Here is a 206529-nt window from a genome sequence, read left to right as displayed (position 1 = left end):
CCGGTGCGGGTCCCCGGCCGCCGGGGGGGGGGGCGGGGGGGGGGGGGGGGCCGCCGGGGGGGGCCCCGGGGGGGGGGCCCCCCCCCCCCCCCCGGCCCCCCCCCCCCCCCCCCCCCCCCCCCCCCCCGCCTGCGTCTTTGGGACCAGGCCGGTGCCGGTGACCGGCCGACGAGTACTCCTGCTGATAGCGTGCTCTTGCACATCAATTGCAATAAGAAGTCGTAAGCAGTTGGAGAGGCTCGGCATGGCCACCTACACACTTCCTGAACTTCCGTACGACTACTCGGCGCTGGCCCCGGTCATCAGTCCCGAGATCATCGAGCTGCACCACGACAAGCACCACGCGGCCTATGTGAAGGGTGCGAACGACACCCTGGAGCAGCTCGCCGAGGCGCGCGACAAAGACGCGTGGGGCGCCATCAACGGCCTGGAGAAGAACCTCGCGTTCCACCTCTCCGGCCACATCCTGCACAGCATCTACTGGCACAACATGACCGGTGACGGCGGCGGCGAGCCGCTGGCGAAGGACGGCGTGGGCGGGCTGGCCGACGCCATCGCCGAGTCCTTCGGCTCGTTCGCGCAGTTCAAGGCCCAGCTGACCAAGGCCTCGGCCACCACCCAGGGCTCCGGCTGGGGCGTGCTGGCCTACGAGCCGGTCTCCGGCCGGCTGATCGTCGAGCAGATCTACGACCACCAGGGCAACGTCGGGCAGGGCTCGGTCCCGATCCTGGTCTTCGACGCCTGGGAGCACGCCTTCTACCTGCAGTACAAGAACCAGAAGGTGGACTTCATCGAGGCCATGTGGCAGGTCGTGAACTGGCAGGACGTCGCCAAGCGGTACGCAACCGCCAAGGAGCGGGCGCACAGCCTCCTGCTGGCGCCGTGAGGCACGGTCCGCCGCACAGTCGTCCTGCCTCGTGATCGTCTTCTCACCGCTCACCCGGCAGGCGGAATGAGGAATGGCCCCCGCGAGGACGTGACTCGCGGGGGCCGTTCCGGTTGGACAGGGGGCTTCCCCCGCCAACGCGGGGGCTCACTCGAAGCTCGGCCCTGCCGTCCGGGTCCGCTTGATCTCGTAGAAGCCGGGGATGGACGCGACCATCAGCGTCCCGTCCCACAGCCTGGCGGCCTCCTCGCCCTTGGGGGCCGGGGTGACGACCGGCCCGAAGAAGGCAATCTGCTCGCCGTCGTGCCCCGGGACGGCGATGACCGGCGTGCCGACCTCCTGACCCACCAGGTCGATGCCTTCCTTGTGGGAGGCGCGCAGCTGGGCGTCGTAGGTGTCCTTGCCGGCGTACTCGATCAGGTCGGCGGGCAGGCCCACGTCCTTGAGGGCGGCGGCGATGCTCTCGGGGGTCACCCCGAGGCCCTCGTTGTGGATGCGGGTGCCGAGCGCGGTGTAGAGCGGGCCCACGACCTCGTCGCCGTGCAGCTGCTGCGCGGCGATCACCACGCGGACCGGGCCCCAGGCCTTGCCGCCCGGGACCATGTTCGCGCGGTACTCCTCGGGCAGTTCGTCGAGCTTGTCCTCGTTCAGCACCGCCAGGCTCATCACATGCCAGCGCACCTCGACCGGACGGACCTTCTCCACCTCCAGCATCCAGCGGGACGTCATCCACGCCCAGGGGCACAGCGGGTCGAACCAGAAGTCGGCAGGGGTCTTCGCGGTGTCGGACACGGGGGTCTCCTTATGAGAGCGGTGCTGGGTCGGGGTTCACGATGCTGCTCCGTGGAAGGTTCAACCGACGGCGGGCGTGCCATGATTCCCGTTGTTCGATATTCGAGACGAGGACGAGGGAGTCACGCCGTGCCAGGTGAGAATCTGTCCCGGGACGAGGCGCAGGAACGGGGCCGGCTGCTGCGCGTCGACGCCTACGACGTGGCGCTGGACGTCCGCTCAGCGGTCGCGTCCGGTCCGGAAGCGGAGACCTTCCGCTCCCTGACGACGCTGCGCTTCCGCTGTGCCGAGCCCGGCGCCTCGGCCTTCGCCGACCTGCTGGCGCCGTCGGTCACCTCCGTCACCCTCAACGGCCGGGACCTCGACCCCGCGGCGGTCTTCGACGGCACCCGGATCACGCTGGACTCGCTGGCCGCCGAGAACACCCTGGTCGTCGACGCCCGGTGCGCCTACAGCCGGACCGGTCAGGGCCTGCACCGCTTCGTGGACCCCGAGGACGGCGAGGTCTACCTCTACACCCAGTACGAACCGGCCGACGCCCGCCGGGTTTTCGCCAACTTCGAACAGCCCGATCTGAAGGCCCCGTTCACCTTCGAGGTCACCGCCCCCGAGGGCTGGCGGGTGCTCAGCAACGGTGCCCAGGAGGGCGGGGCCGAGGGCGGGCGGCACCGCTTCGCGACGACCGAGCCGATCTCGACGTACATCACGGCCGTGGTCGCCGGCCCGTACCACTACGTCTCCGATGTCTACCGGCGTACCTTCGAGGACGGGACGGAGCTGGAGATCCCGCTGGGCGCGCTGTGCCGCAAGGGCCTGGCGAAGCACTTCGACGCGGACGACGTCTTCACCATCACCAAGCAGGGCCTGGACTTCTTCCACGACCACTTCGACTTCCCCTACCCCTTCGGGAAGTACGACAGCGCCTTTGTCCCGGAGTACAACCTCGGGGCCATGGAGAACCCGGGCTGTGTCACCTTCCGCGAGGAGTTCATCTTCCGCGGGAAGGTCACCGAGGCGTCCTACGAAGGACGGGCCAACGTCATCCTGCACGAGATGGCGCACATGTGGTTCGGCGATCTGGTCACCATGCAGTGGTGGGACGACCTGTGGCTCAAGGAGTCCTATGCGGACTTCATGGGCGCCTTCGCGCTGGTGGGGGCGACGCGTTTCACCAACGGCTGGATCACCTTCGCCAACCGCCGTAAGTCCTGGGCCTACCACGCCGACCAGCTGCCCTCCACCCACCCGGTCACCGCCGACATCCGTGACCTGGAGGACGCCAAGCTCAACTTCGACGGCATCACCTACGCCAAGGGCGCATCCGTCCTCAAGCAACTGGTGGCGTATGCGGGGCAGGACGCCTTCCTGGAGGGCGCCCGGCGCTACTTCAAGCGGCACGCCTACGGCAACACCCGGCTCACGGATCTGCTGGCGGCGCTGGAGGAGACCTCCGGCCGGGACCTGGCGTCCTGGTCACGGGCCTGGCTGGAAACCGCGGGTGTCAACTCCCTCACCCCGCAGGTCACTTATGGCGCGCAGGGCCGGATCACCGAGCTGAGCATCCTCCAGGAGGCGGCGCCCTCGCACCCGCAGCTGCGGCCGCACCGGGTCGCGGTCGGCCTCTACCGGCGGCAGACCCTGTCCTCGGTGGGCGGGGACTCGGCACTGGTGCGCTACGCCCGCGCCGAGGTGGACGTGGACGGGCCGCGGACCGCGGTACCCGAGCTGGCCGGCCTCGAACGCCCGGAACTGGTACTGGTCAACGACGAGGACCTGACGTACGCCAAGGTCCGGTTCGACGAGGGGTCGCTCGCCACCCTGCGGGCCCGGCTCGGTGATCTTGCCGACCCGATGGCACGGGCGGTGTGCTGGGCCGCGCTGTGGGGCCTGACCCGCGACGGGCTGATGCCGGCCCGCGACTACCTCGACCTGGTAGGGCGGTTCGCCGGCCGGGAGACCGGCATCGGCGTGCTGCAGACGCTGCACGGACAGGCGCAGACGGCTCTGGAGCTGTACTCCGCGCCGGACCGCCGGGAGCAGGCCGCCCGGGAACTTGCCGAGGCCGCGCTGCACGAGCTGCGGCTGGCCGACCCCGGCAGCGACCATCAGCTCGCCTGGGCCCGGCACTTCATCGCCCTCGCCGCCACCCCCGCCGATCTCCAGCTGCTCCAGGGTCTGCTGGACGGCACCGCGAAGATCGACGGCCTGGACGTGGACCAGGAGCTGCGCTGGGCGGCCCTGGAGCCGCTGGCCGCGCACGGCCTCGCGGACGAGGCCGTGATCGGCGCCGAGCTGGCCCGCGACAACACCGCCTCCGGCAAGCGCCACCAGGTCCGCTGCCTGGCCGCCCGCCCCTCGGCCGAGGTCAAGGCCCAGGCCTGGGCACAGGCCGTGGAGTCCGACGCGCTCTCCAACGCCCTGGTGGAGGCGACGAACGCCGGGTTCGCGCAGTTCGGGCAGCGCGAGCTGCTGGCTCCGTACCGGCCGCGCTACTTCGCGGCGATCGAGGGGGTGTGGCGGGAGCGCTCCATCGAGATCGCGATGGAAGTGGTGCGCAGCCTGTTCCCGGCCTGGCTGGTGGAGCAGGACACCCTGGACGCCGCGGACGGCTGGCTGGACGGGCATCCGCAGGCCGCGCCCGCGCTGCGCCGGCTGGTCCTGGAGAAGCGGGACGATCTGGCCCGGGCACTCCGTGCACAGGCTTGTGACGAGGCGGCCGGACCGAGGCCGTAACCCCCGTGTCGACCAGCCCTTTTCGGCAGTCGAACGCCCGTACTTTAGTACAGGGTTGTCCGGTTTGTGGTACGGGCGTGTAACAGCGGTTAGGGGGTGGAGCGGGGGCGGGAATCGAGGGGTCATGAACCACGACACCCCGCTCTCCCCCCTCCCCCTCCGCCACCTCTCCGAGGCGCACTGCCGGGTGATGACCACCCGGCAGCTGCGTGAGCACGGCATCCCGGCGGCGGAGACCACCGCACGCTGCCGCCCCGGCGGCCCCTGGCAACAACTGCTCCCCGGCATCTATCTGCTGCACTCGGGGCCGCCCACCAGTGAGGAACGGCTGCATGCGGCCCTGCTGTACGCCAGCCACCGGGGGCCGGCGGTACCCCGGCAGGGCACCGAGTCCGGGGACGCCCCCGAGGCGATGATCACGGGTCTGGCGGCACTCGCCCTGCACGGCTTCACCGAGGCGCCCCCGCTGCTCGCCCTGGACCGCATCGAGGTACTGGTGGCCCGCACCCGCCGGCTGCGCTCGACCGGTTTCGCCCGGATCGTACGGACGGTGGAACTGCCCGTCGCGCAGGAGATCACCGGGGTGCCGGCCGCGCCGGTGCCGCGCGCGGTCGCGGACGCGGTCGGCACGCTCACCGACGCCACGACGGTGCGCCGGCTGCTGACCGAGGCGGTGCGCGGCGGCCACTGCGAGGCGACCTCGGTGGTGCGGGAGCTGAGCCGGGCCCGGCTGCTGACCCGGCCGCACGTGGTGGACGCGGTGGACACCCTGCTGGCCGAGGGCCGGGCGCTGGCCGAGCAGCGGCTCTATGCGATGGTGCGCGCCCACGGTCTGCCCGACCCGCTGTGGAACGTCGAGCTGCGGCTGCCGGGCGGGCCGCAGCTGGGCGGCGTGGACGCCTTCTGGCCGGAGCACGCGGTGGCCCTGGAGATCGACACCCGGGCACCGCGCCCCGAGGAGGACCCGCTGCAGTCGCCGTTCTTCCACAAGCGCGAGCATCTGGAGCGGCTGGGCATCACCGTCGTCCGCTGCCTGCCGCGCACCCTGCGCACGGCCCCCGAGCAGCAGGCCGCGGTGATCCGGACGGCGCTGATGGCGGCGGGGGACCGGGAGCCGAGCGCGTATGTGGCCGTGCTCCCGCGCTAGGTTCCGGCGGGAGCTTCGACGGCATCCCCTCGGGGAGCCCCCTGGCACGGGTGCCGTCCCGAGCCCGTCAGCGCCGCTTGAGCAGCAGCTCGACGTTACGGTCCCCGGCCGTGCCCGCCAGGTCCGAACGGGCCTCGGGTGCATTGAAGGACAGCTCGCGGTAGAGGGCCGCCAGCCCGGTCTGCGAGAGGTCGCTGAAGTCGGTGCGGTGCGGGGCGGCCGACTCGACCAGGGTGGTGAACAGGGACAGCGTGCCGTCGTGGTTGTCCACCAGCTCGATGACCCGGGCCAGCTGCGGGAAGTCGATGTGCGAGGCGGTGGAGATCTCCCAGAAGCTGCCGTGCGCGATGATGTCGTTCTTGTGGCTGTGGCCGTTGATCCAGCCGACGACACGGGGGTGGGCGGCCAGCACCTCCACCAGTTCGGGGCCGCCGTGCCGCTTCTCGTGCGGGCGGACCGGGTCGGGGCGGGTGTTGTTCATCGTCTTGCTGGTGTGGTGGCTGAAGACCAGCACATGGGCCTTCTCCCCCTTCTCGTTCTCCTGCAGCGTCCGCTCCAGCCAGCGCAGTTGGGCGTCACCGACCGAGCCGGTGTAGTGGCCGCCGGGGTCGGTGGTGTCCAGGCTGATCCCGAGGACGTCATCGGAGACCCGGAAGGTGTAGTAGAGGCGGTTTTCGTCGAGATGCGCGGAGGTGTAGCCGTGGCCGTGCGGACCGGGGCCGGTGTGCGCCGGGTCGAGGTGGGCGCGCAGATACTCGGCCCGGGTGAAGGGGGCGCGCCGCTCGTCGGGGGTGACCCTCCTGGCCTGCTTGGCGTGCGCCGTCAGCAGCCGCTTGAAGTCCGCCCCCTCGGGGTCGAGGCCGTCCTTGACCGCCTTCCAGACCTTTGCGGCCTCGGCGGCGGGCAGCGTCTCCAGCTTGCGGCCGCCGGTGGCGGTCTCGGTCCAGAAGGGGTCGCCGGGGGCATAGCACCCGCCCGGCAGCGAGTCGTGGTTACCGACCGTCGAGTACCAGGGCAGGTGCAGACCCGGGCTGTGGACGGTGCGGATCGCGGCCGCCAGGAACCCGTCCAACTGCGGGAAGCCCAGCGCCTTGTCGGCGTCGCGCAGGGCGCGCTCCGGCTGCCAGTACAGCTTCAGCCCGCTGTCCTGGACGCCTTCGTAGCGGCGCGGGTCGCCGGAGTTCGGGGTGATCCGGCCGCCGCTCATCGCGGTCAGGAACCACTCCAGCTCCAGCTTGGAGTTGTTGTCGGTGTTGTCGCCGGTGGTCATCACGAAGGACAGCGGGGCGCCGGTGGCGGGCCCGCCGGGCAGCGCATTGACCCGCTCGACCAGCGAGACGGCCCCGGCGACCGACAGCGCCTCCTGGGGCCGCCAGGCGCTGGCGGTCTCGGCGCGCAGGTACTCGTAGCGCAGCGGGCTCTGCACATCGACCAGATGCAGATCGGTGAACTGCACGAACGACGCCAGCGCGGTACGCCGCTGGTCGCGCCCGCCGTGCGCCGTGGCGAGGTCGGCGCGGACGACCCGGTCCCAGGCGGGGCCGTCACCGAGCCGGCGGTAGCCTCCGCTGCCGCGCGGGGCGGACACCCCGGCGAGGGTGGTGCCCCGGGTGTACGGCGTACGGGGGACGGCGGGGGCATCCACCGGGACCGGCGCGGCCGGGGCCGGGCCGGAGGTGACGGTGGCGGCCTCGGCCCGCCGGTCCGGGCCGACGCCGAAGGCGAGCCCGAGCCCGGTGGCGGCGCCGACCGCTCCGGTGGCGGTGAGGAACGTACGGCGGTCGAAGGTGGCGGCGGACCGTATACGGGACATACGCAAGGCTCCCCGGGTGCGAACGCAAAGGCGGCCGGGCAGCACAACTGCCCTGTCACCTGGGATGGTTGGCATCGGGGATGACCTGCGCGTGAACGCCATGGCAACGTGGAGAACCCATCACCGCACAGGGTTCCGCCGGTCACCTTCCGGCCATGGAGCCCTGCCCGGTGGTGCGGCCGGCGGTCACCGGCTGTTCACTCCGCCGGGTAACCGGACCGGTCCCGGACCACCCCCGACCCCCTCCCGGACCGCTCGCCCCGGGGGCCACACCGGGGGCCCGCCCGTACGCATCGTGAGCACGCCGGCACGCTACGCGCCCGTAGGACGCCCCGACCCGCCACGGAATGGAACGGATTGGACAAGGCGACGGGTGTCACACACATGATGGAGGCACTACTGAGCAGGTGTTCCGAGCAGACACCTATGTCAGGCCAGAAAGAAGGAGTCCCATGAGGATCGGAATCGTCGGAGCCACCGGACAGGTCGGCGGCGTGGTGCGGGGCATCCTCGCCGAGCGGAACTTCCCGGTGGAGCAGCTGCGGCTGTTCGCTTCGGCCCGGTCCGCCGGACGGACGCTGCCCTGGCAGGACACCGAGATCACGGTCGAGGACGCGGCCACCGCCGACTACTCGGCGCTGGACATCGTGATCTTCTCGGCCGGCGGCGCCACGTCCAAGGCGCTGGCGGAGAAGGTCGCCGACGCCGGCCCGGTCGTGATCGACAACTCCTCGGCCTGGCGCCGTGACCCCGAGGTCCCGCTGGTCGTCTCCGAGGTCAACCCGTCGGCGATCACCGACCGGCCCAAGGGCATCATCGCCAACCCGAACTGCACGACCATGGCCGCGATGCCGGTGCTGCGCCCGCTGCACGAGGAGGCCGGTCTGGTCTCGCTGGTCGTCGCCACCTACCAGGCGGTTTCCGGCAGCGGTCTGGCCGGTGTGGAGGAGCTGGACGGCCAGGTCCGCAAGGCCGTCGAGCAGGACGCCACCAAGCTGACGCACGACGGTGCGGCCGTGGAGTTCCCCGAGCCGGACAAGTACGTCCGCCCGATCGCCTTCAATGTGCTGCCGATGGCCGGCTCGATCGTCGACGACGGTCTGAACGAGACCGACGAGGAGCAGAAGCTCCGCAACGAGAGCCGCAAGATCCTGGAGATCCCGGAGCTGAAGGTGTCCGGCACCTGTGTCCGCGTCCCGGTCTTCAGCGGCCACTCGCTGCAGATCAACGCCCGTTTCGCGCGTCCGATCAGCCCGGCGCGCGCCCAGGAGCTGCTGGCCGGCGCCCCCGGCGTCACCCTCTCGGACGTCCCCACCCCGCTCCAGGCCGCCGGCCAGGACGCGTCCTTCGTGGGCCGGATCCGTACGGACGAGACCGCCGAGAACGGCCTGGCGCTGTTCGTCTCCAACGACAACCTCCGCAAGGGCGCGGCGCTGAACGCCGTCCAGATCGCGGAGCTGGTCGCGGCGGAGCTGCGCGGCTGACCGCAGCCCCCGGAACACGGCGGGTGCCCGTACGGAGTCTCCGTACGGGCACCCGCCGTTTTTCCGTCTCCCGGGCGACAGGCCCCCAGGGGTACCCCTGGGGGCACCTCCTAGAGGTATCTCCCCTGGCGGGCCGGCCGGACCTCGAACTGGAAGCACCCGTACTCCACGGCCCGTACGTGCACCACCGCCGTCTCCGGGTCCGCGAACGCCTCCCCGAGGGCCGCATCGAACGCGGCCGGGGCATCCTCGGGAACCTCCAGGGGCCGGCCGCCGATGATCTGTCCCCGGTCGTTGTAGCGCCGCAGTACCCGCAGCGCCCCGGCCCGCACGGCCGGATACCTGCCGGCCGCACCGTCCGGCCCGCCGCACGCCCCGGCATGGATGAACACCGGTCCCTGCTCGTCGTACGCCCCGGGCTTCGCCCCGGTCCCGGCCGCCCAGCGGCGCAGCGGCGCATACGAGACCAGCGCCACCCGCTCACCGGCCCGGGTGTCGCGCAGACAGCAGCGCAGCAGCGCCCCGACGCAGTCCTGCGGCACCCCGTCCTCGCGTGCGGTGAACGGCTCGGTGGGCCGCCCGGCGTCGTCGGTGACCCGCAGCTCCTTGAGCGCGGCCTCCGGGACGGCGAGAGCGGTGTGGCCGGTCGTGTGCGGGCGGGTGGTCCGGTGCGCGGTGTGGGTGGTCATGCCTCCAGCGTCGGCGTCGCGGGCACACCGTGCCGGCGGGAATCGGACGCCGTGTTTCCGGCCGTGGTTCGGCGGTCCCGGGCCGGGCGGCGCCCGATCCAGAGCTGCCCACGATCAAGGGGCCCGTGCCGTGGAAGGATGACGGAAACGCCGCATACGAGGCCGCTTACGAGGAGATGACCTGGTGCCTGGCACGAATCTGACCCGCGACGAGGCGCAGCAGCGGGCGCGCCTGCTGACCGTGGATGCGTATGAGATCGATCTCGACCTCTCCGGCGCGCAGGAGGGGGGTACCCCGGGCGACGCCGAGAACGGGGGCGGCACGTACCGGTCGGTGACGACGGTGCGCTTCGAGGTGGCCGAGGCGGGCGCGGACTCCTTCATCGACCTGGTCGCCCCGGCCGTGCACGAGGTCCGGCTCAACGGCGAGGCGCTGGATCCGGACGAGGTGTTCAAGGACTCGCGGATCGCTCTGCCGGGGCTGCGGGCCGGCCGTAACGAGCTGACGGTGGTGGCGGACTGCGCCTACACCAACACCGGTGAGGGACTGCACCGCTTTGTCGACCCGGTGGACCAGCAGGCCTATCTGTACACACAGTTCGAGGTGCCGGATGCACGGCGGGTGTACGCGTCCTTCGAGCAGCCGGACCTGAAGGCGACATTCCAGTTCACCGTGAAGGCCCCGGAGGGCTGGACCGTGATCTCCAATTCGCCGACGCCGGAGCCGAGCGACAACATCTGGCGCTTCGAGCCGACGCCGCGGATCTCGACCTACATCACGGCGCTGATCGCCGGTCCTTACCACAGCGTGCACAGCTCGTACGAGAAGGACGGGCGGACGGTGCCGCTGGGCATCTACTGCCGGCCGTCGCTGGCCGAGCACCTGGACGCGGAGGAGATCTTCGCGGTCACCCGGCAGGGCTTCGAGTGGTTCCAGGAGAAGTTCGACTACGCCTACCCGTTCGCGAAGTACGACCAGCTCTTCGTGCCGGAGTTCAACGCCGGCGCGATGGAGAACGCGGGCGCGGTGACCATCCGCGACCAGTACGTCTTCCGGTCGAAGGTGACGGACGCGGCGTACGAGGTGCGTGCGGAGACCATCCTGCACGAGCTGGCGCACATGTGGTTCGGCGACCTGGTCACCATGGAGTGGTGGAACGACCTGTGGCTGAACGAGTCGTTCGCCACCTACACCTCGATCGCCTGCCAGGCGTACGCCCCGGGCTCGAAGTGGCCGCACTCGTGGACGACGTTCGCCAACTCCATGAAGACCTGGGCCTACCGGCAGGACCAGCTGCCGTCCACCCACCCGATCATGGCCGAGATCAACGACCTCGACGATGTGCTGGTCAACTTCGACGGCATCACCTACGCCAAGGGCGCCAGCGTCCTCAAGCAGTTGGTCGCCTATGTCGGGATGGACGAGTTCTTCCAGGGCGTCCAGGCCTACTTCAAGGCCCATGCGTACGGGAACACCCGGCTGTCGGACCTGCTCGGCGCGCTGGAGGAGACCAGCGGGCGGGATCTGAAGACCTGGTCGAAGAAGTGGCTGGAGACGGCGGGGATCAACATCCTGCGGCCGGAGATCGAGGTGGACGCCCAGGGCGTCATCACCTCCTTCGCGGTCCGGCAGGAGGCCCCGGCGCTGCCGGCCGGCGCCAAGGGTGAGCCGGTCCTGCGGCCGCACCGGATCGCGATCGGCGCCTATGAGCTCCAGGGCGGCAAGCTGGTCCGCACCGAGCGGATCGAGCTGGACGTGGACGGCGAACTGACCCCCGTGCCCCAGCTGGTGGGCAGGACCCGGCCGGCCGTCGTGCTCCTCAACGACGACGACCTGTCGTACGCCAAGGTCCGGCTGGACGAGGAGTCGCTGAAGACCGTCACCGAGCACCTCGGCGACTTCACCGAGTCGCTGCCGCGCGCCCTGTCGTGGGCGTCGGCCTGGGACATGACGCGGGACGGCGAACTGCCCACCCGCGACTACCTGTCGCTGGTGCTGTCCGGCATCGGCAAGGAGTCGGACATCGGCGTCGTCCAGTCGCTGCACCGCCAGGTGAAGCTGGCGCTGGACCTCTACGCGGCTCCGGACTGGCGCGAGAGGGGGCTGGCGACCTGGACGGCGGCGGCCCTGGAGCAGCTGCGGGCGGCCGAGCCGGGCAGCGACCACCAGCTGGCCTGGGCCCGTGCGTTCGCCGCTTCGGCCCGTACGGACGAACAACTGGACCTGCTGCAGGGCCTGTTGGACGGCACGCAGGAGGTCCCCGGGCTCGCCGTGGACACCGAGCTGCGCTGGTCGCTGCTGCACCGGCTGGCCGCCACCGGCCGGGCGGACGAGAAGGCCATCGCGGCGGAGCTGGACCGGGACAAGACCTCGGCGGGCGAGCGGTACGCCGCGACGGCCCGCGCGGCGCGTCCCACGGCGGAGGCGAAGACCGAGGCCTGGGCCTCGGTGGTGGAGTCGGACCGGCTCCCCAACTCCCTGCAGGAGTCCGTCATCGGCGGCTTTGTGCAGACCGACCAGCGGGAGCTGCTGGCGTCCTTCACCGCGAAGTACTTCGCCGCGGTGAAGGACATCTGGAACTCCCGCAGCCATGAGATGGCGCAGCAGATCGCGGTCGGCCTCTACCCGGCGCTGCAGGTCTCGCAGGAGACGCTGGACGCCACGGACGCCTGGCTGGCGTCGGCCGAGCCGAGCGCGGCGCTGCGCCGGCTGATGACCGAGTCGCGGGCGGGGATCGAGCGGGCGCTGAAGGCACAGGCCGCGGACGCGGCGGCCTGACCGTCCCGTGTGGGGGCCGGCATCGTGGCATCCGCCGGATCCTCATCGTGGAGGTTGTGCGCCGTGGCGGCGGGACGTTCTTCCGCCGCCACGGCATCGGCCGTCACCGGAGCGCGCCGTGTGCCGGCGTACGGCGCGCTCCACCGCCTCCCGGCCTCCCACCGGGCCCCGCCCCCTCCCGCGGGGCCCGGCACAAGCGGGGTGCGGCTCAGCCGCCGAGGGCGTCGAAGCGGCTGCCGAGGGCGGCGCGGCCCGCCGCGGTGAGGTCGCCGTGCAGGCGCAGCCGCGCGAGGCCGCCGTCGGGGAAGACGTCCAGCCGTACGTGCGTGGCCGTCACGGCCCGCGGCAGCCTGAAGCGGTGCGGGGTGTCGGGCTGGAGCCTGGTCTTCGGCAGGATCTCGAACCAGGAGGCCTCGTCGGCCGGGTCGCCGTCGCACCCGGACAGGGCGGCCCAGCCCGCGGAATTGCCCTTGAGGTAGGCGGTGTCGATCTCCACGGCGCGGATCTCGCCCTGGGCGGCGAGCCGGAAGCGCACCCAGTCGTGGGTCCCCTTGACCCGGCGGCGGCGGTTCTCCCAGCCGTCGTCCATCTTGCGGGACAGATCGGGCCGGATGATCTGGGTGGGCGAGGAGTAGAAGCGGTCGGAGGCATCCTCGACGGTGCCGCCGTGCAGGACGGAGGCCAGGTCGAGGGTGCCGAGCACATCGAGCCACGCCGGGTCCGGTACGACCTCGCCGTGCACCCTCAGGCGCGCTATCCCGCCGTCGGGGTGCTGCTTGAGGCGGAGGTGGGTGAAGCGGCGCTCCACGGTGACCTCGAACCCGTTGGCGGCGTGGCCGCGGACGGGGGTGCGCGGGACCAGTTCCTCCCACTTCACCCCGTCGGCGAGCAGCTCCTCGGGGCCGGGGCTGCCGGGGAGCGCGGTGGCCTCGACGGTGACCTGCTGGGGGTAGTTGCCGCGGAAGTGGGCGGTGTCGACGATGACGCCGCGGATCACGCCGGGGGCGGCGAGCCGGATCAGCGCCCAGTCGTGCTCGTCGTCGGCCGGGAAGGGGTGGTCGCCGTCGGTGCCGCGGCGGCGGCGGGTCTCCCAGCCGTCCATGATCTTGCCCTTGTGGCCGAAGTGCTCGGGGTCGAAGACCGCCGGGGTGGGCTTCAGCAGGTTCTCGCGCTCGGCGAAGAACTCGTCGTTCGCGGCGATCACCCCGGCGCCGAGGCGGCGGTCGGCGAGGTCGACGAGGGAGGTGAAGGGGAAGTCCCCGCCACGGTAGTCGGCGTAGGGGTCTCCGCCGCCGTACGGGTTCGCGTCGTTGGCGTGCGGATCGGTGGTGTCGGCGGCCGGGTTGGCGGTCATCGTTGCCTTTCGACGGGGCGGGAGGTGCGGACCGCTCCACGGTCGCAGCGGACCATCCCTCAGGTCCATCGAAAGTTTTTGAGGAATACGTTCAGCTGAGCTGAATGGTCGGGTCCTCCGGCGTCTGGGCTGCGGCCGCCTGCCGCAGCGCGGCGAGCACCCGGGCCAGGCCCGGCGCCCCCTCGGAGCCGCGCCGGGCGGCGGCGACCACATGGCGGCGCGGCTGGTCGGCGTGCAGAACCCGCAGCGCCACTCCCCCGCCGCCGCGGTCCGCCCGTACGGTGCGGTCCCCCGCCCCCCGCCCGACGGCGCCGAGACCGCCCGCCATCGCCATCCGGGGCACCAGCGCCACCCCCATCCCCGCCGCCACCATCGCCCAGATCGCGCTCCAGTCGGCGGCGGCATGTGCCTGCTCGGGCACGAAGCCGGCGTTCTCGCAGGCGGTCGTGGTGATCTGCGACCAGGGCCCGCTGCTGCCGAAGATCCAGGGCTCGTCCGCCAGATCGGCCAGCCGCAGCCCCGGCTCACCGGCCAGCGGATGACCGGCCGGCAGCGCCACGTCCAGCGGGTCGGCGAGCAGCGCGACCCGGCTGAACTTGGGGTCGCGCGGGGTGGGGGCGTGCGCGGCCAGCGACAGCGCCAGATCGACGCTGCCCTCCGCCAGCAGCTCGTAGGCGGCCTCCGCCTCCGCCTCCCGTACCACGACCGACAGGCCCGGGTGGCTGCGGCGCAGCTCCTGGACGGCCGGGACCACCAGGGCCGGGATGGCCGTGGAGAAGGCGCCGATCCGCACCTGGCCCGCCTCGCCCTGGAGGTAGCCGAGCAGGTCCGCGTCCGCGCGCTCCAGCTCGGCGAAGACCGCCTCGGCGTGCCGCAGCACCAGCTGCGCGGCGTCGGTGAGCCGGACCCGCCGGCCGTGGGCCTCCAGCAGCGGGACCCCGAGCGCCTTGGCCAGCCCGGTCAGCTGCTGGGAGACCGCCGAGGGCGTCAGGTGCAGCGCCTCGGCGGTCGCGGTGACCGTGCCCAGCTCGTGGAGGGTGCGCAGGATACGCAGCTTCTTGAGGTCCCAGTCGGCCATGCGGGCAGCGTACGCACCCGCCGCCGCGGTCACCCGCCCGCGGCGGCGGCCAAGGGAAGAAGCCGGCCGGGTCAGCCGCGGCGGTTGGCCTCGCGGCGGGCGAGGATGGCGGCCTGGCGCTCGTCGAACTTCCGCGCCTGGCCGTCGAGACCGTCCATGAACAGGCCCAGCTCCTCCTGCGCGGCCAGCCCGGCCGGGCCCAGCCCGCCGATCTCCAGCACCTTCAGGTAGCGCAGCACCGGCTGCAGCACATCGTCGTGGTGGATCCGCATGTTGTAGATCCCGCCGATGGCCATCCGGGCGGCGGACCGCTCGAAGCCGGGCATGCCGTGGCCGGGCATCCGGAAGCCGGTGACGACGTCGCGCACCGCGGACATGGTCTGGTCGGGGGCCATCTCGAAGGCCGCGCCGAGGAGGTTGCGGTAGAAGACCATGTGGAGGTTCTCGTCGGTGGCGATCCGGGCCAGCATCCGGTCGCAGACCGGGTCGCCGGAGTGGTGGCCGGTGTTGCGGTGCGAGATACGGGTGGCCAGCTCCTGGAAGGCGACGTACGCCACCGAGTGCAGCATGCTGTGCGCGTTGTCGGACTCGAAGCCCTCCGACATATGGGCCATGCGGAACCGCTCCAGCTCGTCCGGGTCGACGGCCCGGCTGGTGAGCAGGTAGTCGCGCATCACGATGCCGTGCCGGCCCTCCTCGGCGGTCCAGCGGTGCACCCAGGTGCCCCAGGCGCCGTCGCGGCCGAAGAGGGTGGCGATCTCGTGGTGGTAGCTGGGGAGGTTGTCCTCGGTGAGGAGGTTGACCACGAGGGCGATCCGGCCGATGTCGCTGACCTTGGACTGCTCGGGGTCCCAGGCGTCACCGTCCAGCGGCCCGGGGAAGTTGCGCCCGTCGCTCCACGGCACGTACTCGTGGGGCATCCAGTCCTTGGCGATCTTCAGATGGCGGTTGAGTTCCTTCTCGACGACCTCTTCGAGCGCGTAGAGCAGCTGGGCGTCGCTCCAGGCGGCCTGGCCGAGCTCTCCGTTATGGCGGGCGGGGGCGATGGTCACGGGGGAACTCCTGGGGACGATGACCTACGGGTCCGTAGGTTTGACCTACGGACCCGTAGGTTACGTCATCGTAGGTTAGGGCCGGTTAAACACCTCCCCCCGTTCAAACCGACCGAAAAGCGTGCGATAGCCGCCTCGCAACCCCTTTTTCACCTGCGGAAATAGCCGGGTACGACAAAGGGCGCCGCACGGTCTTGTCACCGTGGGGCGCCCGCTCCGGACATGACGAAGGGCGCCCCGCGGTCCTGTGACCGCGGGGCGCCCTCAAGGCGTCACCGGTGCCCGGCGTCAGCCCTTGGGCCGGGCCTGCTTGCGGGTCTTGTCGCCCGCGACGACCAGCCCGGCGATGATCAGGAAGAGCACGAGGGGTGCAGCGACATAGAGGCCGAGCGTCTGGATCACGCTCAGGCCCGGACCCGGGTCGTCACCATCGTCGCGGGTGAGCGCAAACGCGGGGGACGACATCAGCAGCATCAGCGCGGTGCCGGCGGTGATGGTTCCGGCGCGCAGGACATTCTTCTTGACCTTGTTGCTCACGAAGTCAACGTATCGGACGCCCCGGCACCCCGCGCGCGCGGGGTGGCACAACCGGCGGCACCGGCGGCACCGGCGGGGGCCGGCGCCGCTCGGCCGCCGTGGCGGATGCCCTCGGCGAGCCCGATCCGGTCGAAGGCCCAGGACCCGGGTCCGGCCGTCCGCAGGTCCCTGCCACAGGTCTCGCGTACGACGGTCCCCAAGGCGGGTGTGCGGGAGCGGGCTCCCGGGGCGCCCGGCCCGGAGCGCCGGGCGCGACTACCACCGGCCGTCGGACAATTCGCGCATCAGCGCATGCAGCCGGGGTGAGGCGGCCAGCTCCTCCAGGGTGCGCGGACGGCCGTCGGGACCGGCGATCGGAAGGCGCCAGTTCGGGTATTCCTCCCATGTCCCGGGGAGGTTCTGCGGGCGCCGGTCCCCGACCGCGTCGGGCAGCCAGACGCCCACCATCCGCGCCGGGGTCCGCAGCAGGAAGCGGTGTACGGCCTTGACGGCCGCTTCCTCGTCGCCCGCCCCTTCGGGCAGCAGGCCGCGCCGCACCAACTCCCGCAGCCATTCGGCGCGTTCGTAACGGGCGCGGGAGCGCTCCCGCTCCGGCGGCCCGGACAGCAGCCCGAGCCGTTCGCGCAGGGCGACGTCCTCACCGGTCAACCGGGCCGCGGTGGGCGGCAGATCGTGGGTGGTGACGGTGGCCAGACAGGCGCTGCGCCACTCCTCGGGCGCCAGGATGCGGGCCACGGCGGGTTCGGGGGCGGGCTTCGGGGCGGGGTGCAGGGCGGGCTCCGGGGTGGCGTTCCGGCCGGGCTGCGGGGCGGAACCGGGCGCGTCCGCCCGCTCCCGGGTCACGGCCTCCCGCCCACCGTCCTCGTCGCCCCGCCGATCCTCGCCGTCCCGCCGATCCTCGTTGCCCCGCCCGTCCTCGTCGCCCCGCTCCCCGTCCTCCGCGCCGTGCCCCGCACCCTCGTAGTCCCGCTCGAACCACAGCACCGACGTCCCCAGGACGCCCCGTTCGGCGAGCGCCACGCGGACGCCCGGCTCGACGGTGCCCAGGTCCTCGCCGATCACCGCGGCGCCGGCCCGGTGCGCCTCCAGGGCCAGTACCGAGAGCATCGCCTCGGCGTCGTAGCGGACATAGGCACCGTCCGTCGGCGGCCGGCCCTCCGGGACCCACCACAACCGGAACAGCCCCATCACATGGTCGATGCGCAGCGCCCCGGCGTGCCGCAGCATTCCGCGCAGCAGCTCCCGGTAGGGGGCGTAGCCCGCGGCGGCCAGCGCGTCCGGGCGCCAGGGCGGCAGGCCCCAGTCCTGGCCGCGGGAGTTGAAGGCGTCCGGCGGCGCCCCGACGGACATCCCGGCGGCGAAGGCGTCCTGCTGCGCCCAGGTGTCGGCACCGGAGGGGTGGACGCCGACGGCGAGGTCGTGCACCAGCCCGATGCCCATCCCGGCCTCCCGCGCGGTCCGTTGCGCGGCGGCCAGTTGCCGGTCGGTGAGCCAGACCAGCCGGCAGTGGAAGTCGATCCGGTCCAGCAGCTGCGTCCGCAGCCGGGCCGTGTCCGGGGAGCGCGGATCGCTCAGCCCGTCGGGCCAGCCGCGCCAGTGGGGGCCGTGCCGCTCGGCGATCGCGCACCAGGTGGCGTGGTCCTCCAGCGCCTCGCCCTGCTCGGCGAGGAAGTCGCAGTACGCGGCCCGGCGGCCCGGGGTGAGCGGGACCGCCCACATCAGCTCCAGGGCCTCGCGTTTGAGCGCCCAGACCGCGTCCCGGTCGATCAGTGCGCCCCCTTCGAGCACCCCGGCCCGCAGCGCACGGGCCTGCGCGGCGAGCTCGTCGGCCCGTAAGCGCGCGGTACCGGTGAGCCGGGCGTACTCCGGGATGTCCTCGATCCGCAGATGGACCGGGTCGGGGAAGCGGCGGGACGAGGGCCGGTAGGGCGAGGGATCGGTGGGCGGGCCGGGGACCGCCGCATGCAGCGGGTTGAGCTGGAGGAAGCCGGTGCCCAGCGCGCGCCCGGACCAGGCGGCGAGGTCGGTGAGGTCCCCCAGGTCTCCCATGCCCCAGGACTGCCGGGACAGCAGGGAGTAGAGCTGCACCAGGAAGCCGTGGCTGCGGCCGGCCGGGGCGGGCACCCGGTCGGGCGCGACGATCAGCCGGGCGCGGGCGCTGCGACCGTCGGGGGCCCGGGCGTGCAGCACATGGACACCCAGGGGAAGCCGGGCGAGCGCCGCCGGAGCGGACGCCGCCTGGTCCTGTGCGGCCGCCCCGCTCTCGGTCTCGACCCGCAGGACGGTGCCTTCGGGGAGACGGGCGAGGTCGGGCGGCCGGCCGGGGCGGGCGACGACGGTACGGGGAAGCAGGGCGCGACGCGCGCCGTCCTCGTACGCGGCCAGGGCGCTGCGGACGGCTTGCGGGGTCGAGGCATCGACCCCCAGTGCGGCGAGCACGGCGACGACGGTGTCGCCGGTGATCTGGACGCTCCTGTCCGGCGAGGGCTCGTAGGACGTGGCGATGCCGTGCAGCCGGGCGAGCCGCGCGCGGCCCATGGGTCCTCAGACCTCCATGGACTCCGTACCGTGGCCGGCGGCTGTCGGCTCGCTGGTCAGCGGCAGCTCGGCGGAGATCGGGACCTCGCTGGTCAGCGGGGCGGCGTCGGCGAGCGGGGGCTCGCTGGTCAGGGGCGGCTCGACGAAGCTGAAGGATCCGGAGCCGTCCAGACCGGAATCGGGGTCGGACACCCCGTCGAAGATGTCGGACTCCATCGTCGCACCTCCCGGTTTGGAGGACAGGGCGTCGAGGAGCAGCTGAGCGGATGCGGCCACGAGGGCCTCCCGTTCATCGGTAATGGGACACGGGGGCCCTACCCACTCGACACGATCGCAGACGTATCTCCTCACGAAACGTGACCCAGGTCACATTATGCCTCACGCAGGCGATTTCACTGTGTCGAACCCCGGGGGGCGCAGAGAACGCGGCGGAACCGGGCGCCGGGACGGAAGTCCTGCGGGCCGGCGAACCCCCGGATTCCGCCCGCGGCACCGGACCGGACCCGTCCCCCACCGGCCCTCCGGGTCCCCCCGCCCTCGCCTGGTTGACACCCGAACCGCCACAATGGTGGGCTCACGGCCGGAGGTCTGTCCGAACGGGCATCGGCGGGGATATACGGGGCGCCGGTGCAGACCGGCGAGTGATGGACGGGGACGAGGAGCAGCCGTGCGAGGCCGGGGCGTATGGAGCGTCGGAAGTATCGGTAGGAGCGGCAGGGGAAGCGGTGCGGGCGCCCGTGCGCGGGTGGCCGGAACCACCGCACTGGCCGCCGCGGTCATCGGAGGTCTGCTCGGCGGGGTGCCCAGCGCGCAGGCGGCGCCCGCCGACCCCGCCGTCGGCGCCCCCGACCAGCCCGACCGGCCGGCCGGCGCCGGGCACGCGCCCGCCGTCTGGCCGCGCCCGCAATCGATGCAGGAGCTGGGCGCCGCCGTGCCGCTCGGCGGCGAGGCGGCGCTGGTGGCCGCTCCGGACACCGACCCCTACGCCCTGGACGTGCTGCGCGGCCTGCTGCGGGACGCCGGGGTGCACACCGTCCGGCAGTCGGCGCCCGGCGACCGGCTGCCCGCGGCCGGTCCGGTGATCCGGGTCGGCGGCAAGCAGGCCGCGGACGCGCTGCGGGCGCTGCGGGCACCGGCCCGCGGCGATCTGCCGGCCGGCGGCTACCGGCTGGCCGTGGGCCAGGTCGCGGGCCGGGACACCGTCGCCCTGGACGGCGTCGGCGCCGACGGCCTCTTCCACGCCGCGCAGACCCTGCGGCAACTGGTCACGGACGGGGCGGGCCGGCGGCAGCTGGCCTCGGTGGCCGTACGCGACTGGCCCGGCACGGCGGTGCGCGGCACCACCGAGGGATTCTTCGGGCAGCCCTGGAGCCAGGCCCAGCGGCTCGCCCAGCTGGACTTCATGGGCCGCACCAAGCAGAACCACTACCTGTACGCGCCGGGCGACGATCCGTACCGCCAGGCACAGTGGCGCGACCCCTACCCGGCCGAGCAGCGCGCCGGTTTCCGGGCGCTGGCCGCGCGGGCCCGGGCCAACCACGTCACGCTGGGCTGGGCCCTCGCCCCCGGCCAGGCGATGTGCCTGTCGTCCGAGGAGGACATGCGGGCGCTGCGGCGCAAGGTGGACGCCATGTGGGCGCTGGGCGTGCGCTCCTTCCAGCTGCAGTTCCAGGACGTCAGCTACAGCGAATGGCACTGCGACGCCGACGCGGACACCTTCGGCACCGGCCCCCGGGCCGCGGCCGAGGCACAGGCCAAGGTCGCCAATGCGCTCGCCGCGCATCTGGCAGCGCGGCACCCGCAGGCCGCGGCGCTCTCCCTGATGCCGACCGAGTACTACCAGGACGGCTCGACGGCGTACCGCCGGGCGCTGTCCGATGCGCTCGGCGACCGGGTCGAGGTGGCCTGGACCGGTGTGGGCGTGGTCCCGCGGACCATCACCGGCGGCGAGCTGTCCACCGCCCGCCAGGTGTTCGGCCACCCGCTGGTCACCATGGACAACTACCCGGTCAACGACTACGCCCAGGACCGGATCTTCCTCGGCCCCTACCGGGGCAGGGAGCCGGCCGTCGCCACCGGCTCCACGGCGCTGCTGGCCAACGCCATGCAACAGCCGCTCGCCTCGCGCATCCCGCTGTTCACGGCCGCCGACTTTGCCTGGAATCCACGCGACTACCACCCGGGCCGGTCCTGGGACGCGGCCATCGACGATCTGGCGGGCGGCGATCCACGGTCCCGGGCCGCGCTGCGTGCGCTGGCCGGCAACGCCTCCTCCTCGCTGCTGGACCGGACCGAGTCGGGGTATCTGCAACCCCTGGTCGACCGCTTCTGGAAGGCCCGTGAGGTGGCGGTCAACCACGGCCGGCCGGGCCGGGACCCGGACCTCGCCAAGGCCGCCAAGGCGCTGCGGGCCGCGTTCGGCACCATGAGCACCGCACCCCGGGACCTGCGCTCGGACCTGGCCGCGGAGGTCCGTCCGTGGGCCGAGCAGCTCGCCCGCTACGGCAGGGCCGGCGCACAGGCCGTCGACACGCTCATGGCGCAGGCCCATGACGACGGCGACGCCGCCTGGTCGGCCCAGCGCACGGTGCAGCGGCTGCGCAAGGAGTGCGCGCACAGCCCGGCGACGGTCGGCACGGGGGTGCTGGCCCCGTTCCTGGAGCGGGCGATGACCGAGGCCGACGCCTGGACCGGCGCCCGCCGCGACACCCCCGAGCCCGACGACGGCGCCGGGCGGACGTCCCTGACCGTCCCCTTCGAGCGGCCCCGCCCGCTGGCCGCGGTGACCGCGCTGACCGACCCGGGCCCGTCCGCGGGTGCCGTCTCCCTGGAGGCACATGTCCCGGGCGAGGGCTGGCGCCGCCTCGACCGGCTCTCCGCCACCGGCTGGACCGAGTCGAAGACGCCCCGGCTGCGCGCCGACGCGGTACGGCTGACCTGGGCGAAGAATGCGCACGCCCCGTCCGTGCACGCCTTCACCCCGTGGTTCGACGACACCCCCGCGGCCGGGCTCGAACTGTCCCGCAAGGAGTCGGACGCGCAGACCGGCGGCAGCGCGACGGTGGACGCCCTGATCTACTCCCGCCGCCCCGGCGACGTCCGCGGGAAGCTGGCGGTCAAAGCGCCCAAGGGCTTCACCGTGCACGCCCCCGAGAAGGTCACCGCACCGCGTGGCGGCACGGCCACGGTCCGCATCACCGTCGACATCCCCGAGGGCGCCCCTTCCGGGACGTACGAGATCCCGGTGGAGTTCGGCGGCGCGGAGCAGACCCTGACGGTGCGCGCGTATCCGCGCACCGGCGGCAAGGACCTGGCGCGCGGCACCGTCGCCACCTCCTCCGGGGACGAGACCGCCGATTTCCCGGCCTCGGCGGCCACCGACGGCAACCCCGGAACCCGCTGGTCCTCCACCGCGGAGGACGGCGCCTGGCTGCAGTTCGCGCTGGCCCATCCGACCCACCTCGGCCGGCTCGTCCTGAACTGGCAGGACGCCCACGCCGCCCGCTACCGCATCCAGGTCTCGCCGGACGGCCGCAGCTGGCGCACGGCGGCCACGGTCCGGGACGGCAAGGGCGGCCGCGAGTCCGTCCGGATGGACGCCGAGAACGCCCGGTTCGTCCGCATCCAAGGCGACAAGCGGGCCACCCGCTTCGGGTACTCGCTGTGGTCGGTGGAGGCGTATGCGGTCACGGAGCACGACACCCGGTGATGGATGCGCGGTGATCGGTGCGCGGTGCCCGATGATCGGTGCCCGATGATCGGTTCACGGTGATCGGTTCACGGTGATCGGTTCACGGTGAACCGGGGGGTACGGCGGTACGGCGGGTGCGCCGACGGCCGTCGTGGACGCCGCGGGATCCTCGTCGCCGCGGCGGGCAGCCACGGGGCGAGGGTCCGGCGGCGTCCGCCCCGGCCGGAGCGAGGCGCACGAGAGGTGTGACACGTGTGACACGTGCGAGACGTGTGACACGTGCGACACCACCGTCAGAACGCAGAAACCCGGATCTACGCCGATACGGCGTCGATCCGGGCCAGGGCGTCATCCGCGCCGTACGGCTGCAAATACGGCAGCCAGCGCGGGTCGCGATGGCCCGTGCCGATGATCCGCCACGCGAGTCCTGACGGCGGGGCGGGCTGATGCCGCAGCCGCCAGCCGATCTCGGCGACATGGCGGTCGGCCTTGACGTGGTTGCAGCGCCGGCACGCGGCGACGACGTTTTCCCAGGTGTGCTGACCTCCGCGGCTGCGCGGGATGACGTGGTCGACGCTGGTTGCGACGCCACCGCAGTACATACAGCGCCCGCCGTCACGGGCGAACAGCGCCCGGCGGGTCAGGGGAACGGGGCCGCGAAAGGGCACCCGCACAAACCGCTTCAAGCGGACCACGCTCGGAGCGGGTATGACATGGGTCGCACTGTGCATCAGGGCGCCGGACTCCTCGAGGCTGACAGCCTTCTCATTGAGGACGAGGATGAGCGCGCGGCGGAGCGGTACGACGCCGAGCGGCTCGTACGACGCATTGAGGACCAGGACATGCGGCACGGGTGCCTCCTTGTACGCCGGCGGCGCGTGGCTCGCGCCGGGACGATCTCCCCACAGTGTCCCCCGGTGCCTGGTGGGAGCGCCACCATGACCGAGTAACGGGTCGGAGGTGTTTTCCACCACACACCGGTACGACCGTCCGGATCCGGCTCATTCCGGCCCTGCGCACAACTATCCGACTCGAACAAGGGGGCGGACCGCTCCTGTTGCCCCGTTAGTGTGGTTGGTCTGCCCGGTTCACGGTGTCCCGCCGGGGCCCGGGTCTGCTGTCCCACACGGAAGGTTCGACTGTGTTCTGGTCCGCTTCGCCGGCCGCTGCCGCGCACCTGCGCGCCGCCACGCCCGGCTCATCCGGCCCGACGTCGCTCGACGACGCCACGGACAAGGCCACCAACGCCGCCGGCTGGGTGCAGGAGAACTGGGGGACGTGGCTCACGTCCGGCCTGCAGATCTTGCTGATCATCGTGATCGCGGTGGTGCTGCGGCATGTGATCCGCCGCACGATCACCAAGCTCATCGAGCGGATGAACCGCACCGTGGCCGCCGCCCAGGGCACCGCGCTGGGCGGGCTGCTCGTCAACGCCGAGAGACGCCGGCAGCGCTCCGAGGCCATCGGCTCGGTGCTGCGCAGCGTCGCCTCCTTCGTGATCATGGGCACCGCCGCCCTGACCGTGCTCTCCGTCCTGAAGATCAACCTGGCGCCGCTGCTGGCCAGTGCCGGTGTGGCCGGTGTCGCCATCGGTTTCGGCGCCCGCAACCTCGTCACCGACTTCCTCTCCGGCGTCTTCATGATCCTTGAGGACCAGTACGGCGTCGGCGACGAGATCGACGCGGGGGTGGCCACCGGTACGGTCATCGAGGTCGGCCTGCGGGTCACCAAGCTGCGCGGCCCCAACGGCGCGATCTGGTACATCCGCAACGGCGAGGTCAAGCGGATCGGCAACCTCAGCCAGGGCTGGTCCACCGCCGCCGTCGATGTGGTGATCGCCGCCGACCAGGACCTGGAGCGCGCCCGCGAGACCATCACCGGCGCCGGCGAGGAGATGTCCAAGTCCGAGCCCTGGAACGAGCAGCTGTGGGAGCCGGTGGAGGTCCTCGGTCTCAGCGAGGTGCACCTGGACACGGTCACCATCAGCGTCTCGGCCAAGACCATGCCCGGCAAGGCCCCCGGCGTGGAGCGCGAACTGCGCTGGCGCATCAAGCGCGCCCTGGACGCCGCCGGCGTCCACCTCGCCCCGCGCCCGGCACCCGAGGACGAGGACGAGGAAGCCGCCGACCCCTCGGCCGGCATGGCCGCCCCCTCGGCCCTCAACAACCCGCTGTCCCCGCAGTCCCTGGCGGCCAATCCGATCGCGTCGCCGTCGAAGATGGGGAAGTGAAGTAGGGGGGAAGCAATCCGGTCATCCGGATCTGATCTGACGGCCCGGACTGCCCGGACTGCCCGGACTGCCCGGACTGCCAACAGGAGGGGCGTACCACTCGGGTGCGCCCCTCCTGCGTTGCGTCCCTCCTGCGTTGCACCCCACCCGCGTTGCGCCCCACCCACGTTGCACCCCGCCCGCGGCGCGCCCTGTACGCCTGGCCGACGGCCTCACCGGTCCCGGGCTGCGCCGCTCAGACAGCCCGTAGATTCCCCCTTATCCAGTTACTGAAGAACTCACCTTCATCAGCGCCGAGACCATACGCTCCGGTGTGATGACTGCAATAGAATGCGCCGTCCTCGGCCACGAGGAAGACTGCACCTTCGGGAAGGTCATACCCGATCCGGAACAGGCGCTTCCGCAATTCCCGGGACAGCTCCGCAATTTCACCGAAATCACCGTCGTAACCGCCCGTCGGATTGGTGATCAGCAGGCTCGTGGGGTCACTTGGGTGCGCCAGCCTGAGCAGGCCGTAAGAAGCGATGAAGCGTTCGGCCACACCGAATGAGGCCATCGGGAACCCTTCCTCTTCCGACTCCGCCACTGCTTCCGCAATGAATTCCCGAGCCTTCTCTTCGATCCTCCTGTCCGGGCTCCAGCCATTTCCGGAGAGCCACTGCAGGATCTCGCCGCGTGAAATTTCCGCCAGCATGGCAGCCTCCATCGGTGATTCGGCGATATGGCGGTATGGCCATTCGGTCATTCGGTCATTCGGTCATTCGGTGAATCAAGGACGGATATACCGAGCGTCCGGCAGCATAGGCGTACAGCGTGACGTCCGGAGGCGGGGCGGAGCGGGACGGGCGGCACGGAAACTCGGCCCGCTCGCCCCATTGACGCCGCGCCGACCCGCGCCCTACCTTCCTGTTCATCGATTGGAAGGTTTCTTAACAGATACTCGGCGGGCGGGCGTTCCGGCCGCCGGTGAACGGTGAACGGGGGACGTGTCGTGGCCGGTGGGCGCAGCGTGCAGGCGACACAGGGGACGCCCGGCACGCCCGGGACGCCGCGGGTGTTGCGGGCCATGAACGACCGGGCCGCGCTCGATCTGCTGGTGTCGCAGGGCCCGTTGACCCGTACGCAGGTCGGGGAGCTGACCGGGCTGTCGAAGCCCACCGCCTCGCAGTTGCTGGCACGGCTGGAGGCCGCGGGGCTGGTGCGGACGACCGGGAATGTGACCGGGCGGCCGGGGCCCAGTGCGCAGCTCTACGAGATCGACCCGGCGGCGGCGTATATCGCCGCGCTGGCCGTCGATCAGCGGGGGATCACCGCTGCGGTCGCCGACATCACCGGGCAGGTGCTCGGGGAGCAGCGGGTCGGCACCGACGCCGTTGCCGGGGATGCGCCGAACCGGACCGCGCAGCTGGTCGCGCGGGCCGTCGACGGCGCGCTGGCCGAGGCCGGGCTGAGGCGCGAGCAGTTGCACGGGGCGGTGATCGGCACGCCCGGTGCGCTGGACCCGCGGACCGGGCGGCTGCGCTATGCGCCGCATCTGCCGGGGTGGCACTCGCGGGCGTTGAAGGGAGAGCTGGCCGAGGTGCTGGGCACGCCGGTCACCATCGAGAACGATGTGAATCTGGCGGCGGTCGCCGAGCAGTACGACGGGGCCGCACAGGACTTCGACGACTTCGTGCTGGTGTGGGCGGACGAGGGGGTCGGCGCCGCCATCGTGCTGGACGGCCGGCTGCTGCGCGGGGCCACCGGCGGCGCGGGCGAGATCGGCTATCTGCCGCTGCCCGGCGCCCCGTTGCTCCGGGAGGGCGACCGCAGCGCCGCGCAGGCGGACGCCGGCGGCGGCTTCCAGCGGCTCGTCGGCTCGCCGAACGTGATCGGACTGGCCCGGGAGTACGGGGCCCCGGACGTCCGTACCGTCGCCGGGGCGATGGCGCACGACGGGGTCCGTGCCGAGATCGCGCGGCGGCTGGCGACCGGGATCGCGGCCGTGGTCGCGGTCGTCGACCCGCGGCTGGTGGTGCTGTCCGGCGAGGTCGCCCAGGCCGGCGGGGAGGCGCTGCGCGCCCTGGTCGAGGAGCAGTTCACCGGGCTCCCGCTGCCCCGCCCCGCCTTGCGCCTGAGCGATATCGACGGCCCTGCGATCCTCATCGGCGCACTGCGGACGGCGCTCGCGAAGGCCCGCGATGCGGTGTTCCACACCGGCTGAGCGCCGGGCTGCGGCCCGCGGATCCGCGCCGCGCAGCCGCGCAGCCGCGCAGAACCCGGCGTCCCGGACGCTCTCCTACGGGCCGGAGCCCTTCGAGAGCGCGCACGGCGTCACCATCAACCGGAAGCTCATCCCGGCCTCGACATCATGGCCGCGACACTGCTGGTCATGGTGCCGGTCGTCCTCGTCTTCCGCTTCGTACAGAAGGCCTTCGTCGAAGGCGTCACGCTCACCGGAGTGAAGGGCTGATCCTGTATGCCGTCTCCCCAGGGACGCACCCCGCACGCCCGCGTCAAACTCGCCGTGGTCGGCGGCGGCTCGACCTACACCCCCGAACTCGTCGACGGCTTCGCGCGCCTGCGTGACGTGCTGCCGCTGGCGGAACTCGTCCTCGTCGACCCGGCCGCGGACCGGCTGGAGCTGGTGGGCGGGCTGGCCCGGCGGATCTTCGCCAAGCAGGGCCACCCGGGCCGGATCTCCTGGACCGCCGACCTGGACGCCGGTGTCGACGGCGCGGACGCCGTGCTGCTGCAATTGCGGATCGGCGGCCAGGCCGCCCGCAACCAGGACGAGACCTGGCCGCTGGAGTGCGGCTGCGTCGGCCAGGAGACCACCGGCGCCGGCGGCCTCGCCAAGGCGCTGCGTACGGTCCCCGTCGTCCTGGACATCGCCGAACGGGTGCGCCGCCGCAACCCCCGGGCCTGGATCGTCGACTTCACCAACCCCGTCGGCATCGTCACCCGGGCGCTGCTCACCCACGGCCACAAGGCCGTGGGGCTGTGCAATGTCGCCATCGGCTTCCAGCGCAGATTCGCCGCGCTGCTGGGCGTCTCCCCCGGCGAGGTCGAGCTGGAGCACGTCGGCCTCAACCACCTCACCTGGGAACGGGCGGTGCGTGTCGCGGGGGAGGACGTTCTCCCCCGGCTGCTGGCGGACCACGGCGACGCCCTGGCCGAGGGCCTGCGCATGCCCCGCGCGCTGCTCGACCGCCTCGGCGTCGTCCCCTCCTCCTATCTGCGCTACTACTACCAGCACGACGCGGTCGTCCGGGAGTTGCGCAGCAAGCCCTCCCGCGCGGCGGAGGTCGCCGCCATCGAGCGAGAGCTGCTCGGCATGTACGGCGACCCGGCACTCGACGAGAAGCCGGAGCTGCTGTCGCGGCGCGGCGGCGCCTTCTACTCGGAGGCCGCGGTGGCGCTCACCTCCGCCCTCCTGCGGCACACCGGAGACACCCAGGTCGTCAACGCCCTCAACCACGGCACCCTGCCGTTCCTGCCCGACGACGCGGTGATCGAGGTGCCCGCGACGGTGGACTCGACCGGCGCCACGCCCCTTCCCCTGCGCCCCTTGGAGCCGTTGTACGCCGGGCTGGTCGCCCATGTCACCGCCTACGAACACCTCGCCCTGGAGGCCGCGCTGTGGGGCAGGGACGGCCGGAGCCCCGACCGGGCCGGCGGGCGCAAAGCCGTCTTCTCCGCCCTCCTCGCCCACCCCCTCATCGGCCAGACCGACTACGCGGACCGGCTCACCGACGACCTGATCGCGCACAACCGGGAGCACCTCACGTGGGCCTGAGGGGCACGGCGCTCGCCATCGACGCGGGCAACAGCAAGACCGACGTGGCGCTGGTGGCCACGGACGGCAGAGTGCTCGGCACGGCACGCGGCGGTGGGTTCCGGCCGCCGGTGGTGGGGATCGGCCCGGCGGTCGACGTCCTGGCGCCGCTGGTCCGGTCGGTCCTGGCACAGGCCCGGCTGACGGGTCCCGTCGGACACCTCTCCGCGTTTCTCGCCAACGCCGACCTCCCCGTCGAGGAGGAGGGCCTGACCGGCGAGATCGCGGGCCGGGGATGGGCGCGCACGGTGAGCGTCCGCAATGACACCTTCGCGCTGCTGCGGGCCGGGCTGCCGGACGACGGGGAGGGGGTGGGCGTCGCCGTGGTGTGCGGGGCGGGCATCAACTGCGCGGGGGTCGGTCGTGACGGTGCCACCGCGCGCTTCCCGTCCCTCGGCCGGCTCTCCGGTGACTGGGGCGGCGGGGCGTGCCTCGCCGAAGAGGCCATGTGGTGCGCGGCCCGTGCCGAGGACGGTCGCGGCGCACCGACCGCCCTGGCCGGTGCCCTGCCCGCGCACTTCGGCCTGGCCGGCATGCGGGAACTGGTCGAGGCCTTCCATCTGCGCGCCCTCCCCGGCCACCGCCGCCATGAACTGGCGCCGCTGCTCTTCTCCGTGGCGGATGCCGGTGACCCGGTCGCCCGCGCCCTCGTGGCCCGCCAGGCGGAGGAGATCGCGCTCCTGGCCACCGTCGCCCTGAAGCGTCTCGGCCTCCTCGGCGAAGGGGTCCCCGTGGTTCTCGGCGGCGGCGTCCTGGCCGCCCGTCACCCGCTCCTTCACGACCAGGTCATCCGGCTCCTCTCGGAGCGGGCCCCCGAGGCGGTGCCCCATGTGGTGACCGCCCCGCCGGTATGGGGCGCGGCCCTGGACACGTTGGACCGGGCGGGGGCGGGGGCGGGCGCCTACGGACGGTTGCGGGCGGCGCTGCGGGCGGCTCGGGAGGCAGGTCGACCGCCCGCCCCCCAGTCCCCCACCGGAGGCGCTGGGTCCGGCGCCCCTCAGTCCCCCACCGGAAGCGCAAGGTCCCGTACGTGACCGGCGAGGAGCAGGACCGCGGCGTCCACGGCGGCCCGGGGGTCCCGGGCGCGGATGGCGTCGGTGAGGCGGGAGTGCGGGTCGTCGGGAGCCGCGGTGGCGGTGTCCAGGCAGGCGGCGCGGCGGAGTTCCTCGCGCAGGGCGGCGCTCAGGGAGCGGTAGATGTCGGCGAGGACGGGGTTGTCGCCCGCCTCGGCGACCAGGACGTGGAACTCGGCGTCGGCGGCGGTGAAGGCCTCGCTGTCCTGCGCGGCGAGGGCGGCCTTGCGGCGGGCCAGCGCGGCTTCGATGCCGGCGAGCTGGAGGTCCGTACGGTGCTTGGCCGCCTGCCGGGCGGCGACCACGTCGAGGCCCTGGCGGACCTGGGTGACATGGCTGAGCTCGGCGCGTTCGAGGCGGCGGCGGAGGGCAACCGCGCTGTCGTCGTCGGAGATCACGAAGGTGCCGTCGCCCTGCCGGGGCTCCAGGAGGCCGGAGTGCACCAGGGACCGTACGGCTTCGCGGACCGAGGCGCGGCTGACCCCGAGGGTTTCGGACAGGGCGCTCTCGGGCGGGATGCGGCTGCCCACCGGCCAGGTGCCGCTCACGATCTGGGCGCGGATCTCGTCGGTCGCGGTCTCCACCAGCGACACCCTGCCCTTGCGGACCGACTGCACGAGATCACTCCCCCTTCGGCGCGGTGCCGGGCCCCGTGTCACCTGATGTCCGGCGCGGTGTCCGAGGCCGTGTCACCTGATGTCTGACGATTCCCCGCCCACTGTAGTGCCGGTCCCGGTGGCGCGGCGGGCCCCCGTGGACCGCGGCCGGAACACGGTCCTCGAACAAGATCTCCGAACAAGATCGGGGCAATCGCGGTGTGTGTGTCAGTGGCTACGGACATACTGCTGCCCATGCACCGGTTCTTCTCGTGAGCGCTCCCGGGCGCCGTGCGCGGAGGGGGCCGGTCCCGAAGTCAGCGCCCAGGGGGAGGTTCCGTGTCGGCCACCAGCGTGTCCACGAGCAGCGTGTCACCGCCCGCCGCCGGGCGCCGGACGGCCTGGGCCGAGGGGCTGGACGAGCTGCGTGCCGCGGCGACGACGGAGCCGGGCAGGCTGCGGGTGATCGGCGCGGTACTGGCCCTGCTGGTGGTGCTGTTCGGCGCGGTCACGGCCTGGCAGGTCGCGGACCGGGCGGCGGCCGCGGACGATGTGGTGGAGCACAGCCAGCCGCTCACCGCGGACGCGGCGAGCATCTACCGCTCGCTGGCGGATGCCGATACGACGGCCGCGGCCGGTTTCCTGGCCGGTGACAAGGAGAGCAGGGCGACGCGCGACCGGTATGCCGCCGATATCTCCACGGCGTCCGCGTTGCTGGTCAAGGCGGCCGCCAACAGCAGTGGTCCGGCCGGGGCCGGCGCGCAGATCGCGAAGCTCAACAGCGGGCTGCCGCGCTATACGGGGCTGGTGGAGACGGCGCGGGCGAACAACCGGCAGGGGCTGCCGCTGGGCGGCGCCTATCTGCGGTACGCCAATGAGCAGATGCGCACGGAACTCCTCCCCGCCGCACGGGCGTTGTACGACGCGGAGACGGACCGGCTGGCGGCGGACTACGGCGCGGCCAAGGCGCGGCCGTGGTGCGCGGTGGCGGCGGGCGTGGTGGCGCTCGGTGCGCTGGGGTGGGCGCAGCGGCGGCACTACCGGCGCACCAACCGGGTGTTCAACAGGGGCCTGCTGGCGGCGACGGCCGCGTCCGTGGTGGTGTTGGGGTGGCTGGTGGCGGGCCATAGCGTGGCGCGTACGGGGCTGACCGGTTCGTATGAGCACGGGGCCCGGTCGCTGCGGGTGCTCAACGAGGCGCGGATCGATGCGCTGCAGGCGCGCGGGGACGAGAATCTGACGCTGGTGGCGCGCGGTGCGGTGCTGACGAACGGCCAGGAGGATTTCTACGAGGCCGGTTTCCGTTCCCGGATGGCGGACCTGGCGGGCCGGGGCGGGCCGGGGAATGCGTCGGCGAAGAGCAGGCTGGGGGCGGCGCTGGCGCTGGCCGACGACGAGGCGGGCCGGCGTCCGGTGCGTGCGGCGCTGACCGGGGTGCGGCAGTGGCAGGCGCGGCACGGCGAGGCGCGGACGGCGGACGACAAGGGCGATTACGACCTGGCGCTGGCCAAGGTGATCGGCACGGACGGGTCCACCGGGGAGTCCTTCGACCGGGTGGCCGCCGGGCTGCAGCAGGCGCTGGTGCACGAGCAGGCGGAGTTCCGGTCGGCGGCGGACGCCGGGCGCAGGGCACTGGGCGGGCTTCCGGTGGGGGCCGGCGTGCTGGCCGCGTCGGCGGCGGTGGGTGCGGTGCTGGGGATCGGCCGCAGGCTGGCGGAGTACCGGTGAGGGGGCCTGGTGAGAGGGGCATGCGGGTGCGCGCGCGAGAGCTGGTGAATCTGCGTGCCGTCCTTGCGCCGGTCGCATCCGGAATGTGTGTGATGGCCGCGGCCGCCGCCGTGCTGGTGCCGGCGCTGGGCGGCGACGCCGAGCGGGCCGGGCACGGTCCCGGCCGGGTCTCCCCGCCCGCGGCGACACACCGGGCGTACGGCCCGGGGGCGGCCGCACCTGCCGCCGCGCCGTGCACGGCGCGTACCGCCGCGGAGAGTCTGCGCCCCTCACCGGACGACGGTGCGGCGGTGACACGGATCAAGGAGCGGGGCCAACTGGTCGTCGGGGTGGACCAGAACACCTACCGGTGGGGGTACCGCAATCCGTCCACCGGCACGCTGGAGGGTTTCGACATCGATCTAGCGCGGGCGATCGCCGCGGACATCCTGGGGCCGCATCCCCATGTGGTCTTCAAGGCGGTGCCGACCAACCAGCGGATCCCGGCGCTGCAGAAGCGTGCGGTGGACATGGTGGTGCGGACGATGACGATCAACTGTGCGCGCAAGCAGCAGGTGGCGTTCTCGACCTCGTACTTCCAGGCGGGGCAGCAGGTGCTGGCCCCGATCACCTCGACGATCAAGGCGTTCGACGATTCGCTGCGGGGCCGGCGGGTGTGCACGGCGGCGGGTTCGACGGGCGAGACGGCGCTGCGGGCGCAGCGGCACGGCGCACAGGTGCTGACGGTCCCCAGCCAACTCGACTGTCTGGTGCGGCTGCAGCTGGGCCGGGCGGATGCGGTGGTCACGGACAGTGCGCTGGCGGCGGCGCAGGCGGCGCAGGATCCGAGGGTGGAGCTGAAGGGCGAGCCGTTCACGGACGAGTCGTACGGCGTGGCGATGAACAAGGGCGACACGGATCTGGTGCGGCGGGTGAACAAGGTCCTGGACGACTACCGGGGCGGCGGCGACGACAGCGCCTGGATGCGGGCGTACCGCAAGTGGCTGAAGGCCGATCTGCCGGGCATATCGGGGCCGCCCGCGCCGGAGTACGGCGACTGATCGCTCCAAGGAGCGGAGTAGTGCCACTGCTCGCCCCGGGAGGACCGGATGCCGTCACTATGGAAGAGGTCGTGGGAGGAGCAGACCGCAGCGGCCGCCCGGCCGCGGCAAACGCCGTGCACCGTACGCGTATTGGAGAGGTGATCGATGGGGGTCCCTGGACCCTTCCCCGGTTCTCCGGGGGAGCCCGATGCCCCGGTGCTGGGCCGGGAGGAGGTGGACCGCGCCCTGGCGCGGCTCGGTGCCGAGTACGAGGCGATCGAGACGTCGCTGCTCGCGTTGCAGGACCACGCGGGGCGCCGGCTGCTGGAGGGCGCCGATCTGGCCGGCACCACCAAGGAGCGCTGGGCCGCCGCGGAGCGGTCCATCACGGTCCTGTGGACGCTCTTCGACGCGTACACGGCGGCGCTGGAGACGGCGCGTGAGCTGCGGGCGCGGCGGCGCTGGCCGTCGCCGGAGGATCTGGCGGAGCTGACCGGGCTGCTGTACGGCGACGGGGTGACGGTGCCGGGCGCGGTCGCGGCCGGCGGCGGTACGCCGAGCGGCCCGGCCCTGAGTGGCGAGCGGTTCCGTCCGGAGGAGCTCGTCGAGCGGATGAACGCGCTGTACGCGCAGTCGCTGGATGTCATCGTCGCCGCCGATGCGGTCTGGTCTGCGCTGCCGGCCCGGATAGACCTGCTGTCGGCCGAGTTGCAGCGCACGCGTTCCCTGGCGCATTCGGTGGGAGTACGCCCCGGGGAGCATCCGGCGGGCGACGACCTGGAGCGGATCACGGACGAGCTGCTGCGGCTGCGGGAGAGGGTGATCGCGGATCCGCTGGCGTTCTGGGTGTCGTCGTCGACGGGGAGTTCGGCGCCGGGCGGAGGCCGCCCGGACACCGCGCGCTACGACCGTGCGGCCCGTGCGCTGGAGGACATCCGGCGTGAGGTGGCGGCGGTGCTGGATGTGCGGCAGGACGCGGAGCGGCGGCTGATGCAGCTGCGGGACGTGCTGTCGCGGGCGGACCGCACGCTGACCGAGGCGCGCCAGGCCCGGGGCGAGGTGCTGGCCAAGATCGCCGCGTCGGAGGTGCCGGCGGTCAGCGGCCCGTCGACGGCGCTGCACGAACAGCTGGCGGCGGCCGCCGACTACCGCAGACGGGCACAGTGGCACCGGCTCTCGCCGCTGCTGGACAGTCTGGAGGAGCGGGCGGAGGACGAACTCCTGCGGGCCCGCGAGTCGTTGACGGCGGTCACCGCGCCGCTGGCGGTGCGGGCCGAGCTGCGCGGCCGGCTGGATGCGTACAAGGCGAAGGTCGCACGTCACGGTTTGGCGGAGGATCCGCTGCTGACCGAGCGGTACGACCTGGCGCGGCGGATGCTGTGGAGTGCGCCGTGTGATCTGCGGGCGGCCGAGCAGGCGGTGTGGCGCTATCAGCAGGCGGCCGCGGAGGCGTTGGCCGCGCAGCAACTGGAGGGCAGGGGGGATTCGTGACGGAGCGGGCCGACGAGCGCTGCCAGCGGCGGGAGTGCACGGGCGGTTATGAGGACGTCGGCGGCGGTGAGCTGTACTGCGACCTGTGCGGACTGGCGCCGGTGGTCTCGCCGGACGGTCTGCTGTCCTCACCGCCCACGGGGCTGACGGGCCGGGCGCTCGCGGGCGGCACGGCGGGCCGCGAGGCGGCGGGGGCGTTGCTGACGATCCCCTCCCCCGCCCCCGGTTCCGGCCCCGGTTCCGGCCCCGGCACGCGCACCGCCCGCTCCTCGGCCTCGCGGCGCTCGGTGCCCGGGCGGCACTCGCGGGCGGTGTCCGGCCAGGGGCCGGAGCGCGGTGTGGCGGCGGTGTCGGTGCGCGGTGCGGGCAGCGGCTCGTCGTCCGGGGCGGCGCGGGGGCGGCTGGGCGCGGGGCTGGTGGCGGTGCCGGAGGTACCGCGGCCCGATCCGCGTACCGCGGTGCTGGAGCATCCGGAGGTCCCGGAGCGGAAGCGGTTCTGCAGCCGTACGGACTGCGGTGCGCCGGTGGGCCGGGCGCGCGGTGAGCAGCCGGGCGCTACGGAAGGGTTCTGCATCAAGTGCGGCCACCCGTACAGCTTTGTGCCCAAGCTGCGGCCCGGTGACATGGTGCACGGCCAGTACGAGGTCGCGGGCTGTCTGGCGCACGGCGGGCTCGGCTGGATCTATCTGGCGACGGACCATGCGGTCTCCGACCGGTGGGTGGTGCTCAAGGGGCTGCTGGACACCGGCGACGAGGAGGCGCTGGCGGTGGCGATGTCCGAGCGTCGCTTCCTCGCCGAGATCGAGCACGCCAACATCGTGCGGATCTACAACTTCGTGGAGCATCTCGACCGGGCGACGGGCAGCCTCGACGGCTACATCGTCATGGAGTACGTCGGCGGCAAGTCGCTCAAGGAGCTCGCCAACGACCGGCGCACGCCCCAGGGCAGGCGCGATCCGCTGCCGGTCGAACAGGCCTGTGCGTACGGCATCGAGGCACTGGAGGCGCTCGGCCACCTGCACCGCCGCGGCTACCTCTACTGCGATTTCAAGGTCGACAACGCCATCCAGCAGCACGACCGGCTCAAGCTGATCGATATGGGCGCGGTGCGCAGGATGGACGACCACGGGAGCCCGATCTACGGCACGATCGGCTATCAGGCACCGGAAATCGCCGCGCTGGGCCCGTCGGTCTCCTCCGACCTCTACACCGTCGCCCGCACCCTGGCGGTCCTCACCTTCGACTTCCAGGGCTATACGAACGTCTTCGCGGACTCCCTGCCCGATCCGGACCACATCGAGGTGTTCCGCAGCTACGAGTCGTTCTACCGGCTGCTGGTGCGCGCCACGGACCCGGACCGGGCACGCAGATTCGCCTCGGCGGAGGAGATGGCCGAGCAGCTGACGGGCGTACTGCGGGAGGTGGTGGCGCTCCAGTCGGGCGAGCCGCGGCCCGCGCTGTCCCCGCTGTTCGGGCCCGAACTCCGGGTGGTCGACACGGAGCTGATGGCCGCGGCGGAGGGCGACAGTTCGCTGCTGGGCGCGCGGGGGGCGGCGCCGGCGCGCCCGGCGCGGCCGTCCTCCGGTGGCCCGGCGCTGCGCCCCCTGGACGTCGCCGGCGCCGCCCTGGCCCTGCCGGTGCCGCGGGTGGATCCGGACGATCCCCACGCCGGGCTGCTGGCCGGGCTGCTGGCCGCCGCGCCCGCCGAACTGCTGGGCGCACTGCGCTCGGCGCCCGCCGACTCCCTGGAGGTCCGGCTGCATGCGCTGCGCGCCCGTCTGGAGACGGGTGACGGCGCGGCGGCGCAGCGGGCGCTGGAGGAGATCGCGGCGGAGCCCGCCGAGCAGTGGGCCGCCGCGCGGCGGGGCGGCGACGGGCCCGGCACCCGGGGCACGGACTGGCGGGTGGTGTGGCATCGCGGCCTGGTGTCGCTGACGACCGGTGACCGCGAGAGCGCCGCGCTGGCCTTCGACGCGGTCTACGACGCCTTCCCCGGTGAGCCGGCGCCGAAGCTGGCGCTGGGGATTTGCGCGGAGCTGCTGGGCCAGCTGGACAACGCCGTCGAGTACTACCGCCTGGTGTGGGCGACCGACCGCAGCTATGTCGGCGCGGCGTTCGGACTGGCACGGGTGCGGCTGGCGGCGGGCGACCGCACGGGCGCGGTCGGGGCGCTGGAGTCCGTCCCGGAGTCGTCCATCCACTACATCGCGGCGCGGATCGCGGCGGTCCGCGCCCGGCTGCGGGGGCGCCCGCCGCGCGATCCGCTGACGGCGGATCTGCGGGCGGCCGCCGAACAGATCGAGGCGCTCGCGGACTTCGGTCTGGACGCCGAACGAAGGGAACAACTCACCACCGAGGTACTGGGCAGCGCCCTGGACTGGGTACTCTCCGGTAGCCACGGTGCCGGGCCGGACGGTACGGCGGGCGTGGCCGAGCGGCCGTCGCTGCTCGGCTGCCCGCTGGACGAGCGCGGTCTGCGGTTCGGCCTGGAACGGTCGTACCGCCTGCTCGCACGGCTGGCGCAACGTGGTGAGAAAAGGATCGAACTGGTGGAGCGGGCCAACCGCTTCCGCCCCAGGACGTGGGTGTGACATGGGTGTGACTGAGCCGTCCCGGTGCCCGGGCTGCGACGAGCCGCTCGCTGCGGGAGACAACTTCTGCGGGCAGTGCGGCGCCGCTCTCCCGGCGCCCGCCGCACCGCCGGCGTACGCCGCCCGGCCCGCGCACGGCGTCCCCGCCGTGCCTCCCGTACCCCCCGTGCCGCCCGTGCCACCGGCGCCCCCCGGGGTGCCCGGTCCGCCGGCCGCCCACGGTGCGGGTGCGGCCGGGCCGCCGCCCCCTCCGGACCCGCAGGCCCGTCTCCCGTACGGGGACGCGGGCACGGTCCCGGCGCCGGTGCCGGTGCCGGGCAACGCCCCGCCGTTGCCCGGCCATGCGCCCTCGGTGCCCGGCCCCGCACCGGTGGCCGACACGCCGCCGCCCGTGGGTGCGCCGGTGGGCCCGCCCGGCGCCCCGCCCGTCGACCCGCGCGTCGCCGGATACGAGGCGGTCGCCGACGCGGCGGGCGCGGAGCCCGGTGCTCCGGCCACGGAGCCCGGTCCGGCCGCTGCGGAAGGGAGTGCGCCCGGCCTGACCGCCCCCCGGACACCGGACACCGAACCCGGTCCGCCCGTCGCGCCCGCCGCCACGCCCGCCGTCGCGGCCGCCGGTGGGCCCGCAGCGGCGGGTGCCCCGTCCGGCACCACCCCCGCTCACGACACCGCCCGCGACACCGCCCGCGACACCGCCCGCGACACGGCCCAGGTCACCGCCCGCTGTGCCGCCTGCCGTTCCGGCGCCGTGGGGCCGGACGGCTACTGCGAGCACTGCGGGCACGCCCAGCCCCGTGAACGCGACCACATGGAGCGCGAGGTGGCGGGCATCGCGGCGGTCAGCGACCGGGGCCACCGACACCACCGCAACGAGGACTTCTTCGCGCTCCGCGCCGCCGCGCTCCCCGACGGCACCCCCGCCGTGGTCGCGGTGGTCTGTGACGGCGTCTCCTCGGCGACCCGCCCGGACGAGGCGTCCACGGCAGCGTCCGAGGCCGCCGGCGAGGCGCTGCGGACCTCGCTGCCGCGCGGTACACATCCCCAACAGGCCATGCACGAGGCCATCCTGGCGGCCTCCTCCGCAGTCGACGCGCTGGCCCCCGACCCCTCCTCGGCGCATGACGAGCACCGCCAGCAGAACGCCCCGGCCTGCACCTTCGTCGGTGCGGTGGTCGGCGGCGGGCTGCTGACCATCGGCTGGGTCGGCGACAGCCGCGCCTACTGGATCCCCAACGACCGTTCGGCGCCGCCCGCCCGGCTCACCGAGGACGACTCCTGGGCCGCCCAGATGGTCGCCAACAACCTGATGTCCGAGGCCGAGGCGAACGCCGACGAGCGGGCGCACGCCATCACCGGCTGGCTCGGCGCGGATGCGTACGAGGTCGAGCCGCACACCGCCACGTTCAAGCCGGACGGGCCCGGTGTCGTGGTGGTGTGCACCGACGGGCTGTGGAACTACGCCGAGTCCGCGGAACAGATGGCCGCGGTGCTGCCGTACGACGCGCCCAGCAGGCCGCTGGAAGGCGCCCGCAGGCTGGTCACCCACGCCCTCGACGGCGGCGGGCACGACAACGTAACGGTGGCGCTGGTGCCGTTCCCCGCCCCCACGGGGCGGGCAGAATCGGCCTGACCAGCTCACCACCGCACCGGTCGAATGCCTGATGCCGGATGCCGGATGCCGGTGGGGCGCACGGCACGAGGCGCCACGTACGAGGCACGGCGCGCCCGGTGTGCAAAACGGTGCGCCCCACGCACCGCAACGACGCCGCACACACGGGGGCGGAAACGCGCCACACCACGCGCCCTGCACAACCCGCACCACGTGCCGCGCAGGGCACGCCCCATGTGCCCTGCACGGCACGCCCCATGCGTCCCGCACGGCGCGCCGCACGCGCCACGCATGACGCAGCACGGCCCCGACGGCCCCGACGGCCCCGATCGACCGGTTACGGCGTCTCAAGGAGCGGAACGGATGGCCAACTTCACCAAGTCCCGTGTGCCGAGCTTCTCCGCCGAGGTGTACCAGAACCCCTACCTGCCCGAAGGCGGGCGCGAGGTGCACGCCATCGTGACGGTCACGGCGACCGGGGGCGGCACGACCGGAGGCCGGCCGGTCTCTGCGGTGGGCACCGGCAGGCCGGACGCCGGCGTGGTGATCATGGTGGACTGCTCCGGGTCGATGGACCATCCGCCGGAGAAGCTGCGCGGCGCCCGTGAGGCGACGGCCGCCGCCATCGACACCGTGCGCGACGGTGCCGGCTTCGCGGTCGTGGCCGGAACCCACCGGGCCGCCGAGATCTTCCCCGGCGGCGGCCGGCTGGCCGTGGCCGGTGCGGCAACCCGCGCGCGGGCGAAGGACGCGCTGCGGAAGCTGAGCGCGGGCGGCGGTACGGCCATCGGGACCTGGCTGCGGCTGACCGGCCGGCTGCTGTCGGGTGCCGAGATGGGTGTCCGGCACGCCCTTCTGCTCACCGACGGCCGCAATGAACACGAGTCGGCGCAGGATCTCCGCGCCGCCCTGGACGCCTGCACCGGCTCGTTCACCTGCGACGCCCGCGGTGTCGGCACGGACTGGGAGGTCAAGGAGGTCACCAAGATCGCCTCGGCGCTGCTCGGCACCGCCGATATCGTCGCCGATCCGGCCCACCTCGCCGCCGACTTCACGCAGCTGATGGAGACGGCGATGGGCAAGGAGATCGCCGATGTCGCCCTGCGGCTGTGGACCCCGCTGGGCGCCGAGACCGTCTTCGTCAAGCAAGTGGCGCCCGCCGTGGCGGACTTGACCGGCCGACGCCGGGACTTCGGCCCGCGGTCGGGGGACTATCCGACCGGCTCCTGGGGCGACGAGTCCCGGGACTACCACCTCTGCCTGCGGGTCCCCGCCGCCGCCGTCGGCCAGGAAATGCTGGCCGGCCGCGTCTCGTTGATCATCTCCGCACCGGACGGCCTTGCCCCGTCCGCCACCCCGCCGCAGCCCCTGACGCAGGGGCTCGTACGCGCCGTGTGGACGGACGATGTGACCGCTTCCACATCGATCAATCCGCAGGTCGCGCACTACACAGGACAGGCGGAACTGGCATATGTCATCCAGCAGGGCCTGGATGCCCGCAAGTCGGGTGATACCGACGGCGCCATGGCGAAACTGGGCCGTGCGGTGCAGCTGGCAGGCGCCTCGGGGAACGAGGAGACTGCGAAACTCCTTGCGAAGGTGGTGGACGTCGTCGATGCGGCGACCGGTACTGTGCGACTGAAGGCGAAGGTCGCCGAAGCGGACGAGATGACTCTCGAGACGCGCTCGACGAGAACCGTTCGCGTGAAGAATTAGCCACGATCAGTACCGAGCAGTTCCACCGCAGCACATCGGTACGGAGGGGGAAGAACCGACATGCCGACCTGCCCGAGCGGCCACCAGTCGGTGGCCGAAGACTGGTGCGAGGTGTGCGGCCAGCGGATGGCGGGCGCTGTGCCCCCGCCGCCCTCCCTGCCTGCAGGTTTCCTGAACACGCCGCCCAGCCAGCCGCCCGGACAGCCCGGCCCGCCCCCCGGACAGCCCGGTCCGCCGCCCGGACAGCCCGGCCCGCCGCCCGGCGGCCCCGGCCCCGGCTTCGGTGGTCCCGGCGCTCCGGATGGCCAGGGCGGTCAGGGCGGCTACGGCTTCCCGCCTCCCGCACCCGGCCCCGCAGCTCCCGGCCCCGGCCCCCAGGGCGGCCAGGACGGTTACGGCTTCCCGCCGCCCGCACCCGGCCCCGGCCCCCAGGGCGGCCAGGACGGCTACGGCTTCCCACCTCCCGCCCCCGGTCCCGCAGCTCCCGGCCCGGGCCCCGGCACCCATGGCGGTCAGGGCGGCCAAGGCGGTCAGGGCGGTTACGGCTTCCCGCCTCCCGCGCCGGGTCCCCAGGGCGGCCCCGGTCATTCCGGGCAGCCCGAGACGTGCCCGCAGTGCGGTACCCCGCGTGAGGCGATGGCGCCGTTCTGTGAGGGCTGCCGCTACAACTTCCTCACCAACTCCCCGACGTCCTACGCACCGCCGCCCGCCCAGCAGCCGGGCCCGCAGGGCGGCCAGGGCGGCTACGGCTTCCCGCCGCCCGCACCCGGGCCGCAGGGCGCCCAGGACGGCTATGGCTTCCCGCCGCCGCAGCAGCCCCAGCCCCAGCAGCAGCACGGCATGCCCCCCGGCGGCCCCGGTCAGCCCGGCCCCGGCGGTTTTCCCGACCAGCCCGGCCCCGGCGGTTTTCCCGACCAGCCCGGCCTCGGCGGCCCCGGCGGCTTCCCCGGCATGCCCGGTCCCGGCCCGGCAGGCCAGCCCGGCCCGCCGCCGCAGCAGCAGCAGGGCGGCGACGACTGGACGCTGAATCCACCGAGCGCCCAGGCCGGGCCCCCGCCGATGGCACCCGCGCCGCCCGGCCCGGGCCCGCAGGCCCCGTACGAACAGCAGCAGCCCGCGCCGTTCCCGCCGCAGCCCCCGGCGCCGTTCGAACAGCAGCAACCGCAGGCTCCGTACGAACAGCAGCCGCCGCAGGCTCCGTACGAACAGCAGCCGCCGCAGGCTCCGTACGAGCAGCAGCCCGGCCCGTACGAGCAGCAACAGCAGCAGCCCGCTCCGTACGAGCAGCAGCAGATGCCGCCGCAGCAGCAGCCCGGACCCGACCAGCAGTGGAACGCTGGCCCCGGCCAGGGACCCGCGGCACCGCCGCAGGGTCCGCAGCCGGTCGTCGGCAACGGCTGGGTGGTGGCGATCGCGCCGGACCGCGAGTACTTCATGGCGATGATGGGCCGCAGCGGCCCGGAGGCGGCGGGGCTCAACCTGCCCTCGTACTCCCCCGAGCAGGTGCTCCCGCTCGCCAACGGGCAGATCGCGGTCGGCCGCCGCCGGAACAGCACCGGCGAGGCCCCGGACATCGATCTGGGCAGCGCGCCGGAGGACCCGGGCGTCTCGCACCAGCATGCGCTGCTGGTGCAGCAGCAGGACGGTAGCTGGGCGGTGGTGGACCAGAACTCCACCAACGGCACGACGGTCAACCTCGCAGAGGACCCCATCCAGCCCTATGTGCCGGTACCGCTCCATGAGGGCGACCGGGTACATGTCGGTGCCTGGACGACGCTGACCGTCCGCCGCGGCTGACCCGCCACAGTCCGCCGAGCGACCCCGGGGCGTGATCAACCGATCACGCCCCGGCCGCATTTCCGGCCGTCGCCGGTCTCTCCGTCCTACGACCGAAGTCCTCGGCCGGGACGTCTGCCACCATGGACGGGTGAACAAGATTCCACGCGGCACGCTTGAGGAGCAGACCTTCTACGAACAGGTCGGTGGCGAGGAGACCTTCCGGCGCCTGGTGCACCGCTTCTACCAGGGAGTCGCCGAGGACCCGCTGCTGCGGCCGATGTACCCGGAGGAGGACCTGGGCCCGGCCGAGGAGCGGCTCGCGCTCTTCCTCATGCAGTACTGGGGCGGCCCCCGTACGTACAGCGACGGGCGCGGACACCCGCGGCTGCGGATGCGGCACGCCCCCTTCACCGTGGACCGGGCCGCCCACGACGCCTGGCTGCGCCACATGCGGGACGCGGTGGACTCGCTCGACCTGTCCGAGGCACACACCACGCAGCTGTGGAACTACCTGACCTACGCTGCCGCCTCGATGATCAACGCCGCGGACTGACACGGACTGACGCGAACCGACTCGCGCTGATGCGGACTGACACGGACTGACGCGAACCGACTCGCGCTGATGCGGACTGACGCGGACTGAGGAACGCATCACACCGGGCCGGGCTCCCGCCGGAACCCGCCCGCCCGGTCCGTTCCGGCCAAGTCCCTTTCCCGAGCACCCACGCTCTGCGGCAGCCCTGCGGCAGCCCTGCGGCAGCTCTGTGGCAGCTCTGTGGCAGCTCTGTGGCAGCCCTGCGGCAGCCCTGTTGCACCGCCTCGTCAGGCAGGCGTCACCGTGAGCCCCGACAGTCCGGTCAGCCCGGCCGGGCCCCCGGTCCGTACGGCAATCGACCCGTACGGGGTGCTCAACCGCAGCCAGCCGCCCGCGGACAGCAGGCTCAGCGGCCGGTGCTGCGGTGCGGGGGCAGCGGCTCCGGGAGACGTACCGCCCCCCACGAGCGCATCCGACCGCACCGGCCGCAGAAAGCCCAGCGACTGCGCGGCATGCGCGGCGCGCAGCGGAAGATGGGTGTCGCCGAGGGTCCGCGACCAGATCTCCCGGCCGATACGGTCCCGTTCACTGCGGGTACGGTGCTGCGGCGGCAACGCCTCGTCACGGGCCCGGAATTCGGCGACCGCGCCGGCCACCGCACGCACCAGCGCCTCGGGCGCGGGCAGCCCCGGCACCCGCTGCCAGCCGCCGCGCGGCGGCAGCAGCCCGGTCCACGGCGGGCCGGTGACCGCGGCGGGCACGGTCACCGCGTCCGCCGACTCCTGGATGCCTTCGAGGAGTTCACCGGCCGAGACGGTGGCGTCCACAGCGCTGATCCCGGCGTCCGGAGTGCTGTTCCCGGCGAGCCGGGCGGTGCGGATCGCCAGCACCTCGAAGGACGGCGGACGGCCGAAGACGGCGAGCACCCCACCACCGGCCTGGAGGCGTACCGCGGCGGCCTTGTCGTAGTGGATCAGCCGGGCGAGGAAGGCGGCGAGATCCGCCGCCTCCCCCGCGTCGGCCAGCTGCAGCGCCGTCATACCGCGACGGTCCCCTTCGGCTGCGAGGTCTGCTGCGGCGTCTGGTGCGACGCGTCGTCCAGATACTCCTTGAGGATCGCCTTCTCCTCCGCGGTGAGGCGGCGGGGGCGTTCCTCGGTGAAGTTGAACGGGACGACGACGGTCGAGGCCCGCAGGTAGAGGGTGTCCTCGTCCTTGACCTCGTAGCCGACCGTCATCGACGCCGCGCTGATCTTCGTCACCCACAACTCGATGGTCACCGGCGCGGGCCGGTGCACCAGCGGCCGCACATAGTCGATCTCGTGCCGGGCGACCACCGAGCCGCCCGTGAACGACGGGCTGCCGTCCCCGGGCGCCAGACACCGCATGAAGTCGATCCGCGCCTCTTCGAGGTAGCGGACGAACACCGCATTGTTGACATGGCCGAACGCGTCCATGTCCGACCAGCGCAGGGGGCAGGAGTAGAGGTGACGCACGGCGGTCAGCCCCGGGTCAGCTTCTTGTACGTGGCGCGGTGCGGACGGGCCGCGTCCGCACCGAGGCGCTCGATCTTGTTCTTCTCGTACGACTCGAAGTTGCCCTCGAACCAGAACCACCGGGATTCGCCCTCGTACGCCAGGATGTGCGTGGCGACGCGGTCGAGGAACCAGCGGTCGTGGGAGACGACCACGGCGCAGCCCGGGAACTCCAGGAGCGCGTTCTCCAGCGAGGACAGGGTCTCGACGTCGAGGTCGTTGGTCGGCTCGTCGAGGAGCAGCAGGTTGCCGCCCTGCTTGAGGGTGAGCGCCAGGTTGAGGCGGTTGCGCTCACCACCGGAGAGCACCCCGGCCGGCTTCTGCTGGTCCGGGCCCTTGAAGCCGAACGCGGAGACATAGGCGCGCGAGGGCATCTCGACCTGGCCGACGTTGATGTAGTCGAGCTCGTCGGAGACCACGGCCCACAGGGTCTTCTTGGGGTCGATGTTCTCGCGGCTCTGGTCGACGTAGGAGATCTTGACGGTCTCGCCGACCTTGATGTCGCCGGAGTCCGGGGTCTCCAGGCCCTGGAGCATCTTGAACAGCGTGGTCTTGCCGGCGCCGTTCGGGCCGATGACGCCGACGATGCCGTTACGGGGCAGGGTGAAGCTCAGGTCGTCGATGAGGACCTTCTCGCCGAAGGCCTTGTTGAGCTTCTCGACCTCGACGACGACATTGCCCAGGCGCGGGCCCGGCGGGATCTGGATCTCCTCGAAGTCCAGCTTCCGCATCTTGTCGGCCTCGGCGGCCATTTCCTCGTAACGGGCCAGTCGCGACTTGGACTTGGCCTGCCGCCCCTTGGCGTTGGAGCGGACCCACTCCAACTCTTCCTTCATACGCTTGGCGCGCTTGGCGTCCTTCTGGCCCTCGACCTTGAGACGGGTCTGCTTGGTCTCCAGGTACTTGGAGTAGTTGCCCTCGTAGCCGTGCAGACGGCCGCGGTCGACCTCGCAGATCCACTCGGCGACGTGGTCGAGGAAGTACCGGTCGTGGGTGACGGCGACGACGGTGCCGGGGTACTTCGCGAGGTGCTGCTCCAGCCACTGCACGGACTCGGCGTCCAGGTGGTTGGTGGGCTCGTCGAGCAGCAGCAGGTCGGGGGACTCCAGCAGCAGCTTGCACAGCGCGACGCGGCGGCGCTCACCACCGGAGAGGTTGGTGACCGGCCAGTCGCCGGGCGGGCAGCCCAGCGCGTCCATGGCCTGCTCCAGCTGAGTGTCCAGGTCCCACGCGTTGGCGTGGTCGAGGTCCTCCTGGAGCTTGCCCATCTCCTCCATCAGCGCGTCGGAGTAGTCGGTCGCCATCAGCTCGGCGACCTCGTTGAAGCGGTGGAGCTTGCCCATGATCTCGGCGGCGCCGTCCTGCACGTTCTGCAGCACGGTCTTGGACTCGTCCAGCGGCGGCTCCTGGAGGAGCATGCCGACGGTGTAGCCGGGGGAGAGGAACGCGTCACCGTTCGACGGCTGCTCAAGACCGGCCATGATCTTCAGTACCGTGGACTTACCGGCGCCGTTGGGGCCCACGACACCGATCTTTGCGCCAGGCAGGAAGCTCTGCGTCACGTCATCGAGGATGACCTTGTCGCCGTGCGCCTTGCGCGCCTTGCGCATCGTGTAGATGTACTCAGCCAAGAGAAACCGTCCGGCAGATTTGGATGGATCAGGGTCTGTGCGCCACCGCCCCAGGGCCGTCATACGCCGTGACCATGGGAAGGGCAGATACACCCATCTTGCCGTACGCCTGCGCTCTGGCGGAAACGAGTAGGTCAGAGCGCCCCTGCTCAGCGCCGACCCGCCACGACGCGGTGTCCGCTTGGTTGCCCTCTGTCAGCATTGATCGCCGCGGATGTCAGCGTGGATCAGTGCGGATGTCAGCGTGGATCATGCGGATGCCAGAGTGGATCAGTGCGGATGCCAGCGTGGATCGCCGCGGATGCCAGCGTGGATCGGTGCGGAGCGGGCTTTCTCCTTTGCCCGGCGTCCGCCCCCGGGCCGGGCCCCCCTGCGGGAAGGAGCGGGCCCGTGGCACCGGACGCCGACGGCCCCGGAGCGCCGCTGCGCTCCGGGGCCGTGCGCCGACCGATCGACCGACCGACCGCCGCTCGCTCACCGTGAGGTAACCGAGCGGCCGCCGATGGTCACTGTGCGCCGGACTCTCACCGGCTCCGGTCAGGTGTCACCGGGACGCCGGGTGTCACCGGACGCCGTGTGTCGCTGAACCGGATGTCACTGAACCGGGTGTCAGTGAACCGGGTGTCACTGAGCCGGGGTGCCGGCCTTCTTCTTACGGAGGAAGAACACCGCGGCGCCGCCGACCACGACGAGGACGACCGCGATGCCCGCGATCATCGGGGTGGCGTTGCTGGAACCGGTCTCGGCGAGGTCGCCGCCCTTGTCGCCGCCCGTGGTGCTGCCGCCGACCGAGGCCGGGCTGGGCTGCGTGGAGGGCTTGCCGCCGCCGCTGCCGGCGGTCTTGCAGTCCAGGACCCCGGAGAAGGACTTCTTGAAGCCGCCCTCACCCTTGATCGTGATGTTGTACGGCTGGTCCTCGGACACCGGGACGGTCACGGTCTGCGACTTGCCCGGGGCGATCTCGTAGCTCTTGCCGGAGAGCTGGAAGCGGAAGGCCTCATCGCCCTTGTTGGCCGCCGTGACGTCCACGCCACCCTTGGCGCAGTTCTTCTCGGCGGTGATCGCCGGGATGGCGCCCTGCTTCTTCCAGGAGACCGTGGCGGCCGCGGAGACCGTGGACTCGCTGGAACCGGCCAGGATCTGGGTCTGGCTCTTGGCGTGCTCACCGATACCGGTGAAGGCGCGGCCGACCGGGACCTTGGTGGCGGCCTGCGCGGTCAGCGAGGTGCTGCCGTCGGCGGCACCCTTGGGCACGTCGAAGAACAGCTGGGTGCCATCGGCGGCGCTGGTGACCGGCTTGCCGTCCTTGCCGACGACCTTCACACCGGCGGGCGCACCGGCGGCCGGGGAGATCGTGACGCTGTCGGCGTTGGTGTGCACGGTGACCGGGCCGAGCTTGCTGCCGGACTTGCCGGAGACGGCGGGCGGGTCAAGGGTCAGCGACGCCTTGGGCTCGCCGACGTTCTGTGCGCTCTTCTCGAGGTAGTCGGCGAGCTTCTCGGCCGCCGGGTCGACCGCGTCCACCTTGGCGTGGTCGGAGAAGCGCCAGATCGCGACCTGGGTGCCGGCCGCGGCGGTCTTCTCGGTGAGGTTCCCGGCGCCGGCCTTGGAGGCGAGCGTGGCCAGGTCGTTCACCTGCGGGTACGAGTTCTGCAGAATCCAGCGGATCTTGCCCGCGTCCCCGTTGTTGTGCAGAGACGAGGCGCTCCAGGGCACTTCCTGGTACTTCGCCTGCTGCTGCGTCGGGTTGTGGATGTCGATGCAGTACGTCTGGAGCGTGCCGCCGTTGTCGACCGCCATCTCGAAGAGGCCCGCGCCTACGCGCTGGTCCCCTCCGTCGTTGTGCACGACCGCCTGGTCGAAGGTCTTCAGACCGCCGAGCGTGGCGGTGGCACCCCCGTGCGTGGGGGTCGTGTCATCCGCCGCGGCAGTGCCCGCGGTGGCTATCGCACCCGCCGCGACCAGGCCCGAGGCCACGACCGCGGCGGCAAGGCGAGCTGCGCCCCGCCTCTTCATCGAAAGCATGATTTCCCCTCTGGGCGAGGCGGTCGAGTGGGAGAGGATGCCTCGCCGGAAAGATCCCAAAGAACTCAACAGCCGAACACGTCAGCCCCCGTGAGTACTTGTCGGATCTTATGGAGCAGGCGCATCAGGGTCCCCAGTAATGGCATCCCATAAGCGATCCGAATCGCAATCGTTACCGACAACGGGCACCCTGACCTGCCATTATCGACAAATCCCCGGAACTTTTCCGGACACAGCAGCCTTCTCGGGCGAATGGGTTGCAGCTGAGGCCGCCGGAGCGAAGGCTTCCGGAGGCTCGGGCGACGGGGAAATCGCGTCGGCCACCGGTCTCTTGGCGGGTGACTGCCTCCTGGCGAGTGGCTGTCTCTTGGTGGACGCCGGCCTCTTGGCGGGTCCCTTTGCGAGTGCCGGACTCTCGGCGAGCGCCGGACTCGGGGCGAGTGCCGGTCTCTTGGCGGGCCTCTGTGCGACGACCTGTGCCGGTCTCCTGGCGGGCTTCTGTGCGACGACCTGTACCGGTGCCGCCGCCGGTGCCGGTGCGTCGGCCTGTGTCGGTGTCGGCACCTCTCCGGGCGTCATTACCGTCGCCGGTGCAGGCGCCTCCGCAGGTGCGGGCGCCTCCGCAGGAGTCCGCGCCTCCCCGGTCGCCCGTGCATCCCTGGCCGCCGGTGCCTCCCTTTCCCCGGCCGCCGGTGGTTCCCCCTCTGTCGGCCCTGTCCGCTCTATCAGTTCTGTCGGCTCTATCGGCTCTATCGGCTCTATCGGCTCTGTCGGTTCTGTAGGTTCTGTCGGTTCCGTCGGTGGCCCGGCGGCGCTCGGCGGTGTCCGGCCGGCGGGCGACATCTCTTCCCCGGACTCCTGTTGTTCGGGAGCCCTTTGCCACGGCGAAGGTGAGAGGTGCGGCGACGATGACGGGGACGGCCCGTGGTCGCCGTCCGTACGCGGCGGCCGGACGACTCTCCGGAAAGCGGCGGTGCCGCGTGCGAGATCGTGGCCGATCGCCACGGCATCGACCTCCGCCGAGAACCAGCGCTGCCCGCCCCGTTCAGGCGGCTGCTCCCCTTCCCGCAGCCGCAAGCGCCCCTGGACGACGAGTGGTTCCCCCACCGCCACCGACGCCGCGACATTGTCGGCGAGCGCACGCCACGCCCGGACCGTATAGAAACTCGTCCCCCCGTCGGTCCAGCGCTCCTGCGTCCGGTCCCACCGACGGGACGTCGCCGCCAGCCGGAACCTCGCCACCGTCACGCCCGCCGTCGTCTGCCGGTGCTCCACCGCTGTTGCGGCATTCCCCACCAGCGTCACCATCGTGTCGTTCACGGAACACGCCTCCCCCGCGTCATGCGCTCGCTCCCGTCATGTGCCGCTCGCGCTGCGTTGACCTCATGCTGCACGGATTCGGCGGGTGCCGCGGCGGCCTGTGGACGGTCGACCGGCTGTGGACAACTCGGCCACCCGGGAGAGGGAATCCGCCGTCCGGGCCCACCGTCCCCGCGCCCACCGTCAGGCGCCAACGGTCAGGCCCCGGCACCAAGCACCCGCCACCAGGCAACAGCAGCGTCAGGCAACACCCCGTCACGCGCCCGGTGTCAGGCGCCGTAGTCAGGCACCCACCATCAGGCGCCCGCCCGTCACGCACCCACCATCAGACACCCGACGCCACCGCGTACTGCTCCCGTACCTCGCGATAGCGCAACAGCTCGGCAGCGACCGGTTCCAGGACTCGCGCCCGTCCGCACCCGGCCGCCGCACTCCGCAGCCGCCGTTCGGCGTCCTGCCCGTAACGCCTGGCCGGGCCGCGTGCCACCACCCGGCACAGCCACGCCAGCGCCGGTCCGCCCACCGAGCCGAGAAGCGCGGGCAGCAGTCCGGAGACCCAAGCCGTCGCCCCACCGGCCCCCGTGACCGCGCCCAGCAACCACAGCAAACCGACGACTTGGAGTACGGACAGCATCCCCTGCAACGAGGCGGCAACCTTCCACCACCGCGGTTTCCCACCCGGTCCGCCCCGCAGCGACTCCTCGGCATCCGCCGCCACCTTGTCCAACGCCTCCGGCAGCCCGTACGCCCCCCGGTCCGCTGCCTCCCGCACCGCCTGGGCCCAGGGCGCCGGCAATCCATGCGCCGCCTCAGCAGCCACCGTGCGGACGGCCTGCTCCACCACGGCCCGCGCCGCTGCCCGGCCGTCCACTGCCGGCTCCCCTCCCTCACCGGCCGCACCACAGGTCACACCACCGGCCGACGGCAGACAACCGGACGACCCCTGCCGCCCTGCCAGGCCCCGCCACAAGCCGTGACGCCACGGAGCGGCCCGACGTGCACCGGCCCGACCTGCACCGGTCTGATCTGCACCGGTCTGACCTGCACCGGCCCTCCACGCATCGGCGCTCCCCGTACCTGCCCTCCCCGTACCGGTCCGCCCGGCATCCGCCCGCCCAGCACCCGTCGGCCCTCCCCCGAAGGCCCCTACGCCCGTTGCCCCGGCCCCGGAGCCCCGGACCCCCCACCGGCTTCCCCGCCACCCCCGCATCCGCGCCCACGGTGACCCGCACGCGCGCTCTGCGTACCGAAGCCAATCCCGTTCCGCCGCGCGCCCCGTGGCCACCGCCCCGACCGCCTCCGCCAGCCGGTCGTCGAACTCCGCCCGGGCCTGCTCGGTCAGCCCGACCCGGCTCTGTGCCATATATACGGACCGCAACCGCTCGGCGGCTGCATCCACATCCGCCGCCAGCCGCCGGTCCGCCGCTCCCCGCTCCGCGACGAACTGGCCGAGCATCTCCCGCAGTTCACCCACGCCCCTGCCGGTCGCGGCGGACAGTGCAAGCACCGCCGCCCCGGGCTCCCCGTGTTCGCCGAGTGCCAGCCCGTCCTCGTCCAGCAGCCTGCGCAGATCGTCCACCACCTGGTCGGCGGCGTCCCCGGGGAGCCGGTCCACCTGGTTGAGGACGACGAACATGACCTCGGCGTAGCCCGCCAACGGCCGCAGATAGCGCTCGTGCAGCACCGCATCCGCGTACTTCTCCGGATCCACCACCCAGATCACCGCGTCCACCAACTCCAGCATCCGGTCCACCTGAGCACGGTGCTCGGTGGCCGAGGAGTCGTGGTCGGGCAGGTCGATCAGGATGAGTCCGTGCAGCTCGGAGCTACCGTCCGCCGGGGCGTGCCGCCGGTGCGCGGGCACGCCCAGCCGGTGCAGCAGCCCCTCCGCACCCGCCCGGCTGCCCGGCCAGACACAGGCCACCGGCTCCGCGGTCGTCGGCCGCCGCGGCCCGACCTGTGAACGATTCGCCCCGGCCAGCGCATTGAACAGTGACGACTTGCCGCTGCCGGTCGCCCCCGCGATGGCGACGACGGTGTGCTCACCGGACAGCCGGTAGCGCTCGTCCGCCGTCTCCAGCACCCGCCCCGCGCCCTCCAGCGCCCGCCCGTCCAGCCGGGACCGGGACAGCGCGATCAACTCCCGCAGGGCATCCAGCCGCCCGCGCAGCCCACCCCCGACGGCCCGCCGCCCGCCGCCCGTGACCCACCGGTACGCGCCCTCGGCCCCACCCTCCACACCCGCCGGCGAACGCGGCTGCACCATCGCCCCACCACGGGCGTGACCACAGCCATCGCCAAGGGCCCGGGCCCGGTACTCGGTCCGTGACCCGGCACGTGACTCAGCAGGTGACGCGCCATACGCCCACCCCCCTGACGCAACTTGGCTCCCACCCGACGACGCCACACCTGCCGCCACAGGCGTCTCCACCTGCTCCTCACTCCCCGCCCGCCGCACCAGTGGCCGGGGCACCCCCACATCCCGCGCCCGCCGCGCAATCAACCCGTCATCCCACGCCCCACCCACCACCGCCGCCCGCACAACCGGCTCCGCCCCCACGCACGTCTCCAGCTCCAGCTCCAGCTCCCGCACAGACTCCACAGGTTCCACGAGCGCTCCGCCCCCTCTGCCCCCTCCGACCTCTCCGACCTCTCGGGCCTCTCCAGCCCTGTCAGCCCCGTCAGCCCTGTCAGCCCTGTCAGCCCGTGCAGCTCCTCCGACCTCCACAGGCCGTACGGACCCCACCGACCTCACCCGCTCCCCCGAAATCACACGCTGCCCCGGCCTCTCCTCGGTCTCCCCCTCCCCCGCCTCCCGCCTCTTCTCCGAGATCTCCCCGGAACCAGCCGCCGCCTCGAAATCACTCACCCCGACACCTCCTCCTTCTCCATCTCCATCGGCCTCTCCCGCTCCCGCTCCCGCTCGTCCACGTCCCGCGCCCGCTTCCGCCTCTCCGACTCCTCCTGCCGCTCCCTCTGCACAACGGACAGCGCGGCGATCAACTCCGCCTGCTGGTCCAGTGGCACGGTCAGCTGGTCCAGCGGCGCCAGCCGCCGCTCGCGCTCACCGTCCAGGGCGCGCTCCACGTACGTGGCCAGGAGCCGGGCACCGCGGTCGCAGAGCCGCAGCGCGGTCTGGGCCCCCAAGAGGTCGGCGAGGTTCTCGCCGGCCGTACGGGCCCGCCGGCCGCCGAGCAAGGCGGCGGCCAACAGCGCCGCCGACTCCTCCGGCTCCACCGACCCCGCCCGTTCACCGGCCTGCCCGGCACGCGCCTCACGGGTCTCCTCCTCGGCCAGTTCCTCCAGACAGCGCCGCCAGCGCCGGACGATCACGCCGAGCCGGCCGCCCGCGCCCGTCGCTCCCGCGGCGGCCGACATCGAGACCTCGGTGGCCGCCGGATCCTGCCGCCAGGCACTCGCGGCCCGCTCATCGGCCTCCTCCACGGCACAGGTCAGCAGCGAGGTCAGCCCGTCGGTCAACGCGTCCAGCAATTCGTCCGACCGGCCGTCGAGCCCATGGTCACGCCAGTGGGCCCGGGCGTCCCCGGACAGCACCTCACCGGCCGCGACCTCCTGCCGTACCCGCTCCGCGGCCCGCTCGTACGCCTCCTCGACCCGGCCGGCCAGCCGCAGCGCCGCGGCGTGCTGCGCGGCGGCGGCCCCGGCCAGCGCGGGCAGCCGGCTGCGCAGCGACGCGATCACTCCGGCGGCCGTACGGTCCGCCGCGGCGGTGCGGGCGACGGGATCCTGGGCATGCCGCTCCAGCCAGCCCCGCAGCGCCGCCACGGCCGTGGCGGGCAGCAGACCGCTCCCGCCTCCGGCCGACTCGGGCAGCTCGGGAATGGTGAAGCGAGGGACATGGCCGAGGCCGGCCCGCTGGAGCAGTTCCGCGTACCGTCCGGAAATGTCCGTGGCGATCTGATGCGGCACCCGGTCCAGCACGGTCACCAGCGTGACGTCGTACTCCTTGGCCGTACGCAGCAGATGCCAGGGCACCGCGTCCGCGTACCGGGCAGCCGTGGTGACCAGCACCCATACATCCGCCGCGCAGATCAGCTCCGCGGCCAGTTCCCGGTTGCGCGCGACCAGCGAATCGATGTCCGGGGCATCCAGCAGCGCCAGCCCACTGGGCAATGCCCGATCCGTCTCGATCCGCACCGTGAGCAGCCCCGCCTCACCCCCACCCCCCGTCGCACCCACACCCGGTTCCCCACCCGGGCCTGCACCCCTGCCACTCGCCAATCCCTCGTACGCCCCGCCCTCGTACGCCCCGCCCTCGTACGCCCCGTCCTCGTACGCCCCACCGTCTCCGCCCCCATCGCCACCACCGGCCACGCCCCCACCGGCCATCCGCCCCCCGGCCGCGTAGCCATAGCCGTAGCCGTACGCGGCGCCCTGCTCACCGCTCCCAGGCACTTCCTGCCGCGGCCCGGGGCCACGCCCCCCAGCGAGCCCGTGCGCCGTACGCGGCCCATGAGCCATCCGTACGCCGTGCCCGCCGGCCACCCCCCGCACACCACCGGGCACCATCCCGCCCGCACCACCCACTCCACCCACTCCGGTCACTCCGGTCACTCCGCCCTCGCCGTGCACCCCGTAGTCGCCCCGGCCCAGGCCGTCACCCCCCGCCGCGTACTCGTCCTCACCACCGTCGTCCTGCTCCGGGACCCACACCCGGGCGAGCTGCGGCAGGACACGCGGCCCGGCGAACCAATGGAGATCATCGGGATGACAGACCAGCACCGGCGTACGCGTCGTCGGCCGCAACACCCCCGCCTCCGAGACCCGCCGCCCCACCAGCGAATTCACCAGCGTGGACTTGCCCGCCCCGGTCGATCCGCCGATCACCGCGAGCAGCGGGGCCTGCGGAGCGCGCAGGCGGGGAATCACATAGTCATCGAGCTGGGCGAGCAGTTCGGCCCGGTTGCGCCGGGCCCGGGCAGCACCCCGAAGTGGCAGTGGAAAGCGTGCGGCGTCGACGCGGTTGCGCAGAACGGACAGTGCGTCGATCAGCCGGGGTCGTACGTCCAAGGTCGCCACATGTGCAGAATGCCCAATTTCGTTGGGTTTTTGAAGCGTATAACCCCTTGTGCGCGCCGCAAGAACCCCCACAGAACGGGATGAGTGACACATGAGACGTTCGCGACAAGCGAGACACAGGCATAACGAGTGCACAACACCCGCCGCACGGGACGCCAAAAGCGGTGCAGGATTCGTACCTGCCTGCGATTATCGGGACCGCTTCACCGAACCTCCACAACGTGCCACGCAGGTGAAGCAACCGGGACGAGGCACCCGGACCTCTATCCTTGTCCGCGGTCCGTGATCCACGTCCACACCCGGCCCCCGTAGCTCAGTGGATAGAGCAGGTGCCTTCTAAGCACTTGGCCGCAGGTTCGAGTCCTGCCGGGGGCGCTCTTCTCCGCCCGTTCCTCAGCCCTCCCTTGTGGAGGGCTTTTTTGCTGGTCAGGGGCGGCTTAGTGGGTCCGGCGCGGCGGCTTCGGCAGGGCCGGAACGGCTCCCGGCGGCGAGGGCGTCAGTCCGGCTGACGCCGGTTTTGAACGGCTCTCGGCGGCTGGTTTTCCCGAAAACTTCCCGAAGTTTTCCGACGGACCCTTCACGGCTGCGGGCACGGTGGGCAGCCGCTGGGGCTCTTCGATCCGCCCCTGGAGTTCGGTCAGCTGTCCGGTGATGCAGCGCGTGTAGGTGGCCAGGAGGACGGGGACGCTGTTGCCCGCCCAGGCGGCGACCTGGGCCGGCGGGATGCCGTGTTGAGCCAGGTCGTCAGGCAGGTGTGGCGCAGGTCGTACACACGCTTGCCGACGGGCGAGCTGTACTCGTGCTCGTCGAGGACGCCCTTTCGGACCTGGCGCCAGACCCGGCGGACGACCGATCCGGCGAGGAACTTGACGGCTCCGGGTCGGCAACGTCGTCCGTCCCACCTGTGTGCGCCTCTGCGCACTTGCGTGCTCCTTGCGCCTCGCCCATACCTTCACGGCGTTCGCGAAGCACCCGTACGAATCGTGGGGGACTCATTGAAGCCTGCCGAGAAAGTACTTCTGGATCTGCTCGAGTCGTCGAACATCTCCGTCCGCTCCAACGACGAGCTGATCGGGAAGGTGGAGACAGCCATCGTGGCGGACGACAAGACGAGAAAGGAGAACGGGGACGAACTCCTTCGCCGCAAACCGCACCTCGCCACGATCCCGCGCGCAGAACTCAGCCGCCAGATGCAAGTGAACCTTTGGGACGTCCTGCACACGCTCGGCCGGGCGACGGCACTGTCGTGGCGGGGCGCGGGACGGGGACTGGCCGAGCACTGGGGATCCCTCAAGTACAACCAAGCTCTGGAAGGCGGTGTCGATGCCTTCCTGGGCCTGACCGACGAAGGTCGGCAGATCGCAGAGCAGTACAAGAACCTACAGTCCAGCGAGCTCGGCGTCGGCTTCGCCCTCACGCTCGCCAAGCACATGCTGGGCAAGCGGTTCCCCGAGCACTCCGTGACGATCGTCCCTGCGGACACGGCACTGCGCGCAGGTTGGGCCCTCACCAGCAGGGACAAGGGCCACAAGGTCAAATACCGCTACCGGCCGCAGTACTTCGCGGAGGTCTGGCGCACCGGCGAGCCGTCCCTCGTCATCCCCATCGCCTCCAAGGGCAACCACGGCAACGCAGCGACCTCGGCCGGCCAGTTGGCATCTGCGTCGGTCCACGCTGAGGCGGTGCATGTCGGCGAATGGAACGACACCCCCAGCCTGCTGTTCAGCACGGAGCTGCCGACGGACGGCACCGTGACCGTCCACGCGCTCCAGGCTCCGGGCCAGGGCGGATGGCTGGTCAGCCCTTCCGGAGAAACGGAACCGAATCTGGACGCTAGGCCCGTGCAGGAGAATGTCATGCCGGGCATCCAGCCGCCCCCTGAGGGCGACGTGATTCACCAGCCCTTACCCGGCTGCCATGTGACGCCCAAGTACTACACCTGGTTCCAGGAGACTCTCGGTCACACGGGGGCGGCCGGACTCATGGCCTTCACCGGTTCCAGCAAGGCGACCGCTCGATACCTGACCGACCGACAGGGCTGCAAGCGATTCGACGGCTACGAGCACGCCGCCACCGGCAGCGTCCAGGACATCAGTCTCGAACTTCTCGGAGACACCTACGCCGGAACCGACCACGTCTTCCGGCTGAACGGCCCCCGCGTCGAGGCGTTCTCCGGCGTGGAAGCGAGTCTCTTCAACCTCGTCTCCCAAGGGCGGGCCGAGGAATACCGCGCCAGCGTGCACGCGACCCGCCACACCCGCCCCCGGCTCGCCTGGGACAAGAAGTGGGGCGGACCCGTCTCCGTGCATGCCGACGGATCCGTATTCGCCATCCGGTTGCTGCCTGGCCAGCGCCGAGCGCGCAGCTAGCTAACCTCCTGTGCCACAACCGCCGGACGTTTGGGCACGTGGCCTGCCTCCGAGCACACACCTGCAGGTCACTGGCCCACTCTTACCCAACCCATCAGGCGCCTTCCAAGCAGACCGCAGGTTCGAGTCCTGCCGGGGGCACCATCACCCGTACGCCGTCCAGCCCTCCCTCGCGGAGGCTTTTTGCAGGTCGTAGGCGGTCTAGCGGACGCAGCGTGGCGACCTCGGCAGAGCCGGAACGACCCCGGAGGCGGAGGCGCGGCTGACACCCGTTTCGAACGGCTGTCCGCGGGAGCCCTTCCCGAAAGCTTCCCGAAGTTTTCGGGCGCCACCACCTCACGCAGCTCACCAGGGCCCCACCCCCCCAAGAAGAAGAAAAAATAGGACAAAGAGTCATTCCAGTTGAAGGAAGGGTGAAAGTCGAACCATTCTTTCCGCCATGAGTCTCGCTTCCGTCTCCCTCGATGTGCCGAATCCGCGTGACTACGCCTTCGACTGGGCGCTGGTGGACGTGGAGACTTCCGGGCTGGTGGCGCGCCGGGACCGGGTGTTGTCCGTCGCGGTGGTAACCATCGGCTCTGACGGCAAACAGACCGGGGAATTCTCGACCTTGCTGAATCCCGGCTGCGACCCGGGGCCGGTCCATGTGCACGGGCTGACCGCCGAGCGGCTGCGCGGCGCACCGACCTTCGACCAAGTGGCCGGACAGATCCACGCCATGCTCCAGAACCGCGTGCTGGTTGCCCACAACGCGCAGTTCGACTACGACTTCCTAGCCCACGAGTTCGCCCGGGCCCGGATGTTTCTGCCCGTCTCCCGGCGGCTCTGCACGCTGGCGCTGAGCCGCCGGGTGGACCCACCGACCGAGGACCTGCGGCTGGGAACGCTCGCCGCCCACTACGGCATCCCCCAACTGAAGGCGCACGACGCGCTGGATGACACACGGGTGCTGGCCGGGGTACTGCGGGCCTCGCTGCGTGAAGCGGCCCAGCTCGGAATGGCGCTGCCGCTCGTCGCCTGCCCGCCGCGGCAGGACCCGCAGTTCAGGCCCAGCACTCCCAAGACACGATGTTCCTTCCGCAGCCCCGGGAGGCTGTCTCCGGGAGGTCCGCTGACGCAGGGAATGAAGGTGGCGATCACCGGTGAGACCGCCCTCTCGCGCGCTGAACTCGTCGCCCGGTCGGTGGCCGCCGGGCTGAACATGATGACCTCGGTCAGCCGGCATACCAGCGCACTCGTCACCAACGGCTCCTCATCGGGATCGGCCAAGGCCCGACGCGCCGTCGCTGAAGGTGTACCGGTCATCGACGAGCGCACCTTCCTTCGCCTCCTGGACGACGTACGCCCGGGGACGCCGCACGAGCTGCACCTCGCGCCGTCGGCTGAGCCTGTTGCACCGCCCGCGCGGGCAGCGTCGACGCCCAAGGAGCAGCCGACACCCATTTCCGTCGACCGCGCGCCGAGAGACGGGGAGCGGTCTTCCTCTCGACCCGAGCCCGCCATTGCGGTCAAGCCGTTGTCAGGCCGGCGCGTGCTCGTCCTGGGAGGCACCCATCCGCACGCCGCCGCCACCCGCACCCGAATCGTCGACTTGGGCGGAGCCGCAGCGATCAATCTGTCCGCCAGCGTCACCGACGTGGTCCTGCTCGCGGGCGGTGAAACAGACCGCCGTATGCGCCGCATCGAGGCTTTGGACATTCCCACGTACCTCGGCGAATGGCTCGACGCGCCAATCCTCGCCGCGGTCCCCTGCCCGAGTCCCGGACGGCGGGGCCCGTTCGTCCTGCCACGTGGCGGTGTCATCGATCTGCCGTGCCAGGACCGTTCATCCCTCTGGCACCTCACCGCTTCGTGGGCTCAGCAGACCACCTGCGAGGTCGATCTCGTCGCCTTCGTCGTCGACGAGGACGAACAGGTCTCCTGCGACGAGGACTGCCTCTTCTACGGTGCGCCGGAAAGCCCGGACGGCACGCTGCGCCTCCTGGCCGACGGACCGACCGAACAGACCATCACTGCCGACCTCTCCGCACTGCCGCCCTCGGTCCGCAAGATCGTGATCGCGGCTGCCATCGACGGCACCGCTACCTTCGGTGAGGTCGGTGCGATCCAGGTCATCGCGGGCCCGGGGAGCAGCGCCCTCCCTCTCGCCCAAGCCGCCCTTGACGCAGCGACCACCGAGCGCACCATGCTCCTGGCAGAGATCTACCGCAGAGGCCCCGTCTGGCGCTTCCGGGCCATCGGCCAAGGCTACGACGACGGCCTCGACGCTCTCGCACGCAGATATGGAGTCGAAGTCGAGGACTGACAACCGCCGTCGTGACAGGCCATGCTGTTCATCCGGGTCACCGCGCGCGACGCGGTAGGGATGGGGAGGGAGGCGCGGTCCCCGGCGGCTATGGCTGCGCGCCCATGGGGCGCGGTGCCGAGTAGCCTGCGGATCGCACTCCCCTCGGGCCGGCCCGGAACGGTTGGCCTCCGTCCTCCGGCGCGACAGGTGCGGCAGGAAGTTGCTGAGGACCCTCGATCCGCCCTTGGAGTTCGGTCAGCTGTCCGGTAATGCAGTGTGTGTAGGTGGCCAGGAGGCTCCCACTCGGCAACGCGGGTCGGCGGAATGCCGTCGTGAGACCGGCAGGCAGGTGCGGCAGGCGAGCCGTGGGCACGGGCCGGGTGCCACTCTCGCTCTTCGAGGTCACGGGTCTCATGGGCCTCGCGGCCATCGGCCCGGTTACGGGCCGGTCTCGGGCTCTGCGCAGTGGATCTGAGGTTCGCCCCGGGCCTCACCGGCCATCGGCCGCCCTTCTCCACCGCGCCGATCCGCCGATCGGTCGGCGTGTCGGGAACTTCACGGTCCTTGCAGCCGTCATCACGTCCGCCGGCCGCCTACGGATGCGACGACGGGTGAACGACGCGAAGATCGCCGGACCACCCGACGTCTCACAGGCAGAGCTCGACCTGCAACTGCAACGCTCTCGTGCCGATGCGGGACACCCACAAGGGCCCGGGGGGCAGCAGGCGCTGCAGCCGGTGCGGGGCGGGACGACCGCCGCCCCGGGTTCAGCAGTTGATGTCCTTCGGCTCGGTTCGGGGCGGCGCTTGCGTCGGCCGGTGGGAAGACAGCATGTCGGCCAGTGCACGTCGGTCGAGCTTTCCGCTCGGCGTCAACGGAAGTGAAGGAAGCGGCCGCAGGATATCCGGCACCATATATGCGGGAAGAGAGCGTGACAGCTCTCGCCGTATCGTTTCCACATCCACTTCCGTGTGCGCCTGGGGAACGACCGCGGCAACCAGGACATGCGCGCCGGCCCGTGTCGGGCGCGCAATAACGGCCCCGTCGGAAACTCCGGAGACGGCCCGGAGCCGGAATTCGATTTCGGCGAGTTCGATACGGAAGCCGCGCACCTTGACCTGGTCGTCGTTGCGGCCAAGATACTCGATCCCGTCGGCCGACTTTCGGCCCACGTCTCCCGTCCGGTATTCCCGTGCCCATCCGTTCGGGGTCGGCTTCGTCCTGAATCGCTCGGCGGTCAAGGTGTCCCGATTCAGGTAGCCGAGTGCGATGCTCTCGCCGCTGATGCAGATTTCACCCTCGACACCGTCTCCGACGGGCCTGCCCGTCGGATCACAGACCTCCACCACGAGGTGCGGCAAGGCGTGCCCGATCGGCGATCTGACCTGGCCCTGCAGTGTCGCCGGGTCAAGGATCTTCGCGGTCGCGTAGATGGTCGTCTCCGTCGGTCCGTACAGGTTGACCGCCGTCGGGAGGTGCCCCTGCTGCTGATCGATATCGGCGAGGAACGCGGAGACTGTGGGCAGGTCGACGGATTCGCCGGCCAGGAGCAGGTACCGGAGACGCACCGGACGCGGCGCCCGGCGAAAAGCCAGCGCAAGGAAGCGGAAGACCGACGGAACCTGGCTGTACACAGTGACCCGTCGGCTGGACAGCAATTCCAGGAATGCTTCCGGTGACATGGCGGTCGCACTGTCGACGAGGACCGCGCAGCCTCCGGTTGCCCACGCGCCCCATAGCTCGGAGACCGAAACATCGAAGCTGAGCGAATGGCTGACGCTCCAGATGTCGTGCTCGTTCACCTCGACCAGTTGCAGGAAGGAATCGAGGAAATGACGCACGTGACGGTGCGTGATGAGGCAGCCTTTCGGCGTTCCCGTCGACCCGGAGGTGTAAATGACGTAGGCGAGCGCCGAGTCGTCGGTTGAAGCGGCGACCACGCACGCTGAAGTCGGCGCCAGAAGGGCCGGATCGACGAGCGTGACGTCGAGTCCGAGGGCCCCTGCACCGGCAGTCGGGCCCACGACCACCCGCACCCGGGAATCGTCCAGGATGAAGCGCACCCGCTCGGCCGGATGGCCGGGGTCGAGCGGGACGTACGCCGCGCCGAGCCGCAGGATCGCCAGCAGGCCGATTGCGGCCGAGGGACCGCGGTCGGCGAAGACGCCCACCAGGTCGCCTGGCTGAACGCCTTCACCGGCCAGGGCGTTGGCGGTGGCGGCCACCCGCATGTCCAGGTCGCGGTAGGTGTAGGACGTGTCACCGGCGCACAGCGCAACTCGTTCCGGGAAGCGCGCCACTGTCGTTGCGAAGATCTCGGACAACGTGGCGCTCATGGTGCGGTCACCAGGGTCCGGGTTGCCGAGTCGAGCAGGCGGTCGACCGGTGCGGTGGGGTGGTGCACCATGGCTTCCACCGTGTCGGCGTAGGCGCGGCACAATGCCTGTGCCGCCACCGGTGTCAGCGTGTCGGACCGGTAGAGGGCCCAGAGCGCCAGCTTCCCGTCCGGCTGCAGCGTCGCCGACATGTCGAAAGCACGGCGCGACGTTCGCGGCGGTATCGCCGCCGCCAGCGCACCGACCGTGTCCCCCAGCCGAAGCGACGGGGTGGCCATGCCCGGAGCGTCCTGCAGGGAAAACTTCATGTCGAAGTAGTCAGGATTCCCGGACAGATCGACCAGCTCCTCCATGTGTACCTCGGCTCGCGCATTCGATTCGAACCACCAGGCACGGCAGTGCTCGACCAGATCGGCGGCGGTCCCGGTGATCTTCTCGGCACGTGTCAGCCTTCCGTTGGCGATGTAGCCAATGGTGTTCGCGAGCTCTGGCAGGTAGCGGCTCGCGGTGGAGGAGCCGACGACCAGGTCGTCGTCGGTTCGCGCGGCGCGTGCCGCGATCAGGTAGGCGGCCAACAGCACGTGAAAAGGCGAAGCTGCTGCGGTGCGGGCCACGCGGCGCACACCCTCCATCACCGGCAGGCCGATCTCGGCCCGCACGGACTGCGCCAGTCCGGGGGCACCGGACGCCGCGCGCAGGCCGGGGTGCCACGGCTTGGGGCCCTGGTAGCCGGCGAGCCGGTCGCGCCACCAGTTGAGGGCGTCGTGCCGGGTGCCGCGCGCATCGAGGTCGGCCTGCCATCGCGCATAGTCGCTGTACCGGAGTTCCAGGGCGCCCGCCGGTTCCCGGCCTTCATATGCCGCCTCGATGGCACGCAACAGGACGTCGAGCGACCATCCGTCGAATATGGCGTGGCTTGCGCGCAGGTGCAGCTGGCGCCGCCCGGCCTCGTCGGTCTTCAGTTCGCAGCCGAACAGGTCCTGGTCGAGAACCCCACCGATACCCGAAGCGGTCCACGCCGCCCGTCGAAAGGATGCGGTGCCGGCCGGCGCAACGAGCTGGGCGTAGCCGTCTTGCTCGCGGATCAGGCGGGTACGCAGCGCGGGCTGCAGCTCGGCCGCGGCGGTCATTGCCCTGTGCAACCGGTCCGGATCCACGGCTCCGTCCAGCGTGAATACCCAGCCGAGGTCGTAGTGCAGATAGTGTCCCGGCCCGTCGAGCAGGGCGAGCATCGACCGCTGCTGCACCGTGACCGGGTGACGGCCGGTCACCGCCTCCGCCGGTAAGGCTGTGTCGTCGGCGGGCTGCAACGCATTCAGGCGGGACACGAAGTCGCTGAGCACGGGGTGGTCGAGGACCAGCCTGACGTCGACGTCGAGGCCGAGCGTCTCACGGATACGGGTGACGACCTGGACCGCCAGGATCGAGAATCCGCCGAGCTCGTAGAAGTCGTCGTCGCCGGTGATGTCGTCGAATCCGAGAAGCTGTGCCCAGATGTCGATGACTTCGTTCGTGAGGTCCGGCGTGGTGGTGTGCGCGGTCGTCATGACGGGATCTCCTCTGCGATGGGGGGTGAGATGTTCCGCAACGGGATCCGGGCCGCAAGGTGAGAGCGCAGGACGAGGTCGTCCATGGTGTCCATCAGCCAGAGCTCGGACAGCGGCAAGCGCACCGCGATGCGGTTCTGGTGGGTGGCCACGATGTCGCGGAGCTGCCGGTACGAGTCGCCGGTGACATCACCGGAGAGCTGCAGATAGCCGGCCAGGAGCGGACGGTGATCCGCGCCGGTCCGGGTGCGCAGTTGCGCGAGCGCGGTCGCGGATGCCACGTCGGATGCCTGTACCGGAAGGTAGATCCTTCCGGTGTTGAAGCGTCCGATCCACGGCCCGCGGACCGTCACTTCGATGCGTTGGTCCCGTGGGGCGGGGAATGCCGCGCCTTCTTCGAGTCCTCCGACGAGGGTGGCGTGCATGCGGTCGGCTCGCATGGCAAGTCCGGGCCACCAGACGAGCGACGCGACATCGCTGCGTCGGAGATCGTCGAGAAAGGCGGTGATACCGGTATCGGCAGCCAGCCGCCGGCTGTCGATCGGGATCACGGCCGACCGGATCGGTGGCCAGTACTCGGCCGCGCCGGCCTCGGGTCCCAGAGGTGCTCTGGCCCGGTTGTCGAGAAGAGGCAGTTGCCGTTCACGGTAGCGCCGGTCCAATGGCAGCGACCCGTTGGCCGCCCAGTCGTACGCGGCAGCCTGCCGGGACAGCTCCGTGAGGGGATCCAGCAGGGGGGCGGTTCCCTCGCTCATCGGCGGTCTCCGTGATCCGTGGTCAGCCATCGCACGCCGTAGGCGCGGACGGTGGTCGGTGCGTCCGACTCGGCTCGGCTCAGCAGGTCGCTCAGGCCCTCGGCCTCGTGCGGCACCGGCTGTGCCTCGTCCGTCACATTGACCAGGACCGTGATCTTGTCCGGCCCGCTGCCGCGGGTGAAGCCGAGGATCCCGGGCGGGGTGTCGAGCAGAGCGAAGGCGGCCTCCGGACGGAACGCGCCCGGATGTTGGGCACGGACATTCAGCAACTCGGCGATGCGCCGAAAGCACCGCGCAGCCGGTGACTGCGGCTCGGCCAGGAGCGCCGCGACGTCGAGGTGTTTCGCTCTCCCCCCGGCCCGCGGCTCGGCGTGCTCGCGCGCCAGCACCGGGTCATACGGCAGGGCGAACAGCGAGGGCAGATAGATCTGTGCGACGCCGGGCAGCGTCAGCGCGATGGCTTGTGCGGCGATGTGCCGATCGAGCCCGGCCCCCGAGTCGGCGAGCAGGCTGCCGAACGTGGTGTTCAGCTCGTACACGGCACCGTTACGGACCTGAACGCCCCCGCCACAGCGCTGCGCCCGGGCGGCGAGGGCATCGACGGCCTCGGCCGGCAGCGGGGGGTCGTGGGGGCGCAGGTAGAGGCCGTCATGGGTAGCGGTGATGTTGATTCCGCTCGGCTGCCGCCCGGCCGGCAGGGCGGCCAGCCACGTCCGCAGTGCGGCGCTGTCACCTGCCAGCAGCGTGTGCGCGACGAGTGGTGGAAGGGCGTAGCGGTAGGCGGCGTCGGCTCCGGTTCGCCGCCGGTAGTCGAGGTGTGGCGCCAGGTCGTCGTCGACTTCGGCGATGACATAGTTTCCGGGGGCCCGGCGACGGGCGGCAGCGACCAACTGCCGGGCGACGTCGAACGTCCCGTCGGCGTGGATGCTGAGGCTTCCCGGTTCTTTCCAGGCGAACGCGAGTGAGTCGAGCCGCACCGCCGCCCCGGTCCGGTCGACCAGCCGGGTGAGCTCGTCGGCCATCGCCGCCAGCACCTGCGGACTGCGGTAGTTCAAATCGATCTGGCCGCGGCCGTACGACGTCCATACGTCCACGGGCCGACCGGTGTGGTCGCTGAATTGCGACACGGGCAGCCCGGCCCGCGGGCGGGCGAGTTTGCCGAGATCCCAGCTGGGCTCGACCCGGATGAAGAAGTCGGTGACCTCTTCGTCGTTGGCGAGGAACCGGGTGAACCAGGGGTGGCTCGCGCTCACGTGGTTGACGACGAAGTCGAGAATCAGCGTTGCCGACGTCGACAGCGCTTCGATGTCATGCCAGGTGCCGAAGACGCTGTCGACCGTGCTGTAGTCCTGGACGGCGAACCCGAAGTCGCCGGTTGCCAGGTACGGCGGCAGCAGGTGCACCGCGTCGATGGCGCCGTCGAACCGTCCGACGAACCTGGTGAGTGCCGCCAGACTCGACTCGCCTGTATCCGCCTTCACATGGTCCGGATATGCCTGCAGGATCACTGAAGGTGTCACTGGTCGGTCCCGCTTTCGGCAATTCGGCACAGCCGGTCGAGCTGCCCGTCGGCGTGGAGGGTTCGGTACAGCTCCAGATCGGTCTCCGTGTCGACCTCGAGCCAGCCACCGGCCACCGGAATCGCAGCGACCGCCGGCCCAGCACTGATCATCTGGTCGACGAGCGTCGTCATGTCCATCTGATCCCGGGTGGCGGCCGGCATCGCCCGTAGCCAGTCGATGCCTTCGGCCCGCAGCCGGAGCACGCCCATGAATTGCGCTTGCACGTCGCCATAACCGGCCGGACGACCGCCGATGCGGGTGATGCGACTGCCGTCGGCGGACAGCAACAGGGTTTCCGCGTCGGCGAGCGGATCTGGCATCCGGTGCTGCCAGAGCTCCCGCCAGCCGGTGTTGACCGGCAGTACGCATGCCGCGTCGCTCGGTGCGAGGGCGGCCGCTATCACCTTCTGCTCGAAGACGATGTCTCCGTAGACGACCAGGACGTCGTCCGGCCAGCCGAGAGCATCGAGGCCGACGCACAAGCTGCCCACGATATTCGTGCTGGTCGCCCGTTCGTTGACTATCACCCTGTCGGCCGGCGGGCGGAGCTGGCCGGACCGGGTGCCGCCCACGACCGTTGCCGACACCGCCGGAAACGCGGCAAGCACACGAAGGGAGCGCTCCAGAAGGCTGGTGCCGGCCAGCTCCACCAGGCACTTGGGGCGATCGGCGGCGTACCGTCCAAGGCGGGTGCCTTCGCCGGCGGCCAGAACCAGTGCATCCATCAAGAATTCCTCGCGAATAGACGAACCAAGAGAAGATCGAGTGACACGGTGTTGCCGGGCCGCTCCGGATGCCACAGAACTCCCACTTCACGCGCGGCCCGGGAGCTGAACGCCTCGACCGTGCCATCACCGGCACACGCGAGGGTCACGAGGCCCTCCGGCTCTCCGGTGCATCGGTAGGCGTGAAAGGAGTTCACCACTCCGGGGCATATGCCTGCGGTGATCCCGTCGGCGGTGGGAACGAGTTCATGCGTCCCGGATGTGTGGCCGGTGACCGAGGCGAGGCTTCCGCCGGCGTCCCGCCAGAGCAGCTGTGCTCCGCGGCATACCCCGAGGACGGCGCGGCCCAGTGATCGCGCCCAGTCGAGGCCGATCCGCTCGACCTGCTCGCGGACGGGGTCCGGTGCTTGACCACCGGGTGTGCCGGAGAGGTCACCACCACCTGACAGGACGATCCCGGCCGAGGAGGTGCCGTGGCGCAGGGCGAGCTCGGCTGCGTCGGGGTCATTTGGCAGGGGGACCAAGCGGATTCCCCATCGCTGCGCCCCGTCATGCCATCGACGGTCGAGCCCGTCGTGTCCGGCCGCGTCCGGGCCTGCGGAGACGAGGCGTTGGGTGATGAAGACCGGGAGTGGCGTCGGGCCGGTCATAGCGGCATGACCCGGCGTGCGCCGCAGTCCAGATCGATCGCCGTCTCCCGCACGATGCTGTGGAACAGTTTCTCGCCGACGCCGATCGCAGCGGGAACGGACAGCTCCGCGGCCCGGATGGCCATGTGGGAGTTGGCGCCGCCGTAGCGCGTGACGAGCCCGGCGATCGGATAACCGAAGATCCAGTCGTGGCCGGGGTCGGCCGCCTCGATGACGACCACCGATCCGCTGGGGTCGGTGACACTTCCGTCGATGACGGTGATCGGCGCCCGTACACGGCCGTGTCCGATGAAGTTCGGTGCTGCCGGACCCACCTCGAACCAGCGCAGGCGGTCGGGGCCGTCGCAGTATTCGGGTAACCGGACGTGCGCGCTGTGCTCGAAGGCCCGGCGTCGGGCAGCGGCCACTGCCCGGAGCTGCCCGACGTCGGCGGCCCACTCACCGGGCGGCACCCACAGATCGCCGATGCGCAGGTACGCCAGTTCTGCGCGGGAGACGCCCAGCGCCTCATAGTGACCGGCGATCGTCTCCAGGGCATCGGAGAGATGCCTGGTGAAGTCGAACTTCACCCGCTCGCGCAATTCGATGGCGGCACTGATGAACCGTGCGAGTTCGACCGCCGGCAGGTCGACTCCGAGGCTTCGCAGCGCATCGGAAACCTGGCCGGTGCTCGCGGTCGGCCAGGGCAATGTACTGGCTACCGCGGCGTGCGGACGGGGCTGGGCGAAGTGCGCCAGGAAGCTGTCGGGATCACTGCCGTACGTGGGCGACTCGATGTCGTAGGTCCCGGGTCGGAGGTGACGATAGCGCGACAGGAACTCCGACCACGGCAGCCGCCCTGCCGCCACCTGCTGACCGTCACTGACCAGCTCGTTGGACACGGTGTGCAAGCTGGTCATGAACGTATCGAGGTGATCGGACGTGCTCAGGCCGACATCGACGAGGGTGCGTACGAAGGACATCGCGACGAAGCCGGCACGGGCGGCGTCCGCGAACGTCGGAGTCCCGTCACACCGGATGAAGGCCAGCTTGCGCTCGGCGGTGGCCAGATCCGGTACATCGGAGTCGATCCTGGCCGAGCGCTCGAAGTAAGTCGCCGCCTGTTGCGGAATGTCGAGGGCCCGGAGGGTGACCGAAAGCAGACCACGACGGAGCGCTTCCACCTGATCGGCGGTGAACCCGGCGGCGCCGAGCCGGGCGGCGTTCTCGGACCATCGGAAGTCGAGGCAGGTCGCCGCGATATCGAATTCGATCTTGTCGTGCAGGTGCGGTGCTCGCCGGAGGGTGTCCGTGTAGTGCCGGACGAGGCGCTCCGCGAGAGCGTCGTCGACGGTCGCCGGTATGAAGGAGCTCAGGGAGGCCCGCACATCGACGAACGCGTACCCGGCGACATCCACCATCAAGGGAACGCCCCGCAGGTCCCGGTATCCGAGGCGACGCCGGCTCTGCGCCCACACCTCATCGGTGATGAGGTACTCGTACAGCGACCGAGCCAGCGGTTTGGGGCGAAACCCGATCATCTCCGCGGGGTTCCAGTCCGACATCCCGCTGAGTTGCACTCCGGCACCGAGCGTCCGGGCCGCGCGGACGCCGGCCATGCCGCGTTTCGCGGTGTGCACACCGATGGCGTAGGAGGTGTCCGGCATGGCCTCGTGAGGTGACCTGCCACCGAGCCGGCGCACCTGTAGCAGAACGATGCCGTCATACTCGGCTGTCAACGCGAACTCGATGTCCAGCTCGTCACAGCCGATGAGTTCTTCGAGCTCCCGGGCGAGTGAGGTGGCCGAGGTCACCCAAGCCGGCAGGTCGGTCACGGCGGGAGCGTCCCGGGCGACATAGAAGGTCCGGCTGTTGCCGCTGCCTCCGGTCACCGTGTCGGTTCGGCCGGATGAGTCATCACATTCGATGACGTAGTACGGCGCCTTCGTCAGGAGCTCTCGGGTGGTGATGACGCCTGCAGCCTGCACCGAAGTGAGGGCCGGCTGGATGAGGATCTCGTCGCCCGGCCCGGGCTGGAGGTAGGAGGACCAGACCCGGGTGCAGGCGGCTTCGACGGCCTCCCGGTCGCGGGGGTCGATGCCGATGACCGACTCGTATGCGCCGGCTTTGGACTCCAGCCAGGTGTCCTCGGAAGCGGCCGAGCTACGCACCACGATGAGCGGAACGCCGGCGAACTGCGTGGCGATCTCCTCGACCACCTCGGGTTTCGCCCACCGCCAGCGGACATCGGTGACGGTCAGCTGGGGCAGGGTGTGCCCGCTGGTCAGCTTGTCGACGAGCCGGCCGAGAGTCTGTGCCTTGGTGCCGAGCAGGAAACGCGCCCGGGTGTCGCGGCCGTCGTCGTCGGTCCAATCGGTGACCTCGATGCGGACCGGGCAGCCGGCTCCTTCCGCACAGACCGCGCGAGCCAGCAGGATTCCGTTGCCGAAGACCTCGACGCAAGCGGCATCGTCGGCCGGTGGCGTGGGGTGCGGCAATCGGAAGAAAGCGTGCCGGTACAGCGTCACCGAGGCGCCGGCCGGCAGCCCCAGACGGGAAAGTTGATCGCGTGCGTGTTCCAGCACCGCCGCACGCCGTCGTGGATGGGTCGCGGGTGGGATCAGGTCGTCTGCCCAGTCCAGGCAGAACTCGCCCAAGGTTGCCGCTCGGCCGAGCTGTGGCAGTGCCGAGGTCACTCCGTCACCTCCCCGGCCGTGGCGTCCATGGCTGCGCGCAGCCGGGCGCAGACCAGCCCCAAGACGAGGATCACCACGAGCATCGCCACCCAGTACCCGGTGAACGACAGATATCCGGCGGCGAACGCGGCCGCGGCACTGCCGACGGTGCTGCTGCCGGTGAAGGCGGCGCTGAATGCGGAACTGTACGCACCGCGTCCCGAGGGCGGTGAGATGTCGAGCAACAGGACCGGAAAGGCCGGGCTGAACAGGCATTCACCCAGCCCGAAGAGCGCGGCGAAAAGGAACATTCCCACGACCCCGTAACCGCCGAGGCCACACACGGCAGCGATCAGCGCGGCTACTGCCCAGAGCGCACACATCACCAGCGGCAGCTTCTGCACAGTGAGGCGACGGGCGACCCGTGTGATCGCCAGCTGGGCGCCGACGATCACGGCGGTGTTGACAGCGACGAAAGCACCGACCGTCCACGAGGCCGCATGAAGTGTGTTGAGCAGCAGGAGCGGCGCGGCCGTCTCCAACTGGGCGAAGCCGGCAATCATGGCAATGCTGGCCGCGGTGAGCAGCAGACGCAGCCGTCGATCGCCCAGTGCGCCCACGATTCCTCTGGACGACGAACTGTCCGAAGACCCCGCTGCCTCGGCCCGGGTGACCAGCAACACCGTCAGGCCGAGCACTGCGTACGACAGCCCGTTGAGCGTGAACGCCAACTGGTAACCACTCGCCTGATGGGTATGCGTGGCCCATGCGCCCAGCAGCGCGCCCACTCCGAGGCCAAGGTTGATGATCATGTAATTGACGCTGAACAAGCGAGGCCGCTCGGCGGCCGGACCGAACCCTCGCATCAGGCCCGGTAACGCGGCGTTGAACACTCCATTGCCGGCCCCGATGATCACCAGCGGAAGCGCGACGAATGTCGTGCGACCGGCGAGCAGCACATAGCCGCCCAGTTGGAGCACGGTCCCGACGACAACAACGATGCGGCTGCCGAACCGGTCGATGACGCGGGCGACGGAAAGGGCGCTGCCGAGATTGGCCAGGGCCAGCAAGCTCAGTAGAGCGCCGGTGACCGCCGAACTGTGTCCCAGGACCGTGTGAAGGTAGTAACCGAGGAGGGGTAACGCGAGCCCGGTACCGATGGATGACGCGGCAAAAGCTGCCCAAAAGATCCATAATCGGGGAATCGCCGCAGCCCGAATACCCCGATCCGCGCTCAGCTCAGTCACGATGCTCTTCCCCGCTGTCCCGAGGGCCGCTTAACAGTTCGTGTGCATGCCCGAGTTCACGGGCGGGGATTCCCACCACGCCGTGGGCCGTCTCGAATTCGAAGACGAGCAGGTCCAGCGCTCGATCCACGGCAGTCACCATGGACTCAGGGTTGGCGGCGTCGCCGAAGAAACCACCGAGATTCATGGTCGCGACGCCGCCGGCGAGGCCCGTTCCCACTCCGACGAACGCGCGATAGGCCGTGATATCGGGAACCTTGGCAACCTCGCGGAGGCCTCGTACCCGCACGAGTCTGCTGGGACAGAGCGGCGCGGGGCAGTAATACTGGAAATACACCCGATCCAGCTCAAGCGCTTCGACCGTGACGGGCCGGCCGGCAGCGACGCGCCCGCCCAGCTCCACGAGGTCGAGCCCGGCGGCACGTTGCGCCAGTTCCGCCTGCAAGCCGCCGAGACGGCCGTTGACCTCGATGATGCGCGGGCCACTCCGGGTGAGTTTCACCTCGACATGCGCGAATCCTGACCGGATCCCGACGGCACCGACCGCGGCAATGGCAAGGGAGCGGACTTGGTCGGCCTGGGAGTCGGTCAGATTGGCCGGCCAGAACTGGCCCGTCTCCCGAAACGGCGGCAGCTGGGGAAATTTCCCCGAGATCATGAGGACATCCACGGCTCCGTCGATGACGAGACATTCGACGGACACGTAGTCACCGAATCGTCCGTTCGGTTGGCCGACCAGGTACTCCTCCACCACCAAAGAGTCCTCGGCGCCGTCCAGTAGCTGCGCCACCAGTGCCGTGCCCTGTGCATCGTCCGTGATGTGAAAGGTATTTCGGCTCGCCGCACCGCGCATCGGCTTGACGACCGCCGGCAGGCCGACAGCGGTCACCGCTTCGGCCCACTCGGAAGCGTCACCGATGCGCCGACAGCGCACCGGCGACACGTCTGCACCGGAAAGCGCCATACGTTGCGCATACTTCTCGGTCAGCCTGGTGAGGGTGGGAGCGTCATGGAAAGGCAAATCGAGTGCAGCGGCCAAAGCACCGGTCAGCGGTAGCGCAGCCTCGCTGAACGTGACGATTCCGGCGACATTGTGGGTTTTCATCTCGTGCACTGCGTGGTCAAAACCATGATCGAGCGTCACCAGGTGACCCGCCTGAGCCAGCAGAGGGCGGGCGGCCGTGGCCGCTGCAGAGGGCGCCGCCACCAGAACCGCCGGGCCGATCTTCCGGACTGCGGCGCCGATCTCCTCAGCAGAGGCTGCGCCCGAGTCGTAGACGACCGCAAGAGGACCGGGCGGGCTTGCCGATCCCCCATCGGACCTCGCCGGCGCCTCATACCGGTCGATGCTTTTTTTGCGCGCAGCAACACGCTGGTGAATCTCGTTGATCACCGAACCTCCCCCGTTCGGTGACGGACCATACATAGATCGTTCACACGGCACAAGGGAATTCGATCTCCGCCGTGGATCACCAAAACCACTTTGATCTTGAGCGCCGGAGCAGCTCCGGAGGCCCGTGCGGAGGCCGGTGAAACACCATCCCGTCGCAGTTCACAGCCAAGGCCGTCGCTTTGCGCCCGTCCCGGCCGGCAGCGGCAACCAAGTCGGCCGCCGAGACTCCGGGGGCAACGCCGAAGCCGTCCGCAACTGGCGCCAGATGGCCGAAATGCGGTGCACGGGACACCTTGTCGCACGGCACCACATACTTCGCTCCGCTCGCAGTGGCCGGCGATCCACCCGCCGGCGCTCGACGGGAGAGGTTGTGCGCCGTGTGGAGTGGTGGGCGCCGGAGGGGCCGGCAAGGGCGCAGGGGACAGCCCGGCGCGAGCGGGGGATGACCGGAGCCCTCGGGTGCGCCTGCGCTACTGCGCGCAACGTCCAGGTGACTACTTGACTTTGGTCATCGCGATTCAGTCCCGCTTGTTGGGTATTGACTGTTCCATCCCGTTCTCTCTGGATATGCCAACGTGAACCGTTGGCGGCATGTGCTTGGAGGCGAACCATGGCCGCCCGACCACTCGTCGCGCGTCAGACCAACCAGCGACTGCGGTCCCTCATCCAGGAAGCCTCGCTGTCCAACTCCGCTCTGGCCCGCCAGGTGAACGTCCTGGGAGAGGCACAGGGCCTGGACCTGCGGTACGACAAGACTTCCGTGAGCCGGTGGCTGGGCGGTCAGCGGCCCCGCGGCCGGGTTCCCGCCATCATCGCCGAGGCGCTGAGCGGCCGGCTGGGCCGTACGGTCTCGACGGAAGAGATCGGCATGGCCAACGGCAACAGCGTGACGTGTGGGGTCGGGCTCCACTTCGCGGCGACCGTGGAGGACGCGCTGGAGCAGGTCCGTGAACTATGGCATATGGACGCCGAATCCCGGGGGCTGCTGTCCCGTTCCGCCATGACCGCCTCGGCGTTGGTGGAACCCAGCAGGGACTGGCTGATCAGCTCCCCGGACCCGCAGGTGGCGCGCAGTTGGCGGCTGGGGCCGCGGGTGGGGATGACCGATGTGGAGCTGGTGCGGGCGACCACCCAGGCGCTGGCCGAACTCGACCACCGGGTCGGCAGCGGGTATGTGCGGCCGGTGGTGGTCTCGTGTCTCAGCAGTGTGCTGTCCGGGCTGATGGAGGGGAGTTACGGCGAGACCACGGGGCGGCAGTTGTTCGCGGCGGCGGCCCGGCTGACGGAGTTCGCCGGGTACACGGCCCTGGACACCGGGCAACCGGGCCTGGCGCAGCGGTATTACATCCAGGCGCTGCGGCTCGCGCAGGCCGCGGATGACCGTTGCTACGGCGGTTATGTGCTGGCGGCCGGTCTGAGCCATCTCGCCGTCGGCGCCGGCTGCGCCAGGGAAGCGGTGCAGCTCGCACGGGCCGCGCAGGAGGGCACCCGGGGGCGGGCCCCGCTGGCCGCACAGGCCATGTTCTACGCGACCGAGGCCCGCGGCTACGCGATGCTCGGGGACGCGCGGATGTGCAAAATACTGGTGGACAAGGCCACGGACGCCATGGCGCATGTCGTTCCGGGGGACAGTCCCGAGTGGATCGCGCACTTCGACCGGGCCTATCTGGCGGATGAACTGGCCCACTGCTACCGGGATCTGAAGCAGCCGCGTCCGGCCGCCCGCCGGGCCGAGGAGGCGCTCGCCCGGCACCCGCGGACCCGGGTGCGCCGCCGGGCCATCGATCTGCTGCTGCTCGCTTCGGCGTTGGTGCAGGCCGGTGACGTCGAGGAGGCGTGCCGGGCCGCCGTGCAGGCGGTGGCGTTGCTCGGCCGGCTGAAGTCGGCGCTCGGCGAGCGGTACTTGCAGAGCTTCCGGGATGAGCTGAGGCCGTACGGTGACGCGCAGCCGGTGCGCGAATTCGACGCCCTGGTCCAGGAGAGCGGCGTGCGGGTGCCCCGGTGACGCACGCCCTGCGCAGGGCGGAGGAGCGGGCGGGCCGCCGCTTCGTACGGGTGCCGACGGCCGGCCTGCTGGTTCCGTCCCGCGGGGAGGTGGTGCGGAGCCGGTGCCTGCCTGGCCGTCGGCGGTAGGGAGCCACCCCGGAAGGGGCCGTGCAGCGGCGGATGCGTACCGGTCGCCGGTGGCGGTCCGGCCGGCCGCCTGGGGTGAGGTGCGGTGTGCGGGCTTCGGCGGGGCGCGGGCTTCCGGCCCGCCGGAAGGACGCGTCACCGGGTGGGGGTCCGGCCGGCCGTCGGGGCGGGTGCGTTACGGCGCCATGCCGCTGCGCACACCGGTTGTCAGCGGTATCGCCGCCCATACGGTGCAGCCGTTGTCGGCCTCGGTTCTGCGGCCCCATCGCGAGGAGGACTTGGCGACCAGTTCCAGGCCGCGGCCGTGCTCCTGGGCCTGGCCCGGGCGTCGCATCCGGGGCACCGACGGTGTCCCACCGCGGTCGTGCACCTCGATGTGCAGCAGACTCTCGGACCTCCATATCCGGCAGGTGATGTGTCTGCTGGCGGAATACTGAATGGCGTTGGAGAAGAGTTCCGACAGAACGAGCAACGCCGGATAGCGTGTGTCGTCGTCATGGATGTTTTGCCCGTCGAGCCAGGCGCGGGCCAGGTTCCGGCAGACCGGCACCGCCCGCTTCACCGCCGGCAGACGAAATACCACACACTGCACGGAACGCCAGCAGTCGGCGGGAATCAAGGCGCCCCTTCCCTGGGGCCAGCTCGCGATATGCCGCGCGGTCACCATGACTTCGGCCGAATGCGTTGTGGTGGGTAACATGACTACCCCTTTCGTACGTGCCTCATGGACCTCGATGCCGCTTTCGCCTCATGAAACACGGCCAGCGCCATCGCTCGATCTGCCCTGGCGGCGGCCTTCGCAGTGCGCCGCGCCGCCTCCGGTGCGTACCGGGCCGCTTTCCGACCTCACTCCTTCCCGATAATTCAAGCATTCCGGGAGTCCGCCCGGAAGGCGCGCAGTGCAGCGACGGGAGCGGGGCGGGGATATGGCGACGCGAAATAATATCACCACAAAAAAACGGTTGCGCATTACCGTCATTGGAATTGACGGTAATGCGCGGAGGAGTGCCGGAGTCCGGGCGGCAAGAATCTACCAGAAATCACGGCGGTTCGGAATTGTGGCATCCGTTTACGTGAAATGAGGAGAGAGGTGAGGTGGGTGATTTCGTGGGTGATTCGCGGGTTTTCTTGTGCGGTCCGGGGCGTGCGGCCTGGGGGTGGGCCCGGGCCGGAGAGAGAGGAGCGGACGTGCCCGCCCCGGACGCCCCTGACCCGGCCCCGGACGCCCCGGCCCCGGCCCCGGCCCCGGGCAGGCCGACGCCCGGCAGGCCGACGCCCGGCGGGCCGGTGTGCAGCCCGCCGGGCGTGTGCGGTCCCCGATGGCCTACGGGGCCAGGTGCTGGTTCGCCGTCAGTTCCAGGCCCAGATGCTCGGCGATACCGGCGGCGAGGGCGGCGAGGGTCGGGTGTTCCCAGACGAAGTTTCTCGGCAGGGAGATGGCGAAGGAGCGGTCGATGCGGACGCGCAGCTCCATGGCCAGGAGGGAGTCGAATCCCAGCGACTTCAGCGGGGTCTGCGGGTCGAGAGAGCTCTCCCCCAGCCGCAGCACGTCACGGACGTGGCCCGCCAGATGCCCTTCCAGCGCGGCTCTCCTGGCCAGGCCGGGAGGCAGTGCGGTGAGCCGGGCACGCATGTCCTCGGTCTCCTCGGGCGGCGGGGTCCGGTCCGCCGGTGCCTGATCCGACATCCCGCTGAAGAACGGGAGATGACGGCCGGCGGGCGGAACCCAGGTGTCCGGCGGGCCGGGAATCACCCCGGTCTGCACCCACCGGCGGGCCAGCAGCGTCCGCAGAGCCGCCAGACCGTGGTCCGTGGGAATGGTGCGGTAGCCGCGGCGGCTGAAGTCGGTGGCGACACCGATCTCGCCCCACGGGCCCCAGTTGACCGCCACGGTGGGCATTCCCTGTGCGGAGCGCCAGGCCGCGAACCCGTCGAGCCAGGAGTTGGCCGCCGCATAGGTGCCCTGGCCGGGGTTGCCCAGCAGTGAGGCCATCGAGGAGAACGCCGCGAACCAGTCCAACGGGTGGTCCCGAGTGGCGTGGTGGAGATGCCAGGCGCCGACGACCTTCGGCATCCAGACCCGTTCCAGCTGCTCGTCGGACGCGTTGGTGATCACGGCGTCGTCCAGCACCATGGCGCAGTGCACCACCCCGCGCAGCCGGAATCCCCCGGTCACCGCCGTGGACACCAGCCGCCGGGCGACATCCGGATCGGCGATGTCACCCAGGACCACCGATACCTTCGCGGTCCTGCCGATCACCGTGGCGAGCAGCTGCGCGACCTCGGGCTCCGGGGCGCTGCGGCCGTTGAGCACCACGTGGCCGGCGCCGTGCGCGGCCAGCCATTTCGCCGTGGCCAGGCCCAGGCCGCGCAGTCCGCCGGTGACGATGTAGGCGCAGCCCTCCTCCACGGGCAGGTCCCTTTCGGGCAGCACCGCGGGGGCGTCCCCCTCATCGGGCACGGTCAGCACCAGCTTGCCGATGTGGTCGGCGGCCGCCATGGTGCGGAAGGCCGTGGTGGCCTCCGCGAGCGGATACTCCGTGCAGTGCAGGGGCTTGAGCCGCCCCTCCTCGAACGCACCGAGCACCTCCTTCCACACCGAGGCGAAGGTGTCGGGGCGGTTGCGGTGCAGCTCGATCAGGTCGACGGTGCTCAGGGTGACGTTGTGCCGCAGCGGCAGCATCCCCAGGGGGGCATCCGCCATGATGTCGCGCACCCCCAGCTCCACGAACCGGCCGAAGGGGCGCAGCGCCTCCAGGCCGGTGCGGATGGCCGCTCCGGACAGCGAGTTGAGGACGACGTCGACGCCTTCCCCGCCCGTCGCCTCGCGGGTGCGTTCGCCGAACTCCAGCGTGCGGGAGTCCATGACATGGCGGACGCCCATGCTCCGCAGATAGCGGCGCTTGTCCTCGCTGCCGGCCGTGGCCAGCACCTCCGCGCCCAGCAGCCGGGCCACCGCGATCGCCGCCAGGCCGGTGCCGCCGGTGGCCGAGTGGATCAGCACCCGCTCCCCGGCGGCGAGCCGGCCGACCGAGCGCAGCGCGTACCAGGCGGTCAGGAAGGCGATCGGCAGCCCGGCCGCGGCCACCGGTTCGATGCCGAAGGGAATGGGGGCGACCGCGTCGGCGGGGAGGGTGAGGAAGGAGCCGAAGGCCCCGCCGCGCAGATCGACGGCGATCACCTCGTCCCCGACCTGGGGGCGCTCCACCCCGGCGCCGACCGCGCTCACCACACCGGAGCATTCGAATCCGATCCGGTAGCGGACGTCCAGGTCGCCGGGGAGCAGGCCCATGGCCGTGAGCACATCGCGGAAGTTCAGGCCGGCGGCGGTGACCCGCACCTCGACCTCGCCCGGCCCCGGTGCGCGCCGGCCGGTGGCGGCGTACTCCAGGCTCGACAGATCGCCCAGCCGGCTCGCGCGCAGCCGGAAGCCGTCCCGGCCGTACCGCACGGTGCACGGGGTGGCGGCCTGGTCCTGCCCGCCGTCCGGCACGGCATGTTCCAGGCGGGCGACGTGCCGGCTGCCCGTACGCAGCGCGACCTCGTCGTCGTCCGCGTCCGCCAGGAGTTCCAGGGCCACGTCCTCGGGATCGGCGTCGTGCGGGTCGGCGTCCACCAGCACCGGCCGGATCTCGGGGTGTTCCAGCGCGGCGACCCGCAGCAGTCCGCGCAGCGCGCTCTGCCCGAGGTCGACCTCGTCGTCGGGCAGTACGCTGCGGGCGCCCCGCGTGACGACGTACAGGCGCGGTGCCGAGGAGGTGGCAGTGATCGCCTGCACGGCGCCGAGCAGCCGGCGGGTGCGCCACAAGGACTGCACGGTCGGCTCCCCGCCCTCGGCGCGTCCGCACACCAGCACCACCCCGCGCGGGGTTTCGAGGGTGGCGGACAGGCGGCCGGTGAGGGCATCGCGGAACGCGGCGAGCGAGGTGTCGTCCAGCGGGCGGTCCCAGACCACCGTGCGGGCACAGCGGGAGCGCAGCGCGGCGGCCAGCGCCTGGGCCGAGCCGTCCGCTTCGCCCACGACGACCCAGCTCCCCGGGGCGTGGCCACCGTCCGGTGCCGCCCGGGGTGCCGACTGCCAGCCGATGCCGAGGAGCCAGTCGTCGACCGCCGGGGTGTCGCGGGCGGCCCGCCGGGCGAAGCGCAGGCCGTTGACGACGAGGACCACGGCGCCGCTGTCGTCCAGGAGCCGGACGTTGGCCACGATGGCCTGTGCGGTGATCTCGCTGACGTGGGCGTGGCAGTACACGGCATGCGCGGGATCACCGAGGATGCGTACCGCCTGCATGCTCACCGGCAGCACCAGTGCCTGGTCGTCCTCGTTGATCAGCGGCGCCACGGCGAGCTGGGCGCAGACATCGAGGAGGACGGGGTGGACCGGCAGGCCGGACGGCGGGGTGCCGGCCTCGGGCGGCACCCCGACCTTGGCCCAGAAACTGTCGTTGTGGCGGCCGGTGTGCAGTTCGAGGACACCGGTGAACGCCGGGCCGTGCTCCAGGCCGCGCCGCCGCAGGCTGTCGTAGAGGGCCGCCGGTTCCAGGGGCACCGGGTGGCGCAGGCTCATCGCGTCGACGGATCTCGGCCGCAGCTCGGGCCGTACGGTCAGCCGGTGCAGTACCGCGTCGGCCTGCACCTCCCAGTCGCCGTTCTCGTTCCGGGCGAGGATCTCGCACCGTGCCCGGTCCGGTGCGGTCAGGGTGACGACGGTGGAGACCTCGGTGGCCTCGTCCAGCCGCAGCAGCTGGGTGAAGTGGACGTCGGTGACCTCCACTTCGTGCGGGGCCGCGCCGAAGACCTCACAGGCGGCGGCGAGCGCCAGCCCGCAGTGCGCCGCCCCGGGGAGGACCGCGTTGCCGTGCACCCGGTGGTCCCCGAGCCAGGGCAGCGCACCGGTGCCGGCGTCGGCACGCCAGCAGTGCCGTACGGGGTCGCCGGGGAATTCGGTGTGGTGGCCGGGCAGCCGGTCCGTGGGGGCTTCGGCCGCCTCCGCGGGCGGGGCGCCGGTGTCGGCCCAGTGGTGGCGGCGGTCGAAGGTGACGGTGGGGGCGTCCACGAGGCTGCCGTCGCCGTAGAGACGCCGCCAGTCCACCGGCACCGCGGCGCAGTGCAGCGCGGCGAGCTGGGTGCGGAACGTGGCCTGTTCGTCCTCCTCACGGCGCAGGGTGGGCAGCACGACGGGGTCCGTGACGAGACCGGCCAGGCTGCGCTCGACGGAGTGGGTGACCACGGGGTGGGGCGAGATCTCGGTGTAGACCACGTGCCGGTCGGCCGCCGCGGCCGCCACCGCCTCGGCGAAGCGCACCGGGCGGCGCAGGTTGTCGCACCAGTAGTCCGCGTCGAAGGCCGGCGTCCGGCCGGCGTCGACGACCGTCGAATAGAACGGCACCTTGGGCGACCGGGGGTCGAGACCGGCCAGGGCCGACCGCAGGGCCGGCAGCACCGGGTCCACCAGGGGGCAGTGCGAGGCGACGTCCACGGCGATCGGGAACACGGGGATCTGACGGGCCTCCCAGGCGGCGGCCAGCCGGCTCACCTCCGTGGTCCTTCCGGCCACGACGGTGGAGTCGGGTGCGGACAGGACGGCGACCGACACGGTGCCGGCCGGGCCGTCGGCGAGTTCGGCCCGCACCGTGTCGGCGTCCAGGCCGACGCTCAGCATGCTGCCGGAGCCCGCGATATCGCTCAGCAGCCCGGAGCGACGGCAGATCACCCGGACGCCGTCGGCCAGGGTCAGCGCGCCGGCCACCACCGCCGCCGCGACCTCGCCCATGGAGTGCCCGATCACCGCGGCGGGTTCGACGCCGTACGAGCGCCAGGTGGCGGCGAGGGCGATCTGGAGGGCGAAGAGGACCGGCTGGACCGTGCCGCAGCCGTGGACGGGCCGGCCGCCCCGCACCACATCGAGGACACCGACCTCGCTCTGCGCCCTGATGAGCTCGTCGACCTCGGTCAGTGCGTCGAGGAAGGCCGGTTCGGTCTTCAGCAGCCGGCGTCCCATGCCGGGCCACTGGGAGCCCTGGCCGGAGAACACCCACACCGGCTGCCGCGCCACGGCGGCGCCCACGGAGCCGGTCACGACCGCCGGGTGCCGCTGCCCGGCCGCGAAGGACCGCAGTGCCGTGAGGAGTTCCCGGCGGCCGGAGGCCACCACGCCCAGCCGGCCGTGGCCCGCGCAGCGCCGCAGGGCCAGGGTGTGCGCGAGATCGCGCAGCGGGACGTTCGAGCCGTCGCCCTCCATCCAGTCCGCGAGCCGGGTGGCCGCGGCCGGCAGGACGTCGGGAGAGCCGGCCGGCACGAGGAAGACCTCGGACGCGCCCCGGTCCGGCCGCCCGGAGTCCTGGTGCCGGGCGGAGGGATGTTCGGGAGCCTGTTCCAGCACGACGTGGGCGTTGGTTCCCGAGAAGCCGAAGGAGGACACGGCGGCCAGCCGGGTGGGTGTCCGCAGGGGCCAGGCGGACAGCTCGGTGGGGACGAAGAAGCGGGTGCCCGCCGCGGAGATGGCCGGGTTCCAGCGCCGGAAGTGCAGGTTCGCGGGGATGGTGCCGCGTTGCAGGCACAGCACGCTTTTGATCAGTCCGGTGACGCCGGCGGCCGGTTCCAGATGCCCCACGTTGGTCTTCACCGACGTCAGGGCGCAGCGGCCGGGCCCGTTGCCGTAGACCTCGGCGAGGCTGGCGAACTCGATCGGGTCCCCCACCGGGGTGCCCGTGCCGTGCGCCTCCACCATGCCCACATCGCGCGGGTCGACGCCGGCCTGTGCCAGGGCCTCCTGGTAGAGCGCCGTCTGGGCGGTCACCGACGGGGCGGCCAGCCCTTCGGAGGAGCCGTCCTGGTTGGTGGCCGAGCCGCGCAGCACCGCCAGGACCCGGTCACCGTCCCGTACGGCGTCGGAGAGACGTTTCAGCACCACGACGCCGCAGCCCTCGCCCCGTACGAAACCGTCGGCCCCGGCATCGAACGTCCGGCAGTGCCCGCCGGCCGACAGCATGCCCATCCTGTCGAAGGACCGGGTGATGCGGGGCTGGAAGCTCAGGGTGACGCCGCCGGCGAGCGCGAGATCGCACTCACCGGCCATCAGCGCCCGGCGGGCCAGGTGCACGGCCACCAGCGAGGAGGAACAGGCGGTGTCCAGCGCCACGCACGGCCCCTGCAGACCGAGCAGGTAGGAGATCCGGCCGGCGGCCACGCAGTGGCCGTTGGTCAGGATCGACCCCTCCAGTTCCTGGGGCTGCCCGGCCAGCCGGTCCATGTAGTCGCTGTAGCTGATGCCTGCGAAGACGCCCGTGGGGGTGCCGTTCATCCGGTCCGGTGGCAGGCCGGCGTGTTCCAGTGCCTCCCAGGTGACTTCCAGCAGCAGACGGTGCTGAGGGTCCAGGACGTCGGCCTCCCGGCCCGCGACGCCGAAGAAGGCGGCGTCGAAGCCCGTCACCTCGCGCAGGAAGCCGCCTTGACGGGGTGTCGGTGCCCTGCCCCCCGGGCCCGGGGAGTCCTCCGGGACGAGGCGCCGGCGCTCCGCGGGCAGTTCGCCCACCGCGTCCCGCTCCTCGACCAGCAGCCGCCACAGGGCCGCGGGCGAGTCGGTGTCGCCGGGGAGCCGGCAGCCCATGCCGATCACGGCGATCCGGTCTGTCTCGTGGGTGGGGCGCATCTCGGCTGTGGGGCCGTGCATATCGTTGCTCATCGGGTCTCCGTACGTGGGGGGTGGTCTGCCCGTGGTCACACGGCTTCCGGACTGCCGAGGAGAATGGCGTTCTTCACGCCGCCGACCTGGTAGTTGAAGCTCAGCGCGTAGTCGAAGTCGAGCGGCCGCGGCCGCACTCCGGGGACCGGGTCGAAGGGCAGTCCGTCGGCCGGCTGCTCGCAGTTGGCGGTGGGGCAGACCTGCCCTCGCTCCATCATCATCAGCGTCATGGCGACGCCCAGGCAGCCGGCCGGTGCGCCGTTGTGGCCGAAGCAGCCTTCCTGGGACGTCATCAGGACGTCGTTGTCGGCTCCGTACAGCTCCTTGATGGCGTTCGCCTCGAAGGCGGTGACGACGACGTTGCCGTCGCTGCCGCCGTGGACGTACGGCACATCGCGGAGCCGCCACCGGTCGCCGAGGCAGCGGCGGACGGCGGTGACGAGTTCCGCGCCGGTCTCGTCACATGCGAGGGGGTTGGCCAGCCCGTCGCGGGTCATGGCGGTGGCCAGCACCTGGCCGTAGACGTGCGCCCCGCGCCGGGCGGCGTGCTCCCGGCTTTCCATGATCACGGTGGCCGCGCCCTCGCCGTGGTTGATGCAGTCCGCCCGGCGGTCGTAGGGCCGCATGAGAGAGGTGAAGGACGGCAGCAGTTCCGGCATGTCGGTCGTGCGGAGGGCGTCGTAGGTCTGCTGGGCCCCGCCCAGCAGCCGCTGGATGTTCTGGATGAGGTGGACGTTGAAGACGTCGACCCCGGTCACCACCGCGACATCGACCTCGCCGTGGGCGATCATCCGCCGGGCGTTGCCGATCTGTACGGCGGACGAGGCGCAGCCGCACGAGACGGTGTAGCAGGGCCCGTTGGACTGCGTCAGCGCGGCTTGGACGAGGGCGACATCGGAGGGGGTCACGGCTTGCTGGGCCGCGACGAACAATTCCATGGCGTCCGCTGCGGAGGTCTTTCCGGGATCGGCACTCAGCACCGAAAGATAGCTTTCGACATTGGAGTCCACACCTCCGCGCCCGACCAGAATGGCGGCTTCACTCAATGCGCCGCCACAGAAAGCCAGCCCGGCATCGGTGGTGGCTTCCGCCATCGACACCAGCCCGAACCGGTGCGCCGGGGTGTAATGCTGGGAGAAGAACGGCGGGACGTCCGGGAGGCGTTCGTCGAACATCGCCTGGGTGAGCTCGACCGAGCCGTAGTAGACCTCGTCACGCTTGAGGCAGGATTGGCCGTTGGAGACGACGTCCCACATGTCATCGGCGGTGAAAACCGGCTCCGTACGCCCGGGCAGGCAGAACCCGACACCGGTCACCACGACATTCCGGCCGTCACTTGAGCTTGCGTCTTTACCAGATTCTCGGTTCACGACAGGACTCCGTCCCTCACGAGGTTCAACATGATCGTTCTCCTCTGCGCATCGCTTGCTTCTTCGGGACGCACAGCGCCTATTCGGCGATTCTTGTGCGGTAGCACCAGCGATACACGGGAACCGGCTCTCCGCCCAAGTCCGCGTATTCGCCGTAGAATTCGAAGCGTTCGTACCCGTTGCCGCGCAGGATCCTTATCGGGTCGCCCGCATTGTCGCGCGCATGCTGCGGCAGGCCGTTTCCCTCCGGCCCGTCGACCAGGATCACCATTCTTCTTTGCGCCATGCTGTCCTCCGGTGTTCTTTCGGAGTGGGTAGGTGGGGGCAGGCTTCAGTTGTGCGGTCGGGGGAGCCGGATGCAGCTCACCGCGGGGCGACGGCCGGAGCCGGACGGGGCCGGACGGCTACGGGAAGGGGACCGGGTTGCCCCGGGTTGCCCCGGGGGTGCGGCCGAAGGTGGCCGGCCGGACTCAGCGGGCCTGCTGCGCCTCGTGGCGGAAGCCGGGAAGGGGGGCGCCTGCCGGGCCGGGGGCGGCGTGCGGGGCACCGTCCCGGACCGCTGCGTCCGCGGCGACGGCCGGACGGGTGCGGGTACGGAGGTCTCCCACGGGGCCGGCGGCGTGGCCGGCGACGCCGCGCGTGGCGGTCGGTACGGTGCCGTTTCCGGTGGTGGGAGCGGTGCCGCGGACCGGGGAACTCCCCTGGCGATCGGGGACGTCGAGGGACCTCGCACGGTCATCAGGGGCGGGGGCGGCGTGCTCCCTGCCGGGAGCCGGGGTCGTGAGGGTGGTGCAGGAACGGGCAGATACCGGTGCTGTCACGGTGAGGCCCGGGGTCAAGGCGCGTAGACCGTTGACCCAGCGAAGGATGGAAATGGTTCGCATGAAGCCCCCTGACCGAAAGTGGGGGCCGATCAGCCGGTGCCGACGTATCGGCACCGGCTGACGGATCCAAAACCCTCTACCGGGGACGCCCATACGGCATCTCGGTCTGACCGCAACCAGGCGCTGAGCCGGGCCAACGGGTAGGCCAGGTGCCGCTCCCCGGAGAGGATGGGCGGCCCACCGGTTGGATGCGACTAGTTATTCATGCGGCTCGCCGGGCTACAACAGTCAACCGATAAGGCCACCCGTTCGGAGCAGCGCGAAAAGAACAAAGCCGTACCAACTTGCGCAATGACACGAGGAGATGCCTTTATTCCACTCATGACTGATGAAGCGTTTGATTGCTCACTGCTCCTGCTCGGTGGCGCAGTAGAACCGTGCGCAGCAGCAAGCTCGTCGCTTGTCATTCTTGTATGGGGAGCGCAGCGACAACTGACGTGCTGCCCATAGGCAGCGGAACCGACCGGCGACGGCGGGAGGCGCCGGAAGTCGCCGCGGCCTCGGCAACGTTCAGCCCGGCACGCGCAACTCCCCTCCTTCATAGTCCAGTTGGAGAGGCGTCCAACATTCTCCCGTAGCGGCGCGGAGTCATGGGAGATCGCCTTACGGGCCGTCCGCACCGGCGAGTTCGGCCCCTTTTTCGACCTTGGCCGACTGTTGTCCCCTCGCCCTCGGCGGACCGCACGCCAAAGCGCTCTGCGCCGGGGACCGCAGTTCACCGCACGCCCACCGGCATGAAGTCACCACGATTCCCCGGGAGCCGCTTTCACGCTCAAGAGCGCATCATGCCATCAGTTCCGGACGGCCGAATAACTCCCCAGCAGACAAGGGTGATTCGATAATGAACAATAACGCCGGGTGCCGGTTTCCCTGGGAGGCCGACACCCACACGATGTCGCTCGCCGACTACGGGGAACGGAGGTGGCCGGCCGCGATGCACGGTCTGGAATCCCTGACCATGTCCCCCTACCAGGCCGGATGGCGGCTGCGTGTCGTTCCCAGCATCGGGCACGTCCTGGTCCGGAAGGTCACCCGCCGCGTCGTCAACCGCGCCCTGCACTGCTGGATCGCCGACGAATGCGGCCTGTCGACGGTGAAGAACAGCCTCGCCGTGCTCGTGCGGGTCCTGGAACAGGCCGTGCGGGACGGAGTGCTCGACGCCAATCCGGCCCGGGTGGCCGGCTGGCAGCAGGAGTACCAGCGTGCACAGAGCGAACGCACCGCTCCCAGGGCGCTGGCCCTGCCCGACGTGCAGACGCTGGAGCGGCTGGCGGCCACTCTCGTCCAGCGGTCCTCGGACGGCTACGAGGGGTGGGGCGACATCGTCAGGTTCGCCGCCTGGACCGGTACCCGCTTCAGCGAAGTGTCCGCCCTGCAGGCCCAGGACATCGATATGAGCACCTGGACCTGGCAGGTCCAGCGTTTCACCGTCTCCGAGCCGGAGGGCCTGGACGACCGTGCCTGCCGGGGCAGGCACCACCGGGTGGTGCCGCTGCGGCCCGCCGCGCGGGAACTGGCCGCCGGCCGGCTGGAGGCGGCGCGTCACACCCCCGCGGCCCGGCTGTTCACCGGTCCGCACCGGCGCCGGTTCACCGCCGCGGTGCTGCGGGACTCGACCCGCTGGGACGATGTGGTTGCCGAACTCGGTCACGAGTACCTCCGACGCCAGGATCTGCGCCACACCGGGCTGACATGGATGGCGGACGCAGGGCTTCCGTTGCCCTTGCTGTGCGGCGCCGCCGGGCGCCCTCCGCAGGACGCCCGGCGCTACCTGCCCCCCGACGGACCGGTGCGGTCCGGGGAGAGCCATGGGGAGCCACCGGCGAGTTCGGCCCCCGCCCGTACGACGGGCGGGGGCCGAACCGCTTTCCGGCGTCCCCCCGCGGGGTGACGGCGCCGGACTGCCCGGGCGGGTCGGGTGCAGCCTGCAGGCCAGGGCCCGGTCCCCGGGCCGGATGCGGCCTGCGGGCCACGGCCGGACCCGGGGCCGTCACCCGGTGGGGCGGGCCGTCACAGGTAGGTGAACGACCCGGCGTTGGCGCTGCCGGCCGGCGTCTGGACGGTCACCTGCACGGTCGAGCCGACCGTGCCCGGCGGGACGGTCCCGGTCAGGGACGTGCCGCCCGCGTTGACCACCACGCCGGTGGCCGGGGCGGCCCCGAAGAGCACGGTCGCTCCGAGGAGGCCGGTCCCGACGAGGGTGAAGGTGGCGCCCGCCGCCGCCGAGGACGGCGACACCGTTCCGGTGACCGTCGGAGGCGCCGACAGGTAGGTGTATCCGCCGGGGACGTTCGTGGTGCCGCCCGGGGTGGTCACCACGACCGGGACGTTGCCTCCTGCGGGGGGTCCCGCGGGGGTGACACCGACCAGGGTGCTGCCGGTGAGGTCCGTGCCCACGATGCTCGCGGCATTGCCCCCGATGGTGACGGTGGCACCCTGCAGGCCGGAACCGACGATGACGAACGAGGTGCCCCCCGCCGTCGGCCCCGAATGGGGGGTGATGACCGCGGCCGTCGGCGGGACGGGCGCCACGTACACGTACGTGGCCGGGTTGCTGGTACCGCCACTGGTGGTGACGGTGACCTGCACGGCGCCCGCGGCGTGTGCCGGGGCCACGACCGTCACGGTCAGCCCCAGCGGGTCCTGCCCGACGATCGTCGCCGTCGACGTCCCGAAGAGGACACTGGTGGCGCCACCGAGGCCGAGACCGACGAGCTGCACGGTATTGCCGCCCGCGGTCGGCCCCGAGTTCGGCAGTACGCCGAGCAGCACGGGTCCCAGAGACGACGCGGAGGCCGGCAGGGCCGGCTGATGGGTGGGTGTGGACATGGAGGTCCTCCTGCTGTGTGAGCTCGCTGCCGGGCCCGTTCGCGACGGACATGGCTCACGATCCGGGACCCGAGCACTGGCAGCGGCCGGCCGCATAGGAGGACGGCACACACGGCGCACAGTGGCCGGTCGCACCGCGCGGTGCGACGGGGCCGTCGTGCTGCCGGCCGTCCTTCGGGCCCCACAGCGAAGAGGGCTGGAGGGTGGGCCGACCGCGGAAGCCCGAGGGGGATGGACGGCCCACCGACCAGGCACCACCAGTAACCCAGAAGAGGTGGCACCGGACAATCACGTTGACGCCGGAACACCCATCCGGCTCAGCGTGAAGCCAGCAGATTCACCACCGGGCGCGGACCGCGGCGGCGACCAGTGCGGGGTAGTCGTCCAGTGCGAGGGCTGCAGAGATGTCGTGGCCTTGCTGCAGCATGGCGGCAACGGCGGCCGGGGAGTTCAGGGCGGCGTTGCGGGCGTCCATCGCTTCCTGGGTGGCCGGGGCGAGGAATTCACCGGCGCCGCGGCCGCCCTGCTGGCACCGGGTCACATAGGGGCGCAGTTTCTCCTCATAGCGGGCGAAGGCCGTGCGGTGGTCGCCGTCGGCGAGGGCGAGTTCTCCGGCAAGGACGTACGCGCCGATGATCGCGGAGCCGGTGCCCATGCCGCCGACCGTGGCGCCGTGGGCGGCGTCTCCGAGGAGCGCGATGCGGCCCGTGGACCACCTCGGAACATCGGCGCGGCTGATGGAGTCGAAGTAGCAGTCGCCGGCCTCGCCGAGGGTGGCGATGAGTTCCGGCGTCCGCCAGCCGGCGCCTTCGTAGGCCCGGGCTATCGCCTGCTTCCGGGCCCGGGGGTCGCGCCGGTCGGGCATCAACTCCTCCTCGGAGGCGAAGACACAGAAGGCTTCCCCGGCATAGCCCCGTTCCCCACTGCGGCGGGGTGTGCGGCCGACGGTCGCCAGGCGGCCGGGTTCGCCGTAGCCGACCGGGCGGGCGCCGAGGTCTCCGGCACCTTCGGGCAGGTCCCAGGCGGCGACGTAGTAGCCGAGGTGCCGGACGAAGTCCCTTTCGGGGCCGAAGGCGAGCCGGCGCACGGTGGAGTGCAGACCATCGGCGCCGATCACCAGGTCGAAGGTGCGCGGCGCACCCCGTTCGAAGGCGACATGGACCCCGTCGGCGGTGGGGGTGAGAGCGGAGACGGAATCGCCGAAGAGGTACTCGGGCGTGACGGGGTCCCCGGGCGTGACGGGGTCCCCGGGCGGGCGGCCGCGGGTGTGGTGGAGGCCGGGTGGGGTCAGGCTGTGCCGGTGAAGGATGCGGGAGAGCTCCGAGCGGAGTATCTCGACCTCGCCGCCGCTGAATTCGGGAGGCATCGCGGCCAGCGGGCGCCCCCGGCCGTCGATGAAGGTGAGGGGCTCACCGCCGCCCGCGCTGTGAGCCTTGATGTCGTCCAGGACGCCCATGCGCTCCAGGACCGTCAGCTGCGTCGCCCCGCGGAAGTCGACCGCGAAGCCGCCGCCGCGCAGGGCGGGCGCCACCTCGATCACGGTGGGCCGAAAGCCGTAGCGGCCGAGCCAGTAGGCCAGGGCCGGGCCGGCCACGCTGGCGCCGGAGATCAGAACCGAGCGCCCTGGCGGTGCCTTTCGCCGCTCCCGCGCCCCGCCCGGCCGGGCTGCCTCCTCGCGCCCCGTTGCCGTTTCGCACGTCGTCTCGTACGCCATTGCATACTCCCCCCTCGATCCGACCCCTCAATCCGACCCCTCAATCCGATCCGTCGAACCGATCCGTCGAACCGATGAAAGAAACTGTATCCGATGGACACTGCTCTGTGTACCCCGGACACAGTTTTAGGATGCGGGGATGGCGGGAGACGGCGGCAAGCGCAGCGTGTTCGGAGATCAGGCGGGCAGCGTCGAGCTGCTGTGGGGCGGGCGGGAGCGGCCCAGCCGTGGCCCCAAGCCGGCACTGAGCCTGGAGCGGATCACACGTACGGCCATGGCCCTCGCCGACGCCGGCGGGCTCACCGCGGTCTCCATGCAACGGGTCGCGGCCGAACTGGACTTCACCAAGATGTCCCTGTACCGCTATGTGCCGGGGAAGAGCGAGCTGGTCGCGCTGATGATCGATACGGCGATGGGCGAGCCGCCGGGCGCACCCGCGCCGGCCGGCTCCGGCCGGGACGACCGCGGGGGGTGGCGGGTGGCGCTGCGCGCATGGGCAGCGGCGCTTGCGGCGGTCCACCACCGCCATCCCTGGCTCCTGGAGGCGGCCGTCGGCCCCCGCGTCATGGGCCCCAACGAACTCGGCTGGACCGAGCGCGCCCTCGCCGCGCTCGCGGACACCGGCCTGACCGGCGGCGAACAGCTCGACGCCGTGGTCGTGGTGCACGGCCATATCCGGACCATCGCCCAGGTGTCGGCCGCGATGGGGCTGGGCAGCGCGCGGGCCAAGGGGCCGGAGGAGGTCATGAGCGCCGCGCTGAACGAACTGCTCGCCGGCCGCGCCGACCGCTTTCCCGCGGCCGCCGCGGCCGCCGCCGACACCGCCGCCCACACCACGTCCCGCGACCAGGCGTGGGAGTTCGGCCTGGAGCGGATCCTGGACGGCCTGGAGGCCTATATGGGCAGGGCGCGGGGCGGCGCCTAGCGGGGCGGCGCCTAGCGGGCCGTCCGCGCGGCGGGCGCGGGCAGGGAACCCAGCCAGCCGAGGAGGAGCTGGTTGACCTCCTCGGCGCGTTCCTGCTGGACCCAGTGGCCGCAGCCTTCGAGGATGTGGGAGGCGGACAGGCCGGGGAGGGTGTGGGGGAACGCCTTGATGGCGTCGGCCATCCAGTTGGTGGGGGCGTCGCGTTCCCCGCCGATGAAGAGGGACGGCTGCCGCAGGGGCGCCCCGTCCCAGGCGGCGAGGTCCTCCCAGTCCCGGTCGACGTTGCGGTAGCGGTTGAGCCCGCCGGTCAGGCCGGTGCGCTCGAATTCGCCCGCGTAGAAGTCGAGATCGGCGTCGGTGAGCCAGGGCAGGGGCAGGGGGTTGTCGGCGGGGAAGCGGTCGGACAGTTTGCCGCCCGGCCGGACCGAGAACCCTCCGACGTAGTCCCCGCCGGCCGGGGGCTTGGCATCGCCCGAGGCCACGGCGTAGAACCCGGCGAGCCAGCCGCGGACATCGGGGTCGATCTCCGCCTCCGCCCGGCCCGGCTCCTGGAAGTAGCTGACGTAGAACTCCCCGCCGCCGCCGAGCCGCGCGAAGGCCTCGCTGGGCCGGCCCCCGCCGCGGGGCGTGTACGGCACGCTCAGCAGCGCCACGGCGGTGAAGAGGTCGGGCCGCAGCAGCGCCGTGTTGGCGGCGATGGGTGAGCCCCAGTCGTGGCCCACGATGGTCGCGGTCTCCTCACCGAGGGCGCGCACCACCGCGACGTTGTCGGCGACATGGGCCAGCATCCGGTAGGCGGCCACGTCACGGGGTTTCGAGGAACGGCCGTAGCCCCGGACGTCGATGGCGACCGCCCGGTAGCCCGCCGCGGCGAGCGCGGGGAGCTGGTGACGCCAGGAGTACCACGACTCGGGGAAGCCGTGGACCATGAGGACGAGGGGGCCGCTGCCCTGCTCCACGAGGTGGATGCGGCCGCCGGGGACCTCCACCGAGCGGTGGATCGCCGCCGGCGGGCCGGCGGGCGGCTGCGGGGCCGGGGCACCCGGGGAAGCGGGCGGCGTGGGCGGGGTCTTGGCGGACTGCGGCATACATCCTCCTTGAGGAGTTCGGCGGCGCCGGTGGTGGCGGTGGCCTGCGGGCGACGGCAAAGGGCGCGCGGGGCCATGGACCGGCGCGGCCCGCGCGGTCCCCGCGACCACTCCCCCACGATCATGACCGGACCACCGGGGCGCACACGAGGATTCTTGCCGGGACGGCAAAACGCCGCCCGATACCGGCCCTGCGCCCGCCGGCTCCCCCTACAACCGCACCGTCCGCCTCGGTTGTTCCTTGGCGCCCGTCAACAGGCCGTGCAGCGACGCGAATTCGTCGACGCACTTCGCGGTGCCGTTGACCACACAGTCCAGGGGATCGTCGGCGACCGTCACGGGGACGCCCATCTCCTCGCGCAGCCGCAGGTCCAGGCCGCGGAGCAGGGCGCCGCCCCCGGTCAGGGCGATCCCGCGCTCGACGATGTCGCCGGACAGCTCCGGGGGGCATTCGTCGAGGGTGCGGTGGACGGCGCGGACGATCGCGTCGACCGGTTCGGCCAGCGCGTCGCGGATCTCCTCCTCGCTGATCTCCTGGACCCGGGGCAGACCGCTGACGTGGTCGCGGCCGCGGACCGTGTAGGAGAAGGGGCGGTCGGGTGCGCCTTCCTCGTCGACGTCGATCGGGGTCCAGACCGCCGAGCCGATCGCGATCTTGATGTCCTCGGCGGTGCGCTCGCCGATGGACAGGGAGTGCTTCTTCTTGATGTGGGCGGTGACGGCGGCATCCAGGGCATCGCCGGCGACCCGTACGGACTGGGCGGTGACCAGGCCGCCCATGGAGATGACGGCGACCTCGGTCGTACCGCCGCCGATGTCCACCACCATGCAGCCGACCGGCTCGTCCACGGGCAGGCCGGCGCCGATCGCGGCGGCCATCGGCTCCTCGATGAGGTGCACTTCGCGGGCGCCGGCGCCCCGGGCGGAGTCGATGACCGCGCGCCGTTCGACGCCCGTGACACCGGAGGGGACGCAGATGACCACCCGCGGCCGGGAGAACCGGCGGCTGGGCAGGGCCTTCTTCATCAGGGCCCGCAGCATCCGCTCGGCGGCGTCGAAGTCGGCGATGACACCGTCCCGCAGGGGGCGCATCGCGGTGATCCCGGAGGGCGTACGGCCGATGGTCCGCTTGGCGTCCGCGCCCACGGCGATCACCTCGCCGGCGGCGTTGACCGCGACGACGGACGGTTCGTTCAGCACCACGCCCTTGCCGCGGGCGTACACCAGGGTGTTGGCCGTGCCGAGGTCGATGCCTATGTCGTACGTACCGGACGAAGTGCTGGACGCCATGGGGGGTTCGTGTGCTCTCTCGCGACGGAGTGGGGGTCCTGGGGCATTGCGCCGCAGACAACCCCATGGGCGAGCAATGGCGTTCATTGCGGGCAACCAATAAGACTACCGGGGGACCGGAATGGTTCCCTCACCCGTGGTCCGCGCGCGGCTCCCGGGACAGCGCCTCCGCCAGGTCGTCGAGAGCATCGAGCTGCAGATCCGCGACGCGCAGGGCGACACCACGGCTCTCGTCCTCCGCGTCCCACCTCTCCCATACGGCCCGCAGGTCACTCCAGTTCAGTTCGCCCCGCTCCCGCACCGCGTGCGTGGCCTCCTCCAGGCAGGCGCGCAGCTCGAAGGCGAACGCGGTGGCACCGGGCGAGGCCGCGGCATCGCGTTCGGGGAGGTGGACCTCCAGGATCATGGTGACCCGGCCCATCGTGGCGAGCGCGGCGCTGGCCGCCTGCGCCGCGGCGAGGGACAGGCCGCGGTGGCGTACGGGTTCCTTCTCGGCGCGGGCCTCGCTCTCTTCCCAGGCGAGGCGGGCGGCGCGGGAGTCCAGCAGGGCGTCGCGGATCTGCCGGGGACGGCGTTCGGCGGGCGTGGCGTAGAGGTCGAACACGGCCAGGGCGTAGCGCCCGTTGGCCGCCAGCCATGCGGCGAGCCGGTCGCGGAGCTTGGGGGTCTCCCAGGCGGGGAACAGCGCGTACGACAGCATCGCGAGCAGCCCGCCCAGGAGGGTGAGCACCAGGCGTTCCTGGACGGTCTGCTCCCAGCCCGCCCCGGCGAGGCCGAGCAGGAAGACGACATACGCGGCCCCGCACGCCGAGGTCACCGAGACCCCGGTGCGCATCAGCAGGTACATCAGCCCCACGCAGACCACGGCGAGCCCGGCGCTGACATAGCTGCCCGGATGCGCCAGGGCCATCAGCGCGCCCGCGACGGTGACACCGACGAGGGTGCCGATGAAGCGGGCGATGCCGCGGGAGTAGGTCTGGGCGAAGTCGGGGCGCATCACCATGACGGAGGCCAGCGGCGCCCAGTAGCCGTGGCCGAACGGGAGCACGGTGCCCAGCAGATAGCCGGCGACGGCGACCGCACAGACCCGCAGGGCGTGCCGGAAGATGTGCGAGGACCAGCGGGCCTCGCGGTGCAGGGAGCGCAGCGCGCCGGGGACCAGCCGGGGGACGCTGGGGCGCAGCAGATGGCCGCGTTCGGCCTCGGTGGTGGGGCGGGTGGACCGGACCGGCTCGTCGGTGAGCTCGACGGCGTCGGCGAGCAGCGAGATCAGGCGGTACGCGGAGCGCCGGGCGGCCCCGTGCAGCATCGGGCCGGTGGCGGGCACTTCGAGGACGGCCATCGCCTCCGGGGGCAGCCGGACCGGTCTGGCGTGCCGTACCGCGTGGGCGACGGCGTCCAGGACGGTGGCCGCGGCGCCCAGCAGATCACGGGCCCGGTCGCGTTCGGGCCCTTCCAGGGGGGCGCCGACGACCGGGTCGGCGAGGGAGGCGAGGACCGGCCGGACACGTTCGGCAAGTCCCCGGGGACCGTGCAGCTGTACGGGGCGGCGCCTGGCCTGGCGAGCGGTGACGGCGGAGGCGAGCCGGGCGTCCATCAGGGGCGACGGGTCGAACGGGGCGACCGGGTCGTGCCGCAGCCGCCGGGCGTAGTCCGCCTCGTCGGCCAGCGCGTCGGCCAGCGCATCACGCTGGACGCCCCAGGGCCGGACCGGGAGGACCACGATGAGAGCGGCCTGGACCAGACCGCCGAAGAACATCAGGGCGGCGTGCTCCAGTGCGCCGAGGACGGACGTCGGCAGGGTGACGGTGACCAGCATGATCGCCACGGTCTGGGTGCCGACCAGCCCGGCGACCGGCCCAATCGCCCAGGCCATCCCGGCCAGCAGGGTCCAGCCGGCCAGGAGCAGGACGAAGGAGGCGAGACGGGCGGCGGCCAGATAGCCGAGGAAGGTGGAGACCGCCAACGCGCCGGCGACGGCGAGCGCGAGCACCGGGCGCGGCCGCATGCTGCGCTGGAAGGTGACGATCCCGGAGGCGTACGCGCCGAAGGCGGAGGAGACCGCGAGGGTCGCATCGCCGCGCCACAGGCACAGGCCGATGACGAGGGCGACGCCGGCCGCGCCGCGCAGGGCGATCAGCGGGGTGAGCTTGGTCCGCTCGATGGTCAGCCCCGAACGAGCCGCTTCCTTGAGCGCACGCGACCAGGTCATAGCGAGAGGATACGGGCCGAAGACGGACGTTCCGGACTGTCGGGAGCAGGCGTGGTTTCCGCGCGTCCCGCCGCCCGCCCACCGGGAAAATCCCGGTAAACCCCCTCCCTGCCTGCGGAAAACTTCCCAGGTCACGAAGGGGAGGTCCGGATTCCGCCGGGCAGTGCGAGCAAGCCGACACCCCGGAACGGAAACCCGGGCCCGCACCGCCCCCTCTTGCTGGCCAGCCGGGGACAGCTCCCGGATGTTCGGCAAGGAGAAGGCCCCGTGCGCAAAGCCCTGTTCCCTCCGGTGATCGCGCTGATCACCCTGACCGTTCTCTTCGGTACGGCCGGCTGCGGCAGCGGCGCCACCCAGGCCTCCCCCGTGCGGTTCGGCAGCCCGGCGGGTGCCGCGCTGCATGCCACACCCCCGGGAAAGCGGTCGCTGGTGCAGTGGCCCACCCGTCCGATCAGCTTCGAGGAGGAGAGCCGGGTCGGCGGGGCCGGCGAGAACACCCCGATCGGCGTCACCACCCTGCACGGCCCCAAGTCGGGCTTCACCGGGAAGGTATGGGTGTGGGCACCGCCGGAGTACTACGAGAAGCGGAACGCGCACAAGGGCTTCCCGGTGATGGAGGCGCTGCCCGGCGCGTACGGCTTCCCCACCAACTACTGGATCGGCTCCGACCTCAAACTGGAGGAGAACCTGGCCCGGTGGTCCAAGAACGGCACCAGCCTGCCCTTCATCGTCGTCATGCCGGTGCTCAACCCCAATGACAAGCAGTACTACGACGGCAGCGACATACCGGGCCAGCCGAAGATCGGCACCTGGCTCAGCCAGGACGTGCCCGATCTCGTACGGCAGAACTTCCGCACCCTCAAGACCCGCGACGCCTGGGCGATCATGGGCTCCTCGTCGGGCGGGTTCGCGGCGCTGAAGAACGTGCTGCAGAACCCGGAGACGTTCAAGATGGCGATACCCAACGGGCCGGACATCGTGCCCGACTCGCCCCTGTGGAACGGCCACGCCAAGGAGGAGCGGGAGAACAACCCGGAGGTGCTGGCCCGCCGGCTGATCGCGCGCGGCGGACCGCCGGTCTACCTCGCCTTCCAGGACGGCTCCCAGGAGCACACGGTGCTGCCGAAGGTGCGGAAGTTCATCGCGCGCTACGGGCACGGGCCGGTGCACACCCGGCTGCAGATCGTGCCCGGCGGCACGCACAGCGCAGAGACGTATGTGCAGGGGCTGGGCGAGGGCACGATGCGCTGGGTCAGTGCCCGCATGCAGGGGCCGACCGCCTGACAGGGCCCCCACCGGCGGTGAAGGAGCTGCGTCCCCCGCCGCCTGGCCGCACCGTCACGCCGTGCTCCGGCAAACCGTGCTCCAGCAAGCCGTGCTCCAGCAAGCCGTCCCCGTCACGCCGTACCCCGTCGCGTCACACCGTCCCCCGTCCCCCGTCACGCCGTCACGCCGTCACGCCGTCACGCCGTCGTCACGACACCACATCCTTGCGCGCGAACCCCCGGAACGCCAGCGCGCACAGCACCAGCGCATACGCCACCGAGACCGCCGAGCCCTGGATCATCCCGGACCACTCCCACCCGGGCTGCAGCGCATCCGCCCAGGAGTACTGCCAGTGGGCGGGCAGCACCTCGCGCCAGGTGCCCAGCGCGGTGACCTGGTCGAGGACATTGCCGACGATGGTCAGCCCGACGGCGCCGCCGACCGCGCCCAGCGGCGCGTCGGTCACCGTCGACAGCCAGAACGCCAGGGCCGCGGTGACCAGCTGGCTGACGAAGAGGTAGCCGACCACGACCGCCAGCCGCGGCAGCGCCTCGGGTGCGGACAGCGCACCGCCGGCGGGCAGTTGCAGCGGGCCCCAGCCGTACGCCGCGGTGCCCACGCCCAGCGCCACCAGCGGCAGCAGCAGCATCGCGGCGGCGCTGAACAGCAGCCCGACGGTGAGCTTGCTCAGCAGCAGCCGGGCCCGTGGGACCGGCGCGGCCAGCAGATAGCGCAGCGAGGACCAGCTCGCCTCGGAGGCGACGGTGTCACCGCAGAACAGGGCCACCGGGACCACCAGCACAAAGCCCGCGGAGACGAACAGGGCGGTGGCGGCGAAGTTGGCGCCGGAGGCGGTGGCGGTGTCCATCAGGGTGATCCGGCCGTTGCCGCGGCCGTGCGGGTCGCCGCCGATCGCGAACGCCGCCACCAGCACGAACGGCAGCAGCGCCAGGACGGCGGCGATCACCAGGGTGCGGCGCCGCCGCAGCTGGCGCCGTGCCTCGACACGCAGCGGGAGGGTGCGGCGCGGACGGTAACCCGGCGCCCGCGCCGTGGCGTGCGCGGTCATCGGTCACCTCCGATCAGGGTGAGGAAGGCGTCCTCCAGGCGGCGGTGCGGTCCGATGCGGTCCACCGCGACCTCCAGCCGGAGCAGTTCGGTGAGCAGCTGGGTGGTGGTGAGGCCGCTGCCCAGCTGCACGAGCAGGCCCCCCTCGGCGCGCACCGCCGAGACCACACCCGGCAGTGCGGCCACCTTCTCCACCACGGCGTCGCCGACCGCTTCCGCGACACCGACGAGCACGGTGTCACCGGAGCCGACGATCTCGGCGACCGGACCGGCCTGCACCAGCCGCCCGCGGTCCATCACGACCAGATGCGTACAGCTCTGTTCGACCTCGGACAGCAGATGGCTGGAGACGATGACGGTGCGTCCGGCGGCGGCGTAGCGGATCATCACCTCGCGCATCGCACGGATCTGCGGCGGGTCGAGCCCGTTGGTCGGCTCGTCGAGGATCAGCAGCTCCGGCAGGCCGAGCATGGCCTGGGCGATCGCGAGCCGCTGCCGCATGCCCTGGGAGTAGGTGCGTACGGCGCGCTGCAGGGCGTCGCCGAGGCCGGCGATCTCCAGTGCCTCGTCGAGATGTGCATCGGCGGCGGGCCGGCCGGTGGCCTGCCAGTACAGCTCCAGGTTGGCGCGGCCGGACAGATGCGGCAGGAAGCCGGCGCCCTCGACGAACGCCCCGACCCGGGACAGCACCTCGGCGCCCGGCCGGACGGCCTGCCCGAAGACCCTGATCTCCCCCTCGTCGGGCCCGATCAGCCCCATCAGCATGCGCAGAGTGGTGGTCTTGCCGGCGCCGTTGGGCCCCAGCAGGCCGAGCACCTGTCCCTTCTCGACACGGAAGGTGAGGTCCCGTACGGCATACCTTTCGGTGGAGTGGGCGTAGCGCTTGCTCAGGTCACTGATCTGCAGCGGGACTTCGGCGAACGCCGGATCGGGGGCGGGCGCCGCGGACCGGCGGCGGGCGGTGAGCAGCAGCAGCGCGGCCACCGCAGCGGCTGCGGCGGGCAGCTGCCAGGTCCAGGCGGGCAGCGGGGCGGCCGCGCTGCGCACCCGGGGCGCGGTGGGCACACTCAGGGCGCCGCCCTGCAGCGCGACGTGGTAGGTGGCGGGTTCGACCGGTGAGGCATAGCCGAGGTCGGTCGCGGAGAGCACCAGCCGCAGCCGGTGGCCGGCCGCGAGGTCGTGGTCGACGGCGGGCAGGTGCAGCCGCACGGTCTTGCCGTCGCGGGCGTCCTTGACCCGGTAGGGCGTGACGAGCTGGGACGGCAGGACCTGGCGGCGGCCGTCCGGGGCGACGTCGTAGACCTTGGCGAAGAACACCGCGTCCCGGGAGCTGGACCGCACGTGCACGGTGGCGGTGGGGCTGCCGGTGAGGTGCAGCGGGGTGCGCAGCGGCGCCGAGGCGAAGGCGGCGTACTGGCCGGGGAAGTCCACGGACAGGCCGCCGGCGCCCAGCGAGGAGAGGTTGCCGAGCGCGCCGACACCGGGCACCGCGGAGATCGCGGGCGGTCCGGCACCGGCCGGGTTGCCGAAGGTCTGGGCGCGGCCCGCGAGCCGGACCCGCCGGGGATCGTTGTCCAGGCCGGGGTAGCTGCCCCCGCTCGCGCCGCGCAGCCGCACCGCGCCGTCGGTGGAGTCCACTCCCCCGGTGCGGCTGATCCGGAACGCGGGCCCGGTGGCGGCGTGCTTGTCGCCCTTCAGGTAGCGGTCGAACCAGCCCTTCGTACGGGCTTCGAGACGGCCGAGCTCCCGGTCCCCGCCGTCGTGCCCGCCGGCGATCCAGTCGACCTCGGACGGTGCGCCGTTCTTGCGGATCGCCCGGTGCATGGCGTCGGCCTGGTCGAGCGTGAACAGCGAATCGGTCTGGCCCTGCATGATCAGGGTCGGCACCTTGATGCGGTCGCCGACGGCGGACGGGCTGCGGGACTCCAGGAGCCGACGGGCCGCGTCGTCGGGCCTGCCGTTTTCGGCGACCCGCTCGTACGTCCGGCACAGCTCCGGCTCGAACCGGACGCAGCCGCCGGGAGCCTTGGTCCCGGCGCCCGCCGGGGCGGAGGACGTGCCCGCCGGGCCGGTGGTGAAGAAGATCCCCGCCCACAGCTTCTTGAAGACCCCGTGGGGGAAGAGGGCGTCGGCGAGGTTCCAGTAGGTGATCTGGGGGGCGATGGCGTCGACGCGCCGGTCGTAGCCGGCCGCCAGCAGCGAGATCGCGCCTCCGTAGGAGCCGCCGGCGACGCCCACCCGGGGATCGCCGGCCTTGTCGAGCCGGACTTCGGGGCGCTTGGCCAGCCAGTCGATCAGCCGGCGGACGTCGGCGACCTCGCCGTGCGGGTCGTTGAGGCCGATCTTGCCGGTGGACTTGCCGAAGCCGCGCGCCGACCAGGTCATGACGGCGTACCCGTCCCGGGCCAGCTTCTCGGCCTGGGGGCGGAGGGTGTCCTTGGTGGCGCCGAAGCCGTGGGCGAGCAGCACCGCGGGCCGCCGCCGCGCGGCGCTCCCCGCCGTGAAGAAGGAGGTGTCGATCCGCACCTCCTTCTTGCTGCCCGGCCGGTCGGGCATGGTCATCACCCGGTCCGCGCGGTGGACGGCGGGCGTGGCGTCCGAGGAGGCGGCCGCCCAGGTGCCGCCTCCTATGAGGACGGCCAGCGCACCCGCGGCGGCGGCGAGGCGCCGGCCGCGCAGTCTGAGGCCTCGGAGATCCATACCGTGAATCCTAGGTACGGGCCGCAGCGGGCGGCCGGTACCCCGGGCCGACCCCCGTGGCCTCCCCGGGGAGTAGGGTTCGCGCTTTTGTACCGCGGATGCCGTACTGCGGATGCCGTAGCGCGGATGCCGTACTGCGGATGCCGTACGGCAACGGCGGGGGCCCCGGCCCGCGGCCCGGGAGCCGGGGGCCACTGTCCGCCGGTCGGTCCGGGGGCCCCGCCCGCCGGTCAGTACTGCGGCGGTCCGAACGCGCCCTGCGGGGGCGGCGGGGTGCCGGGCGGCATCGGCGGGGCACCGGCCGGCGGCATCGGCGGACCGCTGACCGGCGGCACCGGGCCGGCGGGCGGCTGCCAGGCCGGCGGACCGGGCACCGGGGCCTGCGGACCGGGCGGCGGGACGAATCCGGGGGCGGCGAACTGCGGAGCCGGGGACGGCGGGTACCAGGCGGGGGCGACCGGCTCACCGCGGCCCATCAAAACGAGCAGCGCCGCCGAGCCGAACAGGTCGAGCAGCAGCCCGATGTCACCGATGACGGTCAGGCCCGGCGTGGAGGCGCCCTCGAAGAGGGTGCCGTTGCCGGCCAGCCCGATCACCGTCACCAGGGCGCCGGGCAGCGCCTGGATCGCCAGCCCGAAGGCCAGGCCGCGGGCCGCGGCACCGCGCATCAGGCTGCTCAGCGCGGCCACCGCGGTCAGCACGAGGAAGACCAGGGCGGACCAGCCGGGAGCCATGCTCAGCAGCTCGCCGAGGATGCCCTTGCCGAGGTAGAACATGGGGAGGGACTCGGTGTCGCTCTGCACCAGGATGTAGCCCTGCCAGGCCAGGTTCCACAGCACCATCACGCCGAGCAGCAGACCGCCCGCCAGGCCGGCCTTCGGGTTCGGGCGCAGCGGCGGGTCGGTGGGGGTCCGGCGCGGCCAGGAGCGCATACCGGCGAGCAGCACGATGCAGGCGACGAAGGACAGCAGGAGCAGCCACAGGCTGCTGATGAAGACGCCTTCGAAGGTCGTGGTGTCGATGTCGGCGTGCACGTACCAGCGGTTGTCGCTGGTGTGGAGGCCGGTGCTGAGGGCGGCCTGCAGGGCGGTGGCGAAGGTGACGGTGGTGGCGACGGCCAGCAGTCCGCCGGCCACCCGCTGGCCGGCGAAGGCCGCGAACGCCGCCGCCAACTGGACCGCGGCCAGGCCGACATGGAAGGGGGCGGTGGCCTGGTTCGTGCCGGCACGTTGACGGGCCCAGGCCTCCCAGAGGCCGTCGATGCCGAACTCGCTGAGGTCCGCGGCCAGCCAGTAGGCCGTGAACAGGAAGAACAACAGGCAGAAGATTCCGCCGGTGATACGGGCGCCCTTGGCGAGCGCCATGGATTGCGGCATTTCGTCCCCCGGTTGTGTCGATGCTCAGCGAAGAAGCACCGTAGCAACGCCGATATGACGGACCCCCTGCAGGCGGGGGCCGGCAGGGGGTCCGTCAGAGGGTCTTGTCAGAGGGCCCCGTCAGAAGGTCCGTCAAAGGGCCCGCCAGTGGGTCCGTCAGAGGCCTGTCGGTGGGTCCGTCGGAACGTCCTCAGTGGTTGCTGGGGAAGCCCAGGTTGATACCGCCGTCGGACGGGTCGGGCCAGCGGGTGGTGACGACCTTGCCGCGGGTGTAGAAGTGCACCCCGTCGTTGCCGTAGATGTGGTGGTCGCCGAAGAGCGAGTCCTTCCAGCCGCCGAAGGAGTGGTAGCCGACCGGCACCGGGATCGGCACGTTCACGCCGACCATGCCGGCCTCGACCTCCATCTGGAAGCGGCGGGCCGCGCCGCCGTCCCGGGTGAAGATCGCGGTGCCGTTGCCCCACGGCGAGTTGTTCATCAGCGCGATGGCCTCGTCGTAGGTCTCGACGCGGACCACGGACAGCACCGGGCCGAAGATCTCGTCGCGGTAGGCGTCCATCTCGGGCGTGACGTGGTCCAGGAGGGACACACCGATCCAGTGGCCGTCCTCGTAGCCCTGGACGGTGTAGCCGGTGCCGTCGATGACGACGTCCGCGCCCTGGGCCGCGGCGCCGGAGACATAGGAGGCGACCTTGTCGCGGTGGACCTTGGTGATCAGCGGGCCCATCTCGGAGGCCGGGTCGTCGCCGGGGCCGATCCGCAGCTGGTCGGCGCGCTCCTTGATCTTGCCGATCAGCGGGTCGGCGGTCTCGCCGACGGCCACCACGACGGAGATCGCCATGCAGCGCTCGCCGGCCGAGCCGTACGCCGCGTTGATCGCGGAGTCGGCGGCCAGGTCGAGGTCGGCGTCCGGCAGGACCAGCATGTGGTTCTTGGCGCCGCCCAGCGCCTGGACGCGCTTGCCGTTGGCGGTGCCGGTGGTGTGGATGTAGCGGGCGATGGGAGTGGAGCCGACGAAGGAGACCGCGGCGATGTCCGGGTGCTCCAGGATGGCGTCGACGGCCACCTTGTCGCCGTTGACGACGTTCAGCACACCGTCGGGCAGCCCCGCCTCGGCGGCCAGCTCGGCGAGCTTGAACGCGGCGCTGGGCACCTTCTCGCTGGGCTTGAGGACGAAGGTGTTCCCGCAGGCGATGGCGAGCGGGAACATCCACATCGGCACCATCGCCGGGAAGTTGAACGGCGTGATGCCGGCGACCACACCGAGCGACTGGCGGATCGAGGAGACATCGACCCGGGTGGAGACCTGGGTGGACAGCTCGCCCTTGAGCTTCTCGGGGATACCGCAGGCCAGCTCGACGATCTCCAGACCGCGGGCGACCTCGCCGAGCGCGTCGGAGTGCACCTTGCCGTGCTCGGCGGTGATCAGCCGGGCGATTTCCTCGCGGTGCGCATCGAGCAGCTCGCGGTACTTGAACAGCACCGAGGTGCGCTTGGCCAGGGAGCTGGTGCCCCAGGTCCGGAAGGCTTCCTTGGCCGCGCTCACAGCGGCGTCGACCTCGTCGACCGAGGCGAAGGCGACCTGCTTCTCCTGGGCGCCGGTGGCCGGGTTGTAGACCGGGCCGTAGTTGCCGGAGACACCCTCGACGGGCTTCCCGCCGATCCAGTGGCTGAGGGTCTTCATGCGGAGGGCCTTTCTGGGTGACGACTTCGAGCGGCAGTCATGCGAGCAGGAGTCATGCGAGCGGGAGTCAGAGGTGGCGGCGGCGCCCGGCGGTGTGCCGGTCGTACGCCTCCCGGGCAGCCACCGCCGCCGGACGTGTCGCGGTCTCGGCAACAGGAACATCCCACCAGGCCTGAGCCTCGGGCGCGCCCGGCACAGTGTCGGCCGTTTCGGTCTCGACATAGACACATGTGGGCCGGTTCGCGCCCCGCGCCTCGGCGAGCGCGGCACGCAGCTCGCCGACGGTGGCCGCCCGCAGCACCTGCATGCCCAGCGAGGCGGCGTTGGCCGCCAGATCGACCGGCAGCGGCGCACCGGTGTACGTGCCGTCCCCGGCGCGGAAGCGGTAGTCGGTGCCGAAGCGCTCACCGCCGGTGGCCTGGGACAGCCCGCCGATGGAGGCATAGCCGTGGTTCTGCACGAGGACGACGTTGATGTGGATGCCCTCCTGGACCGCGGTGACCAGTTCGGTGGGGTTCATCAGATAGGTACCGTCGCCGACCAGCGCCCACACCGGCCGGTCGGGGGCGGCGAGCCGGACGCCGATCGCGGCGGGGATCTCATAGCCCATGCAGGAGTAGCCGTATTCGAGGTGGTACTGCCTGCGGGACCGGGCGCGCCAGAGTTTGTGCAGGTCACCGGGGAGAGAACCGGCCGCATTGATGATCACGTCGGTGTCGTCGACGAGGGCGTCCAGCGCGCCGAGGACCTGCGTCTGCGAGGGCCGCACCGACGGGTCCGCTGCCCCGTACGCGGCGTCCACCCGGCGCTCCCAGTCGGCCTTCGCCGCCCGGTAGGCGGCCTCGTACTCCGTGTCGACGCGCTCGCCGGACAGCTCCTTGGTGAGCGCCTCGAGTCCGGCGCGGGCGTCGGCGACCAGGGAGAGCGCGCCGAGCTTGTGGGCGTCGAAGGACGCGATGTTGAGGTTGACGAAGCGGACTCCGGGCGCGGCGAACAGGGTCGAGGAGGCGGTGGTGAAGTCGGTGTAGCGGGTACCGACCCCGAGGACCAGGTCGGCCTCGCGGGCGAGGGCGTCGGCGGTGGCGGTACCGGTGTGGCCGATACCGCCCACGTCGGCGGGGTGGTCGTGACGCAGCGAGCCCTTGCCGGCCTGGGTGGACGCGACCGGAATGCCGGTGGCGTCGGCGAAGGCGCACAGCGCGTCCTCGGCCTCGCTGTGGTGGACCCCGCCGCCCGCGATGACCAACGGCCGGCGGGCGCCGCGCAGGGCCCGTACGGCCTCGGCGAGGGCGTCGGCGTCGGGGGCGGGCCGGGGGATGCGCCAGACCCGGTCGGCGAAGAACTCCTCCGGCCAGTCGTACGCCTCGGCCTGCACGTCCTGCGGCAGCGCGAGGGTGACGGCGCCGGTGTCGACGGGGTCGGCGAGCACCCGCATGGCCTGCAGGGCCGCGGGGATCAGCGCCTCGGGCCGGGTGACCCGGTCGAAGTAGCGGGAGACCGGGCGCAGCGCGTCATTGACCGAGACATCGCCGGCGAAGGGCACTTCGAGCTGCTGGAGGACGGGGTCGGCGGGCCGGGTGGCGAAGGTGTCGCCGGGCAGCAGCAGGACCGGGAGCCGGTTGACGGTGGCGAGCGCCGCGCCGGTGACGAGGTTGGTGGCGCCGGGGCCGATGGAGGTGGTGACGGCCTGTGCGCCGAGCCGGTCGCGCTGCCGGGCGTAGCCGACGGCGGCATGCACCATGGCCTGTTCGTTGCGGCCCTGGAGATAGGGCAGCGCGTCGCCGGACTCCAGGAGGGCCTGGCCGAGACCGGCGACATTGCCGTGGCCGAAGATGCCCCAGCAGGCGTTGATCAGGCGGTGCCGGCGGCCGTCCCGCTCGGTGTACTGGTGGGCGAGGAACTCGACCAGGGCCTGCGCGACCGTAAGACGGCGGGTCGTCGGAGCGTTCATCGGGCGTCTCCTGCGGGCGCTTCGTAGAGGGGAAGGCGGGGGTCGACGGGCTGACCGGGCCAGGTGGAGCGGATCCAGCCGTGGTCGGGGTGATCACAGATCAGCCACTCACGGGTCTCCCCGGGCCCGGCCATCACATTGAGGTAGTACAGGGCGTGGCCGGGCGCGGCGATCGACGGGCCGTGCCAGCCGTCGGGGATCAGGACCGCGTCGCCGCTGCGGATCTCGGCCAGGACGTCGGTGCCACGGCCGTGCCCCGAGGGGGTGACGCGCTGGTAGCCGACACCTTCCGTCCCGTGGGCGGGCTCGACCTCGAAGTAGTAGATCTCCTCCAGCTCGGACTCCTCGCCGGGGCGGCACTCGTCGTGCTTGTGCGGCGGGTAGGAGGACCAGTTGCCGCCGGGGGTGAGCACCTCCACCGCGATGAGCTTGTCGCACTCGAAGGTGCCCGCGGCGCCGAAGTTGTTGACCTGACGGGAGCAGTTGCCGGTGCCGCGCAGCTCCACGGGGACGTCGGACGCGGCACCGTAGCGGGCGGGGAGACGGCGCTCACAGCGGGCGCCGGTGAGCGCGAAGCGGCCGCCGGCGCCGCTCACGATCTGCACATGCGCGTCGCGCGGTACGTACACGAAATCGGTGACCCCGCTGAACACGCTCTCCCGGCCGGTCAGTTCGAATGTCTCACCCGTCTCACCGGTCTCACTGGTCTTGCCGATCTCACCGGTCTCACTGGTCTCACCGATCTCACCGGCCTCACCGCTGCCGGTCAGCACCGTGCAGCCGCCGGACAGCGGCAGCACGATCCACTCGCTGTCGCCGGTGGCGAAGGAGTGCCGGCCACCGGGCGGCAGGTCGAGGACGCGCAGCGAGGAGTGGTCCCAGCCCGCCCGCTTCGGATCGATGTCCAGCGCATACGGGCCGTCGGCCGCGGTCGTGGCCTTCAGGTGGAATTCAGTGCTCATATATCGAGTCTCCTGCGGAAATCGCGGTCTTCACAGCAGGCCTTCGGTGGTGTTCACGGTGTTCGCAGTCGCCCTACGGCGGCCTTCCCGGTGTTCACAGGCCCCCTATGGCGGTGTTCACAGCAGGCCGACGGCGGTGTCCACGGCCGCCGCGACATCGCCGTCGGCCGGGTAGAGCAGCGAGCGGCCGACGACCAGGCCCTGCACCGTCGGCAGCCGCAGCGCCTTGCGCCACTTCTCGTAAGCGGCTTCCTGGTCCTGGACGGTGCTGCCGATGTCGCCGCCGAGCAGCACGGTCGGCAGGGTGGTGGTCTCGCAGACCCGGGCCATGGCGTCGGGGTCGTCGGTGACCGGCAGCTTCAGCCAGGTGTAGGCGGAGGTACCGCCGAGGCCGGAGGCGATGGCCACCGAGCGGGTGACGGCGTCGGCGCTGAGGTCGTTGCGGACCGCGCCTTCTATCCGGGAGGAGAGGAACGGCTCCACGAAGACGGGCAGTTGCCGCTCGGCCATCGCGTCGATGGCACGGGCGGTGGTCTCCAGGGTGGTCAGCGAGCCGGGGTCGCCGTAGTCGATGCGCAGCAGCAGTTTGCCGGCGTCGAAGCGGAGCCGGGCGAGATCCTGGGGGCGGTGCCCGGTGAACCGGTCGTCCATCTCGAACGACGCGCCCGCGATACCGCCGCGGTTCATGGAGCCCATGACGACCTTGCCTTCGAGCGCCCCGAGCAGCAGCAGGTCCTCCAGGATGTCGGCGGTGGCGAGCACTCCGTCCACACCGGGCCGGGACAGCGCAAGGACCAGGCGTTCCAGCAGATCGAGGCGGTTGGCCATGGCGAGCTGCCGGTCTCCGACGGCGAGCGCGCCACGGGCCGGGTGATCGGCCGCGACGATCATCAGCCGGCCGCTGTCGCCGATGAGCGGGCGACGAGTGCGACGGGCGGCGGCCTCCGCGACGGCTTCGGGGTGCCGGGCCCGCAGCGTCGCAAGGTCACTGATCCGAGGGTTCAAGGCTCAACTCACCTTCTTGAGTGCACAGGTGGGGCGGGGGCGACTGCGGGTGCGACCCGGGGGGGACGGGGGCGGGGACGGGGGCGGGTGCGGGGGCGACTTTGGGGGCCGCAGCGGCGGGCGCAGCCCCAGAGGTAAAGGGGGCGGGCGCGGCCACAGAGAGGACAGGCACAGTTGCGGCGGCAGAGGCGACAGGCACAGTTACGGCGATTGCGGGGATTGCAGGGATTACGGGGATTGCGGCCACGGGATCACCGCCCCGCGAGGAACGCGTCGACCTCGTCGGCCGTGGGCATCGCGGACGAGCAGGCGAGGCGGGAGGCGACGATCGCACCGGCGGCGTTGGCGTAGCGCATCATCGGCTCCAGGTCCCACCCGGCCAGGAGGCCGTGGCAGAGCGAGCCGCCGAAGGAGTCGCCGGCGCCCAGGCCGTTGACGACCTCGACAGGGGTGGGCGGAACCTCGGCGGTGCGGCCGTCGCGGTGCACGGCGAGGACACCCTCGGGGCCCTGCTTGATGACGGCGAGTTCGACGCCCATGTCCAGCAGCGCCTGGGCGCAGGCCTTGGGATCGCGCAGTCCGGTGGCAACCTCGGCCTCGTCGACATTGCCGACCGCCACGGTGGCGTGCCGGAGGGCCGCTTCGTAATACGGGCGCGCGGTGGCCATCGCCGCGGCGCCGCTCGCGCCGCCGTCCCCGGAGGCGCCGCCCTCGCCGCCCCAGAACATCGGCCGCCAGTCGAGGTCGAAGACGGTCGTTCCCGTCTTGGCGCGGGCCTCCAGCGCGGCAAGGGTGGCGCTGCGGCTGGGCTCCTCGCACAGCCCCGTGCCGGTGACCCAGAAAATCCGGGCGCCCACGATGGCGTCCTGGTCGAGCTCCTCGGGGTGGATAACCAGGTCGGGGGCCTTCGGGCGGCGGTAGAAGTAGAGCGGGAAGTCGTCCGGCGGGAAGATCTCGCAGAAGGTGACCGGTGTCGGATAGGCGTCGACGGGGGTCACCCAGCGGTCGTCCACACCGAAGTCGCGCAGCGCCTGGTGGACGTAGTCGCCGAACGGGTCGCTTCCGGTACGGCTGATGACCGCACTCCGCCGGCCGAGCCGGGCCGCGGCGACCGCCACATTGGTGGCCGAGCCACCGAGGAACTTCCCGAACGTCTCCACCTGCGCCAGCGGCACGCCGGTCTGCAGCGGGTAGATGTCGACTCCGATGCGGCCCATGGTGATCAGGTCGTACGGCTCGGTCATGTGCGCCCCTTCGGGTCGGCCGGCGCGGCGGATTCGGCAGGTTCGACAGGTTCGGCTCTGAGGAAAGGTCTAACGGGGAGAGTCAGACCCTGTCAATACTTTGTCCTTACATACTGACGTCGAGGATAGCGCGGGACCGGGACACGGAACCGGACACAGAGCCGGAAGCCCACGAAGGACGGCCGGGACGACGCAACCCAGAGGCCAGGCGGGGCACGACGGAGGCCGGGGCGCCCAGCGGGGCACGACGGAGGCCGGGGCGCCCAGCGGGGCACGACGGAGGCCGGGGCGCCCAGCGGGGCACGACGAGGGGCCGGGGCGCCCAGCGGGGCACGACGAGGGGCCGGAGCCAGGGACTACGGGCGGGACGGCGGAGGCCAGGAGTCAGGGGGCGCGACGGAGGCCAGAGGCCAGGCGGGGCACGACGGAGGCCAGGGCATTGGGCCATCCCGGGGCACACCCCGAGTGCAACCCCTGGAGGCAATCCACAGCCCCAAAGTCCTTAAGTCCTAATGTCAGGACGAAGTCTTGACACTCCCCGGGGCGACAGAGAGGCTGTGCCCCACGACCCACCCCAGCGCCTCCCGGTCACCGCCGACCGGCGAGAGGAGAGCCGCAGCATGTCCGTTCCCCATGCCGCCCCGCCCGTCCTGGACCGCCTTCGCGTCGGTTCCGCACCCGACTCCTGGGGAGTCTGGTTCCCCGACGACGATCAGCAGGTGCCCTGGCAGCGCTTCCTGGACGAGGTCGCCGAAGCCGGCTACGAGTGGATCGAGCTCGGCCCGTACGGCTACCTGCCCACCGACCCCGCCGTCCTGCGCGACGAGATCACCCGCCGCAGCCTGCAGGTCTCGGCCGGCACGATCTTCACCTCGCTGCACCACGGCCCGCCCGTATGGGACAAGACCTGGGCGCACGTCTCCGAGGTCGCCACCCTCACCCAGGCGATGGGCGCGGGACACCTCGTCGTCATCCCGTCCTTCTGGCGGGACGACAAGACCGCCGAGGAGATCGAGCCGCGCGAGCTGACCGTGGAGCAGTGGAAGCATCTGACCACCGGCATGGAACGGCTGGGCAAGCGCGTACGGGACGAGTTCGGGCTGGACATCGTCGTCCACCCGCACGCCGACACTCATATCGACACCGAGGAACACGTCGAGCGGCTCCTGCACACCACCGACTCCGACCTGGTCAACCTCTGCCTGGACACCGGCCATTACGCCTACTGCGGCGGCGACAGCGTCAAGCTGATCCGCACCTACGGCGAGCGGATCGGCTACCTCCACCTCAAGCAGGTCGACCCGGACATCCTCGGCGAGGTCGTCGCCAAGGGCACCCCGTTCGGCCCGGCCGTCAAGCAGGGCGTGATGTGCGAACCGCCGCTCGGTGTGCCCGCGCTGCCGCCCGTCCTGCAGGCCGCCCAGGAGCTGAATGTCGACCTCTTCGCCATCGTCGAGCAGGACATGTACCCCTGCCCGCCCGACCAGCCGTTCCCCATCGCCGAGCGCACCCGCCGCTTCCTCCGCTCCTGCGGCGCCTGAGCCATCCGCCGCCGCGAGGCCGCGCGCCATCCGCATGCCATCCGACACTGTGAGGCCGCGCGCCATCCGCCGCCGCGAGGCCGCGCGCCGCATTGAGGCTGCACACGTTGCACCCGTGCGGCTCGATGTCTTGCACCTTGAGGCCGCACACCGCCTCAAGCCGTACACAAGCCCCAAGGCCGGGCGGCTTGAGGCGCGCGCCCTATAGAGGTATGTCTCGCATGCGCATGCCTCACGACGCCTCCTCACCCTCCGGCAACGATTACGGAGAGTAATCAGTTCCCAGGGTACATCACACTCTGTAGCACGTACGTAAGGACTTGAGGACGATATGACTTCGCACGAAACGCTCGGTGTGGCGGTCATCGGCACCGGCCGGATGGGCGCCGACCACGTACGCCGGATCAATGAGGTGATCAGCGGTGCCCGGGTGGCGGCCGTGGTCGACATCGACGCGGACCGCATCAAACACCTCGCCGACGGCATCGAGGGCTGTACCCCCTACACCGACCCGGCCGCCGCCATGGACGACCCCGCGGTGGACGCCGTACTGATCGCCTCGCCGGGGCCCGCGCACGAGGCGGCGCTGCTGGATGCCTTCGCGCGGGATCTGCCCGTGCTCTGCGAGAAGCCGCTGACGCCGGACGCGGCCTCCGCGCTGCGCGTCCTGGAGGCCGAGCAGGCGCTGGGGCACCGCCGCGTCCAGGTCGGTTTCATGCGCCGTTACGACGCCGACTACCGCACCCTCAAGTCCCTTCTGGAACAGGGCACTTACGGTCGTCCGCTGATGCTGCACAACAAGCACCGCAACGCCGACACCCCGCCCGGCTTCACCAACGCGATGATGATCAATGACTCGGTGGTGCATGAGATCGATGTGACCCGCTGGCTCCTGGGGGAGGAGATCACCGCGGTCCGGGTGCTGCGCCCGGCCCCCACCGGCAACGCGCCGGAGGGCCTCAGCGACCCGCAGCTGATCCTCTTCGAGACCGCGGGCGGCCAGGTCGTGGACACCGAACTCTTCGTCAACTGCGGCTTCGGCTACCAGGTCAGCTGCGAGGCGGTCTGCGAGGGCGGCACCGCCAGGATCGGCGACGACCACGGAGTGTTCAGCAACACCTCGGGGCGCTGGGGCGGCACCATCACCCCCGGTTTCGTGGAGCGCTTCGAGGAGGCCTACGACCGGCAGGTGCAGCGCTGGGTGAACGCCACCCGGCGCGGCGAGGTAGAGGGCCCCAGTTGCTGGGACGGCTACGCCGCGGCCGCGGTGTGCGAGGCGGGGGTACGGGCCCAGACCACCGGCGAGCGGGTGGCCGTCGAACTGATCGAGCGGCCGGCGCTCTACCGCTAGCAGCCGTCGCTGCACCGCCGGCGACCGTCGCCGCACCACCAAGTGGCCGCGCTGTGCTGCCAAGTGGCCGCACTGTGCCGCGGAGGTGTGTCCCACCGAAGGACCGTCCCGCCAAAAAGGCCCGCCCCGTCCAAAAGGCCGGCCCCACCAATAGGCCCGTCCCACCGCAAGGCCCGCCCCACCGCAAGGCCCGTTCCACCGAAAGGCCCCGCACCATGTACGTCGCTCCTGACGCCGACCCGCTCCGCACCGGGTCCATACCCCTGCGCCCCTCGCCCGCCCGCCCCTCTCCGGCCCCGCCGACGCCGACGCCCGCACCGGCACCGACCCCGGCCGCCGGGTGGGCCGGCACGGCGTACCGGAGCTGAGGATGGCCGCCCCGACCGGCCAGATCGCGCCCGCCGGCCCGCGCGAGAGCGTGCAGGCCCGCAGCGCCAAGCGCTTCATCGTCGGCATCGCTGCCATTGCCGCCCTCGGCGGCGCCCTGTTCGGCTACGACACCGGAGTGATCTCCGGCGCCCTCCCCTTCCTGGAGGGCCATTTCGGCCTCACCTCTCTGGGCGAGGGCATCATCACCAGCGCGCTGCTGATCGGCGCGGCCTTCGGTTCGCTGATCGGCGGCCGGATGTCCGATGCGCTGGGCCGGCGCAATTCCCTGCTGTGGGCGGGCTCCGTGTTCATCGGCGGTGCGCTGGCCGTCGCGCTCTCGCCGAGCGTTCCCTTCATGACCGTGGCGCGCTTCGTCCTCGGGCTCGCCGTCGGCAGCGCCTCCGTCATCACCCCGCTCTACCTGTCCGAGATCGCGCCCCCGCACATCCGCGGCCGGCTGGTCTCCTTCAATTCGCTGATGATCGTCAGCGGTCAGCTGCTCGCCTACCTGATCAATGCCGTTCTGGCGCACTGGGCGGCCTGGCGCTGGATGCTGGGCCTTGCGGCGCTGCCCGCCGTGGCGCTGTTCATCGGGCTGTTCTTCCTGCCCGACACGCCACGCTGGTACATCAGCAAGGGCCGTCCGGACGAGGCGGCCCGGGTGCTGCACCGTACGCTGCCCGCCGAGGACGTACCCGCCGAACTGGCCCGTATCGATCAGGCCCGCGCCCTGGAGGCCGACGCCCGGCGCGGCGCCTGGCAGCAGCTGCGCACACCGTGGGTGCGGCGGCTGCTGCTGGTCGGCATCGGTCTGGCGGCCGTCCAGCAGATCACCGGTGTCAACGCCGTGGTCTACTTCGCGCCCAAGATCCTGGCGTCGACCGGTCTGGGCACCGGCGCCTCGATCACCGCCACCATCGCCGTCGGCGCGGTCTCCGTCCTGGCCACGGCGATCGGGATGTCCCTGATCGACCGGGTCGGCCGGCGGCCCATGCTGCTTTCGGGGCTGGCCGGTATGGCCGCCTCGCTCGCCCTGCTCGGTGCCGCCTTCCGCCTGCCGCACTCCACCGCCGTCAGCGCCCTCGTGCTCGGTCTGATGGTTCTCTACATGGCGTTCATGCAGGCCACCCTCAACACCGGTGTCTGGCTGCTGCTCGCCGAGATGTTCCCGCTCAAGGTGCGCGGACTGGCCATGGGCGCCGCGGTGTTCATGATGTGGCTGGTCAACTTCGGGGTCGCGCTCGCCTTCCCACTCCTGCTCGATGCGGTCGGCGCCGGCACCACGTTCTGGTTCTTCGGCGTGATGTGTGTGCTGTCCCTGGTCTTCTGTAAGCGGTACGCACCGGAGACGAAGGGGCTGGCCCTGGAGGATCTGGAGCACGAGCTGCGCAAGGCGGCCACCAACGGGAGCCCCGGCGGGAGCCCGAGCGGGAGCCCGAGCCAGAACTGACGGCGGCGAACGAGAGCGGGAGGCCTGGCGGGAGCCCGAGCGGGAGCCCGAGCGGAAGCCCGAGCGGGAGGCCGATCCGGAGCTGACGGCCGCGGACGAAAGCGGCGGAGGGCGGGGGAGGGTGGACCGCGGCGGACGAGAGCGGACGGCGGCGGGCGCGAAGTGCCGAGGCGTTGCCGGAACCGCGAACCGCTCCCCCGGCGTCAGAACGGGTGGAATCACATCCAACGGGGGAAACGGTGGAATTCGTGAATGCCCATGCTCTCACCCAAGCCGTCAAGCGCACGGCCGTCCTGACCGCGACCGCGGGGCTGCTGACCGCCGGACTGCTCACCGGCCCGGCGACCGCCGACAGTCAGGCCGCCGACAGTCAGGCCGGCGGCCGGCCCGGCACGCTGGCCGCCTGCGCCTACTACAACGGAAACGCCCTCACCGTCTACGGTCAGCGTGGCGACCGCGTCTCACAGGTGCAGTGCCTGCTGGCGAACCGCCGCTATCTCCCGTGGGGAGATGTGACCGGGTACTTCGGTCCCAAGACCCGGGCCGCGGTGAAGAAGTTCCAGTCCCGGCATCATCTGACCGCCAACGGCAAGGTCGACAAGAAGACCTGGCGGGCGCTCTACGCCTGATCCACTGCGCTCGGGCCGGCCGGCCGTCCGGGCCGCCGGTGTACGTGTGGCGGGCCACACTGCCGTTTGCGCTGCCCCCGCCCCGGTCGGGGCGTTTGTCACGCAGCCGACGCCGTTCCGAACCGACCCGCGGGCGTACCGGCCCCGTTCCGCCCCCACACCGCCCCCGTTCCGGACCCGTTTCCGGACCCGTTCCGGACCGACCCGCCCAGCGACCTGCCCCGTCTCGCCGCCATTCCGGACCGTCCCGCCGCCGTCACAGCCATCCGGCTCGCGTCACGGCTGTCACCGTTACGCGCGGCTTCCGTCACAGCCGATCAACAGCCCCTCCCCCATGGTTACTCGGTGTCGTTGTCCAGGCACAGGGTGAGTGATCACCAGGCCGTACGCAGCCCCCTGCCGGCTCCTCCGGGCCGACCCTGCGTACGGCGCTCAGGAGGTGGCAGAGATGACCGACCGCAAGCTCTGGTCGTACAAGGAGATCGCCGCGCACATCCAGGTGCAGCCGGACACCGTGCGCTCCTACCGCAAGCACGGGCTGCTACCCGAACCGGATCTGGTGGAGGGCGGGAAACCGTACTGGTTCGCCGACACGGTCAGAGCGTGGGTGGCGCAGCGGCCGGGCCAACGCGGCCGGCGCTGAGAGCCACCGGCACGGCCCCGGGCCCCGGCTCCCGGGCGACGCCGGGGCCCGGGCGTCACCCACCCGTCAGGCCTCCCCGGCTCTACGATCGAGGTATGCCCCGGACATCCCCAGCAGCGGCACCCGCCCGGATCGCGGTGATCGGCGGGGGCGCGATCGGTGGCTACACCGCCGCCCTTGCGCGGTGGGCCGGGCTCGACGTCACACTGTGCGTGCGCAGCCCGCTGGACGGTCTGAGCATCGAGAGCGGCGGCACGATCCGGCCCGCGGCGGTGCGTATCGTCACCGATCCGGCGCTGGTGGGGCCGGTCGACTGGGTCCTGCTGACCACCAAGGCACAGGACACCGCGGGCGCCGAGGGCTGGCTGCGGCGGCTGTGCGGCCGGGATACCGCTGTCGCGGTGCTGCAGAACGGCATCGGCCTGGCGGAGCGCGTCGCTCCGCTCGTTCCCCGGGGCACCCGCGTCCTCCCCACCGTGGTCTACATCTCGGCGGAGCGCACCGCGCCCGGCCGGATCCTGCATCACGTCGCCAGTGAACTGCATGTGCCCGAGGGCCCGTTGGCGGACCGGTTCGCCGCCCTGCTGGACGGCAGCGAGCTGCGGGTGCACCGGGTGCCCGACTTCACCACGGCCTCCTGGCGCAAGTTGTTCACCAACCTCGCGGCCAATCCGATCACCGCTCTTCTCCAACAGCGGACAGGGATCTTCGCCGACCCGGAGATGGCCGCGCTCACCCGTGACCTGCTGCGCGAGGCCGCCGTCGTCGCGCGCGCCGAGGGCGCGGACATCGGCGAAGCGGACATCTCCCGGACGCTTGAGCTGTACGCCACCGCTCCTCGGGACGGCGGCTCCTCGATGCTCTACGACCGCCTGGCCGGCCGTCCGCTGGAGCATGAGTTCATCACCGGCGCAGTGGTCAGGGCCGGTGAACGGCACGGTATCGCCACTCCGTTGAACAAGATGCTGCTGACTCTGCTGCGGGCGGTGGACCGCGAACTTCGGGGCGCGAAGGCGCGCGAACTGCGGGGGGCGAAGGCGTAGGGCGGGTCAGACGGCCCGGGGTGGTGCCGTTGAGCCCCTGATCTCCAGGTCCGGGGCCACGAGTTGCTGCCCGGCCGGGGTGTCCGGACGCTCCATGCGGTCCAGGAGGCAGCGTGCCGCCCGTCGGCCGACCTCGTGGCTGGCGTTGTCCACCGAATCGAGCCAGAGGTGGCGGATGCGGGCGAGGTAAGTGTTGTCGTAGCCGACGAGGGACAGATCGGCGGGGACGTCCAGGCCCAACTCCTGGGCGGCGGACAGCGCGCCGACGCCGGAGATGTCATTGAACGCGAAGACAGCGGTGGGACGTTCGGCGGTGGGACGTTCGGCCGTGGGACGTTCGGCGATGGGGCGTTCGGCGGTGGGATCTCCGGCCGTGGGATCTCCGGTGGTGGGGCGAACGGCACTGGGATCTCCGGCCGTGGGATCTCCGGCGGCAGAACGTCCGGTGCCGCGCGAGGGGTGGAGCAGCCGGACGGCTGCACGGTAGCCGCCCTCCTCGGTTCCGTCGCCGCTCGCCACGACGGCGCTCGCCGACAGGCCGTGGGACCGTACGGCGGCCTCGAAGCCGCGGCGGCGCAGCTCGCCGACCCGTCCCTGCCCGGCGATATGGGCGATGCGGCGGTGGCCGAGGCCGATGAGGTGCTCGGTGGCGAGCCGGGCGCCGCGCTCATCGTCGTTGGCGACGAGGTCGACGCGCGCCAGCCGCGGTTCGTGGTTGCCCGCGATGACGGTCGGCAGCCGCTCCGCGACCTCGGCGAGGCCGTCGGTGTCCGGGAGCGTGCCGACGATGACGATGCCGTCGACCCGCAGCTCCTGGAAGGTGCGGGCGAAGTCCTGGCCGGCCCGCCGGTCCAGCCGGGCGTCGATCATCAGCATCCGCAGACCGTGCGCCTGCAGCAGAGAGTTCAGGCCGTCGAGCACCTCGACGAACCAGGGATTGCGCATATCGTGCAGCAGCACGCCGACCGTGTGGGTACGGCGTGCGGCCAGGCTGCGGGCCGCGGCGTTCGGCCGGTAGCCCAGCTCCTCGATCGCCGCCAGTACGGCCTGCCGCCTAACCTCACTGACCCGTGGTGAGCCCTGCAGCACGAGCGAGACCAGCGACTTGGAGACGCCCGCGCGCTCGGCCACACCGCGGATCGTCGGGTGCCGGTCCGCTCCCGGCCGCGCACCGGAACGTACTCCGGACAGCTCGCCGAGTCCCTCTCCGACTCGCCCTCCGTCCCGCTCTTCGGACCGTCCGTCGCCGCGCTGATTGGACCGTTCCATAGGCCGAAGCCTCCCATCGGGTCAGATCGGCGTCAACGCACATCCATGCGCTCTCGCAGAAGGGTTGACATGCGGACATCAGGACATGCAGGGTGCCCGTGACCGTGGCGATTGGACCGTTCCAAAGCACACGGAAAAGCGCAACGCGGAACGAGCAACGAGCAACGAGCGATGAGCGCGGGCCCCTCTCCCACCCCGCTCTCTCCCCCACCCAGCCCGTCCCCCTCCCCTCCCCTCGCCTCCCCCTCCCCTCCCACCACCACCTCCCACCTCCTCCTCCCCAGCCCCTCCCCGGAAAGGAACCGAGGCATGAAGATCGGTCTGATCGGCACCGGGCGCATCGGCGCGTTCCATGCCCGCACCCTGCTGAGCGTCCCGGGCGTCACCGGTATCGCCGTCGCGGATGTGGACACCGCGCGCGCCGCGTCGCTGGCAAAGACCCTGGGCGTACGGTCCGCCGCGAGCATCGAGGAGATGTACGCGGACGGCCTCGACGGCGTGGTGATCACCGCCGCGACCAGCGCACACGCCACGCTGATCCACCAGGCCCTGGACGCCGGGGTGCCGGTGTTCTGCGAGAAGCCGGTCGCCCTGGACGTGCCGGGAACCGTCGGTGTGGTGGAGCGGGCGCAGGCCGGTTCCGTGCCGGTACAGATCGGCTTCCAGCGCCGCTTCGACGCGGGTTACCGCGCCGCCCGTGAGGCGCTGCACTCCGGCGAGCTGGGCTGGCTGCACACCCTGCGCGCCTGCACCAGCGACCGGACGCCGCCGCCCGCCGGCTACATCCCCACCTCCGGCGGGCTGTTCCGGGACTGCAGCATCCATGACTTCGACATCCTGCGCTGGCTCACCGGCCGTGAGGTGGTCTCGGTCTACGCCCAGGGCGCCAACCGCGGCGCGTCCTTCTTCGCCGACGGTGATGATGTGGACACCTGCGCGGCGCTGCTGCGCTTCGACGACGACACCTTGGCCACCGTCACGGCGACCCGCTACAACGGCGCGGGCCACGATGTCCGGCTGGAGGTCTGCGGCTCCGAGGGCGCCCGCTTCGTCGGCCTCGACGACCGTGCGCCGCTGCCGTCCGCGGAGCCGAAGCTGTCGTGGCAGCGGGCGGCCGACCCGTACGCCACGTTCATGGAGCGTTTCCACGACGCCTACGTCACCGAGCTGGGTGTCTTCGCCGAGGTCGTGGCGGGGCGTGCGCCGAGCCCGTGCTCGCCGGCGGAGGCGTTGGAGGCGCTCTATATCGCCGAGGCGTGTGAGCGTTCGCGGCGCACCGGCGGGCCGGTCGCCGTGGCGGATGTCCGGGCCACCGCAGGTGGTGCGGCTCCGCGCGGCTGAGCATCCGGGGCCGGTGTTCCGTCACCGGCGTCCGTTTCCCCCGCCGCCCGAAGTCTCCGCCCGCACCCGCACCCACACCCGCAGCGGAGCCGGCAGTCAAGTCGCTCTGCAGGCCACTCCGTAAGCCACCCGGTAAGTCACTCTGCGTAATCATCGTCATGTCTGCACTGTAGGGGCGCCCACTGACAATCGCGCCGACGCCGTGGACGAGGCCCGGCCGCCCCACCCCTCATCCCGGCCGCCGTCGCCCCCTTCGGAGGTCCCGCCGCTCTCGCCCTCACCGCTCCCCTTGGGCGGGTCGCGCAGGGTGCGGCGGCGGGCGGCCCACTGGATCGCGGCACCGGCCGCGGCGACCACACAGGAGACGCCGAAGCCGATGCCGACGGCGTAGAGCGGGCGACCGGTGGTGGCGGTGCCCACGTAGCCGAGGCCGACCGAGTATGTGGCCCAGGTTGCTTCGGCGACGGCGGCGCCGAGCACGTATTTGCGCAGCGGGTAGCGCAGGACCCCGGATGCCAGGGCGCCGACGATCCGGCCGCTGGGCAGGAACCGTACGGCGACCACAAAGGGCAGGCCGTAGCGCTGGATGTGGCCGGAGGTCCATTCCAGCAGTGCCCGGCGGCGGGGGTTGCGGCGCATCCAGGTCCGTACGGGCTCGCCGAACCGCCGTGCGGCGAGGTACATGAGGAGATCCCCGAGCAGTGCGCTGCCCCCGACGGTCAGCAGGACGAGGGGGAGGAAGACCTCGCCCCGGGAGGCGAGTACTCCGGTCGTGACAAGGAGTGCCGAGTTGGGGATCAGGGGTGGCAGCGTGGTGAGCACCAGCAGGCCGTAGAGGGCGAGTACGTCCATACGGCCGCCTCCTCGGATCCACCCCGAGCCCGTATCCCAAGGCTGACGCGTGGCGGGGCGTGCGGCAACGTGATGGGCGCGCCCGGAAGCTGGAATGGTACCCCCTAGGGGTATAAAGTGCCGGGGTCGGGAGACGCCTGCAGTCGCCGGAGTCAGCCACGCGCGGTGCGCCGCACCTCCCCGGCACGCGACACCGCACCGAACACATCGGCACCACGTCGAACACACCAGCACCACCCGGAACACACCGCAACCACACCGAACACACCAGCACCACAAGGAGAATCCCCCATGACCGAGAACAGCTCCTGCTGCACCCCCGAAGGCTCCTGCCACTCCGGCGGCACCGACATCCAGGTCGGCGAGGTGACCACCACGTACCGGGTCACCGGCATGACCTGCGGCCACTGCGAGGGGGCGGTGTCGTCCGAGATCGGCGAGCTCGCCGGGGTGAGTTCGGTACAGGCGGTCGCGGCCACCGGCCTGGTGACCGTCACCTCCAAGGCCCCGCTGGACGAGGACGCCGTGCGTGCGGCCGTCGACGAGGCCGGCTACGAACTCACGGGACAGGCCGCCTGATTCCCGGCAGCCCTTGCACCACACGGGCACGGGCACGGGCGCGCGCAGGGACACGGGCAGGGGCGCGGGCCCAGCTCGTCATCGACCGGCGGACCTGCACCTCGTGCACCTCACGCACCTCATGCGCCTCGCGCACCTCGCGGGCACCTCACACGTCGCGGGCACCCCATGTGCCGCGGCCGTCGCGAAGGCACTCCCATCGACCGCCGTCGCACCGCCGCGCCGCCGTGCTGCCGTGCTGCCGTGCTGCCGTGCTGCCGCGCCACCGTGCTGCCGCGTCGCCGTCACCAGCCTGCGCCCAAGCAACTTCACACGGCCCTTACAACTGACACAACACCCATACCCAAGGGCCTCGATCTCCAGATGGAGGCCCTTGACCGCATTCGCCCCCATATGGCAAGAGACCCAGATCACACTCATCCGAACGTAACCATTGAGGGGGGTCGTGAGTCTAACCGGGCAGTGCAGGCACCCCGGCGGGGCTTGCACTGCAACAGCCGTGCTGATCTTGGGGGATCGTGCCCGGCTACGCGTGGCCGGGGCGACGTGCGCGGGGAGCTTTGAGCGGCCCTCCCGAAGGTGCGCGTCCCGGCAGATCGCGGTGCAACCCGGAACGCCCGGACGGATCCCGTGGGGGGAATCCAACCGGGACACGGGAAGCGCCCCGCACTCTGGACCCGTGGGGGGATCCGGAGGCGGGGCGCTTTCTTTTCTGCGCGCGGTGAGCCGGCCTCGAAGGGGTCAGCGCTCCTGGACCGGCACGAAGTCGCGCTCGACGACGCCGGTGTAGATCTGCCGCGGGCGGCCGATGCGGGAGCCGGGCTCCTTGATCATCTCGTGCCACTGGGCGATCCAGCCGGGCAGCCGGCCGAGCGCGAAGAGCACGGTGAACATCTCGGTCGGGAAGCCCATGGCCCGGTAGATCAGGCCGGTGTAGAAGTCGACGTTCGGGTAGAGCTTGCGCTCGACGAAGTAGTCGTCGGACAGCGCGTGCTCCTCCAGCTTGAGGGCGATGTCCAGCAGCTCGTCGGACTTGCCGAGCGCGGAGAGGACGTCGTGCGCCGCCGCCTTGATGATCTTCGCGCGAGGGTCGAAGTTCTTGTAGACGCGGTGCCCGAAGCCCATGAGCTTCACGCCGTCTTCCTTGTTCTTCACCTTGCGGATGAAGGAGTCGACGTCGCCGCCGCTGGCCTGGATGCCCTCCAGCATCTCCAGCACGGACTGGTTGGCACCGCCGTGGAGAGGGCCCCACAGCGCGTTGATGCCGGCGGAGATCGAGGCGAAGAGGTTCGCCTGCGAGGAGCCGACCAGGCGGACCGTGGAGGTGGAGCAGTTCTGCTCGTGGTCGGCGTGCAGGATCAGCAGCTTGTCGAGGGCGCTGACCACCACCGGGTCGAGGTCGTAGTCCGCGGCGGGCACCGAGAAGGTCATGCGCAGGAAGTTCTCGACGTACCCGAGGTCGTTGCTCGGGTAGACGACCGGGTGGCCGACCGACTTCTTGAACGCGTAGGCCGCGATCGTCGGGAGCTTGGCCAGCAGCCGGATCGTGGAGATATGGCGCTGCTGCTCGTCGAACGGGTTGTGGCTGTCCTGGTAGAAGGTCGACAGCGCGCTGACGACCGAGGACAGCATCGCCATCGGGTGGGCGTCCCGGGGGAAGCCGTCGTAGAAGCGCTTGACGTCCTCGTGGAGCAGCGTGTGGTAAGTGATGTCCTGCTTGAAGTTCGCCAGCTCATCAACGGTGGGCAGCTCGCCGTGGATGAGGAGGTACGCGGTCTCGACGAACGTGCTGCGCTCTGCGAGCTGCTCGATCGGGTAGCCGCGGTAACGAAGAATCCCGTTCTCACCGTCGAGATAGGTGATCGCGGATTTATACGCCGCGGTGTTGCCGTAACCGGAATCCAGGGTCACCAGACCGGTCTGGGCGCGAAGCTTCGAGATATCGAAGCCCTTGTCGCCAACGGTGCTGTCGACGACCGGGTAGCTGTATTCGCCGTCCCCGTAACGCAGTACTACAGAGTTGTCGCTCACGTCATCCCTCACCGACGTTGTGCCTCTTCTTCGAGGTGCCCTGACTGCCTATACCTTCCCCCATTTGGGCCTTGGTCGTGCACTCGGGGTCGGCCATAGGGCCTGTCTGCGGCACTCAGTGCCGCCTGAGTGCCCATCCTGCCCCCCTTCGCCCCGAATGGGAAAGAGGGAGGACCTCTCACATCGCACCGGCGAGCCGGTGATCGAGCGCCGTACACCGCCGACCGGCGGATACCGTGCGGACGGCCTGCCCCAAGGCCTTGCGGGAGCCGACGAGCACCACCAAGCGCTTTGCCCGGGTCACAGCGGTATAGAGCAAATTGCGCTGCAGCATCATCCAGGCACTGGTGGTGACCGGAATCACCACCGCTGGATACTCACTACCCTGCGAGCGGTGGATCGTCACGGCATAGGCGTGCGCGAGTTCGTCGAGTTCGTCGAAGTCGTAGGGGACCTCCTCGTCCTCGTCGGTGCGCACGGTCAGCCGCTGCTCGTCGGAGTCCAGAGCGGTGACCACGCCGACCGTGCCGTTGAAGACGCCGTTGCGGCCTTTTTCATAGTTGTTTCTGATCTGGGTGACCTTGTCGCCGACGCGGAAGACCCGGCCGCCGAAGCGGCGCTCGGGCAGATCGGGGCGGGCGGGGGTGACGGCCTGCTGGAGCAGGCCGTTCAGGGCGCCCGCACCGGCCGGGCCGCGGTGCATCGGGGTGAGCACCTGGACGTCCCGGCGCGGGTCGAGACCGAACTTTTCCGGGATCCGGCGGGCCGCGACGTCCACCGCCAACTGCCCGGCCTGCTCGGCGTCCTCCTCGGCGAACAGGAAGAAGTCCGTCAGTCCGGTGGTCAGGGGCAGGACGCCGGAGTTGATGCGGTGGGCGTTGGTGACCACCCCGGACTGCTGGGCCTGCCGGAAGATCCGGGTCAGCCGGACGGCGGGCACGGTCCCACCCGCCACCCGACCACCACCCCCGTCCGACGCTCCCCCGGACTCCGTCCCGGCGGACCCTCCTCGCGCGGCCCCTCCCCCGTCGAGCAGATCGCGCAGCACCTCGCCCGCCCCCACCGACGGCAGCTGGTCGACATCCCCGACCAGGAGCAGATGGGCGCCCGGCGGCACCGCCTTGACCAGCTTGTTCGCGAGCAGCAGATCCAGCATCGAGGCCTCGTCGACGACCACCAGATCGGCGTCCAGCGGCCGGTCCGCGTCGTAGGCGGCGTCCCCGCCGGGCTTGAGCTCCAGGAGCCGGTGGACCGTGGAGGCCTCCGCGCCGGTCAGCTCGGAGAGCCGCTTGGCCGCCCGGCCCGTGGGCGCCGCCAGCACCACCTTGGCTTTCTTGGCGCGGGCCAGCTCGACGACGGAACGGACCGTAAAGGACTTGCCACAGCCCGGTCCGCCGGTGAGTACCGCGACCTTCTCGGTCAGCGCCAGTCGCACCGCCTGCTGCTGCTCGGGGGCCAGCTCGGCGCCCGTCCGCCGCACCAGCCAGGCAAGCGCCTTGTCCCAGTCGACGTCCCGGAACGCCGGCATCCGGTCCTCACGGGTGCGCAGCAGCCGGGTCAGCCGGCCGGCCAGGGAGATCTCGGCGCGGTGGAAGGGCACCAGGTAGACGGCGGTGACCGGCGGCGCGCCGTCTCCGTCGCCCGGCACCTGTTCGCGGACCACGCCCTCCGGGTCCGCGGCCAGCTCGCCCAGGCAGTCGATGACCAGGCCGGTGTCCACCTGGAGCAACTTCACCGCGTCGGCGATCAGTTGTTCCTCGGGGAGGAAGCAGTGGCCCTGGTCCGTGGACTGCGACAGCGCATATTGCAGGCCCGCCTTGACCCGGTCCGGGCTGTCGTGCGGAATGCCCACGGACTGGGCGATGCGGTCGGCGGTCAGGAAGCCGATGCCCCAGACGTCGGCGGCCAGGCGGTAGGGCTGGTTGCGGACGACGGAGATGGAGGCGTCGCCGTACTTCTTGTAGATCCGCACCGCGATGGAGGTGGAGACGCCGACGCCCTGGAGGAAGACCATGACCTCCTTGATGGCCTTCTGCTCCTCCCAGGCCGCGCCGATCATCTTCGTCCGCTTGGGGCCCAGGCCCGGTACCTCGACCAGACGCCCGGGGTCGCTCTCGATGACGTCGAGGGTGTCCGTGCCGAAGTGGCCGACGATGCGGTCGGCGATCCGCGGGCCGATGCCCTTGATCAGGCCGGAGCCCAGGTAGCGGCGGATGCCCTGGATCGTGGCGGGCAGGACGGTGGTGTAGTTCTCGACGGTGAACTGTTTGCCGTACTGGGGGTGGGAGCCCCAGCGGCCTTCCATGCGCAGCGATTCCCCCGGCTGCGCCCCGAGCAGCGCGCCGACGACGGTCAGCAGATCGCCCGCGCCACGGCCGGTGTCGACCCGCGCGACCGTATAGCCGTTTTCCTCGTTGGCGTAGGTGATCCGCTCCAGGACCCCTTCGATCACGGCTGCGTTGACCATGGACCGACCGTACCGCCGGGGTCTGACAGCGCGCCGGGAGGCGGGACATCCGGGTCGCCGTCCGGATCACCGGGGCGTCTCCGGGCACCGGATCACCACCGGACGCCGATCACCCTCCGGATCACCGGACCACCCATCGCCCTCCGGATCACCGGATCACCATCGAGGGGCCCGTCCGATGGTCGGGCCCCTCGATTCCCCCTCCACGCCGGCCCCGGGTTCCCCCCCCGGGCCCCTCCCCTTTCGGGACCAGCGTCAGCTATGACCTTCGTGGACGGCCAACGGTTGCGCGCATCCGCTGAGTTATTTCTCCGGCACCCGCTGTGCGCTTTCCCTCGTCATCCGGCATGCGTGAGGAAGCGGTCCACGCTCTCGTCGTCCGGCATGCGTGCGTCGTCCGGCATGCGTGCTTCGTACGACGTGCGGGCGCGTCACACGACGTGCGGGCGTCATCCGACGTGCGTACGGAAGCGGTCGACGATCTCGGCCAGTACTTCCGTGCCGTTGCGTGCCCACAGCGCCGGGTTGAAGATCTCCACCTCGATCGGCCCGCGGTAGCCGGCCGCGTCGACCCGTTCCCGGAACCACCGCAGATCCACCGCGCCGTCCCCTAGTTGCCCGCGCCCCAGCAGTGCGCCCTCGGGCAGCGGGGTGACCCAGTCGGCGAGCTGGAAGGCGGCGATGCGGGAGGCGGCCTCCTCATCCGGGCCGCCCGCGCGGGCGATCTGCGTGCCGACGGTGTCGTCCCACCACAGGTGGTAGGTGTCCACGACGACGCCCACCTGCCCGGCGGGAAACCGCTCGGCGAGGTCCAGCGCCTGGGCGAGCGTGGAGACTACACAGCGGTCCGCCGCGTACATCGGGTGCAGGGGTTCGAGGGCCAGCCGGACGCCCCGCTGTGCGGCGTACGGGCCCAACTCGCCCAGTGCGTCGGCGACCCGCTCCCGGGCGCCGGGCAGGTCCCGGCTGCCGGGCGGCAGTCCGCCGGAGACGAGGACCAGGGTGTCCGTCCCGAGGGCGGCCGCCTCGTCGACGGCCGCCCGGTTGTCGTCCAGGGCGGCCGCGCGCCCGCCCGGGTCCGGCGCGGTGAGGAAACCGCCCCGGCACAGGCTGGTGACCCGCAGTCCGGCGTCCCGTACGAGCCGGGCGGCCGCGGCCACCCCGTACTCCTGTACCGGGGCGCGCCACAGCCCCACGCCCCGTACGCCGGCCCGCGCACAGCCGTCGGCCAGTTCGGGCAGCGACCACTGCCGGACGGTCTCCTGGTTGAGGCTGAGACGGTCGAGGAGGCAAGGAGGACTGCCGCTCATGCGTCCTCCGCCCCGTATACCGCGAGGAGTTGCCGCATCCGGCGGGCGGCTAGCTCCGGGTCGGGGAACAGGCCGAGTCCGTCGGCCAGTTCGTGGGCGTGCCGCAGGTGCGGCAGTGAGCGGGCCGACTGCAGACCGCCGAGCATGGTGAAGTGGGACTGGTGGCCCGCCAGCCAGGCCAGCAGGACGACGCCGGTCTTGTAGTGGCGGGTGGGTGCCTGGAACAGGTGCCGGGAGAGCGCGAGGGTGGGGTCCAGGACGGCCCGGAACCCGGTGGTGTCCCCGCTGTCCAGGAGGCGTACGGCTGCGGCGGCGGGCGCGGCGAGAGGGTCGAAGATGCCCAGTAGCGCATGGCTGTGGCCGTGGTCGTCGCCCGCGATCAGCTCCGGGTAGTGGAAGTCATCGCCGGTGTAGCAGCGCACCGTCGTGGGCAGCCGGCGGCGCAGCGCCACCTCCCGGGCGGCGTCCAGCAGGGAGACCTTGACACCGTGCACCTTGGTGGGGTGGTCGGTGATGATCGCGAGGAACGTCTCGGTGGCCGCATCGAGTTGGGCGCTGCCCCAGTAGCCCGCCAGCGCCGGGTCGAACATCGGGCCGAGCCAGTGCAGGATCACCGGCCGGGTGGCCTGGCGCAGGAGGTGGCCGTAGAGCTCGCGGTAGTCGTCCGGGCCGGTGGCGGCCCTGGCCAGCTGACGGGAGGCCATCAGGACCGGGCGGCCGCCGGCGTCCTCGACGAGCCCGAGCTGTTCCTCGTACGCGTGCCGGATGTCCGGCAAGGACGCCGGGTGCGGCGGCAGTTGGTCGGCGCCGACGCCACAGGCGAGCAGGCCGCCGACCGCCGCGGCCTCGGCGGCGGTGCGCCGGATCAGCTCGGCGGCGGCGCTCCAGTCCAGGCCCGCACCGCGCTGTGCGGTGTCCATCGCCTCGGCCACGCCCAGGCCGTGTGACCACAGGTGGTGCCGGAAGGCGAGGGTGGCGTCCCAGTCGACGGCGGCCGGGCCGTCCGGGGTGGTGTCGGCCCGGGGATCGGCGACCACATGGGCGGCGGCGAAGACCGTACGGGAGCGCAGCGGGGGCCACGCGGATGCCGGGCGGGTGGCGGGGTCCTTCCCTGGCGGGCGGGTGGCGGAGTCCGCCCCGGGCGGGCGGGGGTCGGAGTCCGCCCCGGGCGGGCGGGGGTCGGAGTCCGCCCCGGGCGGGCGGGGGTCGGCGGGCGCGTTCACCGGCCCGGCTCCGGTACGTCCAGGCGGCGGCCCTCCGCCGAGGACCGCCGCGCCAGTTCGGCGAGCTGGACTCCGCGGGCGCCCGCCGCCAGGTCCCAGCGCCAGGGCTCATCGCGGACGACATGCCGCAGGAACAGTTCCCACTGCGCCTTGAACGCGTTGTCGAAGACGGCGTTGTCGGGGACCTCCTGCCACTGTGCGCGGAACGGCTCGGTTGCCGGGAGGTCGGGGTTCCAGACCGGCTTGGGGGTGTGGGCGCGGTGCTGGACGCGGCAGTGGCGGAGCCCCGCGACGGCCGACCCTTCGGTGCCGTCGACCTGGAACTCGACGAGTTCGTCGCGGTGCACCCGGACCGCCCAGGAGGAGTTGATCTGGGCGACGATGCCACCGGACAGCTCGAAGATGCCGTATGCGGCGTCGTCGGCGGTGGCCTCGTACGGGGTGCCCGACTCGTCCCGGCGGTGCGGGAGGTGGGTGGCCAGCTGCGCCTGGACGGTGCGGACCGGCCCGAACAGCTCGTGCAGGACGTACTCCCAGTGCGGGAACATATCGGCCGCGATACCGCCGCCGTCCTCGGCGCGGTAGTTCCAGGAGGGGCGCTGCGCCTGCTGCCAGTCACCTTCGAAGACCCAGTAGCCGAACTCGCCCCGTACGGACAGGATGCGGCCGAAGAAGCCGCCCTCGACGAGGCGGCGGAGCTTGCGCAGGCCGGGCAGGAAGAGTTTGTCCTGGACGACGCCGTTCTTGACACCCGCTTCCTGCGCCAGCCGGGCCAGTTCCAGCGCGCCCGCGTGACTGCTCGCGGTGGGTTTTTCGATGTAGAGGTGTTTTCCGGCGGCGATCGCCTTCTTCACGGCCGCCTCGCGGGCGGCGGTGACCTGGGCGTCGAAGTAGATGCCGATGGTGTCGTCGCCCAGTACGGCGTCGAGGTCGCAGCTCCAGTGCTCCAGGCCGTGTCGTGCGGCCAGGGCTCGCAGCTTGTGCGCGGTGCGGCCGACGAGCACCGGTTCGGGCCAGATCACCGTGCCGTCGGCCAGTTCGAGGCCGCCCTGTTCCCGCAGGGCGAGGAGGGAGCGCACCAGGTGCTGGCGCTGCCCCATGCGCCCGGTCACGCCGTTCATGGCGATGCGTACGGTCGTGCGTGTCACGGCCCGGCCCCTCTCGCGCACAGCTGGTGGCAGTCCCGCTCCAGTAAGCGCCTTCCGGGCGGCGGGCGCCAGACCGCATGGCGGGACACGAACAGCGGGACACGAACGAAGGGGCGGGTGCCGGCACAGAGGCACGGACGGACGAATGAAGGAACGGATGACACGAAAGAGGGATGTGCGGAGCGGCCCTGGCGGCTTATTCTTGACTCAGTCAAAGGTGAGGGGTCGGCCATGACCACCAGGACACCATCCGATGCACCGCCCGACGCACCATCCGACGCACCGCCCGATGCACCACCCGATGCACCGCCCGACGCACCATCCGACGCACCGCCCGATGCACCACCCGATGCACCACCCGACGCACCGTGCGGGGCATTGCCCGATGCCCCGGCCGACGTCCGCGAGCTGCGCAGATTCAACCGCTTCTATACGAATCTGATCGGCGCGCTCGACTACGGGCGGCAGCTGTACACCCCGTTCACCCTCACCGAGGCGCGGGTGCTCTACGAGGTCGCCAACCATCCGCGGGTGGACGCCGCGGATCTGCGCACCTCGCTGTCACTGGACGCCGGCTATCTCAGCCGGCTGCTCGGCAAGTTCGAGGACCGCGAGCTGATCACCCGCGGCAGGTCCGAGCAGGACCCCCGGCGGCAGCGCATCACGCTGACCGAGGACGGCCGGGAGGCGGCCGGCCTGCTGGAGGAGCGCTCCCAGGACGCCGCAGGGACGCTGCTGCGGCGGCTGCCGGCCGCGGACCGCGCCCGCCTGGTGGAGGCGATGCGCACCGTCCGCGCCCTGCTCGACGACGGCGCGGAACAGCCAGGCAAAGGCGAGGCACAGCCCGGTGAGGGGACGGAACAGCCCGGTGCGGGGGCGGAACAGCCCGGTGAGGGGACGCGGCAGCCGCCCGGGGAGCGCGCGCCCGAGGTCACGCTGCGCACCTCCCGCCCCGGTGACCTCGGCTGGATGGTGGAGCGCAACGCCGCCCTCTACGCCGCCGAGTACGGCTTCGATCTGAGCTATGAGGCGCTGGTGGCCCGGATCGTCGCGGAGTACGCCGAGAACTTCGACCCGCGGTGGGACCGCACCTGGATAGCGGAGCTGGGCGGGGAGCGCGTGGGCGCGGTGATGTGTGTACGGGACGGCAGACCGGGGGTCGCCCGGCTGCGACTGCTGCTCATGGAGCCGGGCGCCCGGGGGCACGGGGTGGGGCGGCAACTCGTCGACTCCTGTATCGAGTTCGCGCAGGAGGCCGGGTACGGCGAGATGGCGCTGTGGACCAACTCCGTCCTCGGCGCGGCCCGCGCCCTCTACCAGCGGGCCGGATTCGAGCTGGTCGCCGAGTCGGCGCACCACAGCTTCGGGCAGGACCTGGTCGGCCAGGACTGGCGGCTGACGCTGTGAGTCCACGGTGACACGGTGACGCTGTGAGTCCACGGGTGACGGAGCGGGCCGGCGGGCGATGAAGACGGGGAGGGCGGGAAGGACGGAAGGACGGAAGGACGGGGGGACGGGGGGGACGGGAAGGACAGCGATGACGGCGTAGGCGACATGAGCGACACGAAGGAGCGCAGGCATGGCCCCCACGGATCGCACGGACGGCAAGCGCACGGACGGCAAGCGCACGGACGGCAGGCACCCGGACAGCAGGCACACGGACGACAAACGCACGGACAGCAGGTCCACGGGCAGGAGGACCACAGACAGCAGGACCACGGATGACAGGCACACGGACGACAGGCACACGGACAGCAGGACCACGGACGGCAGGACCACGGACGGCAGAGTCCCTGCGATGCGCTACGCGTTTTCGACCCTCGGTGTGCCGGGGATGCCGGTGGCCGAGGTGCTGCGGCTGGCCACCGATGCCGGGTATCAGGGGGTCGAACTGCGGGCCCATCCGGAGGAGCCGGTGCATCCGCTGACCGGGGCGCGGGAACGGTCCGCGGTGCGGGGGCAGTTCGCGGACGCCGGTGTGGAGATCCTGGCCGTTGCCGGATATGCCCAGGTCGCCGCCGCCCGCGATGCGGCGGGCGAGGCGGAACTGGCACACGAGCTGGCGGAGCTGGTGGACCTCGCCGCCGATCTGGGGGCGCCGTACGTCCGGGTCTTCCCCGGCGGTGGCGACCGCCCGGCGGCCGAGGCGGACGCGGACGCCGCCCGCCGGCTCGCCGCGGTGGCGCCGCTCGCTGCCGAGCGGGGCGTCCGGGTCCTGCTGGAGACCCATGACTCGCACCGGACCGGCGCGGCCGCCGCCCGTGTGCTGGGCCTTGTGGGTCATCGCCGGATCGGAGCGCTGTGGGATGTGCAGCACAGCTGGCTCGGCGGCGAGGAGCCCGTCGACACCCATGCCGCGCTCGCGCCGCATCTGGGTTATGTGCAGGTCAAGGACGTCGCCTCGGCCGAGGAACGCACCCCCCTCCCGCTCGGTGCCGGCACCCTGCCGCTGGCGGCCGCCCTGGGCACCCTCACCCGGGAGCCCGAAGGCGCCCACGGCCCGGTGCCGGCTCCCGAGGGCACCTACGACCAGGGCTCGGGAGGCTGGCTCTGCTGGGAGTACGAGAAGCGCTGGTATCCGGAGGCGGCCGACCTCCCCGCCCTGCTGGCGCCGGGCCGCGCATACCTCCAGCGACTCCTCGGCGAAGGCGCCCCCTCCTGACCCCGGGCCGAGCCCGTCCCCTCTTGCCCCCGGGCCTGCCCGCCCGCCTGCCCCGCCCGCCTGTCCTGCCCGCCTGTCCTGTCAGCCCGTCCGCCGGCCCCTACCCGCCTACCCGCCTACCCGCGCCTCCGCCTCTCCGCGCCCCCGCACCCCTACCTCTCCGCCTCCCTACCTCCCTACCTCCCTACCTCTCCGCCTCTCCGCCTCTCCGCCTCTCCGCCTCTCTGCCTCCCTACCGACGCCCCATCACATATTCGCGCCCGCCCCGCAATACCTGGGCGCCATCACGAATCGAGTCATTGACCGACAATAGTTTTCCGGCTATCCGTGTCTCCTTGGAAGTTTCCTTCAACGATTCGAGGAAGCCCTCCGGAAGGAGCGCACATGCACTCCAGACGTACCGTCCTGACCACCGCGGCAGCCGCGGCAGCCGCTGCCGCGGGCGGCGCGACGCCCTCCATCGGACACCAGCCCCCCTCCCTCGTATCCGCCCCCGTATCCGCCCCCGCCCCCGCCACCCGGGCCCGGCTGCGCCGCCTCATTTCCCGTATGACACCGCAGGAGAAGGCCGGCCAGCTCTTCGTCATGCGGGTCTACGGGCACTCCGCCACCGACCCCGACCCGGCCGACGCCGCCGCGAACCAGAAGGAGATCGGGGTCGCCAACGCCGCCGAGCTGATCGCCAAGTACCACGTCGGCGGCATCATCTACTTCGGCTGGGCGCACAACACCCGTGAGCCGCACCAGATCGCCGACCTGTCCAATGGCATCCAGAAGGCCGCCGCCGCCCAGCGGGTCCCCGTTCCGCTGCTGATCTCCACGGACCAGGAACACGGCATAGTGGCCCGGGTCGGCGCGCCCGCGACGCTCTTCCCCGGGGCGATGGCGCTCGGCGCGGGCGGCTCCCGCGACGATGCGCACACGGCGGCCAGGATCGCCGGCGAGGAGCTGTACGCCATGGGCATCCGGCAGGACTACGCACCGGACGCCGACGTCAATATCAACCCCGCCAACCCGGTCATCGGCGTACGGTCCTTCGGCGCGGACCCGCAGGCCGTGGCCCGTATGGTCACCGCCGAGGTGAAGGGCTATCAGGGCGCCGGGATCGCCTCCTGCGCCAAGCACTTCCCCGGGCACGGCGACACCGACACCGACAGCCATATCGGGCTGCCCTACATCCACCACACCGCCGAGGAGTGGGAGCGGCTGGACGCGCCGCCCTTCAAGGCCGCGATCGCCGCCGGGATCGATTCGATCATGACGGCGCATATCGTCGTGCCCGCCTTCGACCCGAGCGAGGACCCGGCCACCCTCTCCCGTCCGATCCTCACCGGCATCCTGCGCGAACGCCTCGGCTACGACGGTGTGGTGGTGACGGACTCGCTCGGCATGGAGGGGGTACGGAAGAAGTACGGCGACGCCCGGGTGCCGGTGCTCGCCCTGAAGGCCGGTGTCGACCAATTGCTGAACCCGCCGGACCTCGCCGTCGCACACGCCGCCGTCCTCAAGGCGCTGCGGGACGGCGAGCTGACCGAGCGGGAGCTCGACGCCAAACTGATGCGCATCCTGCTGCTCAAGGAGCGGCGCGGACTGTTCAAGGACCCGTACACCACCCACCGCGCGGTCGACCGGGTGGTGGGCATCCGCAGTCATCTCGCGACCGCGGACCGGATCGCGGACCGTACCACCACGCTGCTGCGCAACGATGCCGGGATGCTGCCGCTCTCCCGGCGACGGGAGCGGCGGGTGCTGGTGGCGGGCGTCGACGCGGCAGCGCCGTCCGGCACCGGCGGGCCGCCCACCACGGTTCTGGCGAAGACCCTCACCGAGCTGGGCTTCACGGCCACCGCGCTCTCCACGGGCATGGCGCCGACCCAGCAGCAGATCGACGAGGCGGTGGCGGCGCTCGGCGAGCGGGACGCGGTGGTGGTGGCGACGTACAACGTGACCGCGGACTCGCGCCAGCGGAAGCTGGTGGCAGCGCTGCTGGCCACGGGCAAGCCGGTGGTGCAGCTGGCGGTCCGCAACCCTTATGACATCGCCCAGTTGGACGGCGTCAAGGCGGCCCTGGCGAGCTACTCCTGGACGGATGTCGAGCTCCGGGCGGCAGCCCGGGTGATTGCCGGCCGGCGGGACCCGGCAGGCAGACTGCCCGTCGCGATAATGCGCGCCGACGCCCCGGCGCAAGAGCTCTACCGGATCGGCCACGGCCTGGCGTACTGACCGGGAGACGGACACGGCGCGCTCCCCCTGTCCCCGGGGAGCGCGCCGTTCCGGTCATCGCACCGCGGCCGCCGGGCGCTGTGGCGCGGCGGCGTGCGGCCTCACGCCTCACGCCTCACAGCCTCACGGCTCACGGCTCACGGCTCACGGCTCACGGCCTCAGCATCGGCATCCGCCGGACCTCCTGCTTGTCCAGCTGCTTGTCGTACGGCGCCAGCGGTGTGGCCTGGCCGGCCGGGGCCTGGACTCCGGCCCAGTCGAGCAGCTCGGCGGTGGCCTTGGTGCGGTCGGCTTCCGCCAGCTTCGCGATGTTCGAGCCGTGGTTGCCACCGGGCACGGTGAAGACGTACGAGTCCCGGGCCCCCTTGCCGACCTCGAAGTGCTCCGAACTCCACGGGTCGTACTGGCCGTTGACGAACATCATCCGGTTGGCGTGGTGCCGCACCCAGTGATCGACGTCGGGAATCGCGCGCTTGTCGAAACGCATCGGGATGTCCTTCGGCACGAACGACCGGGAGTTGTTGATCCCGGGGTACTTCAGCAGGCCGGCCAGCTGCGGATAGCCGTAGCCGGGCTCACCGAGCTGGGTTCCCGCCTGGTAGTAGTACGGCGTGTACGGCTCCATGCCCTGGTCGGTGTAGCTGTCAAAGCCGCCGACCTTGTCCATCCACTTCCACAGGTCGTCCGTGGAGACGGTCGGCTTGGGCACCTCGGCACAGGCGGTCTCGGCCGGCTGGTACTGCCAGAACCCGAACACCAGGTCCGTGACCATGACTTCATAGGCCCGGTCGGCGCTGCCGACGGTCTTGAAGGTCTGCTTCTCCTTGTCGGCCCAGTCCTGGAAGCGCTTGACCATCTCCCCGCGGCGCAGCAGGGCCTCACGCTCGATGGCGGCGAGGTCGGTGCGGCACTGCGCGGTCCCGACGGTCTTGAAGAACCGGTCGTACGCCGAGTCCTCGTCGTTGCGTACGTCGTTGGGCGCGACGTAGGCGACGGTGCCGTCCATGTCGTGCGGGAAGAAGCGGCGGTAGTACGTGGCGGTCATGCCGCCCTTGCTGCCGCCGGTGTCGATCCAGTTCTTGCCGTAGATCCGGTGCAGCGCCTGGAAGATGCGGTGCTGGTCGTCGGCGGCCTGCCGGATGTCCAGCTTCTTCCAGTCGGTGGGCGCGGGCCGCGACGGGGTGAAGTACCGGTATTCCAGGGAGACCTGATTACCGTCGATGATCTTGGTGGGCTCGCTGCGGGACGGTGTGGTGTTCACGTTGTACCCGGAGGTGAAGAACACCGTCGGCCGGTCCACCGACTTGTGCAGCAGCGTCAGCCGCTGCTGGAAGGTCCCCTTGGCGGGGTGCCGGTGGTCAACCGGCTGGGTGTAATTCAGTACGAAGTAGCGGTAGCCGTCGACCGGCTTCTCCTCGATGAGGCTCATTCCCGGGATCGCGAGGATCCGGTCCTTGATGTCCCCGGTCTTCGGCTCGGCGGCGGTGGCCGCTCCTGCCGACGCACTGCCGGCTCCCGCCGTGCCTATGAGCACCGCGAGCGACAGCAGCCATCTGGTGGCCTTGCGCATGCACCCTCCCCTTGGGATAGCAAAGGTCGGGCTGAACCTATCGGCGCGACCGGGGTGCCACCAGCCCCTGGCGCCGTTCGGCGGATCGGCAGGCCGCGGCTACGGCCGGTGCGCGGCCCGGCGGAGCGGCCTCGGGCGTGGGGCCGGGGGGCCGGGGGGCTTGTCGAAAACTCCGTCGGCGCAGGTGGCAGGCGGGGCGCCGACCTCATGAGGACGGCACCCGGGACGTCACCCGAGACATCCCACGCCACGTCGCAGACCGCAGACCGCAGACCGCAGACCGCAGACCGCAGACCGCACACTGCACGCCTCGGCGCGCAGGTCTCACGCCGCGAGTTCCTCCTCCTCGCCCGTGAAGGTCCGCCACAGTTCCGCATAGCGGCCGTCGCGGGCCAGGAGCTGCGCATGGCTGCCGTCCTCGATGATCCGGCCCTGGTCGAGCACCACCACCCGGTCGGCGCGGGCCGCGGTGGTCAGCCGGTGCGCGACGATCAAGACGGTGCGCGCGCCGGCGCTCGATGAGGGGTGGTGGTCGGGCGAGGGAAGGGCGGTACGGCGCCCGCCGAGCCGGTCGGTGGCCTGGTTGACGACCGCTTCGGTGGCCAGGTCCAGGGACGCGGTGGCCTCGTCGAGCAACAGCACGTCCGGGTCGACGAGTTCGGCGCGGGCCAGGGCCAGCAGCTGGCGCTGGCCGGCCGAGAGGTTGCGGCCGCGCTCGGCGACCTCGTGGAGGTAGCCGCCGTCGAGGGTGGCAATCATCGCGTGGGCGCCGACGGCCCGCGCGGCGGCCTCCACCTCGGCGTCGGTGGCGTCCGGACGGCCGTAGGCGATGGCGTCGCGGACCGTGCCGGCGAAGAGATAGGACTCCTGGGGGACCACGCCGAGGCGCCGGCGGTAGCCGGTCAGGTCCAGCTCGCGCAGGTCGGTGCCGTCGACCCGGACGGCGCCCGAGGACGGGTCGTAGTACCGCGCGACCAGCTTGACCAGGGTGGACTTGCCGGCGCCGGTCTCGCCGACGAAGGCCACGGTCTGGCCGGCCGGGATGGTCAGCGCGATACCGGCCAGCGCCGGTCCGCCGCCCCCGCCGTAGTGGAAGTGCACATCGTCGAAGGTGATGGCGCCGCGCAGCGCGGGCACCTCGCGGGGCCGCGCGACGGCCGGGAACGGGGGGCTCCCCTGCTCGAACGAAGCTGAGAACTCGGGGAAGGCCGGCTCGCGCAGCAGTTCCTGTATCCGGCCGAGCGAGACGGATGCCTGCTGGTAGCCGTCGAAGACCTGGGAGAGCTGCTGGACGGGGGCGAAGAACAGGTCGATGTAGAGCAGGTAGGCGACCAGCGCACCGGCGGTGAGGGTGTGGGAGCCGACCCGGTCGGCTCCGACGATCAGCACCAGCGCCGCCGCCACGGACGACAGCAGCTGGACGAACGGGAAGTAGACGGATATCAGGAACTGGCCGCGGACCCGCGCCCGGCGATAGGCGTCGCTGCGGGCGGCGAACCGCTCCGCGCCGCGCCGCTCGCGCCGGAACGCCTGGACGATCCGCAGTCCGGCCACGCTCTCCTGGAGGTCGCCGTTGACGACGCTGATCCGCTCGCGGGCCAGCTCGTACGCCTTCACGCTCTGCTTGCGGAAGAAGTACGTGCCGATGATCAGCGGCGGGAGGGTGGCGAAGACGACCAGGGCCAGCTGGAGGTCGATGGCCAGCAGTGCGACGAATATCCCGAGGAAGGTCAGCAGCGAGACGAGGGCGGTGACCAGACCGGTCTGAAGGAACGTGGACAGGGCGTCCACGTCCGTGGTCATCCGGGTCATGATCTTGCCGGTCAGTTCCCGCTCGTAGTAGTCGAGTCCGAGGCGCTGGAGCTGGGCGAAGATCTTGAGGCGGAGGGAGTACAGAATCCGTTCGCCGATGCGTCCGGTCATGCGGTTGCCACCGATCTGCGCGGCCCACTGGGCGAGGACCACGGCCAGGGCGATGGCAGCGGCGGTCCAGACGCCGATCAGCGCGCCGCGGCGGACGCCCTCGTCGATGCCCTGCCGGATCATCACCGGCAGCAGCAGCCCGGCCAGCGCGTCCACGGCGACCAGCGCCAGCGCGAAGGCCAGCGGCCCGCCGAAGCTGTGCAGCAGCCGGCGCAGACCGTAGGAGCGCTCGGGGCGCACCGCCCGGTCCTCGTCGACGTCGGGGGTGTCCGTGGCGGGCGGCAAGGCTGCGACCTGGGCGAGGAGTTCGGGAGTAGCAGGGAGTCCGGCCATCGCGGCGCCGATGCCGGGGCCGGCCGCGGCGGCCGCGCGGGCCGCCATCCCGGCTCCGCCCGCCTCGGCCTCCTGCTCGCGGCGGACCCAGAGTTCGGGGGTGACCGTGCCGTCCGCCCCGGTGGGCCCGTCGGTGTCCGCTGCCGCGTCCGGCGCCGGCAGCCCGGCGGCGAACTCGCCGTCGAAGGCGCCCTCCAGTTCACCGACCGGGTCCCGTTCGACCCCGCCCAGCTCCTCCGGGTCGGTCAGCAGCTTGCGGTAGAGCGGACAGCGGTCCGCCAGCTCCTCCTGGGTGCCGAGGTCGACCAGCCGCCCGCCGTCGAGGACGGCGACCCGGTCGGCGAGCGCCAGGGTGGAGGCGCGGTGCGCGATGAGCAGGGTCGTACGGCCCGCCATGACGCCGCGCAGCGCGTCGTGGATCTCGTGTTCGACCCGGGCGTCGACCGCCGAGGTCGCGTCGTCCAGGACCAGCAGCCGGGGGTCGGCGAGGATGGCGCGGGCCAGGGCGACGCGCTGGCGCTGGCCGCCGGACAGGGTCAGCCCCTGCTCGCCGACCTTGGTGTCGTAGCCCTCGGGGAGCTCGGAGATGAAGCCGTCGGCCTGGGCGGCGCGGGCGGCGGCGCGGATCTGTGCGTCGGTGGCGTCCGGGTGGCCGTAGGCGAGGTTGTCGCGGACGGAGTCGGAGAACAGGAAGCTGCTCTCCGGGACCAGTCCGATGGCGGCCCGCAGCGACTCCAGGGTCAGGTCGCGCACGTCCTGGCCGCCGACCAGGACCCGGCCCGCGGTGACGTCGTAGAAGCGCGGCAGCAGCAGCGAGACCGTGGACTTGCCGCTGCCGGACGTGCCGACCACGGCGACGGTCTCCCCGGCCTCGATGCGCAGGGAGAAGTCCTCCAGAACGGGGCGGGGGGCCGGGGCGCCCGGGGCGGCGCCGTCCGCGTCCTCGTGCAGCGGCGCGTACCCGAAGGTCACCCGGTCGAACTCGACGGTGGCGGGGGCGTCGGCGGGCAGCTCGTGCGCATCGGCCCGTTCCTTGATCGACGGCTCGGTGTCGATCAGCTCGTAGACCCGCTCCACGCCGGCCCGCGCCTGCTGGCCGACGGTCAGCATCATCGCCAGCATCCGGACCGGTCCGACCAACTGGGCGAGGTAGGTGGAGAAGGCGACGAACGTGCCGAGGGTGACCTGGCCCTGGGTGGCCATCCAGCCGCCGAGGGCCAGCATCGCGACCTGGCCGAGCGCCGGGACGGCCTGCAGTGCGGGGGTGTAGCGGGCGTTGAGCCGGACCGTGCGCAGGCGTCCGGCGAACAGCCGGCGGCTGACCTCGCGCAGCTTGCCGGTTTCCTGCTCCTCCTGTCCGAAGCCCTTGACGACCCGCACGCCGGAGACCGCGCCGTCCACGACCCCGGCGACGGCGGCGGCCTGCCCCTGGGCGTACCAGGTGGCGGGGAAGAGCCGGGCGCGGCTGCGCTGGGCGATGAACCACAGGGCGGGGGCGACGGCCAGCGCGATGACGGTGAGCAGCGGTGAGAGCACCGCCATCACCACCAGCGAGATCAGGAACAGCAGGACGTTCCCGATCATCATCGGGAGCATGAACAGCAGGCTCTGGATCAGCTGGAGGTCGCTGGTGGCGCGGCCGACGACCTGGCCGGTGCTCAGCTCGTCCTGTCGCCGGCCGTCGAGCCGGGAGATCGCGCCGAACATCCGGGTCCGCAGGTCGTGCTGGGCGTCCAGGGCGAGCCGGCCGCCGTAGAAGCGGCGGATGTAGGTGAGGACGTAGACCACGACCGCGGCGACGACCAGCAGACCGGCCCAGGGGCCGATGGCGCGCTCGTGCTTGACGATGACATCGTCGATGATCAGCTTCGGGACGAGCGGGACCAGGGCCAGCACGGCCATCCCGGCGAGCGAGGAGCCGAGGGCGAGCAGCACGTCCTTTTTGTACTGCCAGCAGTCGCGGATCAGCCGCCGCGCCCAGCTCGCTCGTTTCCTATCCGTCCCCGCCACCCGGTGCCTCCCGCGCCTCGACTCTCGACGCCTGGCACCAACACCGCGCGGGGCGGATTTCATCCCGCCGCAACAATTCTCCGGGCGGGGAGCGCACGCCCCGCGTCTCCGGGCGGGGAGCGCACCCCCGCATCCCCGGACGGGAAGCGTGCGCCCGCACGGCAGACGGCCCCGCCCCGGGTGGTCCGGGAGGGGCCGTCTCCGGCGGGGCCGTACCCGAGGGGCCCGTACCCGACGGGGCCGTACCCGACGTGGCCGTTTCCGGCGGAGCCGTACCCGACGGGGCCGGGCGGGCTACTTCACCCGCTGCACCGTCAGCTCCGAGATCCCCGGATGCGGCTTCGGCTTCCCGCCATCCGCCGTGGCCTGGTCACCGTGCACCACGACCCGTACGTACCGGGCCGGCGTCCGGCCCGCGTATCCGGTTCCTGACCAGTGCTTTCCGTCCCGGGAGACCTGGACGTTGTAGGACGTGGGCCGGGTCGTGTTCCAGTGCGGGGTGATCTGCCCGACGCGGGTGGTCCGGCCGAGGTCGACGGTGAGGGTGCCGTTCGCGGAGTCGGGCACCCAGGCGGTGGTGCCGTTGCCGTCCACCGCGGCGGCCGCGTACAGACCGGGCTCCTCGGAGGTCGCCGTGGCGGACGTGCAGCGGGCCGCATTCGAGGTCGCCGCCAGGTCCGGGCGGCGGGTCTTCAGGACGGCCGGCGCCCCGCGGCTGACGATCTTGTCGCCCTCCGGCGTCTCGATCCGCATCGGCGCGCCGGCGGTCAGCCGCACGGTGGTCTGGTGGGCGCCGATCGCGATGTCGTAGGTCCGCCCCTGCCAGTGCAGGCCGCGCAGGGTGACGCCCTGGGACAGCTGCGGCGGCAGCATCGGGTCGAGGCGTACCGCGTTCTCCCGCAGCCGCAGCCCGGTCAGCCCGTGGGTGAAGGTCTGCAGGAAGCCGCCCTTGCCGGTGAGGAAGTCCTGTGCGGGCTTGCCGGCGTGCGGGTCGTCGGCGCCGGCCTTGTTGCCGCGCGCCTCGGAGAACTGGTCGAACGGCCCGCGGACGAACGGCTGGATGGAGCGCCTGAGGTAGGTGTAGGTCGAGCAGCCGGCCTCACCGATCCCGGCGGCGTCGATGGCGTGCACCGAGTCCGTCATGGCCGGGCCGTCCGGGTCGGTGTGCCCGGCGTAGAAGTCCAGTGTGCGGGCCGCCTTGGCCTGCGACATCGGCCATTCCAGCGGGTACATCAGCAGCACCGTGTCGGCCTGCTTGATGGTCGTGCCCTTGTACCCGGCGTACTGCTCGAAGATCTTCTTCTTGCTGTCGTAGGGGATGCGCAGCTTGTCGGCGATGGTCTTCCAGGAGGCCGGTGCCTTCTCGCCGAGGAGGGCGGCGACGCGGGTGGCGTGGCGCAGCGCGGTGGCGGCGCCGGCGTTGGTGAACACCCCGTCGTTGACGCCGTTGCTGTACTCGTCCGGCCCGGCGACGTTCTTGACGGAGTAGCTGCCGTCGGCGTTGTGGGTGGCCCGCGAGGCCCAGAATTCGGCGATGCCCTTGAGGACCGGCCAGCCGCGGGACTTCAGCCAGGCGGTGTCCTTGGTGGCGAGGTAGTACTGCCAGGTGGCGAGGGAGATATCGCCCATGAGGTGGTTCTGGGTCTTGCAGTGCGGCGGGTCCCAGCTGTGGCACTCGTTCCACAGGTCGCCCTTGCTGCCGCTGGTCCAGGGGTAGAACAGCCCCTTGTAGCCCAGCTTCTCGGCGTTGGCGCGGGCACCGGCCCGGGTCTTGTAGCGGTAGTCGACGATCGACTTGGCGAGTTCGGGGTGGGCGGCGAGCAGGCCCGGGTACATCCAGGTCTCGGCGTCCCAGAAGACCTCACCGGCGTAGTTGTCGCTGGTCAGGCCGGTGGGGCCGATGCTGTTGTCGCTGCCGGCGCGGGTGGAGGACAGCAGTCCGTACTGCGCCGAGCGCACCCAGGACTGCAGATCGCGCTTGCCCTTCACCTCGATGTCGCTGCGCCACAGCCGCTTCCAGGCGGCGGTGTGCCGGGCGAAGAGGGCGTCCCAGCCGCGGCCGGCGGCCCGGCGCGAGGCCGCGTCGGCGGCGGCGCGCGGGGAGCGGGAGGTGAGTGCGGTGTCCACGCCGACGTACTTGGTCAGCTCGTACGAGCGGCCGCTGCGGACCGGGAAGGACACCCGCTGCCGGTTGCTGAGCTTGTCCGCCTGCGGCGCCGGTCCGGGGCGGCCCGCGCGCACCCCGGGCCCGGTGCGCAGGGTCGAGGCCACCGCGCCCTCGGTCTTCGTCCCGTCCGTGCGGAACCCGACGTCCATGGTGCGGCCGGAATCCCGGCCGCCGGATCCCTTGCCGCCGGACTCCTTGCCGCCGGTGGCGGACCCGGTGGCGGACGGCGTCATCCGGCGGGCGCCGCGGCCGTCGAGACCGTCGGTGACGGTGGCGGCGCCGCTCCAGTGGGGCGTCATCCGCAGGCGTACGGCGCCGGTGTGGGCGTCGTTGCGGTCGGCGAGCACGTCGTAGACCAGGTCGGTGGCGCGGCCGTCGGCGGCCGTCCAGGTCAGCGAGGTACGGACGAATCCGCAGCGCAGGGAGAGCGTCTGGCGGTAGTGCGAGATCCGGCCGGGTGCGGTGGCGGAGGAGAAGGTGTCGGGGTGTGCACCGCCGGTGGCGACGTCGAGGGTGGTCCAGGTGGGCAGGGCGGCGACGGCCTGCCGGCCCTTCACGCTCTTGGGTCCCTTGGCGTACAGGCCGGAGACGAAGGAGCCGTCGTACTCCGGCGTCTTCAGCGGCCAGCCGGTCGTGCCGCCGGGCGCGGCGTAGCCGGTGCCGTTGGGCGGCACCCGCTGTCCCAGGTAGCCGTTGCCGACGAAGGCGTGATGGCTGTCCTTGGGGTCGATCTTGGTGCTGGTGGCGGTCCAGCCGTCGCCGTCGTCGCCCTTCATGCAGGGGCCCTGCGCGCCGCCGGCCGACGGTGGTGCGGGCGCCGGTGCGGGTGCGGAGGCAGAGGCCGAGACGGGCGCGAGGATCGCGACCAGGGCCGTGGCGAGCAGCGGGGCGACGAGCTTGCGGGAGCGGGGCGCCACCGGCCCGGACCGTTGCCCGGCCGCAGGAGAGTGCTCCGCCGGGGGCTGCGGGGGCGGGTCCACGGGGTGCTGTGCCGAATGTTCCATGGTTCTCCGTCGTATGTGCGCGGCCCGTGCCGCACTACCGCGACACGGACATCACCTTGAACATCATCAGGCCCCCGCCTGCACGGCACCCTAGGCCGATTCCCCCGTTCGGGTCACGGCCTTCCCGGCACGAAATTGTCCGAGCGCCCCCGCCGCCCCACCCCGATGGGTCGGGAGAGCCCTGGATGCGGCTACACTTTTAGACTGACCAGTCAGATCAAAAGGGGAGGGGTGTTTGTGAACACCACCCGCCAGGGGGCGGCGGTCGACGCCAGGGGGATCGGAGTGGAGGGCCCGAGAGGGTGGGCCTTCCAAGGCATCGACATCTCCGCGGAACCGGGCACCCTGATCGCGGTCGAGGGCTCCTCGGGCTCCGGCCGCACCTGCCTGCTGCTGGCCCTCACCGGCCGGATGCGGATCACCGAGGGCACGGCGACGGTCGCCGGACTCCCGCTGCCCCAGCGGATGGGTACGGTGCGCAGCCGTACCGCCATCGCCCATGTACCGGGCGTCGTCGACCTCGAACCGGCCCTCACCGTCGGCGAACACCTCAAGGAACAGGCCCTGCTGGGCCACCGCTTCCAGGGCCTCGGCGCCTCGCTCCCCTGGGGCAAGCGCCACCAGGAGGCCACCCGGGCCCGGGTCGACGCCGCCCTCGCGGCCGTCCGGCTCGATCCCGCCACTCTGCCCAAGGGACTGCGGACGGCCGTACGCGATCTGGAGCGGATCGAGGCGCTGCGGCTCTCCGTCGCGCTCGGGATCATGCACGGCCCGCAGTTGCTGGCCGTCGACGATGTGGACCTCAAGCTCTCCGAGGCCGAACGCGCCCAGGCCTGGCAGCTGTTGCGGGACATCGCGCTGGCGGGCACCACCGTCGTGGCGGCCGGCAGCGACGCACCGGCGGACGCACTGATCGTCCGCACCACGCGGGCGAAGCCCGCAGCCGCCGCCCCCGCCTCCGTCCCCGTCGAGGACGAGCCCCGCACCACCGTCCAGGACGAGCCCCACACCACCGAGGAGGAAGCAGCGCATGCGTTCGCCGAGACTGGCCGCGCTTGAGCTCAAGCGTTTCGGCAGGGGAAAGCTTCCCCGTCTGGGCCTGGTCGCCCTGATGCTGATCCCGCTGCTCTACGGGGCCCTGTACCTGTGCTCCTTCTGGGACCCCTACAGCCGCCTGGACAAGATCCCGGTAGCCCTCGTCAACGAGGACACGGGCACCACCACCGGCGGCAAGAAGATCACCGCGGGCGACGACCTGTCCGAGAACCTCAAGGACAGCAAGAAGTTCCACTGGGAGGACGTCAGCTCCGCGGACGCCGCCAAGGGCGTCGAGAACGGCACGTACTACCTCTCGCTGACCGTCCCGAAGGACTTCAGCAAGCGGATCGCCTCCAGCTCCGGGGACACCCCGCAGACGGGCGCGCTCCAGGTCCGTACGAACGACGCCAACAACTACGTCGTCGGCTCGATCTCCAAGACGGTCTTCTCCGAGGTCCGTGCCAAGACCTCGGCCACCTCGGCGCGGGCCATGCTCGACAAGATCTTCATCTCGTTCTCCGATCTGCACGACAAGACCGCCGAGGCGGCGGACGGGGCCGGGAAGGTCGACGACGGGCTCGGCACCGCCAAGGACAAGACCGGTGAACTGGCCGACGGCCTGGGCAAGCTGAACCAGGGCGCAGGCAAGATCAGCAAGGGTGCCACGGAAGCGGCCGCGAAGGCCAGGCAGCTCAGCCAGGGCGCGGGTCAGGTCGCGGACGGCACCCAGATGCTCGCCCAGAAGGTCCACGGCATCGCCCGGAAGGACCTCCCCTACCTCAGGGAGCACGGCAAGGAGATCGGCGAGAAGGCACAGATCGTCGCCGACCTCAGCCAGAAGCTCGACGAGGACCTCGGCAAGCTGCCCGGGGACTCCGCCAAGGCCGCCGAACAGGCACGGAAGAACGCCGACAACGCCGCGGACCTCTACCACGAACGCTGCGACGGCCTGCTCTCCACCGACCCCGACTGCCCCAAGCTCAAGGCGCTCGCGGACGGCAGCGCCCTCGCCGCCGATGCGGCGGAGAAGGTCAACGACACCGTCGCCCACACGGACTTCGGGCAGCTGCGCACCAAGGTGCGGGAACTGCACGAGGGCGCGGTGCGGGTGGCCAACGAGGCGCCGGGCATCGCGAACCGCGCGGACAAGGCGATCGGCCAGATCGACCAGCTCAACACCGGTGCGCACAAGGTCTCCCAGGGCGCCGGGCTGTTCGCCGACGGCATCGGCTCGCTCGCCGACGGCGCCGGCAAGCTCCACAGCGGCCTGGGCGTCGCCAAGGACGGTGCCGACAAGCTCACCGGCGGCCTCTTCAAGCTCAAGGACGGCACCAACCAGCTGGCCGACGGCCTGCACGACGGCGTCGCCAAGATCCCGGACTACAACAAGAAGGACCGCGACGCCCGCACCGACGTGATGTCCGACCCGGTCGAGCTGGCCGCCAAGTCGATGCACAAGGCGCCCAACTACGGCACCGGCCTGGCGCCGTACTTCATCCCGCTCTCCCTCTGGGTCGGCGCGATGGTCGCGTTCATGCTGCTCCCGGCGCTGAGCAAGCGGGCCCTGGCCGCGGGCGCCCCGGGCTGGCGGATCACCCTCGGCTCCTGGCTGCCCGCCTACGCCGTCGGCGTCGTACAGGTGCTGGCCCTGATGGCCGTCCTGCACTGGGGCCTGGGCCTGGAGATGGTCCGCTCGGCCGGCACCGTCGGTTTCCTGCTGCTGGCCACCGCCTGCTTCACCGCCATCATCCAGCTGCTGGGCGCGTTCTTCGGCCCGGCCGGCCGGGTGCTGACCCTGGTCGTGCTGATGCTCCAGCTGACCTCGGCGGGCGGCACCTACCCGGTGCAGACCAGCCCCGGGTTCTTCGCCGCCATCCACCCGTTCCTGCCGATGAGTTACGTGGTCGACGGCCTGCGCCGGCTGATCACCGGTGGTGACCTCGCCATCGTGCAGCAGGGCTGTGTGGTCCTCGTGGTCTTCACCGTCGGCGCGCTGGCGCTCACCGCCCTCGCGGCGCGCAGCCGGCAGGTCGTACGGATGAAGGATCTGCACCCGGAACTCAGCCTGTGAGCGTGCTCCCGGGGCCCCGGGGCGGTGCCGTCGACGGCACCGCCCCGGGGGCTTCCCCCGTCACCCGCCGCACCTCGACGCGCCGTCGGCTCTTCGACGCCGCCGTGACCCTCATCGCGGAACAGGGCTTCTCCGCCACCACCGTCGACGAGATCGCCGACCGGGCCGGCGTCGCCAAGGGCACCGTCTACTACAACTTCGCCAGCAAGAACGTCCTCTACGAAGAGCTGCTGCGGGACGGCATCGACCTGCTGGCCGACTCGCTGCGCCGGGCCGCCGACACCACAGCGGCCCGCGGCGGCACCCGGGTCGACGCCCTGGACGCCATGATCCGCGCGGGCCTGGACTTCATCGCCTGCTCCCCCGCCCTCATCCAGCTCTACGTCGCCGAACTGTGGCGCACCAACCGCACCTGGCGCGACACCCTCACCTCCGTACGCGGCCGCGCCCAGTCCGTCGTCGAGTCCGTCCTGCGCGACGCCGTGGACACCGGCGAACTCTCCGACGAGCTCGACATCCCCCTCACCGCCTCCGCGCTCCTGGGCATGGTCCTGGTGGCCGCCCTGGACTGGCAGTCCTTCCAGCCGGACCGCTCGGTCGAGGACGTGCACGCCGCGCTGTCGCGGCTGCTGCAGGGGCGGGTGGGGGCGGGTGCGCGGTAGGGCGCTCCCCCGCGGCACGGCTGCCGCACGAAGGCCGGCCCGGTCGTGGACAGTTGTCCACGACCGGGCCGGCCTCACGCGTACCGCTCTCCCGCATACCGGCTCAGCCGGCCGGTGGCCGGACGGGGGTCAGGGTTCGATGACGCCCGCGTGCGCGCTGGACGGTGACAGGATGGCGGTCGGGGTGGTCGCGCCGGCGAAGGAGGCGTCGTAGCCGCCGTTGGCGAGGATGTACACCAGGATGAACGTCTCGTTGAACCGGGCGACGCCCTGGGCGTCGGTGACGGCGGTGCCCATGAGGTTGCCGCCGACGCTGAACACGATGGTCTGGCCGGGCACCGGCAGACCGGTGGCCTGGTCGGTCAGCGTGGCGGTCAGGAACGGGTAGTACACGTGCGGCGGGAACAGCTTCGACAGCGCCGGGGTCGCGGTCAGCGTGGTGGCGTGGACGGGGAGCAGGTAGGTGAAGCCACCCACCAGCGTGGCGCTGCCACCGGGCGTGGTGACGGTGACGTCCGCGGGACCGGCCGCTCCGGGCGGGGTGACGAAGGTGAGCTGGGTGCCGGTTGCGTTGACGGTCACCCCGGTGGCGGGGTTGCCGCCGACGTCGACACTCGCCCCGGTCAGGTTGGTGCCGGTGATCGTCACCATCGTGCCGCCCGCGATGGGCCCTTGGTTGGGGACGATGCTGGTCAGCGTCGGGTCGAATTGGATGACGCTGACGTTGCTCCCGTTGATGTTGCTGACGTAGACCTTGTTGTTGGGGGCGACCGTCACGGCGATCGGTCCGGTGCCGACGGGGATCGGGGCGCCGACGACGGTGTTGGTGGCGGTGTCGAACACCGTCACGCTGTTCGCCGCCCGGTTGGCCGTGTAGGCCATCCCGTCGGCGCCGACCGCGATTCCCCACGGCTGGTTGCCGACGGCGATCGGGGCGCCGACGACGGTGTTGCTGATGGTGTTGATCACCGTCACGGTGTTCGACCCGATGTTGGCGACGTAGGCGTTGCCGTTGGGTGCGATCGCCACGAAGTTCGGCTGGTTGCCGACGGGGATCGGGGCACCGATGACCAGGTTGGTGGCGGTGTCGATCACCGTCACGGTGTTCGATCCCCGGTTGGCGACGTAGGCGTTGCCGTTGGGGGCGACCGCGATCCCGACCGGCTGGGCGCCGACGGCGATCGGGCCGCCGACGACCATGTTGGTGGTGGTGTCGATCACCGTCACGGTGTTCGCGGCGAAGTTGGTGACGTAGGCGTTGCCGTTGGGCGCGATCGTCACCACGGCCGGCTGGCCGCCGACGGCGATCGGGCCGCCGACAACGGTGTTGGTGGCGGTGTCGATCACCGACACGGTGTTCGACCCGCTGTTGGGGACGTAGGCGTTGCCGTTGGGGGCGACCGCCAGCCAGACCGGCGTACCGCCGACGCCGATCGGGCCGCCGACGACGGTGTCCATGGTGGTGTCGATCACCGACACGTTGGCCGACCCGGAGTTGGCGACGTAGAGGTTGCTGTTGGGGGCGATGGCCACCCCGACCGGGTTGTTGCCGACGGGGATCGACGTGACGGCCAGAAAGAGGTGCGCCGGGGCTGCCGCCCGGCTCGCCCCTCCCGCCCCGGCGGTCGGCGGCACCTGACCGGGGAGTTGAGCTGTCGCCAACAGCTCCTGCAGCGGTGACTGAACGCTGGTACTCATGTGGACCCCTTCGGTGGGGAGCCACCCCGGACCCGGCACGCCCCCGCGCGGGGAGCAGCACACGTCCTTCGGTCCCTGTCCGGGGCACCACAAACCACCACGACAGACCGCGGGTCACCACAACACGGCGGGCTGCGCACCCCGAGGAGGGATGGGCAGCCCGTTTGGTTCGGTAAGCGCTCTATGCCCACCCGGCAAGGCGGCGAAACCTCCAGGGGGCCGGTGGACTCGTCAGGGTCCGGTGGAGCCTTCAGGAGTCCAGATGCGTCGGCGCGAACATCCGCAGGTGGGCCGGGAGTACGACGACCGAAGGGCCGGGGGCCGCGAGCGCCGCCGCCAGGTCCGCACGGAGCCGGTCCGGGGCCGTACGGACCGCGGGGACTCCGAACGACTCGGCCAGCGCCACGAAGTCCGGCCGGGTGAGTTCGGTGGCGGTGGGCGCGCCGAAGGCGTCGGTCATGTATGCGCGCAGGATGCCGTATCCGCCGTCGTCCACGATGAGCCAGGTCACCGGCAGGTCGTACTGCCGGGCGGTGGCCAGCTCGGCGATCGAGTACATCGCGCCGCCGTCGCCGGACACCGCCAGCACCGGCCGCGCCGGGTCGGCGACGGCCGCGCCCAGCGCCGCCGGGAAGCCGTAGCCCAGACCGCCGGCGCCCTGGGCGGAATGCAGCGCGTTGGTGCGCCGCGGGTCGAAGGCGGACCAGGCCCAGTAGGCGAGGATCGTCATGTCCCAGCAGCTGACCGCGCCGTCGGGAAGCGCGTCCCGCACCGAGGCCAGCACCTGCTGCTCCAGGTCGAGATGCTGCCCGGCGATCCGGTCGCGGACGCGGGCCAGGAGATCGGACACGGCGGCCTCGGGGGAGGGCGCCTGGCCGGACCCGGGCGCGGCTGTCCCGCTCTCCTTGGAGGTGGGCGCCTCGTCGCCCTCGGTGGGGCCGGCCTCCCGGGCCTCCCGCTCCCCCACCTCCTTGGCCAGCGCGGCCAGCGCCGCCCGGGCATCCGCGTGGATGCCCAGCGCGGCATGGTTCGACTCCAGCTTGCCGAGGTCCGCCTCGATCTGTATGACGCGGCCGAGCGGCCGGAACGTGTGGTAGTTCGACGAGAGTTCGCCCAGCCCCGAGCCGACGACCAGGAGGGTGTCCGCGTCCTCCAGGAAGGCCGTGGTGTAGCGGTCCTCCAGCCAGGATTGGAGGGAGAGCGGGTGCTCCCACGGGAAGGCGCCCTTGCCGCCGAAGGTGGTGGCCACCGGCGCCCGCAACTGCTCGGCCAGCGCCAGCAGCTCCGCCTCGGCCCCGGCCCGTACGACTCCGCCGCCGGCCAGGATCACCGGCCGCCGGGCCCGGGTGAGCCGGTCCGCCGCCGCCGCGATCAGCTCCGACCGCGGCAGCAACTCCTTCGGTGTGGCGGAGAGTTGGGCCACCGGCGGTACGTCGGCCGCCGCCAGCAGCACGTCCTGCGGGATCTCCAGCCACACCGGTCCGTGCGGGGCGCTCAGCGCCGACTCCCAGGCGGCGGCCACCGCCGAGGGGATCTGCGAGGCCGTACGCGCCGTGTGGACCGACTTGACCACGCCGCGGAACGAAGCGCTCTGATCGGTGAGTTCATGGAGGTAGCCATGGCGTCCGCCGCCGATCCCGGCCAGCGGCACCTGACTGCCGATGGCCAGTACGGCGGCCGAACCGGCCGCCGCCTCCTGCAGCGCGGCCAGCGTCATCAGCGCGCCCGGGCCGGTGGAGACCAGCAGGGGCGCGACCCCGTGCGTGGTTCTGGCGTACGCATCGGCGGCGAAGCCCGCGTTGTTCTCCACCCGCAGCCCTATGTAGCGCAGCGCGGAGCGGCGCAGCGCGTCGAACACCCCGAGCGCATGCTGCCCCGGCAGCCCGAAGACGGTGTCGGCACCGAGTGCGGCCAGCGACTCGACGACCAGGTCACCGCCGTTGCGCCGGTGCTGCGTGGCCGGGGGCAGGGGGGTGGTGGTGCTCATGGGGATGCGTGCTGCCTTCCTTGGCGGGGGATCTGTGGGAGCTGCGGGAGCTGCGGGAGCTGCGAGGGGGCGTGCGGGCGGGCCGGTGTGCGGGTCAGGCTCGCCCGGTGGCAGGGAAGGGGGCCAGTACCCGGGCCACCGTCACGGACGTGTCGCCGGCCGCGTCCTCCTCCGGATCGTCCCCGTCCGCGGCACCCTCCGGCCGGCCGGACAGCCGCACCCGCCAAGCCGCCAGCACCTGCGGGTCCGTCGGCTCGGTGGTCAGGCTGACCGCCACATACGCCACGAGCGAGGCGATCAGCCCGTAGTAGATCGGCTCGTTGGCGAGGACGCCGAGCGAGACCATCAGGCCGATGACGGTCAGGCCGCCGACCGCGACCGCGGCGAGCGCGCCGGCGGCGTTGCCCCGCTTCCACAGCAGTCCGCCGAGGATCGGCACCAGCAGGCCGCCGACGAGGACGTTGTAGGCGAGGGTGAGCGCCTCGACGACGTTGTTCAGTGCGATCGCGATGACGATGACCGCGAGGCCCATGAGGAGGATGAAGACGCGGTTGCCGCGCACCTCGTCGTGCGCCTCGTCGTGCGCCTCGGTACCGCTCTCGTCCCCGGCGTGCTCCGTCCCGGGCGCCCGGCCGCCGTCGGCGGACTCCCCCGCGGACGGCCGGCGCCGCACCGGGGCGACGCGCTTCACCCGCGCCCAGATGTCGTTGTTGGCGACCGTGGCGCAGGCGATCAGCGCGCCCGAGGACGTGGACATCACCGCGGACAGCGCCGCCGCCAGCACCAGCCCGCGCACGCCCACCGGCAGCGCGTCCTTGACGATCGTCGCGAAGGCGTCGTCCGGGCTGCCCAGGTGCGGGTAGAGCACCTTGGCCGCGGTGCCGATGACCGCACCGGCCAGCGCGTAGGCCAGGCAGTACGTACCGGCCGCGGTGCCGCCGAGGCGCGCCACCTTGTCGCCGCGCGCGGTGAACACCCGCTGCCAGATGTCCTGTCCGATCAGCATGCCGAAGGAGTAGATCAGGACGTAGGTGAAGACCGTCTGGCCGCCGATGCCGAGCGGGGCGAAGTAGTCGTCCGGCAGCTGCGCCTTCATCGCCGCGAAGCCGCCCGCCTTGACGACGGCGAGGGGCAGCAGGAGCAGCAGCACACCGATCGTCTTGACGACGAACTGGACCATGTCGGTGAGGGTGATCGACCACATGCCGCCGAGCGTCGAGTAGGCGACGACGATGGCCCCGCCGAGGATGATCGACAGCGTGCGGTCCATGCCGAAGAGCACGTCGAAGATGGTCGCGTAGGCGATGGTCGAGGTCACCGCCAGCATCAGCGTGTAGGCCCACATCACGACGCCGGAGATGATCCCGGCGGAGCCGCCGTAGCGCAGGTCCAGCATCTCGGAGACCGTGTAGACCTTCAGCCGGGCGATCCGGGCCGAGAAGAAGACGCTCAGTGCGAGCAGCCCCAGGCCGATGGTGAAGACCATCCAGGCGCCGGACAGGCCGTACTGGTAGCCGAGCCCCACGCCGCCGATGGTGGAGGCGCCGCCGAGGACGATCGCCGCCATGGTTCCCGAATACATCACGGGGCCGAGGCGGCGGCCCGCGACCAGGAAGTCGCTCTTGGATGTGGCGCGCCGCATCCCCCACCAGCCCATGGCGAGCATTCCGGCCAAATAGAGCACGATCACCGCATAGTCGACAGCCATGGGCCATCCCTTCCAACTGCGCCGGGGGGAGAGGGGAGGAGCGAGGGGTGTGGGGGTGCGGGGGGTTGGAGATGCGGGGGGTGGCGTCGAGGCGGCGGGCGCTTGGCGAGCGGGGGTCTCGTCCAAGCGCCTCGCCTCGGGGGTTGACCCTAGGAGGCGCGAAGGCAACGCTGAAGTGTAGTTTTCCTCCATTCACCACCCTCCGATGTGGATGGTTCGCACATGCCGCCGCACCGCCTCCCGCCGCCGTCCACCCCACCCGTGCCGCTGGCGGATCTCCTTGCCCGTACGGATCTGGGCCTGCGCCAGATCGCCGGCCCGCGCGAGGGCGTCGCGATCCACTGGGTGCACACCTCCGAGATGGCCGACCCGGTGCCGTACCTCCTGGGCGGCGAGATGCTGCTGACGGCGGGCATGCATCTGGCCGAGGTGACGAGGGGCGCGGGCGAGGAGTCCGCCGCCGCCCTCGACGCATACCTCGACGGTTATGCCGCCCGGACCGTCGCGGCCGGTGCCGCAGCCCTCGGGTTCGGGATCGCGCCGGTGCACGACACCGTCCCCCGCGCCCTGGTGGCGGCCTGCGACCGGCACGGCCTGCCGCTCGTCGAGGTCCCGGCGGGCACTCCGTTCACCGCCGTCGAGAGCGCCGTGTGGCAGGCGGTGACACAGGCCCGGCACCGCGAGTTGACCCGGCTCAGCGAAGCGCAGCGCGCGCTGGCCGCGGCCGCCGCCCGCCCCGATCCGGCAAGCGCCGTGCTGCGCGCACTGGCCCGCCATGTGCACGGCTGGACCGCGCTGCTCGCCCCGGACGGCACGGTAGGCGGTTCCGCCGGACCCCGCCCCACCACCTCCGTCCGGGCCGCGGCCGGCCGTCTCGCACAGGTCGTCGGCGCGGGCGGCCCGTCCTCGGCGACCGACACCCTCCCCGGCAGCTCGCTGTCCGCCTACGCCCTGACGGGACGCACCCGCGGCAGCCAGGCGCTCGCCCTGGTGGTCGCCGCGGATCCGCACGACCCGCCCGCGCACGCCATCGCGAGTGTCGCCGCCGTACTCCTCTCACTGATCACCGGCCCGCCCACCGACCACGGCCCGGCCGCCGCCGGGCATTCGGCGGCCCTGGTCCGGCTGCTCCTCGGCGCCCGCCCGGCCGAGGTCGCCCCGCTCCTCGGCCCTCCCCTCTGGACCGTCGTCCACGCCGAACGCCGCCGTGACACCACGGAGTCGGCAGCCTCGCTGGCCGCCGCTCTGGGCACCCCGCTCGTCGCCCCGGACCCCGGAAGCAGGCCGGCCACGGCCCCTGAGACGCACCCGGACGCCGGCCCCGAGGCGGCGGCCGCCCCCGGCGCCGCGCCCGCCCTGCGCGCCCTGATCCCCGCCGGCCAGGAGATCACCGCGCATCCCGGCTGGACACTCGGCGTCAGCGAACCCGTCCCCGTCGCGGAGCTGCCGGCCGCCGACCGGCATGCCGCCTCCGCCCTGCGCCGCGCCCGCGCGGGCCGCGCCGCCCTGGTGCGTCACCGCACCCCTGGCCCCCACAGCATCGCCTCACTCGTCGCCCCCACGGACGCCCGGCAGCACGCCCAGGCCCTGCTCGCCCCGCTGGCCGGCTCCCCGCCCCTCCTCTCCACCCTCCACAACTGGCTCTCCCTTCACGGCAGTTGGGACCGCACCGCGACCGCCCTCGGCATCCACCGCAACACCGTCCGCCAGCGCATCACCCGTATCGCCGGCCTCCTCGACACCGATCTGGACGACCCCGACGTCCGTATGGAGCTGTGGTTCGCCCTGCGTTCGCTCGACCGGGGCGCGGCACCGGGCTGACGGCCAACCTCACCTCACCGGGTGGAGACCTTGTGGACGGTGGTGTCGTCCGGGTCCAGCCGCCGCCCGTCCGCGGACCGCACTTCCAGCGCGCGGAGTTGACGCCCCTCCCGGCGGTCGACCAACTGGGAGTGCGCCTCACCGGGGGCGAAGAAGTGCTCTTCGCCCCACTGCCGCAGCGCCACGATGACGGGGAAGAGCGCCTTGCCCTTCGGCGTCAGTACGTACTCGCGGTAGGCGCTGCCGTCCGAGGCGGGGACGGATGCGAGGACGCCGCCGGCGACCAGGGTGCGCAGGCGCGCGGTGAGGATGTTCTTCGCCACGCCGAGGCTGCGCTGGAACTCCCCGAAGCGCCGGCTTCCATCGAAGGCGTCCCGCACGATCAGCAGGGACCACCAGTCACCGATCGCGTCCACCGACCGGGCGACGGGGCATGCACTGTCGTCGAAACGCGTCCTGGTCACCATGGCGTCCCTCACCCTCCCCTTCACCCGCACAACGGTTGCAACATGCTACCAAAAGCCCTACCGTTCCCCCGTCGCCATTAGTAGCAAGATGAAACCAGACTTACGGAGGGGCGCCGATGCCCGGCAACCGAACCGGCAACCGGACCGGCAACGGTCCCGGCAACGGCGAGGCGGTGACACGGCACCGGCACCGACGCCGCCTTCCCCGCCCCGGGCCCCGAACCGGGGCGGGATCCGATGCGGGTCCGCCCGTCCTCTCCCGTGGCGTCGTCACCCTCTTCGCCGTCGCCTGCGGGACGGCGGTGGCCACCGTGTACTTCTCCCAGCCGCTCCTGGTGACCATGGGCCATGACCTCGCCATGAGCCCGGCACTCGTCGGCAGCGTGGTCACCCTCACCCACATCGGCTACGGACTCGGGCTCTTCTTCCTCGTGCCGCTGGGCGACGTGACCGACCGCAGGCGGCTGATCGTGGCCCAGTTACTGCTCCTGGTGGCGGCGCTGGCCGTGGTGGCCGCCGCCCGCACGGCGGCGGTCCTGCTGGCGGGCATGGCGGCGACCGGGCTTCTCGCGGTCGTCACCCAGACGCTGGTGGCCTTCGCGGCCTCACTGGCCCCTCCCGCCGGGCGCGGACGGGTCGTCGGACTGGTCACCAGCGGCGTGGTCACCGGAATTCTGCTCGCCCGCACCGCGTCCGGCCTCCTGGCCGACCTCGCGGGCTGGCGCTCCGTCTACCTCGCCTCGGCGTCGCTCACCGCTCTGCTCGCGCTGGTCCTGTACCGGGTGCTGCCGCGCCACCGCGCCGCTCCACCGGCAACCCTGCGCTACGGACAGCTCCTGCGCTCCACGATCACTCTGTTCGCACGGGAACGACTGCTGCGGCTCCGGGCGCTGTTCGGCCTGCTGGTCTTCGCCGCCTTCAGCACGCTGTGGAGCAGCGTCGCGCTGCCGCTCAGCGAGGCCCCGTACTTCCTGCCCCACGGCGCGATCGGGGCGCTGGGGCTGATCGGTGTCGCCGGCGCCCTGGCCGCGACCGCGGCGGGCCGCCTGAACGACCGCGGACTCTCCCGGCGGACCACCGGCATCGCCCTGGCCCTGCTCGCCGCCTCGTGGCTGCCCCTGGCCTTCACCCGCAGCTCGCTCTGGGCCCTGGTGGTCGGGGTGATCCTGCTCGACCTCGCCGTGCAGGCGGTCCATGTCACCAACCAGAGCCTGATCTACGCGCTGCACCCGGAAGCGGGCAGCCGGCTGATCGGCGGCTACATGGTCTTCTACTCGGCCGGCAGCGCCACCGGCGCCCTCGCCGCGACCTCCCTCTACACGGTGGCCGGCTGGGGCGCCGTCTGCGCACTGGGAGCCGTTTTCAGCTGCCTCGGGCTCGCGCTGTGGGCGTGCACGGCGCCGCCGCGCTCACGCACGTGAGCAGCGCCGCCCGGCCCGCCACGGTGTCCGTGGCGGACCGGGCGCCGTCGGCCGATACCGCGACGGCGGGGCCGGGCAGCGCCTACTCCCCTGCCGCGCCTACTGCTCCTGCCGCCCCGCCGCGATCTGCCGCGACATGATCGTCGTCAGCTCGTACGCCGTGTGGGAGGCGGCCACACAGGTGATCTCCGCGTGGTCGTACGCCGGGGCGACCTCGACGACGTCCGCCGAGACCAGGTTGCACGACGACAGCCCGCGCACGATCTCCAGCAGCTCGCGGGAGGTGAGGCCGCCGGCCTCGGGGGTGCCGGTGCCGGGCGCGTGCGCCGGGTCCAGCACATCGATGTCGATGGAGATGTACAGCGGACGGTCGCCGATGCGCTGGCGCAGCTGGTCGGCGACCTCGTCCACCCCGCGCCGCATGACATCCGCCGACGTGACGATGCCGAAGCCCATCTTCTCGTCCTCGTCGAGGTCCTTCTTGCCGTAGAGCGGACCGCGGGTGCCGACGTGGGAGAGCGCGGAGGTGTCGAGGATGCCCTCCTCGACGGCGCGGCGGAACGGGGTGCCGTGGGTGTACTCGGCGCCGAAGTAGGTGTCCCAGGTGTCCAGGTGGGCGTCGAAGTGCAGCAGCGCGACCGGGCCGTGCTTCTTGGCGACCGAGCGGAGGAGCGGGAGGGCGATGGTGTGGTCGCCGCCGAGGGTCATCATGCGGGCGCCGGAGGCGAGCAGGTCGTCCGCCGCGGCCTCGACCGTCTCCACGGCCTCGTTGATGTTGAACGGGTTGGCGGCGATGTCACCGGCGTCGGCGACCTGCGCCAGCGCGAAGGGGGACGCGTCCTGGGCCGGGTTGTAGGGGCGCAGCAGGCGGGACGCCTCGCGGATGGCGTTGCCACCGAAGCGGGCGCCGGGGCGGTAGGAGACACCGGTGTCGAAGGGGACACCGACGACGGCCACATCGGCCCGGCCGCCGACCTCGTCGAGGCGGGGCAGCCGGGCGAAGGTCGCGGGCCCGGCGTAACGCGGAATACGGGAGGAGTCGACGGGGCCCACGGGCCCGTTGGATGCGCTGGCTGCGGTGGTCATGAGGCGAGACTAGGGAGGACCGCGCCCGGGGCACATGGACATTTGCGGAGATGCGGCCGACAGCACTGGACGTTTTGGCCAGGCGGACCACCGCGGCCGACCAGCGACCAGGCCCCACCCCGGCATCCACACCACCGCCCACACGACCGTCCACCCCCTTCCCCCACCACGCCCCCACCACTGTCCGCACCGCGGTGCCGCCGCTCCGGCATCCGCACCCCGGTGTCCGGGCTGCGGAACTCCGCCGCCCCGGATCAGGTGTACGGGCACAATGGGCGCTATGCCGATAGCCTCCGCAGCCGCCGCCCCCTCCCGCGCCGAACTCGTCGACCATCTCGTCCGCACCCGGATCGCCGGTGAGGTCGCCACCCCCCGCGAGAACAACCTCTCCCACTACCGCAGACTCGCCAACGGCGAGCGCCACTACTGGTTCGGCCTGGAGTTCGGCGACCGCTGGACGGACGAGCAGGATGTGCTGGCCGTGATGGCGGAGCGCTGTGGGGTGATCGACGACCCGCACCACCGGCAGGGGCAGGACACCATCGACCCCGAGCTGACGGTGGATGCTCTGGACCGGGCGGCCGCGGTACTGCGCAAGGCGGCCGCCGACGGGCAGCGGGTGCTGTTCGCGACCGGCCACCCGGGCGGGCTGCTCGACGTGCACCGGGCGACGGCCGAGGCGCTGCGCGCCCAGGGCTGCGAGATCATGGTCATCCCTGACGGGCTGCAGGCGGACGACGGGATGGTCTTCCAGTTCGGCGACGTGGCGATGCTGGAGCGCGGCGCGACGCTCTGGCACACCCACTCCCCCGAGCCGATGGCCGCAATCCTGGACGGCCTGGAGCGGGACGGGCGGCCGCTGCCGGACCTGGTGATGGCCGACCACGGCTGGGCCGGCTGCGCCGCCCAACGCGGCCTCGACGCGATCGGCTTCGCCGACTCCAACGACCCGGCCCTCTTCCTCGCCGAGTCCGAGGGCACCCTCCAGGTGACGATCCCGCTGGACGACCACGTCCTGAGCCCGCGCCACTACGACCCGCTGACGGCTTATCTGCTGGACGCGGCGGGGCTGCGCTGAAAGCCCCGTCCACTGGGCCGTGGCGCACGCACGGGGCCGGTCTCATTCCTCATACGGCCCAGGAGCCGACCGGGTCATCCAGCCACACCCGCTGCCCCTCCGCAGTGACGGTGAGACCGAGCCGGGTGTGGCCCGGCTCGCCGCAGCCTCGATGGCGCAGGGCTCAGCCAACGGACCTGACCATCGCTGTCAGGACCGGCGAGGCGGCCGAGGGCCGGCTCTGGCCGAGGTCTTCGTATCCCCAGGACTCATAGAGGCGGTGCACCTTTCCGTCTCCGGCGAGCGGGTTGACCATGAGCGTGACGTACGGCTCGCTGCGGTCGGCGAGGAGGGTGTCATGGATGCGCCGGGCGATTCCGGTGCCGCGCCAGGGGATGCGAACGCCGATTTCTTTGAGGGCTACGGCGTGCCGGTCGGTGTATTCATGTGACGGAGCGGGTGTGATGCGCTTCCACCAACGGTCTTCGGAATCAACAGTGTTGGCGTATGCATAGCCGATGGGCTCGTCCTGCTCGTAGGCAAGGACCGCTACCCAACCTGGTTCCTTGAAATGACGCTCGAGTCGCTCGGCGAAGGTACTGACCGCATAGTTCGGAAGGTACAAGAGGTCTGCGCGGACATCGGTGTACACGTCCAGGAGGTGTCGCCGGGCCGGTTCGAGCGAGTGGAACGTGCGCAGATCGATGCTGGGCGTCATACCGATTCCTTCCAGGTGGTGTGTACGTACTCATTCCACATGCGGGTGGTCGGACTGTTCGGCGCCATGTCGTGAATCCTGATGTGGAAGTTGCGGAGCATCCGGGCGACCCGCGGGTGATGTGCAGCAGCATCGGCGGGGACCGACATGGCGGTGGCGACAGCAGGCCCCACATCCCCCTGGCAGAGTTGAGCGCACGCCAGCCGAGTGGTGGCGATGGCCTTCGACCGTTGCATGTGGGGACGGAGGGCCGCCAAGCATCGGTGCGCGTGCGCTTCCGCCGTCTCGTAGTCGCCGAGTGCGAGGTATCCGGTGAGTGCGAGGGAATCCAACTCCGCCTGGTCGTAGAACGAGGTCATCCACACGGGGCGGTTGACGCCCGGATCTGCGCGGTCCATCGCTTCCTGGGCCTGGCCGAAGCTGCGCCGGGCAGCTGTGACATTTCCGGCAACGCCGTGAATGGCGGCCTGTCTGGCAAGACCGAGGGATGCGAAGAGTGGATCGCGCCGTGTGATGGAGAGGCCTCGGGCAACGTCATTCGCGGCCATTGCCTCAGCGGGGCGCCCCATGTGCCGGTACAGCGTCCCGGCATGTGACCAAATACGGAATTTGATGGCCGGGTCAGCTGCTAATTCGGCGAGTGCTTGAGCTTCCCGCATATGGACCATCGCGTCTTCGTAACGCCGTCCGTCGATTGAAGCCCACATCGCCGAGGACCGGAATGCCGCCGCGCATGCGTACACGTAGGCACGCACCCGCTGGCTGGCACTCCCGGAATTCTGCAGGGCCAGCGCTTCGTCGGCGAGCACTGCGGCTTTCTGCTCGATGCCAAGCCGGCCGCCGTGCCGGTGATCGCTCGCGATGATCTCGGCGAACCGTTGTTGGAGTCGGTCGACGTCACTCTTCCCGACCCGACGGCCGGAGGCGGAAGCAGGTGTGGCCGCGGCAGCGGCCAAGGCCGTCCCGGCGGTGAGGAAACGACGGCGTTCCACAGGGTCCTCCGGCGGTGGTGCGGGGGCGGACGACGGGGCACGGCCCCGCGGCACGAACCCTAAGGCGGTGGCGGGCAGCCCGGTGACGTTCTCCAGGGCGACCCGCGTCGCCGACTTCGGCCACCGCACCCGGCCCGCTTTCCAGTCCCGGACCGATGAGCCGTCCAGCCCTCCGACTCTCCCGGTGAGGTCACCGACTGCCGAATTCACGGCTTCGGCAAGCGAATTGGAGCTATATCCGTGCTCCTTCATCCATGCTTCGAGCGTCGCGTTCCGCAAGGTGGCCATGTACGGAAGGTAGCGCCGCGCTCACCGCGTCGTCAGCTAAAGGGGCCGCCAAATCGCCCTAGGGACGGTGGATAAGAGGTCACCTGATCTCCCTAATCACCTTGCCCTGGCAACGCGTTAGCTGGTCATGAGCCGACTGCGAAGCTCCGATGCCCGGGTGGCCGCGACACGCACCCCTCGGGTTTCCGGGACAACGCGGCGACCTCTGCGGGCCCTCGCACTCCGGTTGTGCACCGCCCGCCTCCGCAGCGAACTGGAGGACCACCAAGATGCCGACTGCATCAACCACTCGCCATCCACCCGCCGATGCCGCTCCGCGCTCCCGATCGGCCTGCTCCGTACAGGCCGGCACCAAGCGCCTGCCGCCCGAAGCTCATGCGTTCCGCCGCCGACACGGCGACCCCGTCGGCTGGGACTCCCGTGAATGGGCCGCCTGCCTCCGTCTCGGAGGCGCGTCATGACCACAGGGTGGGACGCCGTTCCCGCCCTGAAGACATGGACGGTCCACGAGATCACGGGCCAGGCCTGCCCGTGCTGCCACTCCGTCTACAGCCTGGCACGGGAGAAGGTCGCAGGTCCGGACGGTCGGCACACCTGCCGGCCCTGCACCGTCCTGCTCGGTGTCTCCACGGGAGCGGAGGCCGCGCGGTGAGTTCCAGCAAGCTGCCGGAGGTGGGCGATGAGGTCGAGTACGCCCCCGGGCGACTGGCTGTCGTGACCGACGTCCGCAAGGGCACCCCCTACTTGCGGAGCCCGGGCATCACGGAATGGCCGGTGCAGGACCCCACGGCTTTGACGGTGAAGCGGACTCGGGCCGAGCGGATCGCGGCCGACGACTTCTGACGAGGCCACGGGTCCTGGGTTCCCGCCCCGACCACTGCCCCCAGACCTCCCTGCCGAGGCGCGCGCCCCGCTCCATGGGATCGCAAAAGCCGACACAGGGGCCGTCACACCACATCACTTACCCATCGAGAGGAACACGGCATGAGTCCCGCACAAACCCTGGAGCGAGTAGAGCTGGGAAAGTTCTTTGAGGTCAGCGCCCGGGAATTCGAGGCAGGCAACACCGCTCCGGAGATGTTCTCCACCGCCGTCGATGCCGAATGGCACCGGGCACTGGGCTCCCCCGAGTACGCCGAGTTCAGCAGCAGGCACGCCGGGCAGGTCTTCGGCCACGTAACCGACCACGGGACGGGACGGGTGTCCTGGATCCGCACGTACGAGGAAATGTTCGGCCCGCTTCCTGACATCTGGTTCACGGGCACGGACGGCACGGTCGACCAGCAGGCCGCGGACCGCTACCGGTCGACCGGCGAGGTATGGGCCGAGTGGAACTGCTCGCCCACACCGGGAGACCCCGAAACAACGTCCAGGCGGCGAAAGGTCGCCACCCCGTGACCACCCCGAACACTGGCGGAGCGTCCCGGCCCAGCGCCGGGGCGCTCCGCCTCGTCGAGGGCCGAACCGGCGAACCCCGGACGGCGGACATCAGCGACTACGTCCGTGCGGTGGCCTCCCACTGTCCGTTCCTCATGCCGTCGGTGGCACGGGGACTGACGGGCTGGACGGTGTACGAGATCGCCGAGAGCGCCCAGGCGACCGAAGTTGAGGCCGAGATCTTCCACGCGGGAGTACAGGCCGCGGAGTGGATACGCCCGTTGACGGCTCGGCGGCACGGCGCGCTCACTTGCGAGAACATCGTGCTCCTGGGAGGCCGGGCCACCACCCATCGCGAACTGATGGCGTGGCCGCACTGGGCACTGAAGCACCTCTACGGACCGGTGGGGCTGATGTTCGGCAAGTTCTGGACTGGCGAAGAGGGCACCGACCGCCGAGGCGATCCCCTCCCCGCGCCGCCCTTCTCGTTCCTCGCCGTGCGCTGTGCCGTCCGGCCTGTCGACCCCCGGTTCCTTGCCGGCACCCCTGACCTCGCCCTGTCGCTCTCCACAGCTGTGGACGACGGACGCGAGGTGTTTCAAGGGCTCCCGTACGAGTGGAAGGCAGTGAAGAAATGGGCGAGTTCCCGCCCTTCCCCGCAGCGGCCCGCACCACCACCGAAGCGGTCTGCGGCCCGCCGATCGAGCTGAAGGAGATCTCCTGCCGGCGTGGCGCAGCGGTGTGGAAGGCGACCGGCCCGGATGGGGCGGTCGCGGTCAAGGCCGGTGACGGCGAAGGGGCGGCCGTCACTCAGCGGGAGGCAGCGGTCCTCGAGGCGATCGGCTGGCCCGACTACCTGTTGGCCTCCGGTGAGGACGAGGGCGTTGCGTGGTTGGTGACCCAATGGTTCACGGGGCCGTCGACCTGGCAGGCTTTCGCTCCCGTGCGCTCCGGCCCGGCCGGAAAGGACGGCGCCCTGTCGGCCTCCGTCGACCTCTGTCGGGCCGTGGCTGAACTCCACTCCTCCGGCTGGATCCACTCCGACCTCCAGCCCGCCCATGGCATCCACACCGACCACGGCGTACGGCTGCTCGACTGCTCCTGGTCCTGGCGCCACGGCCTGGAGCCGACCAGTGATTTCCGCGGCGGCATCACCCACCTCGTAGCCCCGGAACTGGCCGCGTCCATCGACGTCGGCATCCTGCCGGTCACCCCGAGTGCCGCCGCCGACGTGTACGCCCTCGCCGGAGCCCTGTGGACGTGCGTCACCGGCCGCTGGCCACTGGACTACGCCGCGGCTGGGATCGACCCCGTCCAGCTCACTCCGGCAGACGTCCGAGCCCACATCGCGGGCCGTCGCATCCCTCTCGACGCGGCAGCCCCTTGGCCCGCGTTCCACGACATCCTGCGGCCGGTGCTCCTCGGCAGGGCGAGTGACCGGCCGACGGCCGCCGAACTCGCCGGAAACCTGGGGAGGTTGGCCCAGTGATCGAGCTCCGGGAACTCACCATGGAGGACGCTCCCGCTCTCCAACGCATCTACAGCGGTGCGTCCTTGACGTACATCGAGCGCCGGGCACTCAGCATCGAGGAGGCCGTCGACCTGGTGACGGCCACACTTGCCTGCACTCACGCCCAGCCCCGCACCCGATGGGCATGCGGCATCGCGGCGGACGGCGACCTGCTCGGGATGGTCCGGCTGCGATGCCGCACCGAGCGGCACGCCACCCTCAGTTACCTCCTGCGCGAGGACTCCTGGGGCCGCGGCTACGCCACGCAAGCCGTCGCCGGCATGCTGCGCCACGCCTTCAGCGCTACCGGGATCACGAGCGTCAGTGCTCGCCATCACCCCGACAACACCGCCTCGGGCCGGGTCTTGCAGAAGAACGAGTTCCGCTGCCGGGGCCTCCGTGACGGGTGGCCGCAGTACGACCTCCACAAGCGCCACAGCAGCGCCCGTGAACGCCCCACTTACCCCCGCGGCACCCGGATGACCCCCTCCTGGATCACCGACACCGCCAGCTGCCCGTCGGCCGTGAAGATCCGGCCCTTGCCCAGGCCCCGGCCGGCCTGGGCGGTGGGGGACTCCTGGTCGTAGAGCAGCCAGTCGTCGGCGCGCAGCGGGCGGTGGAACCACATCGCGTGGTCCAGGCTGGCGCCGACCACGTCGCCGACCGCCCAGCCGCCGCGGCCGTGCGCGAGCAGGATCGAGTCCAGCAGGGTCATGTCGGAGACGTAGGTGACCAGGCAGATGTCCAGCAGGGGGCGGGTGACGGTGTCGCCGCAGTCGGCGCCGTCGGCGAGGGCCTTGTCCAGGTCGCCGTTGGTGCGGAACCAGACCTGCGAGCGGGGCTCGCGCACCTCGCCGACGGTGGCGTAGGGCGGCGCGTCGACGTAGCGCAGGTCGATCGCGGCCCGGGCCTCCAGCAGGCGGTCGGCGACGGCCGGGGTGAGGAACCGTCCGGCGTGCTGCGGCAGGATCTCGGCCGGGCTGGGCAGCTCCAGCGGGTCCGGCGCCGGCGGCATCGGTTCCTGGTGCTCCAGCCCCTCTTCGGCTACCTGGAAGGAGGCCGAGAGGTGGAAGATCGGCTGGCCGTGCTGGACGGCGACGATCCGCCGGGTGGTGAAGGAGCGGCCGTCGCGGATCCGGTCGACGGTGTAGACGATGGGGGCGCCGGGGTCCCCGGGGCGCAGGAAGTACGCGTGCAGGGAGTGCGGCGGCCGGTCCTCGGGGACCGTGCGGCCGGCCGCGACCAGGGCCTGGGCGGCGACCTGGCCGCCGAAGACCCGGGGCACGACCGAGGCGCGGCTCTCGCCGCGGAAGATGTCCTGCTCGATCCGCTCCAGAGCGAGCAGATCGAGCAGGGACCTCAGTGCGTCGTTCACGTGCACGGTGCCCTTACGGCCTAGAGGCCCATGGACTTGGCGATGATCGACTTCATGACCTCGCTGGTGCCGCCGTAGATCCGGTTGACGCGGTTGTCGGCGTAGAGGCGGGCGATCGGGTACTCGTTCATGTAGCCGTACCCGCCGTGCAGCTGGAGGCACTTGTCGATCACGCGGTGCGCGACCTCGGTGCAGAACAGCTTGGCGCTGGCGGCCTCGGCCGGGGACAGCTCGCCGGCGTCGAGGGCCTCCAGGGTGCGGTCGGCGACGGCCTGCGCGGCGTCCACCTCGGCCTGGCAGGCGGCCAGCTCGAACTTGGTGTTCTGGAAGGAGGCGACGGTCTTGCCGAAGATGGTGCGCTCCTGCACGTACTCCTTGGCGAACCGGACGGCCGCGGCGGCCTGCGCGTACGCACCGAAGGCGATGCCCCAGCGCTCCGAGGCGAGGTTCAGGCCCAGGTAGCCGAAGCCCTTGTTCTCCTCGCCCAGCAGGTCCTCGACCGGGACCTTGACGTCGACGAAGGCCAGCTCGGCGGTGTCGGAGACCTTCAGGCCGAGCTTGTCCAGCTTGCGGCCGACGGAGTAGCCCTCGCTCTTGGTGTCGACGGCGAAGAGCGAGATGCCGAAGCGGCGGTCGTCCTCCTTCGGCGGGGCGGTACGGGCGCAGACGATCACGCGGTCGGCGTGCACGCCGCCGGTGATGAAGGTCTTGGCGCCGTTGAGCACGTAGTGCGTGCCGTCCTCGGAGAGCTTCGCGGTGGTCTTCATGCCCGCGAGGTCGGAGCCGGTGCCCGGCTCGGTCATCGCGAGGGCCCACATCTCCTCGCCGGAGACGAACTTCGGCAGGAAGCGCTTCTTCTGCTCGTCGGTGGCGAGCATCTTGAGGTACGGCAGCCCGAGCAGGACGTGCACGCCGGAGCCGCCGAAGGAGACGCCCGCGCGCGAGGTCTCCTCGTACATCACGGCCTCGAACTTGTACGAGTCGATGCCCGCGCCGCCGTACTCCTCGTCGACGCGAATACCGAATATGCCCAGCTCGGCGAGCTTGTAGTAGAAGTCGCGCGGCGTCTGGCCCGCGGCGAACCACTCGTCGTACACCGGCACGACCTCGGCCTCGATGAAGGCCCGCAGGGTCTCCCGGAACGCCTCGTGATCCTCGTTGAACACCGTACGGCGCATGCCATGGCCTCCTTAGACCGCCGCGTCTGGCTAAGCGCTTGCTCAGCTTCTCTGAAGCGAAAGCTACCGGCCAGTCACTAAAGCTGTCCAGGGGTGAACGAAACCCGGTGGGCGACGCCACATCCCCGCCCCGTACGCGCCACACCCCCCGCCTGCGCACGCGCCACACCCCGCCCCGTGCGCGCTACGCCCCCGGCACACCCACCGCGATCGACTCCCCCGCCACCGGCTCCCCGCCCGCCGGCTCCCCGGCCACCGCGCCGAACGCCCCCAGCGCCAGCCGGTGCAGCAGTTCCGCCATCTCCGTACGGCCCGGGAGGGCACCCGGACGACCGAGGTGCGGGGTGGAGTTGAGCAGGCCGAAGACGGCGTGCACCCCGGCGCGGGCCTGGGATTCGGAGGGGACCGGGTGGACCCGGCGGACGACCTCCACCCACAGCTCCACATACTCCCGCTGGAGCCGGCGGACCCGCTTGCGGTCGGCCTCCCGCAGCCGGTCCAGCTCACGGTCGTGCAGGGTGATCAGCGGCCGGTCGTCCAGCGCGAAGTCGATATGGCCCTCGATCAGCGCGTCCAGCACCGCCTCCGGACTCTCGCCGCCCTCGGCCACCCGCATCCGGCCGCCCTCCAGCAACCGCTCGCTGATCCCGACCAGCAGCTCGGCGAGCATCGCTTCCTTGCCGGCGAAATGCCGGTAGAGGCCGGGTCCCGAGATGCCCACGGCCGCCCCTATCTCGTCCACGCCGACGCCGTGGAAGCCGCGCTCCGCGAAGAGCCGGGCCGCCTCCTTGAGGATCTGCTCGCGGCGGCTGGTCGGGGCGGAGGACTGCGCATTACTCATGCCGTCGATTGTAGACAGCCGGGTTAGTGCTCGTTAACCTGACAGCAGACGTGGTTAACGCCCATTAACCCGGATGGCCCGGCAGCCGCGGTCGCGGCTCCGGGACAGTCGACCGAGCAAGGGGGCTCGTACTGATGGAGCAGGCACCGGTGCTGGGGAGTACCGCCGACCCGGCGTCCGACTCCTGGCGGGCCAACGAGGCCGCGCACCGCGAGCTGGCCGCAGAGCTGCGCGAGAAGCTCGCGTCGGCCCGGCTGGGCGGCGGCGCGAAGGCCAGGGCACGGCACACCGCCCGCGGCAAACTGCTGCCCCGCGACCGGGTGGACGCCGTGCTGGACCCCGGCTCGCCGTTCCTGGAGCTGGCGCCGCTGGCCGCGGAGGGGATGTACGGCGGGGCCGCGCCGGCCGCCGGCGTGATCGCCGGCATCGGCCGGGTCTCCGGCCGCGAGACGGTGATCGTCGCCAATGACGCCACGGTCAAGGGCGGCACGTACTACCCGATGACGGTCAAGAAGCACCTGCGGGCGCAGGAGATCGCCCTGGAGAACCGCCTGCCCTGTCTCTACCTCGTGGACTCCGGCGGCGCCTTCCTGCCGATGCAGGACGAGGTCTTCCCCGACCGGGAGCACTTCGGGCGGATCTTCTACAACCAGGCCCGGATGTCGGGTGCGGGGATTCCGCAGATCGCCGCCGTCCTCGGGTCCTGCACGGCGGGCGGCGCCTACGTCCCCGCGATGAGCGACGAGGCCGTGATCGTCCGCAACCAGGGCACGATCTTCCTGGGCGGTCCGCCGCTGGTGAAGGCCGCCACCGGCGAGGTGGTCACCGCCGAGGAGCTGGGCGGCGGCGAGGTGCACTCCAGGACCTCCGGGGTCACCGACCACCTCGCCGAGGACGACGCCCATGCGCTGCGCCTGGTGCGCGGCATCGTCGGCACCCTCGGCGAGCGCGAACCGCTCCCGTGGACCGTGCGGCCCGTCGAGGAGCCCAAGGCCGACCCGGCCGGGCTGTACGGCGTGGTGCCCGCGGACTCCCGTACGCCCTACGACGTCCGGGAGGTGATCGCCCGGCTCGTGGACGGCTCGCGCTTCGCGGAGTTCAAGGCGGAGTACGGCACGACCCTGGTCACCGGCTTCGCCCATCTCCACGGCCACCCGGTCGGCATCGTCGCCAACAACGGCATCCTGTTCTCCGAATCCGCCCAGAAGGGCGCCCACTTCATCGAGCTGTGCGACCAGCGCGGTATCCCGCTGCTGTTCCTCCAGAACATCTCCGGCTTCATGGTCGGCCGCTCGTACGAGGCCGGCGGCATCGCCAAGCACGGCGCGAAGATGGTGACGGCGGTGGCCTGCACCCGCGTGCCCAAGCTGACGGTCGTCATCGGCGGCTCCTACGGGGCGGGCAACTACTCCATGTGCGGCCGGGCCTACTCCCCCCGCTTCCTGTGGATGTGGCCGAACGCCAAGATCTCGGTGATGGGCGGCGAACAGGCCGCCTCCGTCCTCGCGACCGTCAAGCGCGACCAGTTGGAGGCGCACGGCGAGGAGTGGAGCGCCGAGGAGGAGGCCGCCTTCAAGGCGCCGGTCCGCGAGCAGTACGAGACCCAGGGCAACGCCTACTACGCGACCGCGCGGCTGTGGGACGACGGCGTGATCGACCCGCTGGAGACCCGGCAGGTGCTGGGCCTGGCGCTGACCGCCTGCGCCAATGCGCCACTGCCCCAGAAGGACAGCACCGCGCCCGGCTACGGCGTCTTCCGGATGTGAGAGGGATGTCCCCAGCAATGGCCACCAATTTCGACACCGTGCTGATCGCCAACCGCGGCGAGATCGCGGTCCGTGTCATCCGTACGCTGCGCGCCCTCGGCATCCGCTCGGTCGCCGTCTTCAGCGATGCGGACGCCGACGCCCGCCATGTCCGCGAGGCCGACACCGCCGTACGGATCGGCCCGGCCCCGGCCGCCGAGAGCTATCTGTCGGTGGAGCGGCTGCTGGACGCGGCCGCCCGGACCGGTGCGCAGGCCGTCCACCCCGGCTATGGCTTTCTCGCGGAGAACGCCGGCTTCGCCCGCGCCTGCGCGGACGCCGGGCTGGTCTTCATCGGCCCGTCCGCGGACGCCATCGAGCTGATGGGCGACAAGATCCGGGCCAAGGAGACGGTGCGGGAGGCCGGTGTCCCGGTCGTCCCCGGCTCCTCGGGCAGCGGGCTGGACGACGGCCAACTGGCCGCCGCGGCCCGGGAGATCGGCATGCCGGTGCTGCTCAAGCCGTCCGCGGGCGGCGGCGGCAAGGGCATGCGGCTGGTCCGCGAGGAGGCGCTGCTGGCCGACGAGATCGCCTCCGCGCGCCGGGAGGCCCGCTCCTCCTTCGGCGACGACACCCTGCTCGTCGAGCGCTGGATCGACCGGCCCCGGCACATCGAGATCCAGGTGCTGGCGGACGGCCACGGCAACGTCATCCACCTCGGCGAGCGCGAGTGCTCCCTGCAGCGCCGCCACCAGAAGGTCATCGAGGAGGCCCCCTCGGTCCTGCTGGACGAGGCGACCCGCGCCGCGATGGGCGAGGCGGCCGTCCAGGCGGCCCGCTCGTGCGGCTACCGCGGCGCCGGCACCGTCGAGTTCATCGTCCCGGGCAAGGACCCGGCCTCGTACTTCTTCATGGAGATGAACACCCGCCTCCAGGTCGAGCACCCGGTCACCGAGCTCGTCACCGGTATCGACCTGGTGGAGTGGCAGCTGCGGGTCGCGGCCGGCGAGCAGCTGCATCACACCCAGGAGGACATCACCCTCACCGGGCACGCCGTCGAGGCCCGGATCTGCGCCGAGGACCCGGCCCGGGACTTCCTGCCGACCGGCGGCACGGTGCTGGCGCTGCACGAGGTGCAGGGCGACGGGCTGCGTACGGACTCCGGTCTGTCCCAGGGGGTGGAGGTCGGCAGCCGCTACGACCCGATGCTGTCCAAGGTCATCGCCCACGGCCCGGACCGGGCGAGTGCGCTGCGCCGGCTGCGGGCCGCACTGGCCGGGACGGTCACCCTCGGGGTGACCACCAACGCCGGTTTCCTGCGGCGGCTGCTGGCCCATCCGGACGTGGTCTCCGGCGAGCTGGACACCGGGCTGGTGGAGCGCGAGGCGGCCGGGCTGGTCGACGGCGGGGTGCCGGACGAGGTGTATGCGGCGGCGGCCGCGGTGCGGCAGGCCGTTCTGGAGCCCGCGGTGGACGGGGGCGGCTGGCGCGACCCGTTCGCGGCGCCGAACGGCTTCCGCCTCGGCGGCGAGCCCGCCCCGGTCCGCCACTGGCTGCGCGTCCCGGGCCACGACCCGGTCGCCCACGACGTACGGCCGGGCGCGGAGGCGGCCGGGCAGGTCACACCGGACCGCGTACGGGTCACCGTCGACGGGGTGCTGCACACCTTCCACCGCAGCGGCGACTGGCTCGGCCGGGACGGCGACTCCTGGCAGGTGACCTCGTACGACCCGGTGGCCGCGGCGCTGCGCGGGGCCGCCGGGGCGCATGGCGCGGACACCCTGGCCGCCCCGATGCCGGGCACCGTCACCGTCGTGAAGGTGGCGGTCGGCGACGAGGTGGCCGCGGGCCAGGGCCTGCTGGTGGTCGAGGCGATGAAGATGGAGCACGTCATCTCCGCACCGCACGCCGGGACCGTCACCGAACTCGACGTCACCGCGGGCGCCACCGTCGCCATGGACCAGATCCTGGCCGTGATCGCCCCGCACGAGACCCCCGACGGGGCCGCGGACGGGGCCGCCGACGGGGCCGCCGACGGGGCCGCCGCTTCCGCGACGGCGCCCGCGGACGAGCAGGGGAGCGCCCGATGACCGCCGCCGGACTGCCGATGGAGATCGCCGCGGAGGGGCTGCCCACCCGCGTGCGCATCCATGAGGTCGGCGCGCGCGACGGCCTGCAGAACGAGCAGACCGTCGTGCCCACGGAGATCAAGGCCGAGTTCATCCGCCGGCTCGCCGACGCCGGACTGCCCACCGTCGAGGCCACCAGCTTCGTCCACCCCAAGTGGGTGCCCCAACTCGCCGATGCGGAGCAGCTGTTCCCGCAGCTGGACGGCATCGATCCGCACCGGCTGCCCGTGCTGGTGCCCAACGAACGCGGTCTGGACCGCGCGCTCGCCCTGGGCGCCCGCCGGATCGCGGTGTTCGGCAGCGCCACCGAATCCTTCGCCAAGGCCAACCTCAACCGCACGGTCGACGAGGCACTGGCGATGTTCGCGCCGGTCGTCGCGCGTGCCAAGGACGCCAAGGTGCAGGTCCGCGGCTATCTCTCGATGTGCTTCGGCGACCCCTGGGAAGGCCCGGTGCCCATCGCGCAGACCGTCCGGGTCTGCCGGGCGCTGCTCGACCTGGGCTGCGACGAGCTGAGCCTGGGCGACACCATCGGCGTGGCCACCCCCGGCCATGTACAGGCCCTGCTGGCCTCCCTCAACGAGGCCGGCGTGCCCACGCCCCGTATCGGTGTGCACTTCCACGACACCTACGGGCAGGCCCTCGCCAACACCTATGCCGCGCTGCAGCACGGCATCACCACCATCGACGCCTCGGCGGGCGGCCTCGGCGGCTGCCCCTACGCCAAGAGCGCCACCGGCAACCTCGCCACCGAAGACCTGGTGTGGATGCTGCACGGCCTCGGCATCGAGACCGGGGTCGACCTGGACCGACTGGCCGCCACCAGCGTGTGGATGGCGGACGTCCTGGGCCGGCCGAGCCCCTCCCGCACCCTTCGCGCCCTCTCCCACAAGGAGTGACCCTCATGTCCCTTGACCACCGTCTGCCCGCCGAGCTGGAAGAACTCCGGCGTACGGTCGAGGCCTTCGCGCACGACGTCGTCGCCCCGAAGATCGGCGAGTACTACGAGCAGCATGCGTTCCCGTACGAGATCGTGCAGGAGATGGGCCGGATGGGCCTGTTCGGTCTGCCGTTCCCCGAGGAGTACGGCGGGATGGGCGGCGACTACCTCGCGCTCGGCATCGCCCTGGAAGAGCTGGCCCGGGTCGACTCCTCGGTGGCCATCACCCTGGAGGCCGGCGTCTCGCTGGGCGCCATGCCCATTTACCACTTCGGCACGGAAGAGCAGAAGCGCGAGTGGCTGCCGAAGCTGTGCAGCGGGGAGGTGCTCGGCGCGTTCGGCCTCACCGAGCCGGACGGCGGCTCGGACGCCGGCGCGACGCGGACGACCGCGGTCCGCGAGGGCGGGGACTGGGTGATCAACGGCAGCAAGTGCTTCATCACCAACTCCGGTACGGACCTCACCGGCCTGGTCACGGTCACCGCCGTCACCGGCCGCAAGGACAATGGCGCCCCGCTGATCTCCTCGATCATCGTGCCCTCCGGCACCCCGGGCTTCACCGTCGGCGCCCCGTACTCCAAGGTCGGCTGGAGCGCGTCCGACACCCGTGAACTGTCCTTCTCCGATGTCCGGGTCCCGGCCGCCAACCTGGTGGGCGAGGAGGGCCGCGGCTACGCACAGTTCCTGCGCATCCTCGACGAGGGCCGGATCGCGATCGCGGCACTGGCCACCGGCCTGGCCCAGGGCTGTGTGGACGAGTCGGTGCGCTACGCCAAGGAGCGGCAGGCCTTCGGCCGCGCGATCGGCACCAACCAGGCCATCCAGTTCAAGCTCGCCGACATGGAGATGCGTGCCCACACCTCCCGGCTGGCCTGGCGCGATGCCGCGTCCCGGCTGGTGCACGGCGAGTCCTTCAAGAAGGAGGCCGCGCTCGCCAAGCTCTACTCCTCCGAGATCGCGGTGGACAACGCCCGTGAGGCCACCCAGATCCACGGCGGGTACGGCTTCATGAACGAGTACCCGGTCGCCCGGATGTGGCGGGATGCCAAGATCCTGGAGATCGGCGAGGGCACCAGCGAGGTCCAGCGGATGCTGATCGCCCGGGAGTTGGGCCTGAGCGCCTGATCCGGCGCCCTACGGCCGGTCCTACGGACAGCCCTACGGCCGGCCCTGCATGGCGGGGCCGGCCGTAGGGCGTGCGGGAGCGGTGCCGTTCCGCTCCCCCGCTCACCCGCTCACCCGCTCACTTCGCGGGCCACGGCACCTCCGGCGCACGGTAGTAACCGATGCCCAGCGCGTCCCAGCGCGGCCCCTGGGCGGCCAGCCGCACCTTGTAGTCGTCCCAGTCGTGCGTGGACGCCGGCGACCAGCCCAGCTCGGCGATGCCCGGCAGCCGGGGGAAGGCCATGTACTCGATGTGGGCGGTGGTGGAGAGCGTCTCCGACCACAGGGGCGCCTCGACGCCGAGGACGGACTGCGCGGGAGCGTCCTGGAGGTAGCTGCCGGGGTCCCAGTCGTAGGAGCGCCTGGTGTCGACATAGCCGGCCCAGGCCAGGCCCAGCGGCGTGTTCTTGTCGTACTTCATGTCGAGGTAGGCGCGGTCGGCGGGCGAGAGGATCAGCCGGGTGCCGTTCCTGGCGGCGTCGGCGACCTGCCGGCGCTCGGCCGCGCCCGTCTTGTCGTAGCCCCAGTACTGGGCGACGGCGCCCTTCGCCGGGTGCGCTCCGGTCAGCTGGTGCCAGCCGAGCACGGTCTTGCCGTACTTGGCGACCACCGGCTGCACCTTGTCCATGAAGGTCACGTAGTCCTCATGGCTGGTGGAGTGCGCCTCGTCACCGCCGATGTGGAGGTAGCGGCCGGGTGTCATGGCCGCGAGCTCGCGGATGACGTCGTCGATGAAGTCGTACGTCTCCTTCTTGGGGACGCACAGGGAGCTGAAGCCGACCTGGGTGCCGGTGTAGAGCGGTGGCGCCTGGCCGTTGCAGTTGAGCGGGGCGTAGGAGGCCAGCGCGGCGTTGGTGTGGCCCGGCATGTCGATCTCGGGGACGACGGTCAGATAGCGGGCCGCGGCATAGCGGATGATCTCGCGGTAGTCGTCCTTGGTGTAGTAGCCGCCGGCGCCGCCGCCGACCTGGGTGGAGCCGCCGTAGGTCGCCAGCCGCGGCCAGGACTTGATGGCGATCCGCCAGCCCTGGTCGTCGGAGAGGTGCAGATGCAGCTTGTTGATCTTGTACATGGCGAGCTGGTCGATATACCGCTTGACCTGCGCGACGGTGAAGAAGTGCCGGGAGACGTCGAGCATCGCGCCCCGGTAGGCGTAGCGCGGGGAGTCGGCGATGGTGCCCCCGGCGATCCGCCAGGTCCCGCGCCGGGCGCCTTCCCGCTCCACGTCGGCCGGCAGCAGCTGGCGCAGCGTCTGCACACCGTGGAAGAGCCCGGCCGGGCGGGCGGCGCTGATCGTGACACCACGGCCGCCGGAGGTGAGCCGGTAGCCCTCGGCCCCCAGCCCCTTGGTGCCGCTGCCGCCGAGCCGGAGGACGATGCCGTCCCGGCCGTCCTTGGTGGTCACCGGGAGGCCGAAGCCGGTGGCGGGCCGCAGCAGCCCCGCCAGATAGCCGGCCACCCTCCGGGCCTCGCCGGAGCCGCCGGGCACGCGGATCCGAGTGCGGTCACCGAGGGTGTACGCGTCCCCGGTGCTGTGCACGGACGCGGGCGCGGGGATCACCTGGTCCAGTGGGGTGGCGGCCGGGGCGGCGGCGTGCGCGGCGCCCGGTGGCGGTACGGCGGCGGTTCCCAGCCCCGCCGCCGCGACCAGCAGCAGCGAGAACAGCAGTCTGCGTCGTCTCATCGACGGTCCCTTCGGCGAACCTTGTGCATGACGTCGTGCATGGCATGGAGCGACCGAACGGTGACCATGCGTACCGCGAGCCTCGATTCCGGTCAAGGTGTAGACCACTTTCCGGCCGCCGATTCAGTGACGTGCCCGATATCGGGCAGATTTCTTGCGTATCCGCGCGGCGCCCCGCAATATCGACAGGTGCTCGAACGCCGTAACCGCAGCGCTGAGGCGCCGCACGAAGACCTGGTGGACCACCTGGTGCGCAGCACACCGCTGCAGCGCGGGGAGGCCGCCCGGGTGGTGCTCGATGTGCTGGCGTACTTCGACGAGACGACGGAGGAATTCGTCCGGCGGCGCCATCGGGAGCTGCAGTCCCAGGGACTGCGCAACGAGGAGATCTTCGAACGGATCCGCCACGAGGTGCCGCACCGCGCCGTGGCCCCGCCCGATCTCTCGACCCGCCAGCTGCGCCGCCTCGTCTACGGCTGACGGCCACGCCCGGGGCGCCGGGCGGCACGAACCATTGCCACAACGTTCTTCTCGGAGGGTCACTGTATGTGCGGGATCGTCGGCTATATCGGCAAACGTGATGTTGCTCCGCTGCTCCTGGAGGGCCTGCAGCGCCTGGAGTACCGCGGCTACGACTCGGCGGGCATCGCCATCCACGCCAAGGGCACCGGCAAGGCCGCGGGCGGCCTGAAGACCGCCAAGGCCAAGGGCCGGGTCCGGGAGCTGGAGTCACGGGTGCCGAAGCGGTTCGCCGGCACCACGGGCATCGCGCACACCCGCTGGGCCACCCATGGCGCGCCCACCGACGAGAACGCCCACCCGCACCTCGACACCGAGGGCAAGGTCGCGGTCGTCCACAACGGCATCATCGACAACGCCGCCGACCTGCGCGCCCGCCTGACCGCCGAGGGCGTCGTCTTCGCCTCCGAGACCGACACCGAGGTGCTGGCCCACCTGATCGGCCGCTCGACGGCCGAGAAGCTGGAGGAGCGGGTCCGCGAGGCGCTGCGGCACATCGAGGGCACCTACGGCATCGCCGTGCTGCACGCCGACTTCCCCGACCGCATCGTCGTCGCCCGCAACGGCTCCCCGGTCGTCCTGGGCATCGGCGAGCACGAGATGTTCGTCTCCTCGGACGTCGCCGCGCTGGTCTCGCACACCCGCCAGGTCGTCACCCTCGACGACGGCGAGATGGCCACCCTCAAGGCCGACGACTACCGCACGTACACCACCGAGGGCTCGCGGACCACGTCCGCTCCGGAGACCGTCGAGTACGCGGCCGAGTCGTACGACATGGGCGGCCACGACACGTACATGCACAAGGAGATCTCCGAGCAGGCGGACGCGGTGGACCGCGCGCTGCGCGGACGGATCGACGACCGCTTCTCGACCGTGCACCTCGGCGGCCTGAACCTCGACGCCCGTGAGGCGCGCGGGGTGCGCCGGGTGAAGATCCTGGGCTGCGGCACCTCGTACCACGCGGGCCAGATCGGCGCGCAGATGATCGAGGAGCTGGCCCGGATCCCCTCGGACGCCGAGCCGGCCTCCGAGTTCCGCTACCGCAACCCGGTCGTGGACCCCGACACGCTGTACGTGGCGGTCTCCCAGTCCGGCGAGACCTACGACGTCCTGGCGGCCGTCCAGGAGCTCAAGCGCAAGGGCGCCCGGGTCCTGGGCCTGGTGAACGTGGTCGGCTCGGCGATCGCCCGGGAGACCGACGGCGGCATCTACGTGCACGCGGGCCCCGAGGTCTGCGTGGTCTCCACGAAGTGCTTCACCAACATGGTGGTCTCCTTCGCGCTGCTCGCCCTGCACCTCGGCCGCATCCGTGACCTGTCCGTCGCGGACGGCAAGCGGATCATCGAGGGCCTGCGCAAGCTGCCCGCCCAGATCGACGAGATCCTCAAGAGCGAGGAAGAGATCAAGGAGCTGTCGGCCGTCTACTCGGACGCCAAGTCGATGATGTTCATCGGCCGGGTGCGCGGCTACCCCGTGGCCCGCGAGGCCTCCCTGAAGCTCAAGGAGATCTCCTACATCCACGCCGAGGCCTACCCGGCCTCGGAGCTCAAGCACGGCCCCCTCGCCCTCATCGAGCCCGCGATGCCGACCGTGGCGATCGTCCCCGACGACGACCTGCTGGAGAAGAACCGCGCCGCGCTGGAGGAGATCAAGGCCCGCAGCGGCCGCATCCTGGCCGTCGCGCACCAGGAGCAGGAGAAGGCCGACCACACCATCATCGTCCCGAAGAACGAGCCCGAGCTGGACCCGATCCTGATGGGCATCCCGCTGCAACTGCTCGCCTACCACACGGCGCTGGCCCTGGGCCGGGACATCGACAAGCCCCGCAACCTCGCCAAGTCCGTCACGGTGGAGTAGAACCCGCGCACACGGGGGTCGCGCGAGAGCCGCGCCGGCTCAGGCGCAACGAGGGGCCCGCGGCTCCGCGAGCGTGCCACCATACGCGCGCGGAGCCGCTGCCTCCCCTTTGCCGGCGTCGCCCATACGCCGGCGGGATGCCGCCGCCCCGGGAACCGTCACTTCCCGGCCGGCAGCACGCAGTTGCCGTGCGCGCGGCCGCCGGGCCCGTGATGCGGCGCGCCCACGTGACCGTTTTCTACCCCTCGTCGGCGCACAATTCACCTGCGCAGGTCAGGGGAAACACAACTGCACACCCTCCTCATGACGCCCCCTCACCTGTGCGCAAGCCGCGGAGAGACGGCCATCCGGGGTGAAGGGGCCGCGCGATCCGGGGAGTTGGGGGCACGGCGAGGAGGCGTCAGGGAATCACGATCACCGGGCGCTGCGCCCGGCGGGCGAGCCGGCCGGCCACCGAGCCGAAGATCCGGCCGACGATGCCGTGGGTGGAGCCGACCACGATCGCGTCGGCCTCGTACTCCCGGCCGACCTCCTCCAGCTCATGACAGATGTCGCCGCCGCGCTCGACGAGGATCCAGGGGACCTCGGTGAGGTGGTCGGCGCAGGCCAGCTCCAGACCGAGCACTTCGGTGCGGTGATCCGGTACGTCCACGAAGACCGGGGGCTCACAGCCCGCCCAGACGGTCGTCGGCAGCCGGTTGGCCACATGGACGATGATCAGCCCGGAGCCGAGGCGCCGGGCCATACCGATTGCATACGCCAATGCGCGCTCGCTCGACATGGAGCCGTCGAAGCCGACCACGACGCCGTGTCGGAACGCGGGGTCGCAGGAATGGCGCGTCTTTTCCGCCGCTTCGAGGTCCGCCATGGGATCGGCGACCTGCTTGCGGTCCGCGGGTTCGGGGATTTCGTGACCGGCCATTGGTGTCTCGGCGAGGACGTCCTCTTGCGGAGGGGCGAACGGGGAACGGCGATTGACTTGATCCGGCAGTTGACTGAGCTGGCTCTATCGAGGTGCGGGAGCCATAGTTCAAAGAGGAACGATACGACTGGGAATCATCTTCCCAACCCGATACCCCAAGAGTACGGCGCCACTCCCCCGCTGCCCAGAGCCCGCTGCGGACGCGGGGCGCCCGTGCGAGGTGGGGTGGGGCCTCGAACGTTCCCCGGAGCATGCCGGAGCGTGGCCCGGATGGCAATGCCCCGGCCTGCCCCCGTACGTACCCCTCACGGTGACCCATGATCGTCGCCGGCGTTGTAGTAGCAGCCCGTCCGAGGGGAGCACACGGTGCCGTTGCCGTCCGACAGATCACCCGACCCAGTGAGCGATGTCATGCGCTGGGGCGCCTTCAGTTGCGCCCTGGTGCCCTTCGTACTGATCATCAGCGGCGTTTCCTGGACCGGCGCGGCCGGCACCGCCGCCGGTCTGGCCGCGGTGACCTGCGCCTGCCGCGCCCTGCTGCGGCAATCCGAACGGACCGCCGCACGGATCCGGGTACGCGAGACCGGAAGGCACCGGGACGGAAGGGCATATTTGGGGTCGGCGGCGCACGGAGGCGGTCGGCACTCCGAAGGGCGTACGCCGGTCGACTGAGGCACTTGCAAGTCTGCGCGCGACCGTTTTCAGCCAACTTCCGGCCGAGGTCCACACCTTGCCCCGAGCCCCCCTCAACCCTGGTGTGAGCAGGGAGGAAAGGACCGCTGGGCATGGTTGTGCCCTACTGCGAACGGGCAGAGCCGAGACGCGTACTTCCCATGTAGGCCCGACGAGTGGAACGCTTCGTGATCGAATGCTTCGCGCCAAGTTGCCATATCGACATACCAGCGGGTGGTGAACTTGGCACTCCATCCTCACGGAACACAGTAGATTCGATCTTGGTAGTAACGGCGGGGGAACTGTGCAGGACCGAGAGGGCGAGACGACCGAGGGGGGCTTAAGTGCCATGAGCCAGGACTCCGCTGCCGTACCAGATGCCGCACGCAAGCTCGCCGCCCGACGACGCCGCGAAATAGTCGCGGTGCTCCTCTTCAGTGGCGGCCCCATTTTCGAGAGCTCCATTCCGCTCTCGGTCTTCGGCATCGACCGACAGGACGCAGGCGTTCCGCGGTACCGGCTACTTGTGTGCGCGGGCGAAGATGCGCCTTTGCGCACGACCGGGGGGCTCGAACTATCCGCCCCCTACGGGCTGGAGGCGATCTCCCGTGCCGGGACGGTCGTCGTACCGGCCTGGCGTTCCATCACCCAGGCGCCGCCGCCCGCGGCGCTCGACGCGCTGCGCCGCGCGCATGAAGAAGGCGCCAGAATCGTCGGGTTGTGCACGGGGGCGTTCGTCCTCGCCGCAGCCGGACTCCTCGATGGCCGTCCGGCCACGACCCACTGGATGTACGCGCCGACGCTCGCCAAGCGTTATCCGTCCGTCCATGTGGATCCCCGCGAGCTCTTCGTCGACGACGGCGATGTGCTCACGTCCGCGGGAACGGCGGCCGGCATCGACCTGTGTCTGCACATCGTGCGCACCGACCACGGCGCGGACGCCGCGAACGCGCTGGCCCGCCGGCTCGTCGTGCCGCCCCGCCGCACCGCCTCCGATATGGGGCACCAGCGCTACCTCGACAGGTCATTACCTGAAGAGATCGGCGCCGACCCGCTGGCCGAGGTCGTCGCCTGGGCGCTGGAGCACCTCCACGAGCAGTTCGACGTGGAGACGCTGGCCGCGCGTGCGTACATGAGCCGCCGCACCTTCGACCGGCGCTTCAGGTCCCTGACGGGGAGCGCTCCGCTGCAGTGGCTGATCACTCAGCGGGTGCTGCAGGCCCAGCGGCTGCTGGAGACCTCCGACTATTCGGTGGACGAGGTCGCGGGGCGCTGCGGATTCCGCTCGCCGGTCGCCCTGCGCGGCCACTTCCGCAGGCAGCTGGGCGCCTCGCCCGCCGCCTACCGGGCGGCCTACCGCGCACGGCGGCCGCAGAACGGGGCAGCCGAGCCCGCGCTCAGACCGGAGCGGGCCGAGCGCGCCGAGCGGCCGGAGCGCGAGCGGGCGGCCCTGGGGGCGGGCGCGGAGCGGTTCTCCGCCGCCGCGCTGGCCGGCCACGGCCTGGCCTCCGCCGAAGCGGGCGAAGCGGGCAAACCGCAGTCGGATGTGTACTCCTCCCGGCTGCCGGAATCCCCGGTGGGGAGGGGAGCCGTCCGCCCCGTGCTGCCCGGACAGCGCGAGCGCCCCGTAGGGTGAGATGTATGAACGATCGCATGGTGTGGATCGACTGCGAGATGACCGGACTCTCGCTGGCGAATGACGCGCTCATCGAGGTGGCCGCACTGGTCACCGACTCGGAGCTGAATGTGCTGGGCGACGGGGTGGATGTGGTGATCCGCCCCCCGGCCGAAGCACTCGGCACCATGCCGGAGGTGGTGCGCCGGATGCACACCACCTCCGGGCTGCTGGAGGAACTGGACGGCGGCACGACGCTGGAGGCGGCCGAGGCACAGGTGCTTGCGTACATCAAGCAGCATGTGCCGGAGCCGCGGAAGGCGCCGCTGTGCGGCAACTCCGTCGGCACCGACCGCGGCTTCCTGCTGCGGGACATGCCGACGCTGGAGGAGTACCTCCACTACCGGATCGTCGATGTCTCGTCCGTGAAGGAGCTGGCCCGGCGCTGGTATCCGCGGGCCTACTTCAACAGCCCGGACAAGAGCGGCAACCACCGGGCGCTGGCGGACATCCGTGAATCCATCGCGGAACTGCGCTACTACCGGGAGGCGGTCTTCGTGCCGCAGCCCGGCCCCGACTCGGACACCGCGAAGGCCATTGCCGCCAAGCACGTCCTTCCTGCCGAGCCGCAGCCCACGCCGAAGTGAGCCACCGGGCGCGTGTCGTGCAGGCCCCGGCGGGTCCGCCGTGACCCGCACGACACGCCCTCGGCCCCGGCACACGAAACCTGGGCGCGAGCACCCCTTCGGACCCTGTACACTTTTTCTCAGCCGGTGGGGAAAAAGAACCACACAGCACCGGTCATGGTGGGTATAGCTCAGCTGGTAGAGCACCTGGTTGTGGTCCAGGATGTCGCGGGTTCAAGTCCCGTTACTCACCCCACATCAAGGCCCCCGACCTCAGGTCGGGGGCCTTGGCGTTTCTGCGGGCGTGGACGGGCAGCCGGTGCGGCCGGTCGAGGAGCCGGGTGCCGCGGCTCAGTAGCCGACGGTGAAGCGCTCGCCGATGTGGCGGGGCTGCTCTATTTCGTCGGCGACGGCGACGGCGTAGTCCTCGGCGGTGATCCGGCTGGTGCCCCCGTCGTCGGTGATCAGGTCGTCGAGGGCGGTGCGGTAGCTGCCGGTGCGCTCGCCGGGCTCGATGGTGGCGGCCGGGCTGAGGCTGGTCCAGCGCACATCGGAGACGGAGCGGTAGAAGTCCAGCGCGTCGCCGTGGGCGTGCATGATCTGCAGCAGGAACTCGGGGAGGCCCTCCGCGTCCCAGACCTGCTTGCCGTCCGGGGTGCGCAGCGAGCCGGCGCCGCCGACGGAGATCAGCCGGGGTGCCGTGTCGCCGAGGGTGCGCAGACCGGCGACGAGGGACTCGGCGGCGGGCCTGATCGTGGCGGTATGGCCCGGTCCGTCACCGCCGCCGACCGCGCTGACCACGACGTCCTGCCCCTTGGCCGCGAGGGCGACGGAGGCCGGGTCGAGGGCGTCGCCGGTGGTCACGGTCAGGTCCGGGTGGGTCGTGGTGATCTTCGCGGGGTCGCGGACGACCGCGGTGACCCGGTGGCCGCGCCGGAGGGCCTCGTGGAGGATGCGGCTGCCGATGGTGCCGTTGGCCCCGAAGAGCGCGATCGCGGACATGGTGGTCTCCCAGCTGTTCTGTAGGTCCGGGTGAGGACTTCCGTTTTCCGTCAGCTGTTGCGCTGACGCCTTCTACGCTAGAGGCGGGAGCAGGACACTTCGGGGTAGCGAGGGGACCGGTGATGGTCAAAAAGCGACAGGCGGGCCGGGAGCTGCCTCCCGAGATCCCGGAGGTGGCGTTCTCCGCGCCGGCCGGCCGGCCGACGGGGGTGGAGGTGCTGACGCTCGCGGAGCTGCGGGCGCGCGCGGACGCCGGTCAGCTGTCCGCCCCGCACCGCCCCGGTTTCCACCATCTGCTGGTGCTGGACGGCGGCCGGCTGGTGCACAGCGTCGACTTCCGCGAGCACGTCCTGGCGCCGGGTGATCTGCTGTGGTCGCGCCCGGGACAGGTCCAGCACTTCGGTGATCTGACGGGTGCGGAGGGGCGGCTGGTGCTCTTCGAGGCCGGTTTCCTGGAGCCGGCGACCGCGGCCGCGGCCCGGGTCGAGGACTGGTACGGGCCGCCCGTACGGCATCCCGAGGGCGCCGCGGCCCGGGCGGTGGACGAGGCGATGCGGCAGTTGCACGGGGAGTTCGGGGCGCTGGGCGGGCTGCCGCTGGAGATCCATCTCGATGTGCTGCGGCATCTGCTGGCCGTACTGGTGCTGCGGGCCGCGTATCCGGGCACCGGGGCGGACGGTGCCGGGGACGGGTCCTGTGCGGCGAGCGCGACCTACCTGCGCTTCCGGGACGCGGTGGAGCGGGACTTCACCCGCAGCCGCCGGGTCGCCGACTACGCCCGCGCGCTGGGCTATGCGCCGCGCACCCTCTCCCGGGCCACCGAGGCCGTTGCCGGGGTGGGTGCCAAGGAGTTCATCGACCGGCGGGTGGTGCTGGAGGCCAAGCGGCTGCTGGCGCACGGCGACCGTTCCGCGGCCCGGATCGCGGACCGGCTGGGCTTCGCCGACGCCCCCAACTTCAGCAAGTTCTTCCAGCGGCAGACGGGCACCACCCCGATCGCCTTCCGCACGGCGGTACGGAGCGGTGCGGCCTGAGGACGCGGGCCGCGCACGGGAGTTGGGGCGCGCGGCAGCGGGACGCGCGGGCGGCGGGCGGCGGGACGCGCAGGCAGCGAGCGGCGGGACGCGCAGGCGCCAGGCAGCAGGCGGCGGGGCGCAGCGGGTGGGGGATTCCCGCTGCGCCCCGCCCGGGGGCGAGCGGTCCGGTCGGGGGGGGGGAGCGGACCGCCGGTGGGGGTCAGCCGGTGTACGCGGCGAAGGCCTTGGTGAAGGCCAGCGGGCTCTGCTCGATGGAGCTGCAGGTGGGCTGTGCCGAGGTGCCGGCGCCGCCCGGACAGGCCTGGTCGCGGGCCCCGGACCACATCGACAGCCGGGCCAGGTGCTTGCTCTTGGCGAACCTCACCAGTTCCGTGGCGTCGTTGGTCCTGAAGACCTCGTTGTGGACGTCGTTGACGCCGATCATCGGGGTCACGGCCACGGCCTTCCAGGCGGCCGCGTCGCTCAGGCCGAGCGCCTTCTTGAGCTGCCCCTGGGTGGCGGTGGCGGCCCGGATCGCGTAGGTGCCCATGTCGCCGTTGTAGGAGGGACCGTAGTCCATCGCCATGATGTTGACGGCGGAGATCTTGACGCCGTTCCTCTTAGCGTCGGCGACCAGGTTCACCCCGTCCTGGGTCAGGCCCTCGGGCATGACCGGCAGGGTGAAGGAGACGTCCAGAGCGGGGTGCTTCTTCTGGAGCTGGGTGAGGGCCCGGGCGCGGCGGGAGTTGGCGGCGGTGTCGGGCAGGGCGCCGCCCTCGATGTCGAAGTCGGCCTTGGTGAGCTGGAACCGGTCGATGACCTTGCCGTAGGCGGCGGCCAGCTCGTCCGCGGAGCCGCAGGCCGCCCCGAGCTCGGTGCCGGTGGCGCCGCCGAAAGAGACCCGGACGTCGCCACCGGCCTTGCGCAGAGCGGGTATCTGCCGGGCCACCTGGTCGGTGCCGAGCTCGCCGGAGCCGCCCCACTTGGGGGTGCAGCCGCCGCCGGAGGTGACAAAGGCCAGGTGGAAGTTCTTCACCCCGGTCTTCCGGGCGGTGCCGGCCAGGTCGTAGGCGGGGGCGAGCGAGGTGTCGACGTACGGAGCGAAGCCGGCCGCGGCCTTCGGGGCCCCGCCGCCGCCGGTGGTCCGCGGTGCCTTTGCGGCCAGGGCGGATCCGGCGACGGCGAAGGCGCCGCCGGCCGCGACCAGGGCGGCCGCACCGCTCACGATCAGCGTGGCGGTGCGGCTCTTGCGCCGGCGGTGTGCCGAGGAACTCATCTCGTGCCTGCCTGTCGTCACATGGGGGGTGGGGTGCACCGTGGTGCGTCCCGCACGCTAGCGCCAGGGAAACGGACAAATGTCGGTAATGGTGCGGAGGTTGGGGGACTTATGAACGCCTTAAGGAAGCGGAAGGGGGTGGTTAAGAAGCAGGGGCGGATGCCCGGCGGGCGGACGTTCAGGAGCCGGTGCGCGCGGTCCGCCGGCGCCGGACGCCGAGCGTGCGGCGCAGCCGGTGGCCGCGGCGGGCGCCGGGGCGGGCGCGCCGGTCGTCCAGCGCCAGCCAGACCCGGACCTCGGTGCCGCCGAGGACGGAGCGGCCGATGCGCACATCGCCGCCGGTGGACTCGGCCAGCCGCCGCACGATGTCCAGTCCGAGGCCGGTGGAGCCGCCCCCGGCTGCCGCTGGGCGGTGCCCCCGGCCACCACCGCCGCCCGACCAGCCGCGGCGCAGCGCCGCGTCCGGGTCGTCGATGCCGCCGCCGGCGTCCGAGACCAGCACGATCACCGCGTCCTCGGCGTTGTGGACATCGATCGCGAAGGCGGTGCCCTCGGGGGTGTGGCGGAAGACGTTGCCGAGCATCGCGTCCAGGGCGGCGGCGAGTTCGGGGCGGGCGACGGGGACGCGTACCGGGCGGTCCGCACCGGCGATGCGGACGGTGCGGCCCTCGTCCTCGGCGAGCGCCGACCAGAAGTCCATCCGCTCGCGGATCACCTCGGCGGCGTCGCAGCCGGCCGCGGAGGCCGCCTGCCGGGTCTGGGCCTTCTGCTCACGGGCGGTGCGGATGATCTGGTCGACCTCGCGCTCCAACTGCTCGACGGCGGCCCGGGTCTGCTCGGCTGCCGAGGTGTCGCCGAGCGAGGCGGCGTTCAGCCGGAGGACGGTCAGCGGGGTGCGCAGCCGGTGGGAGAGGTCGGCGGCCAGTTCGCGCTCGTTGGCGAGCAGTTGGACGACCTGGTCGGCCATCGCGTTGAAGGCGCTCGCCGCGGACCGCAGCTCCTCGGGGCCGTCCTCCGGAACGCGGACGCCGAGCTTGCCCATGCCGAGGTCGTGGGCGGCGCCGGCCAGCCGCTTCGCGGGCCGCACCATACGGGTGCCGAGCCGGTCGGCGACGGCGACCGAGCCGATGATCAGCGCGAGGCCGACCCCGGCGAGCACCACCCAGGAGGTGGTGACGCCCCTGGTGAGTGCCGCGTCGGGGACGAAGACCTCGACGACGGCGATACCGGAGGCGACGGCGGTCGGCTGGAGGAGCGAGGAGCCGCCGGGGACCGGGGAGATGGACGCCCGGCCGAGCTTGACGGCGGCCGCCACCTCCGCGTCCGCCGCGCGCCGGGCGCCGATCTCGGCGGGCTTGCCGTTCCGGCCGCTCGCCGGGACATGGACGCCGATCCGGCCGCCGGGGCCCGTCTCGGCGCTGGCGACGGCGCGTTCGAGCTGGGTGCGGTCGGTGGTGATGGCGAGGACCGGTCCGATGGTGGCGGCCTGTCGTTCGGCATTGGAGTAGGCGCGGTCGCGGGCCAGCTCCTTGACGACCAGTGCGAGGGGAACGGCGAACGCGACCACGACCATGGCGGTGACCGCCAGTGCCACCTTGACCAGGGCCCATCTCACCGCGTCTCACCCTTCTCCCCCGGAAGCCGTCCGGGGGCACCCCCGTCTCCGCCCGCGAGGCGCAGGGGTGCGGCAGGTGCCGTTGTCGGCAGCCCGGCGGCCTCGCGTGCTCCCCCCGCTACCGCTGGGAGGTACCCCCGGCTCACCGCGGTGGCTCCAGCTTCACGCCGACGCCCCGCAGCGTGTGCAGGTACCGGGGCTTCGCCGCGGTTTCGCCCAGCTTGCGGCGCAGCCAGGACAGATGGACGTCGATGGTCTGGTCGTCGCCGTAGGACTGCTGCCAGACCTCGGCGAGGAGTTCCCTGCGGGGGACGACGACGCCGGGGCGCCCGGCGAGGAAGGCCAGCAGGTCGAATTCCCGGCGGGTCAGATCGAGGGTGACGCCGTCCAGTTCGGCCTGCCGGCGCAGCGGGTCGATGGACAGGCCGCCGACCCTGATCACTCGTGAGGGCGCATCCGCGCCGGCCGCGGCGGCCCGGGAGCGGCGCAGTACGGCCGTCATCCGGGCCGAGAGGTGCTCGACGGAGAACGGCTTGGTGAGGTAGTCGTCGGCACCGTCGTTCAACAGCCGGACGATGTCGGCCTCGTCGTCGCGGGCGGTGGCGATGATCACCGGGACATCGGTGATGCCGCGGAGCATCTTCAGCGCCTCGCCCCCGTCCAGATCGGGCAGGCCGAGGTCGAGGATGACGACGTCGAAGCCGACGTGCGCCACCTCGCGGAGCGCCTCCAGAGCGGTACCGACGCTGCGTACCGTGTGGGCGGCCTCGGTCAGATGCCGGATCAGGGCCGAGCGTACGAACTGGTCGTCCTCGACGACGAGCACACGTGCCATGGGCGGCACCGTACGCCATTCGGGCGGGGTTCCTTGCCCGAGGTTGACGGCGGGGCGGCGCACTCCGGCGTGCGGGACGGGCTGCAACCGGGCGGTCGGGTGGGGCAGTATGAGCCGGATGCAACGAGGACTGGTTCATGCGGCGGCCTGGACGCTGGCGACCGGCGCCGCGGTCACCCTGTCGTGGTTCGGCGTGCACACCGTGCTGTCCGGCACGGCGTACGACGCACCGCGCGCACTGCCGATCTCCGACCAGGTGGCCTCCGCACGGGCGGGGGAGGACGAGGTCGCACCGCGCGTCTCCGCCACCCACCGCCCCAAGCCGTCCCGTTCACCCGCCCATGCCCCGGCGCCCGCCGACGGCGCACCGTCCCACCCGTCCCACCCGTCCGCCCCGTCCCACGGCACCGCCCCCCGGTCGCGGTACCCGGACACCACCGCACCGGGCGACTCCGTACCGGCCGGCGACGGCCGGGTCGGGAGTTACTCCACGGCGGGCGGACGGGTGGTCTTCGACATGGGCAGCCGGGCGGCCGAGTTGGTGTCGGCGACCCCGAACGCGGGCTGGGAGATGCAGGTGTGGAAGCAGGACGGGTGGATCCGGGTCGACTTCTCCGCCGGCACCGCCCATACGTCCGTGTTCTGCACCTGGAACGGCCATCCACCGGTCGTGCAGACCACCGGCCCCACGGCGTAGCGCCCCACGGTCCGGGCACCGCCGCGCGGCGCTGCCCGGGGTCAGCCGGAGGCCGCGGCCGGCATCAGTCGAAGGCCGCGGCGGGCGGGGCGGGTGAGGCGAGGGCCGTGGCGTCGGTGACCGGTGCCGCGCCGCCGGTGAAGTCCAGCAGCGCCCGGCCGTGTTCGACCCGTCCGGCCTGCGGATCGGTGGCCGCCCGCCGGGTCAGTTCGGCGACCGGCAGCGGGCCGTCGGCGGCCAGCAGGACCGCGTTGCCGAAGCGTTTGCCGCGCAGTACGGCCGGGTCGGCGGTCAGGCACAGCTCGGGGAAGACCGTATGGGCCGTGGCGATCTGGCCGCGCAGAAACCGCAGCGGCGGCCCGTCCGCGAGGTTCGCCGCGTAGAACCCGCCCGGCCGCAGCGCCCGGTGTATCTCCGTCAGGAATTCGGTGCTGGTCAGGTGCGCGGGGGTGCGCGCACCGCCGAAGACATCGGCGATGATCAGGTCCGCCCAGCCGTCCGGGATCTTCGCCAGGCCGGCCCGGGCGTCACCGCCGCGCACCCGTATCCGCCAGCCGCTGTCCCACGGCAGCTGCCGGCGTACGAGGTCGACGAGCGGTGCGTCGATCTCCACCACCTGCTGGGTGGACCGCGGGCGGGTGGCCGCGACATAGCGGGCCAGGGTCAGGGCGCCGCCGCCGAGATGGACGGCGCGCAGCGGTTTGCCCGTGGGTCCGGCCAGGTCGGCGACGTGCCCGAGCCGCCGCTGATAGGAGAAGTCCAGATAGGCCGGGTCGTCGAGGTCCACATGGGACTGCGGGGCACCGTCGATCAGCAGCGTCCAGCCGCGCGTGCGGTCCCGGTCGGGCCGTAGCTCGGCAAGCCCGCCGTCCACCGTCCCGGTGACGGACTCCGGCCCGCCGCGCCCGCGTCTGCTCTTCGCCATGCCCACCAGTATGGCCCCTGCCCCGGAGGCCGTAACCGCTGGTCAGCCGGGTGCTGCCGGGGGTCGGCGAGGTACTGCCGGGGGTCGGCGAGGTGCCGGCGGCCGGTACGGCGGGGCGCCCGGCCGTACCGGGCAGAGTGGCGGACCACCCGCGACCGAGGCCGGAGTGATCCGCCAACTGCACATCACGACCCGTGCCGGCCCGATATCCCTCCGGACCGGCGCCGGGTCACCGGTTCAGGCAGACGTTACCGAAGGCCGGGTTCAGCAACGAGGCAACGCTGAGGCTGTTGCCGCACAGGTTGATCGGGATGTTGATCGGAACCTGGACATTGTTGCCACTGAGGATGCCCGGGGAGCCTGCGGCAAAGCCCGCCGCGTTGGCGCCGGAACGGTGGTTGTAGAGACCACGGTGGTCGCTGCGGTAGTGGTTGTGACCACGACCGCCGTGGTGACCGTCCCCGCTGGCTGAGGCAATGCCTGCGCCACTCAGTACTACGGCGCAGCTGGCCGCACTCACCGCGGCGGCCTTGACAAAGCGCTTCATCCCATTCTCCTTTCAGTTCGTGAATGGGGCAACCGGTCACAACGAACGAAATGAGTCAGGGGTGCGGGTGTTCCCCCGTCCGGGACGATATTAGCTCTTATGGCAGTAAGTATTAGCCCGTCCGGTGGTAAGGCGCCCCCCGGCGAAGTCCGGTATTCCGTTGATCGGAATCCCCGAGGGGGGTCCGGCGTGCCTGCCGCGGATTCCAGCATGATTTCTGTCAGAGTGCTCTCCAGTTTGACTGATTGAAGTCGGAGAGGAAGACATGCGGAAATCGATGGACCGCACCACGCGCGGCGTCGTATGCGCACCGACCTCCACCGGGTCCGCGGAAATGACGCGCTCTCCGTCCGGGCGGGCCGACAGCGGGCCGACACCACGCGCACACGGTACGGGCTGCCGCCCGGCCGGCTCGTGACGTGATGAAACCGACGGTCACCATGAACCCGACGGTCACCGAATTCGGCCGGCAGTCGAAGCGGCTACCCGACCGCCGCAACACTCCCGGAATTGATTCCGACGTATTCGGCAGCACGCCGGCGCTGCGGCCCGGCGGCAATCGGCTCACTTTCCGCTTCACCACCCGCAATCCGGGATATCTGCTCGGCGCGCTCTTCCTCCGGACCGATACCAGGCGCTGAGCGGCGCGCCCCGGCAATTCCCGTAGAGAGTTCTGTCAGCTCGGTCATCAGGGGAGCAGTGCGTGCTGCCGCAAGACCTGCAGTGCCAAGAGCGGCCAACGGTTCTCCACGTCTCCCGTCCCGTCGACGGCGGCATCGCCCGGGTCGTCACCGACCTGGTGCGGGCCCAGGTGGCGGCGGGGCTGCGGGCCGTGGTCGCCGCACCGCCCGGTGGGGTGCTGCACCGGGACGCCGCCGCGGCGGGCGCCGAGGTGGTCCCGTGGCCGGCCCGCCGCGCCCCGGGCCCGGCGCTCGCCGGTGAGACCGGACGGCCGGCCCGGCTGATCCGGCGGATCGGCCCGCACCTCGTCCATACGCACGGCGCCCGGGCCGGGCTCGCCGCCCGCCTGGCCGTACGGGGCCGGATTCCGACGGTCCATCAGCCGTATACCTGGTCCTTCGAGACGGCCGACGGGCCGGCGGCGCGGCTGGCGCTCGGCTGGGAGCGGTACGCCGCGCGCTGGGCGGACCGGGTGCTGTGTGTGAGCGAGGCGGAGCGGCTGCGGGGCGCCGAAGCGGGGGTGCCGGCCCGGTGGGCGGTGATCCGCAACGGGGTGGACCTGGACCGTTGTGCGCCCGCATACCGTGCGGACGCGGTGCGGCGGGCGCTGCGCCGGGACCTGCCCGCACTCGGCGATCTGCCGCCGGACGCGCCGCTGGTGGTGTGCGTGGGGCGGCTGTGTCCGCGAAAGGGCCAGCTGTCGCTGTTGCGGGCGTGGCCCGCGGTCCGCGCCGCCGTCCCGGACGCCCGGCTGGTGCTGGTCGGCGACGGCCCGGACCGGGAGCTGCTGCATGCCGCCGCACCACCCGGAGTGCGGTTCGCGGGCGCGGCACGGGACGCCGTCCCCTGGTACCGGGCGGCGGATCTGGTCGTCCTCCCGTCACACCGGGAAGGCATGGCGCTGGCCCCTCTGGAGGCGATGGCCTGCGGCCGCCCCGTGGTGCTCACCGATGTCGGCGGGGCCCGGGAGAGCCTGCCGCCCGGGGCCGCACCGCACTGTCTGGTGCCGCCCATGGACCCGGCCGCCCTGGCCCAGGCCGTATGCGGCCTGCTGACCCGCCCTCAGCTGCGCAGCACGCTGGGCCACCGGGCCCTGGAGCACATGCGGGCGGCGTACGACGTGCGGCAGACCGCGGGGGCCGTCCTCGGCCTGTACCGCGAACTGCTCGGTGCGGCGTACCCGGAGAGCAGGGAGCGGATCAGCCGATGACGACGGAGCACGCGGACGCCCCCCGTTTCGCCCGGGTCCTGCCCCCGCCGGCGCTGCCCCGGCCGACGACCGCCGCGGGCCGTCCGCCCCTCGGGCCGGGCCCGAAGACCCTGCCTCCGCCCCGGCCCGGCCGCGGCCTGCGGCGTCGGACGCTCGCCCCGCTGCTGGCCGCCGACTGCCTGGCCACCACGGGCGCCGCGCTGCTCGTCCTCGGCGCCGCTGCGACGCCGACGGAGCTCGCCGCCATGGTGCCGGCCGCGCTGCTGCTCCACCACCGGGCCGGTCTCTACCGTCCAGGCCCCGCCCCGAGCGCGCTGAACGACCTGCCGAAGCTGCTGGGACGGGCCGCCGTCTTCTGGTGCGCGGTGGCCGCGGTGCTCGCCGCCGCAGACCCCGGGCGGGCGCTGCCACCGGCCTTGTCGGCGGGCGCGGTGGCGGCACACACCCTGCTGCTCTGCAGCGGCCGGGCCATGGTCTACCGGGCGCGCCGCAACGCCGCCCGCCGCCGGCCGCGCGCCGCCCTGATCGTGGGCACCGACCCGGCCGCCCGGCAGCTGGCCGCCGTGCTGCACGCCCGCCCCGAGTACGGCATGCGCCCGGTGGGCCTGGTCCCGCCGGCGTCGCTGCTGCCCGGCGGGCCCGCCGCTCCCCCGGCCCGCGAAGCGCTGCCGCTGCCGCGGCTCACCTCCGCGCCGGACATCACCCGGGCCGTCATCCAGCACACCGTGCGGGACGTGGTGTTCACGCTGCCGCCCTACGGCGATCCGCACACCGCCGCGCTGCTGCGCCGCTTCATCGACCAGGGCTCGGCGATCTGGCTGGCCGGCCCGGCGGCCGCCCGCGAGGGCCGCCCGCCGCATCCGGACACCGACCAGCTGTGGGGCTTCGCCTGCCGGCGGCTGGACACCACCCCGCCACGACACGGCAGCCGGCGCAAACGGGCGCTGGATCTCGCGCTGGCCGGTCCGGCGCTGGTGATCGCGGCCCCGGTGCTGCTGGGCTGTGCGCTCGCGGTACGGCTCGCCGACGGGCCCGGCGTGCTCTGCCGGCAGGAACGGACCGGCCGGGGCGGGCGCAGCTTCACCCTGCTGACGTTCCGCACCCTGCGCGGGCGCGAGGCGCACGAGGAGGCGAGCCGGCGGGGCGCGGCGGACGACGACCGGATGAGCCGGGTCGGGCGGATGAGCCGGGTCGGGCAGATGAGCCGGGTCGGGCGGCTGCTGCGGCGTACCGCGCTGGACGGGCTGCCGCAGCTGTGGAACGTGCTGCGCGGCGACATGAGCCTGGTGGGTCCCCGCCCGGAGCGCCCCTCCGTCGTCCAGCAGTTCACCCAGGCCTGCCCGGAGTACGACGCCCGGCACCGGATGCGGCCGGGCCTCACGGGACTTGCCCAGGTGCACGGGCTGCGCGGCGGCACCTCCGTCGAGGACCGGGCCCGCTTCGACAACCTCTACATCGACAGCTGGTCGCCGTGGCAGGACCTCCGGATCCTGCTGCGTACCGTGGCCCGGCTGGTGCGGCGGGAGGGCGGATGAGCACGGGTGCGCCGGCCGGCGCCGTCAGGGTCCGGGCGACCGCGGCGGTCCGCGCGGCCGGCCCCAGCAGCTGTTCCCCCGCCCCCGCCCCCGGCCCGCTGACCGGCCGGTACGCCCTGCCGCGGCTCCGCCTCGGCGCCGGGGACACCCCCTGGCGGCGGCACCGCAAACCCGCGCCGCACCGCAAACCCGCGCCGCACCCGCTGCGCCGCCGTGCGCTGCCCCCCTACGAGACCACCACCCCGGCCGCTACCCCAGGAGGCATCCGGTGAAGGTTCTGCACGTCATTACGGGCCTCGACGTGGGCGGCGCCGAGCAGCAGCTGCGGTTGCTGCTGCGCCGGCTGCCCGCGCACTGCGAGGTCGTCACCCTGACCCGTCCGGGCCCGGTCGCCGAGGGCATCGAGGCCGACGGCACCCCCGTCACCCACCTCGGAATGACCGGCAACCGGGATCTGACCGCGCTCCCCCGCCTCGCCGGACTGATCCGCGAGGGCGGCTACGACCTGGTGCACACCCACCTCTACCGGGCCTGCGTCTACGGCCGGATCGCCGCCCGGATGGCCGGCGTACGGGCCGTGGTGGCCACCGAGCACTCGCTGGGCGATGCGGTCATCGAGGGCCGCCGGCTGACCCGGGGCGTCCGTACGCTCTACCGGGCCACCGAACGGCTGGGGACGGCGACGGTCGCCGTCTCGGACACCGTCGCCGCCCGGCTGCGCCGCTGGGGCGTACCGGAGCAGCGGATCCATGTGGTGCCGGGCGGCATCGAGGCACACCGTTTTGCATTCGATCCGGCCGCCCGGGCCCTGGTCCGCACCCGGCTGGGGCTGCCGCTGGACGCGTTCGTGGTCGGCGGGGCCGGCCGGCTGGTGCCCGGCAAGCGGTTCGATGTGCTGGTCCGGGCGGTGACCCAACTTCCGGGCGTGCATCTGCTGTTGGCGGGTGCGGGGCCGGAGCGGGAGATGCTGCGCCGGATGGCGGAGCAGTTCGGCTCGGGCGACCGGATCCATCTGCTCGGCGAGCGCGACGGGGCGTTCGACGGACGGAGAGCCGACGGGCAGGGAGCCGACGGCCCCGATATCCCCGGCCTGCTCTCGGCCATCGACGTCTTCGTCTCGCCCTCCCCGGACGAGGCGTTCGGGCTGGCCGTCCTGGAAGCGCTCGGATCCGGGCTGCATGTGCTCTACGGCAGCTGCCCGGCAGTCGACGAACTACCCGCCGACCAGGCCCCCGGCGCCCGCCGCTTCAGCCTCGGCGTACACGAACTCGCCACTTCACTCCGGGAGTTGAGGCGCCATGGACCGGGCCGGCTGCCGGTTCCGCCGGTGGTGCGGCGCTACGACATCACCCGCAGCGCCGAGGCCCTGATGTCCGTGTACGAGCAGGCGGTGGCCGCCGCCCCGGCCCGGCGCCGGAGCCCCTCGGCGGTACCTCCGCCACAGGGCCGGGCGGCGGCGCGGTCCGCGGCGGCCGTCTCGCTGCCGGATCCGTCCCGGTCGCCCGACCCGTCCCCGCTCCCGAACCGATAGGCACGTCCGGACCGGCCGCCCCCTCCGCCACTCCGCCACTGCGTCCGGCGGCCGTGCCCGCGGACCGCCCGACCGCCCGACCGCCCGACCGCCGCACCCCGCACCCCGGGCGCCGGACGCCGGACGCCGGACGCCGGACGCCGGGCGCCGGGCGCCGGACGCGGGCCCGGTGGCCGCCCCTCGTGCCCGCTCCGCCCCCCGCGGTCGCTTCCGTCCGTGCCGCACAAAGAGAAAGAGCAGGAAGCTTCCATGTACGACCTCGTGGTGGTGGGCGCCGGCCCCTACGGACTCTCGATCGCCGCACATGCGGCGGCGGCCGGGCTGCGGCTGCGGGTCCTGGGCAGGCCGATGGCCACTTGGCGCGACCACATGCCCGACGGCATGTTCCTCACCTCCGAGCCCTGGGCCTCCCCGCTCTCCGACCCGGACGGCAGCCACACCCTGGCCGCGTACGGCGCCGCCCGCGACCTGACCACCGGGCACGGCGTCCCGCTGCCGCTCGACGCCTTCACCGCGTACGGCAGATGGTTCGGCGAACGGGCGGTACCGCAGATCGAGGAGGTCACCGTCACCTCCGTACGCCCGGACGGCAACGGCTTCCACGTCGACACGGACACCGGCGAGCGGATCGCGGCCCGGACCGTTGCACTCGCCGTCGGTGTGATGCCGTTCGTCCACCGCCCCTGGCCGCTGCTCGAACTCCCCCCGCACCTCGCCTCGCACAGCAGTGACCACCGCGACCTGCGCCGCTTCCGCGGCCAGGACGTCACCGTGATCGGCGCCGGCCAGTCCGCGCTGGAGACCGCGGCCCTGCTCGCCGAACAGGGCGCCCGGCCCCGCATCGTGGCCCGCGCCGACCGGCTGCGCTGGAACTCCCCGCCACAGCCGCTGGAGCGCGGCCGGCTGCGCGCGCTGCGCGACCCGCACTCCGCGCTGGGCACCGGCTGGCCGAACCGGCTGTGGTCACAGGCGCCCTGGGCGGTGCGCCGACTGCCCGCCGCGACCCGGGTACGGATCGCCGAGAACGCGCCGGGCCCGGCCGGCGCCTGGTGGCTGCGGGAGCGCTTCGAGCAGGCGGTGCCGGCCTTGCTGAACCACCGCATCCGGGCGGCGGCCGCTCGCAACGACGGGGTGCGGCTCCATCTCACCCATACGGAAGGCGGTACCGAGACCCTGGACACCCAGCACGTGGTGGCGGCCACCGGGTTCCTCCCCGACCTCGGGCGGCTGCGGCTGCTCGTCCCCCCGGTGCGCACCACACTGCGGACGGTGGGCGGCAGCCGGGCGCCCGAACTGAGCTCCTGCTTCGAGTCGTCCTGGCCCGGGCTGTTCTTCGCGGGGCTGCTGACCGCCCCGTCGTTCGGCCCGTCGATGCGCTTCGTCCACGGCGCGGCCTTCACCGCGACGCGGCTGCTGCGCGGTGTACAGCGCCGGCTCGGCGACCGGCGCGGCGCCACCACCATCCCCCGCCCGGCGCGAGACGGCGCACCGGCCGCACAAGGGACGTAAGGCGCGCACGCCCGGCGCCACCGGGCCATCCGGCATCCGGCATCCGGCATCCGGCATCCGGCGTCCGAAGGGACCGTCCGGCACCGGCCGGGCGGTCCCGCCCTGATCACCGGCAGCGGCCGGCCTCACTGACAGCGGTCGACGGCCTCGATCGTGCGGGCCGCCTCGCCGAGTGCCGCACGCAGCACGGCCGGATCGGTGGCCGCGGCGCCCGCACCCTCTGGGGGCACCAGCCAGCCGCTGCCGGTCACCGGCGGCTCCGCCGCGGCCCCTTCCCCGCACAGCGCACCCAGCGCGACCCCTCTCCCGGAGGTCTGGGTACACGCGCTGCCCGGCACGTCCCAGCCCGCGGCGGTACCCGCGGGCACCAGAAAGCCGAGGGTGTCGCAGGCCCCGTCGTGCAGGACCGGGCCGACACCGTCCCGCAGCCGGAGGATGTCCACGGCTTCCAGTCCCTGCCGGGCGGGCACCGTCACGAGGTCACACGCCTGCGCCGGTTCGGCCGGTGCCCCGTCTGCGACGGCCTGGCCCGCGGAACCGTTGCCGCCCCTGCTCACGCCGGTCTCCCACACGGAGAACCCCTCCTCCTGCACACACCCGACCCTTTACACCGACTTCAACGGTCAGGCGTGTCAACAGCTACGGCGGCGTAACGCTGCAAAGGATGGCAGTTCATGGCAGATCGCACGCGAGATATCCGATTTGTGGCCAAACTCTGCGTATCGGAGCCATCACAGCCGGTACGGTCAACCCGCCGCACCGCCAGGAGGCGGCATCGCCACCTGATGGCACGGAGAGGGCACGGAGAGGGTCCGCCATGGCGTCGCCAGCAGCAAGGTCAGCGTCGTCCCGCACCGTACCCGCCCGCCCGAACCTCGCTTTCCGACAGCTGCGCGGCCGGCTGTCGCCAGGCGAGTTCGCGGCGGCGGTCCGCCGGTCCGCCCGTGAGATCGGTGAACAGGTCTCGTGCGACGCCCGCTATGTGGGCCGCGTCGAGTCCGGGGAGATCCGGTGTCCGAACTACGCCTACGAGCGGGTGTTCCGGCACATGTTCCCGGGACTCACGCTGCCCGACATGGGCTTCGCGCCGCGCGAGGCGGTACGCGGACGGGGGGCGCGTACCGCGGCGGCCGGCGCCGCGCCCCTGGCAACCGACCCCGACCACCGCGATACCTGTATCCAGATCCACGAGGAGAGCGACGTGCTGCGTCGCGCGTTCATCACCGGCGGCCCGGCAGCAGCCCTGGGCTTTGCCGCACTGCATCCCATCGAGGCCGCTGCCGCCGCCGCATCCGCCCATGTGCCGGGCCCGCGTGCCGCGGCCGTCGGCCGTGCCGGTGCCGCCGAGGCCACCGCCGTCGAGGAGGCGGTCCGGCGGATCCGGCTGCTGGACGACCGGCACGGCGCGGAGGGCATCTACCGCCGCGCCACCCAGCCGCTGCGCGCCGCCTACGAGCTGCTGGACGCGGACGTACAGCGCCGCTCGGTGTCCGACCGGCTGCACGCCGGGGCGGGTGAACTCGCCATCACCGTCGGCTGGTTGGCGCATGACTCGGGCCGCTTCGACGACGCCCGCTCGCACTACGCGGAGGCGCTGGCCACCGCCCGGGTCTGCGGCGATGCGGCCCTGGAGGCCCACGCCTTCTGCAATACGGCCTTTCTCGCCCGCGACGCCGGCCGGCCGCGCGAGGCGGTGCGCGCCGCGCAGGCCGCGCAGCAGGCCGCCAGGCATCTGGCCTCACCGCGGCTGCTGTCGCTGCTGGCGCTGCGTGAAGCGGGCGGCTGGGCGGGGCTGGCGGACCGCTCCGGCTGCGAGCAGGCGCTGGCCCGGGCGGAGCGGCACTTCGCGGGCGGGTCGCGGGACGGCGACCCGGAGTGGATGTCGTTCTACGGCGAGGCCGAACTGGCGGGCCTGGAGGCGCAGTGCTGGTCGGCCTTGGGTGAGGCGGGGCGTGCGGTGGAGCATGCGCGCCGGGCGGTGGCGCTGCAAAACCCCCACTTCACCCGCAATATCGCCCTGTTCACCGCGGAACTCGCGGGTGATCTCGCGGACAGCGGGGAGCCCGAGGAGGCCGCCGCGGCCGGGGACCGGGTGCTGACGCTGCTGGAGCAGGTCCGTTCGGCCCGTATCCGGGCGATGCTCGACGGCACGGCCCGGACGCTGCGGGCGCATCGCGACTGCGGCGCGGTCGCCGGCTTCCTGCAGCGGCACGCGGCATCGGCCGCGTCCGAGGACGGGACGGCTGCCCCGGCCCCGGACTCCGCCCGCTGACGGCGGCCGGCCCGGCGCCCGACGGGACCGACGGGACCGACGGGGCCGACGGGACCGTCAGGCGCTTTGCACGGGACGGGATCGGGGCCGTGCGGCACCCGTGCGGGGTCCGTGCGGGGTCCGTGCGGGGTCCGTGCGGGTGCCGCGACCGTCAGCCGAGGTGCCCGGTGTCGTTCCAGCGCTCGATCGCCGGTTCTCCGTAGGCCCAGCCGAGCGCCGACAGGGAGGTCGGCTCCAGCCGGATCCGGGCGGCGAAGGAGACGTCCAGGCCCAGCCAGCGGGCGCCCAGGGCGCGCAGGATGTGGCCGTGCGCGAAGACCAGCACGTCGCGGTCGGCCGACCGCGCCCAGTCGACGACGTCGTCCGCCCGCGCGGCGACCTCGGCGAGCGTCTCGCCCTCCGGCACACCGTCGCGCCAGATGAGCCAGTCCGGCCGCCCCGACTTGATCTCGGCCGGCGTCAGACCTTCGTACGCGCCGTAGTCGAACTCCATCAGCGCGTCCCACGGCCGGGCCCGGTCGCCGAAACCGGCCAGCTCGCAGGACTCCTTGGCGCGCACCAGGGGGCTGGTGCGGACCTCGACGCCCGGCAGGCCGTCCCAGGGGGCGCGGTGCAGCCGCTCGCCCAGCAGCTTGGCGCCGCGCCGGCCCTCGTCCAGCAGCGGGACGTCCGTACGGCCGGTGTGCCTGCCGGACCGGGACCACTCGGTCTGCCCGTGCCTGGCCAGGAATATGCGCGGTGCCATGGTCGTACCTCTCGCCGGCTTCTCGGCTGGTCGTTCTCGGTGCGGGCGGCGTCGACCGCGGGCCTTCCATCATCGCGCATCGGGTCGTTTTGTCCCCGGCCGGGGAGGCCGCCCTGCCCCTGCACCGGCGGCGGCGTCCTGTGCACGGCCGGGAGTGCCGTCCGGCCGGGTCCGGGCCGGGGCCGGGCCGGGGGGCTGCGCGGGACCTGCCCGCGGGCGGCGAGGGACACGCCGGGACCGCGCTGCCGTACAGCGTACGGGCGGCGGCCGGGAGCGGTGTCCGCCGGCGGCCGGTCCGTGGGTGGTCCCCCGTATGTCGGTGCCGGATGCGAGACTTCCGCGGGTGAACGTTTTCCGCGACAGCCGCCCCGCACCGGCCGTCCCCTCGGCCGAGCCGCCGACGGCACCGCCGAGCCTGCCGCCGGAGGCGGCTCCCCTCGTGCGCCGGGCCAGGCTCACCGAGCTGCGCGGCCCCGGCGTACACCCCCGCCCCCTCGACGCCCGTGCGCTGGCCGCGCTGGCCGCCAACCCCGGCTGCCACCGCCGTGCGCTGCTGGACGGCGCGGGCATCGACAAGGGCGCGCTGGCCCAGGCGCTGGGCTCCCCCGCGGCGTACGGCCAGTCCCAGTTCGCCCTCGTCCGCGGCAATGCCTTCGAGGCCCGGGTGAAGGCCGACGGCGGCACGGAACTGCTGCGGCTGCTGCACGAGCGGCTGGCGCCCGGCACCCCGGCGCCCGTGCCCGAGGAGGTCGCCGCCCCGGATCTGTCCGCGGCCGGGCCCGAGGGCCGGGCGGCGCGTACGGCACTGGCGCTGCGCGACGCGACCGCGGCCGGCGGCTGGGCGCTGCTCGACCACCCGATGCTGGCCGTCGAGGTGGCCGGCTCGCCCGCCTATGTGGAGCCGGATGCGGTGGTGGTGCATCCGGACGGCAGCTGGACGGTCGTCGAGATCAAGTCCTTCCCGATGATCGACGGTTCGGCGGACGCCGCCAAGGTGGGCGCCGCGGCGCGGCAGGCGGCGGTGTACGTCCTTGCCCTGGAACCGGTGGCCCGGCACGCCGGCGCGCGCACCGGCCGCACGGTCCGGGTCCGCGACCGGGTGCTGCTGGTGTGCCCGAAGGACTTCTCCAACCTCCCCACGGCCGCCGCCGTCGACGTCCGCAAGCAACTGGCCACCACCCGGCGGCAACTGACCCGGCTCACCCGGATCGAGGAGATCGCCGCCGCCCTGCCCGCACAGACCACCTTCGACCTGCGGCTCGCGGACGACGGAAAGACGGCGACCCGCCCGCCCGAGGAACTGGCCGCGGCCGTCGAGGCGGTCGGCGCGGCCTACGCCCCCGAGTGCCTGGCCACCTGCGAGCTGGCCTTCCACTGCCGTGAGCACGCCCGTCAGGACGGCGCGGTGGAGGCGCTGGGGCGCGGCGTACGGGGCGAGTTGGGCGGCCTGCGCACCATCGAGGAGGTGCTGACGGCGGCCGGCCCCGGCGGGGCGGAACCTGCGGACCCGGGCGAAGCGGAGGACCCGGGCGAAGCGGAGGACCCGGCCGTGGTGGCGCTGCGCCGGGCCGCCGCGCTGCGCGCCGAGGCGCTGGCCGGCTCGGCCGTGCCGGCACCGCGAACTGAGGAGCCGGGATGTCGCTGATCGAGACGCTGGCCCGGATGGAGGCGGTCGCCGCGGGCCGGGCGCGGCCGCGCTGCACGGCCTTGCACCGCCATCTGTCCGAGCGCCCTTTGGTCTTCGTCCCGTTGACGACCGCGGGCGAGGCCGGCGCCCCGCTGGGCGCCCTGGTCGGCACGGACCGCGAGAAGCCGGTACTGCTGGCCGTTCCGCAGCCGCGCGACCGCGATCTGCGGTTCGCCTTCCTCGCCGAGCTGGCGGAGACGGTGCTGCCGTATGTGGACGGCTACGCGGACGCCATCGAGTGGGAGGAGCGCAAGGAGACCGACCCGGAGACCGGCAAGAAGGTCCCGGTACAGGTCGAACTGTGCGCGGACGCACCGCAGTTGATCGTGCCGAGCGCCGCGGGCATCGAATTCGTCCGGCTGCTGGGACGCTCGATGCGGTTTCGGCGCACGGCCGAGCAGGATCCGCAGGCGCCGTACCCCGCGCCGCCGCACGTCCCGCTGCTGGGCCGCTGGCTCACCCACTTCGGCGAGCGGGCGCGGGTCCCTGGCGCGAGCCTGCTGCTGTCCATGACGGGCCTGCTGACCCGCCACTGGGCGACCGGCCAGAGCGTGCTGGAGGACCAGCACCTGGGCGCGCTGCTCTCCTGGATCGACCCGCCGCCGGGGATGCCGGGCCGGGAGGCGGCCGAGCGCGCGGAGTCGGCACGCGACGCGGCGGGGCAGCTGCTGTGCCCGCCGGCCGGCCCGGCCACCGACCCGGCGTTCGACAACCGGCTGCTGGCCCCCGCGATGGCCCGCTACGACGCCGGCCTGCCGGGCGCCGAGGACGCCCTCCGCGCCCTGGTCGAGGGGCAGTTGCGGCCGGCCTGGGACGCCGTATGGCACGGTCTCGACCTGCTGCGGGCGCTCCCCGAGGGCGCCCGGGTCGCCGACCGCTGGAAGCGCGACCGCTGGTCGTACACGGCGCACCGCGACCGGGTGCGCGCCGGGGAGCCCCCGCAGCCCAAACAGGACGACGCGGTCACCGCCGCGCAGAAACTGTCCGCGCGGGAGACGGCCCAGGCCCAACTGGACGCCCAGGAGGCCCTGGACGATCCGTTGGTGATGGCGGGGCGGCGGCTGGCCGGCGAGGCGTTCCAGGGCACGGTCACCGCCGTCGAGATGGCCTTCTCCGAGGGCAAGCGGCCGATGCCGCGCCCGCTGGTCACGCTGCGGACGGCCGACCGCCCGCAGCTGTCCGAGGGCAGCAAGCTCTACCGCCCCCTGGCGGACGGCAAGACGCAGACCGCCGCCTACGTCGCGCCCGTGGCCGGGGAGCCCGGCGCCCTGGTGGTGCGGCTGACGGGCGGGATGGGGCGCGGGAAGACACCCGAGCCCGGTTCGGTGCCGGAGCCGGACGAGACGGTGTGCTGGACGCTGTTCGAACACGCCCCGCGCGGCGGCCCGGAGCTCCCGGACCCCGAGGACACCCCGTGGACCCACGGCGGCCCGCCGCCCGGCCCCGGGGACCTGCCGCACGACACCCCCGACCCCGTGACCACGGAGGACTTCCTGTGAACCGCCCCCGGCACCCGGCCGCCCCGGAGACCATTGCCGTATGACGGCCCCTCAGGAGTCCCCCGCACCCGCCCCGCCCCCCTCCCCCGGGGCCAAGAGCTTCGATCCGGCCGCCGCGGCCGCCGCGGCGACCGAAGCGATCCTGCACGACACGCTGCACGGCTCCCGGCGCGGTGTGGTCGTCGACTCCCCGCCCGGCGCCGGCAAGTCCACCCTCGTGGTGCGGGCGGCCCGCGAACTGGCCGCCGCCGGACGCCCGCTGATGGTGGTCGCGCAGACCAACGCCCAGGTCGACGACCTCGTGCTGCGACTCGCCGAGAAGGACCCCGCGCTGCCGGTCGGCCGGCTGCACAGCAGCGAGCCCGGCGCGTTCGACCCGGCGCTGGCCGAGCTGCCCGCGGTCCGTACGTCCGCGAAGGCCGCCGATCTGGCCGGGATGGACATCGTCGTCTCGACGGCGGCGAAATGGGCGTACACCAAGGTCGACGAGCCGTGGCGGCATGCCATCGTGGACGAGGCCTACCAGATGCGCTCCGATGCCCTGCTGAGCGTCGCCGGGCTCTTCGAGCGGGCGCTGTTCGTCGGCGACCCCGGTCAGCTGGACCCGTTCAGCGTGGTCGGTGCGGAGCAGTGGGCGGGGCTGGCGTACGACCCGTCCGCGAGCGCGGTGTCCACCCTCCTGGCCCACAACCCCGATCTGCCGCAGCACCGGCTGCCGGTGTCCTGGCGGCTGCCCGCTTCGGCCGCGCCGCTGGTCTCCGCCGCGTTCTACCCGTACACCCCGTTCCGCAGCGGCACCGGCCACGGCGACCGCCGGCTGGCGTTCGGGGTGCCGGGCGACGGCTCGGGGGTGGACCGCGTCCTGGACGAGGCCGCGGAGTCGGGCTGGGGCCTGCTGGAACTCCCCGCCCGCCGTACGCCGCGCACGGACCCGGAGGCGGTCCGGGCGGTGGCGCAGGTCGTGCGCCGGCTCCTGGACCGCGGGGGCGCCGCGACCAGCGAGGCCCGGCGGGGTCCGGACGGCGGGGCCGTCCCGGTGCCGCTCACGGCGGCCCGGATCGCGGTCGGCACGGCCCATCGCGACCAGGCGGCGGCCGTCCGCGCCGCGCTCGCCGAGCTGGGGGTGGCCGGGGTCGCGGTGGATACCGCCAACCGCCTCCAGGGCCGCGAGTTCGATGTCACGGTCGTCCTGCACCCGCTCTCCGGCCGCCCCGACGCCACAGAGTTCCATCTGGAGACCGGCCGGCTGTGTGTGCTCGCCTCCCGCCACCGGCACGCCTGCATCGTGGTCTGCCGGGCGGGCGTCGCCGACCTGCTGGACGAGCACCCCTCGACCGATCCGGTCCGCCTCGGTGTCACGGTCAAGTTCCCGGACGGCTGGGAGGCCCACCACGCCGTCCTCGCTCACCTGGCGGAACACCGGGTGGCGTGGCGTCCTTGAGGAGGCGTGCCGCCCTTGAGGAGGCATGGCGTCCTCAACGGCAGGGCGTCCCCCTCCCCTCGTCGGCCCGTGGAACGGAGGCGGCGGCGGACATCCGCGCCTGCCCCCTTGCGCGGGGCGGGACAATGGAATGCGGCACACGATCTGGAGGTAGGTACATGTCCGAGCCGCGACCGGCTCCCGACCCGCGCGGTACGGCGCCGGGACCACGGCGGATGAAGCCCGCGCAGCTGCTCTTCGAGCCGCCCGAGGCCGTCGCCGACCCCGAGCACTTCTTCGACCTGGAGTCGATGGAGGACCCGCGCGAGCTGCTCGGCCGCGCCACGGAGCTGGCGCTCGCCTTCCGTGCCGCGGCGGACCGCGCCACGGAGTTCCAGGCGCTGGCCGCCGCCCAGCTCGCCGACCCCAGCCGGTTCGACCGGCTGCCGCTGGCCACGCTCGCCGAGCAGGCGGAGTGGACCGAGGACTACGCGCAGAAAATGATCGAGTTCGGCCGCAGCCTGATGCGCAGCGGCAGCACCCTGCCGGGCGAGATGGACTGAGCGCCCCGGCCCCACCGGCCGCCCCGGGAATCACATCCGCACCACACGCCCCAACTACGGCTCATGGTCCATGATCATGAGCCGCTGGCATATGCAAGAGGCGCAAGATACCGGCTCCCGCGCCGTCCCGTCCCGCTTTCCGCCAATCAGCTCAGTCCGTACACGCCGCATGGGTAGACCTGTCCCCCATGAGCGACTGGCTGCCTGAGACCCCCCGCACCCTGGCCTTTCCCACCGCGGCGTACGTCACCCTCGCGGGCGCCGACTGGCTCGCCTCCGCCAGCCCCCACCCGGACGAGATGCACACCCTGTGGGCCACCCGTCCGGCCGCCCCCAGCGCACTGCCGTGCGGCACCGCTTTCGACGTGATCAACGCCCCGGCGCTCTTCGGGCGGCGCATGGTCGACCGTTTATGGTCCGACGGTCCCGGCTCGGGGCCGGTGGCGGCACACCGCGGCCGCATCCTGCTGTTCGCCGCCCCGGGGACGGCCCAGCGGCTGCCTGCGCTGCTCGTCTGGGAGGAGTGGGCCGCCGCCGTCCCCCCGCTGCTGTGCCACGGCAGCGGGGATGCGGTGACCGTCCCGCCCCTGCACCCCCGCCGGGCGGCCGCCGAGGACGTGCCTGCCGACGCCACCCCGTTCCCGGGCGCCGAGGACGTGGCCGGCCCGTCCGTCTCCCGCTGGCTGGTGGCTCCGGGCGTCCGCAATCCCTGGCTGCCCGGTCCGGACGTGCTGCTGTGGGCCTGTGTGCGCGCCGCCCGCTCCTTGGCCGGTCCCGGGCGGGAAACCACAGCTCAGCACCCCGTTTCGGCACTGACCGCGGGCTGAGACAAACCGATTTTTGTCCTCCCCGACCATGATGCTAATGTTTTCCCCGTCAGCAGGCGCCGCTAGCTCAGTTGGTTAGAGCAGCTGACTCTTAATCAGCGGGTCCGGGGTTCGAGTCCCTGGCGGCGCACAGACAGTCGAAGGCCTCCACTCCGGTGGGGGCCTTCGTCGTATGCCGGCCCGGCCCGTTTCCCGCCTGCCGTACGCCTCGCCTGCCGTACGCCTCGCTTCGGTCCGCCGTCGGGCGTCAGCCGCGCCCGACCTTGACCGCCCAGTCCCCGTCGGTCGTCCGTCCCGCGACCTGGATGCGCACGCCGTCCTGGGCGTCGTCCATGCTCTCCCCCACGCCCAGCGGCGCGTCCGCGAGCGGCGGGTAGACGGAGGTGCCCCCGCAGGCCGAGCTGCCCGGGTGCCCGTCGAGGACCTGCACCGGCCCCGATCCGGAAGGGGTCTTGCTCCGCACGCGGTAGACCAGGACACCTTCGGTGCACAGCGAGCGGTCGTTGCCCATGGCACCGCGTGCCTCGATGGCCAGTGCGCTGTCGGGCCCGGTACGGACCACCAGGAGCCGCGGCCGCCGCTGGGACCGGGGCTCCTCGGGGGCGGACAGGGTACGCAGCGAGTGCGGGGCGGGGCTGGTCAGATCGACGCAGTCAACCTGGCTGTCGGCGATCCAGCCCAGCTTCCACTTGTGCCAGGCGAAGGGGTCGGGCGCCAGACCGAACTGGCTGCCCATGAGGTCCCAGTCACCGACGTAGGTGTCCCAGTCGCCCTTGCCGCTCTCCGGCCGGTGATAGAGGTCCGGCAGGTCGAAGACGTGCCCGGTTTCGTGCGCGAGGACATTGCGGTCCGGCGGGCTCTGCTCGAAGACGGTGACGAACCGGCGCAGATCGCGGTCGTCGGCGTGCATCGGCTGTTCGAGGTTGACGACCTTGGTGGCGTCCGAGTCGACGCCGGGGGCATCCGGGTCGGCGACGAAATAGACCACGTCGTAACGGCCGAAGTCCACGGAAGGGTCGGCGGCGGCGACCGCGTCGCGCAGGTAGGCGGAGCGCCGTCCGGCGTCCCAGTCGCGCCGTATTCCGTAGGAGACGGACGGGCGGGGCATCCGGACCCAGTGGCGCTGGACGTGCGGACGCAGCCGGAACTTTCCGTACGAGGCGCGGTCGAAGAAGCCGGAGGTGGCGGGGAAGTAGGCCCGGGAGAGCTCCTGCGGGGCGGCGGACGGCCGGGCGTCCGGGAAGGACAGGAAGATCATGACGGCATTGAGCGGGCGGTCCGGGCGCGGATAGGCGCCGTTCCAGGTGTCGAGCCCCTCGGAGTGGTGCGCGTCGGTGCGCCCCAGGGCGCAGGAGAGGGCGGCCTCGGAGGCGGTGGCGGGTCCGGCGACGATGGAGGTCGCGATGAGCGCACTCAGAGAGGTGACGACGGCCGCGACGCGCCGCAGACGGCGGCGATCCACCCCGTCGGGTGTCCGGGCGCGCGGCACATCTACCTCCAGGGACGGATTCGGAGACCTCATCTACCCTGTGGCGATTTAATGCTATTCGTCCTGTTTTGCGGGTCCGGAAGAGTGATCGGCGTGCCTTCATCGCTTCGTAACGGAAAGTCACAAACAGCCAATGGGGCATTCGGTACGAACAGAGCCGGGCAGAAATGGCTGAAGTTCCGTCATGCGGCCGGACGATCACGGCTGCGTCGCTGGCTCGGCCGTTGCGCCAGCCTCTATGATCGCCACACTTTCCAGCGCGAGATCCACCCTTCATCACGAGACAAGCGCCATGCGGGAGCGAGCAGTGAGCGGACACCCCGACAGTCCGGGCCGCACGCCCGGAGCGACGCTTCCCTCAGTGACGGAGCGTAATGGTACGACCAATGCATCGGCCGACGCCCGGCACACCCCGGCCGGCGGCCGCTGCGACGACACCGCGGCCTCGCTCGGCGACTACCGCGCCACCTTCCACGCCGCGCGGCTGGCGATGGCCGTCCTCAACCGCGACGGCCTGGTCCTCGCCGCCAACTCCGCCTTCGGGGAACTGGTCGGCGCCGACCCGGCCGAGCTGGTCGCCGCCACCGCGGCGGACCTCACCGACCTCGGCGCCGACCCGCTGGTGTGGACCGCCTACCGCGAGGTGCTGTGCGGCCGCAGCGACCGGCTGCGCTGCACCCGCCGCCTCAAGCACCCCGAGGGGCACTCCATCTGGGTGGAAGTCACCGTCGAGCCGCTGACGCCGGAACCGCTCAGCGGCGAGGAGCGGATGCTGCTGTCGGTGGCGGACATCAGCGACCGGCACGATCTGCTGGCCCGGCTGCGGCATCTGCAGATGCACGATCCGGTGACCCGGCTGCCCAACCGGGCGCTGTTCTTCGAGCGGGTCTCCGCCGCGCTGGAGACCGCCTCCTTCGCACCGTCCGGCACCGGCCGGATCGGGCTGTGCTACCTCGACCTGGACGGCTTCAAGGCCGTCAACGACACCCTCGGGCACCGCGTCGGCGACCGGCTGCTGAGTGCGGTGGCCCAGCGGCTGACGCGCTGCGCGGAGAACGCGGCGGACCGCGGCGCGGGCCGGGCGGGGCATCTCGTCGCGCGACTGGGCGGTGACGAGTTCGCTCTTTTGGTGGAGGACTCCACCGGCACCGACCAGCTGGCCGAGCTGGCCCAGTCCGTCCTGGACGCACTGCAGCGCCCGTTCGACCTGGCGGGGCAGCGGCTGTCGGTGTCGGCGAGCATCGGCGTCGTGGAGCGGACCGCCACCGGCACCACCGCGACCGGCCTGATGCAGGCCGCGGACACCACGCTGTACTGGGCGAAGGAGGACGGCAAGGCCCGCTGGACGCTCTTCGACCCGGAGCGCAACGCCCACCGGATGACCCGGCAGGCACTCTCCAGCACCCTGCGGCCGGCCGTGGACCGCGGCGAATTCACCCTGGAGTACCAGCCGCTGGTCGGGCTGGACGACGGCCGGGCGCAAGGGGTGGAGGCGCTGGTGCGCTGGCGGCACCCGCAGTTCGGGACACTGTCGCCGAATCGGTTCATCGCCCTGGCGGAGGAGAACGGCGCGATCGTCGAGCTGGGCCGCTGGGTCCTGGAGCGGGCCTGCCACCAGGCACGGGCCTGGCAGCTGGCGCACCCCGGCCAGCCGCTGTTCGTCAGCGTCAATGTGGCCGTACGTCAGGTGTGGGACTCCGACCTGGTCGCGGACGTCGCCGGGATCCTCGCCGAGACCGGGCTACCGCCGCGGCTGCTGCAGCTGGAGCTGACCGAGTCGGCCGTGATGGGCTCGGCCGGCCGGCCGCTGCAGGCCCTCCAGGCGCTGAGCGACATGGGCGTACGGATCGCCATCGACGACTTCGGCACCGGCTACTCCAACCTCGCCTACCTCAGCCGCCTCCCGGTGTCCGTACTGAAGCTGGACGGCTCCTTCGTCCGCGGCTTCCGCTCGCAGGAGCACCCCAACCCGGCGGACGAGATGATCGTGGAGGCGCTGGTGGCGCTGGCGCACCGGCTCGGCCTCACGGTCACCGCCGAGTGCGTGGAGAGCGCCGAGCAGGCCGAGCGGCTCCGCCGGATCGGCTGCGACACCGGGCAGGGCTGGCTCTACTCCCGTCCCGTGGCCCCCGACCGGGTCGAGGCCCTGCTCGACGCGGGCCGGCACACCGGCGCCTGAGCGCCCCCGCGTACGCGGAGCAGGCGCTCGCCGGTCCGGCCGCAACCACCAGCTACGAAGCCCTACCCCGGCAGCCCGTACGCGTCCGCGATCAGCTCGTACGAGCGCAGCCGGGCCGGGCCGCCGTGGGCATTGGCGGTGATCATCAGTTCGTCGGCGCCGGTGCGCTTGGCGAGATCGTCCAGGCCCTGGCGGACGGCGTCCGGGGTGCCGTGGACGACATTGCCGAGCCAGTTGTCGACAAAGCCCCGCTCCACCTCGCTGAAGGGGTACGCCTCGGCCTCCTCGGGGCTCGGGACCAGGCCGGGGCGGCCGCTGCGCAGCCGGACCATGGAGAGCGCGCCGGTCAGCACCTGACGGCGGGCCTCCCGCTCCTCCTCGGCGGCCAGCGCCGCGACCCCGATCAGCGCATACGGCTCCGACAGCACCTCGGAGGGGCGGAAGGAGGCGCGGTAGAGGTCCAGCGCCGGGACGGTGTTGGCCGCGGAGAAGTGGTGCGCGAAGGCGAACGGCAGACCGAGGGAGCCGGCGAGCCGCGCGCTGAAGCCGGAGGAGCCCAGCAGCCACAGAGGCGGCCGGTGCCGGGACTGGACGCCGCCGGGCGAGGTGGCCTGGACCGGGCCGGGGACCGCGTGGATCCTGGCGTAGGGGTGGCCGTCGGGGAAGGAGTCGTCGAGGAAGCGGGTCAACTCGGCCAACTGCTGGGGGAAATCGTCCGCGCCCTCGTGCAGCCGCTCGGTCCGGCGCAGCGCCGCGGCAGTGGCGCCGTCCGTGCCCGGCGCGCGGCCCAGGCCCAGATCAACCCGGCCGGGAGCCATCGCCTCCAGGGTGCCGAACTGCTCGGCGATCACCAGCGGGGCGTGGTTGGGGAGCATGACGCCGCCGGACCCGAGACGGATGCGTTCGGTGTGGGCGGCGAGGTGGGCGAGCAGCACGGCGGGCGAGGAGGAGGCGACGCCGGGCATGGAGTGGTGCTCGGCGACCCAGTAGCGGTGGAAGCCGCGGCGTTCGGCCGTCCGGGCGATGTCGACGGCCGTACGGACCGCATCGGAAGCGGTGTGGCCGGCGCCGACCGTCACCAGGTCGAGCACCGACAGGGGGACCGGAGCGGTGCCCGGTGCCACGCCCCGTATCCCGTCGCCGCTGTCGCGGGCCGCCTCGTCGCTGCCCCGGGTCTGGTCGTTCTCGCCGCTCACGGTGCGGGTCCTCCTCGCGTCGGTGGTCTGCGAGGAGGACAACCGGAGACGTTCTCCACTTATTCCCGGGTCAGATCGGAGGTGCTCCCTGGACGTGCGCCGTCCGCGAGAAGAGGGTGCCCAGCACCGGGCAGGACATCGTGCGGTCGAGCAGCCGCAGCCCTTCCCAGACCGTCACCTGATTGGCGGTGAGCACCGGCTTGCGCAGCTCCGCTTCGAGGGCCGGCAGATGTTCGGCGGTGTGCAGTGCGGTGTCCGGCAGCAGCACCACCTCGGCGTCGGGATGGTCGCCCGCCCGGGCGAGCGCCAGCACCTCCTCGCTGCCCCAGGTGCCGACCTCGGCGGCGGTGATGATCCCGCTCCCGCGGGTCGAGACGACCTCCGTACCGGCGGACTTCAAGAACGCGTGGAAGCGCTCGGCCACATCGTCGGGGTAGGTGGCGGCGATCGCCACCCGCCGGGCCCCGAGCGCCTGGATGGCATGGGCGAAGGCGAAGGAGGTACTGGAGGCGGGCAGGCCGGCCGTGACGGACAGCTCCCGGACCTGTTCATGGGCGCCCTCCCAGCCGAAGACGAAGCTGGCGCTCGTACAGGCCCAGACGACCGCCTCGGCGCCACGTTCCTTGAGCTCGTCGACACCGGCCGCCAGCCGCCCGGCGGAGCCCATCTCCAGCAGCGCGTCGACCCGGTGGGCGTCCTCGCCGATGTCGGTGTGGACGAGCGGCAGAGGGACCGCGCCGCCCAGGAGCG

At 72.0% G+C, this 206529-nt stretch carries 148 protein-coding genes, 4 tRNA genes and 3 pseudogenes (1 of these 155 running past the window's edge); 76 read left to right on the top strand and 79 right to left on the bottom strand.

Annotated features, from left to right (window positions below; translation table 11 throughout):
* The first annotated feature begins 244 nt into the window (after positions 1-244).
* The gene (locus tag ACF088_RS11675) at positions 245-886 is read left to right on the top strand and encodes a superoxide dismutase (RefSeq protein ID WP_392375478.1); all 642 of its coding nucleotides are present in this window, start codon (positions 245-247) and stop codon (positions 884-886) included.
* A gap of 147 nt (positions 887-1033) precedes the next feature.
* On the opposite strand, the gene ACF088_RS11670 is transcribed toward ACF088_RS11675, so the two are convergent.
* The gene (locus ACF088_RS11670) at positions 1034-1678 is read right to left on the bottom strand and encodes a DsbA family protein (RefSeq protein WP_392375476.1); all 645 of its coding nucleotides are present in this window, start codon (positions 1676-1678) and stop codon (positions 1034-1036) included.
* A 129-nt stretch (positions 1679-1807) separates the two neighbouring features.
* Between ACF088_RS11670 and pepN (ACF088_RS11665) the strand changes: the two genes are divergently transcribed.
* Complete coding sequence (gene pepN / locus ACF088_RS11665; protein WP_392375474.1) at positions 1808-4411, top strand: aminopeptidase N; 2604 nt, start codon at positions 1808-1810, stop codon at positions 4409-4411.
* Positions 4412-4535: 124 nt separating this feature from the next.
* Positions 4536-5558: a hypothetical protein gene (locus ACF088_RS11660; RefSeq protein WP_392375473.1), complete on the top strand. Its 1023-nt coding sequence runs from the start codon at positions 4536-4538 to the stop codon at positions 5556-5558.
* 67 nt (positions 5559-5625) lie between these two features.
* On the opposite strand, the gene ACF088_RS11655 is transcribed toward ACF088_RS11660, so the two are convergent.
* The gene (locus ACF088_RS11655) at positions 5626-7371 is read right to left on the bottom strand and encodes a TIGR03767 family metallophosphoesterase (protein ID WP_392375472.1); all 1746 of its coding nucleotides are present in this window, start codon (positions 7369-7371) and stop codon (positions 5626-5628) included.
* Between the two features lie 452 nt (positions 7372-7823).
* Here ACF088_RS11655 and ACF088_RS11650 point away from each other — a divergent pair, with 452 nt between their 5' ends.
* Entirely contained in the window at positions 7824-8855 is a 1032-nt protein-coding gene (locus ACF088_RS11650; RefSeq protein ID WP_392375470.1) for an aspartate-semialdehyde dehydrogenase, read from the top strand.
* Positions 8856-8965: 110 nt separating this feature from the next.
* On the opposite strand, the gene ACF088_RS11645 is transcribed toward ACF088_RS11650, so the two are convergent.
* Positions 8966-9544 (bottom strand): DUF1203 domain-containing protein, encoded by a 579-nt coding sequence (locus ACF088_RS11645; RefSeq protein WP_392375467.1) that lies wholly within the window; start codon positions 9542-9544, stop codon positions 8966-8968.
* 184 nt (positions 9545-9728) lie between these two features.
* Here ACF088_RS11645 and pepN (ACF088_RS11640) point away from each other — a divergent pair, with 184 nt between their 5' ends.
* Entirely contained in the window at positions 9729-12323 is a 2595-nt protein-coding gene (pepN, locus tag ACF088_RS11640; protein ID WP_392375466.1) for an aminopeptidase N, read from the top strand.
* Positions 12324-12531: 208 nt separating this feature from the next.
* On the opposite strand, the gene alc is transcribed toward pepN (ACF088_RS11640), so the two are convergent.
* The 6 genes from alc to ACF088_RS11610 form a co-directional block, all read right to left on the bottom strand.
* Positions 12532-13677, bottom strand: coding sequence for an allantoicase (gene alc / locus ACF088_RS11635; RefSeq protein WP_392375464.1), 1146 nt, complete (start codon positions 13675-13677; stop codon positions 12532-12534).
* 91 nt (positions 13678-13768) lie between these two features.
* Positions 13769-14755, bottom strand: a complete 987-nt coding sequence (locus ACF088_RS11630) for a LysR family transcriptional regulator (RefSeq protein ID WP_392375463.1) — start codon at positions 14753-14755, stop codon at positions 13769-13771.
* A 71-nt stretch (positions 14756-14826) separates the two neighbouring features.
* Entirely contained in the window at positions 14827-15807 is a 981-nt protein-coding gene (locus tag ACF088_RS11625) for an acyl-ACP desaturase (RefSeq protein ID WP_392375461.1), read from the bottom strand.
* A 288-nt stretch (positions 15808-16095) separates the two neighbouring features.
* Positions 16096-16344 carry a hypothetical protein gene (locus ACF088_RS11620; RefSeq protein ID WP_392375460.1) on the bottom strand — a complete coding sequence of 83 codons (249 nt, stop codon included), beginning with the start codon at positions 16342-16344 and terminating at the stop codon, positions 16096-16098.
* A 255-nt stretch (positions 16345-16599) separates the two neighbouring features.
* Positions 16600-18882 (bottom strand): 4-alpha-glucanotransferase, encoded by a 2283-nt coding sequence (malQ, locus tag ACF088_RS11615; protein WP_392375458.1) that lies wholly within the window; start codon positions 18880-18882, stop codon positions 16600-16602.
* 6 nt (positions 18883-18888) lie between these two features.
* Positions 18889-19158 carry a hypothetical protein gene (locus ACF088_RS11610; RefSeq protein ID WP_311623753.1) on the bottom strand — a complete coding sequence of 90 codons (270 nt, stop codon included), beginning with the start codon at positions 19156-19158 and terminating at the stop codon, positions 18889-18891.
* A 469-nt stretch (positions 19159-19627) separates the two neighbouring features.
* On the opposite strand from ACF088_RS11610, the gene ACF088_RS11605 reads away from it, so the two are divergent.
* Positions 19628-22591, top strand: coding sequence for a beta-N-acetylglucosaminidase domain-containing protein (locus tag ACF088_RS11605; RefSeq protein WP_392375457.1), 2964 nt, complete (start codon positions 19628-19630; stop codon positions 22589-22591).
* A gap of 296 nt (positions 22592-22887) precedes the next feature.
* On the opposite strand, the gene ACF088_RS11600 is transcribed toward ACF088_RS11605, so the two are convergent.
* Positions 22888-23424 (bottom strand): HNH endonuclease, encoded by a 537-nt coding sequence (locus ACF088_RS11600; RefSeq protein ID WP_006605595.1) that lies wholly within the window; start codon positions 23422-23424, stop codon positions 22888-22890.
* A 290-nt stretch (positions 23425-23714) separates the two neighbouring features.
* Between ACF088_RS11600 and ACF088_RS11595 the strand changes: the two genes are divergently transcribed.
* Positions 23715-24803, top strand: a complete 1089-nt coding sequence (locus ACF088_RS11595) for a mechanosensitive ion channel family protein (RefSeq protein ID WP_392375454.1) — start codon at positions 23715-23717, stop codon at positions 24801-24803.
* A gap of 235 nt (positions 24804-25038) precedes the next feature.
* Here ACF088_RS11595 and ACF088_RS11590 read toward each other — a convergent pair whose 3' ends face one another.
* Positions 25039-25548, bottom strand: a complete 510-nt coding sequence (locus ACF088_RS11590) for an SUKH-3 domain-containing protein (RefSeq protein WP_392375453.1) — start codon at positions 25546-25548, stop codon at positions 25039-25041.
* A gap of 321 nt (positions 25549-25869) precedes the next feature.
* Here ACF088_RS11590 and ACF088_RS11585 point away from each other — a divergent pair, with 321 nt between their 5' ends.
* From ACF088_RS11585 to ACF088_RS11570, 4 genes and pseudogenes are all read left to right on the top strand, one after another.
* Positions 25870-27006 carry an ROK family transcriptional regulator gene (locus ACF088_RS11585; RefSeq protein ID WP_392375452.1) on the top strand — a complete coding sequence of 379 codons (1137 nt, stop codon included), beginning with the start codon at positions 25870-25872 and terminating at the stop codon, positions 27004-27006.
* Between the two features lie 43 nt (positions 27007-27049).
* Positions 27050-27255 (top strand): annotated as a pseudogene (locus tag ACF088_RS11580) (carbohydrate ABC transporter permease); the annotation flags it as partial.
* Positions 27256-27261: 6 nt separating this feature from the next.
* On the top strand, positions 27262-28581 hold the full coding sequence (locus ACF088_RS11575; protein WP_392375451.1) for a 6-phospho-beta-glucosidase: 1320 nt from the start codon (positions 27262-27264) through the stop codon (positions 28579-28581).
* Positions 28572-29654 (top strand): N-acetylglucosamine kinase, encoded by a 1083-nt coding sequence (locus tag ACF088_RS11570; protein ID WP_392375450.1) that lies wholly within the window; start codon positions 28572-28574, stop codon positions 29652-29654. Before ACF088_RS11575 ends, ACF088_RS11570 begins: the two co-directional genes overlap by 10 nt.
* Here the strand turns inward: ACF088_RS11570 and ACF088_RS11565 are convergent.
* Positions 29618-30310 carry a FadR/GntR family transcriptional regulator gene (locus tag ACF088_RS11565; RefSeq protein WP_392375449.1) on the bottom strand — a complete coding sequence of 231 codons (693 nt, stop codon included), beginning with the start codon at positions 30308-30310 and terminating at the stop codon, positions 29618-29620. The genes ACF088_RS11570 and ACF088_RS11565 overlap by 37 nt on opposite strands.
* A 318-nt stretch (positions 30311-30628) precedes the next feature.
* Between ACF088_RS11565 and ACF088_RS11560 the strand changes: the two genes are divergently transcribed.
* The 8 genes from ACF088_RS11560 to ACF088_RS11525 all read left to right on the top strand — a co-directional run bounded on the left by ACF088_RS11560 (position 30629) and on the right by ACF088_RS11525 (position 42778).
* A complete protein-coding gene (locus ACF088_RS11560; protein ID WP_392375448.1) occupies positions 30629-32017 on the top strand; it encodes a hypothetical protein in 1389 nt (462 codons plus the stop codon).
* A 20-nt stretch (positions 32018-32037) separates the two neighbouring features.
* Positions 32038-33057, top strand: a complete 1020-nt coding sequence (locus ACF088_RS11555; protein ID WP_392375447.1) for a glutamate ABC transporter substrate-binding protein — start codon at positions 32038-32040, stop codon at positions 33055-33057.
* 147 nt (positions 33058-33204) lie between these two features.
* On the top strand, positions 33205-34530 hold the full coding sequence (locus ACF088_RS11550) for a hypothetical protein (RefSeq protein ID WP_392375446.1): 1326 nt from the start codon (positions 33205-33207) through the stop codon (positions 34528-34530).
* Positions 34527-37121, top strand: coding sequence for a tetratricopeptide repeat protein (locus ACF088_RS11545; RefSeq protein WP_392375445.1), 2595 nt, complete (start codon positions 34527-34529; stop codon positions 37119-37121). The genes ACF088_RS11550 and ACF088_RS11545 overlap by 4 nt, the downstream gene beginning before the upstream one ends.
* Before the next feature lies 1 nt (position 37122).
* Positions 37123-38751 (top strand): protein phosphatase 2C domain-containing protein, encoded by a 1629-nt coding sequence (locus ACF088_RS11540; protein WP_392375444.1) that lies wholly within the window; start codon positions 37123-37125, stop codon positions 38749-38751.
* Between the two features lie 342 nt (positions 38752-39093).
* A complete protein-coding gene (locus ACF088_RS11535; RefSeq protein WP_392375443.1) occupies positions 39094-40446 on the top strand; it encodes a VWA domain-containing protein in 1353 nt (450 codons plus the stop codon).
* Between the two features lie 60 nt (positions 40447-40506).
* Positions 40507-42243, top strand: coding sequence for an FHA domain-containing protein (locus tag ACF088_RS11530; RefSeq protein ID WP_392375442.1), 1737 nt, complete (start codon positions 40507-40509; stop codon positions 42241-42243).
* A 130-nt stretch (positions 42244-42373) separates the two neighbouring features.
* Complete coding sequence (locus ACF088_RS11525; protein ID WP_392375441.1) at positions 42374-42778, top strand: globin; 405 nt, start codon at positions 42374-42376, stop codon at positions 42776-42778.
* Between the two features lie 269 nt (positions 42779-43047).
* Here the strand turns inward: ACF088_RS11525 and ACF088_RS11520 are convergent, their stop codons facing one another.
* The 7 genes from ACF088_RS11520 to ACF088_RS11490 all read right to left on the bottom strand — a co-directional run bounded on the left by ACF088_RS11520 (position 43048) and on the right by ACF088_RS11490 (position 54310).
* A complete protein-coding gene (locus tag ACF088_RS11520; RefSeq protein WP_392375440.1) occupies positions 43048-43800 on the bottom strand; it encodes a hypothetical protein in 753 nt (250 codons plus the stop codon).
* Positions 43797-44255: an acyl-CoA thioesterase gene (locus ACF088_RS11515; protein ID WP_392375439.1), complete on the bottom strand. Its 459-nt coding sequence runs from the start codon at positions 44253-44255 to the stop codon at positions 43797-43799. Before ACF088_RS11515 ends, ACF088_RS11520 begins: the two co-directional genes overlap by 4 nt.
* 5 nt (positions 44256-44260) lie before the next feature.
* Positions 44261-45925 carry an energy-dependent translational throttle protein EttA gene (gene ettA, locus ACF088_RS11510; RefSeq protein WP_392375438.1) on the bottom strand — a complete coding sequence of 555 codons (1665 nt, stop codon included), beginning with the start codon at positions 45923-45925 and terminating at the stop codon, positions 44261-44263.
* Positions 45926-46549: 624 nt separating this feature from the next.
* On the bottom strand, positions 46550-47950 hold the full coding sequence (locus tag ACF088_RS11505) for an LAETG motif-containing sortase-dependent surface protein (RefSeq protein ID WP_392375437.1): 1401 nt from the start codon (positions 47948-47950) through the stop codon (positions 46550-46552).
* A gap of 201 nt (positions 47951-48151) precedes the next feature.
* Entirely contained in the window at positions 48152-49258 is a 1107-nt protein-coding gene (locus tag ACF088_RS11500) for a single-stranded DNA-binding protein (RefSeq protein ID WP_392375590.1), read from the bottom strand.
* 337 nt (positions 49259-49595) lie between these two features.
* Entirely contained in the window at positions 49596-51536 is a 1941-nt protein-coding gene (locus ACF088_RS11495) for a GTPase (RefSeq protein ID WP_392375436.1), read from the bottom strand.
* A gap of 599 nt (positions 51537-52135) precedes the next feature.
* Positions 52136-54310 (bottom strand): ATP-binding protein, encoded by a 2175-nt coding sequence (locus ACF088_RS11490; RefSeq protein WP_392375435.1) that lies wholly within the window; start codon positions 54308-54310, stop codon positions 52136-52138.
* A 302-nt stretch (positions 54311-54612) separates the two neighbouring features.
* Here ACF088_RS11490 and ACF088_RS11485 point away from each other — a divergent pair.
* From ACF088_RS11485 to ACF088_RS11470, 4 genes are all read left to right on the top strand, one after another.
* Positions 54613-54685 (top strand) — tRNA-Arg (locus ACF088_RS11485).
* A 608-nt stretch (positions 54686-55293) separates the two neighbouring features.
* Positions 55294-56679 carry a hypothetical protein gene (locus ACF088_RS11480; protein ID WP_392375434.1) on the top strand — a complete coding sequence of 462 codons (1386 nt, stop codon included), beginning with the start codon at positions 55294-55296 and terminating at the stop codon, positions 56677-56679.
* Positions 56680-56724: 45 nt separating this feature from the next.
* Positions 56725-56823 (top strand) — tRNA-Gly (locus ACF088_RS11475).
* Positions 56824-57118: 295 nt separating this feature from the next.
* The gene (locus ACF088_RS11470) at positions 57119-58984 is read left to right on the top strand and encodes a TerD family protein (RefSeq protein ID WP_392375433.1); all 1866 of its coding nucleotides are present in this window, start codon (positions 57119-57121) and stop codon (positions 58982-58984) included.
* A 749-nt stretch (positions 58985-59733) separates the two neighbouring features.
* Here ACF088_RS11470 and ACF088_RS11465 read toward each other — a convergent pair.
* Genes ACF088_RS11465 through ACF088_RS11425 form a run of 9 tightly spaced genes read right to left on the bottom strand, consistent with a single transcriptional unit; the run spans position 59734 to position 71835 of the window.
* The gene (locus ACF088_RS11465; RefSeq protein ID WP_392375432.1) at positions 59734-61302 is read right to left on the bottom strand and encodes an amino acid adenylation domain-containing protein; all 1569 of its coding nucleotides are present in this window, start codon (positions 61300-61302) and stop codon (positions 59734-59736) included.
* Entirely contained in the window at positions 61299-62849 is a 1551-nt protein-coding gene (locus tag ACF088_RS11460; protein ID WP_392375431.1) for a condensation domain-containing protein, read from the bottom strand. Before ACF088_RS11460 ends, ACF088_RS11465 begins: the two co-directional genes overlap by 4 nt.
* A complete protein-coding gene (locus ACF088_RS11455) occupies positions 62846-63604 on the bottom strand; it encodes a hypothetical protein (RefSeq protein WP_392375430.1) in 759 nt (252 codons plus the stop codon). Before ACF088_RS11455 ends, ACF088_RS11460 begins: the two co-directional genes overlap by 4 nt.
* On the bottom strand, positions 63601-65124 hold the full coding sequence (locus tag ACF088_RS11450; protein ID WP_392375429.1) for an alpha-amylase family glycosyl hydrolase: 1524 nt from the start codon (positions 65122-65124) through the stop codon (positions 63601-63603). The genes ACF088_RS11455 and ACF088_RS11450 overlap by 4 nt, the downstream gene beginning before the upstream one ends.
* Positions 65121-65891 carry an NTP transferase domain-containing protein gene (locus tag ACF088_RS11445; protein ID WP_392375428.1) on the bottom strand — a complete coding sequence of 257 codons (771 nt, stop codon included), beginning with the start codon at positions 65889-65891 and terminating at the stop codon, positions 65121-65123. Before ACF088_RS11445 ends, ACF088_RS11450 begins: the two co-directional genes overlap by 4 nt.
* Positions 65891-66541 carry a gamma-glutamyl-gamma-aminobutyrate hydrolase family protein gene (locus ACF088_RS11440; RefSeq protein WP_392375427.1) on the bottom strand — a complete coding sequence of 217 codons (651 nt, stop codon included), beginning with the start codon at positions 66539-66541 and terminating at the stop codon, positions 65891-65893. The genes ACF088_RS11445 and ACF088_RS11440 overlap by 1 nt, the downstream gene beginning before the upstream one ends.
* Entirely contained in the window at positions 66538-69216 is a 2679-nt protein-coding gene (locus ACF088_RS11435) for a PEP-utilizing enzyme (protein ID WP_392375426.1), read from the bottom strand. Before ACF088_RS11435 ends, ACF088_RS11440 begins: the two co-directional genes overlap by 4 nt.
* On the bottom strand, positions 69213-70442 hold the full coding sequence (locus tag ACF088_RS11430) for an MFS transporter (protein ID WP_392375425.1): 1230 nt from the start codon (positions 70440-70442) through the stop codon (positions 69213-69215). The genes ACF088_RS11435 and ACF088_RS11430 overlap by 4 nt, the downstream gene beginning before the upstream one ends.
* A complete protein-coding gene (locus ACF088_RS11425) occupies positions 70435-71835 on the bottom strand; it encodes an acetyl-CoA carboxylase biotin carboxylase subunit family protein (RefSeq protein WP_392375424.1) in 1401 nt (466 codons plus the stop codon). The genes ACF088_RS11430 and ACF088_RS11425 overlap by 8 nt, the downstream gene beginning before the upstream one ends.
* A 610-nt stretch (positions 71836-72445) precedes the next feature.
* On the opposite strand from ACF088_RS11425, the gene ACF088_RS11420 reads away from it, so the two are divergent.
* On the top strand, positions 72446-73840 hold the full coding sequence (locus ACF088_RS11420) for a transcriptional regulator (RefSeq protein WP_392375423.1): 1395 nt from the start codon (positions 72446-72448) through the stop codon (positions 73838-73840).
* Positions 73841-74143: 303 nt separating this feature from the next.
* On the opposite strand, the gene ACF088_RS11415 is transcribed toward ACF088_RS11420, so the two are convergent.
* The 5 genes from ACF088_RS11415 to ACF088_RS11395 all read right to left on the bottom strand — a co-directional run bounded on the left by ACF088_RS11415 (position 74144) and on the right by ACF088_RS11395 (position 83903).
* On the bottom strand, positions 74144-74668 hold the full coding sequence (locus ACF088_RS11415; protein ID WP_392375422.1) for an ATP-binding protein: 525 nt from the start codon (positions 74666-74668) through the stop codon (positions 74144-74146).
* Positions 74669-75292: 624 nt separating this feature from the next.
* A complete protein-coding gene (locus ACF088_RS11410; protein ID WP_392375421.1) occupies positions 75293-81649 on the bottom strand; it encodes an SDR family NAD(P)-dependent oxidoreductase in 6357 nt (2118 codons plus the stop codon).
* A 35-nt stretch (positions 81650-81684) separates the two neighbouring features.
* Positions 81685-82968: a beta-ketoacyl synthase N-terminal-like domain-containing protein gene (locus ACF088_RS11405; RefSeq protein WP_392375589.1), complete on the bottom strand. Its 1284-nt coding sequence runs from the start codon at positions 82966-82968 to the stop codon at positions 81685-81687.
* Positions 82969-83098: 130 nt separating this feature from the next.
* On the bottom strand, positions 83099-83305 hold the full coding sequence (locus tag ACF088_RS11400; RefSeq protein WP_328687669.1) for a DUF5988 family protein: 207 nt from the start codon (positions 83303-83305) through the stop codon (positions 83099-83101).
* A 184-nt stretch (positions 83306-83489) separates the two neighbouring features.
* Entirely contained in the window at positions 83490-83903 is a 414-nt protein-coding gene (locus ACF088_RS11395; RefSeq protein ID WP_392375420.1) for a hypothetical protein, read from the bottom strand.
* Between the two features lie 841 nt (positions 83904-84744).
* Between ACF088_RS11395 and ACF088_RS11390 the strand changes: the two genes are divergently transcribed.
* The gene (locus ACF088_RS11390) at positions 84745-85794 is read left to right on the top strand and encodes a tyrosine-type recombinase/integrase (RefSeq protein ID WP_392375419.1); all 1050 of its coding nucleotides are present in this window, start codon (positions 84745-84747) and stop codon (positions 85792-85794) included.
* Between the two features lie 119 nt (positions 85795-85913).
* Here ACF088_RS11390 and ACF088_RS11385 read toward each other — a convergent pair whose 3' ends face one another.
* A complete protein-coding gene (locus ACF088_RS11385; RefSeq protein ID WP_392375418.1) occupies positions 85914-86732 on the bottom strand; it encodes an IPT/TIG domain-containing protein in 819 nt (272 codons plus the stop codon).
* A 337-nt stretch (positions 86733-87069) separates the two neighbouring features.
* The gene (locus ACF088_RS11380) at positions 87070-88446 is read right to left on the bottom strand and encodes an FAD-dependent monooxygenase (RefSeq protein WP_392375417.1); all 1377 of its coding nucleotides are present in this window, start codon (positions 88444-88446) and stop codon (positions 87070-87072) included.
* 139 nt (positions 88447-88585) lie between these two features.
* Here ACF088_RS11380 and ACF088_RS11375 point away from each other — a divergent pair, with 139 nt between their 5' ends.
* Entirely contained in the window at positions 88586-89371 is a 786-nt protein-coding gene (locus tag ACF088_RS11375; protein ID WP_392375416.1) for a TetR/AcrR family transcriptional regulator, read from the top strand.
* A gap of 11 nt (positions 89372-89382) precedes the next feature.
* Here ACF088_RS11375 and ACF088_RS11370 read toward each other — a convergent pair whose 3' ends face one another.
* The 3 genes from ACF088_RS11370 to ACF088_RS11360 form a co-directional block, all read right to left on the bottom strand.
* Positions 89383-90459: an alpha/beta fold hydrolase gene (locus ACF088_RS11370; RefSeq protein WP_392375415.1), complete on the bottom strand. Its 1077-nt coding sequence runs from the start codon at positions 90457-90459 to the stop codon at positions 89383-89385.
* A 210-nt stretch (positions 90460-90669) separates the two neighbouring features.
* A complete protein-coding gene (locus tag ACF088_RS11365) occupies positions 90670-91749 on the bottom strand; it encodes a rod shape-determining protein (protein ID WP_392375414.1) in 1080 nt (359 codons plus the stop codon).
* Between the two features lie 130 nt (positions 91750-91879).
* Complete coding sequence (locus ACF088_RS11360; protein WP_392375413.1) at positions 91880-93961, bottom strand: FUSC family protein; 2082 nt, start codon at positions 93959-93961, stop codon at positions 91880-91882.
* 267 nt (positions 93962-94228) lie between these two features.
* On the opposite strand from ACF088_RS11360, the gene ACF088_RS11355 reads away from it, so the two are divergent.
* Positions 94229-95245, top strand: a complete 1017-nt coding sequence (locus tag ACF088_RS11355; protein WP_392375412.1) for an alpha/beta hydrolase — start codon at positions 94229-94231, stop codon at positions 95243-95245.
* Between the two features lie 190 nt (positions 95246-95435).
* On the opposite strand, the gene ACF088_RS11350 is transcribed toward ACF088_RS11355, so the two are convergent.
* The 8 genes from ACF088_RS11350 to iolC all read right to left on the bottom strand — a co-directional run bounded on the left by ACF088_RS11350 (position 95436) and on the right by iolC (position 107217).
* A complete protein-coding gene (locus ACF088_RS11350; protein ID WP_392375411.1) occupies positions 95436-96296 on the bottom strand; it encodes an ABC transporter permease in 861 nt (286 codons plus the stop codon).
* Positions 96293-98995, bottom strand: coding sequence for an alpha/beta fold hydrolase (locus tag ACF088_RS11345; RefSeq protein WP_392375410.1), 2703 nt, complete (start codon positions 98993-98995; stop codon positions 96293-96295). The genes ACF088_RS11350 and ACF088_RS11345 overlap by 4 nt, the downstream gene beginning before the upstream one ends.
* A 230-nt stretch (positions 98996-99225) precedes the next feature.
* Positions 99226-100371, bottom strand: coding sequence for a hypothetical protein (locus ACF088_RS11340; protein WP_392375409.1), 1146 nt, complete (start codon positions 100369-100371; stop codon positions 99226-99228).
* 190 nt (positions 100372-100561) lie between these two features.
* Complete coding sequence (locus ACF088_RS11335; RefSeq protein WP_392375408.1) at positions 100562-102055, bottom strand: CoA-acylating methylmalonate-semialdehyde dehydrogenase; 1494 nt, start codon at positions 102053-102055, stop codon at positions 100562-100564.
* A gap of 67 nt (positions 102056-102122) precedes the next feature.
* Complete coding sequence (iolD, locus tag ACF088_RS11330; protein ID WP_392375407.1) at positions 102123-104006, bottom strand: 3D-(3,5/4)-trihydroxycyclohexane-1,2-dione acylhydrolase (decyclizing); 1884 nt, start codon at positions 104004-104006, stop codon at positions 102123-102125.
* Complete coding sequence (iolB, locus tag ACF088_RS11325; protein ID WP_392375406.1) at positions 104003-104968, bottom strand: 5-deoxy-glucuronate isomerase; 966 nt, start codon at positions 104966-104968, stop codon at positions 104003-104005. The genes iolD and iolB overlap by 4 nt, the downstream gene beginning before the upstream one ends.
* A 117-nt stretch (positions 104969-105085) precedes the next feature.
* Entirely contained in the window at positions 105086-105973 is an 888-nt protein-coding gene (locus tag ACF088_RS11320) for a deoxyribose-phosphate aldolase (RefSeq protein ID WP_392375405.1), read from the bottom strand.
* Positions 105974-106224: 251 nt separating this feature from the next.
* On the bottom strand, positions 106225-107217 hold the full coding sequence (gene iolC / locus ACF088_RS11315) for a 5-dehydro-2-deoxygluconokinase (RefSeq protein ID WP_392375404.1): 993 nt from the start codon (positions 107215-107217) through the stop codon (positions 106225-106227).
* Between the two features lie 620 nt (positions 107218-107837).
* Between iolC and ACF088_RS11310 the strand changes: the two genes are divergently transcribed.
* The 6 genes from ACF088_RS11310 to ACF088_RS11285 all read left to right on the top strand — a co-directional run bounded on the left by ACF088_RS11310 (position 107838) and on the right by ACF088_RS11285 (position 114243).
* Positions 107838-108758, top strand: coding sequence for a sugar phosphate isomerase/epimerase family protein (locus ACF088_RS11310; RefSeq protein WP_392375403.1), 921 nt, complete (start codon positions 107838-107840; stop codon positions 108756-108758).
* 331 nt (positions 108759-109089) lie between these two features.
* On the top strand, positions 109090-110109 hold the full coding sequence (locus tag ACF088_RS11305) for a Gfo/Idh/MocA family protein (protein WP_392375402.1): 1020 nt from the start codon (positions 109090-109092) through the stop codon (positions 110107-110109).
* Between the two features lie 370 nt (positions 110110-110479).
* Positions 110480-111928 carry a sugar porter family MFS transporter gene (locus tag ACF088_RS11300; protein WP_392375401.1) on the top strand — a complete coding sequence of 483 codons (1449 nt, stop codon included), beginning with the start codon at positions 110480-110482 and terminating at the stop codon, positions 111926-111928.
* A gap of 248 nt (positions 111929-112176) precedes the next feature.
* Positions 112177-112557 carry a peptidoglycan-binding protein gene (locus ACF088_RS11295; protein WP_392375399.1) on the top strand — a complete coding sequence of 127 codons (381 nt, stop codon included), beginning with the start codon at positions 112177-112179 and terminating at the stop codon, positions 112555-112557.
* Between the two features lie 448 nt (positions 112558-113005).
* The gene (locus ACF088_RS11290) at positions 113006-113200 is read left to right on the top strand and encodes an AlpA family transcriptional regulator (RefSeq protein ID WP_086721239.1); all 195 of its coding nucleotides are present in this window, start codon (positions 113006-113008) and stop codon (positions 113198-113200) included.
* A gap of 95 nt (positions 113201-113295) precedes the next feature.
* Positions 113296-114243 carry a 2-dehydropantoate 2-reductase gene (locus ACF088_RS11285; RefSeq protein ID WP_392375398.1) on the top strand — a complete coding sequence of 316 codons (948 nt, stop codon included), beginning with the start codon at positions 113296-113298 and terminating at the stop codon, positions 114241-114243.
* Positions 114244-114249: 6 nt separating this feature from the next.
* Here ACF088_RS11285 and ACF088_RS11280 read toward each other — a convergent pair whose 3' ends face one another.
* Complete coding sequence (locus tag ACF088_RS11280; RefSeq protein ID WP_392375397.1) at positions 114250-115512, bottom strand: substrate-binding domain-containing protein; 1263 nt, start codon at positions 115510-115512, stop codon at positions 114250-114252.
* Between the two features lie 309 nt (positions 115513-115821).
* Between ACF088_RS11280 and ACF088_RS11275 the strand changes: the two genes are divergently transcribed.
* Positions 115822-116853, top strand: coding sequence for a Gfo/Idh/MocA family oxidoreductase (locus tag ACF088_RS11275; protein ID WP_392375396.1), 1032 nt, complete (start codon positions 115822-115824; stop codon positions 116851-116853).
* Positions 116854-117009: 156 nt separating this feature from the next.
* Here ACF088_RS11275 and ACF088_RS11270 read toward each other — a convergent pair whose 3' ends face one another.
* A complete protein-coding gene (locus tag ACF088_RS11270) occupies positions 117010-117705 on the bottom strand; it encodes a DedA family protein (RefSeq protein WP_392375395.1) in 696 nt (231 codons plus the stop codon).
* Positions 117706-117996: 291 nt separating this feature from the next.
* Here ACF088_RS11270 and ACF088_RS11265 point away from each other — a divergent pair, with 291 nt between their 5' ends.
* Complete coding sequence (locus tag ACF088_RS11265; protein ID WP_392375394.1) at positions 117997-118284, top strand: heavy-metal-associated domain-containing protein; 288 nt, start codon at positions 117997-117999, stop codon at positions 118282-118284.
* 741 nt (positions 118285-119025) lie between these two features.
* On the opposite strand, the gene ACF088_RS11260 is transcribed toward ACF088_RS11265, so the two are convergent.
* From ACF088_RS11260 to ACF088_RS11240, 5 genes are all read right to left on the bottom strand, one after another.
* Complete coding sequence (locus tag ACF088_RS11260) at positions 119026-120315, bottom strand: citrate synthase (RefSeq protein ID WP_311628064.1); 1290 nt, start codon at positions 120313-120315, stop codon at positions 119026-119028.
* A gap of 178 nt (positions 120316-120493) precedes the next feature.
* On the bottom strand, positions 120494-122782 hold the full coding sequence (locus ACF088_RS11255) for an AAA family ATPase (protein ID WP_392375393.1): 2289 nt from the start codon (positions 122780-122782) through the stop codon (positions 120494-120496).
* Between the two features lie 449 nt (positions 122783-123231).
* Positions 123232-124092 carry a sugar phosphate isomerase/epimerase family protein gene (locus tag ACF088_RS11250; RefSeq protein WP_392375392.1) on the bottom strand — a complete coding sequence of 287 codons (861 nt, stop codon included), beginning with the start codon at positions 124090-124092 and terminating at the stop codon, positions 123232-123234.
* Positions 124089-125315, bottom strand: coding sequence for a dihydrodipicolinate synthase family protein (locus ACF088_RS11245; RefSeq protein WP_392375391.1), 1227 nt, complete (start codon positions 125313-125315; stop codon positions 124089-124091). Before ACF088_RS11245 ends, ACF088_RS11250 begins: the two co-directional genes overlap by 4 nt.
* A complete protein-coding gene (locus ACF088_RS11240) occupies positions 125312-126463 on the bottom strand; it encodes a Gfo/Idh/MocA family protein (protein ID WP_392375390.1) in 1152 nt (383 codons plus the stop codon). Before ACF088_RS11240 ends, ACF088_RS11245 begins: the two co-directional genes overlap by 4 nt.
* Positions 126464-126841: 378 nt before the next feature.
* On the opposite strand from ACF088_RS11240, the gene ACF088_RS11235 reads away from it, so the two are divergent.
* The 3 genes from ACF088_RS11235 (at position 126842) to ACF088_RS11225 (ending at position 131348) form a co-directional block, all read left to right on the top strand.
* Complete coding sequence (locus ACF088_RS11235; RefSeq protein ID WP_392375389.1) at positions 126842-127870, top strand: GNAT family N-acetyltransferase; 1029 nt, start codon at positions 126842-126844, stop codon at positions 127868-127870.
* 391 nt (positions 127871-128261) lie between these two features.
* Positions 128262-129125 (top strand): sugar phosphate isomerase/epimerase family protein, encoded by an 864-nt coding sequence (locus ACF088_RS11230; protein ID WP_392375588.1) that lies wholly within the window; start codon positions 128262-128264, stop codon positions 129123-129125.
* A gap of 384 nt (positions 129126-129509) precedes the next feature.
* A complete protein-coding gene (locus ACF088_RS11225; protein ID WP_392375388.1) occupies positions 129510-131348 on the top strand; it encodes a glycoside hydrolase family 3 protein in 1839 nt (612 codons plus the stop codon).
* 151 nt (positions 131349-131499) lie between these two features.
* Here the strand turns inward: ACF088_RS11225 and ACF088_RS11220 are convergent, their stop codons facing one another.
* The 3 genes from ACF088_RS11220 to ACF088_RS11210 all read right to left on the bottom strand — a co-directional run bounded on the left by ACF088_RS11220 (position 131500) and on the right by ACF088_RS11210 (position 140355).
* Complete coding sequence (locus ACF088_RS11220; protein WP_392375387.1) at positions 131500-132918, bottom strand: S28 family serine protease; 1419 nt, start codon at positions 132916-132918, stop codon at positions 131500-131502.
* Positions 132919-133242: 324 nt separating this feature from the next.
* Positions 133243-137247 carry an ABC transporter ATP-binding protein gene (locus tag ACF088_RS11215; RefSeq protein WP_392375386.1) on the bottom strand — a complete coding sequence of 1335 codons (4005 nt, stop codon included), beginning with the start codon at positions 137245-137247 and terminating at the stop codon, positions 133243-133245.
* Positions 137248-137478: 231 nt separating this feature from the next.
* Complete coding sequence (locus tag ACF088_RS11210; protein WP_392375385.1) at positions 137479-140355, bottom strand: discoidin domain-containing protein; 2877 nt, start codon at positions 140353-140355, stop codon at positions 137479-137481.
* 237 nt (positions 140356-140592) lie between these two features.
* Between ACF088_RS11210 and ACF088_RS11205 the strand changes: the two genes are divergently transcribed.
* From ACF088_RS11205 to ACF088_RS11195, 3 genes are read left to right on the top strand one after another with little or no spacing between them, the layout of a single operon-like run.
* The gene (locus ACF088_RS11205) at positions 140593-141414 is read left to right on the top strand and encodes an ATP-binding cassette domain-containing protein (protein WP_392375384.1); all 822 of its coding nucleotides are present in this window, start codon (positions 140593-140595) and stop codon (positions 141412-141414) included.
* Positions 141386-143464 carry a YhgE/Pip family protein gene (locus tag ACF088_RS11200; RefSeq protein WP_392375383.1) on the top strand — a complete coding sequence of 693 codons (2079 nt, stop codon included), beginning with the start codon at positions 141386-141388 and terminating at the stop codon, positions 143462-143464. The genes ACF088_RS11205 and ACF088_RS11200 overlap by 29 nt, the downstream gene beginning before the upstream one ends.
* A 2-nt stretch (positions 143465-143466) precedes the next feature.
* Positions 143467-144126, top strand: a complete 660-nt coding sequence (locus tag ACF088_RS11195; RefSeq protein WP_392375382.1) for a TetR/AcrR family transcriptional regulator — start codon at positions 143467-143469, stop codon at positions 144124-144126.
* A gap of 129 nt (positions 144127-144255) precedes the next feature.
* Here ACF088_RS11195 and ACF088_RS11190 read toward each other — a convergent pair whose 3' ends face one another.
* The 3 genes from ACF088_RS11190 to ACF088_RS11180 form a co-directional block, all read right to left on the bottom strand.
* The gene (locus ACF088_RS11190; protein WP_392375381.1) at positions 144256-145824 is read right to left on the bottom strand and encodes an IPT/TIG domain-containing protein; all 1569 of its coding nucleotides are present in this window, start codon (positions 145822-145824) and stop codon (positions 144256-144258) included.
* Between the two features lie 250 nt (positions 145825-146074).
* The gene (locus ACF088_RS11185) at positions 146075-147811 is read right to left on the bottom strand and encodes a thiamine pyrophosphate-binding protein (RefSeq protein ID WP_392375380.1); all 1737 of its coding nucleotides are present in this window, start codon (positions 147809-147811) and stop codon (positions 146075-146077) included.
* Positions 147812-147905: 94 nt separating this feature from the next.
* Positions 147906-149519, bottom strand: a complete 1614-nt coding sequence (locus ACF088_RS11180; protein WP_392375379.1) for a sodium:solute symporter — start codon at positions 149517-149519, stop codon at positions 147906-147908.
* A gap of 222 nt (positions 149520-149741) precedes the next feature.
* On the opposite strand from ACF088_RS11180, the gene ACF088_RS11175 reads away from it, so the two are divergent.
* Positions 149742-151340 (top strand): PucR family transcriptional regulator, encoded by a 1599-nt coding sequence (locus ACF088_RS11175; protein WP_392375378.1) that lies wholly within the window; start codon positions 149742-149744, stop codon positions 151338-151340.
* 14 nt (positions 151341-151354) lie between these two features.
* Here ACF088_RS11175 and ACF088_RS11170 read toward each other — a convergent pair whose 3' ends face one another.
* Positions 151355-151807 (bottom strand): winged helix-turn-helix transcriptional regulator, encoded by a 453-nt coding sequence (locus ACF088_RS11170; RefSeq protein ID WP_392375377.1) that lies wholly within the window; start codon positions 151805-151807, stop codon positions 151355-151357.
* 116 nt (positions 151808-151923) lie between these two features.
* On the opposite strand from ACF088_RS11170, the gene ACF088_RS11165 reads away from it, so the two are divergent.
* The gene (locus tag ACF088_RS11165) at positions 151924-153228 is read left to right on the top strand and encodes an MFS transporter (protein ID WP_392375376.1); all 1305 of its coding nucleotides are present in this window, start codon (positions 151924-151926) and stop codon (positions 153226-153228) included.
* Between the two features lie 99 nt (positions 153229-153327).
* Here ACF088_RS11165 and speB read toward each other — a convergent pair whose 3' ends face one another.
* Entirely contained in the window at positions 153328-154314 is a 987-nt protein-coding gene (speB, locus tag ACF088_RS11160) for an agmatinase (protein ID WP_392375375.1), read from the bottom strand.
* A gap of 280 nt (positions 154315-154594) precedes the next feature.
* Between speB and ACF088_RS11155 the strand changes: the two genes are divergently transcribed.
* Positions 154595-155392 (top strand): phosphatase, encoded by a 798-nt coding sequence (locus tag ACF088_RS11155; RefSeq protein ID WP_392375374.1) that lies wholly within the window; start codon positions 154595-154597, stop codon positions 155390-155392.
* 163 nt (positions 155393-155555) lie between these two features.
* Here the strand turns inward: ACF088_RS11155 and ACF088_RS11150 are convergent, their stop codons facing one another.
* Both ACF088_RS11150 and ACF088_RS11145 read right to left on the bottom strand, forming a co-directional pair.
* Entirely contained in the window at positions 155556-156089 is a 534-nt protein-coding gene (locus ACF088_RS11150; protein WP_392375373.1) for a GNAT family N-acetyltransferase, read from the bottom strand.
* Positions 156086-157081 carry a hypothetical protein gene (locus tag ACF088_RS11145; protein WP_392375372.1) on the bottom strand — a complete coding sequence of 332 codons (996 nt, stop codon included), beginning with the start codon at positions 157079-157081 and terminating at the stop codon, positions 156086-156088. Before ACF088_RS11145 ends, ACF088_RS11150 begins: the two co-directional genes overlap by 4 nt.
* A gap of 745 nt (positions 157082-157826) precedes the next feature.
* On the opposite strand from ACF088_RS11145, the gene ACF088_RS11140 reads away from it, so the two are divergent.
* From ACF088_RS11140 to ACF088_RS11115, 6 genes and pseudogenes are all read left to right on the top strand, one after another.
* Positions 157827-158021, top strand: a complete 195-nt coding sequence (locus ACF088_RS11140; protein ID WP_392375370.1) for a hypothetical protein — start codon at positions 157827-157829, stop codon at positions 158019-158021.
* Positions 158018-158212 (top strand): hypothetical protein, encoded by a 195-nt coding sequence (locus ACF088_RS11135; RefSeq protein WP_392375368.1) that lies wholly within the window; start codon positions 158018-158020, stop codon positions 158210-158212. Before ACF088_RS11140 ends, ACF088_RS11135 begins: the two co-directional genes overlap by 4 nt.
* Before the next feature lie 141 nt (positions 158213-158353).
* Positions 158354-158767, top strand: a complete 414-nt coding sequence (locus ACF088_RS11130; RefSeq protein WP_392375366.1) for a hypothetical protein — start codon at positions 158354-158356, stop codon at positions 158765-158767.
* Entirely contained in the window at positions 158764-159456 is a 693-nt protein-coding gene (locus ACF088_RS11125; protein WP_392375364.1) for a hypothetical protein, read from the top strand. Before ACF088_RS11130 ends, ACF088_RS11125 begins: the two co-directional genes overlap by 4 nt.
* Complete coding sequence (locus ACF088_RS11120) at positions 159381-160235, top strand: hypothetical protein (protein ID WP_392375362.1); 855 nt, start codon at positions 159381-159383, stop codon at positions 160233-160235. Before ACF088_RS11125 ends, ACF088_RS11120 begins: the two co-directional genes overlap by 76 nt.
* Positions 160232-160630, top strand: a pseudogene (locus ACF088_RS11115) (GNAT family N-acetyltransferase); the annotation flags it as partial. The gene ACF088_RS11120 and the pseudogene ACF088_RS11115, both read left to right, overlap by 4 nt.
* 86 nt (positions 160631-160716) lie before the next feature.
* Here the strand turns inward: ACF088_RS11115 and ACF088_RS11110 are convergent.
* The 3 genes from ACF088_RS11110 to ACF088_RS11100 all read right to left on the bottom strand — a co-directional run bounded on the left by ACF088_RS11110 (position 160717) and on the right by ACF088_RS11100 (position 163650).
* Positions 160717-161631 carry an acyl-CoA thioesterase gene (locus tag ACF088_RS11110; protein WP_392375361.1) on the bottom strand — a complete coding sequence of 305 codons (915 nt, stop codon included), beginning with the start codon at positions 161629-161631 and terminating at the stop codon, positions 160717-160719.
* 20 nt (positions 161632-161651) lie between these two features.
* A complete protein-coding gene (locus tag ACF088_RS11105) occupies positions 161652-162809 on the bottom strand; it encodes an acyl-CoA dehydrogenase family protein (RefSeq protein ID WP_392375359.1) in 1158 nt (385 codons plus the stop codon).
* A 184-nt stretch (positions 162810-162993) separates the two neighbouring features.
* Positions 162994-163650, bottom strand: a complete 657-nt coding sequence (locus ACF088_RS11100; protein WP_392375357.1) for a TetR/AcrR family transcriptional regulator — start codon at positions 163648-163650, stop codon at positions 162994-162996.
* 134 nt (positions 163651-163784) lie between these two features.
* On the opposite strand from ACF088_RS11100, the gene ACF088_RS11095 reads away from it, so the two are divergent.
* From ACF088_RS11095 to ACF088_RS11080, 4 genes are read left to right on the top strand one after another with little or no spacing between them, the layout of a single operon-like run.
* Positions 163785-165416, top strand: a complete 1632-nt coding sequence (locus tag ACF088_RS11095; protein ID WP_392375355.1) for a carboxyl transferase domain-containing protein — start codon at positions 163785-163787, stop codon at positions 165414-165416.
* Positions 165417-165433: 17 nt separating this feature from the next.
* Positions 165434-167485, top strand: a complete 2052-nt coding sequence (locus ACF088_RS11090; RefSeq protein WP_392375354.1) for an acetyl-CoA carboxylase biotin carboxylase subunit — start codon at positions 165434-165436, stop codon at positions 167483-167485.
* The gene (locus ACF088_RS11085) at positions 167482-168423 is read left to right on the top strand and encodes a hydroxymethylglutaryl-CoA lyase (protein ID WP_392375352.1); all 942 of its coding nucleotides are present in this window, start codon (positions 167482-167484) and stop codon (positions 168421-168423) included. Before ACF088_RS11090 ends, ACF088_RS11085 begins: the two co-directional genes overlap by 4 nt.
* A 5-nt stretch (positions 168424-168428) precedes the next feature.
* A complete protein-coding gene (locus ACF088_RS11080; protein WP_392375350.1) occupies positions 168429-169589 on the top strand; it encodes an acyl-CoA dehydrogenase family protein in 1161 nt (386 codons plus the stop codon).
* 118 nt (positions 169590-169707) lie between these two features.
* On the opposite strand, the gene ACF088_RS11075 is transcribed toward ACF088_RS11080, so the two are convergent.
* A complete protein-coding gene (locus ACF088_RS11075) occupies positions 169708-171312 on the bottom strand; it encodes a beta-N-acetylhexosaminidase (protein WP_392375348.1) in 1605 nt (534 codons plus the stop codon).
* 189 nt (positions 171313-171501) lie between these two features.
* Here ACF088_RS11075 and ACF088_RS11070 point away from each other — a divergent pair, with 189 nt between their 5' ends.
* Both ACF088_RS11070 and glmS read left to right on the top strand, forming a co-directional pair.
* Entirely contained in the window at positions 171502-171792 is a 291-nt protein-coding gene (locus tag ACF088_RS11070; RefSeq protein ID WP_392375346.1) for a hypothetical protein, read from the top strand.
* A gap of 66 nt (positions 171793-171858) precedes the next feature.
* Complete coding sequence (glmS, locus tag ACF088_RS11065; protein ID WP_392375344.1) at positions 171859-173688, top strand: glutamine--fructose-6-phosphate transaminase (isomerizing); 1830 nt, start codon at positions 171859-171861, stop codon at positions 173686-173688.
* A gap of 400 nt (positions 173689-174088) precedes the next feature.
* On the opposite strand, the gene ACF088_RS11060 is transcribed toward glmS, so the two are convergent.
* The gene (locus ACF088_RS11060) at positions 174089-174610 is read right to left on the bottom strand and encodes a universal stress protein (RefSeq protein ID WP_018093093.1); all 522 of its coding nucleotides are present in this window, start codon (positions 174608-174610) and stop codon (positions 174089-174091) included.
* A gap of 399 nt (positions 174611-175009) precedes the next feature.
* Here ACF088_RS11060 and ACF088_RS11055 point away from each other — a divergent pair, with 399 nt between their 5' ends.
* The 4 genes from ACF088_RS11055 to ACF088_RS11040 all read left to right on the top strand — a co-directional run bounded on the left by ACF088_RS11055 (position 175010) and on the right by ACF088_RS11040 (position 177779).
* Positions 175010-175282, top strand: a complete 273-nt coding sequence (locus tag ACF088_RS11055) for a hypothetical protein (protein WP_392375342.1) — start codon at positions 175010-175012, stop codon at positions 175280-175282.
* A gap of 349 nt (positions 175283-175631) precedes the next feature.
* Positions 175632-176918 (top strand): GlxA family transcriptional regulator, encoded by a 1287-nt coding sequence (locus ACF088_RS11050; RefSeq protein ID WP_392375341.1) that lies wholly within the window; start codon positions 175632-175634, stop codon positions 176916-176918.
* A gap of 5 nt (positions 176919-176923) precedes the next feature.
* Entirely contained in the window at positions 176924-177544 is a 621-nt protein-coding gene (orn, locus tag ACF088_RS11045) for an oligoribonuclease (protein ID WP_392375339.1), read from the top strand.
* Positions 177545-177703: 159 nt separating this feature from the next.
* Positions 177704-177779: transfer RNA gene (locus tag ACF088_RS11040), tRNA-His, on the top strand.
* 95 nt (positions 177780-177874) lie between these two features.
* Here ACF088_RS11040 and ACF088_RS11035 read toward each other — a convergent pair.
* Entirely contained in the window at positions 177875-178525 is a 651-nt protein-coding gene (locus tag ACF088_RS11035) for an NAD(P)-dependent oxidoreductase (RefSeq protein WP_392375338.1), read from the bottom strand.
* Positions 178526-178647: 122 nt separating this feature from the next.
* Here ACF088_RS11035 and ACF088_RS11030 point away from each other — a divergent pair, with 122 nt between their 5' ends.
* Entirely contained in the window at positions 178648-179559 is a 912-nt protein-coding gene (locus ACF088_RS11030; protein WP_392375336.1) for a helix-turn-helix domain-containing protein, read from the top strand.
* A 202-nt stretch (positions 179560-179761) separates the two neighbouring features.
* Here the strand turns inward: ACF088_RS11030 and ACF088_RS11025 are convergent.
* The 3 genes and pseudogenes from ACF088_RS11025 to ACF088_RS11015 all read right to left on the bottom strand — a co-directional run.
* Positions 179762-180691: pseudogene (locus ACF088_RS11025) on the bottom strand (chitinase); the annotation flags it as partial.
* A gap of 304 nt (positions 180692-180995) precedes the next feature.
* The gene (locus ACF088_RS11020) at positions 180996-182432 is read right to left on the bottom strand and encodes a sensor histidine kinase (RefSeq protein ID WP_392375334.1); all 1437 of its coding nucleotides are present in this window, start codon (positions 182430-182432) and stop codon (positions 180996-180998) included.
* Between the two features lie 142 nt (positions 182433-182574).
* A complete protein-coding gene (locus ACF088_RS11015) occupies positions 182575-183267 on the bottom strand; it encodes a response regulator transcription factor (protein ID WP_392375332.1) in 693 nt (230 codons plus the stop codon).
* A 118-nt stretch (positions 183268-183385) separates the two neighbouring features.
* On the opposite strand from ACF088_RS11015, the gene ACF088_RS11010 reads away from it, so the two are divergent.
* Complete coding sequence (locus tag ACF088_RS11010) at positions 183386-183964, top strand: hypothetical protein (RefSeq protein ID WP_392375330.1); 579 nt, start codon at positions 183386-183388, stop codon at positions 183962-183964.
* Between the two features lie 64 nt (positions 183965-184028).
* Here ACF088_RS11010 and ACF088_RS11005 read toward each other — a convergent pair whose 3' ends face one another.
* Positions 184029-184889, bottom strand: a complete 861-nt coding sequence (locus ACF088_RS11005; RefSeq protein WP_392375328.1) for a spermidine synthase — start codon at positions 184887-184889, stop codon at positions 184029-184031.
* Positions 184890-185118: 229 nt separating this feature from the next.
* Positions 185119-185436, bottom strand: a complete 318-nt coding sequence (locus ACF088_RS11000; RefSeq protein ID WP_392375326.1) for a chaplin — start codon at positions 185434-185436, stop codon at positions 185119-185121.
* Positions 185437-185858: 422 nt separating this feature from the next.
* Between ACF088_RS11000 and ACF088_RS10995 the strand changes: the two genes are divergently transcribed.
* The 6 genes from ACF088_RS10995 to ACF088_RS10970 all read left to right on the top strand — a co-directional run bounded on the left by ACF088_RS10995 (position 185859) and on the right by ACF088_RS10970 (position 191902).
* The gene (locus tag ACF088_RS10995) at positions 185859-186077 is read left to right on the top strand and encodes a hypothetical protein (protein ID WP_392375324.1); all 219 of its coding nucleotides are present in this window, start codon (positions 185859-185861) and stop codon (positions 186075-186077) included.
* Between the two features lie 62 nt (positions 186078-186139).
* A complete protein-coding gene (locus ACF088_RS10990) occupies positions 186140-187327 on the top strand; it encodes a glycosyltransferase family 4 protein (protein ID WP_392375322.1) in 1188 nt (395 codons plus the stop codon).
* Positions 187324-188862, top strand: a complete 1539-nt coding sequence (locus tag ACF088_RS10985; protein WP_392375320.1) for a sugar transferase — start codon at positions 187324-187326, stop codon at positions 188860-188862. The genes ACF088_RS10990 and ACF088_RS10985 overlap by 4 nt, the downstream gene beginning before the upstream one ends.
* The gene (locus ACF088_RS10980) at positions 188859-189134 is read left to right on the top strand and encodes a hypothetical protein (RefSeq protein WP_392375318.1); all 276 of its coding nucleotides are present in this window, start codon (positions 188859-188861) and stop codon (positions 189132-189134) included. The genes ACF088_RS10985 and ACF088_RS10980 overlap by 4 nt, the downstream gene beginning before the upstream one ends.
* A complete protein-coding gene (locus ACF088_RS10975) occupies positions 189131-190393 on the top strand; it encodes a glycosyltransferase (RefSeq protein ID WP_392375316.1) in 1263 nt (420 codons plus the stop codon). The genes ACF088_RS10980 and ACF088_RS10975 overlap by 4 nt, the downstream gene beginning before the upstream one ends.
* Positions 190394-190642: 249 nt before the next feature.
* Positions 190643-191902 (top strand): NAD(P)-binding domain-containing protein, encoded by a 1260-nt coding sequence (locus ACF088_RS10970; RefSeq protein WP_392375314.1) that lies wholly within the window; start codon positions 190643-190645, stop codon positions 191900-191902.
* 125 nt (positions 191903-192027) lie between these two features.
* Here the strand turns inward: ACF088_RS10970 and ACF088_RS10965 are convergent, their stop codons facing one another.
* On the bottom strand, positions 192028-192474 hold the full coding sequence (locus ACF088_RS10965) for a hypothetical protein (RefSeq protein WP_392375313.1): 447 nt from the start codon (positions 192472-192474) through the stop codon (positions 192028-192030).
* Positions 192475-192719: 245 nt separating this feature from the next.
* Here ACF088_RS10965 and ACF088_RS10960 point away from each other — a divergent pair, with 245 nt between their 5' ends.
* Complete coding sequence (locus ACF088_RS10960) at positions 192720-194174, top strand: tetratricopeptide repeat protein (protein WP_392375311.1); 1455 nt, start codon at positions 192720-192722, stop codon at positions 194172-194174.
* A 151-nt stretch (positions 194175-194325) separates the two neighbouring features.
* Here the strand turns inward: ACF088_RS10960 and ACF088_RS10955 are convergent, their stop codons facing one another.
* The gene (locus ACF088_RS10955) at positions 194326-194919 is read right to left on the bottom strand and encodes a histidine phosphatase family protein (protein WP_392375309.1); all 594 of its coding nucleotides are present in this window, start codon (positions 194917-194919) and stop codon (positions 194326-194328) included.
* Between the two features lie 313 nt (positions 194920-195232).
* Between ACF088_RS10955 and ACF088_RS10950 the strand changes: the two genes are divergently transcribed.
* The 6 genes from ACF088_RS10950 (at position 195233) to ACF088_RS10925 (ending at position 201045) form a co-directional block, all read left to right on the top strand.
* Positions 195233-196564 (top strand): hypothetical protein, encoded by a 1332-nt coding sequence (locus tag ACF088_RS10950; protein ID WP_392375307.1) that lies wholly within the window; start codon positions 195233-195235, stop codon positions 196562-196564.
* A complete protein-coding gene (locus ACF088_RS10945) occupies positions 196555-198105 on the top strand; it encodes a hypothetical protein (protein ID WP_392375306.1) in 1551 nt (516 codons plus the stop codon). Before ACF088_RS10950 ends, ACF088_RS10945 begins: the two co-directional genes overlap by 10 nt.
* A gap of 40 nt (positions 198106-198145) precedes the next feature.
* Complete coding sequence (locus ACF088_RS10940) at positions 198146-199546, top strand: AAA domain-containing protein (RefSeq protein WP_392375305.1); 1401 nt, start codon at positions 198146-198148, stop codon at positions 199544-199546.
* A gap of 158 nt (positions 199547-199704) precedes the next feature.
* Positions 199705-200088: a hypothetical protein gene (locus ACF088_RS10935; protein ID WP_392375304.1), complete on the top strand. Its 384-nt coding sequence runs from the start codon at positions 199705-199707 to the stop codon at positions 200086-200088.
* A gap of 188 nt (positions 200089-200276) precedes the next feature.
* Positions 200277-200915: a bifunctional DNA primase/polymerase gene (locus tag ACF088_RS10930; RefSeq protein WP_392375303.1), complete on the top strand. Its 639-nt coding sequence runs from the start codon at positions 200277-200279 to the stop codon at positions 200913-200915.
* 56 nt (positions 200916-200971) lie between these two features.
* Positions 200972-201045: transfer RNA gene (locus ACF088_RS10925), tRNA-Lys, on the top strand.
* Between the two features lie 117 nt (positions 201046-201162).
* Here the strand turns inward: ACF088_RS10925 and ACF088_RS10920 are convergent.
* Positions 201163-202404, bottom strand: a complete 1242-nt coding sequence (locus tag ACF088_RS10920; RefSeq protein ID WP_392375587.1) for a M6 family metalloprotease domain-containing protein — start codon at positions 202402-202404, stop codon at positions 201163-201165.
* Positions 202405-202765: 361 nt separating this feature from the next.
* On the opposite strand from ACF088_RS10920, the gene ACF088_RS10915 reads away from it, so the two are divergent.
* On the top strand, positions 202766-204583 hold the full coding sequence (locus ACF088_RS10915; protein WP_392375301.1) for a putative bifunctional diguanylate cyclase/phosphodiesterase: 1818 nt from the start codon (positions 202766-202768) through the stop codon (positions 204581-204583).
* A gap of 62 nt (positions 204584-204645) precedes the next feature.
* Here the strand turns inward: ACF088_RS10915 and ACF088_RS10910 are convergent, their stop codons facing one another.
* Together ACF088_RS10910 and ACF088_RS10905 are read right to left on the bottom strand one after the other, a co-directional pair.
* Positions 204646-205779: an LLM class flavin-dependent oxidoreductase gene (locus ACF088_RS10910; protein ID WP_392375299.1), complete on the bottom strand. Its 1134-nt coding sequence runs from the start codon at positions 205777-205779 to the stop codon at positions 204646-204648.
* A gap of 70 nt (positions 205780-205849) precedes the next feature.
* Positions 205850-206529: the 3' portion of a decarboxylase gene (locus ACF088_RS10905; RefSeq protein WP_392375298.1), read on the bottom strand. The gene runs 64 nt beyond the window's last position; the window shows 680 of its 744 coding nt (coding positions 65-744); its start codon lies beyond the right edge, outside the window — the gene reads right to left on this strand; its stop codon occupies positions 205850-205852.

Source organism: Streptomyces sp. NPDC015125, from assembly GCF_043080045.1.
GTDB lineage: Bacteria > Actinomycetota > Actinomycetes > Streptomycetales > Streptomycetaceae > Streptomyces.
This window is presented reverse-complemented; position numbering and strand designations above follow the sequence as displayed.

What these genes read in the sequence shown, in the direction of transcription:
- ACF088_RS11630 (WP_392375463.1), bottom strand. Translation starts at nt 14,755, where the DNA reads ATGGCCGACTGGGACCTCAAGAAGCTGCGTATCCTGCGCACCCTCCAC.
- ACF088_RS10970 (WP_392375314.1), top strand. Translation starts at nt 190,643, where the DNA reads ATGTACGACCTCGTGGTGGTGGGCGCCGGCCCCTACGGACTCTCGATC.
- ACF088_RS11540 (WP_392375444.1), top strand. Translation starts at nt 37,123, where the DNA reads ATGGGTGTGACTGAGCCGTCCCGGTGCCCGGGCTGCGACGAGCCGCTC.
- ACF088_RS10945 (WP_392375306.1), top strand. Translation starts at nt 196,555, where the DNA reads ATGTCGCTGATCGAGACGCTGGCCCGGATGGAGGCGGTCGCCGCGGGC.
- ACF088_RS11075 (WP_392375348.1), bottom strand. Translation starts at nt 171,312, where the DNA reads ATGAGACGACGCAGACTGCTGTTCTCGCTGCTGCTGGTCGCGGCGGCG.
- alc (WP_392375464.1), bottom strand. Translation starts at nt 13,677, where the DNA reads ATGACCGCCAACCCGGCCGCCGACACCACCGATCCGCACGCCAACGAC.
- ACF088_RS11535 (WP_392375443.1), top strand. Translation starts at nt 39,094, where the DNA reads ATGGCCAACTTCACCAAGTCCCGTGTGCCGAGCTTCTCCGCCGAGGTG.
- ACF088_RS11225 (WP_392375388.1), top strand. Translation starts at nt 129,510, where the DNA reads ATGCACTCCAGACGTACCGTCCTGACCACCGCGGCAGCCGCGGCAGCC.
- ACF088_RS11190 (WP_392375381.1), bottom strand. Translation starts at nt 145,824, where the DNA reads ATGAGTACCAGCGTTCAGTCACCGCTGCAGGAGCTGTTGGCGACAGCT.
- ACF088_RS11400 (WP_328687669.1), bottom strand. Translation starts at nt 83,305, where the DNA reads ATGGCGCAAAGAAGAATGGTGATCCTGGTCGACGGGCCGGAGGGAAAC.
- ACF088_RS11495 (WP_392375436.1), bottom strand. Translation starts at nt 51,536, where the DNA reads ATGGTGCAGCCGCGTTCGCCGGCGGGTGTGGAGGGTGGGGCCGAGGGC.
- ACF088_RS11650 (WP_392375470.1), top strand. Translation starts at nt 7,824, where the DNA reads ATGAGGATCGGAATCGTCGGAGCCACCGGACAGGTCGGCGGCGTGGTG.
- ACF088_RS11270 (WP_392375395.1), bottom strand. Translation starts at nt 117,705, where the DNA reads ATGGACGTACTCGCCCTCTACGGCCTGCTGGTGCTCACCACGCTGCCA.
- ACF088_RS11250 (WP_392375392.1), bottom strand. Translation starts at nt 124,092, where the DNA reads ATGAGCGGCAGTCCTCCTTGCCTCCTCGACCGTCTCAGCCTCAACCAG.
- iolD (WP_392375407.1), bottom strand. Translation starts at nt 104,006, where the DNA reads ATGAACGCTCCGACGACCCGCCGTCTTACGGTCGCGCAGGCCCTGGTC.
- ACF088_RS11030 (WP_392375336.1), top strand. Translation starts at nt 178,648, where the DNA reads ATGGTCAAAAAGCGACAGGCGGGCCGGGAGCTGCCTCCCGAGATCCCG.
- ACF088_RS11085 (WP_392375352.1), top strand. Translation starts at nt 167,482, where the DNA reads ATGACCGCCGCCGGACTGCCGATGGAGATCGCCGCGGAGGGGCTGCCC.
- ACF088_RS11345 (WP_392375410.1), bottom strand. Translation starts at nt 98,995, where the DNA reads ATGGATCTCCGAGGCCTCAGACTGCGCGGCCGGCGCCTCGCCGCCGCC.
- ACF088_RS10940 (WP_392375305.1), top strand. Translation starts at nt 198,146, where the DNA reads ATGACGGCCCCTCAGGAGTCCCCCGCACCCGCCCCGCCCCCCTCCCCC.
- ACF088_RS11675 (WP_392375478.1), top strand. Translation starts at nt 245, where the DNA reads ATGGCCACCTACACACTTCCTGAACTTCCGTACGACTACTCGGCGCTG.
- ACF088_RS11105 (WP_392375359.1), bottom strand. Translation starts at nt 162,809, where the DNA reads ATGCGCCGTACGGTGTTCAACGAGGATCACGAGGCGTTCCGGGAGACC.
- ACF088_RS11585 (WP_392375452.1), top strand. Translation starts at nt 25,870, where the DNA reads ATGAACGACCGGGCCGCGCTCGATCTGCTGGTGTCGCAGGGCCCGTTG.
- ACF088_RS11375 (WP_392375416.1), top strand. Translation starts at nt 88,586, where the DNA reads ATGGCGGGAGACGGCGGCAAGCGCAGCGTGTTCGGAGATCAGGCGGGC.
- speB (WP_392375375.1), bottom strand. Translation starts at nt 154,314, where the DNA reads ATGACCACCGCAGCCAGCGCATCCAACGGGCCCGTGGGCCCCGTCGAC.
- ACF088_RS11130 (WP_392375366.1), top strand. Translation starts at nt 158,354, where the DNA reads ATGAGTCCCGCACAAACCCTGGAGCGAGTAGAGCTGGGAAAGTTCTTT.
- ACF088_RS11395 (WP_392375420.1), bottom strand. Translation starts at nt 83,903, where the DNA reads ATGCGAACCATTTCCATCCTTCGCTGGGTCAACGGTCTACGCGCCTTG.
- ACF088_RS11265 (WP_392375394.1), top strand. Translation starts at nt 117,997, where the DNA reads ATGACCGAGAACAGCTCCTGCTGCACCCCCGAAGGCTCCTGCCACTCC.
- ACF088_RS11390 (WP_392375419.1), top strand. Translation starts at nt 84,745, where the DNA reads ATGAACAATAACGCCGGGTGCCGGTTTCCCTGGGAGGCCGACACCCAC.
- ACF088_RS11090 (WP_392375354.1), top strand. Translation starts at nt 165,434, where the DNA reads ATGGCCACCAATTTCGACACCGTGCTGATCGCCAACCGCGGCGAGATC.
- ACF088_RS11215 (WP_392375386.1), bottom strand. Translation starts at nt 137,247, where the DNA reads ATGAAATCCGCCCCGCGCGGTGTTGGTGCCAGGCGTCGAGAGTCGAGG.
- ACF088_RS11155 (WP_392375374.1), top strand. Translation starts at nt 154,595, where the DNA reads ATGCCGATAGCCTCCGCAGCCGCCGCCCCCTCCCGCGCCGAACTCGTC.
- ACF088_RS11035 (WP_392375338.1), bottom strand. Translation starts at nt 178,525, where the DNA reads ATGTCCGCGATCGCGCTCTTCGGGGCCAACGGCACCATCGGCAGCCGC.
- ACF088_RS11350 (WP_392375411.1), bottom strand. Translation starts at nt 96,296, where the DNA reads ATGACCGCGCACGCCACGGCGCGGGCGCCGGGTTACCGTCCGCGCCGC.
- ACF088_RS11175 (WP_392375378.1), top strand. Translation starts at nt 149,742, where the DNA reads ATGCCGCCGCACCGCCTCCCGCCGCCGTCCACCCCACCCGTGCCGCTG.
- ACF088_RS11520 (WP_392375440.1), bottom strand. Translation starts at nt 43,800, where the DNA reads ATGACGGCGCTGCAGCTGGCCGACGCGGGGGAGGCGGCGGATCTCGCC.
- ACF088_RS11005 (WP_392375328.1), bottom strand. Translation starts at nt 184,889, where the DNA reads ATGGCGAAGAGCAGACGCGGGCGCGGCGGGCCGGAGTCCGTCACCGGG.
- ACF088_RS11365 (WP_392375414.1), bottom strand. Translation starts at nt 91,749, where the DNA reads ATGGCGTCCAGCACTTCGTCCGGTACGTACGACATAGGCATCGACCTC.
- iolC (WP_392375404.1), bottom strand. Translation starts at nt 107,217, where the DNA reads ATGACCGAGCCGTACGACCTGATCACCATGGGCCGCATCGGAGTCGAC.
- ACF088_RS11300 (WP_392375401.1), top strand. Translation starts at nt 110,480, where the DNA reads ATGGCCGCCCCGACCGGCCAGATCGCGCCCGCCGGCCCGCGCGAGAGC.
- ACF088_RS11340 (WP_392375409.1), bottom strand. Translation starts at nt 100,371, where the DNA reads ATGCCGCAATCCATGGCGCTCGCCAAGGGCGCCCGTATCACCGGCGGA.
- ACF088_RS11120 (WP_392375362.1), top strand. Translation starts at nt 159,381, where the DNA reads ATGGGCGAGTTCCCGCCCTTCCCCGCAGCGGCCCGCACCACCACCGAA.
- ACF088_RS11275 (WP_392375396.1), top strand. Translation starts at nt 115,822, where the DNA reads ATGAAGATCGGTCTGATCGGCACCGGGCGCATCGGCGCGTTCCATGCC.
- ACF088_RS11385 (WP_392375418.1), bottom strand. Translation starts at nt 86,732, where the DNA reads ATGTCCACACCCACCCATCAGCCGGCCCTGCCGGCCTCCGCGTCGTCT.
- ACF088_RS11150 (WP_392375373.1), bottom strand. Translation starts at nt 156,089, where the DNA reads ATGACGCCCAGCATCGATCTGCGCACGTTCCACTCGCTCGAACCGGCC.
- ACF088_RS11210 (WP_392375385.1), bottom strand. Translation starts at nt 140,355, where the DNA reads ATGGAACATTCGGCACAGCACCCCGTGGACCCGCCCCCGCAGCCCCCG.
- ACF088_RS11370 (WP_392375415.1), bottom strand. Translation starts at nt 90,459, where the DNA reads ATGCCGCAGTCCGCCAAGACCCCGCCCACGCCGCCCGCTTCCCCGGGT.
- ACF088_RS11420 (WP_392375423.1), top strand. Translation starts at nt 72,446, where the DNA reads ATGGCCGCCCGACCACTCGTCGCGCGTCAGACCAACCAGCGACTGCGG.
- ACF088_RS11180 (WP_392375379.1), bottom strand. Translation starts at nt 149,519, where the DNA reads ATGGCTGTCGACTATGCGGTGATCGTGCTCTATTTGGCCGGAATGCTC.
- ACF088_RS11440 (WP_392375427.1), bottom strand. Translation starts at nt 66,541, where the DNA reads ATGACCGGCCCGACGCCACTCCCGGTCTTCATCACCCAACGCCTCGTC.
- ACF088_RS11165 (WP_392375376.1), top strand. Translation starts at nt 151,924, where the DNA reads ATGCCCGGCAACCGAACCGGCAACCGGACCGGCAACGGTCCCGGCAAC.
- ACF088_RS10930 (WP_392375303.1), top strand. Translation starts at nt 200,277, where the DNA reads ATGAGCGACTGGCTGCCTGAGACCCCCCGCACCCTGGCCTTTCCCACC.
- ACF088_RS11060 (WP_018093093.1), bottom strand. Translation starts at nt 174,610, where the DNA reads ATGGCCGGTCACGAAATCCCCGAACCCGCGGACCGCAAGCAGGTCGCC.
- ACF088_RS11415 (WP_392375422.1), bottom strand. Translation starts at nt 74,668, where the DNA reads ATGTTACCCACCACAACGCATTCGGCCGAAGTCATGGTGACCGCGCGG.
- ACF088_RS11230 (WP_392375588.1), top strand. Translation starts at nt 128,262, where the DNA reads ATGCGCTACGCGTTTTCGACCCTCGGTGTGCCGGGGATGCCGGTGGCC.
- ACF088_RS11050 (WP_392375341.1), top strand. Translation starts at nt 175,632, where the DNA reads ATGAGCCAGGACTCCGCTGCCGTACCAGATGCCGCACGCAAGCTCGCC.
- ACF088_RS10985 (WP_392375320.1), top strand. Translation starts at nt 187,324, where the DNA reads ATGACGACGGAGCACGCGGACGCCCCCCGTTTCGCCCGGGTCCTGCCC.
- ACF088_RS11200 (WP_392375383.1), top strand. Translation starts at nt 141,386, where the DNA reads ATGCGTTCGCCGAGACTGGCCGCGCTTGAGCTCAAGCGTTTCGGCAGG.
- ACF088_RS11100 (WP_392375357.1), bottom strand. Translation starts at nt 163,650, where the DNA reads ATGAGTAATGCGCAGTCCTCCGCCCCGACCAGCCGCCGCGAGCAGATC.
- ACF088_RS11220 (WP_392375387.1), bottom strand. Translation starts at nt 132,918, where the DNA reads ATGCGCAAGGCCACCAGATGGCTGCTGTCGCTCGCGGTGCTCATAGGC.
- malQ (WP_392375458.1), bottom strand. Translation starts at nt 18,882, where the DNA reads ATGGGCCGCGCGCGGCTCGCCCGGCTGCACGGCATCGCCACGTCCTAC.
- ACF088_RS11305 (WP_392375402.1), top strand. Translation starts at nt 109,090, where the DNA reads ATGACTTCGCACGAAACGCTCGGTGTGGCGGTCATCGGCACCGGCCGG.
- ACF088_RS10950 (WP_392375307.1), top strand. Translation starts at nt 195,233, where the DNA reads ATGTCGGTGCCGGATGCGAGACTTCCGCGGGTGAACGTTTTCCGCGAC.
- ACF088_RS11655 (WP_392375472.1), bottom strand. Translation starts at nt 7,371, where the DNA reads ATGTCCCGTATACGGTCCGCCGCCACCTTCGACCGCCGTACGTTCCTC.
- ACF088_RS10935 (WP_392375304.1), top strand. Translation starts at nt 199,705, where the DNA reads ATGTCCGAGCCGCGACCGGCTCCCGACCCGCGCGGTACGGCGCCGGGA.
- ACF088_RS10980 (WP_392375318.1), top strand. Translation starts at nt 188,859, where the DNA reads ATGAGCACGGGTGCGCCGGCCGGCGCCGTCAGGGTCCGGGCGACCGCG.
- glmS (WP_392375344.1), top strand. Translation starts at nt 171,859, where the DNA reads ATGTGCGGGATCGTCGGCTATATCGGCAAACGTGATGTTGCTCCGCTG.
- ACF088_RS11460 (WP_392375431.1), bottom strand. Translation starts at nt 62,849, where the DNA reads ATGACGACCGCGCACACCACCACGCCGGACCTCACGAACGAAGTCATC.
- ACF088_RS11465 (WP_392375432.1), bottom strand. Translation starts at nt 61,302, where the DNA reads ATGAGCGCCACGTTGTCCGAGATCTTCGCAACGACAGTGGCGCGCTTC.
- ACF088_RS11255 (WP_392375393.1), bottom strand. Translation starts at nt 122,782, where the DNA reads ATGGTCAACGCAGCCGTGATCGAAGGGGTCCTGGAGCGGATCACCTAC.
- ACF088_RS11310 (WP_392375403.1), top strand. Translation starts at nt 107,838, where the DNA reads ATGTCCGTTCCCCATGCCGCCCCGCCCGTCCTGGACCGCCTTCGCGTC.
- ACF088_RS11445 (WP_392375428.1), bottom strand. Translation starts at nt 65,891, where the DNA reads ATGGATGCACTGGTTCTGGCCGCCGGCGAAGGCACCCGCCTTGGACGG.
- ACF088_RS10955 (WP_392375309.1), bottom strand. Translation starts at nt 194,919, where the DNA reads ATGGCACCGCGCATATTCCTGGCCAGGCACGGGCAGACCGAGTGGTCC.
- ACF088_RS11575 (WP_392375451.1), top strand. Translation starts at nt 27,262, where the DNA reads ATGCCGTCTCCCCAGGGACGCACCCCGCACGCCCGCGTCAAACTCGCC.
- ACF088_RS10995 (WP_392375324.1), top strand. Translation starts at nt 185,859, where the DNA reads ATGAAACCGACGGTCACCATGAACCCGACGGTCACCGAATTCGGCCGG.
- ACF088_RS11000 (WP_392375326.1), bottom strand. Translation starts at nt 185,436, where the DNA reads ATGAAGCGCTTTGTCAAGGCCGCCGCGGTGAGTGCGGCCAGCTGCGCC.
- ACF088_RS11080 (WP_392375350.1), top strand. Translation starts at nt 168,429, where the DNA reads ATGTCCCTTGACCACCGTCTGCCCGCCGAGCTGGAAGAACTCCGGCGT.
- ACF088_RS11360 (WP_392375413.1), bottom strand. Translation starts at nt 93,961, where the DNA reads ATGACCTGGTCGCGTGCGCTCAAGGAAGCGGCTCGTTCGGGGCTGACC.
- ACF088_RS11015 (WP_392375332.1), bottom strand. Translation starts at nt 183,267, where the DNA reads ATGGCACGTGTGCTCGTCGTCGAGGACGACCAGTTCGTACGCTCGGCC.
- orn (WP_392375339.1), top strand. Translation starts at nt 176,924, where the DNA reads ATGAACGATCGCATGGTGTGGATCGACTGCGAGATGACCGGACTCTCG.
- ACF088_RS11280 (WP_392375397.1), bottom strand. Translation starts at nt 115,512, where the DNA reads ATGGAACGGTCCAATCAGCGCGGCGACGGACGGTCCGAAGAGCGGGAC.
- ACF088_RS11555 (WP_392375447.1), top strand. Translation starts at nt 32,038, where the DNA reads ATGCGGGTGCGCGCGCGAGAGCTGGTGAATCTGCGTGCCGTCCTTGCG.
- ACF088_RS11505 (WP_392375437.1), bottom strand. Translation starts at nt 47,950, where the DNA reads ATGCTTTCGATGAAGAGGCGGGGCGCAGCTCGCCTTGCCGCCGCGGTC.
- ACF088_RS11590 (WP_392375453.1), bottom strand. Translation starts at nt 25,548, where the DNA reads ATGACCGAATGGCCATACCGCCATATCGCCGAATCACCGATGGAGGCT.
- ACF088_RS11410 (WP_392375421.1), bottom strand. Translation starts at nt 81,649, where the DNA reads ATGAGCAACGATATGCACGGCCCCACAGCCGAGATGCGCCCCACCCAC.
- ACF088_RS11550 (WP_392375446.1), top strand. Translation starts at nt 33,205, where the DNA reads ATGGGGGTCCCTGGACCCTTCCCCGGTTCTCCGGGGGAGCCCGATGCC.
- ACF088_RS11335 (WP_392375408.1), bottom strand. Translation starts at nt 102,055, where the DNA reads ATGAAGACCCTCAGCCACTGGATCGGCGGGAAGCCCGTCGAGGGTGTC.
- ACF088_RS10960 (WP_392375311.1), top strand. Translation starts at nt 192,720, where the DNA reads ATGGCGTCGCCAGCAGCAAGGTCAGCGTCGTCCCGCACCGTACCCGCC.
- ACF088_RS11185 (WP_392375380.1), bottom strand. Translation starts at nt 147,811, where the DNA reads ATGAGCACCACCACCCCCCTGCCCCCGGCCACGCAGCACCGGCGCAAC.
- ACF088_RS11010 (WP_392375330.1), top strand. Translation starts at nt 183,386, where the DNA reads ATGCAACGAGGACTGGTTCATGCGGCGGCCTGGACGCTGGCGACCGGC.
- ACF088_RS11380 (WP_392375417.1), bottom strand. Translation starts at nt 88,446, where the DNA reads ATGGCGTACGAGACGACGTGCGAAACGGCAACGGGGCGCGAGGAGGCA.
- ACF088_RS11660 (WP_392375473.1), top strand. Translation starts at nt 4,536, where the DNA reads ATGAACCACGACACCCCGCTCTCCCCCCTCCCCCTCCGCCACCTCTCC.
- ACF088_RS11290 (WP_086721239.1), top strand. Translation starts at nt 113,006, where the DNA reads ATGACCGACCGCAAGCTCTGGTCGTACAAGGAGATCGCCGCGCACATC.
- iolB (WP_392375406.1), bottom strand. Translation starts at nt 104,968, where the DNA reads ATGAGCACTGAATTCCACCTGAAGGCCACGACCGCGGCCGACGGCCCG.
- ACF088_RS11530 (WP_392375442.1), top strand. Translation starts at nt 40,507, where the DNA reads ATGCCGACCTGCCCGAGCGGCCACCAGTCGGTGGCCGAAGACTGGTGC.
- ACF088_RS11470 (WP_392375433.1), top strand. Translation starts at nt 57,119, where the DNA reads ATGAGTCTCGCTTCCGTCTCCCTCGATGTGCCGAATCCGCGTGACTAC.
- ACF088_RS11285 (WP_392375398.1), top strand. Translation starts at nt 113,296, where the DNA reads ATGCCCCGGACATCCCCAGCAGCGGCACCCGCCCGGATCGCGGTGATC.
- ACF088_RS11170 (WP_392375377.1), bottom strand. Translation starts at nt 151,807, where the DNA reads ATGGTGACCAGGACGCGTTTCGACGACAGTGCATGCCCCGTCGCCCGG.
- ACF088_RS11455 (WP_392375430.1), bottom strand. Translation starts at nt 63,604, where the DNA reads ATGAGCGAGGGAACCGCCCCCCTGCTGGATCCCCTCACGGAGCTGTCC.
- ACF088_RS11140 (WP_392375370.1), top strand. Translation starts at nt 157,827, where the DNA reads ATGACCACAGGGTGGGACGCCGTTCCCGCCCTGAAGACATGGACGGTC.
- ACF088_RS11500 (WP_392375590.1), bottom strand. Translation starts at nt 49,258, where the DNA reads ATGGTGACGCTGGTGGGGAATGCCGCAACAGCGGTGGAGCACCGGCAG.
- ACF088_RS11645 (WP_392375467.1), bottom strand. Translation starts at nt 9,544, where the DNA reads ATGACCACCCACACCGCGCACCGGACCACCCGCCCGCACACGACCGGC.
- ACF088_RS11095 (WP_392375355.1), top strand. Translation starts at nt 163,785, where the DNA reads ATGGAGCAGGCACCGGTGCTGGGGAGTACCGCCGACCCGGCGTCCGAC.